The 227,984-nt window shown below is 68.2% G+C and carries 207 protein-coding genes and 2 tRNA genes (2 of these 209 running past the window's edge); 116 read left to right on the forward strand and 93 right to left on the reverse strand.

Annotated elements, in window-relative coordinates; translation table 11 throughout:
- Positions 1–341 carry the 3' portion of a DUF2244 domain-containing protein gene (locus HUW10_RS11230; RefSeq protein ID WP_174503581.1) on the forward strand. It extends 184 nt beyond the left edge of the window, so 341 of the gene's 525 nt are visible here — the last part of the coding sequence; its start codon lies beyond the left edge, outside the window; it ends in the stop codon at positions 339–341.
- Between the two features lie 72 nt (positions 342–413).
- Positions 414–1,562 (forward strand): MFS transporter, encoded by a 1,149-nt coding sequence (locus HUW10_RS11235; RefSeq protein WP_174503582.1) that lies wholly within the window; start codon positions 414–416, stop codon positions 1,560–1,562.
- A 129-nt stretch (positions 1,563–1,691) separates the two neighbouring features.
- On the opposite strand, the gene groL is transcribed toward HUW10_RS11235, so the two are convergent.
- Together groL and groES are read right to left on the reverse strand one after the other, a co-directional pair.
- Positions 1,692–3,341 carry a chaperonin GroEL gene (gene groL / locus HUW10_RS11240; protein WP_174503583.1) on the reverse strand — a complete coding sequence of 550 codons (1,650 nt, stop codon included), beginning with the start codon at positions 3,339–3,341 and terminating at the stop codon, positions 1,692–1,694.
- 44 nt (positions 3,342–3,385) lie between these two features.
- Complete coding sequence (gene groES, locus HUW10_RS11245) at positions 3,386–3,700, reverse strand: co-chaperone GroES (RefSeq protein WP_174503584.1); 315 nt, start codon at positions 3,698–3,700, stop codon at positions 3,386–3,388.
- Positions 3,701–3,917: 217 nt separating this feature from the next.
- On the opposite strand from groES, the gene HUW10_RS11250 reads away from it, so the two are divergent.
- From HUW10_RS11250 to HUW10_RS11400, 31 genes are all read left to right on the forward strand, one after another.
- Positions 3,918–4,244 carry an usg protein gene (locus tag HUW10_RS11250; RefSeq protein ID WP_371808627.1) on the forward strand — a complete coding sequence of 109 codons (327 nt, stop codon included), beginning with the start codon at positions 3,918–3,920 and terminating at the stop codon, positions 4,242–4,244.
- Positions 4,245–4,385: 141 nt separating this feature from the next.
- On the forward strand, positions 4,386–5,210 hold the full coding sequence (locus tag HUW10_RS11255; protein WP_174504849.1) for a hypothetical protein: 825 nt from the start codon (positions 4,386–4,388) through the stop codon (positions 5,208–5,210).
- A 190-nt stretch (positions 5,211–5,400) separates the two neighbouring features.
- Positions 5,401–6,726 (forward strand): phage terminase large subunit, encoded by a 1,326-nt coding sequence (terL, locus tag HUW10_RS11260; RefSeq protein ID WP_236656347.1) that lies wholly within the window; start codon positions 5,401–5,403, stop codon positions 6,724–6,726.
- 4 nt (positions 6,727–6,730) lie between these two features.
- A complete protein-coding gene (locus HUW10_RS11265; RefSeq protein WP_174503587.1) occupies positions 6,731–8,143 on the forward strand; it encodes a phage portal protein in 1,413 nt (470 codons plus the stop codon).
- Entirely contained in the window at positions 8,140–8,565 is a 426-nt protein-coding gene (locus tag HUW10_RS11270; protein WP_174503588.1) for a hypothetical protein, read from the forward strand. Before HUW10_RS11265 ends, HUW10_RS11270 begins: the two co-directional genes overlap by 4 nt.
- A 165-nt stretch (positions 8,566–8,730) precedes the next feature.
- Positions 8,731–10,053 (forward strand): DUF4043 domain-containing protein, encoded by a 1,323-nt coding sequence (locus HUW10_RS11275; RefSeq protein ID WP_174503589.1) that lies wholly within the window; start codon positions 8,731–8,733, stop codon positions 10,051–10,053.
- A gap of 13 nt (positions 10,054–10,066) precedes the next feature.
- Positions 10,067–10,375: a hypothetical protein gene (locus HUW10_RS11280; protein WP_174503590.1), complete on the forward strand. Its 309-nt coding sequence runs from the start codon at positions 10,067–10,069 to the stop codon at positions 10,373–10,375.
- A gap of 1 nt (position 10,376) precedes the next feature.
- A complete protein-coding gene (locus tag HUW10_RS11285) occupies positions 10,377–10,784 on the forward strand; it encodes a hypothetical protein (protein ID WP_174503591.1) in 408 nt (135 codons plus the stop codon).
- Positions 10,785–10,791: 7 nt separating this feature from the next.
- Positions 10,792–11,436: a hypothetical protein gene (locus tag HUW10_RS11290; RefSeq protein WP_174503592.1), complete on the forward strand. Its 645-nt coding sequence runs from the start codon at positions 10,792–10,794 to the stop codon at positions 11,434–11,436.
- Positions 11,436–12,281, forward strand: a complete 846-nt coding sequence (locus HUW10_RS11295) for a hypothetical protein (protein ID WP_174503593.1) — start codon at positions 11,436–11,438, stop codon at positions 12,279–12,281. The genes HUW10_RS11290 and HUW10_RS11295 overlap by 1 nt, the downstream gene beginning before the upstream one ends.
- A gap of 10 nt (positions 12,282–12,291) precedes the next feature.
- On the forward strand, positions 12,292–12,429 hold the full coding sequence (locus HUW10_RS11300; protein WP_174503594.1) for a hypothetical protein: 138 nt from the start codon (positions 12,292–12,294) through the stop codon (positions 12,427–12,429).
- 3 nt (positions 12,430–12,432) lie between these two features.
- Positions 12,433–13,989, forward strand: coding sequence for a phage tail protein (locus tag HUW10_RS11305; protein WP_174503595.1), 1,557 nt, complete (start codon positions 12,433–12,435; stop codon positions 13,987–13,989).
- 8 nt (positions 13,990–13,997) lie between these two features.
- A complete protein-coding gene (locus tag HUW10_RS11310) occupies positions 13,998–14,426 on the forward strand; it encodes a hypothetical protein (RefSeq protein WP_174503596.1) in 429 nt (142 codons plus the stop codon).
- Complete coding sequence (locus HUW10_RS11315; protein WP_174503597.1) at positions 14,423–14,728, forward strand: hypothetical protein; 306 nt, start codon at positions 14,423–14,425, stop codon at positions 14,726–14,728. The genes HUW10_RS11310 and HUW10_RS11315 overlap by 4 nt, the downstream gene beginning before the upstream one ends.
- Positions 14,729–14,891: 163 nt before the next feature.
- Positions 14,892–15,761, forward strand: coding sequence for a hypothetical protein (locus HUW10_RS11320; protein ID WP_174503598.1), 870 nt, complete (start codon positions 14,892–14,894; stop codon positions 15,759–15,761).
- A 16-nt stretch (positions 15,762–15,777) separates the two neighbouring features.
- On the forward strand, positions 15,778–16,464 hold the full coding sequence (locus HUW10_RS11325) for a hypothetical protein (RefSeq protein ID WP_174503599.1): 687 nt from the start codon (positions 15,778–15,780) through the stop codon (positions 16,462–16,464).
- Positions 16,461–16,661 carry a hypothetical protein gene (locus HUW10_RS11330; RefSeq protein ID WP_174503600.1) on the forward strand — a complete coding sequence of 67 codons (201 nt, stop codon included), beginning with the start codon at positions 16,461–16,463 and terminating at the stop codon, positions 16,659–16,661. Before HUW10_RS11325 ends, HUW10_RS11330 begins: the two co-directional genes overlap by 4 nt.
- Positions 16,654–17,634 carry a hypothetical protein gene (locus HUW10_RS11335; protein ID WP_236656348.1) on the forward strand — a complete coding sequence of 327 codons (981 nt, stop codon included), beginning with the start codon at positions 16,654–16,656 and terminating at the stop codon, positions 17,632–17,634. The genes HUW10_RS11330 and HUW10_RS11335 overlap by 8 nt, the downstream gene beginning before the upstream one ends.
- Positions 17,631–18,179 carry a phage baseplate assembly protein V gene (locus tag HUW10_RS11340; protein ID WP_174503601.1) on the forward strand — a complete coding sequence of 183 codons (549 nt, stop codon included), beginning with the start codon at positions 17,631–17,633 and terminating at the stop codon, positions 18,177–18,179. The genes HUW10_RS11335 and HUW10_RS11340 overlap by 4 nt, the downstream gene beginning before the upstream one ends.
- Positions 18,179–18,547 (forward strand): hypothetical protein, encoded by a 369-nt coding sequence (locus HUW10_RS11345; RefSeq protein WP_174503602.1) that lies wholly within the window; start codon positions 18,179–18,181, stop codon positions 18,545–18,547. Before HUW10_RS11340 ends, HUW10_RS11345 begins: the two co-directional genes overlap by 1 nt.
- Before the next feature lie 18 nt (positions 18,548–18,565).
- Positions 18,566–19,690: a baseplate J/gp47 family protein gene (locus tag HUW10_RS11350; RefSeq protein WP_174503603.1), complete on the forward strand. Its 1,125-nt coding sequence runs from the start codon at positions 18,566–18,568 to the stop codon at positions 19,688–19,690.
- Positions 19,691–19,693: 3 nt separating this feature from the next.
- Positions 19,694–20,371 carry a hypothetical protein gene (locus HUW10_RS11355; protein ID WP_174503604.1) on the forward strand — a complete coding sequence of 226 codons (678 nt, stop codon included), beginning with the start codon at positions 19,694–19,696 and terminating at the stop codon, positions 20,369–20,371.
- 94 nt (positions 20,372–20,465) lie between these two features.
- Complete coding sequence (locus HUW10_RS18540) at positions 20,466–21,719, forward strand: glycine-rich domain-containing protein (protein ID WP_174503605.1); 1,254 nt, start codon at positions 20,466–20,468, stop codon at positions 21,717–21,719.
- Between the two features lie 16 nt (positions 21,720–21,735).
- Positions 21,736–22,227 (forward strand): hypothetical protein, encoded by a 492-nt coding sequence (locus HUW10_RS11365; protein WP_174503606.1) that lies wholly within the window; start codon positions 21,736–21,738, stop codon positions 22,225–22,227.
- A 9-nt stretch (positions 22,228–22,236) separates the two neighbouring features.
- Complete coding sequence (locus tag HUW10_RS11370; protein ID WP_174503607.1) at positions 22,237–24,780, forward strand: right-handed parallel beta-helix repeat-containing protein; 2,544 nt, start codon at positions 22,237–22,239, stop codon at positions 24,778–24,780.
- Between the two features lie 27 nt (positions 24,781–24,807).
- Positions 24,808–26,691, forward strand: a complete 1,884-nt coding sequence (locus HUW10_RS11375) for a collagen-like protein (protein WP_174503608.1) — start codon at positions 24,808–24,810, stop codon at positions 26,689–26,691.
- A 2-nt stretch (positions 26,692–26,693) separates the two neighbouring features.
- Complete coding sequence (locus HUW10_RS11380) at positions 26,694–28,832, forward strand: hypothetical protein (protein ID WP_174503609.1); 2,139 nt, start codon at positions 26,694–26,696, stop codon at positions 28,830–28,832.
- Between the two features lie 5 nt (positions 28,833–28,837).
- Positions 28,838–29,191 (forward strand): hypothetical protein, encoded by a 354-nt coding sequence (locus HUW10_RS11385; protein WP_174503610.1) that lies wholly within the window; start codon positions 28,838–28,840, stop codon positions 29,189–29,191.
- A gap of 12 nt (positions 29,192–29,203) precedes the next feature.
- Positions 29,204–29,443, forward strand: a complete 240-nt coding sequence (locus HUW10_RS11390) for a hypothetical protein (protein ID WP_174503611.1) — start codon at positions 29,204–29,206, stop codon at positions 29,441–29,443.
- Positions 29,431–29,826, forward strand: a complete 396-nt coding sequence (locus HUW10_RS11395; protein WP_174503612.1) for a hypothetical protein — start codon at positions 29,431–29,433, stop codon at positions 29,824–29,826. Before HUW10_RS11390 ends, HUW10_RS11395 begins: the two co-directional genes overlap by 13 nt.
- 26 nt (positions 29,827–29,852) lie before the next feature.
- Positions 29,853–30,143: a hypothetical protein gene (locus HUW10_RS11400; protein ID WP_236656514.1), complete on the forward strand. Its 291-nt coding sequence runs from the start codon at positions 29,853–29,855 to the stop codon at positions 30,141–30,143.
- Here HUW10_RS11400 and HUW10_RS11405 read toward each other — a convergent pair.
- From HUW10_RS11405 to HUW10_RS11415, 3 genes are read right to left on the reverse strand one after another with little or no spacing between them, the layout of a single operon-like run.
- The gene (locus tag HUW10_RS11405) at positions 30,113–32,296 is read right to left on the reverse strand and encodes an RNA degradosome polyphosphate kinase (RefSeq protein ID WP_174503614.1); all 2,184 of its coding nucleotides are present in this window, start codon (positions 32,294–32,296) and stop codon (positions 30,113–30,115) included. The two genes, HUW10_RS11400 and HUW10_RS11405, sit on opposite strands and share 31 nt — an antisense overlap.
- A 30-nt stretch (positions 32,297–32,326) precedes the next feature.
- Positions 32,327–33,079 carry a DnaA ATPase domain-containing protein gene (locus tag HUW10_RS11410; protein ID WP_236656351.1) on the reverse strand — a complete coding sequence of 251 codons (753 nt, stop codon included), beginning with the start codon at positions 33,077–33,079 and terminating at the stop codon, positions 32,327–32,329.
- Entirely contained in the window at positions 33,072–34,166 is a 1,095-nt protein-coding gene (locus HUW10_RS11415) for an AI-2E family transporter (RefSeq protein WP_174503615.1), read from the reverse strand. Before HUW10_RS11415 ends, HUW10_RS11410 begins: the two co-directional genes overlap by 8 nt.
- Positions 34,167–34,320: 154 nt before the next feature.
- Between HUW10_RS11415 and purM the strand changes: the two genes are divergently transcribed.
- The 4 genes from purM (at position 34,321) to HUW10_RS11435 (ending at position 37,284) form a co-directional block, all read left to right on the forward strand.
- Positions 34,321–35,391, forward strand: coding sequence for a phosphoribosylformylglycinamidine cyclo-ligase (purM, locus tag HUW10_RS11420; RefSeq protein ID WP_174503616.1), 1,071 nt, complete (start codon positions 34,321–34,323; stop codon positions 35,389–35,391).
- On the forward strand, positions 35,388–36,008 hold the full coding sequence (gene purN, locus HUW10_RS11425) for a phosphoribosylglycinamide formyltransferase (RefSeq protein WP_174503617.1): 621 nt from the start codon (positions 35,388–35,390) through the stop codon (positions 36,006–36,008). Before purM ends, purN begins: the two co-directional genes overlap by 4 nt.
- 138 nt (positions 36,009–36,146) lie before the next feature.
- A complete protein-coding gene (locus HUW10_RS11430) occupies positions 36,147–36,308 on the forward strand; it encodes a hypothetical protein (RefSeq protein ID WP_174503618.1) in 162 nt (53 codons plus the stop codon).
- A 70-nt stretch (positions 36,309–36,378) separates the two neighbouring features.
- Complete coding sequence (locus tag HUW10_RS11435; protein ID WP_174503619.1) at positions 36,379–37,284, forward strand: EamA family transporter; 906 nt, start codon at positions 36,379–36,381, stop codon at positions 37,282–37,284.
- Between the two features lie 37 nt (positions 37,285–37,321).
- Here the strand turns inward: HUW10_RS11435 and argF are convergent, their stop codons facing one another.
- Positions 37,322–38,263: an ornithine carbamoyltransferase gene (gene argF / locus HUW10_RS11440; RefSeq protein WP_174503620.1), complete on the reverse strand. Its 942-nt coding sequence runs from the start codon at positions 38,261–38,263 to the stop codon at positions 37,322–37,324.
- Positions 38,260–39,456: an aspartate aminotransferase family protein gene (locus HUW10_RS11445; protein ID WP_174503621.1), complete on the reverse strand. Its 1,197-nt coding sequence runs from the start codon at positions 39,454–39,456 to the stop codon at positions 38,260–38,262. The genes argF and HUW10_RS11445 overlap by 4 nt, the downstream gene beginning before the upstream one ends.
- Positions 39,457–39,637: 181 nt before the next feature.
- On the opposite strand from HUW10_RS11445, the gene HUW10_RS11450 reads away from it, so the two are divergent.
- Positions 39,638–41,146 (forward strand): Ppx/GppA family phosphatase, encoded by a 1,509-nt coding sequence (locus HUW10_RS11450; RefSeq protein ID WP_236656353.1) that lies wholly within the window; start codon positions 39,638–39,640, stop codon positions 41,144–41,146.
- A gap of 46 nt (positions 41,147–41,192) precedes the next feature.
- Here the strand turns inward: HUW10_RS11450 and HUW10_RS11455 are convergent, their stop codons facing one another.
- Entirely contained in the window at positions 41,193–41,711 is a 519-nt protein-coding gene (locus HUW10_RS11455) for a DUF2147 domain-containing protein (RefSeq protein WP_236656355.1), read from the reverse strand.
- Between the two features lie 226 nt (positions 41,712–41,937).
- Here HUW10_RS11455 and HUW10_RS11460 point away from each other — a divergent pair, with 226 nt between their 5' ends.
- The 3 genes from HUW10_RS11460 (at position 41,938) to clpA (ending at position 45,910) form a co-directional block, all read left to right on the forward strand.
- Positions 41,938–42,933: a lipid A deacylase LpxR family protein gene (locus HUW10_RS11460; protein ID WP_174503623.1), complete on the forward strand. Its 996-nt coding sequence runs from the start codon at positions 41,938–41,940 to the stop codon at positions 42,931–42,933.
- Between the two features lie 99 nt (positions 42,934–43,032).
- Complete coding sequence (gene clpS / locus HUW10_RS11465) at positions 43,033–43,362, forward strand: ATP-dependent Clp protease adapter ClpS (protein ID WP_174504852.1); 330 nt, start codon at positions 43,033–43,035, stop codon at positions 43,360–43,362.
- Between the two features lie 220 nt (positions 43,363–43,582).
- Positions 43,583–45,910 carry an ATP-dependent Clp protease ATP-binding subunit ClpA gene (gene clpA / locus HUW10_RS11470; protein ID WP_174503624.1) on the forward strand — a complete coding sequence of 776 codons (2,328 nt, stop codon included), beginning with the start codon at positions 43,583–43,585 and terminating at the stop codon, positions 45,908–45,910.
- 135 nt (positions 45,911–46,045) lie between these two features.
- Here the strand turns inward: clpA and HUW10_RS11475 are convergent, their stop codons facing one another.
- The 5 genes from HUW10_RS11475 to ykgO form a co-directional block, all read right to left on the reverse strand.
- The gene (locus tag HUW10_RS11475) at positions 46,046–47,836 is read right to left on the reverse strand and encodes a hypothetical protein (RefSeq protein ID WP_236656356.1); all 1,791 of its coding nucleotides are present in this window, start codon (positions 47,834–47,836) and stop codon (positions 46,046–46,048) included.
- A 51-nt stretch (positions 47,837–47,887) separates the two neighbouring features.
- Positions 47,888–49,204: a glycolate oxidase subunit GlcF gene (gene glcF / locus HUW10_RS11480; protein ID WP_174503625.1), complete on the reverse strand. Its 1,317-nt coding sequence runs from the start codon at positions 49,202–49,204 to the stop codon at positions 47,888–47,890.
- A gap of 39 nt (positions 49,205–49,243) precedes the next feature.
- Entirely contained in the window at positions 49,244–50,422 is a 1,179-nt protein-coding gene (locus HUW10_RS11485) for an FAD-binding protein (RefSeq protein ID WP_174503626.1), read from the reverse strand.
- Complete coding sequence (locus HUW10_RS11490) at positions 50,419–51,873, reverse strand: FAD-linked oxidase C-terminal domain-containing protein (RefSeq protein WP_174503627.1); 1,455 nt, start codon at positions 51,871–51,873, stop codon at positions 50,419–50,421. Before HUW10_RS11490 ends, HUW10_RS11485 begins: the two co-directional genes overlap by 4 nt.
- Before the next feature lie 166 nt (positions 51,874–52,039).
- On the reverse strand, positions 52,040–52,165 hold the full coding sequence (gene ykgO / locus HUW10_RS11495; protein ID WP_048863340.1) for a type B 50S ribosomal protein L36: 126 nt from the start codon (positions 52,163–52,165) through the stop codon (positions 52,040–52,042).
- A gap of 144 nt (positions 52,166–52,309) precedes the next feature.
- On the opposite strand from ykgO, the gene HUW10_RS11500 reads away from it, so the two are divergent.
- The 12 genes from HUW10_RS11500 (at position 52,310) to HUW10_RS11555 (ending at position 62,351) form a co-directional block, all read left to right on the forward strand.
- Entirely contained in the window at positions 52,310–52,750 is a 441-nt protein-coding gene (locus HUW10_RS11500) for a hypothetical protein (RefSeq protein WP_174503628.1), read from the forward strand.
- Positions 52,747–53,640, forward strand: coding sequence for a D-amino-acid transaminase (locus HUW10_RS11505; RefSeq protein WP_174503629.1), 894 nt, complete (start codon positions 52,747–52,749; stop codon positions 53,638–53,640). The genes HUW10_RS11500 and HUW10_RS11505 overlap by 4 nt, the downstream gene beginning before the upstream one ends.
- A gap of 9 nt (positions 53,641–53,649) precedes the next feature.
- Positions 53,650–54,390, forward strand: a complete 741-nt coding sequence (gene pyrH / locus HUW10_RS11510; protein WP_174503630.1) for a UMP kinase — start codon at positions 53,650–53,652, stop codon at positions 54,388–54,390.
- 9 nt (positions 54,391–54,399) lie between these two features.
- Positions 54,400–54,966: a ribosome recycling factor gene (gene frr / locus HUW10_RS11515; protein WP_174503631.1), complete on the forward strand. Its 567-nt coding sequence runs from the start codon at positions 54,400–54,402 to the stop codon at positions 54,964–54,966.
- 8 nt (positions 54,967–54,974) lie between these two features.
- Entirely contained in the window at positions 54,975–55,766 is a 792-nt protein-coding gene (gene uppS, locus HUW10_RS11520; protein ID WP_174503632.1) for a polyprenyl diphosphate synthase, read from the forward strand.
- Entirely contained in the window at positions 55,763–56,458 is a 696-nt protein-coding gene (locus HUW10_RS11525) for a phosphatidate cytidylyltransferase (RefSeq protein WP_174503633.1), read from the forward strand. The genes uppS and HUW10_RS11525 overlap by 4 nt, the downstream gene beginning before the upstream one ends.
- On the forward strand, positions 56,449–57,624 hold the full coding sequence (dxr, locus tag HUW10_RS11530; protein WP_174503634.1) for a 1-deoxy-D-xylulose-5-phosphate reductoisomerase: 1,176 nt from the start codon (positions 56,449–56,451) through the stop codon (positions 57,622–57,624). Before HUW10_RS11525 ends, dxr begins: the two co-directional genes overlap by 10 nt.
- A 70-nt stretch (positions 57,625–57,694) precedes the next feature.
- Positions 57,695–58,756 (forward strand): RIP metalloprotease RseP, encoded by a 1,062-nt coding sequence (gene rseP / locus HUW10_RS11535; RefSeq protein ID WP_174503635.1) that lies wholly within the window; start codon positions 57,695–57,697, stop codon positions 58,754–58,756.
- 248 nt (positions 58,757–59,004) lie between these two features.
- Positions 59,005–60,024: a ketol-acid reductoisomerase gene (gene ilvC, locus HUW10_RS11540; protein WP_174503636.1), complete on the forward strand. Its 1,020-nt coding sequence runs from the start codon at positions 59,005–59,007 to the stop codon at positions 60,022–60,024.
- A gap of 100 nt (positions 60,025–60,124) precedes the next feature.
- Positions 60,125–61,057: a cysteine synthase A gene (cysK, locus tag HUW10_RS11545; protein WP_174503637.1), complete on the forward strand. Its 933-nt coding sequence runs from the start codon at positions 60,125–60,127 to the stop codon at positions 61,055–61,057.
- On the forward strand, positions 61,054–61,683 hold the full coding sequence (locus HUW10_RS11550) for a DedA family protein (protein WP_174503638.1): 630 nt from the start codon (positions 61,054–61,056) through the stop codon (positions 61,681–61,683). The genes cysK and HUW10_RS11550 overlap by 4 nt, the downstream gene beginning before the upstream one ends.
- Positions 61,683–62,351 carry a class II aldolase/adducin family protein gene (locus HUW10_RS11555; protein WP_174503639.1) on the forward strand — a complete coding sequence of 223 codons (669 nt, stop codon included), beginning with the start codon at positions 61,683–61,685 and terminating at the stop codon, positions 62,349–62,351. Before HUW10_RS11550 ends, HUW10_RS11555 begins: the two co-directional genes overlap by 1 nt.
- A 50-nt stretch (positions 62,352–62,401) precedes the next feature.
- Here the strand turns inward: HUW10_RS11555 and HUW10_RS11560 are convergent, their stop codons facing one another.
- Together HUW10_RS11560 and HUW10_RS11565 are read right to left on the reverse strand one after the other, a co-directional pair.
- Entirely contained in the window at positions 62,402–63,025 is a 624-nt protein-coding gene (locus HUW10_RS11560) for a trimeric intracellular cation channel family protein (RefSeq protein ID WP_174503640.1), read from the reverse strand.
- An 83-nt stretch (positions 63,026–63,108) separates the two neighbouring features.
- Positions 63,109–63,912, reverse strand: a complete 804-nt coding sequence (locus HUW10_RS11565) for an IclR family transcriptional regulator (RefSeq protein ID WP_174503641.1) — start codon at positions 63,910–63,912, stop codon at positions 63,109–63,111.
- A 181-nt stretch (positions 63,913–64,093) separates the two neighbouring features.
- On the opposite strand from HUW10_RS11565, the gene HUW10_RS11570 reads away from it, so the two are divergent.
- Together HUW10_RS11570 and HUW10_RS11575 are read left to right on the forward strand one after the other, a co-directional pair.
- Entirely contained in the window at positions 64,094–64,963 is an 870-nt protein-coding gene (locus HUW10_RS11570) for a MaoC family dehydratase (RefSeq protein WP_174503642.1), read from the forward strand.
- A gap of 37 nt (positions 64,964–65,000) precedes the next feature.
- Positions 65,001–65,930, forward strand: coding sequence for an SDR family oxidoreductase (locus HUW10_RS11575; protein WP_174503643.1), 930 nt, complete (start codon positions 65,001–65,003; stop codon positions 65,928–65,930).
- A gap of 91 nt (positions 65,931–66,021) precedes the next feature.
- Here the strand turns inward: HUW10_RS11575 and HUW10_RS11580 are convergent, their stop codons facing one another.
- A complete protein-coding gene (locus tag HUW10_RS11580) occupies positions 66,022–67,071 on the reverse strand; it encodes a gamma-glutamylcyclotransferase (RefSeq protein WP_174503644.1) in 1,050 nt (349 codons plus the stop codon).
- Between HUW10_RS11580 and HUW10_RS11585 the strand changes: the two genes are divergently transcribed.
- Positions 67,066–67,293 carry a hypothetical protein gene (locus HUW10_RS11585; RefSeq protein WP_174503645.1) on the forward strand — a complete coding sequence of 76 codons (228 nt, stop codon included), beginning with the start codon at positions 67,066–67,068 and terminating at the stop codon, positions 67,291–67,293. The two genes, HUW10_RS11580 and HUW10_RS11585, sit on opposite strands and share 6 nt — an antisense overlap.
- 115 nt (positions 67,294–67,408) lie before the next feature.
- Here the strand turns inward: HUW10_RS11585 and HUW10_RS11590 are convergent, their stop codons facing one another.
- The 7 genes from HUW10_RS11590 to HUW10_RS11620 all read right to left on the reverse strand — a co-directional run bounded on the left by HUW10_RS11590 (position 67,409) and on the right by HUW10_RS11620 (position 73,021).
- Entirely contained in the window at positions 67,409–67,723 is a 315-nt protein-coding gene (locus HUW10_RS11590) for a hypothetical protein (RefSeq protein WP_174503646.1), read from the reverse strand.
- Positions 67,701–68,315 (reverse strand): hypothetical protein, encoded by a 615-nt coding sequence (locus HUW10_RS11595; RefSeq protein WP_174503647.1) that lies wholly within the window; start codon positions 68,313–68,315, stop codon positions 67,701–67,703. The genes HUW10_RS11590 and HUW10_RS11595 overlap by 23 nt, the downstream gene beginning before the upstream one ends.
- 228 nt (positions 68,316–68,543) lie before the next feature.
- Positions 68,544–69,290: a C39 family peptidase gene (locus tag HUW10_RS11600; protein WP_174503648.1), complete on the reverse strand. Its 747-nt coding sequence runs from the start codon at positions 69,288–69,290 to the stop codon at positions 68,544–68,546.
- 56 nt (positions 69,291–69,346) lie between these two features.
- Positions 69,347–69,754, reverse strand: a complete 408-nt coding sequence (locus HUW10_RS11605) for a hypothetical protein (protein WP_174503649.1) — start codon at positions 69,752–69,754, stop codon at positions 69,347–69,349.
- 96 nt (positions 69,755–69,850) lie between these two features.
- Complete coding sequence (locus HUW10_RS11610) at positions 69,851–70,462, reverse strand: hypothetical protein (protein ID WP_174503650.1); 612 nt, start codon at positions 70,460–70,462, stop codon at positions 69,851–69,853.
- A gap of 239 nt (positions 70,463–70,701) precedes the next feature.
- The gene (locus HUW10_RS11615) at positions 70,702–72,090 is read right to left on the reverse strand and encodes a hypothetical protein (protein WP_174503651.1); all 1,389 of its coding nucleotides are present in this window, start codon (positions 72,088–72,090) and stop codon (positions 70,702–70,704) included.
- Positions 72,080–73,021, reverse strand: coding sequence for a sigma-54-dependent Fis family transcriptional regulator (locus HUW10_RS11620; protein ID WP_174503652.1), 942 nt, complete (start codon positions 73,019–73,021; stop codon positions 72,080–72,082). Before HUW10_RS11620 ends, HUW10_RS11615 begins: the two co-directional genes overlap by 11 nt.
- A 418-nt stretch (positions 73,022–73,439) precedes the next feature.
- Here HUW10_RS11620 and HUW10_RS11625 point away from each other — a divergent pair, with 418 nt between their 5' ends.
- Positions 73,440–75,389 (forward strand): methyl-accepting chemotaxis protein, encoded by a 1,950-nt coding sequence (locus tag HUW10_RS11625; protein WP_174503653.1) that lies wholly within the window; start codon positions 73,440–73,442, stop codon positions 75,387–75,389.
- Between the two features lie 90 nt (positions 75,390–75,479).
- Here the strand turns inward: HUW10_RS11625 and HUW10_RS11630 are convergent, their stop codons facing one another.
- The 12 genes from HUW10_RS11630 to HUW10_RS11685 form a co-directional block, all read right to left on the reverse strand.
- Complete coding sequence (locus HUW10_RS11630) at positions 75,480–76,427, reverse strand: SMP-30/gluconolactonase/LRE family protein (RefSeq protein WP_201712645.1); 948 nt, start codon at positions 76,425–76,427, stop codon at positions 75,480–75,482.
- A gap of 2 nt (positions 76,428–76,429) precedes the next feature.
- Positions 76,430–77,374 carry an ABC transporter permease gene (locus HUW10_RS11635; RefSeq protein ID WP_174503655.1) on the reverse strand — a complete coding sequence of 315 codons (945 nt, stop codon included), beginning with the start codon at positions 77,372–77,374 and terminating at the stop codon, positions 76,430–76,432.
- The gene (locus tag HUW10_RS11640; RefSeq protein WP_174503656.1) at positions 77,371–78,363 is read right to left on the reverse strand and encodes an ABC transporter permease; all 993 of its coding nucleotides are present in this window, start codon (positions 78,361–78,363) and stop codon (positions 77,371–77,373) included. Before HUW10_RS11640 ends, HUW10_RS11635 begins: the two co-directional genes overlap by 4 nt.
- Positions 78,353–79,834, reverse strand: a complete 1,482-nt coding sequence (locus tag HUW10_RS11645; protein WP_174503657.1) for a sugar ABC transporter ATP-binding protein — start codon at positions 79,832–79,834, stop codon at positions 78,353–78,355. Before HUW10_RS11645 ends, HUW10_RS11640 begins: the two co-directional genes overlap by 11 nt.
- Positions 79,835–79,841: 7 nt before the next feature.
- A complete protein-coding gene (locus HUW10_RS11650; protein WP_174503658.1) occupies positions 79,842–80,957 on the reverse strand; it encodes a sugar ABC transporter substrate-binding protein in 1,116 nt (371 codons plus the stop codon).
- 86 nt (positions 80,958–81,043) lie between these two features.
- Positions 81,044–81,958: an SMP-30/gluconolactonase/LRE family protein gene (locus tag HUW10_RS11655; RefSeq protein WP_174503659.1), complete on the reverse strand. Its 915-nt coding sequence runs from the start codon at positions 81,956–81,958 to the stop codon at positions 81,044–81,046.
- Between the two features lie 101 nt (positions 81,959–82,059).
- Positions 82,060–82,680 carry a 2-dehydro-3-deoxy-6-phosphogalactonate aldolase gene (locus tag HUW10_RS11660; RefSeq protein ID WP_174503660.1) on the reverse strand — a complete coding sequence of 207 codons (621 nt, stop codon included), beginning with the start codon at positions 82,678–82,680 and terminating at the stop codon, positions 82,060–82,062.
- Positions 82,668–83,570, reverse strand: coding sequence for a 2-dehydro-3-deoxygalactonokinase (locus HUW10_RS11665; RefSeq protein ID WP_174503661.1), 903 nt, complete (start codon positions 83,568–83,570; stop codon positions 82,668–82,670). Before HUW10_RS11665 ends, HUW10_RS11660 begins: the two co-directional genes overlap by 13 nt.
- A 27-nt stretch (positions 83,571–83,597) precedes the next feature.
- Entirely contained in the window at positions 83,598–84,371 is a 774-nt protein-coding gene (locus tag HUW10_RS11670; RefSeq protein WP_174503662.1) for an SDR family NAD(P)-dependent oxidoreductase, read from the reverse strand.
- 45 nt (positions 84,372–84,416) lie between these two features.
- A complete protein-coding gene (locus HUW10_RS11675) occupies positions 84,417–85,190 on the reverse strand; it encodes an ATP-binding cassette domain-containing protein (protein ID WP_174503663.1) in 774 nt (257 codons plus the stop codon).
- Positions 85,187–86,161: an ABC transporter permease gene (locus HUW10_RS11680; RefSeq protein WP_174503664.1), complete on the reverse strand. Its 975-nt coding sequence runs from the start codon at positions 86,159–86,161 to the stop codon at positions 85,187–85,189. Before HUW10_RS11680 ends, HUW10_RS11675 begins: the two co-directional genes overlap by 4 nt.
- 122 nt (positions 86,162–86,283) lie before the next feature.
- The gene (locus tag HUW10_RS11685) at positions 86,284–87,375 is read right to left on the reverse strand and encodes a sugar ABC transporter substrate-binding protein (RefSeq protein ID WP_174503665.1); all 1,092 of its coding nucleotides are present in this window, start codon (positions 87,373–87,375) and stop codon (positions 86,284–86,286) included.
- A gap of 214 nt (positions 87,376–87,589) precedes the next feature.
- On the opposite strand from HUW10_RS11685, the gene HUW10_RS11690 reads away from it, so the two are divergent.
- The 8 genes from HUW10_RS11690 to dhaM all read left to right on the forward strand — a co-directional run bounded on the left by HUW10_RS11690 (position 87,590) and on the right by dhaM (position 97,361).
- Complete coding sequence (locus HUW10_RS11690) at positions 87,590–88,453, forward strand: SDR family NAD(P)-dependent oxidoreductase (protein WP_174503666.1); 864 nt, start codon at positions 87,590–87,592, stop codon at positions 88,451–88,453.
- A 465-nt stretch (positions 88,454–88,918) separates the two neighbouring features.
- Positions 88,919–89,959: a substrate-binding domain-containing protein gene (locus HUW10_RS11695; protein ID WP_174503667.1), complete on the forward strand. Its 1,041-nt coding sequence runs from the start codon at positions 88,919–88,921 to the stop codon at positions 89,957–89,959.
- Between the two features lie 91 nt (positions 89,960–90,050).
- A complete protein-coding gene (locus HUW10_RS11700; protein WP_174503668.1) occupies positions 90,051–91,133 on the forward strand; it encodes an ABC transporter permease in 1,083 nt (360 codons plus the stop codon).
- Positions 91,133–91,912, forward strand: coding sequence for an ATP-binding cassette domain-containing protein (locus tag HUW10_RS11705; RefSeq protein ID WP_174503669.1), 780 nt, complete (start codon positions 91,133–91,135; stop codon positions 91,910–91,912). Before HUW10_RS11700 ends, HUW10_RS11705 begins: the two co-directional genes overlap by 1 nt.
- 183 nt (positions 91,913–92,095) lie before the next feature.
- A complete protein-coding gene (locus HUW10_RS11710; protein ID WP_174503670.1) occupies positions 92,096–93,262 on the forward strand; it encodes a TDT family transporter in 1,167 nt (388 codons plus the stop codon).
- A 192-nt stretch (positions 93,263–93,454) separates the two neighbouring features.
- Positions 93,455–94,456, forward strand: coding sequence for a dihydroxyacetone kinase subunit DhaK (gene dhaK, locus HUW10_RS11715; protein WP_174503671.1), 1,002 nt, complete (start codon positions 93,455–93,457; stop codon positions 94,454–94,456).
- 20 nt (positions 94,457–94,476) lie between these two features.
- Positions 94,477–95,094 carry a dihydroxyacetone kinase subunit DhaL gene (gene dhaL, locus HUW10_RS11720; RefSeq protein WP_174503672.1) on the forward strand — a complete coding sequence of 206 codons (618 nt, stop codon included), beginning with the start codon at positions 94,477–94,479 and terminating at the stop codon, positions 95,092–95,094.
- Between the two features lie 20 nt (positions 95,095–95,114).
- Positions 95,115–97,361, forward strand: a complete 2,247-nt coding sequence (gene dhaM, locus HUW10_RS11725) for a dihydroxyacetone kinase phosphoryl donor subunit DhaM (RefSeq protein ID WP_174503673.1) — start codon at positions 95,115–95,117, stop codon at positions 97,359–97,361.
- A 79-nt stretch (positions 97,362–97,440) separates the two neighbouring features.
- Here the strand turns inward: dhaM and HUW10_RS11730 are convergent, their stop codons facing one another.
- From HUW10_RS11730 to radC, 3 genes are all read right to left on the reverse strand, one after another.
- A complete protein-coding gene (locus tag HUW10_RS11730; protein WP_174503674.1) occupies positions 97,441–98,814 on the reverse strand; it encodes a Hint domain-containing protein in 1,374 nt (457 codons plus the stop codon).
- A gap of 164 nt (positions 98,815–98,978) precedes the next feature.
- On the reverse strand, positions 98,979–100,511 hold the full coding sequence (locus HUW10_RS11735) for a YifB family Mg chelatase-like AAA ATPase (protein ID WP_174503675.1): 1,533 nt from the start codon (positions 100,509–100,511) through the stop codon (positions 98,979–98,981).
- Positions 100,508–101,248: a DNA repair protein RadC gene (radC, locus tag HUW10_RS11740; RefSeq protein ID WP_236656357.1), complete on the reverse strand. Its 741-nt coding sequence runs from the start codon at positions 101,246–101,248 to the stop codon at positions 100,508–100,510. Before radC ends, HUW10_RS11735 begins: the two co-directional genes overlap by 4 nt.
- Positions 101,249–101,515: 267 nt before the next feature.
- On the opposite strand from radC, the gene HUW10_RS11745 reads away from it, so the two are divergent.
- Positions 101,516–101,866, forward strand: a complete 351-nt coding sequence (locus HUW10_RS11745; RefSeq protein WP_174503677.1) for a RidA family protein — start codon at positions 101,516–101,518, stop codon at positions 101,864–101,866.
- 368 nt (positions 101,867–102,234) lie between these two features.
- Here HUW10_RS11745 and HUW10_RS11750 read toward each other — a convergent pair whose 3' ends face one another.
- Entirely contained in the window at positions 102,235–102,801 is a 567-nt protein-coding gene (locus tag HUW10_RS11750) for a hypothetical protein (protein ID WP_217425396.1), read from the reverse strand.
- On the opposite strand from HUW10_RS11750, the gene HUW10_RS11755 reads away from it, so the two are divergent.
- On the forward strand, positions 102,772–103,335 hold the full coding sequence (locus HUW10_RS11755) for a CHAP domain-containing protein (RefSeq protein ID WP_174503679.1): 564 nt from the start codon (positions 102,772–102,774) through the stop codon (positions 103,333–103,335). The two genes, HUW10_RS11750 and HUW10_RS11755, sit on opposite strands and share 30 nt — an antisense overlap.
- A 12-nt stretch (positions 103,336–103,347) precedes the next feature.
- Here the strand turns inward: HUW10_RS11755 and rsmA are convergent, their stop codons facing one another.
- The 10 genes from rsmA to rpmE form a co-directional block, all read right to left on the reverse strand.
- Positions 103,348–104,163: a 16S rRNA (adenine(1518)-N(6)/adenine(1519)-N(6))-dimethyltransferase RsmA gene (gene rsmA / locus HUW10_RS11760; RefSeq protein ID WP_174503680.1), complete on the reverse strand. Its 816-nt coding sequence runs from the start codon at positions 104,161–104,163 to the stop codon at positions 103,348–103,350.
- Positions 104,160–105,446 carry a peptidylprolyl isomerase gene (locus HUW10_RS11765; RefSeq protein WP_174503681.1) on the reverse strand — a complete coding sequence of 429 codons (1,287 nt, stop codon included), beginning with the start codon at positions 105,444–105,446 and terminating at the stop codon, positions 104,160–104,162. Before HUW10_RS11765 ends, rsmA begins: the two co-directional genes overlap by 4 nt.
- Positions 105,443–107,683, reverse strand: coding sequence for an LPS-assembly protein LptD (locus HUW10_RS11770; protein ID WP_174503682.1), 2,241 nt, complete (start codon positions 107,681–107,683; stop codon positions 105,443–105,445). Before HUW10_RS11770 ends, HUW10_RS11765 begins: the two co-directional genes overlap by 4 nt.
- 3 nt (positions 107,684–107,686) lie before the next feature.
- A complete protein-coding gene (lptG, locus tag HUW10_RS11775; protein ID WP_174503683.1) occupies positions 107,687–108,817 on the reverse strand; it encodes an LPS export ABC transporter permease LptG in 1,131 nt (376 codons plus the stop codon).
- Complete coding sequence (gene lptF / locus HUW10_RS11780; RefSeq protein ID WP_174503684.1) at positions 108,814–109,935, reverse strand: LPS export ABC transporter permease LptF; 1,122 nt, start codon at positions 109,933–109,935, stop codon at positions 108,814–108,816. Before lptF ends, lptG begins: the two co-directional genes overlap by 4 nt.
- Positions 109,936–109,972: 37 nt before the next feature.
- Positions 109,973–110,698, reverse strand: a complete 726-nt coding sequence (locus HUW10_RS11785) for a pyridoxine 5'-phosphate synthase (RefSeq protein ID WP_174503685.1) — start codon at positions 110,696–110,698, stop codon at positions 109,973–109,975.
- Positions 110,695–111,672 (reverse strand): 4-hydroxythreonine-4-phosphate dehydrogenase PdxA, encoded by a 978-nt coding sequence (gene pdxA / locus HUW10_RS11790; RefSeq protein ID WP_174503686.1) that lies wholly within the window; start codon positions 111,670–111,672, stop codon positions 110,695–110,697. The genes HUW10_RS11785 and pdxA (HUW10_RS11790) overlap by 4 nt, the downstream gene beginning before the upstream one ends.
- 4 nt (positions 111,673–111,676) lie before the next feature.
- On the reverse strand, positions 111,677–112,306 hold the full coding sequence (locus tag HUW10_RS11795; RefSeq protein WP_174503687.1) for a flavin reductase family protein: 630 nt from the start codon (positions 112,304–112,306) through the stop codon (positions 111,677–111,679).
- A 106-nt stretch (positions 112,307–112,412) separates the two neighbouring features.
- Positions 112,413–112,874, reverse strand: a complete 462-nt coding sequence (locus HUW10_RS11800) for an Hsp20 family protein (RefSeq protein ID WP_174503688.1) — start codon at positions 112,872–112,874, stop codon at positions 112,413–112,415.
- A 228-nt stretch (positions 112,875–113,102) separates the two neighbouring features.
- A complete protein-coding gene (rpmE, locus tag HUW10_RS11805) occupies positions 113,103–113,330 on the reverse strand; it encodes a 50S ribosomal protein L31 (protein WP_174503689.1) in 228 nt (75 codons plus the stop codon).
- Between the two features lie 112 nt (positions 113,331–113,442).
- Here rpmE and HUW10_RS11810 point away from each other — a divergent pair, with 112 nt between their 5' ends.
- Entirely contained in the window at positions 113,443–114,072 is a 630-nt protein-coding gene (locus HUW10_RS11810; RefSeq protein ID WP_174503690.1) for a bifunctional 2-polyprenyl-6-hydroxyphenol methylase/3-demethylubiquinol 3-O-methyltransferase UbiG, read from the forward strand.
- On the opposite strand, the gene HUW10_RS11815 is transcribed toward HUW10_RS11810, so the two are convergent.
- The 3 genes from HUW10_RS11815 to HUW10_RS11825 are packed head-to-tail and all read right to left on the reverse strand — an operon-like array spanning position 114,056 to position 117,232.
- Positions 114,056–114,685 carry a DNA-3-methyladenine glycosylase gene (locus tag HUW10_RS11815; protein ID WP_174503691.1) on the reverse strand — a complete coding sequence of 210 codons (630 nt, stop codon included), beginning with the start codon at positions 114,683–114,685 and terminating at the stop codon, positions 114,056–114,058. The genes HUW10_RS11810 and HUW10_RS11815 overlap by 17 nt on opposite strands.
- A gap of 10 nt (positions 114,686–114,695) precedes the next feature.
- A complete protein-coding gene (locus tag HUW10_RS11820; RefSeq protein WP_174503692.1) occupies positions 114,696–115,286 on the reverse strand; it encodes a hypothetical protein in 591 nt (196 codons plus the stop codon).
- 41 nt (positions 115,287–115,327) lie between these two features.
- A complete protein-coding gene (locus tag HUW10_RS11825; protein WP_236656358.1) occupies positions 115,328–117,232 on the reverse strand; it encodes a DUF6600 domain-containing protein in 1,905 nt (634 codons plus the stop codon).
- A 170-nt stretch (positions 117,233–117,402) separates the two neighbouring features.
- On the opposite strand from HUW10_RS11825, the gene HUW10_RS11830 reads away from it, so the two are divergent.
- Together HUW10_RS11830 and HUW10_RS11835 are read left to right on the forward strand one after the other, a co-directional pair.
- Complete coding sequence (locus HUW10_RS11830) at positions 117,403–117,627, forward strand: hypothetical protein (RefSeq protein ID WP_174503693.1); 225 nt, start codon at positions 117,403–117,405, stop codon at positions 117,625–117,627.
- A 235-nt stretch (positions 117,628–117,862) separates the two neighbouring features.
- Positions 117,863–119,260, forward strand: coding sequence for a DEAD/DEAH box helicase (locus tag HUW10_RS11835; RefSeq protein ID WP_174503694.1), 1,398 nt, complete (start codon positions 117,863–117,865; stop codon positions 119,258–119,260).
- Here the strand turns inward: HUW10_RS11835 and HUW10_RS11840 are convergent.
- Entirely contained in the window at positions 119,204–121,063 is a 1,860-nt protein-coding gene (locus HUW10_RS11840) for a sigma-54-dependent Fis family transcriptional regulator (protein ID WP_174503695.1), read from the reverse strand. The two genes, HUW10_RS11835 and HUW10_RS11840, sit on opposite strands and share 57 nt — an antisense overlap.
- Before the next feature lie 244 nt (positions 121,064–121,307).
- Between HUW10_RS11840 and HUW10_RS11845 the strand changes: the two genes are divergently transcribed.
- Genes HUW10_RS11845 through HUW10_RS11855 form a run of 3 tightly spaced genes read left to right on the forward strand, consistent with a single transcriptional unit; the run spans position 121,308 to position 124,202 of the window.
- Complete coding sequence (locus HUW10_RS11845) at positions 121,308–122,351, forward strand: NAD(P)-dependent alcohol dehydrogenase (protein WP_174503696.1); 1,044 nt, start codon at positions 121,308–121,310, stop codon at positions 122,349–122,351.
- 58 nt (positions 122,352–122,409) lie between these two features.
- Positions 122,410–123,426: an amidohydrolase family protein gene (locus HUW10_RS11850; RefSeq protein WP_174503697.1), complete on the forward strand. Its 1,017-nt coding sequence runs from the start codon at positions 122,410–122,412 to the stop codon at positions 123,424–123,426.
- Positions 123,426–124,202, forward strand: a complete 777-nt coding sequence (locus tag HUW10_RS11855) for a metal-sulfur cluster assembly factor (RefSeq protein ID WP_236656515.1) — start codon at positions 123,426–123,428, stop codon at positions 124,200–124,202. The genes HUW10_RS11850 and HUW10_RS11855 overlap by 1 nt, the downstream gene beginning before the upstream one ends.
- Here HUW10_RS11855 and HUW10_RS11860 read toward each other — a convergent pair.
- The 12 genes from HUW10_RS11860 to HUW10_RS11915 all read right to left on the reverse strand — a co-directional run bounded on the left by HUW10_RS11860 (position 124,184) and on the right by HUW10_RS11915 (position 140,536).
- Positions 124,184–125,134, reverse strand: coding sequence for a DmsC/YnfH family molybdoenzyme membrane anchor subunit (locus HUW10_RS11860; protein ID WP_174503698.1), 951 nt, complete (start codon positions 125,132–125,134; stop codon positions 124,184–124,186). The two genes, HUW10_RS11855 and HUW10_RS11860, sit on opposite strands and share 19 nt — an antisense overlap.
- Positions 125,131–125,874, reverse strand: a complete 744-nt coding sequence (locus HUW10_RS11865; protein WP_174503699.1) for a 4Fe-4S dicluster domain-containing protein — start codon at positions 125,872–125,874, stop codon at positions 125,131–125,133. Before HUW10_RS11865 ends, HUW10_RS11860 begins: the two co-directional genes overlap by 4 nt.
- A complete protein-coding gene (locus tag HUW10_RS11870) occupies positions 125,871–128,678 on the reverse strand; it encodes a molybdopterin oxidoreductase family protein (RefSeq protein WP_174503700.1) in 2,808 nt (935 codons plus the stop codon). The genes HUW10_RS11865 and HUW10_RS11870 overlap by 4 nt, the downstream gene beginning before the upstream one ends.
- 88 nt (positions 128,679–128,766) lie before the next feature.
- Complete coding sequence (locus tag HUW10_RS11875; protein WP_174503701.1) at positions 128,767–130,203, reverse strand: pyridoxal-dependent decarboxylase; 1,437 nt, start codon at positions 130,201–130,203, stop codon at positions 128,767–128,769.
- 88 nt (positions 130,204–130,291) lie between these two features.
- Entirely contained in the window at positions 130,292–133,441 is a 3,150-nt protein-coding gene (locus HUW10_RS11880; protein ID WP_174503702.1) for an efflux RND transporter permease subunit, read from the reverse strand.
- A gap of 4 nt (positions 133,442–133,445) precedes the next feature.
- Positions 133,446–134,615 carry an efflux RND transporter periplasmic adaptor subunit gene (locus HUW10_RS11885; protein WP_174503703.1) on the reverse strand — a complete coding sequence of 390 codons (1,170 nt, stop codon included), beginning with the start codon at positions 134,613–134,615 and terminating at the stop codon, positions 133,446–133,448.
- Positions 134,616–134,933: 318 nt separating this feature from the next.
- A complete protein-coding gene (serA, locus tag HUW10_RS11890; RefSeq protein ID WP_174503704.1) occupies positions 134,934–136,520 on the reverse strand; it encodes a phosphoglycerate dehydrogenase in 1,587 nt (528 codons plus the stop codon).
- A 3-nt stretch (positions 136,521–136,523) separates the two neighbouring features.
- Entirely contained in the window at positions 136,524–137,714 is a 1,191-nt protein-coding gene (locus HUW10_RS11895) for a phosphoserine transaminase (protein ID WP_174503705.1), read from the reverse strand.
- Positions 137,715–137,818: 104 nt separating this feature from the next.
- Positions 137,819–138,562 carry a TlyA family RNA methyltransferase gene (locus HUW10_RS11900; RefSeq protein ID WP_174503706.1) on the reverse strand — a complete coding sequence of 248 codons (744 nt, stop codon included), beginning with the start codon at positions 138,560–138,562 and terminating at the stop codon, positions 137,819–137,821.
- Between the two features lie 7 nt (positions 138,563–138,569).
- Complete coding sequence (locus HUW10_RS11905) at positions 138,570–138,902, reverse strand: helix-turn-helix domain-containing protein (RefSeq protein WP_174503707.1); 333 nt, start codon at positions 138,900–138,902, stop codon at positions 138,570–138,572.
- A 278-nt stretch (positions 138,903–139,180) separates the two neighbouring features.
- Complete coding sequence (locus HUW10_RS11910) at positions 139,181–140,428, reverse strand: transcription antitermination factor NusB (protein WP_174503708.1); 1,248 nt, start codon at positions 140,426–140,428, stop codon at positions 139,181–139,183.
- A gap of 32 nt (positions 140,429–140,460) precedes the next feature.
- Positions 140,461–140,536 (reverse strand) — tRNA-Ala (locus HUW10_RS11915).
- 118 nt (positions 140,537–140,654) lie between these two features.
- On the opposite strand from HUW10_RS11915, the gene HUW10_RS11920 reads away from it, so the two are divergent.
- Entirely contained in the window at positions 140,655–140,960 is a 306-nt protein-coding gene (locus tag HUW10_RS11920; RefSeq protein WP_174503709.1) for a YggT family protein, read from the forward strand.
- A gap of 8 nt (positions 140,961–140,968) precedes the next feature.
- Positions 140,969–141,811 carry a bifunctional methylenetetrahydrofolate dehydrogenase/methenyltetrahydrofolate cyclohydrolase FolD gene (folD, locus tag HUW10_RS11925; protein ID WP_174503710.1) on the forward strand — a complete coding sequence of 281 codons (843 nt, stop codon included), beginning with the start codon at positions 140,969–140,971 and terminating at the stop codon, positions 141,809–141,811.
- Between the two features lie 147 nt (positions 141,812–141,958).
- On the opposite strand, the gene HUW10_RS11930 is transcribed toward folD, so the two are convergent.
- Complete coding sequence (locus HUW10_RS11930) at positions 141,959–143,293, reverse strand: lytic transglycosylase domain-containing protein (RefSeq protein ID WP_236656359.1); 1,335 nt, start codon at positions 143,291–143,293, stop codon at positions 141,959–141,961.
- A 181-nt stretch (positions 143,294–143,474) separates the two neighbouring features.
- On the opposite strand from HUW10_RS11930, the gene HUW10_RS11935 reads away from it, so the two are divergent.
- Both HUW10_RS11935 and HUW10_RS11940 read left to right on the forward strand, forming a co-directional pair.
- Positions 143,475–143,831, forward strand: a complete 357-nt coding sequence (locus tag HUW10_RS11935) for a hypothetical protein (protein ID WP_174503711.1) — start codon at positions 143,475–143,477, stop codon at positions 143,829–143,831.
- A 101-nt stretch (positions 143,832–143,932) separates the two neighbouring features.
- Positions 143,933–144,919 carry an aldo/keto reductase gene (locus HUW10_RS11940; protein WP_174503712.1) on the forward strand — a complete coding sequence of 329 codons (987 nt, stop codon included), beginning with the start codon at positions 143,933–143,935 and terminating at the stop codon, positions 144,917–144,919.
- Positions 144,920–145,000: 81 nt separating this feature from the next.
- Here HUW10_RS11940 and folE read toward each other — a convergent pair whose 3' ends face one another.
- Both folE and apaG read right to left on the reverse strand, forming a co-directional pair.
- Positions 145,001–145,639: a GTP cyclohydrolase I FolE gene (gene folE / locus HUW10_RS11945; protein WP_174503713.1), complete on the reverse strand. Its 639-nt coding sequence runs from the start codon at positions 145,637–145,639 to the stop codon at positions 145,001–145,003.
- 136 nt (positions 145,640–145,775) lie between these two features.
- Positions 145,776–146,204 (reverse strand): Co2+/Mg2+ efflux protein ApaG, encoded by a 429-nt coding sequence (apaG, locus tag HUW10_RS11950; protein ID WP_236656360.1) that lies wholly within the window; start codon positions 146,202–146,204, stop codon positions 145,776–145,778.
- 135 nt (positions 146,205–146,339) lie between these two features.
- Between apaG and HUW10_RS11955 the strand changes: the two genes are divergently transcribed.
- From HUW10_RS11955 to HUW10_RS11985, 7 genes are all read left to right on the forward strand, one after another.
- Positions 146,340–148,037: a hypothetical protein gene (locus tag HUW10_RS11955; protein ID WP_174503714.1), complete on the forward strand. Its 1,698-nt coding sequence runs from the start codon at positions 146,340–146,342 to the stop codon at positions 148,035–148,037.
- An 11-nt stretch (positions 148,038–148,048) separates the two neighbouring features.
- Positions 148,049–148,909 carry a 4-(cytidine 5'-diphospho)-2-C-methyl-D-erythritol kinase gene (locus tag HUW10_RS11960; protein ID WP_174503715.1) on the forward strand — a complete coding sequence of 287 codons (861 nt, stop codon included), beginning with the start codon at positions 148,049–148,051 and terminating at the stop codon, positions 148,907–148,909.
- Positions 148,910–148,976: 67 nt separating this feature from the next.
- Positions 148,977–149,672, forward strand: a complete 696-nt coding sequence (gene purQ / locus HUW10_RS11965; protein WP_174503716.1) for a phosphoribosylformylglycinamidine synthase subunit PurQ — start codon at positions 148,977–148,979, stop codon at positions 149,670–149,672.
- Positions 149,669–151,852: a phosphoribosylformylglycinamidine synthase subunit PurL gene (gene purL, locus HUW10_RS11970; protein ID WP_174503717.1), complete on the forward strand. Its 2,184-nt coding sequence runs from the start codon at positions 149,669–149,671 to the stop codon at positions 151,850–151,852. Before purQ ends, purL begins: the two co-directional genes overlap by 4 nt.
- A gap of 17 nt (positions 151,853–151,869) precedes the next feature.
- Entirely contained in the window at positions 151,870–152,103 is a 234-nt protein-coding gene (locus tag HUW10_RS11975; RefSeq protein WP_174503718.1) for a BolA family protein, read from the forward strand.
- Between the two features lie 31 nt (positions 152,104–152,134).
- A complete protein-coding gene (gene grxD / locus HUW10_RS11980; protein WP_174503719.1) occupies positions 152,135–152,482 on the forward strand; it encodes a Grx4 family monothiol glutaredoxin in 348 nt (115 codons plus the stop codon).
- Between the two features lie 25 nt (positions 152,483–152,507).
- A complete protein-coding gene (locus tag HUW10_RS11985; protein ID WP_236656361.1) occupies positions 152,508–153,737 on the forward strand; it encodes a glycosyltransferase family 4 protein in 1,230 nt (409 codons plus the stop codon).
- Between the two features lie 155 nt (positions 153,738–153,892).
- Here HUW10_RS11985 and pyc read toward each other — a convergent pair whose 3' ends face one another.
- Positions 153,893–157,312: a pyruvate carboxylase gene (gene pyc, locus HUW10_RS11990; RefSeq protein WP_371808628.1), complete on the reverse strand. Its 3,420-nt coding sequence runs from the start codon at positions 157,310–157,312 to the stop codon at positions 153,893–153,895.
- A gap of 380 nt (positions 157,313–157,692) precedes the next feature.
- Here pyc and HUW10_RS18545 point away from each other — a divergent pair, with 380 nt between their 5' ends.
- Positions 157,693–158,382 carry an OmpA family protein gene (locus HUW10_RS18545; protein WP_291343432.1) on the forward strand — a complete coding sequence of 230 codons (690 nt, stop codon included), beginning with the start codon at positions 157,693–157,695 and terminating at the stop codon, positions 158,380–158,382.
- A gap of 117 nt (positions 158,383–158,499) precedes the next feature.
- Here the strand turns inward: HUW10_RS18545 and gltX are convergent, their stop codons facing one another.
- Positions 158,500–159,834 carry a glutamate--tRNA ligase gene (gene gltX, locus HUW10_RS12000; protein WP_174503722.1) on the reverse strand — a complete coding sequence of 445 codons (1,335 nt, stop codon included), beginning with the start codon at positions 159,832–159,834 and terminating at the stop codon, positions 158,500–158,502.
- Between the two features lie 91 nt (positions 159,835–159,925).
- Between gltX and HUW10_RS12005 the strand changes: the two genes are divergently transcribed.
- The 3 genes from HUW10_RS12005 to HUW10_RS12015 all read left to right on the forward strand — a co-directional run bounded on the left by HUW10_RS12005 (position 159,926) and on the right by HUW10_RS12015 (position 162,256).
- Positions 159,926–161,116 (forward strand): MFS transporter, encoded by a 1,191-nt coding sequence (locus tag HUW10_RS12005; protein WP_174503723.1) that lies wholly within the window; start codon positions 159,926–159,928, stop codon positions 161,114–161,116.
- A gap of 60 nt (positions 161,117–161,176) precedes the next feature.
- The gene (mntR, locus tag HUW10_RS12010) at positions 161,177–161,626 is read left to right on the forward strand and encodes a manganese-binding transcriptional regulator MntR (RefSeq protein WP_174503724.1); all 450 of its coding nucleotides are present in this window, start codon (positions 161,177–161,179) and stop codon (positions 161,624–161,626) included.
- A 144-nt stretch (positions 161,627–161,770) separates the two neighbouring features.
- A complete protein-coding gene (locus HUW10_RS12015) occupies positions 161,771–162,256 on the forward strand; it encodes a hypothetical protein (protein WP_174503725.1) in 486 nt (161 codons plus the stop codon).
- Positions 162,257–162,365: 109 nt separating this feature from the next.
- On the opposite strand, the gene HUW10_RS12020 is transcribed toward HUW10_RS12015, so the two are convergent.
- From HUW10_RS12020 to rfaE1, 7 genes are all read right to left on the reverse strand, one after another.
- Positions 162,366–163,316, reverse strand: coding sequence for an ABC transporter permease (locus tag HUW10_RS12020; protein WP_236656362.1), 951 nt, complete (start codon positions 163,314–163,316; stop codon positions 162,366–162,368).
- Entirely contained in the window at positions 163,313–164,317 is a 1,005-nt protein-coding gene (locus HUW10_RS12025; protein WP_174503726.1) for an ABC transporter permease, read from the reverse strand. The genes HUW10_RS12020 and HUW10_RS12025 overlap by 4 nt, the downstream gene beginning before the upstream one ends.
- Entirely contained in the window at positions 164,304–165,872 is a 1,569-nt protein-coding gene (locus tag HUW10_RS12030; RefSeq protein ID WP_174503727.1) for a sugar ABC transporter ATP-binding protein, read from the reverse strand. Before HUW10_RS12030 ends, HUW10_RS12025 begins: the two co-directional genes overlap by 14 nt.
- 33 nt (positions 165,873–165,905) lie before the next feature.
- Complete coding sequence (locus HUW10_RS12035) at positions 165,906–166,997, reverse strand: substrate-binding domain-containing protein (protein ID WP_174503728.1); 1,092 nt, start codon at positions 166,995–166,997, stop codon at positions 165,906–165,908.
- Positions 166,998–167,099: 102 nt separating this feature from the next.
- A complete protein-coding gene (gene pdxA / locus HUW10_RS12040) occupies positions 167,100–168,170 on the reverse strand; it encodes a 4-hydroxythreonine-4-phosphate dehydrogenase PdxA (RefSeq protein ID WP_236656364.1) in 1,071 nt (356 codons plus the stop codon).
- Positions 168,171–168,236: 66 nt separating this feature from the next.
- Positions 168,237–169,349: a four-carbon acid sugar kinase family protein gene (locus tag HUW10_RS12045; RefSeq protein WP_174503729.1), complete on the reverse strand. Its 1,113-nt coding sequence runs from the start codon at positions 169,347–169,349 to the stop codon at positions 168,237–168,239.
- Between the two features lie 30 nt (positions 169,350–169,379).
- Positions 169,380–170,840, reverse strand: a complete 1,461-nt coding sequence (gene rfaE1, locus HUW10_RS12050; RefSeq protein ID WP_174503730.1) for a D-glycero-beta-D-manno-heptose-7-phosphate kinase — start codon at positions 170,838–170,840, stop codon at positions 169,380–169,382.
- Positions 170,841–170,985: 145 nt separating this feature from the next.
- Between rfaE1 and HUW10_RS12055 the strand changes: the two genes are divergently transcribed.
- Both HUW10_RS12055 and HUW10_RS12060 read left to right on the forward strand, forming a co-directional pair.
- Positions 170,986–171,951 (forward strand): Hsp33 family molecular chaperone HslO, encoded by a 966-nt coding sequence (locus HUW10_RS12055; protein WP_236656366.1) that lies wholly within the window; start codon positions 170,986–170,988, stop codon positions 171,949–171,951.
- The gene (locus tag HUW10_RS12060) at positions 171,948–172,649 is read left to right on the forward strand and encodes a hypothetical protein (RefSeq protein ID WP_236656367.1); all 702 of its coding nucleotides are present in this window, start codon (positions 171,948–171,950) and stop codon (positions 172,647–172,649) included. Before HUW10_RS12055 ends, HUW10_RS12060 begins: the two co-directional genes overlap by 4 nt.
- Before the next feature lie 102 nt (positions 172,650–172,751).
- Here the strand turns inward: HUW10_RS12060 and pheT are convergent, their stop codons facing one another.
- Together pheT and pheS are read right to left on the reverse strand one after the other, a co-directional pair.
- Entirely contained in the window at positions 172,752–175,235 is a 2,484-nt protein-coding gene (gene pheT, locus HUW10_RS12065; protein WP_174503732.1) for a phenylalanine--tRNA ligase subunit beta, read from the reverse strand.
- Complete coding sequence (gene pheS / locus HUW10_RS12070; RefSeq protein WP_174503733.1) at positions 175,232–176,305, reverse strand: phenylalanine--tRNA ligase subunit alpha; 1,074 nt, start codon at positions 176,303–176,305, stop codon at positions 175,232–175,234. Before pheS ends, pheT begins: the two co-directional genes overlap by 4 nt.
- 894 nt (positions 176,306–177,199) lie before the next feature.
- On the opposite strand from pheS, the gene HUW10_RS12075 reads away from it, so the two are divergent.
- The 5 genes from HUW10_RS12075 (at position 177,200) to HUW10_RS12095 (ending at position 183,137) form a co-directional block, all read left to right on the forward strand.
- Positions 177,200–177,703: an OmpA family protein gene (locus tag HUW10_RS12075; protein ID WP_174503734.1), complete on the forward strand. Its 504-nt coding sequence runs from the start codon at positions 177,200–177,202 to the stop codon at positions 177,701–177,703.
- Between the two features lie 181 nt (positions 177,704–177,884).
- Entirely contained in the window at positions 177,885–178,766 is an 882-nt protein-coding gene (locus HUW10_RS12080) for a tol-pal system YbgF family protein (protein WP_236656368.1), read from the forward strand.
- Positions 178,667–180,016, forward strand: a complete 1,350-nt coding sequence (gene tilS, locus HUW10_RS12085; protein ID WP_236656369.1) for a tRNA lysidine(34) synthetase TilS — start codon at positions 178,667–178,669, stop codon at positions 180,014–180,016. Before HUW10_RS12080 ends, tilS begins: the two co-directional genes overlap by 100 nt.
- A gap of 158 nt (positions 180,017–180,174) precedes the next feature.
- On the forward strand, positions 180,175–182,100 hold the full coding sequence (gene ftsH, locus HUW10_RS12090) for an ATP-dependent zinc metalloprotease FtsH (protein ID WP_174503736.1): 1,926 nt from the start codon (positions 180,175–180,177) through the stop codon (positions 182,098–182,100).
- A 158-nt stretch (positions 182,101–182,258) separates the two neighbouring features.
- Complete coding sequence (locus HUW10_RS12095; RefSeq protein WP_174503737.1) at positions 182,259–183,137, forward strand: NAD(P)-dependent oxidoreductase; 879 nt, start codon at positions 182,259–182,261, stop codon at positions 183,135–183,137.
- Between the two features lie 104 nt (positions 183,138–183,241).
- Here the strand turns inward: HUW10_RS12095 and HUW10_RS12100 are convergent, their stop codons facing one another.
- Positions 183,242–184,003, reverse strand: a complete 762-nt coding sequence (locus tag HUW10_RS12100) for an enoyl-CoA hydratase/isomerase family protein (RefSeq protein ID WP_174503738.1) — start codon at positions 184,001–184,003, stop codon at positions 183,242–183,244.
- Positions 184,004–184,292: 289 nt separating this feature from the next.
- Between HUW10_RS12100 and pnp the strand changes: the two genes are divergently transcribed.
- Positions 184,293–186,446, forward strand: a complete 2,154-nt coding sequence (gene pnp / locus HUW10_RS12105; RefSeq protein WP_174503739.1) for a polyribonucleotide nucleotidyltransferase — start codon at positions 184,293–184,295, stop codon at positions 186,444–186,446.
- A gap of 130 nt (positions 186,447–186,576) precedes the next feature.
- Here the strand turns inward: pnp and HUW10_RS12110 are convergent, their stop codons facing one another.
- Positions 186,577–187,794: an MFS transporter gene (locus HUW10_RS12110; RefSeq protein WP_174503740.1), complete on the reverse strand. Its 1,218-nt coding sequence runs from the start codon at positions 187,792–187,794 to the stop codon at positions 186,577–186,579.
- Between the two features lie 30 nt (positions 187,795–187,824).
- Positions 187,825–188,466, reverse strand: a complete 642-nt coding sequence (locus HUW10_RS12115; RefSeq protein ID WP_174503741.1) for a 2OG-Fe(II) oxygenase — start codon at positions 188,464–188,466, stop codon at positions 187,825–187,827.
- A 107-nt stretch (positions 188,467–188,573) separates the two neighbouring features.
- Here HUW10_RS12115 and HUW10_RS12120 point away from each other — a divergent pair, with 107 nt between their 5' ends.
- Complete coding sequence (locus HUW10_RS12120; protein WP_236656370.1) at positions 188,574–188,948, forward strand: DoxX family protein; 375 nt, start codon at positions 188,574–188,576, stop codon at positions 188,946–188,948.
- Positions 188,949–189,018: 70 nt separating this feature from the next.
- Here HUW10_RS12120 and rpsU read toward each other — a convergent pair whose 3' ends face one another.
- Complete coding sequence (gene rpsU, locus HUW10_RS12125) at positions 189,019–189,222, reverse strand: 30S ribosomal protein S21 (protein ID WP_007421557.1); 204 nt, start codon at positions 189,220–189,222, stop codon at positions 189,019–189,021.
- A gap of 207 nt (positions 189,223–189,429) precedes the next feature.
- Here rpsU and def point away from each other — a divergent pair, with 207 nt between their 5' ends.
- The gene (gene def / locus HUW10_RS12130) at positions 189,430–189,984 is read left to right on the forward strand and encodes a peptide deformylase (RefSeq protein ID WP_174503743.1); all 555 of its coding nucleotides are present in this window, start codon (positions 189,430–189,432) and stop codon (positions 189,982–189,984) included.
- Entirely contained in the window at positions 189,984–190,640 is a 657-nt protein-coding gene (locus HUW10_RS12135) for a COQ9 family protein (protein WP_174503744.1), read from the forward strand. Before def ends, HUW10_RS12135 begins: the two co-directional genes overlap by 1 nt.
- Here HUW10_RS12135 and HUW10_RS12140 read toward each other — a convergent pair.
- Positions 190,609–191,799 (reverse strand): UbiH/UbiF/VisC/COQ6 family ubiquinone biosynthesis hydroxylase, encoded by a 1,191-nt coding sequence (locus HUW10_RS12140; RefSeq protein WP_174503745.1) that lies wholly within the window; start codon positions 191,797–191,799, stop codon positions 190,609–190,611. The two genes, HUW10_RS12135 and HUW10_RS12140, sit on opposite strands and share 32 nt — an antisense overlap.
- Before the next feature lie 259 nt (positions 191,800–192,058).
- Between HUW10_RS12140 and HUW10_RS12145 the strand changes: the two genes are divergently transcribed.
- From HUW10_RS12145 to thiE, 5 genes are all read left to right on the forward strand, one after another.
- Positions 192,059–193,360, forward strand: a complete 1,302-nt coding sequence (locus tag HUW10_RS12145) for an ammonium transporter (RefSeq protein WP_174503746.1) — start codon at positions 192,059–192,061, stop codon at positions 193,358–193,360.
- Between the two features lie 125 nt (positions 193,361–193,485).
- A complete protein-coding gene (locus HUW10_RS12150) occupies positions 193,486–195,927 on the forward strand; it encodes a DNA translocase FtsK (protein WP_174503747.1) in 2,442 nt (813 codons plus the stop codon).
- A complete protein-coding gene (locus tag HUW10_RS12155; protein ID WP_174503748.1) occupies positions 195,908–196,318 on the forward strand; it encodes a hypothetical protein in 411 nt (136 codons plus the stop codon). The genes HUW10_RS12150 and HUW10_RS12155 overlap by 20 nt, the downstream gene beginning before the upstream one ends.
- Before the next feature lie 54 nt (positions 196,319–196,372).
- Positions 196,373–197,287 carry a class I fructose-bisphosphate aldolase gene (locus HUW10_RS12160; RefSeq protein ID WP_174503749.1) on the forward strand — a complete coding sequence of 305 codons (915 nt, stop codon included), beginning with the start codon at positions 196,373–196,375 and terminating at the stop codon, positions 197,285–197,287.
- Positions 197,284–197,910 carry a thiamine phosphate synthase gene (gene thiE, locus HUW10_RS12165; protein ID WP_174503750.1) on the forward strand — a complete coding sequence of 209 codons (627 nt, stop codon included), beginning with the start codon at positions 197,284–197,286 and terminating at the stop codon, positions 197,908–197,910. The genes HUW10_RS12160 and thiE overlap by 4 nt, the downstream gene beginning before the upstream one ends.
- Positions 197,911–198,041: 131 nt before the next feature.
- Here the strand turns inward: thiE and HUW10_RS12170 are convergent, their stop codons facing one another.
- The 3 genes from HUW10_RS12170 to HUW10_RS12180 form a co-directional block, all read right to left on the reverse strand.
- A complete protein-coding gene (locus HUW10_RS12170) occupies positions 198,042–199,634 on the reverse strand; it encodes a DUF1796 family putative cysteine peptidase (protein ID WP_217425397.1) in 1,593 nt (530 codons plus the stop codon).
- A 237-nt stretch (positions 199,635–199,871) separates the two neighbouring features.
- Positions 199,872–199,947: transfer RNA gene (locus tag HUW10_RS12175), tRNA-Asn, on the reverse strand.
- Positions 199,948–200,450: 503 nt separating this feature from the next.
- Positions 200,451–203,087 (reverse strand): glycosyltransferase, encoded by a 2,637-nt coding sequence (locus HUW10_RS12180; protein ID WP_174503752.1) that lies wholly within the window; start codon positions 203,085–203,087, stop codon positions 200,451–200,453.
- Positions 203,088–203,374: 287 nt separating this feature from the next.
- Here HUW10_RS12180 and rpmI point away from each other — a divergent pair, with 287 nt between their 5' ends.
- Together rpmI and rplT are read left to right on the forward strand one after the other, a co-directional pair.
- Positions 203,375–203,578 carry a 50S ribosomal protein L35 gene (gene rpmI / locus HUW10_RS12185; RefSeq protein ID WP_012040415.1) on the forward strand — a complete coding sequence of 68 codons (204 nt, stop codon included), beginning with the start codon at positions 203,375–203,377 and terminating at the stop codon, positions 203,576–203,578.
- A 13-nt stretch (positions 203,579–203,591) separates the two neighbouring features.
- Positions 203,592–203,948, forward strand: a complete 357-nt coding sequence (gene rplT, locus HUW10_RS12190; protein ID WP_174503753.1) for a 50S ribosomal protein L20 — start codon at positions 203,592–203,594, stop codon at positions 203,946–203,948.
- Positions 203,949–203,952: 4 nt separating this feature from the next.
- Here the strand turns inward: rplT and HUW10_RS12195 are convergent, their stop codons facing one another.
- The 3 genes from HUW10_RS12195 to HUW10_RS12205 all read right to left on the reverse strand — a co-directional run bounded on the left by HUW10_RS12195 (position 203,953) and on the right by HUW10_RS12205 (position 206,343).
- A complete protein-coding gene (locus HUW10_RS12195) occupies positions 203,953–205,005 on the reverse strand; it encodes a glycosyltransferase family 1 protein (RefSeq protein ID WP_174503754.1) in 1,053 nt (350 codons plus the stop codon).
- The gene (locus HUW10_RS12200) at positions 204,989–205,816 is read right to left on the reverse strand and encodes a UDP-2,3-diacylglucosamine diphosphatase (protein WP_174503755.1); all 828 of its coding nucleotides are present in this window, start codon (positions 205,814–205,816) and stop codon (positions 204,989–204,991) included. The genes HUW10_RS12195 and HUW10_RS12200 overlap by 17 nt, the downstream gene beginning before the upstream one ends.
- A 107-nt stretch (positions 205,817–205,923) precedes the next feature.
- Positions 205,924–206,343, reverse strand: coding sequence for a ketosteroid isomerase-related protein (locus tag HUW10_RS12205; protein WP_174503756.1), 420 nt, complete (start codon positions 206,341–206,343; stop codon positions 205,924–205,926).
- A gap of 120 nt (positions 206,344–206,463) precedes the next feature.
- Between HUW10_RS12205 and HUW10_RS12210 the strand changes: the two genes are divergently transcribed.
- The 10 genes from HUW10_RS12210 to HUW10_RS12270 all read left to right on the forward strand — a co-directional run bounded on the left by HUW10_RS12210 (position 206,464) and on the right by HUW10_RS12270 (position 225,960).
- Complete coding sequence (locus tag HUW10_RS12210) at positions 206,464–207,468, forward strand: NADP-dependent oxidoreductase (protein WP_174503757.1); 1,005 nt, start codon at positions 206,464–206,466, stop codon at positions 207,466–207,468.
- Positions 207,469–207,628: 160 nt separating this feature from the next.
- Positions 207,629–208,387, forward strand: coding sequence for an ABC transporter ATP-binding protein (locus tag HUW10_RS12215; protein WP_174503758.1), 759 nt, complete (start codon positions 207,629–207,631; stop codon positions 208,385–208,387).
- Positions 208,380–209,072, forward strand: a complete 693-nt coding sequence (locus HUW10_RS12220) for an ABC transporter ATP-binding protein (RefSeq protein WP_174503759.1) — start codon at positions 208,380–208,382, stop codon at positions 209,070–209,072. The genes HUW10_RS12215 and HUW10_RS12220 overlap by 8 nt, the downstream gene beginning before the upstream one ends.
- Positions 209,073–209,093: 21 nt before the next feature.
- Positions 209,094–210,329 carry an ABC transporter substrate-binding protein gene (locus HUW10_RS12225; RefSeq protein ID WP_174503760.1) on the forward strand — a complete coding sequence of 412 codons (1,236 nt, stop codon included), beginning with the start codon at positions 209,094–209,096 and terminating at the stop codon, positions 210,327–210,329.
- Between the two features lie 30 nt (positions 210,330–210,359).
- Positions 210,360–211,247 (forward strand): branched-chain amino acid ABC transporter permease, encoded by an 888-nt coding sequence (locus HUW10_RS12230; RefSeq protein ID WP_174503761.1) that lies wholly within the window; start codon positions 210,360–210,362, stop codon positions 211,245–211,247.
- Positions 211,247–212,182, forward strand: coding sequence for a branched-chain amino acid ABC transporter permease (locus tag HUW10_RS12235; protein ID WP_174504862.1), 936 nt, complete (start codon positions 211,247–211,249; stop codon positions 212,180–212,182). The genes HUW10_RS12230 and HUW10_RS12235 overlap by 1 nt, the downstream gene beginning before the upstream one ends.
- A gap of 6 nt (positions 212,183–212,188) precedes the next feature.
- Complete coding sequence (locus HUW10_RS12240; RefSeq protein ID WP_174503762.1) at positions 212,189–213,670, forward strand: amidase; 1,482 nt, start codon at positions 212,189–212,191, stop codon at positions 213,668–213,670.
- 596 nt (positions 213,671–214,266) lie between these two features.
- Complete coding sequence (treS, locus tag HUW10_RS12245; RefSeq protein WP_174503763.1) at positions 214,267–217,614, forward strand: maltose alpha-D-glucosyltransferase; 3,348 nt, start codon at positions 214,267–214,269, stop codon at positions 217,612–217,614.
- Between the two features lie 313 nt (positions 217,615–217,927).
- Positions 217,928–224,266: a YDG domain-containing protein gene (locus HUW10_RS12265; protein WP_174503764.1), complete on the forward strand. Its 6,339-nt coding sequence runs from the start codon at positions 217,928–217,930 to the stop codon at positions 224,264–224,266.
- Positions 224,267–224,283: 17 nt separating this feature from the next.
- On the forward strand, positions 224,284–225,960 hold the full coding sequence (locus tag HUW10_RS12270) for a ShlB/FhaC/HecB family hemolysin secretion/activation protein (protein WP_174503765.1): 1,677 nt from the start codon (positions 224,284–224,286) through the stop codon (positions 225,958–225,960).
- Between the two features lie 217 nt (positions 225,961–226,177).
- Here HUW10_RS12270 and HUW10_RS12275 read toward each other — a convergent pair whose 3' ends face one another.
- The 3 genes in view from HUW10_RS12275 to HUW10_RS12285 are tightly spaced (at most 13 nt apart) and all read right to left on the reverse strand, a layout consistent with a single transcriptional unit that may run on beyond the window.
- Positions 226,178–226,453 carry an acylphosphatase gene (locus HUW10_RS12275; RefSeq protein WP_174503766.1) on the reverse strand — a complete coding sequence of 92 codons (276 nt, stop codon included), beginning with the start codon at positions 226,451–226,453 and terminating at the stop codon, positions 226,178–226,180.
- Positions 226,450–227,151, reverse strand: coding sequence for an ATP12 family chaperone protein (locus tag HUW10_RS12280; RefSeq protein ID WP_174503767.1), 702 nt, complete (start codon positions 227,149–227,151; stop codon positions 226,450–226,452). The genes HUW10_RS12275 and HUW10_RS12280 overlap by 4 nt, the downstream gene beginning before the upstream one ends.
- 13 nt (positions 227,152–227,164) lie before the next feature.
- Positions 227,165–227,984, reverse strand: partial view of an AsmA family protein gene (locus HUW10_RS12285; protein WP_174503768.1) — the 3' end only. The gene runs 1,874 nt beyond the window's last position; only the last 820 of its 2,694 coding nucleotides appear in the window; its start codon lies off the right edge, out of view; it ends in the stop codon at positions 227,165–227,167.

Genomic DNA, 227,984 nt, shown 5'->3' on the forward strand with positions numbered 1-227,984 from the left:
ACGGCGCGGATCTGCTGCTGGCGGTCACGCTTTATGCGATGAACATGCGGGCGGCGAAGGCATCGGAGGCGATCGTGCTGACCGACGAGGCGCTGACCATCACCAGGACCACGCCTGGCGGCCGGCGGAGCGAGGTGCGGCTGGCGCCGGGATGGCTGCGCGTCGAGATCGAGGAGCAGCCGGGAAGCAATCCGCTCGTCTGGGTCGCGAACCGCGAGGCGCGCCACATCGTCGGGCTTGCGCTCGGGGATGCGGCGCGGCGGGATCTGGCCGGCGCGCTGCGCGAGGCGATCCAGCGGATGCGCTCGCCGCGGTTCGACAACCCGCAGACACGGGGCTGAGTTCCGCCGGGGGGCGTTGCCGCCGGCGCCGGCGGCGTGTTCATTGCGGCTCTCTCTTCGCGGAATTCCGGCATGAAACTCCCCTTACTCGCGCTCATCGTCGCGAGCTTCGCCATTGGCACGAGCGAATTCGTCATCGTCGGGCTGGTGCCAGAGCTCGCGCGTGATTTCTCGGTCTCGATCCCGCGCGCGGGGTTCCTGGTCAGCGCCTATGCGCTGGGTGTCACCTTCGGCTCGCCGTTCCTCGCGGTGCTGGTCGGGCGGTGGCCGCGGCGGGCGGCGCTGCTCGGGCTGATGGGCGTGTTCGTGCTGGGCAACGCGCTTTGCGCGTTGGCGCCGGGCTATGACACGATGCTGGCGGCGCGGGTGGTCACCTCGTTGTCGCACGGGGCGTTCTTCGGGATCGGCTCGGTCGTCGCGGCGGAGCTGGCACCGCGGGAGAAGCGGGCCCGGGCGGTGGCGCTGGTGTTTCTCGGCCTCACGCTCGCCAATGTGCTTGGCGTGCCGGCGGGCACGATTCTCGGCCAGGCGGCGGGGTGGCGGGCGACCTTCTGGGTCGTGGCGGTGATCGGCCTTGTGGCGATGGCGGCGATCGCGCTGCTGCTGCCGCGCGACCTGAGGGCCGGATCGGCCAGGCTGCTGAACGAGGTGCGGATTCTCGGACGCTCGCAGGTGCTGCTCGCCATGCTGATGGCGGTGCTGAGCTCGGCGAGCCTGTTCAGCGTGTTCACCTATATCGCGCCGATGCTCGAACGGGTGGGCGGGCTGTCGCCGCATTGGGTGAGCGTGGCGCTGCTGGTGTTCGGCGCCGGGCTGACGGCGGGCGGGCTGCTCGGGGGGCGGCTTGCGGACCGGCAGGCGGCGCGGACGATCATCGCGACGCTGTCGACGATCGCGGTGCTGCTGGTGGCGCTGCGGGCGGTGCTGCCGTTCGGCCTCGTGGCCGTGGTGGTGATGGCGGGCTGGGGGATGGCGGTGTTCACCCTGGTCTCGCCGTTGCAGACGCGGGTGATCGATCATGCGCGGGATGCGCCGAATCTTGCTTCGACCATCAACCAGGGGGCGTTCAATCTGGGCAATGCCGGCGGGGCGTGGCTGGGCGGCGCGGCGCTGGGGGCGGGGATCGGGTATCGCGGCCTGCCGCTGCTGGGTGCTGCGCTCGCGCTGATGGGGCTGGCGGTGGCGGCCTGGGCGTTCGGGCTGGAGCGGCGGCGGGGCTGAATGGCGGGACGAGGGCACTGCATCCGGTCCGAGAGGATCGGAGAGTGCCATAGAAAAAGTGCCATAGAAAAAGCCGTGGGGTTGCCCCCACGGCTTTCCTTGTTCCGGGCCGGAGCCTGGAGCGGTGGATCAGAAATCCATGCCGCCCATGCCGCCCATGCCACCCATTCCGCCATCGCCACCGGCGGGGGCCTTCTTTTCCGGACGCTCGGCGACCATCGCTTCGGTCGTGATGAGCAGACCGGCGACCGAGGCGGCGTCCTGCAGCGCGGTGCGGACGACCTTGGTCGGGTCGATGATGCCGGCCTTCACCATGTCCTTGAACTCGCCGGACTGGGCATCGAAGCCGAAGCTGTACTCGTCGTTGTCGAGCACCTTGCCGGAGATCACGGCGCCGTCTTCACCGGCGTTCTCGGCAATCTGGCGCATCGGCGCGAGCAACGCCTTGCGGATGATGTCGATGCCGAAGCGCTGGTCGTCGTTATCGGCCTTGAGCTTGTTGATCGCGAGCGAGGCGCGGGCGAGGGCCACGCCGCCACCCGGGACGATGCCTTCCTCGACGGCGGCGCGGGTCGCGTGCAGCGCGTCGTCCACACGGTCCTTGCGCTCCTTCACCTCGGTCTCCGAGGCGCCGCCGACGCGGATGACGGCAACGCCGCCAGCCAGTTTCGCCAGACGCTCCTGCAGCTTCTCGCGGTCGTAGTCCGAGGTGGTCTCCTCGATCTGCGCGCGGATCTGGTTGCAGCGGCCGGTGATGTCGGACTTCTTGCCGGCACCTTCGACGATCGTGGTGTTTTCCTTCTCGATCAGCACCTTCTTCGCGCGGCCGAGCATGTTCAGCGTCACGGTCTCGAGCTTGATGCCGAGATCTTCGCTGATGACCTGGCCACCGGTGAGGATCGCGAGGTCTTCCAGCATGGCCTTGCGGCGGTCACCGAAGCCGGGCGCCTTGACGGCGGCGATCTTGAGGCCGCCACGCAGCTTGTTGACGACCAGGGTGGCCAGCGCCTCGCCCTCGACGTCCTCGGCGATGATCAGCAGCGGCTTGCCGGACTGGACGATGCTCTCGAGCAGCGGCAGCATCGGCTGCAGGCCGGAGAGCTTCTTCTCGTGGATCAGGATGTACGGGCTGTCGAGATCCGCGACCATCTTTTCCGGGTTGGTGATGAAGTAGGGCGAGACGTAGCCACGGTCGAACTGCATGCCTTCGACGACGTCGAGTTCGGTCTGGATGCCCTTGGCTTCCTCGACCGTGATGACGCCCTCGTTGCCGACCTTCTGCATCGCCTCGGAGATCATCTTGCCGATCTCGGCTTCGCCGTTGGCGGAGATGGTGCCGACCTGGGCGGTTTCGCTCGGGGTCGTGATCTTCTTCGTGCGCTTCTTGAGCTCTTCGACGATGGCGCTGACCGCCTTGTCGATGCCGCGCTTCAGATCCATCGGGTTCATGCCGGCGGCAACCGCCTTCGCACCCTCGCGGACGATCGCCTGGGCGAGGACGGTCGCGGTGGTGGTGCCGTCACCGGCGAGGTCGTTGGTCTTCGAGGCCACTTCGCGCACCATCTGCGCGCCCATGTTCTCGAACTTGTCGGCGAGTTCGATTTCCTTCGCGACCGTCACACCGTCCTTGGTGATGCGGGGCGAACCGAAGCTCTTCTCGATGACGACGTTGCGGCCCTTGGGGCCGAGGGTGACCTTCACCGCGTTGGCGAGGAGGTCGACACCGCGAATGAGGCGCTCGCGGGCGTCGGCCCCGAAACGGACGTCTTTAGCAGCCATGAGTAACTTCCTTTATACGATATCGGAGGGGAAACCGGGGGTGATCAGGCGGCCTTCTTCTTGGAAGCCGTACCCTCGATGATGCCCATGATGTCGGATTCCTTCATGATCAGCAGCTCTTCACCGTCGATCTTGACCTCGGTGCCCGACCACTTGCCGAACAGGATGCGGTCGCCGGCCTTGACGTCGAGCGCGACGATGGCGCCGGTCTCGTTACGGGCGCCCGGGCCGACGGCGATGACTTCGCCTTCCATCGGCTTTTCCTTGGCGGTGTCGGGGATGATGATGCCGCCGGCGGTCTTTTCCTCGGCATTCAGCCGGCGAACGACCACCCGGTCGTGCAGGGGACGGAATTTCATGTGGCTCGCTCCTGACTTCAGAAGTCTGTTGCAACAGTATCGGGCTCAGCAGCGCCGGCCCTTTCGATAGGCACCGGATGCTTGCTAGCACTCTCTCCGGGAGAGTGCCAAAGGGATAGGGTTACGGGCGGAGGATGTCAAGCCCGGCAGCACTTGCCCATGATGAGTGCTAAAGTATTGATAAGAAATATTTTTCTTGCCAAACCCCGGGGCTGTCATGGCATCGTCATGGTCTGGAGGAGCGGACTGCCACGGCCCGCCAATGACAGCGCGACGGAGACAGACCATGATGATGAGCCGACAGCTCGAGGGATACCGGCTGACAACCGCGGAGATTCTCTACCACCTGCCCGACCATCCGGGCGTTCTGCAGAGTTACGTTTGGCAGGACCTCGATATCGCGCCGCGCTATCCGGTGCTGCACCAGTTCCTCGATTTCTGGAGCCGGCAGATCGAGGGCAGGCTGCATTCGGTGCGGGTGGGCACCGCCGCGCTGATCACGCCCGGGGAGATGCGCAGCCCGCATATGTTCCAGCTTCACTGAGGGGCAGGTGCGCGCCGCGCGGCGGACTGCGGCGAGCGTGGCGCCGAGGTAACACAATTACCGGAATTGCAGCCCTGCGGTGCGGTTAAGGATACGTTCAGTCATCCATGCGATAACATGCGTGGCGCAAGGGTGACTGTGATGGCGGGCGTGACGCGACAATTTCTTCTCGTTCTGGGTGTGGCGCTGGGCGTTGCGTCGTCGGTCGTCGCTGCCCGCGCCGACGGGGTGAACCCGGCGATCGTGGCGAGCGAGACCAGGATCTCGCTCGGGGTGACGGCGAGCGGATATACCTATCGCGAGAGTGGCGGGATCGATCGGGAAAGCGGCGTGCTGCCCGGGTTCAGCGCCGGAGTCTCGCGGCTCGGGCCGGCGTTCGGGCTGCCCGATATCTATACCGGCGTCGTGTATGATTTCTCGGGCGGGGCGCTCGGATATCAGGGATATCTCCAGGGTGGCGCCGGCGTGCCGCGACCCTATGACCAGTCGGACAGCGCGCGGTTCAATCATGTCGAGGTGCAGCTTGGCACCGCGGTGCCGCTGGGCCGGGCGACGAGCGTGATCCCCTTCGTCGCGCTCGGGTATCAGAGCTGGTCGCGCAATATTGGCGGCAGCGGCGGGTATGGCAGTTTCTATCACGCGGTGCTGGCGGGGGTTGGCGCGAAACTCGACTACGCGGCCTCGGGGCGGCTCGTGCTCTCGGCGGCGGCCGAGGGCCTGGCCGTGCTGGGCGGCGGGGTTTCAACCCCGGCGCTCGGCCTTTCGGGCGGGTTCGGCGCCAGCGGCGAGGAGGAAGTGAGGCTGGGCGCGGACTGGCGGCTCGACGATGTCTGGCACGCCTTCGCCGGGCTGGAGATGCGGCATTTCAACTATGCCGGGACGAAACCCGCCAACGGGGTCTACGAGCCGACGAGTGGAACCTTTGCCGCCCGCGGCGAAATGGGTGTGACGTTCGGCTTCCGGTGAGCCGGCGCCAGCGCCGCGAATGTACTGGCCACAAAAAATTCTAACATAGAGTTTTTTCTTCTTTCCCACCCGCCCCGCTTTGGGCTATCCCTGCCGTCATGATGCGGTTCTGTGCGCGGCGCGGTGGATGAGGCGCTGTGGCGGGACAGATGCAGGACCGGAACCGGCTTCGGAGTTCCGGCAATTCTGCATGACGATGCTGGCGCCGCGCGGGCAGCGGCCGGAGCGGCATCACCTTGCGCTGATCGACGTGCTGGAGCGCGTCACCAGCGGCGAGGTGGACCGGCTGATGGTGCAGATGCCGCCGGGGGCCGCGAAATCGACCTACGCTTCGGTATTGTTTCCAGCATTCTGGTTCACCCGCCATGCGGAGAGCGAGGTGATCGCGGCGTGCCACACGGCGTCGCTCGCCGGGCATTTCGGCCGCCGCCTGCGCATGCTGATCAGCGAGCAGGGCGACGGGTTCGACCTGCGTCTCGATCCGGCCAATCGGGCGGCGGGGCGGTTTTCGCTGCAAGGTGGCGCACAATATTTCGCAGCCGGGGTGCGCGGGCCGATCACCGGGCGGCGGGCGGATCTGATCCTGATCGACGATCCGGTGAAATCCTGGGCCGAGGCGGACAGCCGGGCGGCGCGGGATGCGCTGTATGACTGGTATCGCGCCGAATTGCTCTCGCGGCTGAAGCCGGGCGGGCGGGTCGTGCTGGTGATGACCCGCTGGCATGAGGACGATCTCGCCGGGCGGCTGATGGCCCGGGATGGCGGCTGGACGGTGCTGCGGCTGCCCGCGCTGGCGGAGGCCGACGATCCGCTCGGACGGATGCCGGGCGAGGCGCTCTGGCCTGACTGGGAGGATGAGCACGAGATCGCGCGCCGGCGGGCGACGGTGGGCGAGCGCGTGTTCGCGGCACTCTACCAGCAGCGGCCGATGCGCGATGGCGGGACGCTGTTCGAGCTTGAGCGGATCGGCTTCGCCGATGCGGCGCCGTCGGTCCTGCGCGCCGTGCGCGCCTGGGACCTGGCGGCCACGGCGGCATCTGCCGGCGGCAACCCGGACTGGACCGTGGGGCTGAAGCTCGGACTGGTCGCCGATGGCACGCATGTCGTGCTCGATGTGGTGCGGGTGCGGGCGGGGCCGGCCGCGGTCGAGACCTTGCTGCGGGCGACCGCCGAGGCGGACGGGCCGGGCACAACGATCGCGCTGCCGCAGGACCCGGGGCAGGCTGGTGTGGCGCAGGTGGCGCATCTGCGGCGGGTGCTGGACGGGTTCACGGTGATTGCCAGCCCGGAATCCGGATCGAAACAGACGCGGGCCTTGCCGGCGGCGGCGCGGATCGGCGCCGGCAAGACGCGGGTGCTGCGCGCCGACTGGACCGATGCCTTCGTGGCCGAGCTGCGGATTTTTCCCAGCGGCGAGAAGGACGACCAGGTGGATGCGCTGGCGCGGGCCGAGGCGACGCTCGGGCAGGCGCCGGCGGCGGCGCGGATGACGAAGATTTCTGTGATGGGGCGCTGAATTCATGTTCGAGACGATCTGCCAGACGATTCCGGCCGATCCGCACCTCGCGCCGCGGGCGCGGCGGCTGGAGATCTATCACCGGGTGCTGGAGGGGACGATCTATGACGCGCTGCCCTATGCGTTCCAGGAGGAGCGCAACGGGGCGGGCGAGTATGTGCCGCTGCGGGCACGCCGGCCCTCGGTGCGGTACGGGCTGTGCCGGATCGTGGTGGAGGATTCGGTTTCGCTGCTGTTCAGTGCGGGGCATTTTCCCGCCGTCGAATGCGCGGAGCCTGCGATCGAGGCGCTGCTGGCCGACCTTCTGGGCGAGTGCCGGCTGAACGAGGTGATGATCGACGCGGCGCTGCGCGGTTCGGTGGGCTCGGTGGCGATTTTGCTCCGGGTGCTGAAGGGGCGGTTCTTCTGTTCGGTGATGGCGACGCAGTATCTCACGCCGCGATGGCGGGAGGATGCGCCGGACACGCTGGAACAGGTGACCGAGCTCTACAAGGTGCGGGGCGCGGAGCTGATCGGCCAGGGCTATGAGGGGATCGATCCGGCCCAGACCTACTGGTTCCAGCGGCGCTGGGATTCGGAGGCGGAGACCTGGTTCGAGCCGGTGCCGGTGGGTGCCGGACTGCCGGCCGCGCCGGATCGGGCGCGGAGCGTGCGGCATGGACTAGGCTTCGTGCCGATCGTTTGGATCCGCAACCTGCCGGGCGGCGAGGGGGTGGATGGCGCCTGCACCTTCAGCGCGGCGATCGAGACGTCCATCGAGATCGACTACCAGCTGTCGCAGGTGGGGCGCGGGCTGAAATATGCCTCCGATCCGACGCTGCTGATCAAGGAGCCGGCGACGACCGACCGCGAGATGGTCAAGGGCGCGGGGAATGCGCTGATCGTATCGGAAAAGGGCGATGCCAAGCTGCTGGAGATCGGCGGCACGGCCTCGGCCGCGGTGATCGACTACGTGCGCACGCTGCGCGAGTTCGCGCTGGAGAGCGTGCATGGCAACCGCGCCAGTGCCGACCGGCTGACGGCGCCGCAATCGGGCCGGGCGCTGGAGCTGATGAACCAGGGGCTGATCTGGCTCGCCGACAATCTGCGGATTGCCTATGGCGAGGGCGGCTTGCTGCCGCTGCTGCGGATGGCGTTGCGGGCGGCGGTGCGGTTCGACGTGAAGGTGATGGGCCGGACGGTGCCGCGGGTCGACCCCGACCTGCGGCTGAGCCTGCGCTGGCCGCGCTGGTATGCCGCCTCGGCCGATGACCGGCTGAAGGAGGCGCAGGCGATCGCGACGCTGGTCAATGTCGGCCAGATGTCGCGCGAGACGGCGGTGAAGAGTCTCGCCGCCAGTCATGTGATCGGGGATGCGGCGGCGGAACTCGCGCGCATCGCCGATGAGGGGGACCAACAGGAACGGAACGAGGCATGAGCGACGAATTCGCGGAGCACGAGGGGCTGCCGGACGAGCCGCCGGCGGCGCCGGAGGACTGGCAGGCTAGGGCGATGATGGCCGAGCAGGCGATGGAGGCGCTGCGGCGCGAACACGCCGAGCGGCTCAGGCGGGCGGAACTCAGGATCGAGGCGGTGAAGGCGGGCATGATCGATCTTGACGGGTTGCGACTGATCGATCCGGCGGCAATGGCGCCGGCCGAGGAGGGTGTGGCGCCGGATGCCGCTGCACTGATGGTGCAGCTGAGGCGGGACAAGCCCTGGCTGTTTGGCGCGTCGTCATCGTCATCGACGGCATCGGTGCCGCGGGCGGACCCGCCGCGGGCGCGCCACGCGACCGAGCTGAGCGAAGCCGAATGGCGCATGGCACGCGCCGAATTGCTGCGCCGCGCCGGCGGCTAGAGCATCATCCGATCGGAACGTGCTCTGTAGCATCATCCGATCGGATGGAGTGATCTGATCGGCGCGTGCTCCAAGCCGGCCGCACTCAAGAACTAACTCGTTGTCAGAAAACCGTGCTCCGCGCGCCGGAGTGCGGCGAATTGCGTTATCTAGAAGGAACACGACATGGGTATTTCCAATTTTCCCGCCTCGTTGCAGCCGATCATCCAGCAGGGCTTCCTCGAGCGCGAATTCGAGCAGGCACTGCGCTCGCGGCTGGGCTACCGGATGGTGGCCGATCGCGAGAGCTTCGCCGTCGGCATCGGCGAGACGCTGACCAAGACCCGCGCCGGGCTGAAGCCCTCGGTCACCACGCCGCTGGCCGCCGCGACGAATACCAATCTCGACAACGGGCTGACGCCGCAGGGCTGGGGTGTCGAGCAATATACCGTGACGCTGAATTTCTATGCGGCGACGCAGGATCTGAACATGGTGACCAGCCGGGTCGGCATCGCCTCGCAATTCCTGCAGAATGCCGCGACGAATGGCGAGCAGGCGGCCCGCAGCCTTGACGAGCTGGCGCGTAACGCGCTGTTCGCGCCCTATTTCGGCGGCAATACGCGGGTGAGCATCACGCTGGCGAGTGCCGCGCCGAGCATCGAGGTGGATGATATCCGTGGCTTCACCACGGTGTATGTCAACGGCGTGCAGACGGCGGTTTCGGGCAGTTATCCGCTGATGGTGACGGTCGGGGCGAATACGTATCTGCTCATCGGCGTGACGCCGGATGTCAACAACGCATCGTCGGCACCGGGCGGCATTTCGGGAACCCTGACGTTTTCCAACGATATCAGCGTGAGCGACGGCACCGCCGGCAATGCGGTGCGCGCGGCGACGGCGAGTGCGATCGTCAGGCCGCAGGGGGCGGCGACGTCCAGCGCGCTGCAGGCGACCAACACGCTGACCATGTCCGCCCTGCTCGATGCAGTGGCGACGCTGCGGCAGAACGCGGTGCCGGAAATCGATGGTGTGTATAATTGCTATCTCGATCCGGTTTCGGCGCGGCAGCTCTTCGCCGACCCGGATTTCCGGCAGCTGTTCCAGGGGGCGACATCGAGCAATGCGGTGTTCCGCCAGGGCATGGTCAACGATTTCCTCGGGTTGCGGTTCATCACCACGACCGAGGCCTATGTGCAGTCGCACCCCACGCTGGCGGGGCTGTATATCCGCCGGCCGATCGTCTGCGGCAAGGGCGCGCTGATCGAGGCGGATTTTGCCGGCATCGGCGCGGAGGATGTCGCGCCGAAGGACGCGCTGGTGAACATCATCGACGGTGTCGCCATGGTCACGCGCGAGCCGATCGACCGGCTGCAGCAGATCATCGCGCAGTCCTGGTACTGGATCGGCGGGTTCTGTGCGCCGTCCGACACCACGACGACGCCGAATACCGTCCCGACCGCGACCAATTCCAACTTCAAGCGCGCGGTGATGATCGAGCATATCGGCTGAGGAGGGGGCGAACATGTCAATCGGATCCTCGCTTCCCTTCAGGCCATCGGGCACTGCGGCGGTTGCGGCCTCGACCAGCGCGGCCTCGACCGCGCTTGCCGGCGGCGGGTCGAGCCTGCTCGTCTATAACGCTGCCGCCGCGGTCGCGTTCGTGCGGCTCGGCACCGCGGGGATGAGCCTGGCGAGCACGGCCGATACGCCGCTGCCGCCGGGCGGGCGGTTGCTGATCGATGCCGGGCGGCTGGTGAGCGAGGCGAGCGCCGTGCTCGCCTCCGGCACCGGCACGGTCTATTTCACCCGCGGCGACGGCTCGGTCTACTGACATGTCGGGCAGTGTTTCGAGCGCGCCCGGCACGCTGAGCGAGGCGCAGAAGGTCGATGTGCGGCGGTTCTGCGGCTATCCGGCCTATGGCGCCGGGGCGGCGGGAGTCCAGTCCTGGCGGTTCTTCCAGGCCTACGGCACGCTCGAATACCGGATGAACAACCTGGCGCCGGCGGAGGTGGCGGTGGTCGTGAACCATCTCGCCACCCTTGCCGCGCTGGAAGAGGCGATTCCGGAGGCGAGCGGCAATCTCGATACCGAGGCGGCGGCGGGCTGGCAGCACAATGCCAACGAGGTGCGCGACCGCACCGCGCTGTTCGACCAGTGGCGGCGGCGGTTGTGCGGGTTTCTCGGCCTGCCGCCGGGGCCGGCGCTCGGCTCGTCGGATGGCATCACCCTGATCGTTTGAGGTTTTCATGGATGGAACGCGGCTGGCGGACCGGATCGCCTTTGGCGGCGGCATGGCCGCACGCAAGGCGGGCTTGATCTGCGATGCCTACCGGCCGCGCGACGGGGCGTGCCCGATTGTCGCAGCGAACCGGCTGGTGCGGCTGGGCGTATTGGTGCTGCCGGTTTCGGGCTCGGTGCGCGGGCCGGCACCGCTCGGCCTGCCTTACCGGCAACTCGTGCTCGACCAGGCCTATGTGCGCGGCGGCGACTATGTCGTTGGACCCGCCGGGACGTTTCTGGTGGTCGGCAACGAACCGCCGGCGCCGGCGCTGGCGGCGCGCTGCAACGAGACGCTGTCGATCTGGCGGCCGGCGGCCCCGGCGGTGCCGGGGATCAATCCCTATGGGGCGGTTCTCGGCGCCGGGGCGCAGGGGGTGCTGGCCGGATTTCCGGCGGCGCTGCTGTCGGCGCGGGGCGGCAGGCATGGCGAGGCCGGGCTGCCGGATGATACGCGCGCGCCGGGATATGTCGCCGCGGTTGCGGCGGTGGACGGGCTTTCGCCGGAGGTCGCGGATATCGTGCGCGATGCGCGCGGGCGGCAGTTCGTGATCGACCAGGCGGAGCTGTTCGGCGGCGTCTGGCGGCTCACGCTTTCGGCGAGCATCGTCTGATGGCGGGGCAGCAGGATGTCGAGAACGCGATCGTCTCGCTGATCGCGACCGCTTCCTATCCGGGGGGAACGGCGGCGGCATCGGCGATCGCGGGGCCTGACGGGATGGTGACGTGCCGGGTCTATCGCGGCATGCCGAACGCGCCGGCGCTGGAGGCGGATCTGGCGCGCGGCGCGATGCACGCGACCGTGTTTGCCGAGCCCTCGGGTGTGCGCAACGTGACGCGCTATCCGCGCGAATGGATCGAGGTTGCACCGGTGCCGGCGACGCTGTCGGTCAGCGTCGCGGCGGGGGCGGCGACCTTCGCGGGGCAGTGTGCGGCGGGGCAGCTCGCCGGCATCGCCGTCGATGGCGCGATATTTCCTTATGCGGTGCAGGCGCGCGACACCCCGGCGAGCGTGGCCAGCAACCTCGCCGCCCTGCTGCGCGCGGCGGGATGGCTGGTGACTTACGCGGGGACGACGCTGAGCGTGCCGGCCGCGCGCGGGATGATCGCCCGCGTCGTGGCCGGGGGCGTCGCGCTGCGGGAGATCAAGCGCCAGGTGCAGCCGTTCCGAATTTCGCTGTGGTGCCCGGACCCGCTGACGCGGGATGCGGCGGCGGCGGTGATCGATCCCGCGCTGGCGGCGCCGCAGTTCATCGGCCTCGCCGATGGCGCGGCGGCACGGCTGCGCTTTGTCGGCGCCGAGACCACGGACAAGTCGATCGATGCCGGGCTGTACCGGCGGGACCTCATTTACGACGCCGAATATCCGACCACCGAGGCGATGACGACGCCGGCCATGCTGTTCGGGGTCGGCGGGATCGCGGCGGACGGCGCGTTCATCGCCGGCATGACCGGCTGAAGGAGAGACGATGAAGATCAAACTGGTGGTGGTGAAGCCGTTCGAGGGCTTCCGGCGGGGCGACACGATTGCCGACGAGGCGAAGATCGCCGCAGTGCTGGCGTCCGCCCAGGCCGGGTCGGTCGTGCGGGTCGTGGCGGAGGGCTGAGGCATGCCGATTTCGCAGGCAGGCGCGCTGAACACGACGGCGCTGATCGTTCCCGACCTCTATGTGCAGATCGTGCCGCCGCAGACGCTGCTGCTCAACGGCGTGCCGACGGATGTGCTCGGCGTGGTCGGCTCGGCATCCTGGGGGGCTACAGGCGAGCCGATGATCGTCGGCTCGATGGGCGAGTATGCCGCATCCTTCGGGCCGGTGATGGCGCGGCAATACGACATGGGCACGGCAGTGGCGGTGGCGGTGCAGCAGGGGGCGTCGAATTTCCGCTGCGTGCGGGTGAGCGACGGCACCGACACCGCGGCCTCGGTGTCCATTCTCGGCGCGCTGACGCTGACGGCGCTGTATACCGGATCGCTCGGCAATGCGATCACGGTGACGGTTTCGGCGGGGGCGGCGGCGAATAGCTGGCGGCTGACGGTGGCGCTGCCGGGGCGCACGCCGGAGGTGTTCGACAATATCGCCGGCATCGGGGCGGCGTTCTGGCAGGCGGCGGCGAATGCGGTCAATGCCGGAACGGGGCCGCTGCGCGGCGCTTCGGAGCTGGTGGTCGCGAGTGCCGGCACGTCGGCGTTTCCGCCGGTCGCCGGGATCTATCCGTTCTCGGCCGGCACGCCGGGCAGCGACGGCGCCAGCGGGCTCACCGCGGCGTCGCTGGTGGGGCAGGACACGCTGCCGCGGAGCGGGATGTATGCGCTGCGCGGGCAGGGCTGCGGGATCGCGGTGCTGGCCGATCTCGACGATACGACGCAGTGGAGCCCGACCGTTGCCTTCGGCCTCGAGGAAGGCTGCTACATGATCCTCGCCGGGCCACCGGGTGACACGATTGCCGGCGCCGTTGCGGCGAAACAGGCGGCGGGGATCGATTCCTATGCCGCCAAGGTGATGTTCGGCGACTGGATCTGGTGGTACGATCAGGCCAACGGATTGACTCGCCTGGTCTCGCCGCAGAGCTTTGCGGCCGGGCGGCTTGCCAATCTCTCGCCGGAGCAGAGCGCGCTGAACAAGCCGCTCTACGGCGTCGTCGGCAGCCAGAAATCGGGGCGCGCCGTAACGGGCACCACCAGCACCTATTCCTCGGCCGATCTTTCGGCGTTGATGTCGGCCGGGATCGACGTGATCGCCAATCCGCAGCCGGGCGGGGCGTTCTGGGGCGTGCGGGGCGGGTTCAACGCCTCGTCCGACAGTGCGACCAACGGCGATAACTATACCCGTATGACCAACTACATCGCCGCGACCCTGTCGGCGGGGATGGGCCAGTATGTCGGCCAGCTGGTGAACGAGACGCTGTTCCGCCGCATCCGCGGCACGCTGCTGGCCTTCCTGAACACCATGCTCGGCCAGGGCATGCTCGGGACCACCAACGGGGCCTTGCCCTTCGCCGTGGTGTGCGATGCGTCGAACAACCCGCCGGCCCGCACCGGGCTTGGCTATGTGCAGGCGGATGTGCAGGTGCAGTACCAGGCGATCAACGAGCGGTTCATCGTCAATGTCGAGGGCGGGCAGACCGTGCAGGTCAGCCAGCAGACCCTGCCCCAGGGCACGGTGTGAGGTAGCAGATGCCATATAACACGTTTACCGTTGGCAATGATTGCCAGATCGTCGTCATGGGTCCGTTCGGGCGGGTCGATCTTGCCCATGTGACCGGATTCGAGGTGAGCCAGGTGACGCAGAGCGTGCGCGTCGACCGGCTCGACGGGGTGCAGCTCGGCGCCGAACTGCCGAAGGGCTGGCAGGGAAGTTTCCTGCTCGATCGCGGCAGCTCGGCGACCGATGATTTCATGGCGCAGATCGAGCAGGCCTATCTGTCGGGGCAGGCGATTCCGCCGGGAACGCTCTATCAATATGTGAATGAAACTGACGGATCGACCTCGACCTACCAGTTCGACGGGGTCGTGTTCAAGCTCGGCTCGGCGGGCGTGTATCGCGGTGACATGCCGGTGGCGCAGAAGCTCGACTTCTTCGCCTCGACGCGCAGGCGCGTATGAGCGGGGCGGAGGTGGAGGACGCGCGCGGGCGGTTGCTCGCGCTGCGGCCGCTGACGATGCTCGATCGGCTGCGCCTGTTCAAGGCGCTCGGGCCGGAACTGTCGATGAACGAGGCGTATCTCGGCGTCGCCTCGCTGGCGGCGTCGGTCGGCGCGATCGATGGTGTGCCGCTGCCGTTTCCGGCGAGCGAGGCGGCGGTTGAAAACGCCGTGGAGCGGCTGGGCGAGGCGGGCATCGAGGCGGCGGCGGCGGCGTTGCAGCCGGAAGATGCCGGCACGGTGAGGGCGCTCGCGGGAAACTGAGCCGGCACCCCGCGCTGATCGACTGTCTCTACCTGGTCGGGCGCGGGGTGCCGTTCGAGGTGGCCTTCACGCTCGGCGAGGCGGAGCGGATCGCGTTCGTCGTCGCGTGCGGGGAGCTGGACGGGCTGACATTCGACTGGAAGGCGATGGCGTGGGTGCAGGAATGACATGGCGCGACGGTGCCGGGGCGCGGTTCGCCCGGCTTGGCCGGAGCGGGCTCGGGCGGATCGCGCCACGGCGGCTGCCGTCGGTGGCGCGGACGATGCGCCGCGCGGTGATGTCCGTGCTGCATGAGGCGCCGGGGGCGTTCCCGACAAATCGTCCTCGGGACGGTACGGCCGCGATGTTGCGGGGTGGGTGGCATCATGCCGCACGGCGTTCGACCGAACGGATGCGGCGCGCATGGCATGCGCGTCATCATTCCTCGCCGCGCGCCAGCCTGCGGGGCATGGCCCTGGCGGGGCAGCGTGTGGCGCATGGCTTGGGGCCGGAGATCCGGCCGGTGGGCGCGCGGCTGTCCACGCATCGGGTGTCGGCGGGATCGTCGGGGCGGCGGTTGATGCATGTCTTGGGGCCGGAGATCCGGCCGGCGGGTGTGCAACTGTCCGCGCATCGGGTTCCGGCGGGATGGTCGAGGCGGCCGGTGGCGCATGGTGTGCCGCTGGTCCGCAAGCCCCTGCGCGCAGGTAATCCAGGTATCGCGGCTGCGGCGGGCCGGAAGGTGGCGCCGCAAATGGTGCTGGGCCGTTCCGGGCTGCGCGCCTCGCATGGGGCGCGTGGGTCGGCCGCATCGTCGGCGCGGCCGGTAGCGCCGGTCGTGTCCGGGCGGGCGATCCGTTCCGAGGCGGCGGGGCTGGCTGCGGCTACGGCGCCGGCGCGGCCAGCGGCACGGTTCGCGGCGCCGGAGCGAATGGATCTCGGCCGCTGGCTCGGCGGGCTGTTCGGCGACGAGGCGCGGCGGCCGCCTTCGGGCGTGACCGGGTTCGACGCGCGCCTGTCGCCGGTGTTCCCGGGCCGCAAGCCGGGATTCTGAAAGCGGGAGGCGGAAGATGGCGGCTATCACGGTGACGCTGGGCGGCGTTGCCTTCCGGGATTTCGAGGTGCCGCAGACGATCGAGTTCGGCGGCAGCCAGCGGTTGGCGGTGCATGAACTGGTGGGCGGCGGCCGCGTGATCGACACGCTCGGGGCGGCGGCGGGGATCATCCGTTTCGCCGGCACCTTCTCCGGCCCCGATGCCGAGGCGCGGGCGCAGCTGCTCGATGTGGCCCGGCGGGCGGGGGCGACCCTGCCGCTGGCCTGGAGCGGCTTCGCCTTTGAGGTGGTGATCGCGGATTTTGTCGCGGTTTACGAAAAACCCTGGTGGATTCCGTTCTCGATCGAGCTGGTCGAGGCGCAGAACCTGGTGACGGCGGTGCCGGACGCGCTGGCGCAGGCGGGGCTCGACCTTGTCAGCGCCGGTGGCCTGGCCGGGCTGGCGGGGCTGTCGCTCGGCCCGGTCGCGGTGACGGCGCCCGGCAGCATCGCCACGGCGCAGGGGATTGTGGGCGGCGCGCTGCGTGCGGCGGAGACCGGTTTGGCGGCGGCGCAGGGCGGGTTCGGCGCGAGCGCAGGCGCCTCGGCGGCAACGCGGGCGTTGCAGGCGATGGGGACGGCGAGCCTGTCGCTCGCAGCGCTGGGCGGGGCAGCCGCCTATCTCGGCCGCGCCGCCGGCAACGCTTCATGGGGGGCGGCATGAGCGGGACAACGACGATCACGATCACGGTCGCGGGTGGCAATCTCTGTGAGATCGCGGCGCGGCATCTGGGCGATGCGACGCAGTGGATCCGCATCGCGCAGCTCAACGGGCTGTCCGACCCTGCGCTGGTCGGGCTGGTGACGCTGGTGCTGCCGCCGGTTGACCCGAATGCGGGTGGCGGGGTGCCGCGTGTCTGAGGCTGTGATGGTGCGGGCGATCGCCCCGTTCGCGACGCTCGACGGCGCACCGCTGCCGGGGCTGGAGCGGCTGGAAATTCGCCAGCCGGGCGCGTTCGAGGCGGCGTGTTTTTCCCTCGAATTCGCGCTCGGCGCGGTGCCGGGCGGCGCGGCCTGGTTCGCGGCATTGCAGGGCGGGGTGGTGACCGCCGGCATCGGCAGCGGGACGGCGCTGGTCACCGGCCAGGTGGACAATGTCGCGATCCGGTTCGATCTCGGCGCCGCCATCCTGAGCGGCCGGGATCTGGCCGCGCGGCTGATCGATGCCGAGGTGGACCAGACCTTCTCGAACCTGACGGCCAGCGAGGTCGCGACGGCGTTTGCCGGCCAGGCGGGGCTTGCCGCGAACGTGGACGCGACGACGACGCGGATCGGCCAGTATTACGAGCTGGCGCACGCGCAGACCGGGCTCGGCCTGCATTCGCGGCACGCGACGCGGTGGGATCTGCTGGCCGCGCTGGCGGCGCGCGAACAGTTCGGCCTTTCGGTGACGGGGACGACGCTGAATTTCGCGCCGCCGCCGGCCGGCGCGCCGATGCTGCTGACCTATGGGCGGGACCTGCTGACGCTGGGTTGTGACAGCGCGCTGGCGCTGGCGAGCCCGAAAGTGACGGTGCGGAGCTGGAACCCGAAGAGCAAGGCGGCGTTCAATTCGAGCGCCGGCAGTTCCGGCGGGACGACGCTGATCCGTCCCAACCTGACCCAGGGCGAGGCAGAGCGGGTCGCGCAGGCGGCGCAGGCGGCGCTGGCCGCGCAGGCGGTGCGGTTGCAGGCGAGCATGCCGGGCGAGACGGCGATGATGCCGGGGACGGGGATCCTGCTGCAAGGGACGCAGACCGCGCTCGATGGCGCGTATGTGGTGCGGAGCGTGGAGCGGGTGATCGACGGGCGGATCGGGTTCTTGCAACATTTCGAGGCGATGCGGGCGGCATGATGGAGCATTTCTGGAACGCGGTGAAAGGCCGGGCGGCGGCGCTCGACGGGCTTTCGGCGCAGGCGCGGTTCGCGGTGGTCGCGAGCTTCGATCCGGCCGCCTACGCGGCGCGGGTGACGTTGCAGCCGGAGGGCGTGCTCTCGGGCTGGCTGCCGGTGCTGGCCGGATGGGTCGGCGCCGGCTGGGGTATGGCGGCGCCGCTGTCGCCGGGGGACCAGGTTCTGGTGCTCGGGCAGGAGGGCGATGCCGAACAGGCGGTGGTGCTCGGCCGGCTGTGGTCGGACCGCGATCCGGCGCCGCAGGCCGCGGTGGGCGAGCTGTGGCTCGTGCATCAGAGCGGCTCGTTCCTGCGGCTGCGCAATGACGGGACGATCGCGATGAAAGCCGGGACGGTTTCGATCGAGGGGGATCTGATGGTGAGCGGCGAGGTTTCGGACCGAAGCGGGACGCATGGCAGTCTCGACACGCTGCGGCAGGCTTATGACGGTCACACCCATCCCGATCCGCAGGGCGGGTCGACCGGCACGACTTCGGCGGTGGTGTGATGGCGGATCTCGCACTGACATTCGGCGGCGATCTCGCCTTTGGCAATGAAGGCGACCTCGCGCTGGCCGGGGCGGCGGCGCTGACCGAGCAGCGTGTGCTGCGGCGGCTGCTGACCAATCCCGGCGGGTATCTCTGGCAGCTTTCCTATGGCGCCGGGCTCGGCCAGTTCGTCGGCGCGGCGGGGCCGGCTGCTTCTGCCGGCGCGCTGGCGCGGGCGCAGCTGCGCCGCGAGGCGCGGGTGGCGAGCGCGCCGCCGCCGCAGATCACGGTCAGCCAGGGCAATCCGGGCGGGCTGACGATGACCATCGCCTATCAGGATGCCGCGACGGGACGGGCGCGCGTGCTGGCGCTGCCGGGTCCGGTCTGATCAGCACAGGGAATTCCGATGCAATTATCGCTGCAAAGCTTCACCGCCATGGTGGAGCAGATGGCTGCTGCCTTGCAGGGGGCGGCGAGCCAGGCGCTGGACCTGACCGTCGGGTCGGTCCTGCGGGCGCTGATCGAGGCGAATGCCTCCCTTGGCCTCTGGCTGCAATGGATGATCGTGCAGGTGCTGCTGACCACGCGGCTTTCCACCAGCACCGGGGCCGACTGCGACAGTTTCGGCGCGGATTTCGGCTTTGCCCGGCTGCCCGCGGTGGCAGGCGCCGGCAGTGTGACCTTCGCGCGGTTCGCACCCGTGCTATCGGCCTTCGTGCCGGTCGGCGCGACGGTGATGACGGCCGATGGCAGCCAGAGTTTCGCGGTGACGGCGGACCCGGCGAACCCGGGTTTTTCGGCGGCGCAAGGCGGATACACGCTGGCGGCGGGTGTCGCCTCCCTCGACCTGCCGGTGAGCGCGGTGCTGCCGGGGGCGGCCGGCAACGTCATGGCGGGGGCGATTTCGCTGCTGACCACGGCGATCGCCGGGATCGATACGGTGAGCAATGCGGCATCGATGGGCGGCGGTGTGGACGCGGAGACCGACGCCGCGTTCAAGGCGCGGTTCGGCAATTATCTCTCCAGCCTCTCGCGCGCGACGTCCGGCGCCATCAAGGCGGCCGTGGCCGGGGTGCAGCAGGGGCTTTCGGTGACGATCAGTGAGAATGTCGACCAGACCGGGGCGGCCAGCATGGGCAATTTCATCGTCACGGTCGATGATGGAACCGGCCATCCGCCGGCATCCCTGCTGGCGACGCTGGGCCAGGCGGTGGATGCGGTGCGGCCGGTGGGCACGCGGTTCGCGGTGCAGGGGCCGAGAGTGGTGGCGGCGAACGTGTCGATGACGCTGGTGCTGGCGCCGGGGACGGTGCCGCAGACCGCGAGCGGTGCGGTGACGGACGCGATCGCGGCCTATATCGGCGGGCTCGCGGTGGGTGCCACGCTGCCTTACTCGAAACTGCTCCAGATTGCCTATGACGCGTCCGACGCGGTGGCGAACGTGACCGACGCCCTGCTGAACGGCGGCACGGCCGACCTGGTGCCGCCCGCGTTCGGTGTGGTGCGGGCCGGCACGATCGGCGTGAGCTGAGCCATGAGCGGTTCGGCAAATTCCCCCGGCAGCGCGGCCGACATGGCGGCGCGGCTGAAAATGGCGCTGCCGGCCGGCTGGTTCGCCGATGCGACGCCGGTGCTCGATCAGGTTCTCGGCGGGCTCGGCGCGCTCTGGGCGGCGCTGTATGCGCTGATCGGCACGGTGCGGCGGCAGACGCGGATCGCGACGGCCACGGGCGCGATGCTGGACATCGCCGCGCGTGACTATCTGGGCGGGCGCATCGTGCGGCGGGCGGGCGAGGCGGATGCCGCGTTCAGCGGGCGGATCCGCGCCAATCTGCTGACACCGAAGGCGACGCGCGCGGCGCTCGCCGCCGCCATCACCGCCGAGACCGGGCGGGCGCCGGTGATTTTCGAGGCCGCCAACACCGGCGATACCGGCGGCTATGGCGCCGGCACGCTGGGGTATGGGGTGCGCGGCGGCTATGGCAGTCTCGCATTGCCCTACCAGTGTTTCGTGACGGCCTATCGGCCGTTCGTGGCCGGCAGCGGAGCCTCGGGCGGGTTCGGCTACGGGCCGGGCGGCTATTCGACCGCGCCGCTGGCCTGGAGCGATCTCGCCCAGGATGTGGGGCTGGCCACCGATGCCGACATCTATGCCGCCATCGCCCACGTGCTGCCCGTCAATGCCATCGCCTGGACGCGGTTGCTGAACTGACGGGCCCATATACCGCGCCTTTCCCTCCCTGCCGGCCGGACGCCGCCCTGATGCGGCGGGCGCCGTCGCGCGGCCTCATGACAAGGACATCTTCATGGACAGGACCATCGTCTATCCCGGGGCGATCCCGCTGGATACCGACATTCTGAACCTCAACCGCAACGTGATGGCCGCGATCGGCGCCCTTGGCGCGGCGGTGCTCGGCGGCGGCATGGTCGCCGACGGGCTGGCCTGCACGCCGAGCGTGCCGGCCTCGCTGACGGTGACGGTGGCGCCGGGGTCGATCACCCAGCTCGGGCCGGTCGATGCCAACAGCTATGGCAGCCTGCCGCAGGATATCGCCCAGCAGACGGTACGGATGGGGATCAATCTCGATCCGGTCACGTTCACGCTGGCCGCGCCGGCCAGTTCCGGCCAGTCGGTGAATTACCTGATCGAGGCGACGTTTTCGGAGATCGACGCCGATCCGGTGGTGCTGCCCTATGTGAACGCCGCCGATCCTTCGGTGCCGTATTCGGGGCCGGGCAATTCGGGCGGCGCACAGAACACGCAGCGGCTTCAGCGGGTGCAGCTCCAGGTCAAGCCGGGTGCGGCGGCGGCGGCGGGAACCCAGGCGACGCCGCCGGTCGATGCGGGATGGGTGGGGCTTTACGTCGTCACCGTCAATTACGGGCAGAGTGCCATTGCAGCGACGGATATCGTCACGCTGCCGCAGGCGCCGTTCCTGCCTTGCAAGCTGCCGCAACTGCGGCCGGGCTTCTCGCAGATGCAGGTGTTCGAGGGCTTGGGCAATTTCGTCGTGCCGCCGGGCGTGACGCAGGCGAAGGTCACGGTGGTCGGCGGTGGCGGCGGGGCGGGATATCACGCGACGATGCCGGGCGGCGGCGGCGGCGCGGGGGGCACGGCGATCGACATCGTCACCGGCCTCGTGCCCGGACAGGTGGTGCCGGTGACGGTGGGCGCGGGCGGTGCTGCGCCTAGCGCGCCGGCCAATGGCGGCACCGGCGGTGCATCGAGCTTCGGCAGCTACCTTTCGGCGACCGGCGGCGGCGGCGGCGAGGGGGGAACGGCCAGCCTGTTCGCCACCGCCGGGGGCGCTGGCGGCATCGGCCTGGGGGCGCGGATCGTGCAGGGCGGGGCGATGGGGGGTGACGGCATCGCCGTTGCCGGACGCGGCGGCGATGGCGGCGGGCCGGGAAGCGGCCGGGGCGCGAGCGGTCCGTTGCCGGGACTTCAGGCGACCGGCTTCGGCGGTGGCGGCGGCGGCGGCGGCGCCTCGGTCGGCGCAGCACCCACCAGCAGTCCGGGCGGCGCGGGCGCGCCCGGCATCGTCATTGTCGAATATTGAGCGGGGGTCCATCCTGATGAGCGCAAGCACGACACCGGCCAGCCGGATCTGGCAGGCGGCCTCGGCACGGCTGATCGAGATCGAGGGGTTCATTCCGACGCCGCGCGGGATCGCGCTGCTGCCGCCGCGGCCGCTGGCCTGGCCGGAAAAGGACCCTGGCGACATGCTGGATTACACGTTCGACGTGGCGCCCGCGCTGGCGGGCAGCCCCGGCGACGCGATCGCCACCGTCACGGCCACGGTGAACCCGGACAATCCGGGCGATCTCGCCCTCGCCTCGACCGCGATCGATGGCACGAGGGCGGTGCTTTGGCTCGCCGGAGGGCAGCCGGGCACGACCTATACGGTCACGGTTTCGATCACCACGCTGGCCGGTCGGAATCTGGCCCGGAGCATCGCGCTGCCGGTTGTGTCGCTGGCCTCGGTGCCGGCCCCGGCGAGCGCGATCACCACCCCGGACGGCGCGCCGATCACCAGCCCGTTCGGCCAGCCCATCACCGCGAACTGAGGAGGCGGCATGCCCACCATCGGACAATTGCCGGCGGCGAATTCGGTTTCGGACAGCGACGAACTGCCGCTCTACCAGGCCGGACAGACCGTGGCGGCAACGCGCGCGCAGTTCCTCGCCGGCATGCAGCAGCAGCTCGCCCTGCCACAGGGCACGCTGCTCGGCGGCATCGGGCCGGGAACGGCGGCGCCGGTGCCGATCACGATCGGCGCCAACCTGTCGCTCAGCGGCACCACCCTCGCAGCCACCGCCACACCGTTCGAGATCGCCGCACTGCCGGCGGGAGCGCCGCCGGGTAGCGGCGATTCCGTGCCGCTCGGCCAGGGCGGCGCGAATGTCGCGCTGAGTTATGGCGCCTTCATGGGCGGAATATCATCCGTGCAGGGCGTGCGGGCGGACGGGTTCGAGGCGGTCGCGGCGGGTGCGAGCGCGGTGCGCTCGATCGCCGCGCTGGCCGCCAACGCCGTCGCGATCGAGGATTTCGGTGCGAAGGGCGACGGGGCGACCGATGACGCGCCGGCGCTGCGCGCGGCACTTGCCGCGGGCAGCCCGGTGCGGTTCGGGCCGAAGACGTATCGGATCGACGGCGAATGCGACATCGGCGGCACTGCCGCGACACTGATCGGCGTGCCGGGGCAGACGATGCTGACGCGCGGCGCGCAGAGTGTGGCCGGCACATCGAGCCAGGCGGCATGGATCAGCGTGAGTGCGGCGACCTTCATCGCCGATGGCATCATTTTCGACGCCAATGCCGCGATCACGGCGCAGAGCTGGGGCGTGGTGATCCAGGCCGGCTGCACGGCGTCCGCCGTCACGCGCTCGCAGTTCCGCAATGCCAAGGCATCGATCTATGGCTGGGGCCTCGCGATCGCGCCCAGCGACCCGGCGGTGACGCAGCACCATGTGCATGATTGCGAATTCACCGCGAATGCCGTGGATGGGCTCTGGATCGCGGCGACCGACGCTGTCGCGGTGACGGGCTGCCGGGCGCACGACAACGCCCGCAACGGCATTTACGTCGACAGCCAGGACCCGACGCTGACGCTGAAGATCCGCGATGTGCAGGTGGTCGGCAACACGTGCTGGAACAACCAGACCGGTATCGTGGTCGGCAATTTCAACCAGACGAACCTTCAGCCGGGTACCTATGGCAATGCCAATCCGGACGTGCTCGGCGCGCTGGTCGCGCAGAATTGCGCGTTTGGCAACAGCAGCTACGGCATCTCGATTTCGGGGCGGAACATCCTGGTGACCGGCAACCTGCTGGTCGATAACGGGCCGGCCGGCGGCGGGATGCTGGTGAATACCGGCTATTGCCGCGTCGCCGACAACATGATCACCAATGCGGGCGGCTTCGGGATCGATGCCGGCGGGTCGGTCTTTGTCGAGCTGTCCGGCAATTACTGCGATGGCCAGACGATCGGCATCGGCATCGGCGGTAGCCAGAACTGCACGGTGCGGGGCAATTTCATCCAGGATTGCACAACGGGAATCGAGGCGCTCAACGTCGAATCCGACGGGCGCGGGACCGATTTCGGCATCGCCTGCAACAATCTCGAGATTGCCGGGAACCGGATCAATTACGGTCCCGGCGGTTATGGCATCGTCCTGAAGGATGCGCCGCAGCTGGTGGTGGTGCGGGACAATATCGTCTCCTCCGGCACCGGGGGCGATCCGCTCAACGCGCTGCTGGCCTATACCGATTCGGTCGTGCTGCGGAACAACATCCTGAATTTCGCCGACAGTTTCGCGGTCAATCCGGTGGCATCGAACGGGCTGAACACGCTGGTCTATCCCGACCTGGTGGACCGGGTGACGGTGTCGCAAGGCACGGGGCAGGTGCAGTCGATCATCAGTGCCACGGCGCAGCGGAGCGCGGGGACGATCAGCTACATCAAGGTGACCAATGGCGGGTCGAACTACACGACCGCGACCGTCGCGATCAGCGGGACCGGCAGCGGGGCTGCGGCCGGCGCCTGGATCGCCAATGGCAGCGTCATCGGCGTCTATATCACCGCGGCCGGCAGCCTCTATGGCCCGGGTACGCAGGTGAGCATCAGCGGTGACGGCACGGGTGCGACGGCGAGCGTGCAGGTCGGGCTGCCGGTGCTCGAAGGCCGGCGGCTGGAGATCGAGTGCCTCGCGCCGGTGAGTTTCGCGTCTGCCGGCAGCGTGCCGGCGCAGGAAAACTGGACCGGCGCGAAGCTGACCGTGCCGGCGGGTGCGACGATCGAGTGGCGGGGGCATGCCGGGGCCTGGCAGGCGGCGCGGTTCATCCAGTCCGATTATCTGGCGCCGGCCGCCGATGGCAGCGTCACGCTCGGCAGCCAGGCCGGGGATGTGCGGCTCGAACCGGCGACGGGTGGCGCGGTCCGGCTGATCTCGCCGACCGAGCCGACCGGATGCGTGGCGCTGATCGGGCGGGGTTCGCCGCTCGGCGTGGTGAGCGCGCCGCCCGGATCGAGTTACCGCAACCTCGACGGCGGCGCCGGGGCAACCTTCTGGATCAAGCAGACCGCGACCGACGCGACCGGCTGGATCGCGATCGCCTGAGGCAACGCGAGAGGACATTCCCGAACCATGACGACGATACCCCAACTGCCCACCGCCGCGAGCGTGGGGCCGACCGACCTGCTCGCTTTGTCGCAGAACAGCATGCTCTATGCCGCGAGCGTGCAGCAGGTGACCGCCGGGCTCCAGCACGAAATCAGCCTGCCGACCGGCGACCTGCTCGGGCGCAACAGCGCCGGGGCGGGAGCACCGGAGGCGGTGACGCCGGGGGCCGGGCTTGCGCTCGGTGCTGGCACGCTCGCGGCCACGGGCACCGATCATCTCGGCTTTGCGCTGCTCGGTGCGTTCTCGGCCACCGACGAGGTGGTGGTGAACGCCCAGGGCGCGCCGGGGCGGCTGCCGGTTACGGCCCTGCGCGGGCTGTTTGCCGCAGGGACCGGCCTTGCGATCGATGCCAATGGCACGCTGAGCGTCACGGCCAGTGCGATCGCGGGAGCGACCGGTCCGGCGGGGCCTGCCGGTGCTGCCGGTCCTGCGGGGCCGGCCGGTCCTGCCGGTTCGGGGTTGAATGCGCCGGGGGCGACGAATTCGGCCAGCACGATCGGCAGCGCCGATTTCGTCGCGATCTGGCAGAACGGCGCCAATGCCTGGCTCTCCTACGAGAAGCTGGTGGGCGGGCAGACGATCGATCAGCTGCCCGCGGCGGGGCCGGCGGCGGATTCCGACCTGCTGCTGGTCGCGCAGGGCGGCAACGCGCTGGCCAGCCAGAGCTTCGCGGCGATCTGGACCTATGCGGCGCAGAAGATCCCGACCATGCGCCGACAGGTCGTCGAGCTGAACAGCAACACGGTGCTCGACGCGACGACGCATAACCAGAGGGTTCTGGTGGCGAGCCAGCCGATCACCCTGACCGCCAATTTCACCAACATGGGCAGCGGGTTCACCTGCCGGGTGATCAACCTCGCCGCGGGGCCGGTGACGATGGGCACCGGCATCACCTCCGGCACCGGGGTGGCCACGTTGCCGCCCGGCACCGCGGCGGAGCTGACGGCGCTGACCTATTCCGGCGGATCGCTGGTCTGGTGGGACGGGATCGCGTTGCCGACGCCGACCATCACGGTGAACGCGCCCGGCAGCCCGGCGGCCAATGCTCCCTTTACGGTCAGTGGCGGCCTGTTCGACGAAGCCCCGACCGCGCTCGACTATTCGACGGACGGGACGAACTGGACGGCGGTGGCATCGCCGATGATCGGCGCCGGGTCGTATTCCTTTCAGGTGCCTGGATTGCCGGCGGGCAGCTACACGATCGCGGTGCGCGACCATAATGCGACTGGCGTGGTCGGCCGGAGCGCGCCGTTCAGCGTGGCGACGGCGGCGGTCGCGCTCGCGGCGGTGCCGGCCAGCGCGAGTGCGGGCGGCACGATCGCGGTGAGCGGCACCGTGGCCCCGGCGGGGACGGCGGTGCAGGTCGGGCTTTCGGCGAGTGCCACCACGCCGCCGGCCGGTTTCGTCGCCGCGACGGTCAGTGGCGGCACCTGGTCGGCCACGCTGCCGGCGGGGAGTGCGGCGGGAACGGTCTATCTCTGGGCCGAGCAGACGGCGGACGCGGCGGTGACGGCGGTATCCGGCGCGATCACGGTGACGGCGGCGACGCCTGTCGTGACGTATACGATCAACCAGCCTGCGACCATCTCGGTTGCCGCCGGATCGGGCACGATGGCGCTGAACGGCGGCATCAGCCCGGCGCAGGCGATCGCGACCCAGGTGGCGTTCTCGACGTCCAATGCCGCGCCGCCATCGGGCGGCTGGCAGGCTGCCGCGCTCATCGACAATAACGGGCTCTGGGCGCTCTACGCGACGATCCCGGCAACGGCGGGGGCGTATTACGTCTGGGTCGAGACCGCGACGGGGCAGGCGGCTTCGGTGTCCGGCTTCACGATCACGGTGACCTGAGCATGAACCTGATTTCGGTACGCCCGGCCGCGCCGCTGCGCGAGGGAACGGGGCGGTTGTTCGCCCGCGCTCAAGGTGCGGGGTCGGTGCCGGCGGGAAGCGCCTTCGCCGGACCGACGCCGGCCGCGATCGCCGGTCTGGCAGGTTGGTGGGATGCCGGCGCGCTCGGTGCCGTTCTCGATGCCAATGGCAATCCGCTGACCGCCTGGAACGCCCCTGCGGTGGCGCTGGCCGACAAGTCCGGCAACGGCGTGCCGCTGCTGCCCTTTCACATCGTGGCGGATACCGCGCCGGCGGCGATGCTGGCGGTGTCGCGGGTCAACGGGTTTCTCGGTGCGGTTGGCAGCCCGGACCCGGCGATCGCGCAATACGGGCCGACGCTCGATCCGGACTGGGGGCTGTCGCTCGCGCGGTTCGACCTCGGCAGCTTGTCGGCCTGGACGCTCTATCTCGTCTGGACCCGGCCGAACTGGCGGCAGGGCACGATCGAGGTCGACAATGCGCCGATCCCGCTGATCCATGCGATGGCGACGGGAACGACCATCATCGAGGCCGGCGGGCCGGGCGGCGGCGGGCTGACGCTGTTTCCCGGCACGGCGGCGAGTCGCGGCATCACCACGACGATCGAACGGCGGCACAGCCATGCGCTGATCCTGCGCCACACGCCGGGGACGGGCCTGGATGTGTGGCTCGACGGCACGCTGGTGGCGAGTGCTGCCGCAAATCCGCTGCCGGCGGCGGCGGCCGGCGATGTGCTGCTGTTCCACGACAATACGGTGCAGGGCTCGGCGCAGTGCTGGTTTCACGAGGCCGCCTGCTGGACCCGGGCGCTGGATGCAGCGGAGATCGCGACGCTGGTATCCGCCCAGGGGCGCTGGGTGCTGGGCGCGCGGCGGGGCGTCAACCTGCTGGTCATGGGCCAGTCGAACGCCGAGTGGTTCGTGCAGGCGGGCGGGGCGGAAGCGCTGGCGCGGGGTGTTGCGTGGTATCTCGGGGCGGCCGCGTGGGCGGCGACGTCGCTGCCGGCGGGGAATGTGGTCAGCCCGGCGCGGTATTCGATGATTGCGGGGCATCCGGTGTCCAACGCCTCGCCCCCGCTGTTCCCGCCCGGGACGGGGAATGGCACGTTCCTGACCAATCCCGGCGACGGGTCTTCGCCCGCGACCTGGGTGCTGGGGCCGGACGGGCAGGCGCTGTCGGCCTATCTGACCGGCGCGCAGGCGCTGGTCCCGGCGATGGACGAGGCGGATATCGCCTTCCTGCTCTGGCCGTGGAGCGAGCAGGACAGCACGATGCCTTACGCGAACAAGACGCTCTACAAGGAAAGTGTCAGCCGGCTCGCGGCGCTGACGCGGCAGATGCTGGGGCGGAGTGTTGCCTCGCTGCCGCTGCTGCTCTGGAGCGCCATTCCCTACGAGACCGACCAGGGTGTGCAGATGGTGCGCGAGAGCGTGCTCGACCTGTCGCTCGACCCGACACTGAACGCCGTGATCTTCGCGGCGCAGACGGCAGATTCCAACCCGCTGAACGCGGCGTGGAACCCGGCGACAGGGTTGTTCTCGGGTGGTGACCCGCAGCATCGGGACCAGCCGGACCTGTTGCGGTATGGGCGGATCGGGGCGCATGCGGCGGCGCGGGCGGCGCTGGCGATGGGGCTTTCGGATACGATTCCGGCATCCGCCGTGCCAGCAGGCGGGTTGCCGTTGGCGGGTGGCCCGTCGGTCGTGCATGCCTATCAGGCGGCGCCGGACCAGATCGTCCTGACCATCCGGCACGATGCCGGTACCGACATGAAGGTCGATCTGCAGGCGGTGAACGGCGCCGGATTCGCGGTGATGGATGGCGGCACCGTGGCAAACCCGGGGCCGATGATCCCGGCCATCGCGGCCGCGCGGGTCGATGCGACGCATGTGGCGGTGACGTTGCAGCGCGCGCCGGTGAACCCGGCAGCGTCGTGCCTGCTGTATTATCCGTATGGCAGTACGCAGATCGGCCGGGGCGATGCGGTCACGGACAATCTCGCCAGCCTTGCGCCGCCGGCCGGATGGTCGATGGCGGCGGATCTGGGGGGCGCCTTCGCCTTCGACATGCCGCTGCAGGCAACCGCCTACGGCGTTCCGCTTTCGACAACGCCGGGGTGAGCGTCATGGGTGAGGACACGATCGCGTTCCTGCGGGACGCGCTGGGGGATCTGCGCTCGGATGTCGGCATGCTTCAGGTCGAGATTGCCTCGGGACGGCGGGACATCGCCGCGATCGAGGCGCGGCATCTCGCGCTCGAGGCCTGGCGCAACCGCTTCGAGCTGCAGGTGACTGGCACGCAGGAGCGCTTCATCGACAGATCGGACGAGCTGGTGGAGGCCTTCGCGCAGTTTCGTTCGGAACTGGCGCGATTCCGCGGCGAACAGTCGGGCAGCCATCGGGTGATCATGGTGGTGATCGGCGTGATTTCGGCGGTGATCGGCAGTGTCGCCGATCACTGGCTGCGTTTCGGCGGCTGAAAGGACATTCGGATGCGACGTTTTCTGCTGGAGATCGTCTCAGATGCCGCGGGGCGGTCTGACGGGATGGCCCTGCTCTCGGTGCTGGGCGTGCTGAGCTACATTTTTCTTGGTGTGTTCGCCGTGGTGGTGCGGGGCCAGCGGTTCGAGCCCGATGCGTATGGCATGGGCCTCGGGTCGGCGATCGCCGCCGGTGCGTTCGGAATGGGGCTGAAGGCCAGGCTCGCCGGAGGTGCGCGATGCCAGCCGTGATGCTGTCGGCGCTCGGGCGGTTCGCGCCGTGGATTCTGGGCTGCCTGCTCCTCGCGGGGCTGCTGCTCTATGGCTGGCATCTCGAGGTCGCGCTGCGCGCGGCGCGGGTCGCGGTGCGCGACGGGCAGGGCACGATCGCGCGGCTGATGGCGACGAATGCGGAAAACCGCGTCGAACTCGCCCGGTTGCGCGCCGACGAGGCGGCCTGGCAGACCGCGCTGACGACGGCGGCGGCGGCGGATGCGCAAGGTGTTGCGCTTTCGCAGCAGATTTTGACGAGCGTGGCCGCCGCGCCGCCAAAACAGGATGGTCCTGTCGCCCCGGTGCTGGCGGGCGCGCTCTCGCAACTCGGGGCGGCGCAGGGTGCGGGGGCGAAGCCATGACAGGAGGTGGGTCACGGAGCGGGTTGATGCTCGCGGCCGCAGCACTGCTCGCCGGGTGTGCGGCCTCTCCGCCGCAGGTCGTCACGCGCATCAGGGTGGTGACGCCGCTGGTCCCGCCCGCACTTCTGTCGTGTCCGCCGGCGCCGGCGGTGCCGGTGGTGCAGCGCCAGTCCGCGGTGGCGACCTATGTCGCGCAGCTATGGGAGGCGGGCGAGATTTGTCGCAATCATCTGGCGGCGGTGGCCGGCGTTCTGCGCCAGCCGGGTGCCTTGCCGGCGCCGCAGCGTCAGTCGTCGGTCAGGAAGGTCTTGCGATAACGGACCTGGTCGCGCTGCTGCTGGGTGAGCGGGCCACGCAGCGCCGAGCCCCGGCCGGACAGCGAGGGGTTGGTCATGAAATATTCATGCGCGGAGACCGGCGCCTCGCCCGGCGTCACCCGCGACCAGGCGCCATCGGGGCCGAGCGTCCAGGAATCGACATTGTCGCGCAGGTCGACGGCCATGATCTGGTCGAGCACCTGGGCGTGGACCGTGGGATTGTGGATCGGCACGAAGGTTTCCACCCGCCAGTCCATGTTGCGGGCCATCCAGTCGGCGCTGGAGATGAAGACCTTGTTCTCGCGGTCGGGCATGCGCGAGCCGTTGGCGAAGACGGCGATGCGGGCGTGTTCGAGGAAGCGGCCGATGATCGACTTGACGCGGATGTTCTCCGACAGTCCGGGCACGCCGGGGCGGAGGCAGCAGATGCCGCGCACCACGCAGGAGACCGGCACGCCGGCGGCGGAGGCGCGGTAGAGATGGTCGATCAGCCGTTCGTCGACCAGCGAGTTCAGCTTGAGCCAGATGCCCGACGGGCGGCCGGCGCGCGCTGCCTCGATCTCGGCGTCGATCAGCGCGCCGATGGCGCGGCGGGTCGTGATCGGGCTGAAGACCAGCTGGTCCATCTGCTCGGGTCGGGCATAGCCGGTCATGTAGTTGAACAGGCGGGCAGCATCGCGCGTCAGTTGCAGGTCGCAGGTGAAGAAGGACAGGTCGGTGTAGATGCGCGCGGTGATCGGGTGGTAGTTGCCGGTGCCGAAATGCGCGTAGGACCGCATGGCGCTGCCCTCGCGCCGGACCACGAGCGAGAGCTTGGCGTGGGTCTTCAGCCCGAGGAAGCCGTAGACCACCTGCACGCCGGCGGCTTCGAGCGTGCGGGCGAGGCGGATATTCGCCTCCTCGTCGAAACGGGCGCGCAACTCCACCATCGCGGTGACGCTCTTGCCCGACTCGGCGGCCTCGATCAGCGCGCCGACGATCGGGGAGTCGCGGCTGGTGCGATACAGCGTCTGCTTGATGGCGACGACATTGGGATCGGAGGCGGCCTGGCGGAGGAACTGCACCACCACGTCGAAACTCTCGAACGGGTGATGGACGATGATGTCCTTGTTGCGGATCGCGGCGAAGCAGTCGCCGCCGAAATCGCGGATGCGCTCGGGGAAGCGCGGCGTGTAGACGGGAAACAGCAGCTCGGGCCGGTCGTCGACGATCATTTCCTTGAGATCGACCAGGCCAAGCATCCCTGCTTCGATGAAGAAGTGGTTTTCCGGCGCCTCCACCTCGTCGATCACGAGGCTGCGCAGGTCGTCCGGCATGTTGGCGGCGAGGGTCAGCTCGATCGCGGCACCGCGGCGGCGACGCTTCAGTGCGGTTTCATAGGACTGGACCAGATCCTCCGCCTCTTCCTCGAACTCGACATCGGTATCGCGGCAGACGCGGAACAGGCCGGAACCGGCGAGGCGGAAGCCGTGGAACAGGCGGTCGAGGAAGAGGATCACCAGATCCTCGAGCTTGATGAAGCGGATTGTCGCCGGCGACGGGTCGGGCAGGCGGATGAAGCGCCGGATCTGCGCGGGAAGCGGGATCAGCGCCCGCATCACGCCGGAATCATCCTGGCGGATCAGCTTGAGCGCAAGCACGAGGCCCATGTTCTGGACGAAGGGAAACGGGTGCGCGGGGTCGATCGCGAGCGGCGTCAGGACCGGGAAGACCCGCTCCATGAAATGCTGGTCGAGAAAGGCGCGGTCAGCCTCGTTCAGCTCGTGCGGGGCGATCACGGTCAGGCCGGCGCCCGCCAGCTCGGCCAGAACACTGCCGAGCACGCGCTGCTGGGTTTCCATCAGGGTCCGGGCGCAGCGGTTAATCTCGGCGAGCTGCTGGGTGGGCGTCAGCCCGTCCGAGGAGCGCAGGGCAACCCCGGCGCGGGCCTGGCCGATCAGCCCGGCGACGCGGACGGAGTAGAACTCGTCGAGATTGGAGGCGCTGATCGAGACGAAGCGCAGCCGTTCGAGCAGTGGGTAGCGCGGGTTTTCGGCGGCGGCGACGACCCGGGCGTTGAAGGCCAGCCACGACAGCTCGCGGTTGATGAACCGTGGGGTGCCATCGGCCAGGGCCGGCTCAACGGTGATCTCGGGCAGGGTTTCCGCGTCCATGCCCGCACATTGCCATGAAAGCCCTGACAGCTAAAGCAAAGATGTGATGGCGGCAGCCGGCAGGTCCGGCGCGCGGACGGCGGGATCGGGATCGGCCGTCTCCTCGTCCGGGTCGGCCAGTTCGTCGATCAGTCGTTCGGCGAGGCGGCGCGAGGGGGCCGTGCCGAGTGCGAGGGCGTAGCGGTCGAGCCGGGCGATCGCCTCGCGCAGTACGGCGGGGCGGCGCGGCAGCCGGTTCAGCAGGAACTGGTGCAGCGCGGGCGGCAGGTTCATCTGCCGCGCCGCGGCGAGACGATGCAGCAGCGCGTCGAGCAGGGCCGGTTCGGCCGGCTCGATGCGGATGGTCAGGCTGGCGCGCAAACGACTCGCGAGATCCGGCGGCTCGATGGGCAGACGCGCGGGCGGTGTGCGGCAGGTCATCAGCACCGAAACGGCGTCCTGGGTGGCGCGTTCGAGTGTGGCGAACAGGGCGAGCGGGGCTGCCGCGGCGTCGATATCCTCGATCACCAGCGGCGCTTTCCCGGGGCTGGCGGGGGCGCGCAGGCGCGCGGCATCGAGCCGGAGCGCACCGGTGCGGGCGGCCCAGAGCCAGACGAGGTGGGATTTGCCGCTGCCGGCCTCGCCCCAGAGGACAAGCCGGCGGTTCACCCAGTTCTCCGGCGCGGCGAGGGCGGCGCGTGCCGCCGCGTTCGACGGCGCCTCGATGAAATCGGCCGCGGCGAAGCGCTCCGGCTCGTCGAACGGCAGCGCCATCTGCCGCGGCTCGTACCCCTCGCTACGCACCGTGCCGGGGCGGGTCGAGATAGAGCGGGCTCTGCAGGTAGTGGCGCAGCCAGAACCGCGTGAGCACGCCGAGGGTTGCGGTGACGGGAACGGCGAGCAGTACCCCGAGAAAGCCGAAGGTCTCGGCTCCGGCGAACAGGGCGAAGATCACCCAGACCGAGGACAGGCCAAGCCGGTCGCCGAGGAAGCGGGGGGCCACCACGTAGTCGTTGAGCAACTGGCCGACGACGAAGATCCCGCCCACGATCAGCACATGGTCGAGCCCGCTGAACTGGCCGAGCGCGAGCACGATGGAGGAGACCGCGCCGACGATCGTGCCGACATAGGGAATGAAGGAGAGCAGGCCGGCGGTCAGCCCGATGACAAGACCGAGATTGAGGCCGGCGAGCGTCAGGGTCAGCGCGTAGAACACGCCGAGAAACAGGCAGCATATCGCCTGGCCGCGCAGCCAGGCGTTGAGGATCCGGCTGATCTCGCGGGCGAGATTGCGGATCACGCTTTCATAGGAGCGGGGCAGCCAGGAATCGAGCCGTCCCATCACCAGCGGCCAGTCGCGCAGGAAATAGAAGGCGACGATCGGCGTGATCACCAGCAGGGTGAGGATGTTGAACAGCGCGAAGCCGGTGCCGAGCACCTGCCGCGCCGCCGACCCGGCGAAATTCACGATGGCGCCGGCCTCGTTGCTGACCAGCGATTGCAGCTTGTTCGAGACGAAGCCGGAGCCGAATCGGGCCTGGATCAGGCTGATCTGGTGGGTGGTGAATTGTTGCAGCCCGGCGATCATGCCGGGCAGCTGCTGGGCGAGCAGGCTGATCTGGGCCGTGATCAGCGGGTAGAGCAGCAGCGCGCAGAGGCCGGCGCCGGCAATCATCGCGAGCAGCATGATGATCGCGCCGAGCGAGCGCGGCAGGCCGAGCCGGTTCAGGGCGGAGACCGCCGGGTCGAGGAAATAGGCAATGCCGGCGGCGGCCACGAAGGGCAGCAGGATCGCCGAGAACAGCCGTAGGAACAGGACGACGAGGATGATCCCCGCCACGATCCAGCCGAAGCGCTGCCAGCGGAAGCCGGCCTGGGGTTCGCCGGTCATGAGCGGCTGCGGCCGGCTGTGTTGCCTTGAGGCGCGCGCTGTGGTGATAACCGCGCCAACGCGATGGCCAGGGATGTCCTGGCGGGCGGGCGGGTGCCGCTGAGCAGTGTGGCCGAAGCTTTCATGAACCGAGATTAGCGCATCGGAGGCGGGCATGACCAGCAAGGACGGTTCGAACGGCGAAACCTATCGCGCCGCCGGGGTGGACATCGAGGCCGGCGATGCCCTGGTCGAGGCGATCAAGCCGCTGGCAAAGGCGACCGTGCGGGCGGGCGTGCTCGGCGGCATCGGCGGGTTCGGCGCCTTGTTCGATCCGCGCGCGGCGGGTTTCGCCGACCCGATCCTGGTTGCGACGACCGACGGGGTGGGGACCAAGCTCCGGCTGGCGATCGATACCGGCATCCACGACACCGTTGGCATCGACCTCGTGGCGATGTGCGTCAACGACCTCGTGGTGCAGGGGGCGGAGCCGCTGTTCTTCCTCGATTATTTCGCGACCGGGCGGCTCGACCCCGCGATTGCGGCGCGCGTCATCGCCGGCATCGCCGAGGGCTGCCGGCAGGTCGGCTGCGCCCTGACGGGGGGCGAGACGGCGGAAATGCCCGGCATGTATGGCGCGGGGGATTATGATCTCGCCGGCTTCGCGGTCGGCGCGGCGGAGCGCGGGCGCCTGCTGCCCGAGGGCGTGGCGCCCGGCGACATCCTGCTCGGCCTGTCCAGCACCGGCGTGCACTCGAACGGGTTTTCCCTCGTCCGCCGGATCATCGATGCTGCCGGGATCGGGCTCGACGCGCCCGCGCCCTTTGCGCCGGAGCAGACCCTCGGCGGGGCGCTGATGGCGCCGACGGCACTCTATGTCCAGCCGGTGCTGGCGCTGGCGCGGGCGGGGCTGCTCCGCGCCGCCGCCCATATCACCGGCGGCGGGCTGCCGGGCAATCTGCCGCGGGTGCTGCCCGAGGGCACCGCGGCGGTGATCGACAGGGCGTGGCCGGTGCCGCCGGTGTTCGGCTGGCTGGCGCGGACCGGGAATGTGGCCGCGGCGGAAATGCTGCGGGTGTTCAACTGCGGCATCGGCATGGTGCTGGTGATCCGCCCGGCCGACGAGGCTGCGGCGCTCGACCTGCTCGCCGGCGCGGGGGTCATCGCGCATCGTCTCGGCCAGATCACGGCCGGGACCGGGGCGCCGGAGGTGACGATCGGGCCGGCGGACACGCTCTTCGCATGAAGCGCCGCGTCGGCATCCTCATTTCGGGCCGCGGCTCGAACATGGAGGCGCTGATCGCTGCGGCGGCCGCGGCCGAGTATCCCGCCGAGATCGCCATCGTGCTGTCGAACCGCGCGGCGGCACCCGGGCTCGAGGCCGCACGGCGCGCCGGCATTCCGGCCGCGGCGATCCCGGGGCGGGATTTCGGCGCCGATCGCGCGGCCCACGAGGCGGCGATCGATGCAGCACTGCGCGAGGCCGGATGCGAGCTGGTCTGCCTTGCCGGGTACATGCGGCTGTTGACGCCTTTTCTCGTCGGGCGCTGGGCCGGGCGGATGCTGAACATCCATCCCTCGCTGCTGCCCGCCTTTCCCGGGCTCGATACCCATGCCCGGGCGCTGGCCGCCGGCGTGCGGCTGCACGGCTGCACCGTGCATCTGGTGACCGAGACGATGGACGAGGGGCCCATCCTCGCGCAGGCGGCGGTGCCCGTGCTGCCCGGCGATACCGAGTCCGCACTGGCCGCCCGCGTACTCGCGCAGGAGCATGTTCTCTACCCGCTGGCGCTGCGGGACGTCATCCGCGGCACGACGGTTCCGGCCGATCCGGCGGCCCGGCTTCTCAACCCTTGCGTTTGATGTCGGGACGTTATAGCAACTTCCAAGGTCACAAGGATGTGTAGCGACGTCGACCGCGCAGCGTTTTCCGCGTGACCGGACAAGGCTTCGGATGGTCACGCAAGGTGGCGGCGGCAAGAAAGGTTCAAGGCAGAAATGATGGCTGACACGGAACACCCGAACAAGCTGCGGATCAGTCTGGAGCAGCTTGAAGAGTCCAGCCAGACGGGCTGGAACAGCTTTTCCCGGTTCATCACGGTCACCACGATCTGCGTGATCGTCACGGTTCTGCTGATCGCCGCCTTCACCGTCTGGAGCTGACGACCCGACAAGACGGCCGGTTTCTTCTGGCGCGCCCGCCCGTGCCGTCATCTGCCTGACAGGTTCGGTTGTGAGTGAATCGACAGTTCTTAGCCCGCGCCATGCGTTGCTGGCCCTTGCCGTGGTCGCGGTGTGGGGCACCAATTTCGTCGTGATCCGCCTGGCGCTGGACCAGTTCCCGCCCTTTCTCCTTGCCGGTCTGCGCTTCGCCCTCGCTGCCGTTCCCGGCGTATTCTTCCTGAAGCGGCCACAAGTGAAGTGGTCGAATCTCGCGGCCTACGGGCTGCTCATCGGCGCTGGCCAGTTCGGCCTGCTGTTCTTCGCGATGGATGGGCGGATTTCGCCCGGCCTGGCCTCGCTGATGATCCAGACCCAGGTTTTCTTCACGATTTTCCTCTCGATGGCGCGGGTAGGCGAGCGGTTGCGGGGATTTCAGGTGGTCGCCTGCCTGCTCGCCGTGGTGGGTATCGGCGTCATCATGCTGCATCTGCATGGCGGCACCACGACCCTGTTCGGCCTGATGCTCGTCCTGCTCGCCGCCTCGTCATGGGCCGTGGGCAACATCGTCGCTCGCGAGAGCGGCGCGCGCAACGCCCTGGCCTATGTGGTGTGGTCGAGCCTGTTCGCGGCGCCGCCGCTGTTGCTGGTCGCGTTGCTGCGCCAGGGGCCGGCCGTGCTGCTGCACGCCATAACCCACGCAACGCCGGCCGGATGGGTCGCGGTGATCTGGCAGTCGGTCGGCAACAGCTGGTTCGGCTATGGCAGCTGGGCGTTCCTGCTTGCGCGCTATCCCTCCGCCACGGTCAGCCCGATGGCGTTGCTGGTGCCGGTGTTCGGGATGGCGGCGTCTGTCGTCTGGCTTGGCGAGCCGATGCCGGGCTGGAAACTGGCCGCTGCCGGGCTGGTGATCGCAGGGCTTGCGATCAGCGTGTTCTATCCGCGCTGGCGGGCCGCACGGCAGGTCCGCCCAGCCTGAGCGTATCCAGCCTGAACCAGGCCGGCCTGATCCTGGATCAGGCCGCGCCGAACGCCCAGGCGAGAATCCCCTGCTGCGCGAAAAGCCGGTTTTCCGCCTCGTCGAAGACCACTGATTGCGGGCCGTCGATCACCCCGGCGCTGACCTCCTCGCCGCGATGGGCGGGCAGGCAATGCATGAAGATCGCATCCGCCGCAGCGCGGGCCATCAGCGCCTCGTCCACCCGATAGCCGGCGAGGATGGCGTGCCGGTTTTCCGCATCCTCGTCGCTCATGCTCACCCAGGTATCGGTGGTCACGCAACGCGCACCTTCGGCGGCTTCGGCCGGGCTGGCGGTGAGCAGGATGTCGGCGCCCTGCGCGCGCGCCCAGGCCAGGGCCTCCGCGTCCGGCGGGAGTTCCGCCGGGCAGGCGAGGCGCAGCTGGAAGCCGAACCGCGCCGACGCCTCGATCCAGCTCTTGGCCATGTTGTTGCCATCGCCGATCCAGGCGATGCGCTGGCCGGCGATCGCGCCGCGCTTCTCCTCGAATGTCATCACGTCCGCCATCACCTGGCAGGGGTGCGAGCGCTCGGTCAGCCCGTTGATCACCGGCACGCTGGCATGGGCGGCGAGTTCGCGCAGCTTTTCCTCGCGGTCGGTCCGCAGCATGATGCCGTCGACATAGCGCGAGAGCACGCGGGCGGTATCCGCCACCGTCTCGCCCCGGCCGATCTGCATTTCCCGCGACGACAGCATGATCACCTCGCCGCCGAGCCGGCGCATGCCGATCTCGAAACTGACGCGGGTGCGGGTGGAGGGCTTCTCGAAGATCAGCGCCAGCGCCCGCCCGGCGAGCGGCTGGCCGAGGGCGCGGCCGGCGCGCTTGAAGCGCGTTGCGGTATCGAGCATGTGGCGCAGCGTCGGGCCGTCGATCAGCGACAGGTCGAGGAAATGCCGCGGCGAAGGGGCGGACCGCCCGGTTTTGATCGCGGCGCTCATTGTGCGGCGTCCCGCGCGCTGGAGGGCGTGCAGCGCCGCGCCGCGGCGTCGAGCCGGGCCAGCGCCTCGTCCACCTCATCCTCCCGCACGATCAGCGGCGGCACCAGGCGCAGCACGTTGTCGCCGGCGGCGACCACCAGCAGGCCCTCGGCGAGGCAGGCGCCCTGCACCTCGCCATTCGGCACCACGCACACCAGACCCTGCATCAGCCCCTGGCCGCGCGCGCCGGAAAACACCTGCCCATGGCGCGCCGCCAATGCGTCGAGCCCGGTGCGCAGCCGCTCTCCGGCCCGCGCCACCGCATCGAGGAAGCCGGGCGCCAGAATTTCATCGAGCACGGCATTGCCGGCGGCGCAGGCGAGCGGGCTGCCGCCATAGGTCGTGCCATGGCTGCCCGGCACCAGGCTCGCGGCGACGCGTTCGCCCGCGAGCAGCGCGCCCAGCGGAAACCCGCCGGCGATGCCCTTCGCGGTGCTGACCGCATCGGGCGCGATTCCGGCCCATTCATGCGCGAAGAGCTTTCCGGTGCGGCCCATGCCGCACTGCACCTCGTCGAAGCCGAGCAGCAGGCCGAACTCGTCGGCCGCGGCGCGCAGGCCGCGCAGATACTCGGCCGTCGCCGGCCGGATGCCGCCCTCGCCCTGGATCGGCTCGACGAGAATGCCGGCGGTCTCGGGGGTTATCGCATCGCGCAGCGCGTTGAGATTGTTGAACGGCACATGGTCGAACCCGTCGACCGGCGGGCCGAACCCTTCGAGATACTTGGCGTTGCCGGTCGCGCTGATCATCGCCAGGGTGCGGCCGTGGAACGCGCCCTGCGCGCAGATGACGCGGTATCGCTCGGGTTTGCCCTCGCGCGCCATGGTCTTGCGGAAAGCCTTGACCAGCGCCTCGTTGGCCTCGGCGCCGGAATTGCAGAAGAACACGCTGTCGGCGAAGCTGGCCGCGACGAGGCGGGCGGCGAGCTGCTCGGCCTGCGGCACCCGATAGAGATTCGAGACGTGAATCACCTTCGCCGCCTGTTCGGCGATCGCCCTGGTCAGGCCGGGATGGCCGTGGCCGAGCGACGATGTCGCGATCCCGGCGCCGAAATCGAGGAATCGTCGGCCGTCATCGGCCATCAGCCAGGCGCCGTCGCCATGGCTGAACGACACGTCGATCCGGTTGTAATTCGGCATGAGGGCAGGGATCATGTCGTGGTCACTTTCTTTCGCAACCACGCTATTGTGCGAAGGCGGGCCGCCAAGTCAAACGCCTTGCGGCGATATCGGCGCATGAAACCCCTCGGGCGCGGCAGGGTTGCGCTTTACGGCGGGCTGCGCGGCGTCCCGGCCCCCTCTACCGCCCGCGCCCGCGCTGCGCTACGCAAGCGGCATGACGCGCATGTCTCACGAGACGGCATCGGACACTTCGCGCCGCCGCGCCGTGGTCGATCTCGGGTCGAATTCGGTCCGCCTGGTGGTTTTCCAGGGCGAATCCCGCAACCCGATGCAGATTTTCAACGAGAAGGCGGTGCTGCGCCTGGCCCGTGGCCTGATCCGCACCGGCCAGCTCGACGATTCGGCGATGGACGAGACGGTGATGGTCATGCGCCGCTACGGCGCCATCGCCCGTGCCATGGGAGCGGCGCCGTTCGAGGCGCTGGCCACGTCCGCCGTGCGCGACGCGGCCAATGGCGCGGCGTTCGTTGCCCGGCTCGAAGCTGAAATTCCGGGTCTCAGGGTCATCGTGCTGAGCGGCGAGGAAGAGGCGCGGCTCTCCGCCGAGGGGGTTCTATGCGGCATTCCGGGCGCGGATGGCATTCTGGCCGATCTGGGCGGCGGGTCGCTCGAACTGGTCCGTCTTTCCGAGGGACGGATCGGCCCGGCCGCGACGGTGCCGGTCGGGGTGATCCGCCTCGCCGAGCGGGCGCTCGAGGACCGGACAAGGGCGCGGGCGATCGTCGCGGATGAGCTGGCCAGCGTTCCGTTTCTCGGCGAGGGCGAAGGGGGCGACCTGTATGTGTCCGGCGGCGCGTTCCGGGCGCTGGCGCGCATCCATATCGCCCAGACCGGCTATCCGCTGGCGATGGTCCATCATTACACCGTCGGGCGGGACGAGGCGCGCGACCTGTCCGCCGTGATCGGCGATGCGAGCCGCAAGCTGATCGAGCGGATGCCCGGCGTGGCGCGCAAGCGGATCGAGGATCTGCCTTACGCGGCGCTCATCCTCCGCCGTCTGCTGCGGGCGACCGGGGCAAGCCGGGTCGTGTTCAGCGCCAATGGCCTGCGCGAGGGCTGGTTTCTGCGGCAATTGCCGGAGGCGATGCGCCAGCAGGATCCGCTGATCGCCGCCGGACGTGATCTTACAGTGGGGTTGCTGCGCGACCCGGCGCTGCCGGGGGCGCTGATCGCCTGGACCGCCACGCTGTTCCCCGGCGAGCCGGCCTCGCACCGGCGGCTGCGCGAGGCGGCGTGCTGGTTCTCCGATATCGGCAATCACGAGCATCCCGAATACCGCGCCGAGCAGGCTTTCCTGCGTGTCCTGCGGCAAACCGGCGTCGGGCTCGATCACCATGCCCGCGCCTTTCTCGCCCTCACCCTTGCCCTGCGCTACGAGGCGCCGGTGGAAAGCGCGTTCCTCGCGCCCTCGCGCGCCCTGCTCGACATGGCGACGGCCCGCCGCGCCGAAACCCTCGGGGCGGCGCTGCGCCTGGCCTATACGCTGTCGGCCGGCACCCCTGCCTTGCTCGCCGCGACACGCCTGGAGCGCGACCGCGATCGGCTGGTGCTGTGTCTCGATGCCAGCAGCGGGGTTTTTGCCGGCGATCCGATCGAGCGGCGGCTGGTCCGGCTGGGCTCGCTGGTCGGGCTGGAGACGGAAATCCGGGTGGCGAAGGCGTAAGCCTTTCCACTCCGTCACGATTTTCTGGTGCTGGTGCGACGCCGGATTATCGCGCCCCCGATGCGATCGCCGACCGGTCGAGCCGGCAGGACGCCGGCACCGTGCCGTGGAACGGCAGCCAGTGTCGCGTTTCGCCGAAGATCGGCAGGCCGACATAGCCGCGCAGCGCGAGCGATCCGGCATGGTCGACATGGAATTCGGCATGATACCGCGCGCCATTGTGCGGATTGATGATGCGTCCGCGCCAGATCTTGCCGCCGGGGCGCGCTGCCGAGGGGCGGATCAGTTCGAAGCCGCACTGGCTGCGGCCCTGCCAGTCCTTGGGCATCGGGCTGCCGTGATCGAGCACGATGCCGACGATGTGCCCGCACAGCGCGGCGCTGCCATGAGCCGCGCCGCCACAACGCGCGATCTTCACGACCGCACCGCCTTCGCCCGTCAGCCAGTCACCAACGGGTGAGGCGGCCTGCGCCGCGGGCGATGCGGCGGCGATGCCGGCGAAGATTGCGAGTGAAGCGACCGGCAGGCAGCACAGCCGCGACCGGCTTCGTAAAATCCGTCGCACAATATTCAGGGCTATTGAAATCATCGGTGATTGATATGGTGAGTGCACGATGCTTTTGCTCACAAACAGTTGTCATATGTCCCATGCAGCGGCCGTTGCCATCGCATGACCGGCTGTATCCCGTTTCCTGCACTTGACTTGCAATCGTCCTGCCTGAGACGATTTGGGTGAAGGCCCTCAATGCCGGACCGCATCCGCGGCCCGCACTCCACGCAGGATCAAGCAGATGAACCGAACCCTGGCCGTTCTTGCCATGTCCGCCTCGCTGTCCGCGCTGGCCCCGGCAACGTCCCGCGCGAGCGGTGCGTTTCCAGGCGGAATCTGGACGCTCCAGGACGAAAATGCCTCGATCAGCACCCAAGCCCTGACCGATCGCTATTATGTGAACGGCGTGCATCTCGGCTGGACCTCGAATGCGGGAGAGGTTCCCGGCGCGGTTGCCGCGTTCGGCCATGCGGTGCTCGGCCAGGGCCGGCAGCGGATCAGCATCAGCCTGACCCAGAAGATCTTCACCCCGGCGGCGACGACGCTGATCAACCCGCCGGCGAACGACGAACCCTATGCCGGCTCGTTGCTGGCAAGCTTCAGCCTGATCCAGGATACCGCCGGCAGCCGGACGATCATGGGCTTCGATACCGGCGTGTTCGGGCGCGATGCGGGTGCCGAGATCGTCCAGAATACCACCCATGCGATCATCGGCCAGGGGCGGACCCATGGCTGGGCCTATCAGCTGCCGAGCGAACCTGCTTTCGACCTGTTCGCCAGCCGCATCTGGCGGTTGCGGCTGACCGCGCCGGGCGCCGGGCTGCAGGCGGATGCGTTGCCGCAGCTTTCGGCCATGGCCGGCACGACCGAAATCTATGCGGAACCGGGGGTTGTCTTCCGCCTTGGCGAGGGGCTGGATGCCGATTTCGGGGCGCCGCTCATCAGCCCGGGGCCGTCCGGCGGCGATGCCTTCAGCACCCGGCATTTCGCGTGGTATGTATTTGCCGGTGCCGGTGCCAAACTGGTCGCGCATGATGAATATCTGCAGGGCACGCTCTATCAGACCAGCCGCTCGGTGCGGCCGAACCGGGTCGTCGGTTCCTTCGAGGCCGGCGTGGCGTTGATCTGGCGCGGCGTCCGCCTGACCTATACGCAGGTGTTCCAGACCGAGCGCTTTCATGGCCAGTCCGGCGGCATTCATGAATATGGTTCTCTGGCCGCAACGGTCCGTTTCTGAGGGGCGCGCCGCGAGAATCGGCGCCGGGCCGAAAATTTTCTCTTTCCCAGTGCCGGCACGTGTGAATAGGATGAGGTTGTGAAGTTCGAAGATACGTTCATGTCAGGCGCGGATCGCAAAGGCACCGGAAACGGGCTGGGCACCGGAGTGGCGACCAGGACACGCGCGAAAACGCGTAAGCCATCGCTGTACAAGGTGCTGATGCTCAATGACGACTACACGCCGATGGAATTTGTGGTGCACGTGCTGGAGCGGTTCTTCGGCAAGAGCCGCCAGGAGGCCGAGCGGATCATGCTGCATGTGCATCGTCGCGGGGTCGGCGTCTGCGGCGTGTTCACCTATGAGGTGGCCGAAACCAAGGTGACCCAGGTAATGGATCTCGCGCGCCAGAGCCAGCACCCCCTGCAATGCACGATCGAGAAGGAATAGCGCGGTTGAGGCCGGCATTCCGGGTCGCTTCTGCGGCATGGGCGTGTTGTCCGCAGTCACCATTGCGAAAGTTTTTCGGTCTATCATGTCAGTAGTGCGACAGGCCGGGCGGAGGGCCAGACTCTCTGGCCCGGCGATGTAAACGCGGTTTCGGCCGCATCGGGCTTGACCAGGGCCGCAAGTGCGGCCCGACGGAAGTCCGGCTTGGAGAGTTTCGGATATGCTGTCTCGCAACCTTGAACAGACGCTGCATCGTGCCCTTGGTTTCGCTGCGGAACGCCGGCACGAATACGCCACGCTGGAGCATCTCCTGCTGGGCCTGATCGACGACGCCGATGCGCTCACCGTCCTGCGCGCCTGCGGTGTCGACATCGAGAGGCTGCGCCGCGAAACGACCGAATTCCTCGACAAGGAACTGGCCGGTCTCGCCACCGACCGGGGCGGCGATCCGAAGCCGACCGCCGGGTTCCAGCGCGTCGTCCAGCGCGCCGCGATCCATGTGCAGTCCTCCGGGCGGGACGAGGTGACGGGCGCCAATGTGCTGGTTGCGCTGTTCTCGGAGCGCGAGAGCCATGCGGTGTATTTCCTGCAGGCGCAGGACATGACAAGGCTGGACGCGGTCAATTTCATCAGCCACGGCATTGCCAAGTCGCCGGGGCGCTCGGCGCCGCGCACGCCCTCGGGCAGTGCGGAATCGAGCGAGGCCGAGCCCGAGCAGAAGCCAAAGCGCGGTCAGGACGCGCTGTCGAATTACTGCGTCAATCTCAACAAGAAGGCGCAGGCCGGCAAGATCGACCCGCTGATCGGCCGCGATAGCGAGATCGAGCGGACGATCCAGATCCTCTGCCGTCGCTCGAAGAACAACCCGCTCTTCGTCGGCGATCCGGGCGTCGGCAAGACCGCCATCGCCGAGGGGCTGGCCAAGCGCATCGTCGATGGCGAGGTGCCCGAAGTGCTGGCCAAGGCGACGATCTATGCGCTCGACATGGGGGCGCTGCTGGCCGGCACCCGCTATCGCGGCGATTTCGAGGAGCGGCTGAAGGCCGTCGTCACCGAGCTTGAAAACACGCCCGGCGCCGTGCTGTTCATCGACGAGATCCACACCGTGATCGGCGCGGGTGCGACCTCGGGCGGTGCGATGGATGCCTCCAACCTGTTGAAACCCGCTTTGTCCTCGGGCGCGCTGCGTTGCATCGGCTCGACCACCTACAAGGAGTTCCGGTCCTATTTCGAGAAGGACCGGGCGCTGGTTCGCCGGTTCCAGAAGATCGATGTCAACGAGCCGACGATCGACGATGCGGTGAAAATCCTGCGCGGCCTGAAATCGACCTACGAGAAGCACCACAAGGTCCGCTACACCGAAGAGGCCATCCGTGCGTCCGTGGAGCTGTCGGCAAAATACATCCATGACCGCAAGCTGCCGGACAAGGCGATCGACGTGATCGACGAGGTCGGGGCGTCCCGCATGCTGCTGCCCGAGAACAAGCGGCGCAAGACGGTCACGTTGCGGGATATCGAGGAAATCGTCGCCAAGATCGCGCGGATCCCGCCCAAATCGGTTTCCGCCGACGACAAGGAAACGTTGCGCACACTGGAGCGCGATCTGAAATCGATGGTGTTCGGGCAGGATTCGGCGATCGAGGCGCTTTCCGCCGCGATCAAGCTGGCGCGCGCCGGCTTGCGCGACGCCGAGAAGCCGATCGGCTGCTACCTGTTTTCCGGCCCCACCGGCGTCGGCAAGACGGAAGTCGCCCGTCAGCTCGCCTCGACGCTGGGCATCGATCTGACCCGGTTCGACATGTCGGAATACATGGAACGCCACTCGATTTCCCGCCTGATCGGCGCGCCGCCGGGCTATGTCGGGTTCGACCAGGGCGGCCTGCTTACCGATGCGATCGACCAGCATCCGCATTGCGTCCTGCTGCTCGACGAGATCGAGAAGGCGCATCCGGACCTGTTCAACATCCTGCTGCAGGTGATGGACCACGGCAAACTGACCGATCACAACGGCAAGACGGTCGATTTCCGCAACGTCATCCTGATCATGACGACCAATGCGGGTGCGGCCGACATGGCCAAGACCGCGATCGGCTTCGGCCGGGAGGTGCGCATCGGCGAGGACGAGGAGGCGATCAAGCGGCTGTTCACCCCCGAATTCCGCAACCGTCTCGATGCGATCATCCCGTTCTCCGGGCTGACGCCGGAAATCGTTGCCCGTGTCGTCGAGAAGTTCGTGATGCAGCTGGAGGCGCAGCTCGCCGATCGCAATGTCACGATCGAGCTCTCCTCGGCGGCGAAGGAATTCCTCGCCGAACGCGGCTATGATCCGCTCTATGGCGCGCGGCCCCTGGCCCGCGTGATCCAGGAGGAAATCAAGAAGCCGCTCGCCGAAGAGTTGCTGTTCGGCCGCCTCGCCACCGGTGGCGCGGTGAAGGTGACGGTCCGTGACGGCGAACTTGCGTTCGACATCGCGGAAGCGCCGAAACCAGCCCTGCCGAAGCCGGACGGCGATCAGGAAGAGTCGGTGCCGCCGCAGGAGGTCGATTAGAGCACGTTCCAATCCATCAGGACCGGAAAGTTGTCCAAGACAACCGCCGAACCGACGGGCCCGGCATTTATCTGAAGATCCAACCCCTGAAACTCATTCCTGAGTTTCAGGGGTTGTTTATTGATCTCCCGGCCATCACGGTTTGGCCTGCTGTCGAATAAGGTACAGTTGATAGCCACCTGCCTGGCCCACACGCTTGAGCCACGGTGGAGGCGTGTTGGCCGCCAGCAGGTGCCAGAGCGCACCCTGCTTGGCGCCCGCGACAAGGGCGGAATCATTGCCCCGTGCGGCACAGAAGAGCACGAACGTCGCCTCGGTTGCCCGCACCGCCGTAGGTTCGGCCGCGCCCGCCGGCGTTCGCCAGGCGGCACGATCGCGCATGAACGCGCGGAGCCCGTGATGATAGAGCGAGCCCACGCCGATGGCCTCCGTGCGATAAATCAGTTCGGGAACAAGGCCTGGGTCGGTCAGCACGATCTGGCCTGCCGTTGGCGCCAGCAGGCGTGTGGCCGATTGCAGCGAGCAGTGGCCCGCCGGTTTCGCCGGGTCTGGCCGCAGCGCCGCAGCCGCCATGCCGGGGACATAGACAAGCACAACAGGCGCCCAGACCAGCCCCACCCGCAGCAGCGCGGCGCGGCTTGGACGGGCGGCGAAATGCCGTGAAATGTCGTCGAGCGCGAGGGGCGCCAGTGCCACGGCAAAGGCGGCAGGATATTGCTGGAAAATCATCATGCGCGCGGTCAGGCCGAGCGCCAGCGCAAGGCCAGCGATGAGTATCAGCCACAGCCCCGCAATGTCCGGCGCGTGCCGGCAGCGCCAGGCGCGATGCAGGGCATAGGCCAAGGCGAGCAATCCCGGCGCAAGGCGGCTTGCAGCCAGCGACAGCGTCGTGGCCGGCTGGTCTTCGATGATCCCGCCGAAGAAGGCGTGCATTTCCCGCACGGGGATCAGCGCATAGGGGCCAAGTGCGACGGTCGGGTAGGTTGCGAGCCATGCCGCGAATGCGGTCCCCGCGGCGGCGATGCCAAGGCCCATGCGCGAATTGCCGTGCACCTTGCGGTCGAGCCCGGCAAGGCAGATTCCGACGATCGAGACGGCGAGCCCCAGCATCGCATAAACGATCGACAGCCGGTCGATTTCCGGCGTCAGCCACCCGCCATGTGGCGGATCGATCCAGAGCGCGACCCACAAGATCGCGGCGAAACCGGCGCCGAGACGGGCGAGCGTGGCGCCGAGCGGGCGGAACAGCCACGCATAGCCCAGTGCGCTATAGCCGAGCATGACGAAGGGCATCGTCTCCGGCATCAGCCAGATCGCAAGCCCGCCAAACATCCCGGCCGCCCAGCCCATCCGCCGGGCGCCGAGGCCGGCCCGCAGCGTGCAGCCGAGTGCAAGCGCGGTGAGGGCGACCTGCGCGATATGGTAATGCACCACGCCGAAGCCGTTGAAACTGCGAATGCCGGGCAAAAGCGGCGCGATGATCGCCGGTGCCCAGAGCCAGCGCCCTTCGGTCAGCGGCGCTGCGGCGAAACCGAGTGCTGCGGCCAGCAGGCCGGCCGAGAGCGGGCCGGTGGCGACCCCTGCGGCGAACAGCGCGCGGTGCCAGCCGAGCAGCGGCGCCAGCGGCGCGGCGAGTGCCATGATCCAGGCATCGAACAGCCGAGACCACTCGACCACCAGCAACTGGCCCGAATCGTCGCGCCGGACGACGTTGAGCAGGTGACCCGCATGAAGCCCCTGGCGCAGCCGGACCAGCCGCATGTAGCTGTCAGGGTCGATCAGCGTTCCGTGCAGAACGGCAGGGATGGTCGTGGCGGATGCAAGAACGGTAATAACGGCAGCCGCCAGCGCCATGCCCGCATAGGCGGACGCGGGTGGCGATTTTCGCTGGAATGCATAATCGGCCGAAGCGCGCATCTCCGGCATATGCCATGCCGGAGCCTAATACATGGTGAACGCGGCGCGGCCCGGCTGGTTTCAGCCGCCGGCGGCTTGCGGCAGCCGCGCCGGGCGCGGCCCGCCGGCCATCCAGTCGAGGAGTTCCACGGTGTGGATCGTCGGCAGGCCGTCGCCGGCAAGCTGGGTGAGGCAGCCGATATTGCCGGCGGCGATCAGGTCCGGCTTGAGCGCGTGCAGCGTGCCGAGCTTGCGGGCGCGCAGCTGCCCGGCCATTTCCGGTTGCAGGATGTTGTAGGTGCCGGCGGAACCGCAGCACAGATGCGGATCCTTCGGCTCGGCGATGCTGAATCCGGCGCGCCGCAGCAGGGTTTTCGGCGCGTCGGTCACGCGCTGGCCGTGTTGCAGCGAGCAGGCCGCATGATAGGCCACGGTGAGTGGTGCTGCCGGTGTCCGGCTCGGCCTGTAGTCGAGCCGGAGCAGAAGCTCGGTGATGTCGACCGCAAGTTCGGAAATCCGCGCCGCATCCTTGGCTTCCGGCGTGTCGCGGAGCAGGAAGCCGTAATCCTTCAGCACGGTGCCGCAGCCGGATGTATCGGTCACCACCGCGTCCAGCCCGCCGGTGCCGATTTCCCGCATCCAGGCGGCGACATTGGCACGGGCAAATCCAAGCGCCTCGTCATGCCGGCCGAGATGGTGGGTGAGGGCGCCGCAGCATCCTGCCCCGGCTGCAACGACGACCTCGACACCCATGCGGTTGAGCAGGCGGATCGTTGCGTCGTGAATGCCGGGATCGAGCACCTGCTGCGCGCAGCCGGCCAGCAGGGCGACGCGCGCGCGCCGCTCGCCGGTCGCGGGGAATACGCCGGGCCGTTCGGTCGAACTCGGCGGCGGCAGTGTCGCCGGCGCGAGGTCGAGCATCGCGCGCAGCCGCCGCATCAGCATCCCCTCGCCACGCACCAGGAAGCGGCCGAGCCGCCCGAGCGATGCGGCGCGCAGCGCCATCCGGAGGCGGGCGGGATAGGGCATGATCGCGGCGAGCAGGCTGCGCAGCGCCCGGTCATGCGCCGGGCGCTCATAGGTTTCCTCGACCCGCGTGCGGGCATGGTCGATCAGGTGCATGTAGTCGACGCCGGAGGGGCAGGTCGTCATGCAGGACAGGCAGGACAGGCAGCGATCGAGATGGAAGGCGACCGGCTCGCTCGCCGGCGCGCCGGTCTCCAGCATGTCCTTGATCATGTAGATGCGGCCGCGCGGGCTGTCATCCTCGTCGCCGACGGTCACGAAGGTGGGGCAGGTCGCGGTGCAGAAGCCGCAATGCACGCAGGAGCGCAGAATCCGGTCGGCCACCGCGATGTCGGGATCGGCCAGCTGATCGGGCGTGAAATTAGTTTGCATGTGTCCTCGTCCTCGGGCGCGGGCGCCCGCTGCTCCTGCTCAGGCGGCGTGAAGCCGCCCGGGGTTGAGAATCCCGGCCGGGTCGAACGCGGCGGCGACGCGGCGGCGAATCGCGGCCATCGCCTCGGGCTCGCGTTGCAGCGCGTCGGGGTGATGACGCAGCGCGTCGGGCGCGCGCAGCAGCCACCATTCGCCGCCGGCGCGCCTCGTGGCGGAGGCGATCGCGGTATGGGCCGCCTCGGTCCCCGGTCCGCTCAGGAACGCGAGGCCGCCGCCCCAGTCGAGATATCCGTCGAGCCCGGCGCCGCGCGCCGCCTCGAGAACCGCGGGGCCGGCCGATGGCCGCACCGAGATGCGCCAGACCGCGTCCCCATCGCGCACGGCAAGCGGTGCTGCGTCGCGCACCGCGCGCCACAGCCCCAGGCTGGCCGAGGTGTCGAGCTGCTCGACCGTGCCGAACGCGCCCCAGATTTCGGCGAGGCGGCCGATCCGGTAATGAACCGAGTCGGTGAAATCCTCGATCCGCGCAATGGTGATCGCGCGCGCATGACCCAGCGCTGCGGCGGCACCTTCCGGCAAATGCGCGGCGCCGGTCACCGAGAAGGGCGAGCCGAGCGCCGCCGACAGCGCCTTGACGGCGGTTGCCGCATCAAGCCCGGCCAGCAGCACGGTGCCGGTTGCTTCGGGGGCGGGGAGCACTTTCAGCGTGATCTCGCTCATCACGCCGAGCGTGCCGTAGGAGCCGGTGAACAGCTTGCAGAGGTCGAGACCGGTGACGTTTTTCAGCACGCGCCCGCCGGAGCGGATCACCTCCGCCCGGCCGGTCACGGCGCGGATGCCCATCACATGGTCGCGCATCGCGCCCCAGGCGATCCGCCGCGGACCGGACAGGTTGGTCGCGATGATGCCGCCCACTGTCTGCGCCTCGGCGCCGAGAAAGGCGTAATGCGGCGGCTCGGCGATCAGGTGCTGGCCGGCTTCCGCAAGCTTCGCCTCGAGCGCGGCCAGGGTGGTGCCGGCGCGCGCGGAGACGATGAGTTCCTGCGGCGCATGCAGCGGAATCCCGGTGAGGTTGCGGGTGGAGAGCGTTTCCGCCGTCTGCACCGGACGGGCGAACCCGGCCTTCGAGCCGAGTCCCTCGATGGTCAGCGGAGTGCGTGACGCCGCCGCTGCCTCGATCGCCGCGACCAGCCCGGCTTCGTCGGAGGGAGTGATCATGCCGCGTGCGGCATCGGCGCCGTTTCCGTGCCCGGCTTGAGCGGAAACACCTTCGCCGTGTTCAGCAGCCAGCCGGCGTCGAAGGCGGTCTTGACGCGGCGCTGCTGGTCCAGCTCGGTTTCGGTGAACTGCACGCTCATTAGATCGCGCTTCTCGACGCCGACGCCATGCTCGCCGGTCAGGCAACCGCCGACCTCGACGCAGAGCTTGAGGATATCGGCGCCGAAAGCCTCGGCCTTGTGCATGCTCTCGGGATTGTTGGCGTCGAACATGATCAGCGGGTGCAGGTTGCCGTCGCCGGCGTGAAAGATGTTGGCGACGCCGAGCCCGTATTGCTCGCTCATCTCGCCGATGCGACGCAGCACCTCGGGCAGGGTGCTGGTGGGGATCGTGCCGTCCATGCAGAGATAGTCCGGGCTGATCCGCCCGATCGCGCCGAACGCGCCCTTGCGTCCCTTCCAGATCGCCGCCGATTCCTCGGCCGATTGCGAGACCTTGAGGCTGATCGGGTCGAACCGGGCGCAGATTTCCTTGATCCGCCCGAGCAGCGAATCCTGCTCCTCGACCGAGCCCTCGACCTCGATGATCAGCATCGCCTCCGCATCGAGCGGATAGCCGGCCTTGGCGAAAGCCTCGCAGGCATGGATCGCCGGACGGTCCATGAATTCCAGCGCCACGGGAATGATGCCGGAGCCGATGATCGCATCGACGCAGCGCCCGGCAATCTCGTTCGACTTGAACGCCGCGAGCATCGCCCTGGTGCCTTCCGGTGCGCGCAGCAGCCGCACGGTGATTTCGGTGGCGATGCCGAGCTGGCCCTCGCTGCCGATCACGATGCCCATCCAGTCATAGCCGGCGGTATCGAGATGCGCGCCGCCGAGTTCCAGGATTTCGCCCTCGATGGTGACCAGCTTGATGCCGAGCACGTTGTTCGCGGTCACGCCATATTTCAGGCAGTGCGCGCCGCCCGAATTCATGCCGATATTGCCGCCGATCATGCAGGCGAGCTGGCTGGAGGGGTCGGGGGCGTAGAAGAAGCCATCCGCCTCGACGGCCTTGGTGATGCCGAGATTGGTGACGCCGGCCTGCACCACCGCGTAACGGTCGGCGTAGTTCACGTCGAGAATGCTGTTCATCCGCATCATCCCGACCACCACGGCGTCGGCCAGCGGCAGGGCGCCGCCCGCGAGCGACGTGCCGGCCCCGCGCGGGACAACCCGCACCCCGTTCTGGTGGCAGAAGCGCAGCACCGCGGCGACCTGTTCGGTCGATTCCGGCAGGACGACGGCCAGCGGCATCTGCCGGTAGGCGGAGAGGCCATCGGTTTCATAGGGCTTGAGCCGGGATGGATCGGTGATCACGGCCCGTGCGGGCAGGAGAGCACGCAAGCCCTCATGCACGGCATCGCGCCGGGCGAGCACATCTGTCTTTGGCTGCGGCAAGGCTATCACGGCTTTACACTCCCCATCACCCACGCGTGAGATAATATCGCGGGGCCGAAACGGAAAGAGGGCATCCGCCGACATGCACCGGAAGCACGAAACGAAATCGCCCGGAGCCTTGCGGTCCGGGCGTCGTTACGCGCGCGGTGGGGTGCCGGCGGACCGGCGCAGCGGTTCAGCCCTGGCGGGCTTTCATCCGCGGGTTCTTCTTGTTGATCACGTAGACCCGGCCATGGCGGCGCACGACGCGGCAGTTCTTGTCGCGGACCTTGGCAGAGCGAAGTGAATTACGGACTTTCATGACACGGTTCTCGGGCTGTTCAGGATGTTGCAAGGGCTTATGGAAAGAGCCGCGCCCCCTGTCAACCGCCGCGGCGCAGATCCGCCCCGATTGACGCGGCGGCGGCCGGGTCGCATGGAACGGAAACCGGCAAGGAGTATGACGATGGCGGAGCGGATGCGGATTTCGGCTCAGCGGATCGGCTTGATGCTGACCGCCTTTCTGATGATCACGCTGATTGGCGTGTTCGCCACCTTTGCGGTGCCGATTCCGGCGATGCGCGGCGTTCTCGCCGAGCAGGCGATTGCCCGTGCCGCCGCCTCCGGCGATCCGGCGTCCATGGCCTCGGCCCTCGCCGCTGCCCGCCCGCTGCTGGGCGTGAGCGCGCGCAAGACGCTGGCAACCCTCGCCCCCGACCGCGCCGGGCTCGGCCGCGCCGCCGAACTCGTGGCGAAGGATGCAGGGCTGGGAAGCAATCTTGTCTCCTACCGGCTGCGGCTGCTGGTGATCATCATCGGCGTGCTGATGGCGCTGTTCGGCGTTGCCTTGCTCGGCATCGGCGAGAGCCGGCCCACCCCCACCATCATGAAGGCCCCTGAACCATGAGTCGCATTGCCTATGTCAACGGCCGCTACGTTCCCCAGCGCGACGCCGCGGTGAATGTCGAGGATCGTGGCTACCAGTTCGGCGACGGCGTCTATGAAGTGATCCACGTCCATGACGGGCGCTTCGTCGATACCGGGCTGCATCTCGCCCGCCTCGCCCGCTCGCTGCGCGAACTCGCCATCGCGAAACCGATGGAGGATGCCGCCCTGCTCGCCGTGCTGCGCGAGGTGGTGCGCCGCAACCGCATCCGCGAGGGCATCGTCTACATGCAGGTGAGCCGCGGCGTCGCCCGGCGCGACCATGCCTTCCCGCGCGACGTGGCACCGGCGCTGGTCATCACCGCGCGGCACGGCGCAGCCTTCCCGCGCGATATCGACGCCTGGACCGGCACGGCCATCACCGTGCCGGACATCCGCTGGGGCCGGGTCGACATCAAGACCGTGAACCTGCTGCCCAACTGCCTCGCCAAGCAGAAGGCGCGCGAGGCCGGCGCCTACGAGGCGATCCTGGTCGACCGGGACGGCAATGTCACCGAAGGTTCGTCCACCACCGTCTGGGCGGTCGATGCCGGGGGTGTGCTGCGCACCCGCCATCTCGATCATCACATCCTGCCGGGCTGCACCCGCGCCGCGGTGATCGCGCTGATGGAGGCGGCCGGCATCCGCTTCGAGGAGCGCGGCCTGACCGAGGCGGAACTGCGCGCGGCGCGCGAGATTTTCCTGACCAGCGCCACCTCCTATGTGAAGCCGATGGTCCGGCTCGACGGCGCGGCGGTCGGCGACGGGGCGCCCGGCCCGGTGGCCCGCCGCCTGTTCGAGCTGTTCGCCCGCCATGCCGACGGTGCCGCGCACAACGCCTCCCGCCTTGCGTCTTTCAGCGGAATCGGATGAAACGCCCTCATGACCCCGCACGACCAGACTGACCACACGCGCTACCGGCGCGTTTTGCTCAAGGTTTCCGGCGAAGCCCTGATGGGCCATCGCGATTACGGCCTCGATACCGAAACGGTGGCCGCCATCGCCCAGGACATCGCCCATGTCGTTGCCATGCGCGTCGAGGTCTGCCTCGTGATCGGCGGCGGCAACATCTTCCGCGGCATTTCCGGCGCCGCCGGCGGTATGGACCGCGCCCAGGCGGACTATATGGGCATGCTCGCCACCGTGATGAACGCTCTCGCCATGCAGTCCGCACTCGAGAAGCGCGGCGTGGCGACGCGGGTGCAATCGGCCATTCCGATGTCCGCCGTCTGCGAGCCCTATATCCGCCGGCGCGCCGAGCGGCACATGGAAAAGGGCCGCGTAGTGATCTTCGCCGCCGGGACCGGCAATCCGTTCTTCACCACCGATACCGCCGCAGCGCTGCGCGCCGTCGAGATGAAGTGCGACGCGCTGCTCAAGGGCACCCAGGTCGATGGCGTCTACTCCGCCGATCCGCGCAAGGTGCCCGGCGCCGAGCGCTACGCCGAACTCACCTATCACGACGTTCTCGCCCGTGATCTTTCGGTGATGGATGCGGCCGCGATCAGCATCGCCCGCGAGAACGACCTGCCGATCATCGTCTTCAACATCCACGCGCCGGGCGCCTTCGCCAGCGTCATGCGGGGCGAGGGCAAGTTCACCCGCATCGTGGAACAGCGCTAGGAGCCCACCATGGACGCCGATCTCGACACCCTGCTCGCCGACCTGCAACGCCGGATGGACGGCGCGATGGAAACGCTGAAGCGCGAATTCTCCGGCCTGCGCACCGGCCGCGCCAACCCCGCCCTGCTCGATCCGGTCAAGGTCGAGGCCTACGGCACGCTGATGCCGCTCAACCAGGTGGCCACCGTGGCGGTGCCGGAAAGCCGCATGCTGACCGTTCAGGTCTGGGATCGCGGCATGGTGAACGCGACCGTCGCCGCCATCCGCGATTGCGGGCTCGGCCTCAACCCGCAGCCGGACGGGCAGATCATCCGCGTGCCGCTGCCGCTGCTGACCGAGGAGCGCCGCAACGAACTCGCCCGCGCCGCCGGCAAATATGCCGAGGGTGCGCGCGTCGCGGTGCGCGGCGTGCGCCGCGACGGCATGGAGACGATCAAGGGCTTCGAGAAGAAGCACCAGATCGGCGAGGACCAGGGCCGCGACTGGGCGGATCGCGTGCAGAAGCTGACGGACGCGACGATCAAGAAAATCGACGAACTGCTCGTCGAGAAGGAAAAGGACATCCGGCAGGTCTGAGCCGCCCGATGTCCTCCCCCTCCCAGGGCGCCCGGCCAGCCCCGGTGCCGCGCCACATCGCCATCATCATGGATGGCAACGGGCGCTGGGCGGCGCGGCGCGGCCTGCCGCGCGCGGCAGGGCATCGCGAAGGTGTGCTGGCGGTCCGCCGTACCATCGAGGCGGCGATCGGCCACGGCGTCGAATGGCTGACCCTCTTCGCCTTTTCCTCGGAAAACTGGCGGCGCCCGATCGAGGAGGTCACGGATCTCACCTTCCTGCTCCGGCACTACCTGCGCTCTGAGCTGCGCGAACTCGGCGAGGCCGGCGTTCGCCTTCACGTCATCGGCGAGCGCGACCGCTTCGGCCCCTCGCTGCAGGCCGAACTTGCGGAGGCCGAGGCACGCACCGAAGCCAACCGCAAGCTCAACCTCGTCATCGCCCTGTCCTATGGCGCCCGCGCCGAAATCGCCGGCGCCGCGCGCCGCATCGCCGCGGCAGTCGCCGCCGGCGCGCTCGACCCGGCGGCGATCGACGAGACCCTCTTCGCCACCCATCTCGCCACCGCCGGCATGCCCGACCCCGATCTCGTGATCCGCACCAGCGGCGAGCAGCGCCTCTCCAATTTCCTGCTCTGGCAGGCTGCCTACGCGGAATTCGTGTTCGACGAGGCGCTGTGGCCCGATTTCGGCGCGGCCAATCTCGGCCAGGCGATCGCGGAATATGCAAGGCGCGAGCGCCGCTTCGGCGCCCGTCCCGATCCCGCATCCCCGTCCGCGTCCCCGTCCGCATCCCCGTCCGCGGCTGGCGCGGACGGATGAGCGCGATCTCGCCGATGCCCTCGCCCGGCGGCACGCCCGGACGCTTCCACGATCTCGGCCTTCGCGCGGCCTCTGCCGCGGTGCTGGTGCCGGTGGCGCTCGGCGCGCTCAGCTGGGGCGGGCTGGTCTGGGCGGCGTTGCTGGTGCTGCTGTTCGCCGGGCTGATGCGCGAGTGGATCGGGCTTGGCCGCCACATCGCGCCGGCGGCACGGCCGCGCTTCCTGCTTGCGGGCGTCGTCTATGCCGCGGTGCCCGCCGCCGCACTGCTCTGGCTGCGCGACCGCCCGCACGGCCTTGCCGCCGTGCTGTTCCTGCTCGTCGTGGTGTGGATGACCGATATCGGCGCCTATGCCGCGGGTCGCCTCCTCGGCGGGCCCAGGCTCGCCCCAGCGATCTCGCCGGGCAAGACCGTGAGCGGCGCGATTGGCGGGCTTGCCGTCGGCGTGCTGGCCGGGTTGCTGGTTGCCCGCACGCCGGCTTCCATCCTGCCGGCGGCGGTGCTCAGCATCGTCTCCCAGGCCGGCGATCTCGCGGAAAGCGCGCTCAAGCGCCGTATCGGCGTCAAGGATTCCGGCCGGACGATTCCCGGCCATGGCGGCCTGTTCGACCGGCTCGACGGCGTTCTCGCCGCCGCACCGGTGGCGGCCGCGCTCGCATTGCTCGCCCAGGGAGGGGGACTGCCATGGCAGTGAAGACCGTCACCATTCTCGGCTCGACCGGCAGCGTCGGCACCCAGACCATCGACCTGCTACAGGCCGATCCGGCCAAATACCGGGTCCGCGCGCTGATCGCCGGGCGAAACGCCGCCCTGCTCGCGGCTCAGGCCCGCGCGCTGCGCGCCGAGATCGCCGTGATTGCCGACGAGAGCGCCTTTCCCGCCCTGCGCGATGCGCTGGCCGGCACCGGCATCCGTGCCGAGGCCGGGCGCGCCGCCGTGATCGCCGCCGCCGCCGAGCCGGCGGACTGGACGATGGCCGCGATCACCGGCACTGCCGGCCTCGAACCCACTCTTGCCGCCACCCGCAACGGCGGCGCCATCGCCCTGGCCAACAAGGAGGCGCTGGTATCCGCCGGCGACGTGTTCCTCGCCGCGATCGCGGCCGCCGGCGCGACGCTGCTGCCGGTCGATTCCGAGCACAACGCCATTTTCCAGTCGCTGGCCGATGGCAACCGCGATGCCCTGGAAAAGATCATCCTCACCGCGTCCGGCGGGCCGTTCCGCGAGGCGAGCCTCGCGGAGATGGCCGAGGCCACGCCGGAGAGCGCGCTGAAGCATCCGGTCTGGTCGATGGGGGCGAAAATCTCGATCGATTCCGCCACCCTGTTCAACAAGGGGCTGGAAGTGATCGAGGCAGCGCGGATTTTCGCCCTCGCGCCGCACGAGATCGAGGTGCTGGTGCATCCGCAGTCGATCGTCCATGGCATGGTGTGCTACCGTGACGGCTCGGTTCTCGCCCAGATGGGGGCGCCGGACATGCGGATCCCGATTGCCCATGCGCTGGCCTGGCCGGCGCGGCTCGCCACCGCCTCGCCCCGGCTCGACCTTGCCGCAGCCGCCCGGCTCGATTTCCTGGCACCCGATCCGGTGCGGTTTCCCGCCCTTCGCCTCGCGCGCGAGGCGCTCGAAGCCGGGCAGGGCGCCTCGACCGTGCTCAACGCCGCCAATGAAATCGCCGTCGAGGCGTTCCTGCGCCGGCGCATCGGCTTTCTCGACATCGCCGCCGTCGTCGAACGGACCATGCAGCGCCTCGGCGCACCGCCGATCGGCGATCTCGCCGCGGTGCTCGCCCTCGATGCCGAGGCCCGCGCCGTGGCGGACGCGGAGCTGCGGACAAAGTCGGGAACCCGGGCGGCGTGACCCCCTGTCGCGGCGCCGGCGAAATCCCATATCGTAAAGCGCGTTCCGCGGCAGCAGACACGAAGGCGCCATGACCGATCTTCTCCGTTCCGTTCTCGGCTTCATCGTCGTTCTCGGCGTTCTGGTGACCGTGCATGAACTCGGTCATTACCTCGTCGCCCGCTGGCGGGGCGTGACGGTCGAGGTGTTCTCGCTCGGCTTCGGCCCGACCCTCGTCTCCCGCATCGATCGCCACGGCACGATCTGGAAGCTTTCCGCCATTCCGCTCGGCGGCTATGTGCGGATGCGCGGCTGGGCGGAGTTCGGCGCCGAATCCGGCGCTTCCGCCGATCCGGGAAGTTTCGGCGCCAAGCCGCTGGCGGCGCGGGCGGCGGTGGTGGCGGCGGGTCCGGTGGCGAATTTCCTGCTCGCGATCGTCCTGTTCAGCGCGATCTTTGCCACCTCCGGCGTGCCGACGGTGCTGCCCGTGGTCAGCAAGGTGCTGGCCGGCTCGCCCGCGCAGGCGGCGGGGCTGGTGAAGGGCGACCGGATCGTGAGCATGAACGGCGCGCCGATTTCGACGTTCGACCAGCTGAGCGCCGTGGTCGCCGCCCATCCCGGCGGCAGGATCGCGCTGAGCTACGAGCGCGGCGGCCAGACCCGCAGCCTCGATCTCTCGCTCGGCAGCGTGACAGCCGGCGGGCGGCAGATCGGCCGGCTCGGCATCGAGGGGGCCGATGTGCGGATGCGCCGTCTTTCGCCGCCGCGGGCGCTGCTCCGCGGGGTGGCGGTGACCTGGCAGGCGAGTGTGACGACGCTGCACGGGCTCTGGCAGCTGGTCGATCATCAGAAGGGGCTCAACCAGCTCGGCGGCCCGGTCAGGATCGCGCAGATCTCCGGCCAGGCGGTGGCGCATGGCCTGACCGATCTCCTGAGTTTCATGGCGCTGCTCTCGGTCAATCTCGGCCTCATCAACCTCGTGCCGATCCCGGTGCTCGATGGTGGCCACCTGCTGTTCTACGCGGCCGAAGCCGCCGCCGGGCGGGCCCTGCCGCGGCGGGTGCAGGAAATCGCGCTGCAATTCGGCGCGGCGCTGCTGGTCTGCCTGATCGTTTTCGTGACCTGGCACGACATCGCCCATCTCGTCGGCTAGAGCATCACCCGATCGGATGGGATCATCTGATCGGATGGGATCATCTGATCGGGGATAAAGATGCTCCAAGGGGCTCCGGGGCTCCGGGGGCGCCGGATAAATGCTGGCGGGGCCGGCGCGCGAGGCTGAAAATTGCGCCGCAAGCCGGTGTCACGCCTGCCATGTTGCGCCGGGGTGGTTGCCAAGCGGCGTGTTTTCCCTCATTCGATCCGCCGGACCGGTTACCCAGCGCCCGAGGGAGGCTTGAGATGCGCGTATATTACGACAGTGATGCCGATGTGAACCTGATCAAGGCGAAGAAGGTCGCCGTGGTCGGCTACGGCAGCCAGGGCCATGCCCATGCCCTGAACCTCAAGGAATCCGGGGTGAAGGAGCTTGTCGTAGCACTCCGCAAGGGCTCCGCCGCGGTGGCCAAGGCCGAGGCCGCCGGCCTTCGGGTGATGACCCCGGAAGAGGCAGCCGCCTGGGCCGACGTGGTGATGATCCTGACGCCGGATGAAGGCCAGGGCGACCTCTACCGCGACAGCCTGGCCGCGAATCTGCGCCCGGGTGCGGCGATTGCCTTCGCCCACGGCCTCAATATCCACTTCAACCTGATCGAGCCGCGCCCCGATATCGACGTGTTCATGATCGCGCCGAAGGGCCCCGGCCACACGGTGCGCAGCGAATACCAGCGCGGCGGCGGCGTGCCCTGCCTTGTCGCGGTGGCGCAGAACCCCTCCGGCAATGCGCTCGACATCGCGCTGTCCTACGCCTCGGCGGTTGGCGGCGGCCGTGCCGGCATCATCGAGACCACCTTCAAGGAAGAGTGCGAGACCGACCTGTTCGGCGAGCAGGCCGTGCTGTGCGGCGGCCTCGTCGAGCTGATCAAGGCCGGGTTCGAAACGCTGGTCGAGGCCGGCTACGCGCCGGAAATGGCCTATTTCGAGTGCCTCCACGAGGTGAAGCTGATCGTCGACCTCATCTATGAGGGCGGCATCGCCAACATGAACTACTCGATCTCGAACACCGCCGAATACGGCGAATACGTCACCGGCCCGCGGATGATCACGCCGGAGACGAAGGCCGAGATGAAGCGCGTGCTGGACGATATCCAGAAGGGCCGTTTCACCCGCGACTGGATGCTCGAGAACAAGGTGAACCAGACCAACTTCAAGGCGATGCGCCGCGCCAATGCCGCGCACCCGATCGAGGAGGTCGGCGAGAAGCTGCGCGCCATGATGCCCTGGATCAAGAAGGGCGCGCTGGTCGACAAGACCCGCAACTGATCGAGGGCGCGACCGGCTTTCGCGTCGCGCGCTTCTTCACTACAAGGATCCCCGGCCCGCTGCTGCGGCCGGGGATCTTTCGTTTCGAGGGAGGCAAAGCATGAAAATCGCCAAGGACGCCACCGAACTGGTCGGCAATACCCCGCTGGTCCGGATCAACCGCCTTGCCGCCGGCCTGCCCGGCACGGTTCTCGCCAAGCTCGAATTCTTCAATCCCGCCAATTCGGTGAAGGACCGCATCGGCGTCGCCATGATCGAGGCGGCCGAGCGCGCCGGCAAGCTGACCCCGGACAGCGTGATCGTCGAGCCGACCTCGGGCAATACCGGCATCGCCCTGGCCATGGTTTGCGCGGCCAAGGGCTATCGCTGCATCCTCACCATGCCGGATACGATGAGCAAGGAGCGCCGCGCGGTGCTGCGCGGCTACGGTGCCGAGGTGGTGCTGACGCCGGGCGCCGAGGGGATGGGCGGGGCGATCGCGAAGGCGCGCGAAATCGCCGCTTCCGGGCCCAATCACTTCATTCCCCAACAGTTCGAGAACCCGGCCAACCCCGAGATCCACCGCCGCACCACGGCCGAGGAAATCTGGCGCGACACCGATGGCGCGGCGGATATCCTGGTTGCCGGCGTCGGCACCGGCGGCACCATCACCGGCACCGGGCAGGCGCTGAAGGCGCGCAAGCCGTCGTTCCGCTGCGTCGCGGTCGAGCCGGATACCTCGCCGGTGCTCTCCGGCGGCGAGAAGGGTCCGCACATGATCCAGGGGATCGGCGCCGGTTTCGTGCCCGACATTCTGGACACCGGGGTTTACGACGAGGTGGTCCGCGTGACCAACGACCAGGCGCTGGAGATGGCCCGCCGGGCGGCGCGCGAGGAGGGCTTGCTCGTCGGCATTTCCTCGGGGGCGGCGCTGCATGCCGCGGTCGAGGTGGCGCGGCGGCCCGAAAGTGCCGGCAAGATGATCGTCGTCATCATTCCCTCCTATGGCGAGCGCTATCTCTCCACCGCCCTGTTCGCCGGGCTGGCCGATTGATCGCCGCTCTCGCGCATCTCATCACCGCGGTCATCTCCGCCCTCGGCTATGCCGGGGTCGCGGGGCTGATGGCGCTCGAATCCGCCTGCATTCCGCTGCCCTCCGAGATCATCCTGCCATTCTCCGGCTATCTGGTCTCGACCGGCCGGTTCGAACTGTGGCCGGTGGCGCTGGCCGGCGCGATCGGCTGCAATCTCGGCTCCACCCTCGCCTGGGCGGTGGGCTATGCCGGCGGGCGGAAGCTGGTGCGGCGCTGGGGGCGCTACATCCTGCTCGATGCCGGCGAACTCGCGCTGGTCGAGCGGTTCTTCGCGCGATACGGCGCGGTGACCGTGCTGGTCAGCCGGATGCTGCCGATCGTGCGCACCTACATCGCCCTGCCGGCCGGCATCGCGCGGATGAATTTCTGGCGCTTCCAGCTCTATACCTTCATCGGCTCGCTGCCCTGGTGCCTCGGCCTCGCCTATGCCGGGCTCCGGCTCGGCCGCGCCTGGGACAGTTCGCCCCGGCTGCAATCCTTCATGCACGGCTTCACCGCGCTTACCGCGCTGGCGATCGTCGTCTTCATCGCCTGGTATGCGCGCAAGCTCTGGCGCGATCATCGCCCTTCGGCGCGCGCCGGCTGATGGGCGCGCCGGACGGGAGCGAGCTGGAAAGCCGCCTTGCCCTGATCGCCGCCTGCCAGCAGATGAACGCGCTCGGCATCAACCAGGGCAATGCCGGCAATATCAGCGTCCGTCATGGCGATACCATGCTGATCTCGCCCTCCGCGACGCCCTATCACCTGATCGAGCCGGACATGGTCGCCGCCATGCCCGTCGCGGGTGAATACGGCGCCTGGCAGGGCACGCGGAAACCCTCGACCGAATGGCGCTTCCATCTCGACATCATGCGCGCCCGGCCCGAGGTGAACGCCATCGTTCATACCCATGCCACCTTCGCCACCACGCTGGCCATCGCCCGGCGCAATATCGAGGCCTGCCATTACATGATCGCGGCCTTCGGCGGTGCCGATGTGCGGTGCGCGCCCTATGCCACCTTCGGCACGAAGGAGCTTTCGGCGCATGCGCTGACCGCGCTGGACGGGCGGATGGGCTGCCTGCTCGCCAATCACGGCATGATCGTGCTGGGCGAAACCCTCGACCGGGCGATGTGGCGCGCCGTCGAGCTCGAAACCATCGCCAGGCAATATTATCACGCACTGCTGCTCGGCAATCCGCATATCCTCAGCGCCGCCGAGATCGATGCGGCGATGGCCCAGTTCGCCTTCTATGGCCTGCACGACGACGCCTGATGACGTGCCCTTTCGGGCGTATCGGATGACCGCCGTGCCGCCCTGACGGGTTATCGCGCCGAGGGCAGGCGCCAGCCGCGATAGATCGCCATCATCCGCAGGAATACGCAGAGCCCGACGCCGCTCCAGGCGGCAACCGGCTGGGCGATGTGGAGATAGGCGCCGGAGACCACCGCCAGCGCCCCGGCCAGGGCGGCCACGGCATAGATGTCGGCGAGCAGCACCGTGGGCACCCGCATGGTCAGGATGTCGCGCACCATGCCGCCGCCGATCGCGCTGACCATGCCGAGGATCGCCGCCATCGGCCAGTTGATCCCATGGTCCAGTGCCTTCCTGGTTCCCGCCACCGCGAACATGCCAAGCCCGATCGCGTCGAAAAACATCACCGGATGAGACAGGCGTGCGAAGACCCGGAAAAAGCTGAAGACGAACAACCCGCCCGCCAGCGCGATGGCGAGGTTGTGCCAGCTCGCGACCGATTCCGGCGGCACCGCGCCGATCATCACGTCGCGCAGGATGCCGCCGGAGACCGCGGTGACATAGGCGAGCACCATCACGCCGAACAGGTCCATCCGTTCCTGCACGCCGCGCGCCGCACCGCTCATCGCGAAGACCAGCGTGCCGGTCATGTCGAGCCCGGCAACGAGCGGATGCACGATTCCGACCGGGTTCATGCGCGGGGTTCCGGCATCGGGGCGGGGCTTTCGAACGGGGGAGAGATCACGGGCGGCACCGGCAAGAGAGAGGTGCTGCCGAGCTAGCCGGTTTCGCCTGCGGATGCCACAGGCAAGCCGGCCGCTGGAACCAGCGCAGCCCCGATCGTTGCCGCGACCCTGCCCAACTCGTCGCCGAGCCGTTCCAGCGCCGCCGGCTCATGCTGGCCCGCGATCGCGATGCCGCTCATGGCAAGACGCGGCCGCCCCGCGCGATCGACGATGGCGGCGCCTACGACATGCAGGCCGGCATAGGCGTTACCGGCATCGATCGCCCAGCCGCGTGAACGGGCCAGGGCCACCTCGCGGCAATATTGCGCGAAGTACGGCGGTGACTGCCAGCGGAGCCCGGCAAAGCGCCGCGCCAGCTCGTCCGGCTCCAGGTCGAGCGCCGCCGCGACGCAGCGCCCCGCCGCCCCGAGCAGCGCCGGCAGTCGCAGCCCGGGGGGGACGTCCACCCGTACCACGGCGCCGCCATGCGCGCGGTCGGCCGCCACGAGATGCCCATCCCCGGTCACCCGCCAGAGCACGAGCGGCACGCCATGTTTCCGCGCCAGCCGATCGAGATCCGGGTGGATGGCCTCCGCGAGCCCGAACCCGGCGAAACCGGCCGCGATTTCCGCAACGCCGAGGCCGAGCGCATAGGTTTTGGCAGTGGTGTCGAACGCGACAAACCGCAACCGCGTCAGGGTACGCAGGATCGCGAAGCAGCTGCTGGGGCTGATCGCGGTCTCCCGGGCAATCGTCGCAACGCCGTGGGACGTGGCTGATGCTGCCAGGTATCGCAGAATGCGGACGGCATGAACCACGGCGCCCACATCCCGCACTTCACGTTCGGTATTGATCATTCGCCATTCCGATTGTCATTCCTGACCCCGAATGCTATCCCGCCGATCTAACGCGAAGTGATTTACAATAGATGAATGTCAGGACGCATCCCTCAAGGGTCGCGGCATGTGGCGAAGGCGGGAACCGCCGTGGCGGCCCGGCGTGGACAGGGGTGGGGTGCGGCCGGCTTCAGGAGGATGAGTGACAATCGATCCCGAAATTCTGTTGAATTTCCCGATCCCCGAAATTCGCCAGCGCATCACCGGCGGTGACGCCGCTTTCTACGCGCTCTCCGTCGGCATGGGGCAGGACCCGACCGATCCCCGCCAGCTGGCCTATGCCGATCCGCATCGCGGCCCGCGTGTCTTGCCATGGATGGCCCTCGTGCTCGGGCATCCCGGTTTCTGGCTGGCCGATCCGCGCACCGGGGTCGACGCCGTTCGCCTCGTGCATGGCGAACAGGCGCTCGAACAGCATCATCCCCTGCCGCCCGAGGGCGAAGTCATCGGGCGAACCCGGGTCACCCGGCTGGTGGACAAGGGAAAAGGCCGCGGCGCGCTGCTGTTTTCCGAGAAGCAGCTTCGCGATGCAGTCACCGGCACCCTCTATGCCACTGCCCGCAGCACCACTTTCCTGCGCGGCGATGGCGGCTTCGGCGGCGACCCCGGCCCGGTGCCGCCGCCGCCGCCGCCGCCATCCGGCGCGCCGGATGCGGTGGTCGACCTGCCGACCCGGCCGGAACAGGCCCTGTTCTACCGCCTCAACGGCGATGACAACCCGCTGCACGCCGATCCCGCGAAGGCCGCCGCCGCCGGCTTCGAGCGGCCGATCCTGCATGGGCTTTGCACGCTCGGCGTGGTGGCACATGCCCTGCTGCGCGTTCTGGGCGATTATGACGAGGCAAGGTTCCGCGCGCTGTCGCTCCGCTTCACCGCGCCTGTCCTGCCGGGTGAGACGATCCGTACCGAAATCTGGCGTGACGGCGCTTTTCGCGCCCGCGTGGCCGGGCGCGACGTTGTGGTGGTAGATCATGGTCAAGCCCGCTTCGCGGCACCGGGACCGGCGGCATGATCCGGTCTCTCGGCCCGCGAAGCGTCGGTGGCGCGAGATGAGCGAGAGACCGCCGATGCTCGAGGGCAAGGTCGCGATCGTGACGGGGGCGGGCAGCGGCATCGGGCGCGCTGTCGCGACCGGCATGGCCGCCGCGGGTGCGGCTGTGGTGATCGTGGATATCGGGGTTTCAGTCACCGGCGAGGGCGGCTCGCCGGTTCCCGCCGAGCAGACGCGGATGATCATCGAGGCGGGCGGCGGCCGCGCGGTGGTGTGTGGTGAAACCGTCAGCCGGTGGGATTCCGCCTGCCGCATCGTCGAGACCGCGCTCGACGCCTTCGGGCGGATCGACATCGTGGTGAACAATGCCGGCATCCTGCGCAACGCCGCCTTTGACGAGCTGATGCCGGAGGACTGGCTCTCGGTCATCGGCGTGCATCTCAACGGCAGTTTCCTTGTCAGCCGTGCCGCCGCCGCGCAGTTTCGCCGCCAGCAATCCGGCGTTTACGTGCACATGACCGCCGCCTCCGCCCTGATCGGCGGCGAAGCCCAGGCGAACTACGCCGCGGCGAAGCTCGGCATTGTCGGCCTGTCGCGCTCGATCGCGATCGACATGCGGCGCTACAATGTCCGCTCGAACTGCGTCGCCCCCTGCGCCTGGACCCGCATGACCCGCACCCCCCGCCCCGGCGCGGACGAGGCGGCGGAACAGCTCAGGATCTCCCGACTGCAGCAGATCGACCCCGACCGCAACGCACCGCTGGTGGTCTTTCTCGCCTCCGCCGGTTCAGGCGATGTCACGGGCCAGGTCTTCGCCGTCCGTCGCAACGAGATTTTCGTGATGGATCAGAGCCGCCCCGCCCGCTCGGTGCAGCGCGAGGGCGGCTGGACGCCGGAACTGATCCGCGATCATGCCTTCCCCGCCCTGCGCAACGCGATGACGCCGCTGGATCTCAGCGGCGACGTGTTCTGCTGGGACCCGGTCTGACCCGTTCCATCACCTCGCCGACCGCGCGACCGGCGCAGGAGAAGAGGGCGCGATCGGGAGTGGCGTCGTCACGCAGTCCGTTATCCTTCGTTCAGTATCGATTGCGCCATGAGCCGGACCGGATTCGAGGCAGATGGCCTGCCTGGCGGTCGCTCTGCACGTAGGCCCAGGCTGGCCGCCGGCCGCCGTCGACCTCGACCCACAGAACGGTTCGCCGATAGAACCCGTCGGTGCCGCAGTTGGGGTCAGCCCCCTCGATCATGTCGAGTTCCTTGAGCGTTTCGGGGAGATCCTCAGGCACCACATATTCGCCTTCGACCCGGCCCTCGCCCGTCGGAATGAGCGCCGGGAATGACCCGAGATCGACCAGCATCCCGGTTGCCGAGGCCGGACGAACCGCGCCCGTCAGGGCAGCGGCGCGCCGCTCTCCGCTCAGAAGCGTGCCGTAGACGAAAACGCCGCGGACAAGTGTCTGCGGATGGTGGCCCTGCGCAGCGCGTTCCAACGCCGACGTATCGAGGCCAAGCATCTGCCGGCCGCGGCGGCACACGCTCGCATAGGCCTCATCCGGCGGCACGAAGTCCTCCCGGAGCGGGCTGCACACAACGTAGGTGAACGCTGCGACCGCCGAGCCATCGGCGAGAATCGCAGTGCAATCCTGCCGGTGATAGAAGTTCGGCGCGCCCTCCTTCCGGTCCAGCGCGGCGAGCCCGTGTTCGGAGATCTCGAACAGACATCCATCGACGCAATGGCCCATGCGGGGGATCACATCCAGCACGCCGCATCCGCGCGACGGAGAGGAGACGTCGAAGGCCAGCTGGAAATCCGGCAGGAATGCGGGTGCAACGGGCTTGATGCAGGCGGGGTCCACCTCCCTTGCGCGGCACCAGCGTTCCCAGTCCGCGGCGTCGAGGTTTGAGCCGTAGGCGAAATACAGCGGATTTGACGCGCCGGTTCGAGCCCGGCGAACCGCATCAATCGTGGAGGATTGGCTCGACCAGGCGTCATTGCGGTCGGCCGTGTCCCGCGCGCGAGCCTCGTCGCCGGCAGCCTCGGGGGCGGTTGTGTCGTTCCGATTGGCGGAATGCCAAGCTGCCTCGGTGATCGGTGCGCCAATTATGGTCTGGTTGCTCTCTTGCATGACCAGAAGGAACCACAGATCTTCGATCCGTCAACAAAAAGATGGATTGGCGATGCGGGGTATCGTCCGCGCCTGACCGCCCGATGCCAGGGACTGGGACTGCGTGATGAAGGAGTCCGCCTGCATGACGTGTGCAAGACGCCACCATCCCTTGAAATGACGCAGAACAATCCGGCCCTGGCCGCGCTGGTCCGGGCAAGGCCGGTCGAGGTGATGATCTAGTTATCAACAAGATTGAGCACGACATCCGATCCATCAGGATCGGAACGTGCTCTATCATATTGATGAATAGAGCATCTTTATCCGATCAGATGATTCCATCTGATCGGATGATGCTCTAGCGGCTGTTGACCATCACCGTCACCTGGCCTGACGGCAGGCCGACATCGCCGGGCCGTGCCGCGAGTTCGTCCCATAACGTGACCCGCCCGCGATCCGGCAGCCGGATCGCGATGGGCGGTGCCACGAAGCCCTCGCCGGTGGTCCGGGCCAGTGCCGCATCCGGCAGGGCGATGAGGCGCAATCTGGCCAATTTCCCGTCCGGCGCCGTGGGTGCGGCCGCGTGCGCCGCTCCGGGTTGCCACAGCGCCGCGGCCAGCCCGGCCAGCAGCGCCGCGGTGCGGATCAGGCTAACGCATCGGGCGGTTCGCATCGGTCATCGCCTGTGAAATCATCATCGCGTGCGCCTGGGTGGAGAGCAGCGCCGGCATGCCGGTGGTGCCGACATCCACCGCGATCTGGTTGCGGATCAGCGTATTGCTGGCGGTGTTCGCAATCACCGTCGCCAGTCCGCCGGAGGTCAGGGTCGTCGCGATGCTGGCCCCCCCATATTGCGCGACGCTGGCGAGCAATGGCGGTCCGGCCGGTGGCGGGCTTGTCACTGCCGCCGGCGGAAGCTGGGGCAGGGCAGATGGGGTTGCGGGCGCGGCGCCGGCGATGACGCTGGCCAGTTGCGGCCCGCTTGCCCCGCCGAAGGTGAGCTGGATCTGCGGCACGGCGATGGTCGCGATCACCGTGCCGTTTACGCTGGTGACCTGCTGGTAGGCGAAATCCACCGTCAGAAGGGGTGTGACGTCGAACCCGCCACGGATCCCGGCGAGCCTGGCATCGCTCAGCTGCGCGCCGACCCTGCGGGCGAGGTCCGGCGTCCCGGCGGCGCTCGCCACCGCCGGATACCCTGCCAGCAGGACGCAGAGCAATCCGCCGCCGAGCAGCATCTGCTGGATGAGGGGAGGTCGTGTCATCGTCTGGCTCCTTTCAGGATCCGCCCGGCGCGCCGATCCTGCCGGATCGGCGATGGCGCTCTGTCTCGTTGATTGTCCCGTTGTCTTCGTCCGGTCGGAGGACTCCATATGACCGGGCGTGGCTCTAGAGCACTTTCCGATCCTTCCGGATCGGATGTAGTGCTCTATCTTGTTGATAAATAGAGTATCTTTATCCGATCAGATGACTCCATCTGATCGGATGATGCTCTAGAACCGGTTCGCGATCGGGATCGTCACCTCCTGCAGCCGGGCGAGGCCGAGCGCATAGCGCGCGATGTCGGTCGGGGCCGGCGGGCTGCCGCGCCACACATGCGGATCCTCGAAGCTGCGTTGCGCGCGTGCGGCCTCGCTCATGACGAGGAACGACACTCCGCTCCACTGGCGGCGAAACCGCGCCACGCTTTCCGAGCGCAACCCCACCGCCGGGTCCGACAGCAGCACCCGCCCCGCCACGATGCTGCGCAGCACGACGAAATGCCGATAGCCATGGTCGTTGATCAGCACGATCGCCGGCACATGCAGACCGGCCAGCCGCGAGAGCGGCGCGTCGAACCCGCCGGAGGGAATGCCCTGCCGCGCCAGATAGGTCTTCATGTCGAGCAGGGAGAAGCCGTATCGCTCGATCGCCTGGCGGTTGCCGTGCCGGATCATGCTGAGAAAGACCTGCCTCTCCGTCACCTTGCGGTGATAGCTGTAGGTCAGCAGGGTGGCGAGCGCGGCCGAGCCGCAGGAGAAATCATAGGCTTGGTGGATCGTCTGGGCGAACCGCATCGCCTGGAAACTCTCGACCGGCACGCGGACGCTGCCGGCCCCGAGGCTGAGCCCGTTGACCGGGATGCCGCCCGCCCGCGCCGGCCCGCCCGCGATGCAGGCCAGGCCGAACAGCGCCAGCAGCCCGCGCCGCCATGCGCTTGCGCCCGGAGGCTGTCTCTCGTGACTTGATATCCCGCTCATCGTCGTCCTTTCCGCCGGTCGCGCCGTCCCGGTTGTCCGCGGCGGCGCGGCGGCTTTCAGTGCAGCGTCACGTTGATGGTCATCGTGTTCTGGATCAGCGCGTTGTTGCCGCTGTTCTGGAAGACCGTGGTGATCCCGGCATTGCCGTTGACCGCGTTGCTGGCGCTGATCGGCCCGGTCACGCTGCCGCGCCCCACGCTGGCGCCGCTGACGGCGCCGCTGGTATTGGCGTCCTGGATCACGATCCCGCTGCCCCGCAGTTGGCCGAGGGCCGGGCCGTGCAATTCGCTGCCCTGCAACGCGCGACTCAGCGCCCGGTCCGCTGCGCTGGGGCCCGTTGTGCCGGCCACGGCCGGTCGCGCCGCGCCGGCGATCAGGGCCAGCGCCGCCAGGGCCAGCGCTTGCCCGATCCACAAGCTGCGCCGGCGCGCCATCCCGTTCGTCCGGTCATCAAGCCTGTCCATCGCCCTTTCTCCCGAAAGCCATGGCCCGGACGGGCCGGACCATGGCGGTTTCGTTCCGGACCGTTGCCGGTCCGGCCTGCGTGGTCGTCCGGCAGATCAGTGGAAGACGGAGGTGCTGCTGCTGCCCGAGACCACCGATGACAGCGAGACGGTATTCTGCTGCAGCGCGTTCACGCCCGCATTCACCTGCGCCGTCACGATGCCGGTGCCGTTCGCCACGTTGTTGAGCGAGGCGCCCATGGAGACCATCGGGCCTGACGCGCTCTTGCCGCCGCGCCCCTTCTTCCAGTTCATGTTGTTCGGCCCGCTCGCGTAGACGCCGGGGCCGCCATAGACCGTGCCGTTGGTGGTCGCGGTGGCGAGATGGTAGTTGGAGATCGTCTTGTAGTCGTTGGCGAAGTTCGACAGCGACGCGCTGATCGCGAGGCTGTTGTTGTTCGCCGCGACCCCGCCGCCTGCGGCCGCGGCCATGTTCGTCGTGTTGTTGGAGTTGGTGGTCGGCGTCGAGGTCCAGGATTGCGACGTGCTGGTGCTCGACGACGAGGCCGACGAGCGGCCGGCGGCGCTGGCATTGGTGCCCGGACCCTGCGAGCTTGCGCTCGGATGGCTGTTGGTCGTCGGCGGCGAGCTGCTGGGCGTCGTCGCATGGGCCACGGCGAGGCTGAGAACCAGGGCCGAGGCACTCGCGAGAACAAGGGAAATCCGCATGGGTCACTCCTGTGGTTCGGGTTGCGCGGGCCGGGTCGCACTGCGCCGCGGCTCCTGCAGATCCGGGGCGGAAGGGCTGTCCCGCATCTGCATGAATGATGTTAAGCAACCGCCGTGCCAGTGCATTTTTATCGGTTAGATAATTGTTATATATAGTATTTTTCAACATCGCCCGGACCATCCCGGGTGTTCCATGAAACGCTTCAGCAAACGCTGGACACCGATACATGCGGCCCGCCTCAGAAGCGGACCGGCACATCGATCAGAACCTTGGCGACCGGCGCGTTCGGCCCCGCGCCGATGCCGACGCCGAGATTGATCGTGGTCGATTTCGAGAGCTGATAGCCGATGCCGAAATTGAAGGTGCCGAAATCGTAGGTCGAGCCCTTCACCGCCGCATGGTTGAATGTCGCACCGAACACGTGTTCCTGCTGGTAGCTGAGGGTGAACGTCGTTTCGTCATTGAGGGCGAAGCCGATGCCGAACGTCGCCGCCACCGCATCGCCGGGTTTTGCGTCTGCCGCCACCGCCGGGCCGCCGCCCGGATCCTGCACATGCACGGTGCTGCCGAAATTGTGGATGTAGAGGAGATTGGCGAACAGGATCCCCGGCGCGGTCGGGTAGAGCAACGTGATGCTGGGTTCCAGCGCCGGAAATCCGGTTCCGGTCGGCACTTTCTTCTGGATGCCGGAAATGATGCCGCCATTCGGATCGGCGGTCGTGTAGACCGGGACCGAGAACGGGCTGGTGCCGGTTGCGGTCTTGTAGATCAGGTTCCCCACCACGATCGGCACGCCGCCGCCGCCTTGATTGAACTGGTAGCTGGCGCCGAACTGGATGTCTCCGAGGCTGGCCGCATGGGCGCTCGGCGCAAGCACGCCGACCGTGGTTCCCCCGCCGCTCTGCTGGAGGATCGATTGGGTGACGGTCTCCTGATACGCGTAGACGAAGGGAACCCTTGCGCTCAATTCCAGCCGGTCGGTCAGCCCGTAGCGCAGCGTCAGCGCCGGCGTCACCATGCTTTGCCGCACTCGCGCAAGCAGGAGCTGGCCGAAGGTGATGCCGGGCAGGATGGTGAACCCGTTCAGGCTCAGCTGGTCGTCGGCCGAATAGTCGTATTCGAGCGAGGGATCGATCACCAGCGTGCCGCTTGGCGTCAGCACGCCGCCGACGGATTGCAGCGGCGAGGTCTGCAGCACGCGAGCCTCCCGCCGTTCCGCCGGCTTCGTGCCGGTGATCGGTGCCGATGTCTGTTCTGGAGGAGGTGCTGCGGTGTCCGCAGCCGTTGCGTCGGTCGCGGCTGCCGCCTGGTCCTGTGCCGCGCTGGTCGGCCCTGGCCCGGCTGCGCGGAGCCGGCGCATGGCCTCGTCGAGCAGGGCGCCCTGGCGGTCGAGATCGGCGCGGGCGCGGTCGAGCTCGTGCCGCGTGTGGCGTAATCTTGCTTCGGCCCGGGCGACGCTGGCGCGCAGTCGTTCAAGTGCCGCGCCATTGCTCTGCGCGGGCGTGCTGTCTGCCGTAGTGCTCGCGGTTGTGCCGGTGCCTGGCTGTGCGGCGGCGGCGGGCAGTGCCAGTCCGGCGGCAAACAAGGCTGCCGCCACACGGCGCGGTCGTGTCGGTTCAAGTTTCATCGCTGGTGTCCTCCGTGTGGCCGGTCGCCGCCATGCGTTGCAGCGCGCGGTAGAGCGTTATGCGGGCGATGCCGAGTTCGCGGGCGGCGCGGGCGCGGTTCTGGCCGCAACGGGCGAGGGCGGCGCGCACCGCCTCGGGGTCGATCATCCCGTGCGGGCCGGTGGTCGCCCGCAGGCGCGGACTCTCGCGCGCGGCGGGCAAGGCGAGGTCCGCTTCCCCGATCGTTTGCCCGCTCGCCATCACCGCCGCCCGCCGCACCGTCGAGACGAGTTCGCGTACATTGCCCGGCCAGTCATGCCGGCAGAGCGCAGCCAGCGCCGCGGCCGAAAACCCGTCCACCGCCAGCCCCAGATCGCGCGCGGCGGCTCGCAGCACGACCATGGCGAGCAGTTCGATATCGCCATCCCGCGCGCGCAGCGGCGGTATCTCGAGTTGCAGTACATTCAGCCGGTAGAACAGGTCTTCGCGAAACCGGCCTTCGCCGATCGCCCGCCGCAGATCGACATGGGTGGCGGCGATGACGCGGGTGCGCACACTCACCGGCTCGCGCCCGCCGAGGCGGAAAATCTGCCCCTCCTGCAGGAACCGCAGCAGATGCCCCTGCAGGTCCATCGGCAGGTCGCCGATCTCGTCGAGAAAGAGCGAGCCGCCAGCCGCCATCTCGACGAGCCCGATCCGCCGCGCCGTGGCGCCGGTAAAGGCGCCCTTCTCGTAGCCGAACAGCTCCGAGGCGATCAGCCCGGCGGGCAGTGCTGCGCAGTTGATGGCGACGAACCGGCCGTCGCGGGCGTTCGAGCGGTCGTGGATGGCGCGGGCGGCGAGTTCCTTGCCGGTGCCGGTCTCCCCGGTGATCAGCACCGGTGCATCGACCGGGGCGAACCGGCGGATCAGCTCGAACAGCCGGCGCATCGACGCCGACTGCCCGACCATGACCCTTTCGGGACCGGGTCCAGGAGGGCGGCTGGCTGCGGAGCAAGGCCGGCGCGCGGGCGCGGACTCGACCGGTCGGAGAATATTTCCGTGCAGAGCGTTGTGTCGCATGGCCTCCCCACTGGGTGGATCGCGGGGGATGCTATCAACGATGATGCGTGAAAATATTGCAGAATGTATTAAAAATATTTCTTTAAAGCCATGTTGGACTTTATATAAGGTATTTATTTACACTATTGGGATATTTTCGGGGTGATTTGATTATCAAAAAGGCATCGTTCTTCTGAATATCATCCGGAAGGACGATCCGCCCGATGCGATCTCCGTTCTGGATATCCGCAGCCGATGCGACATCAGAACACTTTTTTTTAACTAAACTCTGTCATGCAGTCCGGGAAGGTTGATCCGGAGACATGTCGTGCTGAACAAGCTTTCAATCCGTCACCAGTTTGCCGCGCTCGGTGCGTTCGGCATCGCGATGACCCTGGTGGCCATCGCCCTCGGGCTGCTGGCGTCCTACCAGATCGAGATGCAGTCGCGGAAATCCGAAATCCGCGCGTTGGTGAGCGACGCCGTTCACATCACCAGCGGCTTCGTCGACATGGCGGAGAAGGGGACGATGCCGCAGCCGCAGGCGAAGTCGCTCGCGCTCAAGGCCCTCGGCGCCGCCCGCTTCGATCACGGGAATTATTATTTCGTCGATAGTGCGAAAGGGATCGGGCTGCAGCATGTCAACAAGGCGCTGATCGGTACCGATCGCTTCAATGCCAAGGACGTGTACGGCAACTACACCGATCGGGCGATGATCGACTCGATCCGTGCCGGCCATCCGGCTTTCGCCCATTATTTCATGCCGAAAGCGGGTTCGGCCAAGCCGCAGCCGAAGATTTCCTTGATGGGGCAGGTGCCTGGCTGGGGCTGGTACATCGGCACCGGCGCCTACGTCAACGACATCGATGCCCAGCTCTGGAAAGGCGTCTCCCGCTTCTCGATGCTTTTCCTGCCGCTCTTCGCGCTGTTCCTCTTGGCGATGTATCTGATGCAGCGCAACGTCAACAACACGCTGCACGCGATCACCTCGGTGATGACGCAGCTTTCCCGCGGCGAGTTCAACACATCCATCCCCTTTACCGACCGCAAGGACGAGATCGGCGGCATGGCGCGCGCGGTCGAGGTCTTCAAGTCCGCAGGGATCGAGAAGGCCCGGATCGAGGCCGAAGCTGCCCAGCTCGCCCGCACACGCGAAGCCGAGCGGCAGGAAGCCGAGGCCCGGCGCGAGGCAGCGGCACGGCAGCTCGCTCATGTGCTCGACTCCGTTGCCGGCGGTCTCGAGGAGCTTGCGGCCGGACATCTCACCTACCGGCTGACCGAGGCTTTCGGTGACGATTATGACCGTCTGCGCGACGATTTCAACGCGGCGCTGGAACGGTTGCAGGAGACGATGGGGGTTGTCGCGGCGAATGCCGGGGCGATCCGGTCGGGCGCCTCTGAAATTTCCGCGGCGGCGGACGATCTGTCCCGCCGTACCGAACAGCAGGCCGCCACACTTGAAGAAACCGCAGCCGCGCTCGAGGAAATCACCGTGACCGTGCGGCGGACCGCCGATGGGGCCGTGCATGCCCGAACTGTCGTCGGCGCGGCGCAGGGCGATGCAGAACGCGGCGGCGCCGTGGTGTCGCAGGCGGTCGCGGCGATGGGCGAGATCGAGGCATCGTCGAAGCAGATCGGCAGCATCATCGGGGTGATCGACGAGATTGCCTTCCAGACCAATCTGCTGGCGCTCAATGCCGGGGTCGAGGCTGCCCGGGCGGGCGATGCCGGGCGCGGCTTTGCCGTCGTTGCCTCCGAGGTTCGCGCGCTCGCGCAGCGCTCGGCGGATGCGGCAAAGGAAATCAAGACGCTGATCTCCGCCTCGAACCAGCAGGTTGTCGCGGGCGTCGACCTCGTCGGTCAGACCGGTCGGGCTCTTGAGCGCATCGTCGGGCAGATCGGCGAGATCAACGGCGTGGTGGCGGAAATCGCCGCATCCGCGCAGGAGCAGGCGACCGGGCTTGTCCAGGTGAACACGGCCGTCGGTCAGATGGACCAGACGACGCAGCAGAACGCGGCGATGGTCGAGGAGTCGACGGCGGCAAGTCACAGCCTGGCGCGGGAGGCTGAGCAGCTTTCCGGCCTGATGGCGCGGTTCGACCTCGGCGCGGTCGCGCACGAACCGGTCGCGCCGCGCCCGACGGCAAGCGCCCGGCCCGTTGCAAACCGGGCGGCTCCATCGCGCCCCGCACAGGCTGCCATCCGTCCCGCGAAGCCCGCGCCGCAACGGGAACCGCAGATGGAAGCCGCTGGCGAGGATAACTGGGAAGATTTCTGACCCTACCCTCTACGCTCGCCCCCCCGGCGGGAGCCAGTCTCCCGCCGGTTTTTCATCGAGATCACCAGCCGGCGCCCATACGGCGGCGGATCACCCTCCGCGCACACCCTGGGTGTTGACGTAAAGCGCATACAGGCTCCGGCTCGCCGCCATGAACAGCCGGTTGCGATGCCTCCCGCCGAAGCAGACATTGGCGCAGCGCTCGGGCAGGGCGATGCGGCCGATCGGCGTTCCGCCGGGGTCGAACACCATCACCCCGTCCAGTTCGGCCTCGCCCATCCCCCAGCCGCACCAGAGATTGCCGTCGATATCGACGCGAAACCCATCCGGCGTGCCGCCGGGGCCGGCATCGATCAGTCGCCGATTGTTGGCGAGGCGGCTGTCATCCACCACATCGAACACATGGATTGCCCGGTGAGGCTCGGCTCGCGAGGCGACCACGTAGAGCCGGCTCTCATCGGGCGAAAAGGCCAGCCCGTTCGGCCCCGCGATGTCGTCCGCGACCATCGAGACCGTGCCGCTCGCCGGGTCGATCCGGTAGATCGCGGGCTTCAGCTCCGCCTCCGCGCGGCGCCCTTCATACCATCCGGCAATGCCGAAGGGCGGGTCGGTGAACCAGATGCTGCCGTCGGATTTCACCACGACGTCGTTCGGCGAATTCAGCCTTCGCCCGCCGAACCCGTCCGCGAGCACCGTGATGCTCCCATCGATCTCGGTGCGGATCACGCGCCGCCCGCCATGTTCGCAGGTAATCAACCGCCCCTGGCGATCCCTCGTGTTGCCGTTGGCATGGCCCGCCGGCTGGCGGAACACGCTGACGCGTCCATCGGCTTCGTCCCAGCGCAGCATCCGGTCGTTCGGAATGTCGCTCCATAGCAGGAAGCGCCCGTCGCCGAACCAGACCGGCCCTTCCGCCCAGCGGCAGCCATCGGCGAGCCGCTCCACCGCCGCGTTGAACAGCCGGTAGCGTGCGAAGGCCTGGCTGAGCACATGGATCGCCGGGTCGGGATAGCGCTCGGCCGGCTGCCAGGAGGTGATCGTCATGTCTCCCGCCCATAAGCGAGCAGCAGCGCAAGGATGACGACGCCATAGGCAATGCTGCGCACGTAATCGGGCATCGAAAGCGCGAGCAGAACCGAGACCAGCACGGTCAGGCTCACCGCGCCGGCGGCGACGCCGAGATAATTGCCGCGACCGCCAAGGATGTTCACCCCGCCGATCACCACCGCGGCGATCGAGGTGAACAGGTAGGGGTCGCCGAGGCCGAGCGAGGCTTGCCCGCCAAAGCCCACCAGCATGATCCCGCCGAGTGCGGCGAACCCGCCGCACAGGGCATAGAGCAGGATCGTCATCCGCCGTGCGTCGATCCCGGCGAGGGTGGCGGCGAGCGGATTGGTGCCGAGCGCGTAGGTCGCCCGTCCGAACCGCGTCACCGCGAGCGCGCCGCTGACCAGCGCGGTCACGAACGCCCAGAGCCAGAGCGCATCGGGAATGCCGAGCAGGGTGCCATGCGCCAGCGTCTGGATCAGCGGCGGGGCGTAGGATGAGCAGGAGGAGCAGGTGAAACCGCCGCTCAGCCCGAGTGTCAGCCCCTCGACGATGCCGTTCGCCGCCAGCGTCATCACCACCGCCGGAATGCCGAAGACGGCGATGCCGATGCCATTCGCCACTCCCACCGCCACCCCCATGCCGATGGCCGCGGCGATCGCCTCCGGCGCGCCCGTGTTTTTGCCGAGCGAGGTGGTGGTGAGCAGGATCGCCGCGGCGTTCATCACCCAGGGCACCGAAAGGTCGATCCCGCCGATCAGGATGACGAAGCACTGTCCCGCCGCCACGATGCCGACGAACGAGGCGATCACCAGGATCGAGGCCACGCTGGGGCCGGACAGAAAGCCCGGATGCGCCGCCTCGCCAACCACGAAAAGCCCGATCGCCGCGATGATCGCATAAAGGATCCGCCGCGTATCGACGGAGAGAGCTCTCATTGCCGCCTCCTGATCGCGCCGCCGATGGCGCCGCCGAGCACGACCGCGACGATCAGGAACACTCCTTCGTAGAATGACTGATACAGCGGATTGACGTGGCTGAAGAACAGGATGTTGACGATCAGCGTGGTGATGAACGCACCGGCGATCGCGCCGGCCGCGGAACCGCGCCCGCCGAACAGAGAGACGCCACCAAGCACGACCGCGACGATGGAGGTCAGCGTGTAGCTGTTGCCGGTCGTCGCGTCGCCCGCTGTGGCCGAGGCGGCGAGAAACAGCCCCGCCGCGGCCGCCAGTGCGCCATCGAGCATGTAGGCGATGATCTTGGTGCGCAGCACGCGCACCCCGAGCGCGCGGGAAGAGGCCTCGTCATTGCCGATCGCGTAGAGATCCACACCGGTGCGCGAGCGCCGGAACGCCGCCCAGGCCAGTATCAGGAGCCCGATATAAACCAATGCCCAGGGCGCGTTCGGGTTGACCAGCAGGTTGGTGTAGGCCGGCGGGATCGCACCGCCCGGCGCTGGCAGCACGCGGATCGCCAGACCCTGGTAGATCGACAGTGTCGCCAGCGTCACCACGATCGGCTGCAACCGGCCGAATGCGACCAGCAGCCCGTTCACGAGGCCGCACGCCGCCCCTACCGCGAGAATGACGGCCGACCACAGCAGCGCGCCGCCGAGCGACTTGCCCATGGTCACCGCCGCCAGCGCGTTGGCGAGATCGACGACGCCGCCGACCGAGAGATCGATCCCGCGGGTAAGCACGACGAAGCTCTGGCCCACCGCGGCGAAGACCAGCGGGATCGCGTTGTTCACCGTCGAGGTCAGTTCGAAATTGCCCGGCAGCCGGTGCTGTTCGATGCTGTAGACCATCAGGAACCCGGCCACCGCCAGGGTGAGGATCGCGCCGGCGAGGATCAGGCCGATATTCTGCCCGATCGCGTGGCCGAGGCGGCTGCCGCGCGGCAGTGCTGCGGCGTCAGGCTGCATGGGGAATCTCCGTCTTGCCGCTCTCGCGCATCGCGGCGGCGACGATCGCCTCGGCGGACAGCGCGTCGGCCGGCAACTCGGCGACGAAGGCGCCCCGCCGCATCACCTTCACCCGATGACACAGATGGGCGAGTTCCTCCGCATCCGACGAATAGAACAGGATCGCGTAGCCCTCGCGGGCGAGGCCGGCGATCAGCTCGTAGATCTCGTGCTTGGTCGCGACATCGACGCCGCGGGTCACATCGTAGAGCAGCAGGATGCGCGAGCGCGTCAGCAGCCAGCGCCCGAGCAGCACCTTCTGCTGGTTGCCGCCGGACAGCGCGCCGACCGGCTGCTGCGCCGAGGGCGTGCGCACGGCAAGCCGGCGGATGCTCTCCGCCACCGTTGCGCGCTCGGCGCCGAGCCGCAGGATGCCGAGGCGCGAGAGCCGGCGCAGGATCGGCAGGGTGAAATTGTCCCGCACGGAAAGCGGCAGGAACAGCCCCTCGCTCTTGCGGTCTTCCGGCACCAGGGCGAGGCCGGCGCGGATCGCGTCCCAGGGCGCCGTGATGCGGACCGGCCGTCCCTCGCGCTCGATCCGCCCCTCGCGAAAGCCGGGGGCGCCGAACAGGCCGAAGAACAGGGCGCGATGACCATGCCCTGCGAGGCCGCCGATGCCGAGAATCTCGCCTGCGCGCAAATCGAGGTCGAGCGGCGCGGTTCCCTCCGCCCGCGCGCCGCGCAGCGAGAGCAGCACGGGGCCGGGGGGCTGCGCGCCGCGGGCGGGAAAGATCGTCTCCAGCGCCTGCCCGGTCATCAGCGTGATCGCCTCGTCCTCGCCGATCGAGGTGAAGGTGCCGACATCGGTGCCGTTGCGGAAAATGGTGATCTCGTCCGCGATGCTGGTGATCTCGCCCCAGCGGTGCGAGGTGAACACGATTGCCACGCCCGCGTCCCGCAGCGCGCGGATCTGGCCGAACAGCCAGGCCACCTCGCGCTCGACCAGCGCGGATGTCGCCTCGTCGAGCAGCAGGATCTGCGGGCGCGCCATGATCACCCGCGCGATCTCGATGATCTGCCGCTCGGCGAGCGATATGTCCGCCGCCAGCGCGCGCGGATCGATATGGGTGATGCCGAGCCCGGCGAGTTCGGCCTCGGCGATGCGCGGCATCGCGGCGCGGTCGATCAGGCCGAGCCGGCCGCGCGGCTCGCGGCCGAGCAGCAGGTTTTCCGCCACCGTCATGTAGGGCAGCAGCGTGAGTTCCTGGAACACGGTGCCGATGCGCAGGTCCGGCCCGCCGGTTTCCACGCTGCCCTCGTCGGCTGCGATGCGGCCGCCGAGGATCTTGATCAGGGTCGATTTGCCGGCGCCGTTCTCGCCGACCAGCGCGTGAACGCTGCCGCGCGCGACGGCGATCGAGGCCCTGGTGAGGGCCTTGACGCCGCCGAACGACTTGCTGACCCCGCGCGCCGCGATGGCGGGTGCGGTCATGGCCGGGTCAGGCCTTGGGCAGATGCACGGTCAGGGAACCGCCGCAGGGTGTGCCGTGCAGCGCGGCATCGACGCAGATCTTGAGCGTCGCGTGCGGTCCGCTGTCGGTGAAGTCGGTGAAGAAACTGTCCGGCATGTTGGGGAACACCGTCTCTCCCACCTTCACCGTGGCGTTGGTGACGAAGGGGAAGGGGATGGTGATGTCCTTGCGCGGATAGGATTTGTTGAGGATGCGCCGCGCGAGTTCCAGCGCGATCAGCACGAGGTAGGGCGGCTGGCCGACCGAAAGCCCCTCGACCTTGTGGCCCATATAGCCGGTCATGAACTTGCGGAAGCCGTTTTCCGCCTCGCCGGCGGTCGGCGGCAGCGGTCGTTTCGCGGCTATGAAGGCCTTGAGCACGCCATCCGTGCCGCCCTGGCACCAGATACCGTCGATCTTGGGCAGCGAGGGCAGCACCGAGGCGGTGTTCTTCTCTGCGGTGGAGGACGCCCAGTCGCCGGCGAAACGGCTGACGATCTTGATGCCGGGATATTTCTTCCAGACCTCTTCGGCGCCGCGGTTGCGGTCCTCGTTCACCCCGGTGCCGGCCACGCCCGTCACCATGATGACATTGCCCTTGCCGCCGATCTTCTTCGCCAGCCATTCGGCCAGGGTGGCGCCGAACTTCACCTGGTCGGTGTTCACCTTGATCGCGGTTGGCGTGGTGACGATGTTGTCGAACGAGACGACGAGAATGCCGCGCGCATGGGCCTGCTGGAGAATGCCGTTCAGCCCGGTCGGCGAGGCGGCGTCGACCAGGATGGCATCGACGCGCTCGGCGATCATGCCGGAAATCTGCTGGCTTTCCTGCGAGATGTTGTTGCCCGAGCTGAAATACGATCCGTCGATCTCGCTCTTGTACGGCTCCATCTGCAGCGCCGCCTTGAAGAGGTTGACCATCTCGATGCGCCACTCGTTGCCGATATACGAGTTCGACAGGGCGATCTTGAGCTTGCGGTTGTTCGCCAGCCCGAAGCGGGGCAGGGCGGCTAGCCCGAGCCCGCCGGCAAGCCCGGTGAGCAGCGTGCGGCGGGTCGCGCCGGTCAGGTCAAACACGCCGGAATCGGTTTGATCGAAATCCATCTTGTCCTCCCAGGATTTTGTTACATTCGGTTTATTATCGGTTTTATACAATCAATAAGGGGCGCTGACAATCAGAATCGTGCCCCTTACACCGTCTTGTTGCCCCGCACCGCGACATAGAGCGAATAGACCGAGCTGGTCGCGGTCATGAACAGGCGGTTGCGGTTCGGCCCACCGAAGACGAGGTTGCTGGTGGCTTCGGGCAGGTCGATCTTGCCGAGCGGGGTTGCATCCGGCGCGAAGACGGCGACGCCGTTGGCGGTGCCGCAGCTCGACCAGACATTGCCGTGCTCGTCGATGCGGAACCCGTCGGCGAACCCGTTCGCGATTTCGGTGAAGACCTTGCCCGGCCCGAGTCGCGCGCCGTCGATCACGTCATGCACCCGGATATGATGCGGGCCATCCGCCCGGTGGGTGATGCCGGTATCGGCGATGTAGAGTTTCCGTTCGTCGGGGCTGAAGGCCAGCCCGTTGGGGCGCTCGTAATCGCTGGCGACCACGCTGAGCGCGCCGCTCGCCGGGTCGAACCGGTAGACGTTGCAGGCGCCGATCTCGCTTTCGGCGCGGTGGCCCTCGTAATCGCTCCAGATGCCGTAATCGGGGTCGGTGAACCAGATTGTCCCGTCGGATTTCACCACCACGTCGTTCGGCGAGTTCAGCCGCTTGCCCTCGAAGCGATCCACCAGGATCGTGACCGAGCCGTCATATTCGGTGCGGCTGACGCAGCGCCCGCCATGCTCGCAGCTGACCAGCCGCCCCTGCCGGTCGCGGGTATGGCCGTTGGTGTGCCGTGCCGGCGTGCGATAGACGTCGACCGTCCCGTTCGTCGTCCAGCGCAACATCCGGTCGTTGGGAATGTCGCTCCACAGCAGGCAGTTCTGCTCGCCGAACCAGACCGGGCCTTCCGCCCAGCGGCAGCCGGTGGCGATGGTCTCGATCGCCGCGTTGAACAGCAGCATCGAGCGGAATCGTTCATCATAGACGTGAAAAGCCTCGGACATGGCAGCGCCTCTCCCCCTCGTCGTTGTGGCCGGTCGATCCGGTCCTTGCCGTCAAACGATAAAAGGCAATCGGCGCAAAGGCCAGAGGTTTTGCAGCCGGATCAGCTTGCGAGCGCGGCAATGAAGCCGGCTGCCTTCATGCGCACGGCAGCGGCGTCGTCGCCCGGCCGGTAGAGTGCCGAGCCGATGCCGAAGCCGCCAGCACCCGCCTCTCGCCAGGGGGCAAGCGTGGCCGGCGTGATGCCGCCGACCGGCAGCACCGGCAGCGCTGGCGGCAGCACCGCGCGCAACGCCTTGAGCACCGCGGGACTTGCTGCTTCGGCGGGAAAGAGCTTCAGCCCGTCCGCCCCGGCGCCGATCAGCGCGAATGCCTCGGCCGGGGTGAAGAAGCCGGGCAGGGCGATCAGCCCGCGCCGCTTCGCCTCGGCCACGAGGGCGGGATCGGCGTGCGGCGTGACCATCAATTGCCCGCCCGCCCCGGCGAGGCGGGCGACATCCTCCGCCGTCATGACCGTTCCGGCGCCGATCAGCGCCCGCGTGCCGAGCCCGCGGGCCAGGCGGGCGATGCTCTCGAACGGGTCGGGCGAGTTCAGCGGTACTTCGATGATCCGCAGCCCGGCGTCGACCAGCGCCTCGCCCAGCGCCATCACCTCGTCCGGCGCGACCCCGCGCAGGATCGTGACCAGTGGGCAGGCGTCGAGATGTTCCTTCAGTGTCGCCATGGGATCTCCGCTCCGAGCCGGGTAAGGCCGAGACAGGCGGCGTCGCCGGCGCCATCGTCATGTACGCGCGCCGCCCCGCCGCACAGCGCGATCGCATCGCGGTAGAGCGCGCAGAGCGCGGGATCGCCGATCAGCGTCACCTCCGCCGCCGCCGCCGGCCGCGCGCGACCAATCTCATGGCCGATCTCGTGGCCGATCAGCAGGCCGGACAGATAGGCGCGGGAGGCGGATTTCGACACGCCATCGCGCAAGACCCTGGTCCGCACGCCGAAGAGATGATGCAGCAGCCCGCCAGGCTGGCGCGCCCGCGCGACGCCGTCGGCGAAGGCGTCGGGCTCCGGCCCGCCCGCCTCGATCGTCTGCGCGAGGATCGTCGCCCCGCCCAGCGCGGCGAAGGCCTCGCCGGTCATGTAGGTCCGGAACCCCTCGATCCGCCCGGCCCCGACGACCGCCCATTTGGAGTGGCTGCCCGGCAGGCAGACGAGCCGGCGCGCAGCGTCCCCGACCGCACCGGCGATCTGGGTTTCCTCGCCGCGCATCACCTCCGGAACACCATCCCCGTCCCGCGTCGCGAGCCCCGGCAGGATCAGCACCTCGGCGCCCTCGAACGCCACCGGCCGGGCCGCGGCGGCGATCGCGCCGAACGCCGCCGGGCAGTCGAGATACGGCACGTCCAGCCAGCCCTGGCGGCTGCCGGCCATCCCGGCGATCAGCACCCGCCGCTCGCCGGCCGCCAGCCAGTCCCCGGCGATCTCGCGCAGCACGTCGGCAAAGCCGCCCGGCGCCACGCTCAGCACGCCGCGATCGGCACGGCGGACGTCGCGGGCCATGCCATCCTCCGCGATGCGGAAAGCGCGCAGCCGTGTCGTCCCCCAATCGAGGCCGATCATCGGGGGCCGGTCATCCGCCCGCGCCGCTCAGATCCAGCCGGCATCGACGAAGAAATTATGGCTGGTCACCATCCGGCTGTCATCGGCGGCGAGCCAGAGCACCATCCGCGCAACATCGGCCGGCACCAGCTTCTGCTTGAGGCATTGCTGCTTCATCAGCGTCTCCTCGCCTTCCGGCGTGAGCCATTTCTCGATCTGCCGCTCGGTCATGATCCAGCCCGGCACCACGCAGTTCACGCGGATGTTGTCCGGCCCGAAATCCCGCGCGAGGCTGCGCGTCAGCGCCTCGATCCCGGCCTTGGCGGTGACGTAGGCCGGCATGCCGCCCTGGCCCTTGTGCCAGCTGCTGGAGCCGAAATTGACGATGGCGCCGCCGCCGGCGGCCTTCATCATCGGGATGATCGCCTGGGCGGTGAAGAACTGGTGGCGCAGGTTCACCTGCAGCCGGTCTTCCCAGTATTCCACCGTCACATCCATCGTCGGGTGGCGCTCGTCATGGGCGGCGTTGTTCACCAGCACGGTGAACGGGCCGACCGCCTTGGCGCCCTGTGCGATCGCGGCTTTCAGCGCGTCGATATCGCGCAGGTCGCACCTGATGAAATGCGGCGCGGCGTGGCCCTTCGCCGCCACCTGCTCGACCACGCGCTGGCCGCCCGCCTCGTCGATATCGACGAAGACGATGCGGCTGCCCTGCTCGGCGAAATGCTGCACGACGGAGGCGCCGATGCCGCCGCCGCCGCCGGTGATGAACACGGCCCGGTCCTTGAGGCTCGGATAGATTGCGTTGGCATGTGCGGTCATGATGTTCCCTTTTCCGTCCTGATGTTGTGCTGCCGGCGCCTTGCGTCAGCGCGCCCGTGCCGCGCGGTATTCACGCCGCACGATCTCCAGCAGCTCCTCGACCGATGTGTCGCGCGCCGCGCCCGAGAACGTCACCTCGCCATGCTGCATCAGCATGACGCGATCGGCAATCTCGAGCGTCTGGGCATAATTGTGCATGATCATGATGATCGAGATGTCGCCGCGGGCGCGCTGGCGCTGGATCAGGTCGATGATCAGCCCGGCCTCGCGCGCCCCCATCGCGGCGAGCGGCTCGTCGAGCAACAAAATCTTCGCCTCGGAATACACCGCGCGGGCGATGGCGATCGCCTGCCGCTGCCCGCCCGATAGCATCTCCACCTCCTCGTCGACCGAGGGAATGTTGACGCCGATATCCTCGAGCGCCTCCGCCGCGCGCCGGCGCATCGTCCGGTGGTCGAGCATGCCGAAGGGGTTCCTGAGCTCGCGGTTCAGGAACATGTTGTGATAGATCGGCAGCGTGTTCACCAGCGCGAGATCCTGGTAGACGCACTCGATCCCGAGTGCGCGCGCATGATCGACCGAGGCGAGGTCGACCGCCTCTCCCCGCACGTAAAGCTGGCCCGCGGTCGGCTTGTGAAAGCCGGTGATGATCTTCATCAGGGTCGACTTGCCGGCCCCGTTATCGCCGAGAATGCCCAGCACCTCGCCGCGCCTGACATGCAGCGACACGCCGGACAGCGCCGTCACCGCGCCGAACGACTTGACGATGTTCTCGGCCCGCAGCGCGTCCGGCGCCGTTTCGTTGACGGTGGCGCTCATCGCCGGCCTCCCTTGCGCATGCCCTGGACGCGGATGTTGGCGATCATCGCGATCAGGATGGCGCCGCCGATGATCATGTCGAAGGTGAAGGCGTTGATGCCGGCGAGGGTGAAGCCGTCCTGCAGCACGCCGAGCACGGTGGCGCCGAGCAGCCCGCCGATGATCGTGCCCGATCCGCCGGCGAGGCTGGTGCCGCCGATCACGCCGGAGGCGACGGCGAGGAACATGACGTTGGTGCCGCCGGCGAGCGGGTCGGTCGAGCCGATGCGGAAGGCCTCCAGAATGCCGGTCGCCCCGCCGAGCACGCTGGTCAGCACGAAATTGCCCACCTTGATCCTTGCCGCGTTGATGCCGGCCTCGGTCGCCCCGGTGAGGTTGCCGCCCACAGCGATGGTGTGCAGCCCCCAGCGCCGGTGGCGCAGCACCGCGTGCATCACCAGCACGATCAGCAGCGCCCAGAGAAACTCGCTGTAGCCGGACGCGCCGAAGATGTTGGCGATCGTCGCGCCACCCGGCGTGTTCACCGGATAGCCACGCGAGATGGTGAGGGTGAAGCCGTTGATCAGGAACAGCGTGCCGAGCGTGGTGACGAAGGAGGGCACCCGCAGCAGCACGGTGATCCCGCCATTGATCAGCCCCACCACGGCGGAGACCAGCAGCGCGAGCGCGATGCCGACGAACAGGCCAAGACCCGCCTTCACGCTGAACGCCATGATGAACGGGGCGAGGGCAAAGACCTGGCCGACCGAGAGGTCGATTTCGCCGCAGATCAGCAGCATGATCTCGCCGCAGGCGATGATCGCGGCCGGGGCGATGAACTGCGACAAGGTCTGCAGGTTGGCGCCCGAGAGGAAATTGTCGTTGCTGATGGCGAAATAGCCGAACAGCAGGATGGCGACGACGAGAATGCTTGCTTCTCGCAGCGCGAACAGGCGCGAGCCGTGTCGGCGCAGACTGATGGGCTGGCTCATGCCGTTCCCCTGATCTCAGGCGCCGCCCCGCGCGGGGCGGCCTCGTTGGTGGAGGGCGGACGTCCGGCGGGTGGCCTGCCATGCCCCATCGGGGTGCGGCAGGCCGCCGCGCCGGCGCGGCTTCAGCCGGCGATCGGCCCGTGCCGGGGCACGATCTGCGGCTTGGCCGAGCTGCCCTCGTAGCGGGTGTGCGTGTCGAGATAGGGTTGCACCCCTCCCTTGGTCACGAATTTCAGGCCGGTGTTGATGTCCGCCGGGCCCGACAGGCCGCCGGAGGCGAGGAACGTGAACATCTCCATCACCGTGTAGAAGCCCTGCAGATAGGGCTGCTGGTCGATGGTGAAGTCGAGATCGCCGCTCTTGATGAGGTCGAGCGTCTTGGGAAGCATGTCGAAACCGCCGCCGTGCACGCCCTTCTTGGCGAGGCCGAACTGCTTCATCACCTCGCCGACACCCTGGGTCGAGCCGGCATCCACCGCGAACATGCCCTTCACGTGCTGGTGACCGAGATAATAGGCGCGGATCTTGGAGAGTTCCTCGTTCACCGTCGGGCCGGTCGCGATCTCGTGATAGGTGATGTTCTTGCCGAGTTTCTTGATCGCGGCCGCCGCACCGTCGATGCGCGGCTGGATGTTGAGCTGGCCGGGTGTGGCGATGAACAGCGCGACCTCGCCGGAGCCGACGAGCTGGACGATCTTCTCGCCCATCTGGTAGCCGGCGAGGAACAGGTCCTGGCCGATATAGGCGAGGCGCTTGTTGCCCGAGCCGGCAGGTGCGTCAGCATTGTAGGAAAACACCGGGATGCCGGCGGCGAGCGCGCGTTCGGTCGGCTTGTTGAACGCGGTCGGATCGACCAGCGGCACCGCGATCGCATCGGCCTTGCCGGCAATCGCCGCATCCATCGCGTTGACCATGTGCGCGACGTTCGAGGTCTGCGATCCGGTCCACTGCCATTCGCAGCCGAGCAGGCGGCAGGCGTCGTGGATGCCATACTGCGTCGGCACGAAGAACGGGTTGGTGGTGACGTGGTTGACGAACACGAACTTCCAGCGCTTGTGCGGCGGGAACGGGTCCTTGCCGGCGGCTTCCGCGGTGCGGGCACCGGCGGCGAGCATCGCGGCGGCGGCGCCGAGCGTCACGCCCTGGGCCACGGCGCGGCGCGGCAGGCGCGACGCAACGATATCGTCAACTTTGTCTTCTATCTTTTTTGTCATCGAGTTCCTCCCTGCGATGATTGTCATTTATATTTAGTTGACCCTCAATGAAAATGCAATCGAGGAAATCACGCGCCCTTGCCGGATCCGGTCTTTCGTGCTGCCATCTTCGATGTTGCGAATATAGATCGTTTCTTGCGGCGGCGCCGCGGGGCTGGTCGCAACGGCGGCGCGCCGCTAACCTCGCGTCGCAAGATCCTGTGAGGAGGCCGGCATGACCACGCCCCACGTCCAGTCACACGTCCAGTCACACGTCCAGCCACAAGTACAGTCACAAGTACAGTCACGCTCTGCCCGCTTCGTCGGCCGGCACGCGCTCGTCACCGGCGGGGCATCGGGGATCGGCCGGGCCATCGCCCGGCGGCTCGCTCAGGAGGGGGCCGCGATCACCTTCACCCATCTGCCGGGCGATGAAGCTGCCGCCGAAGCCCTGGATGAACTCCACGCCGCCGGGCCGGCCGCCCGCCATCACGCCGAGGCCGCGGATGTCGCCGACCGGGCCGCGATGGAGGCGGTTGCGGCGCGGGCCATCGGGCGCGCCGGCCATCTCTCGCTGCTGGTCAACAACGCCGGCATCCAGGCCGAGCAGCCGAGCGACGCGCTCGACATGGACCGGTTCGAGCGCATCGTCGCCGTCGATCTGCTGGCCGTTGCCCATCTCTGCGGGCTGGTGATCGGCCACATGGCGGCGCAGGGGGGCGGTGCGATCCTCAACGTCTCCTCGGTTCACGAAATCGTGCCAAAGCCGGGCTTCCTCTCCTACTCGGTGGCGAAAGGCGGGCTTGGCAATCTCACCCGCACCCTGGCGCTGGAATTCGCGGCGCGCGGCGTGCGGGTCAACGCGGTGGGCCCCGGTGCGACGGTCACGCCGATGAACGCGGGCTGGACCGGCGATCCCGAGCGCCGCCGCATCGTCGAGGCGCATATCCCGATGGGGCGTCCGGCCGAGGCCGATGAAATCGCCGCCGTTGCTGCCTTCCTGCTCTCCGACGAGGCGAGTTACGTCACCGGCCAGACCCTCTTCGCCTGCGGTGGCCTGTCGCTGTTCGCCGATTTCGCACGGAACTGGTCCACCTGATCTCACCACATCGCCGAAGCCATGGCCCGAGAGATCAAGGAAACCTGAAAACGTTTTCCTCTTCGCAAGAGGGCTCATCCATCGACTTCTGACCGATGCGGCGTATCGGATCGCGATTGGCTTTGGAATTTTCGTGCGAGATAAAATTTTCGTTCCCGGGCAAGAAATTTCTTGCCCCTGCCGATCGTGCAAATTAAGAAAGTCATGAAAACGTTTTCTGGTCTTCAAACCGCCCATGCGCGGGCCAGCGAGCGAATAACAAGACTGAGGAGGAACGATGACGGCGCCCCGCGCCCAGCCGACCCGTATTCACGACCAGACGCCGGCGGCGGCCCCGAAGCCGCGCGCTTCGGCAGTGCGGCCGGATACCGGCCGATGACCATGCAGCGTCCGTGCCGTCCCGCGCCGCGGAACGCGCCCGGAGGCGCCAAGTCCAGACACCGTGTCGAGACCAAGGAGAACAACATGACCAACAGGAACAGCTTCACCCGCAAGGCAACGATCGCGCTGGCAGCGCTCGGCGCGGTCGCCGGGTTCGCCACCACCGCCCAGGCCGCGCCGATCCGCGCCTGCCTCATCACGAAAACCGACTCCAACCCCTATTTCGTCACCATGCGGAAGGGCGCGCTGGCCGAGGCGAAGAAGCTCGGCGTCGATCTCAAGACCTATGCCGGCAAGTATGACGGCGACAACCAGTCGCAAGTCGCCGCCATCGAGAGCTGCATCGCCGATGGCGCCAAGGGCATCCTGATCACCCCGTCCGACACCAAGGCGATCGTCCCCACCGTCGAGAAGGCGCGCAAGGCCGGGCTGCTGGTGATCGCGCTGGATACCGCGCTGAGCCCGACCAGCGCTGCCGACATGACGTTTGCCACCGACAATTTCGAGGCGGGCGAGCTGATCGGCCGCTGGGCGCGCAAGCATCTCGGCGCCAAGGCGAAGGACGCGAAGATCGCGATGCTTGATCTCTCGATCTCGCATCCCACCGTTGATGTCGAGCGCGATCACGGGTTCCTCGCCGGCTTCGGTGACAAGATCAAGGATCCGAACACGTTCAACGTGGCCGACCCGCGCATCGTCGGCCATGTCGAGACCGGCGGATCGGAAGAGGGCGGCCAGAAGGGCATGGAAACGCTGCTTGCCCGCAACCCGAACATCAACCTCGTCTACGCCATCAACGAGCCGGCAGCCTTCGGCGCCTACCAGGCGCTGAAATCGGTCGGCAAGGCCGGCAAGGTCACCATCGTCGCGATCGATGGCAGCTGCACCGGCGTCGCCGGCGTGAAGAAGGGCATCATCGCCGCCGACTCGCAGCAATATCCGCTCAAGATGGCGGCCCTTGGTGTGAAGGCGATCGTCACCTTCGCCAAGACGGGCAAGAAGCCGCAGGCCAGCGCCGGCAAGGATTTCTACAATACCGGCACCAACCTGATCACCGCCCATCCCGTTTCCGGTGTTCCCTCGATCACGCCGGCGAAGGGCGCCAAGATCTGCTGGGGCAGCTGATCCCCGGCACGACCGCGGGCGGTGCGTAACGCCGCCCCGTTTCCTTCGACTGCCGCGCCGGCGCGCCCGGCGCGGTCATGGAGCATATGCGATGTCGAGCAACGAGCGCACCGAGGTCACCTTCGAGGCCTCCATCGTCACTTCCGGCGCCGAGGCCGTGGCGGAGTTCAGCCACCCCAGGACGCCGCTCGAACGGTTGCAGCACCTGCTGCATGAAACGCCGTGGCTCGCGCCGCTGATCGTGCTGATCGTCTCGCTGCTCGGCTTCGGCATCCTGGTCGGCCATCGCTTCTTCACCGCCTATGCGCTGACGCTGATCCTCCAGCAGGTGACCATCACCGGCATCGTCGGCGTCGCCCAGGCGCTCGTCGTGCTCACGGCAGGGATCGATCTCTCGGTCGGCGCCATCATGGTGCTGTCCTCGGTGCTGATGGGACAGTGCGCCTTCGCCTACGGGCTGCCGGCGGGTGTGGCCATCCTCGCGGGCTTCGGCCTCGGCGCCGCCGCGGGCTGGTGCAATGGCGTGCTCGTCGCCCGCATGAAACTGCCGCCCTTCATCGTCACGCTCGGCACCTGGCAGATCGTGCTGGCGGCGAACTATCTCTATTCCGGCAACCAGACGATCGGCGCGGCGCAGATCTCAATGCAGGCGCCGCTGCTGCAATATCTCGGCAATACCTTCGTGATCGGCGGCGCGGGCGGCGCCACCTTCACCTATGGCGTCGTGCTGATGATCGGCCTTGTGCTGCTCTTTGCCTATGTGCTGCGGCATACCGCCTGGGGGCGGCACGTCTATGCCGTGGGCGACGATCCCGATGCCGCCGCACTGGCCGGGGTGAACGTGCGGCGGATGCTGATCGGCGTCTACACGCTCTCGGGCCTCGTCTGCGCCATCGCCGGCTGGGCGCTGATCGGCCGCATCGGCGCGATCTCGCCCAATTCCGGCCAGTTCGAGAACATCAACAGCATCACCGCGGTGGTGATCGGCGGCATCTCGCTGTTCGGCGGCCGCGGCTCGATCCTCGGCATGATCTTCGGCGCCATGATCGTCGGCGTCTTCACCCTCGGGCTCAACATGTATGGCACCGACCCGCAATGGACCTACCTGATGATCGGCGCGCTGATCATCGTCGCGGTCGCGGTGGACCAGTGGATCAGAAAGGCGGCGGTGTGATGGAACCCGTTCTCAAGGCGCGTGGCCTCATCAAGCGGTATGGCCGGGTCACGGCGCTCGACCATTGCGATTTCGACCTGCACCCCGGCGAGATCCTCGCCGTCATCGGCGACAACGGCGCCGGCAAGTCCTCGCTGATCAAGGCGCTCTCCGGCGCCATCCAGGTCGATGAGGGCGAGATCCATCTCGAGGGGAAGCCCGTGCGCTTCGCCTCGCCGATCGCCGCCCGCGCCGCCGGCATCGAGACGGTCTACCAGACGCTCGCCATGGCGCCGGGCCTGTCGATCGCCGACAACATGTTCATGGGCCGCGAACTGCGCAAGCCGGGCCTGCTCGGCAAGGTGTTTCGCAAGCTCGACCATGCCGAGATGCAGCGCATCGCCCGTCAGAAACTCTCCGATCTCGGGCTGATGACGATCCAGAACATCAACCAGGCGGTGGAAACCCTCTCCGGCGGCCAGCGCCAGGGTGTCGCCGTCGCCCGCGCCGCCGCCTTCGGCTCCAAGGTCATCATCCTCGACGAGCCGACCGCCGCCCTCGGCGTCAAGGAATCCCGCCGCGTGCTCGAACTCATTCTCGACGTGAAGGCCCGCGGCATCCCCATCATCCTGATCAGCCACAACATGCCGCATGTCTTCGAGGTGGCGGACCGCGTTCATATCCACCGCCTCGGCCGCCGGCTCTGCGTGATCGACCCGAAGACGCATTCGATGTCCGACGCCGTCGCCTACATGACCGGCGCGCGCACGCCGGATGCGGTGCTCGATCCGGCGGCCTGATCCGGCCCGGTTGCGTGGATGTCGGTTGCGTAGATGCCGGGATGAAGGGTTCGATCGTTCTGAAAAAACGATCAATTAGATCTAATCGTTCTGTATAGACGATGATATGGCGATGCCGCTATCACGGTGGCATCGCCGGATCGCGGACTTGCTGCCGCCCCGGCGCCCGACCCGGAGGCATTCATGATCACCCAGGATTTCGCCCGCTTCGCCCGCGCCCGCCTCGCCCGCACCCGTCACACCGGCCTGCTCGCCATCGTACGCCAGTTCACGCCGAACTGGTTCGCCGCGACGATGGGCACCGGCATTCTGGCGCTCGACCTCAACCAGCTGCCCGGCCTGCACCGTCCGGCGATGGCGCTCTGGCTGCTGAACATCGCACTGTTCGCGCTGTTCACCCTGCTCTACGCCGCGCGCTGGCTGCTCTACCCGCGTGAGGCCGCGCGGATCTTCGGCCACGCCGTAATGTCGATGTTCCTCGGCACCATCCCGATGGGTCTCGCGACCATCATCAACGGCTTCATCGCCTTCGGCCTCGCCCCGCTCGGGCCGGACGCGGTCGGCATCGCCACCGCCCTCTGGTGGGTGGATGCGGCGCTGTCGGTCGTCATCGGCATCGGCGTGCCCTTCCTGATGGTCATCCGCCAGACCCATGCGATCGAGACGATGACGGCGGTCTGGCTGCTGCCGGTGGTCGCGGCCGAGGTCGCGGCGGCGAGCGGCGCGCAGATCGTCCCGCATCTCGGCAACCCGCATCTGGCCCTGCTGGTCGATATCCTGTCCTACGCGCTCTGGGCCTACTCGGTGCCGGTCGCGCTCGGCATCGTCGCGGTGCTGCTGCTGCGCCTCGTGCTGCACCGGCTGCCGCATCGCGACATGGCGCCCTCGTCCTGGCTCACTCTGGGGCCGATCGGCACCGGCGCGCTCGGCCTGCTGCTGCTCGGCGCCGATGCGCAGGGCGCGCTCGCCCCGCTCGGCCTGCCGGGGCTCGCCGATGCGGCGCGCGGCATCGGGCTGATCGGCGGCGTCATCCTTTGGGGGTACGGCGTCTGGTGGCTCGCCTTCGCGGTGCTCGCAACGCTGCGCTACCTGCGCGCCGGCATCCCGTTCAATCTCGGCTGGTGGGGCTTCACCTTCCCGCTCGGCGTCTACACCGCCGCCACCTTCGCGCTGGCCGGGCAGACCCATCTCGCCGTCTTCCACATCGCCGCCGTGGCGATGACGGCGAGCCTCGCCACCCTCTGGGCGATCGTTGCGGCGATGACGCTGCGGGGGGCCGCAAGCCGCGCGCTCTTCGTCGCGCCCTGCCTGCTGGGCGCCGCCCTGGCGGATGATGCGCCGGCAGCCTGATCGCGGCTCTCTCGTGCGGACCGGGCGGCACCATGCCGTCCGGTCTGGCCAACCGGAAGCGGCTGCATTAACGTTTCCGTCGCGTTCCGTTGCTGACGGACGCGCCGGTCCCGCTTCCGGTTCGTCATCCGGCATCAGCCGGGACCCGCCCGCCGCGCCTTTCGAACAGAGTGCCAAAACGGGGAGGATCTCATGAAAAAATTCATCAACGCACCGGAAAACGTGGTCGCCGAAGCGCTGGCCGGCATGGCCGCCGCGCATCCCGATCTCATCCGCGTCCACACCGATCCCGATTTCATCACCCGCGCGGATGCGCCGGTGCGCGGCAAGGTGGCGCTGGTCTCCGGTGGCGGCTCCGGCCACGAGCCGATGCATGGCGGTTTCGTCGGCCGCGGCATGCTCGATGCCGCCTGCCCCGGCGCCGTCTTCACCAGCCCGACGCCGGACCAGATGCTCGCCGCCACCAAGGCGGTCGATGGCGGAGCCGGCGTGCTGCATATCGTGAAGAACTACACCGGCGACGTGCTGAACTTCGAAATGGCCGCCGACCTCGCGAAGGAGGAGGGGCTCGACGTCGCCGCCGTCGTGATCGATGACGATGTTGCCGTGCAGGACAGTCTCTATACCGCCGGCCGCCGCGGCGTCGGCGCCACGATCCTCGCCGAGAAGATCTGCGGCGGTGCCGCCGAGGCCGGCGCCGACCTCGCCAGCGTCGCTGCCCTTTGCCGCGAGGTGAACGGCGCCGCCCGCTCGATGGGCGTTGCGCTCAGCCCCTGCACCGTGCCGCATGCCGGCAAGCCGAGCTTCACCCTTGGCGAGGGCGAAATGGAATACGGCATCGGCATCCATGGCGAGCCCGGCCGCAAGCGCATCCCCATCGAACCGGCGGACCGCGTTGCCGAAATGCTGATGGAACCCATCCTCGCCGACCTGCCGTTCCGCCAGGGCGACAAGGTTCTGCTCTTCGTCAACGGCCTCGGCGGCACGCCGCTGGTCGAGCTCTACGTCCTCTATCGCAAGGCCGCGGAGATCGCGCGCAGCCACGGGCTGACGGTCGCGCGCTCGCTGGTCGGTCCCTACATGACCAGCCTCGAGATGGCCGGCACCTCGATCACCCTGCTGCGCCTGACCGACGACATGATCCGTCACTGGGATGCGCCGGTGGTCACCCCGGCGCTGCGCTGGGGCGCCTGAGGCGGGCAGGGGGATTGCACATGGCCGACCAGCTCGACGTCCCACTGCTCACCGCCTGGCTCGGCCGCGTCGCCACCGCGATCGAGGCGCAGCAGGGCTATCTCTCCGATCTCGATGCCGCGATCGGCGATGGCGATCACGGCGCCAACCTCGCTCGCGGCTTCAAGGCGGTGATGGCGAAGCTCGGCACGCCCGCCGATCCGGCGGCGCTGTTCCGCAGCGTCGGCATGACGCTGATCGGCACCGTCGGCGGCGCCTCCGGCCCGCTCTACGGCACGCTCTTCGTCGAAATGGCCAAGGCCGCCGCCGGCCGCGCCACGCTCGACGCCCCCGGCTGGCACGGTGTGCTTGCCGCTGGCGTCGCCGGGGTCGTTGCCCGTGGCAAGGCTGCCCCTGGCGACAAGACGATGATCGACGCGCTCACCCCCGCCGTCGCCGCTCTCGAAGGGGCGGCCAGCCTGCCCGAGGCGCTCGCCCGCGCGGCCGCGGCCGCGCGCGCAGGTGCCGAGGCCACCGCGCCGCTGGTCGCCCGCAAGGGCCGCGCCTCCTATCTCGGCGAACGCGCGATCGGCCATGTCGATCCGGGAGCGACCTCGTCGGCGATGCTGCTCGCCGCCCTCGCCGAAGCCGCCGGCTGAGCGGCCCGGCACGCCGCGCCATGGCGACAGGCCTCCTCCTCGTGTCCCACAGCGCGGCGCTGGCCCGCGCCACCGCCGAACTCGTCCGGCAGATGACCGGCGATCGCCTCGCCCTCGCGATCGCCGCCGGCGCCGGGCCGGATCATGCCGAACTCGGCACCGACCCGCTCGCCATCCTCGCCGCCTGCGAGGAGCTGGCCGGCTGCGAGGGAATCGTCGTGCTGATGGATCTCGGCAGCGCCGTGCTCAGCGCCGAAATGGCGCGCGACCTCGCGGACGATGCCCTGCGCGCCCGGCTTCACCTCGCCCCGGCGCCCTTCGTCGAGGGGGCGCTGGCCGCAGGCGTCGCCGCCGCCGCCGGGCAGGCCGCCGACCGCGTGGCCGCCGAGGCGATGGCTGGGCTCGCGCCGAAACAGGATGCGCTCGCCCCTCCCGAACAAGCCGCGCCGCCGCCGCCAGCGGCCACGTTCACCCGCGAGGTGACGCTGGCCGATCCGAACGGGCTGCATCTGCGCCCCGCCGCGCGCTGCGTCGAAATTGCCGCCCGGTTCGATGCCACGCTGCACCTCCGCTACAATGGGCGCGTCGCTCCGCTCGACAGCCCGACCGCGCTGATGGCGCTCGGCGCGAAGGGGGATGCCGCGGTGACGATCGAGGCGTCCGGTCCCGAGGCCGAGCCCGCCGCCGCCGCCCTCGCCGCCATCCTCGCCGAGCGCCCGGCGGATTCTCACACCGAACCGGGTGCAATTGCGGCGCCCGGCGGAGTCGTGCCGATGTCCCCCGGCCGCGCCGCCGGCCCGGTCGTCGCCGTGTCCCGCGCCCTGCCGGCAGTGCCTGAAACCACGGTGACGGACCGCGCGGCGGCGCTTGCCCGGCTCGATGAAGCGCTGGCCGCCGCCCGCGCCGCGCTGGCCGGCAACCCGATCCTCGCCGCCCAGGCCGCCCTGCTCGCCGACCCGGCGCTGATCGGCCCCGCCCGCGCCGCGATCAAGAGCGACGGACGCCACGAGGCCGCCGCCTGGCGCGACGCCATCGCCGCCGCCGCCGCCAGCCACGAGGCGCTCGACGATCCCTATCTCCGCGCCCGCGCCCGCGACCTGCGCGAGGCCGGCGATGCCGTGCTCCGCGAGCTGCTCGGCGGCTTCGGTCTCGACCTGCCTGCCGCGCCCGCGATCATCGCGGTGGACGAGCTCACCGCCGCCGAGGCGGCGAGCCTGCCGCCCACCACCCTCGGCGTGCTCGACCGGCGCGGCGGCCCCACCAGCCACGCCGCGATCCTGCTGCGCGCCGCCGGCATTCCCGCGCTCGGCGGTGTCGTGCTCGACAAGCTGCCGACCCGCGTCGCCTTCGATGGCGCGACCGGCGAACTCGTCACCGAACCCGATGCCGCGACCGAAGCCCGTTACCGCGCCGCCGACCTCCTCGCGCCGGGCCCGGCCTCCGTCATCCTTCCCGACGGCGAGTCGCTCGAATTCTGGGCGAATGTCGCCGGCCCCGCCGATGCCGCCGCCGCCGCCCGCGCCGGCGCCTTCGGCATCGGCCTCGCCCGCACCGAAATGCTCTTCCTCGGCCGCGCCGACATGCCCGGCGAGGATGAGCAGGAAGCCCGTATCGCCGCGATGATCGCGCCGTTCCGCGGGCGTCCGGTCGTGGTCCGCCTGCTCGATGCCGGGGCGGACAAGCCGGTGCCCTTCCTCGCCCTGGCGGCGGAGGAAAACCCCGCCCTCGGCGTGCGCGGCGTGCGCGCGCTGCTCCGCCGGCCGGAATTCTGCGCCGCGCATCTGCGCGCTTTGCTGCGCGCCGGCGCCGGGCACGACCTGCGGATCATGGTCCCCATGGTCACCTTCGCCGCCGAGTTGCGCGCCATACGCGACGTGCTCACGGCCGCCGCGCGGGAGGTGGGGTGCGAACCGCCGCCGCTCGGCGCGATGATCGAGGTGCCCGCCGCCGCCCTCACCGTGCCGGAGTTGCTGGCGGTGAGCGATTTCTTTTCGATCGGCACCAACGATCTCACGCAATATGTCCTCGCCGCCGATCGCGGCCACAAGGATCTCCCCGGTTTCGCCGATGCCGGCCATCCGGCGGTCATCGGCCTCTGCGCCCAGGTCTGCCGCGACGCCGGCACGGCTCCGGTCTCGGTCTGCGGCGAAGCCGCTGGCGATCCGGCGACCGCCCGTCTCCTGGTCGAGGCTGGCATCCGCAAGCTCTCGATGGGTGCCGCCCGGCTAGGGGCGATCCGCGCGGCGTTTCCCGCCAACGTATTCTGACGTCAGCTTACCCCAGGCCACGGCGCCGCCGCTCGGTCCGCCCCTTGCCCCGTATTTCCGGGCGAGGGGCCGGAACTGGTCAGGCCGTCAGCCTGGTCTCCGCCTGCTGCAGCACCGGATAGCGCAGACCGGCCTTGAGCGGCGTCACGGTCAGAACACGGCCTTTGAGCAGGCTCGCCGGTACTACCGCCGCCCCATCGGTCCAGCGGCCATCCGCTTCCACGCCGTGCCACCCTTGGGCCAGTGCCGGGTGATCGAGTGCCACCCGTTCGTCGCCCGCCCTCAAGGCGCCGATCTTGACGCCGAGCCGGCGGCGGTCGCGCGGGTCGGGCGTGACCTCGGCGGGAACCGCGCTGCGCGATGTGATGATCGCGGCGCCATCGGCGCGGTACTCGACCCGAAGCTGCGCGTCGTCCGTTGTTTCGAATCCTGCGCGATCGAGGATCTGCATCCGGACCTGCTCGACGATCGCGCCATGCTCGGCGAACGCGGCGCAGCTTGCCGCCTCGCGCAGCGGCTGTGCGAATTCCGGATGCAGGGCGATGGCGACACCGCCATTCTCGAAAGCCTGGCGGTTGCCGGTATCGAGGTAGCTTTCCGCCGGCATGTTCTCGGCCAGCAGGATCGCGTGCGACAGCAGTTCGACATGGTAATAGGTCACGCTGCGCCGTTCGATCTGCCGGATCGTCATGCCATTGACGAGCGCTTTCGCCGGGATCAGCGTATTGTTGAAATAAAAGGCGTGATCCGGCGAAACGACGAGGTCGCGCGCCGGCACGTTATCCGCAATCGCATGAGCGCCGATCAGCACCGGCTGCACCGCGTCGGGCCTGGCGTGGCGACCCGGCTCGATCGTGCGGTGTCCGATCCACACCACGGGTGCCGTCCCGCCGTCGTGCAGAAGGACGGAATCTCCCTTCGCCAGTGTCTCCACCGGGATTTCACCGCGCGTGGTCGCAATCCGGGTGCCCTCGGCAAAACAGGCATTCGAACCAAGCGATGACAAAGACGGTGTCACACTATCGAACGTAATTTCGCCAGTACTCTGACCTTGTATGTCATAGAATAAATTCTGCTGCGTATAGAGATTTACGTCAACATGTCTGATACCGCGGACAGCAAGGAATTCCAGTCCGTGTACATCGAGTCCCTGCGTATTGCCATTATATCCGCCGGGGCCGAAGCCGCCGCCGGACGTCGTGCCCGGGAAAATAGCGTTATCGTAAATGACGCCGTGGCCCGCCTGAACTTGCCCGCTGTTTCCGACCATCCCGGTGATTGTGTTGCCTTCCCAGGTCCCGCTGATCGACAGGACGGGATATCCTTGGCCGGTAACGACACCGATGTTCAGGGGGTTCGTGATGGTGGCGATCGTTGTCGAGATCGTCACGTTGATCGTGTCTGTGTATGAACCGTCGGTAAAGGTGTATGTAAAAGTTTCCTGTCCGGACATAAGAAGCACCTCAAAAATTAAAGTTTTATGAGTATAAATACATTATACTAATTCATTTTATTTTTTATTAACATATCGACTGTGCCGGTGCAAATCCACACGCTGGGGTAAGGCGGCCCTTAAATCTTCCAGTGCTTCGGCCGACCCGGCTCCATCTGCCGGGATCAATCACCCGCTTGTGCCGCAAGCCGTCGGGTTTGTGCCGCCCGCCCGGGCTGGCGATGGCGATAGGCGATGGCTTCGGCGATGTCCTCCCGCCGCACCACGTCCACGCCGGCGAGATCGGCGATGGTCCTCGCCACCCGGATGATGCGCGTCAGCCCCCGCGCTGAAAGATGCAGCCGGTCCGCCGCCTGTTCCGCCAATGCCCGCGCCGCTTCATCGAGCGCGATCGCGTCGCTGGCGAGTGTGGCGTTTGTCACGCTTTCGCCCTGCCGCGCCCGCTGGGTTTCCCGGCACGCCGCCACCCGGGCGGCCACGATCGCGCTGCTCTCGCCCGGCGGCGCGCGCATCAGCTCCGCCGGGCTTGCCGGTGCGATCTCGATCACGAGGTCGATCCGGTCGAGCAGCGGCCCGCTGATCCGGCCCTGATAGTCCTCGCCGCAACGCGGCGCGCGGCCGCAGGCGCGCGCGGCGTCGAACAGGTGGCCGCAGCGGCATGGATTCATCGCCGCCACCAGCTGGAAGCGGGCCGGGTAGGTAACATGCGCCGCCGCCCGTGCGACCGTGGTTCTCCCGGTCTCCAGCGGCTGGCGCAGCGCCTCGAGTGCCGCGCGCGGGAATTCCGGAAACTCGTCGAGGAACAGAACCCCCCGATGGGCGAGTGAAATCTCGCCGGGCCGTGCCCGATTGCCCCCGCCGGCGATCGCCGCCATGCTGGCCGAGTGGTGCGGCTCGCGGAATGGGGGGCGCGTCACCAGCTCTCCTTCGCTCAGCAACCCGGCGACGGAGTGAACCATGCTCACCTCCAATGCCTCGCGCGGCGTCAGGCCGGGGAGCAGCCCCGCCAATCGCCCCGCGAGCATCGATTTCCCACCTCCCGGAGGGCCGATCATGAGCAGATTGTGCTGCCCCGCCGCGGCGATTTCGAGTGCCCGCCGCGCGCCCTCCATGCCGCGCACATCGGCGAGATCCGGCTGGTCGCCCGCGGGCTGCAATCGCCCGCGCGCAGGCCGTTCGAGCAGCGCCTCGCCCCGGAAATGGTTGATCAGCCCGAGCAGGTCGGCCGGCGCCAGCACGCCGATCTCGCCGGCCCAGCCGGCTTCCGGCCCCTGCGATGCCGGGCAGATCAGCCCGAGGTCGCGCCCTCCCGCGGCGATCGCCGCCGGCAACACGCCGGCCACCGGCGCGAGCCGCCCATCGAGCGACAACTCGCCGATCGCGGCAAAGCCGGCCATCTCCTCCGCCGGCAGCACATCCATCGCCGTGAGCACGCCGAGCGCAATTGGCAGATCGAAATGGCTTCCCTCCTTTTGCAGGTCAGCCGGGGCTAGGTTCACCAGGATGCGTTTTGCCGGCAGTGCCAGGCCCATCGCGGTGAGTGCCGCGCGCACCCGCTCGCGCGATTCCGCCACCGCCTTGTCGGCCAGCCCGACGATGAGGAACACCGGCAGCCCGGATGCGATCTGCACCTGGACCTCGACCGGCTGCGCTTCGATTCCCGCGAAGGCGAAGCTCTGGATGCGGGCGATGCTCACGCCGCCGCCCCGGTGAGAAATCCTTCGCGCCGGAGGCTCAGCCAGCCGGCCTTGCCGATGATGACGTGGTCGTGCAGCGTCACATCCAGCAGGGCAACGGCGCGTTGAACCTCCTTTGTCATCTCGATGTCGTCGCGCGAGGGAGAGGGATCGCCGCTCGGATGGTTGTGCACGATGATGAGCGCCGTTGCGCCCGTCTCGACCGTCCGCCGCACCACCTCGCGGACATAGACCGGTGTGTGGTTCACCGTCCCGCGCGAGGCGACCTCGTCGGCCACCAGCCGGTTGCGGTTGTCGAGATACAGAACGCGGAACTGCTCCACCGTCTCGCGCGCCATGGCCATGGTGAGATAGTCGATCAGCAGCTCCCAGTTGTTGAGCAGCGGCGCGCTGGCCAGTTCGGTTCGCGCCAGACGGATGGCGGAGGCCTGCACCAGCTTGATCGCGGCGACGCTGTGCTGCCCGAGGCCCGGTGTTGCGAACAGTGTCTCCGGCGCGGCGGCGAGCACGCCGGCATAGGAGCCGAACCGGTTGATCAGCGCCTTGGCCAGCGGCTTGGTATCTCCCTTCTTGAAGGAGAGGAAAAGCAGCATCTCCAGCAACTCGTAATCGGCCAGCGACTCGGCGCCGCGGCCGAGCAGCCTGTCGCGCATCCGGCCGCGATGGCCCTGCGGCCCGGTGCTGGAAAACGGCGCATCCGGCGCCGGCGCTGGATCGAACGTGTCGCGTTCCGCCATCCCGCGCGGCCGCAGAGCGGCTTCGGGAAACGCTCCGGCGTTGGGCCGGCGAATCGCGCGGAATAGTTTTTCCAGCAAATGCGCGAAACCTTCCTCAATAATACACGCGAAGGTTGAATATTAACGATTGATTGACCGGCTTGTCCAGTATCTTCCGATCCCTGGCTCATACCGGTGCGCGGGGATGGCTTGCGCCCCTGCGGGCGGCACAGATAGAAGATCGTCACGGTCGCCACCGGCGGCCGCCATCCAGCCCCGGAGACGTCCATGAGCCGCATCATTCGCACCGAAGCGAACGAAATCCTTTCCAAAGCCGTCGAATATCATGGCTTCGTCTACACCCAGGGTGTGGTCGCGGCGGATCCCTCGGGCGACATCACGGCGCAGACCCGCGACGTTCTGGCCCAGATCGACGCGCTGCTCGAACAGCACGGCACCGACAACACGCGCCTTTTGCAGGCTCAGATCTGGCTGAAATCGATCGATGACCGCGCGGCGATGAACACGGTGTGGTCGGCCTGGCTGCCGGAGGGTAGTGCGCCCGTGCGCGCCTGTGTCGAGGCGAAGCTTGCCGACCCGCGCCTGCTGGTCGAGATCATGGTCGTCGCCTGCCGCTGAGCTTCGCTCAAATTACCGAAAATTGCACTTCGCGCCGGGTGAATGCCAGATTTTCACCCGGCGTTAGCAATTTCGCGGTAAATTGATGTTTGTGACACCGGTGAAACATTAAATTCTCATCGTGTGTGACATTTTTGCTTGCCCCAAGGGTTGCATTAATCGCAGTCCCCCCGTAACAGGAATGCAAGTCATGCGTGGCTTGAAATAATTTTACGGGGTTTCTGCGTGGGTGATGTGCCTGTCGTCCCGAGCCAGAACGATCCCGCAGATGGCTGTTTGGATTGCGGTTTTTTTGTGTTCGATTGCGCCATGGGGGTCGGAAAGGTGAACGAGGCATGAGAACGTGCGTGACGAATTTGAATGGAGTGTTACGCATCGTCGGCGGCGTTTCGTCTGTCATGCTTTGCACGCAAATCGCTCATGCCAAGGCGACTCGTGTTATTGATGTCTCTGTAACACGGACCGCCAAGCCTCCCGTCCGCAAAGTCGCCGCCCGTCACATCCCCGTCCATCACGCCAGTGCGCCAGCCGCACAGCCGGTCAAGATCCACCACGTTGCCGCTCATGTCGCAAAGCCGCATGTCGCCGTTGCCCACGTCGCGCCGGTCCGGCACACCGCCGTTCATGTTGCACAGCCGCATGTGGCTGTTGCCCATGTCGCGCCGGTCCAACACGCCGTCGTGCATGTCGCCCCGGCGCATCGCGAGATCGTGCACGCGGTTGTTCGCCATGTCGCCGCGCGTCATCCGGCTGAAGCGCATCATGTCGTTGTGCGTCATGTCGCTGAACGCCGCCCGGTGGAAGCACATCACGCAGACGCACATCATGTCGTGATCCGCCACGTCGTCGAGCGCCGCCCGGTCGAGACGCATCACACTGTCATTCGTCACGTCGCAGCCCGCCGGATGGTCGACCATCCGCCGGTCGTTCACCATGTCGTGCTGCATGAAGCCCGCAGCTTCCGCGTGCACTATCCGCACCGGCTCGCCAGCAGCCATGGCGGCTATCGCTGGTGCGTGCCCTACGCCCGGGTTGCCTCGCATATCGACATCAAGGGCGATGCGTTCCTCTGGTGGGCCGAAGCGGCTGGCCGCTATGCCCGCGGCCACCGGCCCGAAGCGCGCGCGGTGCTCAACTTCCGCCCGACCGGCCGCATGCCGCTTGGCCATGTTGCCGTCGTCGCGAAGGTGATCAACAGCCGTGAGGTTCTGGTCAACCAGGCGAACTGGATCCCCGATACCGTCTCCCACGACGTTCCGGTGATCGATGTCTCACCGCACAACAACTGGACTGAGGTGAGGGTCGCAATCGGAAACGGCCGGTTCGGCACGCCCTATCCGACCTACGGGTTCATTTACGACCAGGCGCCGAGCAACGTTGTCTACGCCAGCAATGGCGGTACTGAAGTTGCCGAGGCGCCGGTTGCCCACAAGATCCGCCTGACCGCGCCGAACCGCAAGCTGCGCTGATCGCGCCGCGTTTCAGCCCGGCATGTGCCGGGCCAGGGCAAGAAAATCTTCCGGCGTCAGGGTTTCCGCCCGGCGAGATGGGTCGATCCCCACTGATTCAGCCAATGCTGCGCCGCCTAGCGCCTTCAGCGAGCCCCGTAGCATCTTGCGCCGCTGGCCGAATGCCGCTGCGCTCACCCGTTCCACCCTTGCCAGCAGCGCGGCCGGCAACTGGTCTTCGTGTGGCACCAGCCTGACAATGGCAGAATCCACCTTTGGCGGCGGTGAAAACGCGCCCGGCGGCAGCGTGAGCACGATCGCGCCGCGCACCGTCAGTGCCGCCAGCACCGCGAGACGACCGTAAGCCGCACTGCCCGGGGCGGCCACGATTCGCTCCGCGACCTCGCGCTGGAACATCAATGTCATCGAACGGAATTCCGCCGCCTGGTGCAGCCAGCGGAGCAGCATCGCCGTGCCGGCGTTATAGGGCAGGTTGGCGACGATCGCCCGCGGTCCTGGCACCTCGGCGGCAAGATCGATGTCGAGCGCATCCCCCTGGATGATCCGCAGCCGTCCCGGATATGCCGTCACGAGTTCCGTCACTGCCCCTACCGCGCGCGGATCGAGCTCGATCGCCGTCACGCTGGCAGCGCCGCTGGCCAGTAGCGCCCGCGTCAGCCCGCCTGGGCCGGGGCCGACCTCGATCACGTTCACCCCGTCGAGCGGCCCGGCCAGCCGCGCGATCCGCGCCAGCAGGTCGGGGTCGAGCAGGAAGTGCTGGCCGAGTGCCCGCTTCGCCGAAAGCCCGTGCCGCGCGATCACGTCGCGCAGCGGTGGCATCTCGCTCATGACGCGCTGTGGAAGGTCCGGATCACGGCATTGCGGTGCAGCGTATCCATCAGCCGCTGCGATTCCAGCGATACCCGCCGGTTGATCAGCATCTCCGCGATCGTCTTGCTGTCCGGCAGGCCGATCTTCACTGTCTGCCGCTTGCAGACCATGACGATGGCGATCCCCTTGCTGGAGACCAGCGGCTGGCTGGCCTGGCCCAGCGGCAGGGTGGCGAGAAGCTGGCGGAATGCCGCCGGGCGAACCGTCGTGAGATCCACCGGGCCGGGATTCGATTTCTGCACATTCCCCGCCGCCGCGTTCGCCGCCTCGACATCGGCGCAGCTATGCAGCGAACCACGCACCGCATTTGCGTGCTGCAACACGCCGAGCTGCTGCGCGTTCGGCTGGCCGCCGGCAAAGGGGGTGGCGAAGGGCAGGAACGCCTCGCGGATCGACAGTTCGGTCTTGTCGCCCTCGCCGAACTTGCGGATCCCGAGCTGGTTGACGATCTCGAAACCGCCCGCTACCCGCACCGGATCGCTGATTGCCCCGACCGGCATCTGCTCGACAATGCGCCGCACTGCCGGATCGAGCAGATCCGGCTCCACCCAGCCTCGGTCGCCGCCGGTCAGCGCGCTTTGCCCCTGGCTGAACTGCGCCGCAACCACCGGGAACGCCGCCCCGCCGCGCAGCTGCCGGATCACCACATCGGCAAAATGTCGTGCTCCCGCCGCATCCTGCGGGTTTTCCACCGGGATGAAGATTTCCGCGATGTGATACTGCGTCGTGCCGATTTGCCGCTTCATCGCCGCCGCTTCCGCGGCAATGTCTTCCGGTGTCGGCCGCAGATCGGCGCCGAGCTTCTTGCGCAGCACATCGGTCCAGCCGATCTGGGTGCGGAACTGGTTGACCAGCGTCGAGAGCGGCACCCCGGCGGCGGCGAGCTTCTTCTGCAACGTGCCGGGCGGCAGGTGGTTCGCCGCATTCACCCGCTGCAACGCGGCGGCGATCTTGTCCTCCGGCACCACCACCTTGTTCTGTTCGATTGCCTGCAACTGCAGGGCCTGGTCGATCAGTTCGCGGGTGATCTGCGGACGGAGCCGCTGGAGCGTGTCCGATCCGGTCGGCAGGCCGGCGGAGAGGGCGAAGAGCCGCGTGCGCGCAGCGACATCGGCATTGGTGATGACGGTGCCATTCACCACGGCGGCGATGCTCGCGGTTTGCGCGCGCGCCGGCGTTCCGGGTGCGAGCAGGCCTGCGGCAAGGCCGATCAGGGCCGCGTAAGAGACGAACGATTTCATAGGGCGCTGAATCCGATATTCCCGAGTGTCTTGAGCGTGACGGTGATCAGCAGCGTCGTCGTGCCGTGATCGTAGTTGTAGGAGGTGAAGTTGCGATAGAAATTGAAGCTCACGGCGGTGCACTCGTTCTGCCAGACGGCGCCGATCGTGGCATTGTCGAACCGGCCGGTGGCAAGATTGCGCTGCACCCCGGCCGAGATCGACCAGTGCGGCACCAGCGTGGTCGAAACGCCGAGCGTCACTTCCCGCTGCGCCACGAAATACTGAGCGGGAGGCGTGGCCGACTGGGTGAACAGCGAATAGGGGTTGGTCGTACTGTAGAAATACCCGGCCGAGGCGCGCAGGCTGGGCGGCCCGAAGGTCGCATAGCTGTCGATCATCTGGGTGGAGAGATCGCGATGCGACAGCCGGGTGCGGTAGGTCAGGCTGAGCCAGCGCGCCGGCGCGATCGTCGCCCGCCCCACCACGTCCGAATAGTGCCCGCCGAGCCCGCTCTCCGCCGGATAAAGCTTCGAGGTTTCAAAAGCGTAGGACTGGCCGATCATCCCGCTCGCCGAGGCGCCGCCCGGCAAAAGCCAGCTCCCCTGTAGCGCGTAGTCGACCCGTGCGCCGCCGGCGAAACGGTCGATACCGCCAAAGCGTTGCAGGCTGAACAGGTTCGCGTCGGTAAACTGGAAGTCGAGACTGTCCTCGTTCGGGATCGTCGTCGTCTGTCCGAGCCCGTAGACCGGTGCAGCCACCAGCTGCACCCGCGGCTCGATGATCTGGGTGCCCCAGCGTCCGGCGTCGCGCTCCAGCGGCCAGGCGAACGACACTGCGCCGATCGGGATCGCGCGTGCGGTCTGCGATGTGGTGAGCGGCGAGTAGTTCGGCTGCAGGTTGAGCTTGTCCGCCGAATACCCGGCGGCGATCAGCCGCACCCGCGCGTCCACCAGCAGCCCGTCCGGCCCCTGCCGCGGCAGGTCGTAATTCGCGATCATCGCGACGCGCCGCGTCTGCGTGCCGACCTGGCGCAGGACATTGAAGGCGTTGGCGGTGAGCGAGAACCGCCCGCCCCAGCTGTCCGCCTGCCCGTCATAGCTGTAGCGGGCATAGGGCAGCACGATCGGCAGCCGGTTCTGGCTGATCGAAGCGACGAGACCCTGGTAGGTCTCCGCCTCGATCCGCGCGTAGGAACCGCGGCCGAACCCTTCCAGCCAGGCGTTGGACGCGAGGTAGGCGAGGTTGGGCAGATACCGGAAATCGTTGAGATACTGCGCGCTCGATGTGCGGTTATAGCTGAAGCCGGCGCGCCAGGAGCGGTTGAGGTCGAACGTGCCGTTGGCGAAGATCGAGTCGGAAATCCCGCCGCGGTCGGCATAGCGGTCGTGCCCGCCGGAGACGTTGACGCTCAGCTTGCCGTCATTGAAGGCCCGGCGATATTTCAGGTCGAGCACCGGCCCCGCCTTGGTCGCGACGATCGGGACGATCGTCACGTCCTGGCTCTTGCCGAGATCCCAGAAATACGGTGTGGCGATGAAGCTGCCGACATGGGTCGAGCCGCCGAAACTCGGGATCAGCAGCCCGCTCTGCCGCTTCACCGAAGGGTCGGGCTGGGAGAGATAGGGCAGCCAGAACACCGGCACGCCATAAATCTGGATCTGCGCGTCGTGATACTCGATCACCTTGTGCTGCAGGTCTTCCACCGCCTGGCGGGCGCGGATCTGCCACAGCGGCGGCGCCGTCGGGTCGCTCTTGCAGAGATTGCAGGTGGAATAGACCGGCTTGGAAAGTTCCTCGATCACCCCGCCATAGCGCCGCGCGCCGTTCGCCACCATGCGGCCGTTCTGCGCGAGGATCGACGCCACGTCGTGCAGCACCGCGTTCTTCATGCCCTGCGACAGAGCGGCATGGCGCGCGAACACCACCGCGCCGTCCGGCTCGATCATCACCACATGACCGGACGCGACCGCCGTATTGTGCCGCCGGTCGATCTCGACGCGGTCGGCCTGCAGCACGTGGCCGTCCTGCCACGCCTCGACATGGCCGGCGGCGACGACGATGCCGGTGCCGTGGTCATAGGAAACCCGGTCGGCGAGAAAGGTGACGGGGGCCGATTTCGAAACCGGCGTCTGCGGTCCGGCGACCAGTGCGGCCATCTGCGCGCGCGCGGCCGTGGCCGCCAGCATCGTTCCGGCAATCCCGATCCCGATGCGTCGGCGCAATCCTGCGCGGCGGCGTTGCTGGGCCTCTTTCATGCTTCAGCCATCCTCCAGATGGAGCAACAAGGCAAGCGCCAGCATCAGCCCGGCGGCGGCCGGCGCCCATGCCGCGAGGCCGACCGGCAGCGCCCCGGATTTGCCGAGCTGGGCCGCCACCTCCGACAGCATGAACAGCAGGAAGCCGCAGCCCACCCCGGCCCCGATCATCTGGATCGCCCCGCCCCGCCGCGATGGCCGCATCGAGAACCCGGCGGCTACAAGCACCATCGTCGCGCAGAGCAGCGGCAGCGCCAGGAGCTGCTGGAACGCCAGCTCGTGCGGCGCCGCCGGAAAGCCCGACCGGCGCAGCAGCCGGATGAAGCCCGGCAGCGCCCAGAACGACAGCGCGCTCGGGCTGGCGAAGCTCTCCTGCACCCGGCTCGCCGTCAGCGTCGTCGGAATCCGCAGTTCCGGCACCGCGCGCGGCGCATGCTCCGGGGTCAGGATCCGGGCCGTCTCGAAGCGCCAGTAGCCGGGCTCCAGCTGCCCGCCCGCCGCCTCGATCCGCTGGCGCAGCGTCGTTCGCGCCGATATCTGCAAGACCGTGACATGGCCGGTCACCAGCACCTTGCCGTGCAGGTGAACGCTGTTCGCATGCAGGATCGCGATGCCGCCCTTGCCCGCCGCCGGGTCGGCCTGGCGCAGCCACAGCTGCCCGCCCTGCAGCGAGAGCGGCCCGCCGCCGATCCCGAGATACGATGAATAGAGCGCCTCGGCGCGGGCGAACATGACCGCCGAAATCGGGCTGATCGCGGTGGTGCCGAGCACGCCGATCAGCGCTGCGGCCGCCACCGGCAGGGCAAGGAACTGCCAGGCCGAGGTGCCGGTGGCCCGCGCGACGACCAGCTCCGAGCTGCGTGTCAGCCGCCAGAAGGCGAAAATCCCGCCAAGCAGCACGGCGAAGGGCAGGATTCTCATCCCGAGCCAGGGCACCCGCAGGACCTCCAGCGCCAGCATCCGCCAGAACGTCGCCTGCGGCTTGTCGGCCGACTGACGCAGCAGGTCGAGGAAATCGAACAGCGATCCCACCGCCGTCAGCCCCGCCTGCATCGCGATCACGGCAACGACGAAGCGCCGGCCGATATAGAGCGAGAGCGTGAGCGGCGGCAGCCAGTTCCGCAGGCGGATCATGCGATTGCCTCGCGCAGCCGCCGCACGCCCCGCAGCAGCAGCCCGAGCCCGGCCAGCGCCGGCCCCAGCGTCACCACGAAGATCAGCGGGATCAGCGCATTCTGCCGCGCCGCCAGGGTCTCGACGCCGAGTTCAACCGCAACCAGCCCCATCACCCCGAAAACCGCCGCGACCAGTGCCGCCGTCCCGCCCTGCCGGCGGAACGGACTGCGCAGCACCGCGAGCAGCGCCAGCACCGCGTAGGACAGCACGGCGAAGGGCGAGGCGATCCGCCGCCACGCCTCTTCCCGCCAGCGCCGCCGCACCTCCGGGGCGATCTGCGCCGCGTCCGGGTGGAGCAGCTGCGCCATCGTCGCCTCCGAGGTCTTCGGCGCCAGATGCACGGTGCCGCCGCGTGGCTTGGCGAGGCTGATGAGATTGCGGTCGAAACTGAGGATGTTGAGCTGCCCGGTCTTGGGGTCGAGCTGCTCGCGCGAGCCGTCGCGCAGCAGCACTGCCGGGCCGTCCGCGCTCTCGATCAGCCGTCCGCTGCGGGCAAGGATCGTCGCCGGCTCGCCCTTCTGCCGCGCATCCTGGATGATGATGCCGTGCAGCACCTGGTCGGGGTCGCGCCGCTGCACGTAGACCGTGACATGCCCCGGAATCGCGGTGAACACGCCGGGCTCCAGCAGGAAGGCGGCGACCTGGTTGCGGATCACCGACTCGAAGCTGGTGAATTTTGCGAGCGTCGAGGGCACCAGCCACAGGTTGAGCGTCCAGCAGGCCAGCGTGGTCAGCGTCGCCAGCGCGAGCGCCGGCCGCGCGATCGCGGCATCCGACATGCCGCTGGCCCGCATCACCGTCAGCTCGCGGTCGGCGGCGAGCCGCGCATAGACGAACAGGATCACGATGAAACACGTGATCGGCAGGATCACCGCGACGAAGCTCGGCACCAGCAGCCCGGTCAGGTGCAGGAAGACGAACGGCGACAGCCCGTGCTGGATGATCATCTGGATGAAGCGCAGCGACTGCGTCAGCCACACCAGCGCGACGAGCCCGAGCGTCGAGACGGCCAGCCCGATGAGGAGCTGGCGGAACACGTAGCGGTCCAGCCGGGTTGGGGTCAGCAGGGCAAGCATTGCCGGTCTTTTGGCGGTGGGCCGCGTCAATGGCAAGTTAACGCTGTGTTCGCCGGCGCGCCGCGTCCATGATCGCGCGCATCCGCCTGATCGCCTCGGCGAGGCCGACGAACACCGCCTCGCCGACGATGAAGTGGCCGATATTCAGCTCCCGCACCTCCGGCAGTGCCGCGACCGGCCCGGCATTGTCATAGTTCAGCCCGTGTCCGGCATGCACTTCCAGCCCGAGCGCCGCCGCCCGCGCCGCCGCGGCGCGCAGCCGGTCCAACTCGCCCGGCCGTCCCTCGGCATAGGCGCCGGTATGCAGCTCGACGACCGGCGCGCCGAGCCGGGCTGCGGCTTCCAGCTGCACCGGATCGGGATCGACGAAGAGCGAGACGCGGATGCCCGCCTCGCGCAAGGCGACGATGCGCGGCGCCAGCGAGGCGGCCATCCCCGCCACGTCGAGCCCACCTTCGGTCGTCACTTCCTGGCGCCGTTCCGGCACCAGGCAGCTCGCATGCGGCTTCAGCTCGCAGGCGATCCCGACCATCTCCTCGGTTGCCGCCATTTCCATGTTGAGCGGCACCGAAAGCGCCCGCACGGCGCGCAGATCGGCATCGCGGATATGCCGCCGGTCCTCGCGCAGATGCAGCGTGATGCCGTCCGCCCCCGCCTCGATCGCGAGGCGCGCGGCGCGGAGCGGATCGGGTGTGGCGATGCCGCGGGCGTTCCGCAGCGTCGCGACATGGTCGAGATTGACGCCGAGCCGCAGCGCGCTCATCGACGCCCCGCCATGTCGCCGGCCAGACGCAGCGCCGCGACCAGGCTTTCCGCCCGCGCTTTTCCCGTCCCCGCGATGTCGAAGGCGGTGCCGTGGTCGGGCGAGGTGCGGATGATGGGCAGGCCGAGGGTGACGTTCACGCCGTTCTCCATGTCGATCGTCTTGAGCGGGATCAAGGCCTGGTCATGATACATGCAAAGCGCTGCGTCGTAACCCGCCCGCGCCGCCGGGGTGAACATCGTGTCCGGCGGCAGCGGCCCGAATGCGTCGATGCCCGCCTGGCGCAGTGCGGCGATGGCCGGCGCGATGATGGTCCGCTCCTCATCGCCCATCGCCCCCGCCTCGCCGGCATGCGGGTTGAGCCCGGCCACCGCGATGCGCGGCGCCGCCACCCCGAAATCCCGCGCCAGCGCCGGCGCCAGCGTCCGCCCCGCAGCCACGATGGCGCCGGTCTCCAGCGTCTCGATCGCCCGTCGCAGCGCCACATGCACCGTCACCGGCACCACGCGCAGGCCGGGGCAGGCCAGCATCATCACCGGTGCCGCGACACCGGTCAGCGCGCCGAGGAACTCGGTATGGCCGGGATGCGGAAAGCCCGCCTGATACAGAACCGACTTGGCGATCGGGCAGGTCACCACCGCCGCCGCCTCGCCCGCCAGTGCGAGCCGCGTCGCGGTCTCGATCGCCCCGGTCACCGCGGCGGCGTTGCGCGGATCGGGCCGCCCGGGGATCGCCGGCACCGCGAGCTTGACGTCCAGCACCGGCAGCGCCGTGCCGAACCGGGACGCGGCCTCGCCGATCCGCCCGATCCGCGCCACCGGCACGCCGAAGCCAGCGGCCCAGTCGGCATCGCCGATGAGCGCGAACGGAGGTAGCGTTGCCCGCGCGTCCCGCCAGGCGGCGGCGGCGATCTCACCGCCGATCCCGGCCGGATCGCCCATGGTCAGTGCGATCGGGGCGTCGGTATTGGCCACAGGCTCAGCCGGTCGGCCAGTCCCCGACCGCGATCCGCGGCATGTCGAACCGCTCCGTGGTCCGGGAATACCAGCCGCCGCCGTGCAGCCGGCCGATCAGGTCGAGCTTCGGCGTGTCGATATGGCAGCGCTCCGGGTTCAGCACCGCATCGTCGCGCACATGCATCGCCTGCACCTGCCCGATCACCATCGCGCGGTCGGGTCCGAACTCGATCATCGAATGCAGCGTGCATTCCATCGCCACCGGGCTTTCGGCGATGCGCGGGGGGCGGATCTTTTCCGAGGGCAGGGTGGTCAGCCGCGCCTCGGCCAGCTCGTCCACCTCGGGGCCGAACTCGATCGCGGTCACGTTCATCGCCTCGGCATTCTCGTGTGCCACGAGATTGACCACGAACTCCCCGGTCAGCCGGATGTTTTCGCCGGTATCCTTGGAATCGCCCGGCCGCCGCGCGCCGATGCCGAGGCAGAGGATCGGCGGTCCGGCACCGAATACGTTGAAGAATGAAAAGGGCGCGGCGTTCAGCCGGCCCTCGGTGCTCAGCGTTACCACCCAGGCGATGGGCCGGGGCACCACGGTCGAGGCCAGCAGCTTGTACTGGTTCTCGGGTGTCAGCTTGGTCAGATCGAACAGCATGGCCCGATCATCGCCGCTTCCGCCGTCCCTGTCCATGCGCGAAGCTGGCAGCCCGCATGAAAAAACCCCGCGCCTTGCGGCGCGGGGCGTTCGGGGAACGGCCGGGTCAGGCGGCCGCCTTCTCCTGTTCGATCACGTGTGTCGCCGCCGGAGCACCGGTGCCGATGGCGATCTTGCGGGGCTTCAGCGCCTCGGGAATCACACGCTTCAGCGCCACGTGCAGCAGCCCGTTCTCCAGCGCCGCGCCATCGACCACCATGTGATCGGCCAGCACGAAGCGCCGCTCGAACGCGCGCGAGGCGATGCCGCGATAGAGCATCTCGCCCCGGCCGGCCCCTTCGGCGATACGTCCGGTGATGATGAGGGTATTGTCCTTCACCGTCATGTCGATGTCCTCCGCGCGAAAACCGGCCACCGCCATGGTCAGGCGGTAGTCTTCGGCGCCGAGTTTTTCGATGTTGTAAGGCGGGTAGGCGGTCGCGTTGCCATCAGGCACGCTGTCGAGCAGCTGCTGCAGCCGGTCGAAGCCGATGGCGGTGCGGAAAAGTGGCGAAAAATCGAGCGTCATGAGTAACCTCCTCGGTCAAGCAAGGTTCAATGAACCGGGCTGTCCAACGGACCAGCCCGCAATGCCGGAAGAACCCCGAAGGCTTTCTTCCTGTCCGAGGATAAGGGAATTCGCCGCCGCGGCTTCAAGACCCGCGCACGCAAAAACGCGCCCGGCCATATGGCAAGGCGCGTTTCCCGGTCTTGCGTTTCCCGGTCTCGCGTTTCGCTGTCTGGCGCGGCGGGCGGCTTACTTCGTGCGCGCGCCGATCCCGGCGAAGCGCTTGTTGAACTTCGCCACCTGGCCCCCGGTGTCGAGCACGCGCTGCTGCCCGGTCCAGGCCGGGTGGGATTTCGGGTCGATATCGAGCCGCAGCGTGTCGCCGGGCTTGCCGTAGCACGAGCGGGTCTTGTACTCGGTGCCATCGGTCATGATGATGTTGATCTCGTGATAATCCGGATGGATATCGGCTTTCATCGCAACTCTCCTGATACTGGCCGATGCCGACCGGCCGCGTGACGGGCCCGCTTAGCGGTTTGCGCCGCCGGTGGCAAGTTCAACCTGTATCTTCCAAAGGAGGCCGCACCCCATGACCGAACCGACCCGCGAACAGAAATGGGAATCCCGCTACGCCGCCGCCGACGGCTACATCTTCGGCACCGCTCCGAACGCCTTTCTCGCCGCCAATGCCGGGCTGATCGAGCCGGGGGCAAAAGTGCTTTCGGTGGCCGACGGCGAAGGCCGCAACAGCGTCTTCCTCGCCGGCAACGGCGCGGATGTGCATGCGGTCGAGGTTTCGCCCACCGCCATCGCCCGCGCGCGCGAGCTTGCCGCCCGCCGCGGCGTCCATGTCGCCTTCGAGCAGGCCGATCTGCTGCGCTGGGACTGGCCGCGAGGCGCCTATGACGCGGTGGTGGCGATTTTCGTGCAGTTCGTGACGCCGGAAGAACGCCCGGCATTTTTCGGGCATCTGGTCCGCGCGCTGCGCCCCGGCGGCCTGCTGCTGCTCGCGGGCTACCGGCCCGAACAGGTCGCCAACCGCACTGGCGGCCCCTCCGATCCAGCGCATTGCTATACCGAAGCGATGCTCCGCGCCGCCTTCGCCGGCCTCGAGATCGAGCGGCTCGACAGCTACGATGCGGTGCTCGACGAAGGGCCCGGCCATTCCGGCCCCTCCGCGCTGATCGATCTCGTGGCCCGGGTCAGGACGGCGGCGTGATCTTCTTCGCCCGGTCGGCGGCCCGCCAGAGATACCAGGCCGCCGTGCTGCGATACGGCGCATAGGCCTCGCCGATCGCGGCGAAGGCGCGGGGTTTCGGCTGTGCCTCCAGCCCGTGGATCAGCCGATAGCCCTCGCGCACGCCGAAATCGTCCACCGGAAACACGTCCGGCCGGCCGAGCGTGAAGATCAGCAGCATCTCCACCGTCCAGCGGCCGATTCCGCGCAGGGCGCAGAGCCGCTCGATCAGCGCCGCATCGCTCATCCGCGCCGCGGCCCGCCTGGTCGGCACCGTGCCATCCAGCGTCCGCCGCGCGATGTCGCGCAGCGCCGCCGCCTTTGCGGCCGAGAACCCGCAGCCCCGCAGCGCCTCGTCCGACAGCGAGAGCAGATGCCCCGGCGCCGGCACCGGCGCCTCGGTCAGCGCGCGCAGCCGCCCCAGCATCGCCTCGGCGGCGCGGGCGTGGAGCTGCTGGTGCGCCACCGCCGAGATCAGCGCCTCATAGGGTTCGCGCGCCCGCTCCGGCTTCAGCGTGCAGCGCCCGACCTCGCGGATCAGCGCGCCGAGCACCGGATCGGCGTCGGCAAGATGGGCGCGGGCGAGGCGGCTCATCCGGGTTGTGTCATCGGCGAGCCATGCCTGCCATCCGCGCCAGGCGCCACCGCCAGGCGGAAAGCCGCCGCGCCAGGCGGCGGTTGCCCGTCCGCGCCAGCGCGCCGCGCAGCGCGCGCCGCAGCCGCAGCCGCACCGGCTCGGTCCGCATCAGCACCCAGGCCTTCGCCGCCAGCACCGCGTGATGGGCCCGCGCGAACCACTGCACCGAAAGCAGGCTCTGCTCGCACGCCTGATAGATCCAGATTGCCAGTAGCAGCGCGAATCCCTTGATGAACACGGCAACAGCCGTCGCCGCCAGCCAGTTGCCCTTTACCAGCAGCACCGTGGCCCAGAACCCGCTCAGATGATCGATCGCCTCCGGGATCAGGAACAGGAACAGCACCACCAGCGGCGGCAATGACTGCAGCGCCCGCCGCAGCCGGGCGATCGGCGGCGCCCGCGAGATCAGGTCGAGCAGCGCCTTCGTGCCGTCCCACACCACCCGTTCGAGAAACTCGACCAGCAATGCGAGCGGCAGCAGCAGCACGTCCTCGACCATCCGCAGCCGCCGCCGGCGGCGCGCGGTCCGGGCAGTCCTGTCATCGATCCGGCTGACCATGGTTCGATCCTACCACAATCGGCCTGGCACCCGATAGCGCATCATGAAGCCCCCTCCTGCCGGTTCCGGTTTTGCTCCGGCGCCCGGCGCTGCGGCGCGGCGGGCGAGGGCGGGCGCGATTGCGGCTGCGGGCGTGCTTGCGGGCGTGCTTGTGGGCGCTGCGGCTGGAACCGGTTTTGGTCCGGCATCCGGCGCTGCGGTGCTGCGGGCGGGCGCGGCTGCATCTGCATCTGCATCTGCATCTGCATCTGCATCTGCGGGTGCGTTTGGGGGCGCGTCGGGGGGCGCGTCTGGGGGTGCTGCGGCTGGAACCGGTTTTGCTCTGGCGCCCGGCGTTGCGGCGCGATGGGGGCGGGCAGGCGTGGCGGCATCTGTGGGCGCTGTGTCTGGAACCGGTTTTGCTCCGGCGCGCGCGGCGCTGTCCTGTAGGTCGGCACGGCGACGCCCGGCACCGGCAACGCCCGGCGCGGCGCGGCCGGCACGCCCGGTGCCGCGGGCACACCCGGCCGTCCCGGTGTCGGTGCCATCGCGGGCCGCGCGGGCTGCGCGGGGGAAGGTGCCGGCCGCGCCGGCTCCAGCGGCATCCGCAGGAACCCGCCATAGGCCGGCGCCGTCCGGCCCGGCAGCATCGGCCGCGCTGCCGCGAGCGCCTGTTCCGGCGCCGGATGTCCGAACCGCCCCACCGCGTCGCCCCGCCGCAGCGCCTCGGGTCCGATCAGCGTCGCCGCCATCCGGTTCGCCAGCCGCGCCGGATGATGCTCCGCCGCGAAACCCGGCGCGCCTGGGTCGCGATAGCGCGCCGGGTCCCGCACGTCGAACCGGTTCAGCCGCTCCACATAGGCGGGCGGGCAGCTGTACCACGGCAGAAAATTCTCGCCCGGCGCCAGCGGCACCCAGCCGACTGCCCCGCCATTCAGCCCCACCCCCACCGAAATCCCCGGCGCCACGTTGAAAAAGGCGACCAGCGCCGGCGCATAGACCGGCAGGGCGTGCGGCGGCACCGGCACCGGCGCGGGCAGCCAGCCCCACCGCCCGTGCCTGTGCAGCCAGCGGCCGTAATGGAACGGCGCAAAGCCCCAGGGCGCATCGTCGATCCAGGTCCACCCCCAGGGCGGCACATAGGCCCAGTGCCCGTGCCGGTAGGGCGCCCAGCCGGGCCCGACCCGCGGATACCAGATCGCGCCGTAATCCGGCACTTCACCCCAACTGCCGTAAGCGGCGAGCAGAGCCGCCCCGGTCATGCTGGTCACCACCGGCGGCGCGCCGGGCGGGGCGGGTAGGGCGGTTTCCGCCAGCATCCGCTCGATGAACGGGTCGGTCTCGAGCGGTCCGCGCGTCGCCCGCATTGGGGTCGCGCCGGCAAGGCGCGCCGTCTCATCCGCGCCGGCAAGGCGCGCCGTCTCGCCCGCGCCGAGCCGGAGCGACCCGCCATTGCCCGTCACCACCGCCGCGCCGTCGATCACGCCGATCCGCGTCGGCGTCGTCGCGTCCCCGGCGCTGATCGCGTAGCGCCCGTCCTGGCCAATCGTCACCACCCCGCGCGGCGTGCGGATCTGCCAGGTCTCGCCCGGCGCCAGGTAGCGCAGATCGAGAAACGCCTCGCCGCGCGGCACATCCAGCGTCGCGCTGTCCTCGCCGAGTGCTGCGATCCCGAGTTCGGTGCCGCCACCAAGGGTGATCCGGCTCCAGCCGAAGGTCAGCGCCGCCTCCGCACCGGGCTGCGCATAGAGCGTATCGCCGCCGATCAGAGGGTAGTTCAGCGTCGCCGGGCTCCAGTCGCCGCCGTCCCGGGCGAACGACACCGCCCCTTCGATCCGCGCGATCTGGCCGACGCGGGCAGGTGGCGCGCCATTCGTCTGGGCCTGGGCCTGGGCCGTCGCCCCGGCGAGCAGGGTGGCGAGCAGCCATGCAAAATGAAAGAACGTCGCGAACTGCCTGCGCATCATGCTCTCCTGAAGTCGCTTTTCTGTCGGTCGCACGCCTCTCCGGCGCAAGTCCGGCATGCTGGCGTCCGAAAAAAGGCGGCGCCGCATAAGGTTACAATTTTGGCATGAATTGGCCCCATCGCCGCCATACCGATCGGCACAATATGCGAAAGACGATGCAGGACACGACGATGAGACCGAATTTGCGCAGGATTCTGCTTGCGGCCGTGGCGGCCGGCGCGGCGCTCGCCCTTGGCGGATGCGTCTATTATCCGTCGAGTTACGGCGCCGGCTATGGCGGCGGATATTATACCTACCCCTATGCCCCGCCGCCGGTGGTTTATGGCGGCGTCACGATCGGCGGCGGCTGGTGGCACGGCGATGACGATGGCTGGCATCGCGGCTGGCATCACTGACCGCCCTTGCCAAGCCGGCGGGGGCGCGCCTATATCCCGCGTTGAAGAACAGCGCTCGTAGATGCGGCCCGATGGCCGCCGGCTCTGTTCACCGGCAGGCCGCGCCGTTGCGCCGCCACCGCCGGCAGGCGCGTTCCATACGGGGCGCGCACCCTCTGGGCGGCTCGTCTACGAAGCTTCCTGCCACCCTTGTGCCGCTCCATCATTGTGAAGGAGCCGCGACGAAAGCGCTGTTTTGACCGATTTTACCACACTCGGCCTCGCCGAGCCCCTGCTGCGCGCCATCAGCGAGCAGTCCTATGAAACTCCCACCCCGATCCAGGCCCGCTCGATCCCGGTGATGCTCGAAGGCCACGATCTGGTCGGCATCGCCCAGACCGGCACCGGCAAGACGGCCGCCTTCGTGCTGCCGATCCTGCACCGGATCGCGGCGAACCGCGCCCGCCCGGCGCCGCGCGCCTGCCGCGCCCTGGTCCTCGCCCCCACCCGCGAGCTCGCTACCCAGATCGCCGATGCCGCGCGCACCTACGGCAAGTTCACCCATCCCTCGATCGCCGTCGTGATCGGCGGCGCCAAGCCCGGCCCGCAGGCCCGCCGCATGGAATCCGGCGTCGACCTTCTGGTCGCCACGCCTGGCCGCCTGCTCGACCATGTCGCCGCCGGCGTCATCCGCCTCGATTCGGTGGAAACCGTGGTGCTCGACGAGGCCGACCAGATGCTCGATCTCGGCTTTATCCCGGCGATCCGCCAGATCATGGCGAAGCTGCCTCGCCAGCGCCAGGCGGTGATGTTCTCCGCCACCATGCCGAAGCCGATCCGCGCCCTGGCCGGTGAATTCCTGCGCGACCCGCGCGAGGTCGCCGTCAGCGTCGAATCGAAGCCGGTCGACCGGATCGACCAGCAGGTTCTCCTCCTCGCCCCCGAGGAAAAGAAGGACAAGCTCGCCTGGCTGCTGGCCGATGTCGCGGTCGAGCGCGCCATCGTCTTTACCCGCACCAAGCACGGCGCCGACAAGGTCACCCGCCATCTCGAGGATGCCGGAATCGGTGCCGCCGCGATCCACGGCAACAAGAGCCAGGGCCAGCGCGAGCGCGCGCTCGACCTGTTCCGCTCCGGCCGCATCCGAGTGCTCGTCGCGACCGACATCGCCGCCCGCGGCATCGATGTCGACAACGTCTCGCACGTGGTCAATTTCGAGCTGCCGAACGTGCCGGAATCCTATGTCCACCGCATCGGCCGCACCGCCCGCGCCGGCGCCGAGGGCGTGGCGATCTCGCTGGTCGAGCCCTCGGAGCTGCCGTATCTGCGTGATATCGAAACGCTGATCGGCCGCCAGCTCGTTCCCGGCGGCGCCCAGCCGGTGCGGGGCCTCGCGCCCCCGCATCTTCTCCGCGCCCGCAACCAGGTCGCCCGCCAGGGGCAGATGCCCAAGCGCAACGCCGCGCCGAAGGCCGCGCATGGCGGTCATGGGCATGGCCATGGCGGCGGTCACGGCAATGGCCAGGGGCATGGCGGCGGCCATCATGGCAAGCCGGCGCACGCGAATGCCGCCGGCAAGCCGCAGGGACGCGGCCGCTCAGCCGGCGGCGCCCGGGGGCGTTCGTCCAATCGCGCGGTAAATCGTGTTGCGTGATACGCCGAGCGCGCGCGCCGCGCGGCTGACATTGCCGCCGGCCGCGCGCAGCGCTGCCTCGATCCGCTGCGCCTGAACGTCGCGCAGCACCGAGCGCCCGCCGCCCGAAGCCGCCGAACCGCCATCCTCGGCCGGCAGCAGGGCGGCGATCGCCGCCTCGCCGATCACTTTCTCCCCGCCCAGAGCCGCGCGCGCCAGAAGGTTGCGCAGCTCCCGGATATTGCCCGGAAACTCGTGCCGCGCGAGGCGCGCTCCCGCCGCCGCATCCAGCCGTGAGCCGGGCGCCATCTGCTCCAGCAGGTGTGCCGCCAGCGAACGGATGTCGTTGCGGTCCTTCAGCGCCGGCAGGGTGATCTCGGCGATCGCGAGGCGATAATAGAGATCGGCGCGGAACCGCCCCGCCGCCACCGCGGCGGCAAGGTCCACATTCGTTGCCGTCAGCAGCAGCACGTCGACCAGCCGCGGCGCTCCGCCACCCACGGCCCGGACCGAGAAATCGTCGAGAAAGCGCAGCAGCGCCGCCTGCAAGGGCAGCGGCAGGTCGCCGATCTCGTCGAGGAACAGCGTCCCGCCATCCGCTTCCACCGCCAGCCCGTTGGCCCCGCCGCGCCGCGCGCCGGTGAACGCGCCCTCGACATGGCCGAACAGCTCGGCGGCGATCAGGTCCGGCGGAATCGCCGCGCAGTTCACCGCGACGAACCGGCCGCTCCGCCCCGAGGCCCGGTGTGCGTAGCGCGCGGCCACTTCCTTGCCCGTGCCGGTCGCCCCGCGGATCAGCACCGGCACGCCGCGCACTGCCGCGCGCGCCGCCATCTCGAGCGCCGCACGCGCCGCCGGATCCTCCGCGACGATTGCATCCGCCGCTGCCGGATCCTGCGTCCGGGCGCTGGCGCGTGGCCGTGCCGCCGCCTCTGGCTGGTCAAGCCGCGCGTGCAGCAACCGCCCCGACCGGTCGGTCAGCGTGCCCAGCGTCCCCGGCCGGAGCTCGCCGGGGGCGAACAGCGCGCCGAACGCCGCCCCCACCGGCTCGGCCAGCCCGGCCAGGATGAACCGCGCCTGGTCGTTCGCCGCCACCACCCGGTCGGCGGCGTCGAGCGCCAGCAGCCCGGCATAGGCGGTGTCGATGAACTCGGCCCGACCGTGAACCGCCAGCAGCCGCTTGCCGGCCAGTCGCGCGCGGAACAGCCGCGCCTCGATCTCGGCGGCGGCCAGCGCCACGATGGCCCGCGCGTTGGGCGCATAGGACTCGCTGAAGCAGGTTGCGTCGAGCACACCCGCCAGCGTGCGGTCCGGCAGGAAGATGGGTGCCGCGATGCAGGTCAGCCGCTGGTGATGGGTAAAGAAGTGCTCGGCGCCGCGCACCACCATGCGCTGGCGGGCCTCGCTCGCGGTCCCGAGCGCGTTGGTGCCGGCCATCGCCTCCTGCCACACGGTTCCGGGAACGATGCCGAAGGCCTCGATATCGGTGCGCCGCCCCTCGCTTGCCAGCGCGTCGAGCAGCACGCCCTCGGGGTCGGCGAAGGCGAGCATGAAGCTGTCGCGGCCGAGCTGACGCTGGAGGGTCTGCATTTCCGCCCGGGCCAGCCGCCGCACGGTCTCGTGCGCGGCGCGGTGCCGTTCCAGCATGTGCCGTTCGATCCGCTCGACCGGCGGGGGATGGTGCGGCTCAAGCCCCGCATCGAGACAGCGCCGCCAGCTCGCGGCGATGGGGGCGGCCAGCAGCCCGGCCGGGATCGCCCGGCCAAGTTCCAGCAACGAGCGCGCCTGGGCCAGGCGTGAGTCGGTGGCACGATGCGCCAGCATGTTTCCTCCGAACGCTTTTGTCCCTTGGCCGGGCTGGCCATGTCCGCCACCCCGGCGAAGTCTTTTATCTTTGTTCAACTTATACGCAGGCGGGCCGCAACGGAACACATGTTTTGTATCGCTGTTGCGGAATGGAGCATCCGCCTTGGCGCCGATCCTCCGCCCGGCCGCGAAAACCCGCCAATCCCGGCGCTGGCACGATCGATGCAGCGCTTCCCTCACCAGAACAGGGGGACCACGCGCCATGAAAGCCGCCGTGCTTCACGGATACGATGAAAAGCTCACCGCACCCGTCTTCGTCTCCTACGAGGACGTTCCCGAACCGCAGATCCGTACCCCGACCGACGTGATCGTGCGCATCGGCGGCGCCGGGGTGTGCCGGACCGACCTTCACATCATCGAGGGCGTCTGGCGCTCGAAGGTGGATCTCAAGTTCCCGCACATCATGGGCCATGAGAATGCCGGCTGGATCGAGGAGGTCGGCGCCGCCGTCACCCACCTCAAGAAGGGCGACCCGGTCATCTGCCATCCGCTGATCACCTCCGGCCACTGCCTCGCCTGCCGCCGCGGCGACGACATGCACGCCGAGGAGAGCGAATTCCCCGGCATCAACTGCAATGGCGGCTATGCCGAGCTGCTGCGCACCGGCGTGCGCTCCATCATCAAGCTGCCGAAATCGCTCGCGCCGAAGGATGTCGCCCCGCATACCGATGCCGGGCTCACGGCCTACCGTGCGGCCAAGAAGGCCTCGCGCCACCTGCTGCCCGGCCAGTTCGCGGTGGTGATCGGCGCCGGTGGCCTCGGGCATATCGGCATCCAGGTGCTGCGCGCGATGTGCGCAGCACAGATCATCATCGTCGACCGCGCCGACATGGCGCTGCACCTCGCACAGGAATGCGGCGCCGATTTCGCGGTGAAGGCGGATGGCTCCGAACTCGACGAGGTGATGCGCCTGACGAAGGGCAAGGGGGCCGAGGCGGTGATCGACTTCGTCGGCGAGGGCGACGCCGTGGCGAAAGGCCTCGCGATGACCCGCGACGGCGGCTACTATTACATCGTCGGCTATGGCGGGAAGATCGACATTCCCACCATCGACATGATCACCTCCGAGAAGACCATCGTCGGCAACCTCGTCGGCACCTACCCCGAGCTGATCGAGCTGATGGCGCTCGCTGACCAGGGCAAGGTCACCCTCGCCACCCGCGAATACCGGCTCGACGAGGCGAATGCCGCCCTGCACGACCTGCATCACGGCAAGGTACGCGGCCGCGCCGTGCTGATTCCCTGAACGAAGCGAAAAAAACCCCGCGCTCGAACGTCCAACGCCAAGGAAGGAAACGGATCCAGTGTACACCACCAAAGACGGCGAAGAGATCTTCATCATCGACGGCCACGTCCATCTCTGGGATGCCAGCCCCGAGAACATCAAGAACATTCACGGCAAGCAATTCATCGACTGCTTCTATGGCTACCACGCCTCGCTCTCCCCGCCGGAACAGCTCTGGACGCCGGAGAAATTCGCCAAATACGGCGCCGAGCAGATGGTGCAGGACCTCTTCATCGACGGGCCGGACGACATGGCGATCTTCCAGCCCACCTACCTCAAGGATTTCTACAAGACCGGCTTCAACACGCTCGAACAGAACGCGGTGCTCAAAACCCGCTACCCTGACCGCTTCATCCTCAACGGCGCCTTCGACCCGCGCGACGGCGAGGGCGGGCTCGAAGCCCTCGAAGCCATGGCCGAGATCCACAAGATCAAGGGGGTGAAGCTCTACACCGCCGAATGGAAGGGCGACAGCCGCGGCTACAAGCTCTCCGATCCCGCCGCCTACAAGTATTTCGAGCGCTGCGAGAAGCTCGGGATCAAGAATGTCCACGTCCACAAGGGCCCGACCATCATCCCGCTTGACCGCGATGCCTTCGATGTCGCCGATATCGACCATTGCGCGACCGACTTCCCCAACCTCAACTTCATCGTCGAGCATTGCGGCCTGCCGCGCCTCGATGATTTCTGCTGGATCGCGGTGCAGGAGAGCAATGTCTATGGCGGCCTCGCCGTGGTGCTGCCCTTCATCCACTCGCGCCCCGGCTATTTCGCCAAGGTGATGTCCGAGCTGCTGTTCTGGCTTGGCGAGGACCGCATCCTGTTCGGCTCCGACTACGGGATCTGGACGCCGCGCTGGCTGGTCGAGCGTTTCATGAGCTTCGAGCTCCCCGACGAACTGGTGAAGGAGACCGGCAAGCAGCTCACGCTCGAAGCCAAGAAGAAGATCCTCGGCGAGAACGCCGCCCGGATCTATGGTGTCGACATCGCCGCCCAGAAGGCCAGGCTCGGCCGGATGGCGCCGGTGGCTGCGTGATGTCCATGCTGGAGGCGCGCACCGCGGAGGTGCGCGCCGCTCTCGATCAGGTGACCGATCCTGAACTTGACGAGAGCGTGGTCGAGCTCGGCTTCGTCACCGGCATCGACATCGCGGAAGACGGCGCCGTCAGCGTCGGCTTCCGCCTGCCGACCTACTGGTGCGCCGCCAATTTCTCCTATCTCATGGCCGCCGACATGCGCGATGCCGTCGCCGCCCTGCCCTGGGTCAAGCGCGCCGATGTCCGGCTCGACGAGCACATGTTCATCGACGAGATCAACAACGGCGTCGCCGCCGGCAAGGATTTCGCCGATGCCTTCCCGCAGGAGGCGGGCGAGAACCTCGCCGGCATCCGCCTGCATTTCGGCCTGAAATCCTTCGAGCGCCGGCAGGAGGCGCTGCTGCGTCACCTGCTCGCCGCCGGCCACGATCCACAGGCCTTCCTCGACCTCACGGTAGAGGGTCTCGAACGCCTGGCGCTCGACGGGGAGGGGCCTGGCCTGCGCGCCCGCTATCTCGCCCGCCGTCCGCTTGCCGGCGGCGAGGACCTCGCCTTCGTCACCAGCGCCGGCGAACGGATCATGCATGAAACGCTGAGCGTCTATCTGCGCCACATCCGCCGCGTCGGGCTGAACGCGGAGTTCAACGGCGCGCTCTGCCGCGGCCTGCTCGCCGCCCGCTATGGCGACGAACCATCAACCCTGCCGGAGGATCCGGGCCTTGCCGACTTCATCCGCCAGGGCGTCGCCAGCAGCGATCAGACGGCCCGGCCATAATAGATGGCCGAGACATGCGTGGCCTCGGCGAAGAACAGCCAGCGCTCGGCGAACAGGCCGATGCCGGCGAGCAGGGCGGCCAGCGGCGCCGCCACCGCCGGCATCGCGCCCGCCAGCGCAAGGGCGGCCAGCACCGCGGGTGCTGCGAAGGCGAGGACCAGCACGATCCGCCGCAGCCGCGCGGCGTGCCGCCGGGCGATCTGGTAGCCCATCTCCCGCAGCACGTAATTCTCGGTGAAATGCGGCCGGTCGAGGGCGCGCACCGTGCCGAAGCTGCCAAGCCCCGTCGCCGAGGCGAGCGTCGCGAGCGGGCCCTGCGCGTCGATGAAGCGCCAGTAGGCCGCCTTCGCCACGCCCGCGCCGATTGCGAACACCACGACCAGCGCCGATGCCCCCGCCGTCCCCCCCGCCGCCGCCCCGGTCCATACCCCGAGCAGGGCCGCCAGCAACGCGGCGCCGGAGAAGGCGGCGAACACCAGATACAGCGGTGCGGTGAAGCGGTTGTGCCACTGGCGGATCGGCTTCAGGCAGGCATAGATCATCGCGGTGCAGAATACCGTCCCCAGCGCCATCGCCGCCGCCACCAGCCCGAAGGCCACGGTCAGATTCGCGCCCGCGCCCAGCGCCGCCCATGACACGGCAAAGCCCAGCGCCGGCAGGTTGGTCGCCACCGCCGCCACCCCCTCGCGCGACAGCCACGACGACCGCCACTGGCTGAACGCCCGCCAGGCGCGTTCCTTCCGCCCGAGATGCAGCGTCGAGGCGACCAGCCCGGCGCCGGCGAAGCCAAGCGCGATCACCACCGCCACCGGCCCGAACCACGGGCTCTCCGGCAGCGCCCCGGCGGCGCAGAAAATCCCGAGCCACGCCAGCAGCCCGTAGCCGAAGCCGGTGAGGGTGGTCAGCAGCAGGACCGAACTTGCCGGTGTCATCGCGAAAGCACCTTGTCCACGAGGGCGAGCAGCGCGCCGCCCAGCCCGCCCGGCGCCGATGCCGGCATCTCCACCGGCTTCGTCTCGATGCGCGTCTGCCGCGGCGGCAGATACTTGTTGGTCGGCCGGTAGCCCAGCTCCGCCATCAGATCGACGCCGCCGCGCTCCGCCACCAGTTTCGACACCCGGCTCTCGGGATCGGCGAGATCGCCGAAATGCCGCGCCCGCGACGGGCAGGTCGCCACACAGGCCGGCTCGCGCTCCGCCTCGGGCAGCGATTCGTTATAGATCCGGTCGATGCAGAGGGTGCATTTCTTCATCACCCCGTCATGCTCGTCGAATTCCCGCGCGCCATAGGGGCAGGCCCAGGAACACAGCTTGCAGCCGATGCAGATATCCGTGTTCACCAGCACGATGCCGTCCTCGGCCCGCTTGTAGGAGGCGCCGGTCGGGCAGACGGTGACGCAGAGCGGATTTTCGCAATGCAGGCACGAGCGCGGGAAATTCACCGTCTTGCCGCACCCGCCGCTGCCCTCCGCCTCGTAGGAATGGATGCGGTTGAACCACACCCCGTCAGGGTCCGCGCCATGCGGATCGTAATCCGGCAGCGGCGCGTGGTGCCCCTCGGTGTTCCATTCCTTGCAGTTCACCGCGCAGGCATGGCAGCCGACACAGGTATCGAGATCGATCACGAGCCCGAGCCGCCTGGCGCCCGGCTGACTCTGCGGCAGCGATGTCATTGGCCGGCTCCCTTCGTCGTCAACGCCACCGGCGCCATCCGCGGCTGGGTTTCCGCGATCGTCTCCGGCTCGCAGGGTTCAAGCCGCACGGTAAGGTCGAACCACGCCGCCTGTCCGGTCACCGGGTCGGAATTCGACAGCCGCGCCCCGTCATCCCCCGCCGGCAGATATTCCGAGATCACGTGGTTGAGCAGGAAGCCGCGCACCGCCTCCGGCGCGTCCTGCGCCAGCGCCACCGCCCCGCTCCGCCGGCCGATCGCGTTCCACGTCCACACCGTGTGCGGGTTCACCCCGTCCATGATGCGGATCTGGCATTTCAGCCGCCCCGTGCGCGAGACCACCTCGACCCAGTCGTCATCCTCCAGCCCCTGTGCGGCGGCGAGGTCGCGATGCACGTAGAGCCGGTTTTCCGAATGGATCTGCCGCAGCCACGCATTGTGCGATCCCCATGAATGATACATCGACATCGGCCGCTGCGTGATCGCGTGGAGCGGAAACTGTTTCATATCCGTCATGGTCTGCTCGATCGGCTCGTACCAGATCGGCAGCGGGTCCATGAACCGGGCGACGCGCGCGCGCAGCCGCTCCGGCGGCAGCACCGCCCCGTGCCCCTCGGCGGCGAGGCGGAATTTCTGCAAATGCTCGCTGTAGAGATTGAGAACGATCTGGCTGTCATCGTCGATCAGCCCCATCTCCTTGGCACCGGTGAGATAGGCCCGGTTCGCGTGCTTGTAGTAAAGCTGCTCCAGCGGCAGGTCGTAGCGCGCAAACCCCTTGTTGGCGATGTAGCGGGAAATCTGCTCGGGGTTCGGCTCGCCCCGGCCGAACGCGGTCCCGTCCGCCCCGCGGAATCCGGCCAGCGGCCCCACCCCCGGCTTGCGCTGGTGGCGCACCATGTAATCGGCATAGGAGCTGTAGAGCGGCTTGCCCGGCGCCTCGGCGAAATCCGGCAGGCCGAGCCGTCCGGCAAGGTCGATCAGCACGTCCTGGAACGGCCGCACGTCGCGATCCGGCTTGAGCACCGGCACGCGGATCGCATCCGCCGGCCCGTGCGCCGAGCCGATCGGCCGGTCGAGCAGCGAAATGCAGTCGTAGCGCTCGAGATAGGTCGTATCCGGCAGCACCAGGTCGGCATAGGCGACCGTTTCGGATTCGAACGCGTCGGCGACGATCACGAACGGAATCCGATATTCGCCGTCCGCGTCGCGGTCGGTCAGCATCCGCGTCGTCTCGCCCGGGTTCATCGCCGAGTTCCACGCCATGTTCGCCATGTAGAGGAACAGCGTGTCCACCCGCGCCCGCCCGGCCGCATGCGCCTCGGCGATCGCCATGTGCATCATGCCGTGAATGCCGAGCGGCGCCTCCCAGGAAAACGCCCGGTCGAGCCGCAGCGGCTCGCCCGCGTCATCCACCAGCAAATCCTCCGGTGAGGTCGGAAAGCCGAGCACGTTGCCGGTCAGCGCGCCGCGCCCGTCATGCGCCCGCCCGGCCGGGCCCGGCCCGGGCGGAATCGGCTTCGGGTGCGGCGACTTGTAGCGCCACGACCCCGGCGTATCGACGGCGCCGATCAGCATCTGCAGCACATGCAGCGCCCGGCAGGTGTGAAACCCGTTGGAATGCGCCGAAATCCCCCGCATCGCGTGCATTGCCACCGGCCGCCCGGTCATCGTCTCGTGCCGCCGCCCGTCGGTGTCGGTCCAGGCCTGCTCGATCGTCACCGGCTGGCGGAACGCGATCTCGGCAATCTCGGCGGCCAGCCGCCGGATCGTCGTCGCCGCGATGCCGCAGCGCGCTTCCACCGCCTCCGGCGCATACTCCGCCGCCGCATAACGCTCCGCCAGAAGGGCAAAGGACGGCCGCGCGCGCCGCCCGTCGGGTAGCGTGAACGTCCCGAGCAGGGCAGGGTCGGTGCCGGTCGCATCCGCCCGCGCCAGTGCGCCCGTCTTGCGGTCGAAGGCGAGCGCCGCGCCCTCCGCGTCGCGCGCGAACAGCCCGTGATCGGCCGCGCCCGGCGCGTCGATCACCAGGTGATGCGCGTTGGTGTAGCGGACCAGAAACGCGGTATCGACCGCGCCCTCCGCCAGCAGGCAATGGATCAGCGCCATGATGAACAGCCCGTCGGTCCCCGGCGTGATGCCGACGAACTCGTCGGCGATCGCTGAATACCCGGTCCGCACCGGGTTGACCGAGACGATCTTCGCGCCCCGCTCCTTCAGCTTGGCGAGGCCGAGCTTGATCGGGTTGGAATCGTGGTCCTCGGCCACGCCGAACAGCAGGAACAGCTTCGCGTGGTTCCAGTCCGGCTCGCCGAATTCCCAGAATGCGCCGCCCACCGAATAGAGCCCGGCGGCGGCCATGTTGACCGAGCAGAACCCGCCATGGGCGGCGAAATTCATCGTCCCGAACATCCGCGCGAAATGGCCGGTCAGCGATTGCGACTGGTCGCGCCCGGTGAAGAAGGCGAGGCGGTGCGGATCGCTGGCGCGGATGCCGGCGAGCCGCGCCGTCGCGATCGCCATCGCCTCGTCCCAGCCGATTTCCTCGAATTCGCCCGCCCCGCGCGGGCCGACCCGCTTCAGCGGTGCGCGCAGCCGCGCCGGCGAGGTGACCGACATGATCCCCGCCGATCCCTTGGCGCAGAGCACACCGCGATTGATCGGATGGTCGCGGTTGCCCTCGATGTAGCGCAGCTTCCCGTCCTTGAGATGGACCTTGATGCCGCAGCGGCAGGCGCACATGTAGCAGGTGGTGTGGGCCACCTCGTCGCCGACCGGCGCGTGATAGGCAATCCTGTCTTCGGGCATGGCAAAATCTCCACCCGATTTTATGACCGCCGCCGCCGCGCCAGGCCAGCGTCCCTGACCGATCCGTTTGATCGGTTCAGCCGATCGGTCAGCCGATCGGCGAGCCCCGCCGCGCATCCCCCGCGGCGATCACCATCTCTGCCAGCCCGTCGATATCGGCCGCAGTTGTCCGGTGATTGACGATCGCCGCCCGCAGCGCCCGCACCCCGTCGATCATCGTGGTCGAGATCACGTAGCGCCCGCTCTCCTGGATATCGGCGGCGATGGCGGCGTTCAGCGCGTCCAGCTCCGCGCCGCCGTCATCGTAGCGGAAGCACACGATGTTGAGCGGCACCGGCGCGAGGCGCGCAAGGCGCGGCGCCGCATCCACCGCGGCCGCAAGGCGGGTTGCCAGCGCGCAGCAATCATCGACGATGCCGCCCAGCGCCGCCGCGCCATAGGCCTCGATCGTCATCCACACCTTGAGCGCCCGGAACCCGCGCGAGAGATCCGGCCCCATGTCGCACGGCCAGGGTGCGCCGCCTGACAGTCCCCGTGCGGTGGTCGTCAGATACGAGGCATCCTGCGCGAACGTATCCAGCATCAGCTGCCGGTCGCGCACCAGGATGCAGCCGGAATCGTATTGCACCTGCGCCCATTTGTGAAAATCGAACGCCACGGAATCCGCCTCGCCGATCCCCGCGAGCAGATCCCGCCTGGTGGGCGAGGCCGCTGCCAGCGCGCCGAACGCGGCATCGACGTGAAACCACATCCCCTCCCGCCGGGCGAGCGCGGCGAGGGCGGCCAGATCGTCGATCGCCCCCACATCGACCGATCCCGCCGTGCCGATCATCATGAACGGCTCCGCCCCCGCCGCCCGGTCGGCGGCGATCGTCGCCTCCAGCGCCGCGAGGTCGATCCGTCGGTCGGCGCCGAGCGCCACCCGCCGCAGCGCCGCGCCGCCGAGCCCGGCCATGTCGAACGCGCCCGGCACACAGCGATGCACCCCGGCCTGCGCGTAGCCGACGAGACGCCGCCCGCCGAGCCCCTCCTGCCGCACAGCCGCGCCGCAATGCGCCCGCCGCGCGCAGAGCAGGGCGATGAAATTCGCGATCGACGATCCGGTCACCATCAGCCCGCCGGTCGCCGCCGGCAGGCCGAGCAGCTCCGCCGCCCAGGCCACCACCTGCCGCTCCACCTCGAGCCCGACATGGTCCCGCCCGCCGCAATTCTCGTTGAGCCCGCCGGCCAGCAATTCCGCCAGCATGCCCACCGCGTTGCCCCCGCCCTGCACCCAGCCCATGAAGCGCGGGCTCGTATTGCCCGAGGCATAGGGCGCGATCCGTGCGGCGAAGGCGTCATAGGCGGCGGCGGCGCCGTTCCCCTCGCGCGGCAGCCTGGCGCGGAAACCCGCGCGCACCGCGTCGGGCATCGGGCGCCAGACCGGTGCCGTGCCAAGCCCTTCCAGCCGGTCGAACATGTCGTCCATCATCCGGTGCCCCAGCGCGCGGAACTCGGACCAGTCCTCGGGATCAAGCGTTGCCATGGACGCTGCTTATGCGCCCCAACATCACCGGTAAAGCCCGCCCGCGCCGCCTAGAGCATCATCCGATCCGGATGGATCGGAACGTGCTCTAATCGTCCCCGGTGACGGCGATCTGCTGCTGCCGCTCGCGCGCCCGGCGCGAGACGCGCATCCGCAGCGTCTCGAACGTCACGTAGAGTAGCGGGATGACGAAAATGCCGATGCCGCTGGCGAAGATCATCCCGGCGAAGATCGGCGTGCCGAGCGAGCGCCTGGTGATCTGCGCCGCTCCGGTTGCCACCACCAGCGGCACCAGCCCGAAGATGAAGGCGATCGAGGTCATCATCACCGCGCGGAACCGCATCCGCGCGCCCAGCACCGCCGCCTCGCGGATGCCCATGCCCTCCTCGCGCCGCTCCTTGGCGAACTCGACGATCAGGATGCCGTTCTTCGCCGCCAGCGCGATCAGCACGACGAGCCCGATCTCGGCATAGAGGTCGATCGTCAGCCCGGCGAGCACGATACCGAGCATCGCCCCGAACACACCGACCACCACCGAGAGCAGCACCGGCACCGGAATGATCCAGCTTTCATACAGAGCGACGAGGAACAGATAGGCGAAGATCAGCGACAGGATGAACACATAGGCGGCCTGGCCCTTGGCCTGCTCCTGCAGATAGGCGGTGCTGGTCCAGTCATAGGAAAATCCGGCGGGCAGCACGCGGGACGAGATCGCCGCCATCTCGGCCAGCGCGGCCCCGGATGAGATGCCCGGCGCCGGCGCGCCAAAGACCGGGGCGGCCAGCGAGTCGTTGTAGCGGCTGACGATCTGCGGGCCGAGCCTCGTATGCGCCGTCGCCAGCGAGCGCAGCGAGACCATCTTGCCCGAATTGCTGCGCACATATATCCGCCAGATAGCCGCCCTCGTGTTGCGGTCGGTCGAGGCGGCCTGGATGTTCACCTGCCAGACCTGGCCGAACATGTTGAACTGGTTGACGTAGAACCCGCCGAGCGAGGCCTGCAGCGCCTGGAAGATCGAGGCGACCGGCACGCCGAGCGCCTGCGCCTTGGCGCGGTCGATATCGAGATAGATCGACGGATTGTTCGCCGCATAGGTGCTGAACACATGCACAAGCTTCGGGTCCGAATTCGCCGCGACGATCAGACCCTTGAGCACCGAATCGAATTTCTGCTGGCTGGCGCCGGCGACGTTCTCAAGCTCGTAGGTGAAGCCGCCATTGGTCGACAGCCCGATGATCGGCGGCAGGTTGAAGGCGACGATGTTCGCCCCCTGCACCTGCGCGCCCATCGCGAAGATCTTGCGGATCACCGCCTGCACCGAATTCTTCGGCCCCGGCCGCTGCGCGAACGGCTTGAGGTGTGCAACCATGAACAGCGCGTTCGGCTCGGTCGCCGAATCGAGGATCGAATAGCCGTTGATGGCGATCACGTCCTGCACCTGCGGCAGGGTGTGGATCATCTTTGCCAGCTTCTGCCCCATCGCGTCGGTCCGTTGCAGCGAGGCGCCGGGCGGCAGCGTCGCCTGGATGAACAGCGCGCCCTGGTCCTCGTCCGGCAGGAACCCGCCCGGGGTGATCCGCGCCAGCAGGAACGCCGCCGCCCCGAAGGCGACGATCACCATCAGCCCCAGCATCGAGCGCGCGACCAGCCGGCCGATCAGCCGGCTGTAGCCCTCCCGCGTGCGCTCGATGAAATCGAGGATGCGCGCCATGATGCCGTGCCCGTGCTCGCCCCGGCGCAGCAGGATGGCGCAGAGTGCCGGCGACAGCGTCAGCGCGTTCAGCGCCGAGATCAGCATCGCCGTGCTGATCGCCACCGCGAACTGGGTGAACAGCAGGCCGGACAGGCCGGGGATGAACGCCGTCGGCACGAACACCGAAAGCAGCACCAGCATGATCGCGATGATCGGCGCCTGGATCTGCGTCATCGCCACCTTCGCCGCCTCGCGCGGCGACAGCTCCGGCCGCTCCGCCATCACCCGCTCGATATTCTCGACGACGACGATGGCGTCATCCACCACCAGCCCGGTCGCCACCACCAGCGCCAGCAGGGTGATCGTGTTCGCCGAATAACCGAGGGCGAGCATGAAGGCGAAGCTGCCGAGCAGCGCGATCGGCACGACGATCGAGGGCACCAGCGCCGCCCGCCACGAGCCGAGGAAGAAGAACACCACCAGCACGACGAGCGCGAACGCCTCGGCCAGCGTCTTGATCACCTCGCTGATCGTGTCCGAGACGAAGCTGCTGGAATTGTAGACGGTCTTGCTCGCGAGGCTGGCCGGAAACTGCTTCGCGAGCTGCGCGATCTCGGCCGAAACCCGCTTCGACGTCGCCACCGCGTTCGCCCCCGGCGAGAGGAACACGCCGATGGCGACACCGGGATGTCCGTTGATCCGGTCGAGCTGGTTCTCGCTCTGCGGCCCGAGCTTGATGGTCGCCACGTCCTTCAGCCGCAGCAGCGCGCCGCCCTTGTTGCCGCGGATCACGATGTTGCCGAACTGGCGGGGCGATTTCAGCCGGCCCTCGGTCTGCACCGAGAGCTGGTATTGCTGCTTGCCCGCGATCGGCATCAGCCCGATCGTGCCGACCGGCGCCTGGGTGTTCTGGTCCTCGATCGCGCTGATCAGGTCCGCCGGCGTCAGCCCGAGCTGGGCGAGGCGGGCGGTGCTGAAGATCACCCGCATCGCGTAATCCTGCTCGCCGAACATGAAGGCCTGGCCGACCCCCGGCACGCGGCCGAGCGGGTTGAGCACGTTGATCTTCACGTAGTTCGAGATTTGCAGTGGCGTCAGCTTGTTGTCCGGGCTGTAGAAGAACATGAACTCCAGCACCGAGGCCGTGCGCTTGCGCACCGTCAGCCCTTCCTTCTGCACCTCGGCCGGAAGCTGGGTCAGCGCCTGCTGCACCGCGTTGGTTACGTTGACGGTGTCGATGTCCGGGTTGCTGCCGAGCCGGAAGGTGACGGTCAGGTTGTAGGAGCCGTCATTCGCGGTGGTCGAGGAATAGTAGATCTCGTCGCTCAGCCCGTTGATCTTCTGCTCGATTGGCTCGGCCACGGTGTCGTTCACCACCTGCGCCGAGGCGCCGGGATAGGTCGCCGTCACCTGCACCGCCGGAGGCACGATCGAGGGGAACTGCGCCACCGGAATCCGCGTCATCGCGATGATGCCGGCGATCGTCAGCACGATCGCGATCACCATCGCAAAGCGGGGCCGGTCGATGAAGAAGGAGGGGATCACCGGCTCAGCCCTGGGCCTGCGGCGCGGCGATGACCTTTGCCTTCGCCTTCACCCCGGGATGCACCTTCTCGATCCCGTCCACGATCACCTTCGCCCCGATGGCCAGCCCGCTCGCGATCGTCGCTGTTGCCGGCGTGGTCGAGGCGAGCTTCACGTCGTCCCGCGCCACCTTGCCGTCCTTGCCCACGGTCAGCACGTAATCGCCCACCTGGTCGGCCAGCACCGCGTCGCGCGGCAGCACGATCTTGTCCTCCGGCGTGCGGCTGCGCACGATCACGGTGACGAACTCGCCGCTGGTCAGCATCCGGTCGCTGGTCCGCGCCGTGCCGGCCCCGCGGATCACCGGGTTCGGAATCGAGCCCTGCATCGCGAGGCTGTCGGTCGACTGGCTGATCTGGTTGCCGGTGAAATCGAGCGTACCCTTCTGCGGGTCCAGCTGCCCGTCCGGCAGCCTCACCCGCAGCACCACCCCGGCGAGCCCGCCCTGTTTCGCCAGCTGGTCGCCAAGGCGGATGGCATCGCGCGTCGGCATCGAGAAGACGATGTTCATCGGGTCCTGGCTGACCACGGTCGCGAGCGTGCCGGTGTTCGGCCCGACGACATTGCCGATATTCACCGCACTGGCGCCGATCCGTCCGTCGAGCGGGGCGCGGATCTCGGTATAGGCGAGGTTGATCGCCGCGGTCTCCCGCGCCGCCTCGGCCGCCTGCAGCTTGGCCGCGGCACTTTCCGCCGCCGCCTTGTCATCGTCATAGGTCGATTGCCGGCCCGCCGGCGTGTGCAGCAGCCTGGCCGCGCGCTCCAGCGTCAGCTTCGCGTTGTCCAGCGTCGCCTGCGCGCCGGCGACATTCGCCTTCGCCTGGTCGAACGCCGCCTGATATGGCCCCGGCTCGATCACGTAGAGCAGCTGACCCTTCTTCACCTCCGCCCCCTGGTGGAACAGGCGCTGTTCCAGATATCCGGTCACCCGCGGGACGAGATTGACGATGCGCGCCGCCTGGATCCGTCCGATGAAGCTGTCCTGCTGGTAGACCTTCCGCGGCTTGACGATCACGACGCTGACCACCGGCGGCGGCGGTGCCGCGGCGCTGGCCGCTTCGCTGCCAATGCCGAGCGTCAAAACGAGGGCGGTGATGGCGGCGCGGCAGGCCGTGGCGTGAAACGGTCGTCGCATGCGGTTCCTCTTTGTCGGGTGCGGATCGGGTCGGGCGTGGGCGACAGGGAAAAGATCGGCGCGGTCCGTGGCACGGCAAGGTCCGGACGCCGAAAAACGGCAAGTCTCCTGTCCTGCCTCCTGATAATTGAAACGGGGCCGCGCGGTCAATCGCGCGGCCCCGTCCGCCAGCCGGTTATGCGGGAGCCTCCGGCGTTGTTAGAGCACTACATCCGATCCTTCCGGATCGGATGTAGTGCTCTAACTTGTTGATAAATAGAGCATCTTTATCCGATCAGATGATTCCATCTGATCGGATGATGCTCTAATATGTCGGTCTCAGAACGAGATCTGCGTCGCCTGCATCACCTGCGGCAGCGCGCGGATCGCGGCGAGTGCTGCTTCCGGCAGGGTCTCGTCGATCGAGATCAGGCAAACCGCATCGCCACCCTTCTCGGTCCGGCCGAGATGGAAGGTCGCGATGTTGATGCCCTTCTCGGCCAGAATGGCGCTGCACTGGGCGATGAAGCCCGGCTTGTCGCGGTTGGTGACATAGAGCATGTGCCGGCCGAAATCGGCCTCGACCTTGATGCCCTTCACCTCGACCAGCCGCGGCTTCGCCCCGCCGAACAGCGTGCCGGATACGGTGCGCGTCTGCTCGTCGGTCGTCACCGAAACGCGGATCAGCGTCTGGTATTCGCAGTCGCGGTCGAACACCGTCTCCGCCAGCTCGATCCCATGGTCCCGCGCGAAGACCGGCGCGTTGACCATGTTCACACCTTCCATCATCGGCGCGAGCAGCCCGGCGAACAGCGCCGCCGAGAGCGGGCGCTGGTTCACATGCGCGGCAGCACCCTCGTATTCGATGCCGACCTTGCGGATCACGCCCTGCCGCGCCTCGGTCAGCTGCCCCGCGAAACTGCCGAGCAGCTGGCAAAGCTCCATGTAGGGCTTCAGCCGTGGCGCATCCTCGGCCGAGACCGAGGCCATGTTGATCGCGTTCGTCACCGCGCCGGTCAGCAGGAAATCGCTGATCTGCTCGGCCACCTGCAAGGCCACGTTCTCCTGCGCCTCGGTCGTCGCAGCGCCCAGATGCGGCGTGCAGACCACGTTCGGCAGCTCGAAGAGGGGGCTTTCCTTCGCCGGCTCGACCTCGAACACGTCGAGTGCCGCACCCGCCACATGGCCGGATTTCAGCGCGTCATACAGCGCCGCCTCGTCGATCAGCCCGCCGCGCGCGCAGTTGATGATGCGGACACCCGCCTTGGTTTTGGCAAGGCTTTCGCGCGAGAGGATGTTGCGCGTCTGCTCGGTCAGCGGCGTGTGCAGGGTGATGAAATCCGCCCGCGCCAGCACCGTGTCCAGATCCGCCTTCTCGATGCCGAGCGTCGTCGCCCGGGTCTCGGTCAGGTAGGGGTCATAGGCCAGCACGCGCATCTTCAGTCCCAGCGCGCGGTCGGCGACGATCGAGCCGATATTGCCGGCACCGATCAGGCCGAGCGTCTTGCCGGTCAGCTCGACGCCCATGAACCGGTTCTTCTCCCACTTCCCCGCCTTGGTCGAGGCCGAGGCCTCCGGCAGGTCGCGGGCCAGCGCGAACATCATGCCGATGGCGTGCTCGGCGGTGGTGATGGCGTTGCCATAGGGGGTGTTCATCACCACCACGCCGCGCGCGGTGGCCGATTTGACATCCACATTGTCGACGCCGATGCCGGCGCGGCCGACAACCTTGAGATTGGTCGCAGCCTCCAGCAGCTCGCGCGTCACCTTCGTCGCCGAGCGGATGGCGAGCCCGTCGAACTCCCCGATGATCTCGCGCAGTTCGGCCGGGGTAAGCCCGGTCTTTACCGTCACATCGATGCCGCGCCGCTTGAAGATGTCGATGGCGGCGGGGGAGAGCTTGTCGCTGATCAGAACCTTGGGCATGTCTCAGGCCTTCGCGGAAATTTCGGAATGAACGGTGTCGATCGCCCAGTCGATCCAGGGCAGCAGCGCCTCGATGTCGGCGGTCTCGACGGTCGCACCGCCCCAGATCCGCAGCCCCGGCGGCGCATCGCGATAAGCGCCGATGTCATGGGCAACACCCTCGGCCTCCAGCAGCGTGGCGACGCGCTTCGCCGCCTTCGCCTGCGCCTCGGCATCGAGGGCCGCGAACCATGGCGCGGCGATGACGAGGCAGATCGACGTGCAGGAGCGAATCGCCGGGTCGGCGGCAAGGAAGTCCACCCGCTCATTGCCCTCGGCCCACCGCACGATCGCCGCGAGATTCCGTTCCGAGCGCGCGATCATGGCCTTGAGCCCGCCGATGCCCTCGGCCCAGCGCAGCCCGTCGAGCGCGTCCTCCACCGCCAGCATCGACGGCGTGTTGATCGTCTCGCCGGCGAAAATCCCCTCGATCAGCTTGCCGCCCGAGGTCAGGCGGAAAATCTTCGGCAGCGGCCGCTCCGGCTTGAACGTCAGCAGCCTTTCGACCGCGCGCGGCGACAGCGCCAGCATCCCGTGCGCCGCCTCGCCGCCGAGCGCCTTCTGCCACGACCACGTCACCACATCGAGTTTCTCATAGGGCAGGTCCATCGCGAACGCGGCCGAGGTCGCATCCGCGATCACCAGCCCTTCGCGATCCGCCGGAATCCAGTCGCCGTTCGGAATCCGCGCGCCCGACGTCGTGCCGTTCCAGGCCAGCACCACGTCATGGCTGAAATCGACGGCGGCAAGATCGGGCAGCTGCCCGTATGGCGCCTTCAGCACCCGCGCATCGGCGAGCTTGAGCTGCTTGAGCACATCGCTCGCCCAGGCTTCGGAAAAACTCTCGAACGCCAGCACGTCGACCGCTCGTGCGCCGAGCATCGACCACAGCGCCATCTCGACGGCGCCGGTGTCCGAGGCGGGAACGATGCCGAGTCGCCAGTCGGCCGGCAGGCCAAGAATGTCGCGCGAGCGGGTGATCACCTCGGCGAGCTTCGCCTTCGGCTCCTTGGCGCGGTGGCTGCGGCCGAGCATCGCGCCGGACAGCGCCTCGAGCGTGAAGCCGGGCCGCTTGGCGCAGGGGCCGGACGAAAAATTCGGATTATGGGGGCGAATATGCGGCTTTGCGCGTGCGGCCGCGGTGGCGTCTGCCATCGATGGTCTCCCTTGCAGAAGATAAGCGCCCCGGTGGGGGGGCGTGACCCGAGGCGGGATGTATCCGGCTTTGCGCGCCGCCGCAAGCAAAACCGTGCGGCGCTTCAGTGCGCGTGCTTCATGCCTGCAATCAGGAATTCGCGGTTGCCGTCCCCGCCCTCGATCGGGCTGGGGATGATGCCGAGCCCCCGCCAGCCGGGAAGCTGTGCGAACCAGTCGCCGATCTCGCCGCACACACGTTCATGCACGGCGGCATCGCGCACGATCCCGCCCTTGCCGATCGCTTCCGGCCCCGCCTCGAATTGCGGCTTGATCAGCGCCACCGCGAAGGCACCCGGCGCGCACAGCGCGAGCCCGGCGGGCAGCACCTTGCGCAGCCCGATGAAACTTACGTCGCACACCAGGGCACCGATCCCGCCCTGTATCCCGGCGGCCGACAGGTCGCGCGCGTTCACCCCCTCATGCAGACGCACCCGCGAATCTTCGCGCAGGGCAGGGGCCATCTGCCCGTGTCCGACATCGACCGCATGCACCAGCGCCGCATCGCGCGCGAGCAGCACTTCGGTGAACCCGCCGGTGGAGGCGCCTATATCGAGGCAGATGCGGCCCGCGGGAGACAATCCGAAATGATCGAGTGCCGCGATCAGCTTGAGCGCCCCGCGCGAAACCCAGGACGCGCCGGCATCGGCGACCACCAGCGTTTCGTGGTCGTCCACAAGTTCGCCGGGCTTGCCGATGGACCGTCCGTCGGCGGTCACCTTGCCGGCATGGATCGCTGCCTGCGCCCGCGCCCGGCTCGTGACCAGGCCGCGCGCGACAAGCGCGAGATCCGCCCGGCCGCGCGCCAAATCCGCCTCAGCCGCGGGCGAGGCGCTTCGCGGTGCGCAGCAGGATCTGCCGGTCTTCCGCCGCGCAGGAGCGATAGAGCCGCATCAGCGCCAGCTCGTCGCCCTGCAGCGAGCCGGTTTCCCCGGAGACGAGATAGGCGATCGAGGTGCCGAGAACCTTTGCGATCCGCTCCAGATTTTCCCGGACCTGCCCGGCCCGGTCGGTTTCCCACTGCGCGATCGCCGAACGCGACACGCCAAGCTGGGACGCAAACTCGTCCTGGGTGAGATTGTTCGCCAGACGGAGAGCACGGATCCTCTGCCCGACCGATTCCGGTGGTGCCTGTTTCTTCGTTGCCATGCACTCACCATAACGGCATGGCCACGCTGGCGCCAGTTCCACCGTACGATTTGCGCCAAAAAAATGTTAAGAAATATACTTTTTTGCGTCAGCGTCCGTGGTCTGCACGTTATTCTGTCTCGTTTGTGTCAAAAAATTAAAATTGAGATTTGTCGTGCTTTTCCCACGCGTGGCAGGTGTTTCAATGCCCGATATGCGATACGTCCTGCCGCCTTGTTAACGCGACCGGTGAGGCCGGCCTGCCGCCGCCAATGCCATGCCGACAGCCGGCCTGACAGTCAGCGCCGCAGCCGCGCCATGAAAAACCCGTCCATCCCGCCCTGCGAAGCCCACATCCCGGGATGGGTGGCGACATCGCCATCCGCGGTCACCGCCGCCTCCAGCCCCGGCAGCTCGGCGGGGCTGACCGGCACCCGTCGCAGCCCGAGCCGCGTCACAGCGGCCTCGATTCGCGAAGCGCCTTCTTCCGGTTGCAGCGAGCAGACGGCGTAGACCAGCGTTCCCCCCGGCGCGAGCATCGCCGCCGCCGCGTCCAGCAGTCGGTCCTGTAGTGCCGCGCAGGCCTCGATGTCGCGGGGCCGGCGCAGATGCACGATTTCCGGATGCCGGCGGATCGTTCCCGTGGCCGAACACGGCGCATCCAGCAGGATCGCCTCGAACGGTTCCGCCGGTCGCCAGGTGAGCGCGTCCGCCGCGATGGTCTCGGCCGCGAGGCCGAGACGCCCAAGATTTTCCCGCAGCCGCCCCAGCCGGCGCGCGTCGCGGTCCAGCGCCGTCACCGCCGCGCCGGCGGCGGCGAGCTGCGCCGTCTTGCCGCCCGGCGCCGCGCAGAGATCGAGCACACGTCGCCCGGCGACGTCGCCGAGCAACCGCGCCGGCAGCGCGGCCGCCGCGTCCTGCACCCAGAGCGTGCCGGCGGCATAGCCGTAGAGCTGCGTCACGTCGGTTCCCGCCGGCAGCCGTACCGAGCCGGTCGGCAGCCGCTCGCCGCCCTCCGGCATCGCGGCGTCCTCCTTCAGCGTCAGGTCGAGCGGGGCCTCGGCCTGATGCGCGGTGGCGATCGCCCGCGCCGCCGCCCCCCACGAGGTCCAGAGCCAGGGCGGCGTGTCGAGCCGCGCCGGATCCAGCGCCTCCAGCGCCGCCGCGCCTTCCGCGCTCACCTTGCGCAGCACCGCATTGATCAGCCCGGCGAACTTGCCGAGCCCGCGCGCATGGGCGAGCCCTACCGCCGTGCTCACCGCCGCATGCGCCGGCGCGCCGAGCAGCACCAGCTGTGCGGCGCCGATCCGCAGGATATGCCGCACCGGCGCCGGCGGCGCCCGCCGCAGATGGGTTTCGAGAATGGCGTCGAGACAGCCGAGCCGCCGCAGCACGGAAGCCGCGATCCGGTGCGCCGCAGCGCGGTCGCGCGGGGCGATGTTCGGCAGTGCTGCGAGTGCGGCGTCCAGCGGCGCGTGCCGGTCCAGCACGGCGGACAGCAGCGAGAATGCCGCATCGCGGGTGGGGTCGGCCGCTGTCTTGCTCATGCGCACCATGCAACTCTGGGGGGAAAACGGGATGGTGGAGCTGAGGGGAATCGAACCCCTGACCTCCTCATTGCGAACGAGGCGCTCTCCCAACTGAGCTACAGCCCCATCCCTGAGCGGCCAATCGCGCACCCTGAGCCGGAAGTCAAGCCACCAAAGCCGCGTTGTCACGTTGCGCGAAACGCCATGCTTCGCTAACCCGGCATCGAACCCCCAGGAGGTGACGATGCTCGGATCGGTGTTCTGGCTCCTCGACGAGGCCATCCAGATCTATGTCTACATCATGATCGCGGCGGCGATCTTCAGCTGGCTGATGGCATTCGGCGTGCTCGATACCCGCAACCACATCGTCTACCGGATCGAGGAATTCCTCCTCCGCGCGACCGAACCCTTCCTCGCGCCGTTCCGCCGATTCATCCCCGCGATCGGTGGGATCGACGTTTCCTTCATCGTCGGTTTCCTGCTGCTGCGGGCGCTGCAGATCTTCCTTTCCGGGCTCTACGCCCACCTCGCCGTGATGGGCTACCGGTGAGCGGCGCGATGGCCGCCCGCATCATCGATGGCAAGGCCGTCGCCGCGTCGCTGCGCGCCGAGGTCGCCGCTCGCGCCGCCGCGCTGCGCTATGCGCCCGGCCTCGTCGTCGTGCTGGTCGGCGCAGACCCGGCAAGCCAGGTCTATGTCCGCAACAAGGAGCGCGCGGCTGCGGCCGCCGGCATCGCGGGCGAAACCATCCGCCTGCCGGCGACCACCAGCCAGGCCGAGCTTCTCGCCGTGATCGACCGCCTCAACCGCGATGGAGCGGTGGACGGGATTCTCGTCCAGTTGCCCCTGCCGGCCGGGCTCGATGCCGGCGCCGTCATCCGCGCGATCGACCCGGCCAAGGATGTCGACGGCTTCCACCCTGACAACGTCGCCGCCCTCGCGCTCGGCGTGCCCTTCCTTGTGCCCTGCACCCCGCGCGGCGTGATGAAGCTGATCGATGCCTCAGGCATTGCCCCGCGTGGTGCTCGCGCCGTCGTGCTCGGCCGCTCCAACATCGTCGGCCGGCCGATGGCCGCCCTGCTGCTCGCCGCCGATGCCACCGTCACCATCGCCCATTCCCGCACCCGCGACCTCGCTGCCGAGTGCCGCCGTGCGGATATCCTGGTCGCCGCCGTCGGCCGGGCCGAAATGGTGAAGGGTGACTGGGTCGCCCCCGGCGCCACGGTCATCGATGTCGGCATCAACCGCACCGCAGACGGAAGGCTGGTCGGCGACGTCGCCTATGACGAGGCTGCCGCGGTCGCCGGCGCGATCACGCCGGTTCCCGGCGGCGTCGGCCCGATGACGATTGCCTGCCTGCTGGAAAACACCCTGATCGCCGCCGCCGCCCGCCGCGGCTAGAGCACTTTCCGATCCGATTGGATCGGATGTAGTGCTCTATCATATTGATAAGTCGAGCATCTTTATCCGATCAGATGATTCCATCTGATCGGATGATGCTCTGCCCCCTTGTCGCGGGCGGGCGTGGCGTGGCTCAGGCCTTGCGCGTCACGGTGCGCCCGGGGCGCCCGGGGCGACCAGCGCGCAGCCGGTCGGGCCGCCGCGCAGCGCCTGGCAGGCATTGACCGCCGCATCGTGCGGCAGGTTGACAAACCGGGCGCGATAGAACTGCCCATGCGTTGTCGCCACCGGCTCGACCATCGGCTGCGCCTTGATCAGCATCGCCACCGCGGCCAGCTCGGCGATGCCGAGTGCGGCCTTGGCGTGCGCCGGCGTATCGTAGGCGCCGACCTGGATGCTCCAGCGCCCGCCACCCAGCGTTCGCGTTGCCGCCGGCGCGTGTGCCGCGGCCAGCCGCATCGTCGCATGCGCCGGAGCGGCCACGGGCGGTGTCTGCCGTGGCGCCGACATGCGCTGCGCCGGGGCGGGCGCTGTCACCGGCGGCCCGTCCATCACCGGGGTCGCTGCCTCGGCCGAGGGGATCAGCGAAAACCCGCCAAAGACATCATGCCGCCGCGCCGGCGGCCGCCCGCGCGTGGCGGCGGGCGCTGGCGCCACCTGCGGCTCCACCGCGACGGGTGGCGCGAGTGCCGCGACCCTGAACGGCGCGGGGGCGGGCACCGGTACCGGCGCCTGGTTGCGATTCATCGCGAGCTGCGCCTGGTTCAGCCGCGAGGTCGCCGCCTCGTCGGCGCCCGGCCGCATGCCCGCCGGAATCCGCGTCGGCAGCTGGTTCATCGCCACCGCCTCCGCGCCGGAGGTCCCCGCCGGATACACGCCCGCGATCCGCGGTGCGATCATCGCGACATAATGCCGCGTCTCCGCCGGCAAAGGCTGGCGATAGTCGAGATAGTCGTCGAGCCGTCCCGGCCCCGCATTGTAGGCGGCAAGGAAGCCGGGCGAGCCGTAGATCTCGTACATCTGGTGGATATAGGCGGTCCCGGCCATGATGTTGTCGCGCGGGCTGAACGGGTCGGGCCCAAGCCCGTAGCGTGCCGCCATTTCCTGGTAGGTCTGCGGTTCGAGCTGCATCAGCCCCATCGCCCCGGCGCCGGAGACGGTGAGATGCCCGTTCATGTACTCATGCCCGCCGGATTCGACGCGCATCACCTCGCGAATCCATTTCGTCGGCACGTCGAACCGTGTCGAGGCCTGGGCGATATAGGGGCCCCACGGGTCGCTCGGTGGCCCGGGCGGCCGGTAATCGGCCGGCGCGTTGGCGGCATAGCGCGCGGCGAGCTGGCTCGGGCTCAGGCTGGCCTGGTGGGACGAACACGCGGCGAGCAGCGCCAGCGCCGAGAGTCCGGCAAGCTGACCCAGCCGGCGGCGCCACTGTCGGGGCATGACCGGTGCGCGCGAGGTGGGGTTGAACGCAGTGGTCAACGCATGTCTCCCATCGCAGAAACGGGGCGGTGCGCCGCGCGGCGGCGGCTCTGGTCACCCCTTGCGCCGGAAGCCTCGACCGGCACATGAAAATCGTCTCATAAGCGCTTAACTTATAGCCGATTTCAAGGCAACATGATTCTGCGCGCCGTGGTGTCGGCCCGCGCCCGGAGGCCAGATCATGAAACGCGTCCCGCCGCCCGCCCTGCTGCCCGCTCGCGCCGCGGCCCTGTCTTTCGTCCTCGGTCTCTGCCTTGCCGGCTGCGCCACCAATGTCCCGCCGCCGCCCCGTGCCGCCGGCGTCGCCGGCGAGGTGGTGGCGGTGCGGCCCGTCGCTCCCGGAGCGCGCCGCCTCGTGCTCGGCGCGCTGGGGGTCGACACCGCGCCCTCCGCCGCGCCGGCCAGCGAATATATCGTCCGCCTCGGCGATGGCAGCGTGGTGTCCGTGGTCGAGCCGGGGATGCCGGCCTTGCGCCGCGGGGCTGCGGTGCGCGTCATCGAGGCCGATCCGCCGCGCCTGCTGCCCGCCTCGCCCTGATCCCGGCGCCCCGCCATGCCGCCACCGCTTGCCAAGCGGCTGTCCGCTTCCCAATTCCCATCGCTGATACACCGCATCCGCCGCAATCCCGGGGAGGGGCGATGAACGAACGCAGGCTTGGCAGATCGCTGGTCGTCTCCGCGCTCGGCTTCGGCTGCATGGCCCTGGCCGGGCCAAACGCCGCCGGCCCGGAGCTGGCCGCCGCCGAGGCGCTGGTTCGGCGCGCCGTCGAGCGCGGGATCTGTTTCTTCGATACCGCCGATGTCTATGGCCTTGGTGCCAGCGAGAGCCTGCTCGGGCGTTGCCTCGCGCCGATCCGCGACCAGGTCGTGGTCGCCACCAAGGCAGGCATCCGCCGCGGGGCCGACGGCGCCTTTCTCGGCATCGACGGTTCGCCCGCCCATCTGCGCGCCAGTTGCGAGGCCAGCCTGCGCCGCCTTGGCACCGGCACGATCGACCTGCTGATCCTTCACCGCGTCGATCCCGCCATTCCGGTCGAGGACTCGGTTGGCGAGATGTCCCGCCTCGTCGCCGAGGGCAAGGTGCGCTTCCTCGGCCTGTCCGAGGCGGCGCCGGACAGCATCCGCCGCGCCCATGCCACTCACCGTCTTGCCGCGGTCGAGAGCGAATATTCGCTGCTGACCCGCGACCCGGAGGCCGACACGCTCGCCTGCGTCCGCGCGCTCAATATCGGGTTCATCGCCGCCTCGCCGCTCGGCCGTGGCCTGCTCACCGGCACGCTGCACCGGCCCGAAGACCTCCCCGAGGGCGACGCACGACGCGCCCAGCCGCGCTTCTTCGCCGAGAATTTCGCCCGCAACGTCGCGCTCGTGCACATCGTCGAGGACATGGCGCACCGCCTGCGCTGCACCCCGGCGCAGCTGGCGCTTGCCTTCCTGCTGGCCCAGGGGAGCGACGTGGTGCCGATCCCCGGCCCGCGGTCGGAGGCGGAATTCGATGAAAATCTCGGTGCGCTCGAAGTGCCGTTATCCGCCGAGGATCTCGGCCGGCTGATGCGGGCGGTGCCGCCGGGCGCTGCCGCCGGCGCCCGGCAGGTGCCGGAGCAGATGGCCACGTTCGGCCGCTGAGCAGCGGCGCGAGGGAACGTTCCCCCGCGACGACATTTCAGCGCCGCGCGCGGCTTGCCCTGCCCGCGATCGGCCGCGCGATCAGGTCTCGAAGCCGGTGCAGCGCCGTCCTTGGATCATCGCGAGGAATTCCCGCCGCGTCGAGGCGTCGTCGCGGAATACGCCGAGCATCCGGCTGGTCACCATCGACACGCCCGGCTTGTGCACCCCGCGGGTCGACATGCATTCGTGCCCGGCCTCGATCACGACGGCAACGCCGCGCGGCTGCAGCACCTCGTTGATCGTGTTGGCGATCTGCGCCGTCAGCTTTTCCTGGATCTGCAGGCGCCGCGCATAGGCATCCACCACGCGGGCGAGCTTGCTGATCCCCACCACCCGCCGGTTCGGCAGGTAGGCGACATGCGCCACACCGATGATCGGGACCATGTGATGCTCGCAATGCGATTCAACGCGAATGTCGCGCAGCAGCACCATCTCGTCATAGCCCTCGGTTTCCTCGAAGGTGCGCGAGAGGATGGCCTCCGGGTCTTCGCGATAGCCGCGGAAGAAATCCTCATAGGCGCGGGCGACGCGGGCCGGCGTGTCGATCACGCCTTCGCGGGTCGCGTCGTCTCCGGCCCAGCGGATCAGCGTACGGATCGCTGCCTCCGCCTCCTCGCGGCTGGGGCGGTCGTCATGGTCGGTGCTGTCGAGCTGGTGTGGCGGCGTGCGGATATCCACGGGCTTGTCTCCCTTCTTGTCGGGCACGGCCGTCAGTCAGCCGCTGAATGAGACGCGATATGGTCGGGGATTCGATCCCCGCAACCCGCGTTCCCGTCATTGCCCGCCTGAGCGTCCGTGCGGCGCATCCGCGGCCTCAATGCAGCCGATGGTCCGCGTGCGGGCTGTCGAGGCTGAAGCCCGGCGTCGGCACGTCGAACTCCTCCCCGCTATCCACCGCGACCATGTGGAAAATGCCCGACATGAACCCCGAGGGCGTCTCCAGCGGTGTGCCGGAGGTGTATTCGAACGTGTCGCCCGGGTCGAGCACCGGCTGCTCGCCCACCACCCCTGGCCCATGAACGTGCTGGACATGGCCGGTGGCGTCGGTGATCGTCCAGGTCCGCCGCAGAAGCTGCGCCGTCACCTGTCCCACGTTCTCGATCCGCACCTGATAGGCCCAGACGAAATGGCGTTCGTCCGGGCGCGACTGGTCCTCAAGGAAAATGGCCCGGATGCTGACCCTGATCCTGGCATCCTCGTTGACGAACATGTCGTCGGTCTGGTGAACGCGTCGGGTGGTCATGGCGTCGCCGTTATCGTCTCCTGTGGCCGGGCCCCGACCTTCATCAATCTGTAAACCCCGCCACGGCGGACGACAAGCCATGCCGCCCGTCCCCTGGGCGTGACCGCGCGGCGGATCGGGAGTAGGTAGACCCCCATGCACAGGCTTACGGTCGCGGCGCTGCGCCGCGCGCTCACCCGCCGCGGCGCCGCCGCCCTTGCCCTCTGTCTCGCCGGCGTTGCGGCCGTCCCCGGCGCGTCCGCCGCCGCTGCGCCCGACCTGCCGACGGTGCGCGCGCCCTACGGCGCCTACATGGCCGGCGCCTATGCCGCCCAGACCGGCGACCACGAGGCCGCCGCGCATTATCTGGGCGCCGCCCTCGCGCGCGATCCCGGCAATGCCGCCCTCGCCAGCCAGGCCTTTCTCAGCGCGGCGCTGGCCGGCCGGCCCGACGCGGCGCGGCTTGCCGCCCGCCTGTCCGGCGATCCGCTCGCCGCCATGACCCTGGCCAACGCGGCGGTGCGCCGTGGCGACTGGAAAACCGCCGCCACCCGGTTTGCAAGCCTCCCCGCCGAGGGGCTGACCGGCCTGGTGCGGCCGCTGCTGCTCGCCTGGTGCGAGGCGGGCGATGCCGATTACGGTGCCGCCATCGCGCGCCTCGACCGCGCCGCGCAAGCCGGCGCCTTCGCGTCGATCGACCGTCTGAACGCCGCCCTGATCGCCGACATGGCCGGGCGCGAAGCCCAGGCCGCGCGGCTCTATGCCGCAGCTGCCGCCACCAGCGCCGGGCCGCCCAGCCTGCGGCTCGCCCAGGCGCTGGCCAGCTTCGCCGCGCGCGCCGGCCATCCCGCCCAGTCCCGTGCCATTCTCGTCGCGCTGGTGGCCGCCCATCCCGATCTCGGCATCGCCCTGCCCGCACTCGAACGCGCCGCCGCAACCCCGGTCATCGGCTCCGCGGCCGACGGCATCGCCGAGGCCTATCTGACCCTTGCCGGCACGATCAACCGCCGGCAGGACCCGCTGCTGCGCCGCCTCCTGCTTCGCTTCGCGCTTCACCTGCGGCCCGGCCTTGCCGCCGCCCGCATGCTCGCCGCCGATGACAACGTGCAGGACAAGCATCCCCGCGCCGCCGCCGCCCTGCTCGCCGCCATCCCGCCGGACGACCCGCTCTATGCCCCCGCCCTGCTCCAGCGCGCCAACATCCTGATCGGCCTCGGCGAGGGCCGGAATCTGCTCCCGGCGCTGGCGGCGCTCGCGAAGGCCCATCCGCATGCCACCGAGCCGCTCGCCCTTGCCGCCGACATCGAGCGCGCCGCCGGCGACAACGCCGCCGCCATCCGCCTGTCCACCGCCGCGATCGCCCGCGCCGGCCAGCCGCTGCCGGCCCGCGCCTGGTCGCTGTTCTATGCCCGCGCCATCGCCGAGGACCATGCCGGCCAGTGGAAGCCGGCCGAGGCCGATCTGCGCGAGGCGCTCGCCCTTTCGCCCGGCCAGCCCTATGTGCTGAACTACCTCGCCTATTCCTGGGCGCTGCGCGGCGAACGCCTGGCCGAGGCCGAACGGATGCTGCGCCAGGCCCTCGCCGTCGACCCGCACGAGGGGGCGATCATCGACAGTCTCGGCTATGTCCTGCTGCGCGAGGGCAAGCTCGCCGAAGCGATGACGACGCAGATCCACGCCGTCCATCTTGCCCCGGACGATGCCGAGGTAAACGCCCACCTCGCCGACATCTACGCCGCTGCCGGCCACAAGCTTGCCGCCGAGCACCAGTGGGAGCGCGCGCTTTCGCTGCATCCCGACCCGAAGCTGCGCGCAACGATCGAGGCGCGGCTCAAGGCCGTTGCCGCCCGCTGAAAGGCCCTGACATGACCGAAGCTTCCCCCGGCTTCGCCTGCGCGAAGGTGAACCTCCATCTCCATGTCACCGGCCGGCGCGACGATGGCTACCACCTGCTCGACAGTCTCGTGGTCTTTCCCCCGGTCGGCGACGAACTGGCGATCGAGCCGGCCGCCAGCCTGTCGCTCGCGGTCGATGGCCCCTTCGCCGCGGCGCTGTCCGGCGAGGATGACAATCTTGTCCTCCGCGCCGCCACCCGCTTCGCCGCCCATGCCGGCCGCGCGCCGGAGGCCGCCTTCCGCCTCACCAAGTCGCTGCCCGTCGCCTCGGGCATCGGCGGCGGCTCGGCCGATGCCGCGGCGGCGCTGCGCCTGCTCGCGGCGCGCTGGCAGGCGCCCATCCCGGCCGACCTCGCCCTCGGCCTCGGCGCCGATGTTCCGGTCTGCCTTGCCCGGCGCCCGGCGCGGATGTCCGGCATCGGCGAGATCCTCGCCCCCGCGCCCGCGCTGCCCCCCTTCGGCCTGCTGCTGGTCAATCCGGGTGTTGCGGTGCCCACCCCGGCCATTTTCCGCGCCCGGACCGGCGGGTTTTCGCCACCGGCGGTGCTGCCCGCGCGCTGGCCGACCGCCGCGCGCATGGCGACCGACCTCGCCCGCCTCGGCAATGACCTGCAATCCGCCGCCATCACCCTGGCACCCATCATTGCCGAGGCGCTCGCCGCCATCGCCGTCTCCGAATCCTGCCTGCTGGCGCGGATGAGCGGCTCGGGGGCGACCTGTTTCGGCCTGTTCCCCGACGCCGAAGCCGCCCGCCGCGCCGCCGCCCGCCTCCGCCGCGCGGACTGGTGGTGCTGGGGCGGGGAGGGGCAGATCGCCCCGGCGCAGGGCTGAACCCGTCCCGCCCCGGTTGCATCCCCCGCCCGGGACGGGCAAGACGCGGCAAGACGGAGCACGAACCATGCGCGCAGGCATCATCCTCTTCCCCGGCATCAACCGCGAACGCGACATCGCCATCGCCCTCGAGGCGAGTCTCGGCGTGAAGCCGCGCCTTGTCTGGCACCGCGAGATCGATCTCGCCGGGCTCGACCTCGTGGTGATCCCCGGCGGCTTCTCCTATGGCGACTACCTGCGCTGCGGCGCGATGGCGGCGCAGTCCCCGGTGATGCGCGCCGTGGTCGAGCACGCGAAGCGCGGTGGCTATGTGCTCGGCGTCTGCAACGGCTTCCAGATCCTCACCGAGGCGCAGCTCCTCCCCGGCGCGCTGCTGCGCAATGCCGGGCTGCGCTTCCTCTCGATGGACTGCCGCCTCCGCGTCGAGCGCAACGACACGGTCTTCGCCGGCCAGTATGACAAGGGCGCCGTCTTCCGCGCCCCGATGGCGCATGGCGATGGCAATTACATCGCCGATCCCGCAACGCTCGACCGCCTGGAAGGCGAGGGGCTGGTCGCCTTCCGCTATGTCGATGAAACCGGCGCGGCGACCGAGGCCGCCAATCTCAACGGCTCCGCCCGCAACATCGCCGGCATCTACGCGCCCGGCCTGCGCATTCTCGGCCTGATGCCGCACCCGGAAAACCTGGTCGATCCGGCCACCGGCGGCACCGACGGCAAACCCCTGTTCGACAGTCTCAACGCCATCGGGAGGGCGGCATGAACCCCACGGTGATCGACGCCGCGCTGGCCCGCTCCTTTGGCCTCGCCGCGGAGGAATACGACCGCGTCCTCGCCATCATGGGCCGGGTGCCGACGCTCACCGAGCTCGGCATCTTCTCGGTGATGTGGTCCGAGCACTGCTCCTACAAATCCTCCCGCATCTGGCTGAAAACGCTGCCGACCACCGCCCCCTGGGTGATCCACGGCCCCGGCGAGAATGCCGGCGTCGTCGATATCGGTGAGGGCAAGGCGGCGATCTTCAAGATGGAGAGCCACAACCACCCGAGCTTCATCGAGCCCTACCAGGGGGCGGCGACGGGCGTCGGCGGCATCCTGCGCGACGTCTTCACCATGGGGGCCCGCCCCGTCGCCAATCTCAACGCGCTGCGCTTCGGCGATCCGTCGCTGCCGGTGACGAAGCGCGTGGTCGATGGCGTGGTCCGCGGCATCGGCGGCTACGGCAACTGCGTCGGCGTGCCTACCGTCGGCGGCGAGACCAATTTCCACCCCTCCTACAACGGCAATCCGCTGGTCAACGCGATGACCGTCGGCATCGCGGCGCAGGACCGCATCTTCCTCTCGGCGGCGGCCGGCATCGGCAACCCGGTCGTCTATGTCGGCTCGAAAACCGGCCGCGACGGCATTCACGGCGCGACCATGGCCTCCGCCGAATTCGGCGCCGATGCCGAGGAAAAGCGCCCCACCGTGCAGGTCGGCGACCCGTTCATCGAGAAGCTGCTGATCGAGGCCTGCCTCGAACTGATGGCGACCGACGCCATCGTCGCGATCCAGGACATGGGCGCCGCCGGCCTCACCTCCTCCTCGGTCGAGATGGCGGGGAAGGGCGGTGTTGGCATCGAGCTTGAGCTTGACGCCGTGCCCCAGCGCGAGACCGCCATGTCCGCCTACGAGATGATGCTCTCCGAAAGCCAGGAGCGCATGCTCATCGTCCTCAAGCCCGGCCGCGAAGACATGGCCCGCGCCATCTTCGAGAAATGGGAGCTGGATTTCGCCGTCATCGGCCACATCACCGACACCGGCCGCATCGTGGTTAAGCACCAGGGCAGGGTCGAGGCCGATATCGAGCTTGCCCCGCTGGCCGACCAGGCGCCGCTCTACGAGCGTCCCTGGGTCGAACCCGCGAAACCCGCCCCGCTCGGCCCGGTCGAAAGCCCGCTCGCGCCCGGCGCCGCCCTGCTCGCCCTGATCGGCTGCCCCGACCTCGCCTCCCGCGCCTGGATCTGGAACCAGTATGATGGCACCGTCGGCGGGCAGACGCTGCGCCGTCCCGGCCAGGCCGACGCCGCCATTGTCCGCATCGAGGGCAGCCGCCGCGCCCTGGCACTGACCACCGACTGCACGCCGCGCTACTGTTTCGCCGATCCCGAGACCGGCGGCGCGCAGGCCGTCGTCGAATCCTGGCGCAACATCACCGCGACCGGCGCCACCCCGCTCGCCGTGACCGACAACCTCAATTTCGGCAACCCGGAAAAACCCGCGATCATGGGCCAGATCGTCGCCGCCATCCGCGGCATGGGCGAAGCCTGCCGCGCGCTCGACTACCCGATCGTCTCCGGCAACGTCTCGCTCTACAACGAGACCGAGGGCACCGCGATCCTGCCCACCCCGGCGATCGGCGGCCTCGGCGTGATCGAGGATGGCGCCGCCGCCACCGGCATCGCCCTCGCCCCCGGCCTCGATCTCGTGCTGATCGGCGAAACAAGAGGCGAACTCGGCGCCTCGCTCTTCCTCCGCGAAATCCTTGGCCGCGAGGACGGCGCGCCGCCCGCGCTCGACCTTGCCGCCGAGAAGCGGAACGGCGATTTCGTCCGGCGCCAGATCCACGCCGGCGCCATCGCCGCCTGCCATGACGTGGCGGATGGCGGCCTGCTCGTCGCCCTCGCCGAAATGGCGCTCGCAGGCAACACCGGCATCGCGCTGGCCGCCATCCCCGCGGGGATCGCCCCGCACGCATTCTGGTTCGGCGAGGACCAGGCCCGTTACATCGCGGCGACGTCCGATGGCGCCGCCCTGCTCGCCGCCGCCGCCGCCGCCGGCATCCCCGCGCGCGGCCTCGGAAGCAGCGGCGGCGAGCATTTGACAGGCCCTGATGGCATCGCCATATCTCTGCAAGATATCCGTGCCGCGCACGAGGCGTTTTTCGCGCGCTGGTTCGCCTGAACGACGAGGACAAGCCCATGGCCATGTCGGCCGCCGAAATCGAGGACATGATAAAGTCCGCCCTGCCGGACGCACGGATCACCGTGGAAGACCTCGCCGGCGATGGCGAGCACTATGCCGCGACCGTCGTCAGCGCGCAGTTCCGCGGCCTTTCGCGGGTGCGCCAGCACCAGCTCGTCTATGCCGCCCTGCAGGGGCGGATGGGCGGGGTGCTGCACGCCCTCGCGCTGCAGACTTCGGCGCCCGAGTGACGCCAGCGTCCATTTTCCCAGGAGATACCCCATGAGCCAGGCCACCGAAAACCAGGCCTTCGCCAGCATCAAGACCGCCGTCGACGAAAACCCCGTCATGCTCTTCATGAAGGGCACGGCGATGTTCCCGCAATGCGGCTTCTCTGCCCGCGTGGTGCAGATCCTCACCCACATGGGCGTGCCCTTCAAGACCGCGAACGTGCTGGAAGACGCCGAGCTGCGCGACGGCATCAAGCAGTTCTCCAACTGGCCGACGATCCCCCAGCTCTACGTCAAGGGCGAATTCGTCGGCGGCTGCGACATCGTGACCGAGATGTTCCAGTCCGGCGAGTTGCAGACCCTGTTCGACCAGAACGGAATCGCCAAGACCGGCGCCTGAGCGTTCCGGCGGGTCCGGTTCCGCGGTGCCGACAGCGCACCTCGCCGTCATGCCGCGCGATGGGCTGGCCCGCCGCTTCTGCTTCGTGACCGATGAATGGCCGCGCCCCGGCGCGGCCGGTCATCTTGCCTATAATCATGCGCTCATCACCCATCTGCGCGCTGCCGGCCACACGGTCGATCTCTACCTGACCCGCCCGCGCCTGCCCGCCCCGGTGATGCGTCTTGCCCCCGGCACGGTGCCGGTTGCCGGCCGCCGCCTGTTCCGCGTCGGCCGCCTCCTCGTCGCCGCCGAGCCGCGCGCCGCCGCTGCCGCCCTGCTGCGCCGCGTTGCCCCTTGGCTGCTGCCGCGCCGCGGCGGCACCGATGTCGTGCTCGGCGCCAGCATCTCGGCCGCCGATTCCGGCTGGATCGCCGGGCGCATCGCCGCCAGCCGGCCCGACGCGATCCTGATCGACACTATCTTCCGCGCGCCGCTGCTCGACGAGCCGTCCCTGTCCGGCATCCCGACGGTGCTGCTCACGCACGATGTGTTTCATCGCCGCCACGCAGCACTGCGCCTCGCCGGCTACAGCGTCGCTCCCGCCGAGCTCGACCGCGCGCAGGAGGCCGCCCTGCTGGCCCGCGCCGGCACCCTGGTCGCCATCCAGCCCGAAGAGGCCGCGCTGTTGCGGGGCATGTGCCCGTCACAGCGTGTGCTGACCGTGCCGATGCCGGCCGTCCCGCTGCCGCGCCCGCCCGGCGCTGCCCGTCATGCGGACCGGCTGGTCTTCGTCGGCTCCGACAACCTGCCTAATCTCGACGGGCTGCGCTGGTTCCTGCGCGAGATCTGGCCCGGCCTGCGCCGCGCCCGGCCGCTGCTGCGGCTCGACCTCGCCGGCGATTGCGGCGCAGCACTCGGCCGCCTGCCCGCCGGGGTGCACCGGCTCGGCCGCATCGCCGATCTCGCGCCGTTGCTGCACTCCGCGAGCCTCGCCATCGCCCCGCTGCGGGCCGGGTCCGGCCTCAAGGTGAAGTTGCTCGACTATGCCCGTCATGGCCTCTGGACGGTGGCGACCCCGGATGCGCGGGCCGGCCTCGCGCCGGATGGCTGCATGCCGGTCTACACGGCGGACAGCGCGGCCAGCTTCGGGGCCACCATTCTTGCTGCCCTCGCCCATGGCGGGGGCGAAGCGGAGGCGCTCGCCTATATCCGCCGCCACTACGCGCCGGCCACCATCTTCGCCACGCTCGACGAGGCGTTGCAGCGCGCCTGAGTGGTGCCCCCAAACCTCGGTCTTGCGCCGGCGATGTTCGGGGGCAACTGGCTAGAGCACGTTCCGATCCATCAGGATCGGATGTCGTGCTCTATCATATTGATAAGTCGAGCATCTTTATCCGATCAGATGATTCCATCTGATCGGATCATGCTCTATGCCAGCTCGACCAGCAGGTCCTTCGCGTCCACCGCATCGCCCGGCTTCACGTGCAGCGCCTTCACCCGGCCGTCGCGCGGGGCGGAAATCCGCGTCTGCATCTTCATCGCCTCGATCGCGACCAGCGCCTCGCCCTGCGTCACCGCCTGGCCCTCGGTCACCAGCACGCTGGCGATCACGCCGGGCATCGGCGCGCCGATCTCGCCCTCGGCCTGCTCCTGCGCCTTGCGCCGGTGGGCGCGGGTCGGCGTCGCCGCCCGGTTCGGCACCTTGACCATGCGCGGCTGGCCGTTCAGCTCGAAGAATACCCGCACATCGCCGTCATCGTCGGTCTCGGTCAGCGTCTGCAGCCGGATCACCAGCCGCTTGCCCGGCTCGATATCCACGGCGATGTCCTCGCCCGGCTCCATCCCGTAGAAGAACACCGGCGTCGGCAGCACCGCCACCGGCCCGTAATGCCCGCGCGCCTTGCGATAGGCGGCATACACGTCGGGATACATCGCATAGGCGGCCAGCTCGTCCTCGTCGATCCTGGCACCGCAGCGCTTCTCCGCCTCGGCGCGCATGGCGTCGAGATCGGCGGGGGCCAGCAGCGAGCCGGGGCGGACGGTATAGGCCGCATCCCCGCGCAGCGCCTTCGCCTGCAACGCCTCCGGCCATCCGCCCGGCGGCTGGCCGAGATCGCCGCGCAGCATCTCGATGGTCGAGGCCGGGAAGGCGATCTCCCGCGTCGGGTCGAGCACGTCGCCCACCGACAGGCCCTGGCTGACCATCATCAGCGCCATGTCGCCCACCACTTTCGACGACGGCGTCACCTTCACGATGTCGCCGAACATCATGTTCACGTCGCGATAGGCGCGGGCGATCTCGTGCCAGCGCTCGGCCAGCCCCATCGAGGCCGCCTGCTCGCGCAGGTTGGTGAACTGCCCGCCCGGCATCTCGTGGAGATACACTTCCGACGCGCCGGACTGCAGGTCGCTCTCGAACGCCGCATACTGCGCCCGCACCGCCTCCCAGTAGAACGAGAGCCGGCGGATCGCCACCGGGTCGAGCCCGGCGTCGCGTTCGGTATGCCGCCACGCCTCCACCAGCGAGCCGAGGCAGGGCTGCGAGGTCAGGCCGGACATCGGGTCCATCGCCGCATCCACCGCGTCCACCCCGGCCTCGACCGCGGCCAGCACCGTCGCCGCCGAAATCCCCGACGTGTCATGCGTGTGCAGATGGATCGGCAGCCCCACCGCCTCCTTCAGCGCCCGCACCAGCACGCCGGCCGCCGAGGGTTTCAGCACGCCCGCCATGTCCTTGATCGCGAGGATGTGGCAGCCCGCCGCCTCCAGCTGCTTCGCCAGCCCGACATAGTAGTTCAGCGAATATTTCGCCCGGTCGGGGTCGAGAATGTCGCCGGTGTAGCAGATCGCCCCCTCGGCCAGCCGCCCGCTCTGCCGCACCGCATCGATGGCGACGCGCATGTTCTCCACCCAGTTGAGGCAGTCGAAGATGCGGAACAGGTCGATCCCGCCCGCCGCCGCGCGCTGCACGAAATGCCGCACCACGTTGTCGGGGTAATTGGTGTAGCCCACCCCGTTCGCCCCGCGCAGCAGCATCTGCAACAGGATGTTCGGCACCGCTTCGCGGATCTGGCGCAGCCGCTCCCACGGGCTCTCGGTCAGGAACCGCATGGCGACGTCGAAGGTCGCCCCGCCCCAGCATTCGAGCGAGAACAGCCCCGGCAGCCCGGCGGCGTAGGCGGGCGAGGCGGCGACGATGTCGTAACTGCGCATCCGCGTCGCCAGCAGCGACTGGTGGGCGTCGCGCATCGTCGTGTCGGTCACCAGCACCCGCGTCTGCGCGCGCATCCATTGCGCGAACCCCTCGGGGCCGAGCCGCTCCAGCACCTGCTTCGTCCCCTCGACCGGCGTCGCCGCCAGCCGCGGCACCTCCGGCCGCCGCGCGCTCGCCGCCGGCCGCCGCCGCCCCCGCGTCTCCGGGTGGCCGTTCACCGTCACGTCGGCGATGTAGCGCAGCAGCCGCGTCGCCCGGTCGCGCCGGCGGGGCAGGGCGAACAGCTCCGGCGTGGTGTCGATGAACCGCGTGGTGTAATCCCCGGCGCGGAACGCGGGATGCGTCAGCAGCGCCTCGAGGAAGGGCAGGTTGGTGCTCACCCCGCGGATGCGATACTCGCGGATCGCCCGCACCATCCGCGCGATCGCCTCCTCCGGCGTCGGCGCCCAGGCCGTCACCTTCTCCAGCAGCGCGTCATAGAAGCGTGTCACCACCGCGCCCGAATAGGCCGTCCCGCCATCGAGGCGGATGCCGAAGCCGAACGCCCCGCGATAGGCGGAAATTCGTCCGTAATCCGGAATGAAATTGTTCTCCGGGTTTTCCGTGGTGATCCGGCATTGCAGCGCGTGCCCGTCGAGCACGATCGCCTCCTGCGCCGGAATCCCGGTCTCGCCCGGCCGCCCGATCTGCCCGCCCTCGGCGATGCGGATCTGCGCCTTCACGATATCGAGCCCGGTCACCACCTCGGTCACCGTGTGCTCCACCTGGATGCGCGGATTGACCTCGATGAAATAGAACCGCCCGGTCTCGCGGTCGAGCAGGAACTCCACCGTCCCGGCGTTGCGGTAATCGGTCGCCCGGCCGATCGCCAGCGCCGCCGCGCACAGCCCGGCGCGCGTCTCGGCATCGAGATACGGCGCCGGCGCGCGCTCGATCACCTTCTGGTGCCGCCGCTGGATCGTGCAGTCCCGCTCGAACAGGTGCACGAGATTGCCGTGCGTATCACCGAGGATCTGCACCTCGACATGCCGCGCCCGCCGCACCAGCTTCTCGAAATACACCTCGTCATTGCCGAACGCCGCCAGCGCCTCGCGCCGCGCCGTCTCCACCTGTTCGGCGAGCCCCTCCGCGCTCTCGATCGGCCGCATGCCGCGCCCGCCGCCGCCCCAGGAAGCCTTGAGCATCACCGGATAGCCGATCTCCGCGGCGATCCGCCCGATCTCCGCCGCATCGCGCGGCAGCGGTGCGGAGGCCGGCATCACCGGCACGCCCACGCTCTCCGCGAGCTGCCTTGCGGCCACCTTGTTGCCCAGCGTGCGCATCGTCTGCGGCGCCGGTCCGATGAACGCGATCCCCCGCGCCGCGCAGGCCTCGGCGAATTCCGGATTTTCCGACAAAAACCCGTAGCCCGGATGAATCGCGTCCGCCTTCGCCTCCTCGGCGACGCGCAGTATCTCCTCGATCGACAGATACGCCTCGATCGGCCCCATCCCCTCGCCGATCAGATAGGCCTCGTCCGCCTTGAAGCGGTGCAGCGACAGCTTGTCCTGTTCGGCATAGACGCCGATCGTGGTGATCCCGAGCTCGGTCGCCGCCCGGAATACCCGGATCGCGATTTCCGATCGGTTCGCCACCAGAAGCCGCCTGAATGTCTGCACCGCCCTGTGCCTCCTTTGTCATTTTTTGAAGACTGGAGCCTATGGGCACCCGGCGGCGAGGGCAAGGCGTTTTTGTGCGTTGCGAAAAACCCGTGGCGAGACCGGCGGTTTCCTCTCGCCCGCGAATGCTTTAATAACGAACCATAACATTCAACACGTTTAAAAACGGATCGTTAATCACCACACCCCGCCGCTGGTGGCGCCGCCATCCGGCCCGACATGGCGGCAGGCGCTAGAGCATCATCCGATCAGATGGAATCATCTGATCGGATAAAGATGATCGGTTTGTCAGTATGATAGAGCACTACATCCGATCCAAAAGGATCGGAAAGTGCTCTAGGAACAAGGAGCAGACAATGTCCCAATCGAAGGCCCTGAAACGAACCGCCTCGGCGCTGGTCGCCGTCTCCCTGCTTGCCGGCTGCGCCCAGCAACCGGGCCAGGGGAACGGCGCCGCCACCAGCACCGCCGGCGGCGCCCTGATCGGAGCGGCCGGCGGCGCGCTGATCGGCGCGCTGGCCAGCGGCGGCCATGCGCGCGGCGCGCTCATCGGGGCGGCCGGCGGCGCTGCGGCCGGCGCTCTCGGCGGCTATCTCTGGAACCAGCATCTCCAGGCCCAGCAGCAGCAACTCCAGCAAACCGCCCAGGGCACCGGGGTGCAGGTCAGCCGCACCGCCGACAACCGGCTCAAGATCAACATCCCCGCCAATGCCGGCTTCGCGACCGGCAGCGCCAATCTCAACCCGCGGATCGATCCCATTCTCGGGCAGCTCGCCAGTGGCCTCGCGCAGAATCCGGCGGAATCCGTGCAGGTGATCGGCTATACCGACAATACCGGTTCGAACGCGATCAACTATCCGCTTTCCCTGCACCGGGCCGACAGCGTGAAGGCGTTCCTCACCGCCCAGGGTGTCGCACCGCAGCGCATCGCCACCTCCGGCATGGGCCCGCAAAACCCGGTCGCGAGCAACGCCACCGCCGCCGGCCGCGCGGCCAATCGCCGCGTCGAAATCTACGTCGCAGCCCCGGCCAGCCCCGCCGGCTGACCGCGCGCCTGCCTGTTCGCCCCGCGCCGTATTCGCACCGGCGCGGGCGCCGCGCTGGTTATTCCGCGGCGCGGCGCAGCCGCGACATCATCCCGCAATGCGTTCCAGTCGCGCCGATTATCCTGCGGCGCGCTCCAGTCGCGCCGCGGCCCGCGCCCGGCCGATCAGCGGCAGCAGCGCCGCCAGCTCCGGCCCGTGGCTCTCCCCGGTCAGCGCCAGCCGCAGCGGCAGATACAGCGCCTTGCCCCGCGCCCCACTCGCCGCCGCCACCGCCCCGGTCCATCCCTTCCAGGTCGTCTCGTCCCACGGCTCCGGCGGCAACGCCTCGATCGCGGCGCGCAGCAATGAAGCCGCCTCCGGCAGCGACGGCGTTTCGATCTCGCCGCTCACCACCTCCCACCACAGCCGCGATTCCGACAGCAGGTCCAGATTCCCCCGCACCGCCATCCAGAATTCTGCGCCGCACCCCTCGGGCAGGCGCGCGGCCACCGCCTCGAAAGGCAGCGCGTGCAGCACCCGCCGGTTCAGCGCCAGCAATTGCTTCGGATCGAAGCGCGGCGCCCCGCGCGAGAAATCGCCGAGGTCGAATGTCCCCGCCAGCTCCTCCAGCGTCAGCGGCTCAGGATCGCGCCGGCTGCCCAGCCGTGCCAGGTACGACACCAGCGCCATCGCCTCGATCCCGTCGCGGCGGAACTGCCGCACCGAAACGCTGCCCGCCCGCTTCGACAGTTTTTCGCCCGTCACGTCCGAAATCAGCGGCAGATGGCCGAAGGCCGGCACCGCCCGCCGCGGCTCCAGCGCGCGCATCAGGTCGATCTGCACCGCCGTGTTGGTCACATGGTCCTCGCCGCGGATCACATGCGTCACCCCCAGCTCCAGATCGTCGACCACCGAGGTGAAGGTATAGAGCGGCGTGCCGTCGGCGCGGATCAGCACCGGGTCGGACACGGTGCCGAGCACCACCTCCCGCCGGCCCAGCACCAGGTCGTTCCACGCCACCGCCCCGTCCGACAATTTGAACCGGAAATAGGGCCGCTTGCCGCCGGCTTCCGCCGCCGCACGCTGCTCGGCCGTCAGGCTCAGCATCGCCCGGTCATAGACCGGCGGCAGATGCCGCTTCGCCCGCAACGCCCGCTTCGCCGCGAGTTCCTCCTCCGACTCGAAACATGGATAGAGCAGCCCCGCCGCCTTCAGCCGCTCGGCCGCCGCCGCGTAGCGGTCCATCCGGTCGGACTGCCGCGCCGCCTCGTCCCAGGCAATGCCGAGCCAGCGCAGATCCTGCTCGATCCCCGCCTCGTATTCCGGCTTCGAGCGCTCGCGGTCGGTATCGTCGATGCGCAGCAGCAGCGTGCCGCCCATCGCCCGCGCGGCGAGAGCGTTGACCACCGCGAGCCTTGCATTGCCCGCGTGGAGATGACCGGTGGGGGAGGGTGCGAAACGGAACTTGACCATGTCCCTCCGCTAGCATGGCATGATTGCGCCGGGCGAGAGGCCGGGGATGCATTTTCATGGCATAACCGCGTCTCGTCCGGGAGATCGAAACGTGAGCGCAACTGTCCAGACCCGTCCGCCGGCCACCGGCCGCGCCGCCATGGCCGTGCTTGTCGGCGTCGGCATCTGCCATATGCTGAACGACCTGCTGCAGGTTCTGCTGCCAGCGGTCTATCCGCTGCTCAAGGGCGGTTTCAATCTCAACTTCGCCCAGATCGGCCTGATCACGTTGGTCTACCAGGCCACGGGCTCGCTGCTGCAGCCGCTCGTCGGCCTTTATACCGATGCACGGCCGCTGCCCTACTCGCTGCCGGTGGGCATGGCGCTGTCGATGTCCGGCATCGTCACCATCGCCTGGGCGCCGAGCTACGACATATTGCTGGCCGGCGCCTGCCTGCTCGGCATGGGCTCCTCGATATTCCATCCCGAATCGGCGCGCATCGCCCGTGCCGCCTCCGGCGGCCGGCATGGCTTCGCCCAGTCGATCTTCCAGGTCGGCGGCAATTTCGGCCAGTCCCTCGGCCCGCTGCTCGCGGCCTTCTTCATCCTGCCGCGCGGCCGGGCGAGCATGGCCTGGTTCGCGATCGCCGCTCTCTGCGGCATGGTGATCCTCACCGCGCTCGGCCACTGGTTCCGCGCCAGCGGCCACGCCAGGCCCCGCCCGCGCACCGCCCCGAAAGCCGCCGCGGTCGACACGCGCAAGGTGCTGGTGCCGCTCATCCTGCTCGGCGTGCTGATGATGTCGAAATTCGTCTACCTCGCCAGCATCAACTCTTATTACATCTTCTACCTGATGCACCGCTTCGGCATGTCGGTGCGGGCGGCGCAGATCCACCTCTTCATCTTCCTCGCTTCCGCCGCGGCGGGAATCATGATCGGCGGGCCGATCGGCGACCGGGTGGGCCGGCGCACCGTGATCATCGGCTCCATCCTCGGCGTGCTGCCCTTCACCCTCGCCCTGCCCTATGCCGGCGAGACGATGACCTTGGTGCTCTCCGTCATCATCGGACTGATCCTCTCCTCGGCCTTCGCCTCGATCGTGGTCTATGCCAACGAACTGGTGCCGGGCCGGGTCGGCGCGGTTTCCGGCCTGTTCTTCGGCCTCGCCTTCGGCCTCGCCGGGCTCGGCGCCGCCGGCCTCGGCGTGGTGGCGGACTGGAGCGGCATCACCACCGTCTACCAGATCTGCGCCGTGCTGCCGGCGCTTGGCATTGTCGCGCTCTGGTTGCCGAAGCTGCACTGACCGCGCGCGGTTGGCGTTTCGCCGTCGGGGCGGCTATTCAGGGCCGATGCGGAGACCGAGATGCCAGCTGCCGTGAACCCCCCGCCTGATGACCTGCCTGCCGAGCCCACCCAGGCGCGCCGCTTCGGCAAGGCGCGCACGGCGCAGGCGAGCGCCGTGCTTGAGGATTATGTCGAGCTGATCGCCGACCTGATCGCAATCAACGGCGAGGCGCGCCCGATCGACATCGCCCGCCGCCTCGGCGTCTCGCACCCGACCGCGGTGAAGACCATCGCCCGGCTCAAGCGCGAGGGGCTGGCCACCGCGAAGCCCTATCGTGGCGTCTTCCTCACCGAGGCGGGCCAGGCGCTGGCCGAGCGCGTGCGCACTCGCCACCGGCTGGTCGTCGCCCTGCTCAAGGCGGTCGGCGTGCCGCCGGAAACCGCCGAGGCCGATGCCGAGGGCATCGAGCACCACGTGTCGGACATCGCGCTGAACGCCTTCAGCCGCTATCTCCAGTCCCGCAGCTGATCTGTCCCGGCTTGTCGTTGTCCAAACGGGCAGGGGTCTGCTTGCGCTGGATCAAGGGGAGATCGGCTGCCTCCGCCTAGCGTCTGCCTGCCGGCGTGCCATCGGCGCGCCAGCGCAGCGCACAGGCAGAGGAGACCAGTCGCCATGTTCATCCATCGTCCCCGTTCCGCGGGATCGTTCAGCCCGGCCCGCCGCGCCGTTCTCGTGTTCACCGCGTCCGGCCTCGCCGCGCTCGCCGCCGGCCGTGCCCGCGCCCAGGACCAGACCCGCACCCAGGATCAGCTGCGCACCCAGGATCAGACGCGCACGCGGGACCAGCAGCGCCTGCTCGACCAGCAGCGCCTGCGCGAGCGCCAGCAGGATCGGCTGCACCAGCGGGACGACGCCGAGACCGAGCGGCTCCGTGCGCGCGAGCAGGAACGCCTGCACGAGCGTGACCGCGAGCGCGAGCAGGAACACGCGCGGATTCAGGAGCGCGAGAGAGCCCAGGCTCGCGATCAGGCCCAAACCCAGTCGCAGACACGCGGCGCACCCGGCATGTCCGGCGGCGGCGTCGGGACCGGCATGGGCGGAATTGGCGGCGGCATGGGGAGCGGCGGTATGGGCGGCGGTGGGCGCGGCGGCCGCTGACCGCGAGGATCTGGAGCACTTTTCGATCCTTTTGGATCGGAACGTGCTCTATCTCATTGATAATTAGAGCATCATCCGATCAGATGACCCCATCTGATCGGAAAGTGCCCTATGACCGGCGCTTCAGGAACAGCAGCGCCAGCGCGAGCAGGATGGCGCCGAAGATCAGCTGGCGCGCGCCCTCGGAGATGTTCAGCGTCACCAGGATGGCCTGAAGCAGGACAACGGTGAGCGCGCCGGCGATGCTGCCGGCATAGCCGCCCTCGCCGCCGGAGAGCCGGGTGCCGCCGATCACCACGGCGGCAATCGGCGGCAGCAGATAGTCGTTGCCCATGCCGAGATAGGCCTGCGAGGAATAGCCGCTCAGCAACAGCCCGACAAAGGCCGCGCAGAGCGCGCTGGTGATGAAGACCAGCGCATGCACGCGCGCGACCGGCACGCCCGAGAGCAGCGCCGTCGCCGGGCTGTTGCCGATCGCATGGACCGAGCGGCCGAACGGCATCCTGCGCAAGGCGATGATGGCAGCGCCCCCGCAGGCAATCCACACCAGGAACGCCGCCGGCACGCTCCCCACATTGCCGAGTGCGAGGGCGCGCGCGGCGCCGGGAATATGGGTCGTCGGCGCGACCGCATTGGTATAGACCAGCGTGACCCCCTGAAGCAGGAGGTTGACGCTGAGCGTCCAGATCAGAGCGTGCACCCGCAGCACGAACACGCCGAGCGTGTTCAGCAGCCCTACCCCGACGCCGATCGCGATGACGACCGCGAAGGCGACCCATTGATGGCCGTAGACCGAGGCGAGGTTGGTGCTGAGGATGGCAGAGAACGTGATCGTCCACGGCACCGAAAGGTCGATCTGGCCGATCAGGATCGCGAGCGTCTCGCCGATCGCGATCAGGCCGATGAAGGTCGCCTGCACGAGTTGCAGCCGCAGCGTTCCCCAGCCGAGGAACTCGGGATTCACCGCGACGGCGCAGCCATAGACCAGCAGGAGAATGAGATAGGCGAGCAGCGCCCGCCGCGCCGCCGGCCGGATCGCGATGCCGGAGAGCGCCGTCACGACCGTAGAACCGCGAGCCAGTTGCCGCCGCGCAGCAGGCGCAGCCCGCCAAGGGCAAGGACGGTCATCAGGATCAGTCCTTCGATGCAATCCTGCCAGAAGGCGGAGACGTTGAAGACGCCAAGGGCGTTGAGGATGATCGAGAGCAGGAAACTGCCGAGGATCGGCCCGACCACCGTGCCGCGCCCGCCGGTGAGGGCAACGCCGCCGAGCACCGCGGCGGCCAGCGAGTTCAGCGTGTAGATGCTGCCGATCGTGGGGTCGCCGGATGTCGTCTCGGCGGCGAGGAACAGGGCGGCGATCGCGGCGAACAGCCCGGCCAGCACGTAGCTGATCATTTCGACGCGGCGCACCGGCAGGCCGGAGACACGCGCGCTTTCGGCATCGTCGCCGACCGCGACGATGAAGCGGCCGAGGCGGGCGCGGAACACCGGAATCCAGGCCAGCAGCACCGCCGCCGCCAGCAGCACCAGCGAGAACGGCAATATGCCCCAGTTCCCGGTCAGCGCATTGGCGAAGCCGGCCGGAATCGTCCCGCCCGGCCGCGGCAGGACGATCAGCGCCGCGCCGCCATAGATGAACGAGGTGCAGAAGGTGGCGATCAGTGGTTCCACCCGCCCATAGGCGATGATCAGCCCGTTCACCGCGCCGAGCCCGAGCCCGATCAGCAGCGACAGCACGACGATGCCGCCGATGCCGAGCGGGCTGCCCTGCATCGTCGTCGCCGCGAAGCAGTTGACCAGGGTGATCTCCGCGCCGATCGACAGGTCGAGCCCGGCGCCGAGCAGCACGATGGTCTGGCCGATCGCGGCAAGGGCGAGCGGCACCGAGACATTGGCGAGGCTGGCGATGCCGAAGGGCGAGAGGATCAGCGGCTGGCGCAGCGCATAGAGCCCGATCACCACGGCAAGGCCGATGGCGCAGGACACCGGCCCCAGATGCTTCTCCAGCCGCCCGCGCCGGCGATGTGCTGCGGGGCGCGCGGTCTCAGGCGGCTTCATGCGCGGCCTCGTGGAAGGAGAGATCGAGAATGTTCTGCTCCGTGATCGCCGCACCTTCGAGCGATCCGGAAACGCGGCCCTCGCGGAAGACCAGAACGCGGTGGCACAGCAGCGGAAACTCCGAAATGTCGGTCGAGTAGAACAGCACGGCGGTCCCTTGCGCCGCGAGGTCGCGGATCACGCCGAAAAGCTCGCGCCGCGCCCCGGCATCCACCCCCCGTGTCGGGTCGCAGAACACATAGACTGGCATGCGCCGCGCCAGCCATTTGGCGACGACGACCTTCTGCTGGTTCCCGCCGCTCAGGCTGCCGAGCGGTGCCGCACCGCTGAAACACTTGATGCCGAGGCGGCGGACATATTCATCGACGAGGTCCGCCTCGGCGCGCCGGCTGAGCAGCAAACCCCGGCGTAGCGCGCCGAGCACGGTGATGGCGATGTTTTCCGCGATGCTGAGGCCGAGAAAGCCGCCGAGCGTCTTGCGGTCATCCGGGATCATCGCGATCCCCGCCGCGATGGCGTCGCGCGGCTGGCGCGGCCGCAAGGCCTTGCCGCCGACCTCGATGATCCCCTCCAGCCCGCGGCGGAACAGGCCGAACAGGGCGAACAGGAATTCCTTCTGGCCCTGGCCTTCGAGACCGGCGAGGCCGAGCACCTCGCCGCGGCGAAGCTCGAAGCCGATATCGGTGAAATGCGGCGCAAGGGTAAGGCCGTCGACGCGCAGGATCGTGTCGTCCGGCCGTCCGGCATAGGCGGCGGCTGCTTCCTGGCGCTCCTGCCAGGCCTCGCCCAGCATCAGGGCCAGCGCCTTGTCGCGGCTGAAATCGCCGGGCGGAAACTCGCCGACCTTCTCGCCGCTGCGCAGGATGGACACGCGGTCCGCCAGCCGCTCGATCTCGCCGAGCCGGTGCGAGATCAGCACGATGGCCGTGCCACGGTCCCGCAGCCGTTCGATGACTGTCATCAGGTGGTCGACCTCGGCGATGGAGAGGGCGGAGGTCGGCTCGTCAAGGATCAGCACGCGCGGATCGGTCGACAGCGCCTTTGCGATCTCGACCAGCTGCGCCTGGGCCAGCGGCAGGTCGCCCACCGTCGCATCGGGGTCGATATCGGACGCCCCCAGCATCTCCAGCAAGCCCCGCGCCCGCTCGCGCATCGCCGCCGCGTCGATCCAGTGCCCGCCGCGCAGGGGTTCCTGGCCGATGAGGATGTTCTCGGCAACGCTCAGGCTCGGAAAGAGCGACAGCTCCTGGTGCACGGTGGCGATGCCGGCGGCGAGGGCGGCGTGCGGGCTGGCGAAGCGCATGGCGGCACCGCCGACGGTGATCGTGCCGTCATCCGGCGGCTCGATGCCCGCGAGCAGCTTGACCAGCGTGCTCTTGCCGGCGCCGTTCGCGCCGAGCAAGGCGTGAACCTCGCCCGGATAGAGCGCGAGATCGGCCCGCCGCAGCGCGACGACGCCGCCGAAACGCTTGGACAGGCCGACTGCCGCCAGCGTCGGCGCGGATGCAGCATCCGCGCCGTCCGCCCGCCGGGCGCCGTCAGCCGCAATCGGCACCGTCCTTGCCCTCGTGTTCCTGCGCCGCCGTGCTCAGCTGCCGTGCACCACGGCGCCGACCGGGATCTTCACCCCGCATTGCGGAATGTCGATATCGGTGACGAAGCTGTTCGGCAGCTTCGGGAAGTAGTTGACGCCGGCCTTCATCTGCGCCGTGGTCACCGGGTTGAGCGGAATGTTCGCGGTGCGCGGCAGGCTCTGGCCGTCGAGGGCGGCGATCGCCGCGCGGATGGCGGCGGCGGCCAGCGCCGGCGACTGGCCGATGACCAGCGCGGGGACATGATGTGCGACCGCGAGCTTCATGAAGCCGTTATCCGATTCGCTGGTCATCGGCACCAGCTTCGCCTTGACCTGCAGGAAGGCCTGCAGCGCGCCGGTGGCCCCTTCGGTGCCCCAGACGCCGGCGACATCGTGGCTGGTCGAGAGCGCATCGGCGGTGACCTTCTGGTTCACCCCGACATCCCAGTTGCCATAGACCTGCTTGACCGTGAGGCCCGCCGCTGTCTTGAACACGGCCATGGCGCCGTCGCCCTGGTCATTGTCGACCGTCGTGCCGGCAAGGCCGCGGACCATCAGGATCTTGCCCTTGCCGCCGGTTTCCTTGGTGAGGAACTGCGCCCACATGCGGCCCATCGCCGCCTGATCCTCGTTGATGTTGATCGCCTTGTCGGTCGTCACCGTATTGTCGAAGGCGACGACGACGATGCCGTGATTGACCGCCTCGTTGATGACGCTGTTCAGGCCGGAGGGCGATGCGGCATCGACGACGATGGCGTTGTACCCGCTCAGGATCATCTGGCGAATCTGTGCGACCTGCTGGGCGACGTTGTTGCCGGCGTTCTGGATCTCGAATTTCGAGATGTATTTCGCAACCGCCGGCTGCTTCACATAGGCGCGGGCGATGTTCAGCATCTCGGTGCGCCAGTTGTTGCCGTAATACGAGTTGCTGAACGCGATCTTGTAGGGCCCGTGCTTCGCCTTGGCCGTGACCATCGGCGTCGCTGCCGTCTGCGGGACGAAGCAGGCGGCGAGGCTTTTTGGCGCGACGAGGCTGTCGGCGGCGGCGGTGCCCGTCGCGGCGAGCATGGTCGCCGCGGCAAGAGCGGAAACGATGGAATGACGCATGTTGTTATCCTCCCTGTCTGGCTGCCCGGGGTGTTCCCGTGGCGGGCCGGTTGGTCGTTGATGGGTTGGCCTTGACCGGTGTGCGGCGGCGTTGCGGCCTCGTCATGCCTCCGCGCCGGCTTCCTGCCGGCCGCGGGAGAGCTGCATCGCGCAGTCGATCGCCTCGATCAGGCTCTGCTCGCTGGCGATCCCCTTGCCGGCAATGTCGAATGCGGTTCCGTGATCGACCGAGGTGCGGATGATCGGCAGGCCGAGCGTCACGTTCACGCCGCTCAGGGCCTGCCATTCGCCGGTCGCGGGGTCGACCGAGAACCCCAGCAGCTTGACCGGAATGTGCCCCTGGTCGTGATACATCGCGACGACGGCGTCGAACTGGCCGGCGCGCAGCTTGACGAACACGGTATCGCCCGGAACCGGCCCGGTCAGGTCGTGGCCGTCGCGGCGCATCTCCTCGATCGCCGGAGTGGTGATGTCGATGTCTTCCCGGCCGAACAGCCCGTTCTCGCCGGCATGGGGGTTGAGCGCGGCAATGGCGATCCGCGGCCGGGCGATGCCCAGAAGGTGCAGCGCCCCCGATGTCAGTTCGACCACCTGGCGCAGCCGCTCCCGGGTCAGCCGCCCCGGCACGTCCCGCAGCGCGACATGGGTGCAGACATGGCTCACCCGCATGTTGCCGTGAACCAGCAACATCACCGAGTTGCGCGCCCCGGTCAGGTCGGCGAGAAGCTCGGTGTGGCCGCCATAGTGATGGCCGGCGAGGTTGAGCGCTTCCTTGTTGATCGGCGCGGTGCAGATCGCATCGACCTGCCCCGCCATGGCCATCCGCACGGCGAGCGCGATGGACTGGTAGGCGATTTCGCCCGCCACCGCCGATACCTTGCCGGGGACGATGCCGGCGGCGTCCGGCCCCGCCTCCACCACCGCCAAAGGCGGCAGCGCGCCCCCCGCGCGGTCGGCCGGCAGGGTCTCGAAAGGCGGGTGCAGGTTCAGCCGCTCGCAGGCCTCCGCAAGGCTGCGCGCCGATCCGGTCACCACGAGGGACAAGTCGCCGGTGGCGATTCGCCCCTGCAGCCGTGCCGCCGCCCTGGCAACGATTTCCGGACCGATCCCGGCCGGATCACCCATCGTGATCGCGATACGCGCAACGCCCACCGGCCAGCCCCCAGACATCATGACAGCGCTACCATGATCCAGCGCGGTTGTGCTGTCAACAATCGCGGCCCGGCCGTTGCCTCCGGTTCACGCGTCGGCGGCGAGCAGGCGGGCGAGGAAATCCGGCCCGCCGAAGGCGCCCGACCGCGAGATCAGCGTTGTCCCGTCCCACGCGCCGCCGATCATCCGGGAAACCGGCACGCCGGACACGATCTCACCGCCCGGATGCAGGGCGTCCGCTCCGACGGCCCTGCATACCGCGTCGAGCGTTTCGCCGCCGATCACGACGATCTCGGCGGGTTTCGCCAGCCTCGGCAGGGTTGCGCGCAGGCGGGCCTCGATGGCGGCGGCGGCGGCATCGGCCGCCAATCCGTCGGGCAGCCCCGGTGTGACGATGCAATTGCCATGCTCAAGGCTGGCCGCAATGCGAAGGGCCGCCCGCTCTGCATCCTCGTCGAGCGGTATCCGTGCCGCCGCCGCTGCCGGAACCGCGGCGATCTGCCCGCGCGTCACACAATGGTTCGAGCCGATGATCACCAGCCGCAGCCCGGGGCGCGGCACGATCACCGGCGGCGCGCGCCCCGCGAGCGCGCGGGCGAGACCGGCGCTGCCGCACCAGAGGATCGGTGGGCCGTCTCTCCGTGCTGCGGCGACGAGCCGGTCCAGATCGTCCTGTTTGATCGCATCGCAGACCAGCACCGTCCCCGGCGCGGCGGCGAGGCCGGCATCGGCCGCAACCCCTGCCGGTATGTGCGCGGTGCGAAGCCCCACCCTCGCAAGCTCATGCGCAGCACTGCGCTCCAGCCGCACGAGCGCGCCATCCGCGCGGGGGGCGTATTGCCGCCCGTCCCGCGTGATCCGCTGCTGGGCAGGGAAGGCCGGCGCGAAAATGCAGAGCTGGTCCGGCCCGGCCCGCAGCGCCATCGCGATGGCCTCCGGCCAGTGCCCGCGCAGCAGGCTGTCGATCTTCAGGAACCTGAGTTCGGCCCCCGCGAGGAAGCCGGCCGCGCCGTCCATCCGCGTGGCTGCCGCAGCGGCGTCCAGATCCCGCGCATTGGTGCTGATCGCGGCGCTGGCGGGCACTGCGCCGCGGGTCTTCGCATCGAGCAGGACCGCAAGATCACGATCGAGGACCGTGAACTGCACCGCCGCATCCAGCGCGCCGGTCAGGTCATCGGCGACAAGGCGTATGGATGTCATCCTGGCCCCTCCCGCGCATCGCTCCGGCGTTCAGCCGCGCAGGCGGGTAACCGTTGCCGTGGTGGAATGGCCGGGCAGGAGTTCGGCGAGCATCACGCGCCCGCCCCATGACTCTACCTCGCGGGCGCCCACCACGGTGTCGTGCGTATAGTCCGCGCCTTTCACCAGCACGTCCGGCCGGATGACCGAAAGCAGGTCGAGCGGCGTGTCCTCCTCGAAGATCACCACGAGATCAACGCTTGCCAGCGACGCCAGAACCGCCGCGCGGGCCGCTTCCGGCTGGACCGGACGGGTCGGCCCCTTGAGGCGGCGCACCGAGCTGTCGGCGTTGATGCCGACGATCAGCCGGTCGCATCCGGCGCGGGCCTGTTCGAGCAGGTGGACATGACCGGGATGCAGCAGGTCGAAACAGCCATTGGTGAAGCCGACCCGCCAGCCGCGCTGCCGCCAGCGTTCCGCCGCCTCGGCGGCAACCTGCCGGGTCACCACCTTGCGCAGCGCCCCGGATGCCGGTTTCACCGCGTCCATCAGGTCGTTGGGGCGGGCCACGGCGGTGCCGACCTTGCCGACGACCAGGCCGCCCGCGATGTTGGAGAGCCTTGCCGCCACATCGAGGTCGAGGCCGCTTGCGAGCCCGGCCGCGAGCACGGCGACGACCGTATCCCCCGCGCCGGAGACGTCATAGACCTCGGAGGCCTCCGCCGGATAATGCCTGACCGTATCGGCGGTGACGAGGCTCATGCCATCCTCCGAGCGCGTGCACAGCACGGCGCCGAACCCGAACCGGCCGATCGCCTCACGCGCCGCCGCCACGATCGCGGCCTCCGTCGAGACATCGCTTCCCGTTGCCTCGGCGAGTTCGCGGCGGTTCGGGGTGATGACGTCGGCCCCGGCATAATGCGACCAGTCCGCCCCCTTGGGATCGACGATCAGCATCCGCCCGATCGAGCGGGCGCTGGCGATCAGGTTGCGGCAGATCGCGGGCGCGAGCACCCCCTTGCGATAGTCTGACAGGACGGTGACCGAGGTTGCCGCCATCGCATCGGAGGCGATCTTGAGCAGCCTGTCGCCGAGTTTTTCAGGCAGCGGCGCCGCCAGTTCGCGATCGGCCCGGATCAGGTGCTGGCCGGCGGCGATGTAGCGCGTCTTCACCGTTGTCGCCCGGCCGGTCTCCACCAGCAGCCACGGCTCCACATTCGGCTGCCCGCCGATCAGCGCGGTGAGGTCGGAGCCTTCCTGGTCGTCCCCCACCACGGAGACGAACGCCGCAGCGGCATCGAGGGCGGTGAGATTGCGCACGACGTTGCCCGCCCCGCCCGGCATCGCGATTTCCCGCGTCACCGTCAGGATCGGCACCGGGGCTTCCGGGCTGATCCGCTCGACGCGGCCATAGGCATAGCGGTCGAGCATCAGGTCGCCCACCACCAGAACGTTCGCCCGCGCCAGACCCCGGATCGCCGAGATCAGATCATACCCAACATGTTCCGACATGACTCTCTCGCTAGCTTGGCCGGCGCCGGCCGGCAAGCGGTTTCGTGCAATCCTCATGACACCGCGTTGAGCGGCATGGCGCCGGCCTTCAGGGGCCAACCGCGCGGCAATGGCAAAATCGGCGCAACGCCTCTATTTAACAGCCATGACCGATCTGCCCCCTTTTCTCGACCGCACCCGACCCGACGTCCCCGATATCGTCGTCCCGCGGGGCGTTACACCGTTTTTCCTGCCAAATCAGCCGGTTCGCGGCCGTCTCGTCCGGCTCGGCCCGCTCGCCGACGCGCTACTCAACAGGCACGACCATGCCCCGCCGGTCCGCGCGCTGCTGGGCGAGGCGCTGGCGCTCGTCGCCAGCCTTGCCACCGCGCTGAAATTCTCCGGCAGTTTTTCGCTCCAGGCGAAGGGCGACGGCGCGGTGCCGCTGCTGCTGGCCGACTGCACCGATAGCGGCGCCCTGCGCGGCTATGCCCGCCTGTCCGAGGATGTCGGCCTGCCGGATGAGGCGCCGACCGCCCGCGGGATGATGGGCGATGGCTATCTGGCCTTCACCGTCGACCAGGGGCCGGATATGGAGCGCCATCAGGGCATCGTCTCGCTCGAGGGGCAAAGCCTGTCCGACATGGCGCATCACTATTTCGAGACATCCGAGCAGCTTCCCTGCCAGATCCACCTCGCCGCCGCCGAAACGCCTTCCGGTTGGCGCGCCGCGGCCCTCGTGATCGAGCGGATCGCCGGCGCGGGCGGGATCGACCCCGCCCTGAGCGAGGCCGAGCAGGAGGAGGCGTGGCGGACCGCGAAAATCCTCGCCGCCACCATCACCGACGCCGAATTGCTCGACGATGCGCTGCCGCCCGAGCGGCTGCTCTACCGGCTGTTTCATGGCGAGGGCATCGCGGTCGACCGGCCGCGGCCGCTCGCCTATGGCTGCCGGTGTTCGCGCGCCCGCCTCTCGGAAGTGCTGTGCGGCTTTTCCGGAGACGATCTCGATCACATGACCATCGACGGGGACATCACGATGACCTGCGAATTCTGCAATGTCGATTTCCGTTTTCCACGCGGCGAGATCAGCGTCGCGGCACCAGCCGGTGGCGAGGGAGGCGTATCATGAAGCGCCGCATTCTGGCCGGGCTCGTCATCCTGCCGCTCGCTCTCTCGGCCTGCGCGAGCGAGCCGCCGCCGCAGACCAGTTTTGCCCGGCTCGACTACGCCTATCTGCCGCCGATCACCCTCAAGGTGGCCAGTATCCAGATCCGTGACGATTACCAGCCCGGGCCCGATGCCGCGCAGGTGATCGAGCAGGCGCCGGAAGCGCCGGCCCGCGTGCTGGAGCGGATGGCGCGGGAGCGGCTGGTGGCGAATGGCAGCCCCGGATCGGCCGCCTTCGTCATCCGCCAGGCCTCGCTCCGCCAGGTCGGCGATACGCTCGTCGGCACCATGACGGTGGATCTCAACGTCCGCACCAGCAACGGCCAGCGCGTCGGCTATGCCGAGGCCACGATCTCCCACAGCGTGACGGCCCCCGCCAATGAAACGCCGGACCGCATGCGCGCCGCGCTCTACGACCTGACGAAATCGATGATGAACAGCATGAATGTCGAGCTGCAATACCAGATCCAGCGCACCCTGCCGGACTGGCTGGCCTTCGCGCCAAACTCGGGCGCCGGCGGCGCGGTGGCGCAGCCCTATTCGGCGGATCAGGGAATCCAGGCGAACCCCTTGCCCGTTCCGGCTACCGGCACGCCAGATACCGGTGCGCAGGATACCGGCGCACAGCCGACGAGCCTGCCAACCGGTATGGCGCGATAGCCGAAGGCCGCCCGGCGCGGAACCCGCAACCGAAACCGGCGATCCGTGCGCCCCTGAAATGCGAGGGTGAATTTCAGGGGCAGGCGATCGAGGGGCGGGCGATCAGCTCCGCAGCGTCGCCCCGGTCGCCTTGGTCACCGCCGCGACGATCTTCGCCGAAACCGCCTCGATCTCCGCATCCGTGAGGCTCGCCTCGCGCGGTTGCAGCGTGACCGAAACGGCGAGCGAGACCTTCCCTTCCGGCAGTTTCTCGCCGGCATAGCGGTCGAACAGCGCGACATTGGTGATCAGGCTGCGCTCGGCCCCCTTCGCCGCGCGCAGCACCGCATCGGCTGCCACCGTGGCATCGGCGATGAAGGCGAAGTCGCGGCGGAGCGGCTGGAACTGCGGCAGCGACGGCGCGGCCTTGCGCCGCCGCTTCGGATCGGCGATCGCGCCGAGATCGAGCTCGAACGCCACGCTGCCTTCCGGCAGGTCGAGATCGGCGCAGAGGGAAGGATGCAGCGCGCCGAACCAGCCGAGCCGGGTCTTCGGCCCCTGCCGCAGCGTGCCCGAGCGGCCCGGGTGATAATGCGCCGGCGCATCGGCCGTCACCGTCACCGCATCGAGCGGGACGCCAAGCTCGCCGAGCACGGCGATGGCATCCGCCCTCGCATCCCACAGATCGACCGGCCTCGCCGGTTCGATCCAGGACAGCGGCGTCCGCCCGGCGCGCAGCCCCGCGGCAACGAGATCCTGCCCGTCTGGCGAGACATCGCGATAGGCCGGGCCGATCTCGAACAGCGCGAGGTCGCCATGGCCGCGGGCGGCGTTGCGCGCGGCGGCGAGGGCGATGGTGGCCAGCGGGGTCGGCCGCATCTGGTCGAGATCGGCGGCGATCGGGTTTTTCAGCGCGAGCATGGCGGGTGTCGCGCCGAAGCGGGCGGCGGTCGCGCGGTCGAGGAAGCTGAACGTCACGCATTCGGCCATGCCGCGCGCGGCGAGCACGCGGCGGGCACGCACCGTGCGGGCCTGCCGCGGGGTGAGCGAGGCCGCGGGCACCGGTGCTGCGCCCGGAAGCGAGACCGGCTCGATCCGGTCCAGCCCGTCGATCCGCAGCACTTCCTCGATCAGGTCGACCTCCGGCTCGATCGTCCGTGCGCCGAGCCGCGCGGCCTCGGCGGTCGCCGCGGCAAGGCCGCCATGCTGGTCGAGCGCGCTGCCGCCGGGCAGGTCCGCCGCCGCGATGTCATTGCGCCAGCTCGGCACCGCGACCGTGATCGACGCCGCATCGCGGGCGACGCCGGCAAAGCCGAGCCGGTCGAGGATGTCCACGGCGCGATCGGGTGTGACGGTCGAGTGGCCGAAATTGGCGAGGCGCTCGAAGCGCATTGTCGCGGAGCGCTGCCAGTCCGGCTGCGCTCCCGCCTCGGTGATCTCCGAGGCGGTGCCGCCGCAAAGCTCGATCACCATCGCGGTCGCCGCATCGAGGGCGGCGGGCAGCAGCGCGAAATCGATGCCGCGCTCGAAGCGCTGCCGCGCGTCGGAATGGATGCCGGTCCGCTGGCCGGTGAGGGCGATCCGCACCCGGTCGAACAGGGCGCATTCGATGAACACGTCCCGCGTCGTCTCGTCGCACCCCGTCGCCTCGCCACCGACGATCCCGGCGAGCGACTGCGCGCCGGCCGCATCGGCGATGACGCAGTCATCCGCCGTCGCGGTCACGTCCTTGCCGTGCAGGCCGCGGAAGCTCTCCCCCGCGCCGCGCCGCAAGGTGAGGGCGTCGCCGGCAATCTTGCCGACGTCGAACACATGCAGTGGCCGGCCGAGATCGATGGTGAAGAAATTGGTGATGTCGACCAGCGCGTTGATCGGCCGCAGCCCGACCGATTCGAGGCGGCGCTTCAGCCAGTCCGGGCTTTCGCCGTTGCGCACGCCGCGGACGGTGCGCCCGACCACCCAGGGGCAGGCCTCCGGATAGGTATTCTGCCAGGCGATCGCGCTGGCCCCGGCGGCGGCGACCGGCGGCGGCGCCCAGGGCTTCAGCGTGCCGAGCCCGGCGGCGGCGAGATCGCGCGCAACGCCACGCACCGCGAAGGCATCGCCGCGATTGGGTGTGACGCCGATCTCGATCACCGGATCGTCGAGCCCCGCCCAGTTCGCATAGGGCGTGCCCACCGGCGCGTCGTCCGGCAGGTCGATGATGCCGTCATGGCTGTCGCCAAGGCCGAGTTCGCGCTCGGACACCAGCATCCCGGCCGAGGGAACGCCCCGAATCTCGCCGACCTTGAGCGTGATCCCGGTGCCCGGCACGAAACTGCCCGGCGGCGCGAAGACGGCGCGCATGCCGGTGCGCGCATTCGGCGCGCCGCAGACCACCGTGACCTCGGCGCCGTCGCCGGGATCGACGCGGCAGACCCGCAGCCGGTCCGCATTCGGGTGCTGCGTCGCCTCGATCACCCGGGCGATGCGGAAGGGGGCGAGGCTCGCGCCGCGATCGGCGATGCTCTCAACCTCCAGCCCGATGGCGGACAGGGTTTCGGCGATGGCATCGAGCGAGGCATCGGTGTCGAGATGCGTCTTCAGCCAGGAGAGGGTGAATTTCATCGTGCGTCCCCTTCGTGCAGGGTCACCGGCGCCAGCGGCGAGGTGCCGTAATGCGCGAGCCAGCGCACGTCGCTCTCATAAAAGGTGCGAAGGTCCGGGATGCCGTGCTTGAGCATGGTGATGCGCTCGACCCCCATGCCGAAGGCGAAGCCCTGGAATTCACGCGGGTCGAGCCCGCAATTCGCCAGCACGTTGGGATGGATCATGCCGGCACCGAGGATTTCCAGCCAGTCGCTGCCCGCGCCGATCTCGCCGGACTTCCGGTCCCAGGCGATGTCGACCTCCATCGAGGGTTCGGTGAAGGGGAAATAGCTGGAGCGGAAGCGCGCCTTGAGGTCCGGCCGCTCGAAGAAGGCGCGCAGGAAGTCGATCAGGCAGCCCTTGAGATGGGCGAGGGTGATGCCGCGGTCGATCACCAGGCCCTCGCACTGGTGGAACATCGGGCTGTGCGTGGCGTCGTGGTCCGAACGATAGGTGCGGCCCGGCACGATCACGCGGATCGGCGGCGCCTCGGCCAGCATGGTGCGGATCTGCAGCGGCGAGGTGTGGGTGCGCAGCACGACCGGTCGGCTGCCGGCCGCCGCGTCGAGATAGAACGTGTCCATCATCGCCCGCGCCGGGTGGTGCGAGGGGATGTTGAGCGCGCCGAAATTGTGCCAGTCATCCTCGATATCCGGCCCTTCCTTCACGCCGAAGCCCATGGCGCCGAACAGGGCGGTGAGTTCCTCCATCGTCCGCGAGATCGGGTGGATCGTGCCGGCGCGCTCGGGCCGGCCGGGAAGGGTGACGTCGATGCGCTCGGCGGCGAGGCGCGCGGTGAGGGCTTCGGCCTCCAGCACCGCCCGGCGCGCATCGAGTGCAGCGGCGATGGCGGTCTTGAGCGTGTTCACCTCGGCGCCGAAGCGCTTGCGCTCATCCGGCGTCAGGCTGCCCAGCGTCTTGAGCAGGGCGGTGACCTGACCGGTCTTGCCGAGCAGGGCGATGCGGATTGCGTCGAGCGCCGCGAGATCGCCAGCGGCGGCGATGGCTGAGCGGGCCTGGGATTCGATGGTCGGCAGATCGTCGGACATGGCCGGCAGGGAGCGTGAAGCGGGCGAAATGTCAAGCAAACGCAGTGGCTGGAAACCGTGTGCCGATAAAAAAACCTCCGGACCATGTCCGGAGGTTTTCAGCTACTGGATCAAAATCTTGTGTCAAAAACGAAGATGTATTCGAACCTAGTCTTATAAACCCGAGCCACGCGGTCGTCGGTAGGGGCAAGGTTATTCCTTGCGATGACTTACCTGGTTTTCGAAGCCAGGCATCTCAAAAAACCCAAAGCCGAGACGGTGGATCGCCGTAATTTTTTGTCTGCACGGTGAGTATAATATGAAATCGTTACAATCTACAAACTATAGGTAGTATATAGAACGTTATACGTATTAATAATAATAATTTTTCCTTAAAAAGATATTCCGTCTCAATTTTTTAAAAAAGGAGCGTGATCGTTAGTGCCGATCACGCTCGAGGTGAAGCTGGCATGTGGCCAGCCATCAGGGAGGAAACGGAGACCAGCGGCCTCAATTCACGTGCATACTGCAGGAAAGTTAAGAAACGATTGCAAAATGGAAACGATCGGGATGCAGGGCTGTAAAAACCGAATCCGGGCTGTAATGTGTCAAAAAAGTCGCGTTGCTGGCGAATGACACGCCGACAGGGCTGGTGGGCGGTATGACGCCAAAAGTCCGCTTGAACGGCCGGCACAATCCGAATAGATGAAGTAACACGTTCTGGTCAGACCGATACATCGGTCCGGCCGGGTTCGTCGGTTGTCCAGAATACCCACCGAACGCCGCCCGCCAACGGGTGAGGCCACGCGGTGGGTGTATGGCCAACACGTCTGGCTAGAAGTTCAGGCTATCGGTTTCAACGCATCGGCATGGCGCCGGTGTGTCATACAGGCACCCAACATCGGGACGGTAAACATGAATATCAAAGCTCTGGGCGCGCTTGCGGCTGTTGCCCTGCTTGCGGCGTGCTCCAACGCCCCCAAGACCCAGTCCATGGCAACCGGCTCTGGCACGACCGCCGCTCAGTCCGGCCCCGCGCCGGGCAGCGAGCAGCAGCTTGTTGCCGACGTCGGCGATCGTGCCTTCTTCGGCTTCAACAAGTCCAACCTGACCGGCGCCGACAAGTCGACGCTCGACCGTCAGGCCAGCTGGCTTGCGAAGTATCCGAATGTCGACGTTCTGATCGCCGGCAACGCCGACCCGCGCGGCACGGAAACCTACAACCTCGCGCTCGGCGCCCGCCGCGCCCATGCCGCCCGCAATTACCTGGTTGCCAAGGGCGTCGCCGCCTCCCGCATCCGCACGATCTCCTATGGCAAGTCGTGCCTGGTCTCGCCGGGCAACACCCAGCAGGATTACGCGCAGGACCGCGTGGCGATCACTTCGGTGCAGGGCTTCAACCCGCAGCATTGCCACTGAACATGTCGCTCGGGGGCTTGCCCCTGACCGCATGACGTGACCGATCGGCGGCTCGATCAACCCGAGCCGCCGATTTGCTTTCCGCCGGCCGGCGCTTCAACGATGCGGCCGAGCACACTACATTGCGTCGGGGGCGCGATTCGGCGCGTCTCGTCGAACGAGGAAACCGATGCGCAATCCCATGCTGAAATCCCTGACCTCCGCCAGCATTGCCGTGCTGATCCTGATGCCCGCCGTGGTGCGGGCCCAGATGATCTCGAGCCGGGAAGGCATTGCCCTGGAAAACCAGATCCTCGAACTCAAGCACCAGCTGGCGCAGGTGCAGCAGGGCGGCGGCAGCGGCAGCTCCGTGCTGGGGTCGACGGCACCGGCAGCGCCGGAACGCCACGCCCAGAACAGCTCGTCAGAGCTCGTCGCCTCATTGCTGGAGCAGGTGGATACGCTGCACAACCAGGTCCAGGACTTGAGAGGCCGCGTGGATACGCTCGAGCACGAGGTCGCCACCCAGCACGACGAGATCAACCAGCAGATTGGCAACCTGAAATTCCAGCTCGACCAGGCGGGGAAACCCGGCACGACGCCGCCGGCGGCAATGGCTTCGCCGGCCCAGGGAGCATCGGGAACGCTCGGCACGATGCCGGCCGGAAAAACGTCCGCCCGGCCCCAAAGGCCGCAGCCGCAGGCCACCGCCTCGCTCGGCGTCGCGCGCACGGCTCTCGCCCATCATGACTACAAGGCCGCCGAAGCGGACGCCCGCGCAGTGATCGCGAAGCAGGGCAAGCGCGCGGGCAAGGGCGAGGCCTCGATGATCGTCGCCGAATCCCTTTACCACCAGGGCAAGCACCAGGAAGCCGCGATCGCGTTCGACGACGCCTACAACGCCGATCGCGCCGGCCCGCACGCGCCCTATGCCCTGCTGGGCCTCGCCAATTCCCTGTCCGCGATCCACCAGAACCAGGAAGCGTGCGACACGCTCGACTCCCTGACCAGCCAGTTCTCCTCGCCATCGCCGGCGCTGAAGAGCCAGGTTCTCGCGGCCCGACGGCGCGCCGCCTGCCGCTGACGCCCGATTCGACCGAAAGCCTGCCCGCCCTGTTCGGGCGGGCGATGGCCGAATTCGGTCCCTTCGGCCCCGCGCCGCAGCTCGCCGTCGGGGTTTCCGGTGGTGCCGACAGCATGGCCCTTGCCGTCCTCGCCGCATCCTGGGCCCGCCAGCGCGGCGGCGGCTGCATCGCCCTCATCGTCGATCATGGTCTCCGCCCCGAATCAGGCCGGGAAGCCGCCGAAACCGCGCAGCGCCTTGTCGAACTCGACATTCCGAGCCGCGTCATCCGCCTCGGCCTGCCTCCCGGCGCGGGATTGCAGGCCCGCGCGCGCGCGGCGCGCCATGCGGCGCTGGCCGGTGCCGCGCATGAGGCCGGGATCGTTCACCTCCTGCTCGGCCATCATGCGGGCGACCAAGGCGAGCTGCGGGTCATGCGCGCCCGCCGTGGCGTTCGCGGTCTCGCGGGGATGGCCGGCGTCTCGCCGCGCGACGCGGTGCTGATCCTGCGGCCCCTGCTCGGGACTCCCCCCGCGATGCTCCGCGATTTTCTCGCACGGCGAGGCATTGCCTGGGTCGAGGATCCCTCGAATGCCGATCCCCGTTTCGAGCGCGTCCGGGTGCGGCTTGCCGGCGCATTGCCGCCGCCCGGCGACGCGCTGGCGGCTTCAGCTGACCGCGCGACGGCGGAACGCATCGCCGCCGCCGATCTGGCGCGCGATGTCACCCTCCGTCCGGAAGGGTGGGCGATCGTCCGTGCGGACGCGCTCCCCGCCGATGCGCTCGCCGCGCTGCTGCGGGTCATCGCCGGCGAGGTTTACCCGCCGGCGCGCGCCGCGATCGCCCGGCTGGCCGGCAGGTTGCAGCCCGCGACGCTCGGCGGCGTGCGGATCATGCCGGCCGGGCGGCACGGCCCGGGCTGGATGCTGATCCGCGAGGCCGCTTCCTGCGCCCCCCCGATCCAGGCGGTCGAGGGCGCGGTCTGGGACGGGCGCTTTCGCATCCGTCATGTGCCGCCGGGCGCGCGAACCCTCGGCGCCCTCGGCACGAATCCGGTGGAGACGCGCGCCGCCGCCCGCTTTCCCGCCGTCCTGCGCCAGACACTGCCGGTTTTTTTCGCCGATCATGGTGGCGTGCTGGCGGTGCCGCATCTGGGCGTGGGGCCGGCCGGCGCGGTCATATTCGCCCCTCCCGGCCCCGCCGCGGCGGCGCCGTTCGAGCCAGCGTACGGCGGCGGACAGATCTGCGTCTCCCGTTCACCGGAAGGATAGGAAATCCGCGTATCATCCCCACACTCTAAAGGGATTGGCGAACCGACCGGAGCCGTGCCAAGATGAGGCGAGACACGGTTCGGCGGAATTTCTCGGCCGGTTTCCGCCGGCCCCCTCGGTTTTAGCCTTCCGGGGTGAACAGGACTGGATGAAGCTTGATGAACAATCTGGGGCGCAACCTGCTGGTTTGGGTGATCATAGCACTCTTCTTTGTGCTATTGTTCAATATGTTTCAGCCCACGACCACGAGTACCAGCCACGGTACGCAAGTGGCCTATTCGACCTTCGTGTCGGAGGTCAACGCGGGCAAGGTGGATCATGTCACGATCCGCGGGCATGACATCACGGGCGCCCTTAAGTCGGGGTCGACCTTCGAGACCTACGCGCCGGACGATCCGGGCCTGGTCAACACGCTGATCTCGAAGAAGGTCAGCGTCGTCGCCAAGCCGCTCAACCCGCCGGAAAACCCGCTGCTGCACTATCTCGTGTCCTGGGCGCCGATGGTCCTGCTGGTGGGCGTGTGGATCTACTTCATGCGCCAGATGCAGGGCGGCGGCGGCCGGGCAATGGGCTTCGGCAAATCGCGCGCGCGCCTGCTGACCGAAAAGCAGGGCAGGGTGACGTTCGAGGACGTCGCCGGCATCGAGGAAGCGAAGGGCGAGTTGCAGGAAATCGTCGACTTCCTGCGTGATCCACAGAAATTCCAGCGACTGGGTGGCAAGATCCCGAAAGGTGTGCTGCTGGTCGGCCCGCCCGGCACCGGCAAGACGCTGCTCGCCCGCGCCATCGCCGGCGAGGCCAACGTGCCGTTCTTCACCATCTCGGGCTCCGACTTCGTCGAGATGTTCGTCGGCGTCGGCGCCAGCCGCGTGCGCGACATGTTCGAGCAGGGCAAGAAGAACGCCCCGTGCATCATCTTCATCGACGAGATCGACGCCGTCGGCCGCCATCGCGGCGCCGGGCTTGGCGGCGGCAATGACGAGCGTGAGCAGACGCTCAACCAGATGCTCGTCGAGATGGACGGGTTCGAGAGCAACGAGGGCGTCATCCTGATCGCCGCCACCAACCGTCCCGACGTGCTCGACCCCGCGCTGCTGCGCCCCGGCCGGTTCGACCGGCAGGTGGTGGTGCCGAACCCGGACGTGAACGGCCGTGAGCGTATCCTCAAGGTCCACATGCGCAAGGTGCCGCTGGCCGCCGATGTCGATCCCAAGGTGATCGCCCGCGGCACGCCCGGCTTCTCCGGCGCCGATCTCGCCAACCTGGTGAACGAGGCCGCCTTGCTCGCCGCCCGCATGGGCAAGCGCGTCGTCGCCATGGCCGAGTTCGAATACGCCAAGGACAAGGTCATGATGGGCGCCGAGCGGCGTTCGATGGTGATGAGCGAGGACGAGAAGAAGATGACGGCCTATCACGAGGCCGGCCATGCGCTCTGCTCGATCTCGCAGAAGCATTGCGACCCCGTGCACAAGGCGACGATCATTCCCCGCGGCCGCGCGCTCGGCATGGTGATGAGCCTGCCGGAAGGCGACCGCTACTCGATGAGCAAGGCCAAGCTGCTCTGCGAACTGGTCAAGGCGATGGGCGGTCGCGCCGCCGAAGAGGTTATCTTCGGGGCCGAAAACGTCTCCAATGGCGCTTCCGGCGACATCAAGCAGGCGACCGACATCACCCGCCGGATGATCACCGAATGGGGCATGAGCGACAAGCTCGGCATGATCGCCTATGGCGACAACGGGCAGGAACTCTTCCTTGGTCACTCGGTGACGCAGCACAAGAACGTCTCCGAGGCGACCGCGCAGGAGATCGACCGCGAGATCAAGTCGGTGATCGACCACGCCTATTCCGAGGCCCACCGGATCCTCACCGAGCGGCTCGATGACCTGCACCGCCTCGCCAAGGGGCTGCTGGAATACGAAACCCTCACCGGCGACGAGATCCAGACGGTGCTGCGCGGCGAGCCGGTGGTTCGCCAGGTTGTCGACGAGCCGGCGCCGGACAGCCGCCGCGCCTCGGTGCCGTCCGCGCAGAAGCCGGAAGTTCCGAAATCGGGCGGGCTCGGGCCGCTGCCCGCGCCGGGCTGAACCGCGCGTCCCGCGGGCCCTGATCGACGGAAACGGCCGGAGGCGATCGCCTCCGGCTTTTTTCATGGGCCGGCGCCGCCCATATCCCGCAACGACCCGGGAGCGATTTCCGATCCGGATGGATCGGATGATGCCCTATTACGAACAGGAGCATGAGCATGAGTCTGAAGATTGGCGTGATCGGTCTCGGCCGGATGGGTGCCGCGATGGCAGCGCGACTGATCGAGCGCGGTCACCAGGTCTGTGGCTGGAACCGGACGGCGGCGCGGGCCGAGGCGATCGAGGGGCTGGCGGTCAAGTCATCCCCGGCCGAGGTGGCGGCGGCGGCCGATTACGTGATCGTGATGCTGCTGGACGAGGAGGCCGCAAGCGCGGTTTATCATGGCGAGGGCGGGCTGCTCGGCGCCACTCTCCGGCAGGCCCTCGTGATCGACATGAGCACGCTGAAACCCGCCGACATGCAGGCCAATGCCGAGGCGGTGGCCGCGCAGGGCGGGCGCTTCGTCGCCTGCCCCGTGGGCGGCACGGTCGGCCCGGCGCGATCGGGCAAGCTGCTCGGCCTTGCCGGCGGCGATGCCGCGGCGATCGACGCAGCATTGCCGGTTCTCGACGAATTGTGCGACCGGATGGAGCGGTTCGACACGCCGCAGGCCGCTTCGGCGATGAAGCTCGCCGTCAACCTGCCGCTGCTGGCCGCGTTCCAGGCGCTGGGCGAGGCCGCGCTCATCACCCGCGATTACGGCATTTCGCCGGAGCGGCTGCTCGGCATCATCGGCAAGAGCTCCGGCGGCGCGCCCGCCTTCGCCGTCCGCAGCGCCGCGATCATCACCGAGATGGGCGGCACCCGCAGCGATTCGGTCGGCTTCTCGATCGAGGCGGTCGAGAAGGATCTCCGCCTGATGGACGAGGCCGGGGGTGCTGCCGGCTTCAACCTTACGCTGGTCGAAGCCGTCCGCCGCACCGCGCATGACGCCGTGCGCGAAGGCTGGGGCGACCGCGACCTCGCGGCGCTGGCGGCCTTCAGCCTCCGCGCCTGAGAGCAGTGCCCGATCCCTCTGGATCGGAAAGTGCTCTATCATACTGATAAATCCAGCATCTTTATCCGGTCAGATGATTCCATCTGATCGGATGATGCTCTCGCTCAGCCGCCGCGCTTCTTCGCCCGCAACGCTGCCATGGCTTCGATGAAGGCCGGGTCGCGATGTGCGGCGTCGAGGCCGGCGGCGAACGCGTCATGATCCAGTGTCCCCGATGCGAGACCGGCGATCGCCGCCTTCATCCCGCGCACGGCAAGCGGCGCGTTGGCGTCCAGCCGGGCGGCGAGGGCGTCGACCGCCGCATCCAGCCCGTCGGCGTCGGCCAGCTGCGTGAGGTAGCCGATCCGCAGCAGCGTTGCCGCATCGATCGTCTGGGCCGCGACGAAAAGCAGCCGCGTCGCGTCCGGCCCGATCCGCTCGACCGCGCGGGCGAGCCCCGAGCGGTAGTAATGCAGGCCGATCCGCGCCGCCGGCATCAGCAGCTCCATGCCGGCGACACCGATGCGGAAATCGCAGGCGAGGGCGAGATCGACCGCGCCGCCATAGAGATTGCCGTGCAACCGGGCGATCACCGGCTGGGGCAGGGCGGCGAACGCCGTGCCCACGCGGCCGATGCCGCCCGGCCCGTCCTCGGCATCGCCGGTCTCGCCGCGCGAGAGGGCATCGAGATCGAAGCCCGCGCTGAACACCGTCCCGGCGGCCTCGAACACGACGACCCGGATCGTTTCGTCCGCCGCGATCGTGGCGCAGTGGCCGAGCAGGGCGTCGAGATCGTCCGCGCCGAGCCGGTTGCGCAGGGAAGGGCGGTTCAGACGCAGCCGGGCGATGCCGCCGCGGCGTTCGAAAATCGGGGGCGTTTCGGTCATGCGGGTCTCCTCACACCCCCGCAGTAGCGGAGCGGCGGCAATTGCACTATAAGGATGACATGCGCCGCTGGCGCATCTTCAGCCGGGGGATCGTCCTCCGGTCGTGATCGGAACGGATCAGATCGTTCGGTTGCGCGCAACGCCGGAGTCTCTTCGGCGTTTCCGGCCACATGGCCCGTGGCTGTGACGAGACATCGCCCACAGCCCGACCCATGCCGCCCGAGACGCCGCGTCCCGCACCGCGCCGCCGATGATGTGGCCGTCCCGGTCCTGACGTTGCAAGGACCGAATGATGTTTGACAAGTATTTCCGCAAGGAACTCGACTGGGGCGGGCGCAAGCTCATCCTCGAAACCGGCAAGGTTGCCCGCCAGGCCGATGGCGCCGTCGTCGCCTCCTATGGCGACACCGTGGTGCTCGCCACCGTGGTCGGCTCCCGCTCGGTGAAGCCGGGGCAGGATTTCTTCCCGCTCACCGTGAACTACCAGGAAAAATTCTACGCCGCCGGCCGCATTCCCGGCGGTTTCTTCAAGCGCGAAGGCCGCCCGACCGAGCGCGAGACGCTGATCTGCCGCCTGATCGACCGGCCGATCCGCCCGCTCTTCCCGCACGGGTTCCGCAACGAGGTCCAGGTCATCGTCAACGTCCTCAGCCACGACCTCGAGAACGAGCCGGACATCGTCTCGCTCGTCGCCTCGTCGGCCGCGCTGACGCTCTCCGGCATCCCGTTCTTCGGCCCGGTCGCCGCCGCCCGCGTCGGCTATATCGACGGTGAATACATCCTGAACCCGACCTCGGCGCAGATCGCCGAAAGCCGGCTCGACCTCGTGCTCGCCGGCACGGAAGAGGGCGTGCTGATGGTCGAATCCGAAGCGCACGAGCTGTCGGAAGAGACCATGCTCGGCGCCGTCACCTTCGGCCATGCCGCGTTCCAGCCGGTGATCCAGGCGATCATCGAGCTCGCCGAGCACGCCGCGAAGGATCCCTGGCCGCTGGTCGAGGAAAGCGCCGAGGAGAAGGCGCTCGCCGCCCGCGTCGACGAACTCGCCCGCGAGGGCCTGCGCGCCGCCTATGCCGAGCGCGAGAAGACCGCCCGCCACGAGAAGATCGGCGCGGTGAAGGCCGCTGTGCTGGAGACGCTCGCGGCCGAGGAACGGCCGGTCGACAAGGCCAAGGGCATGTTCAAGGAGCTCGAGGCGGACATCGTCCGCAACGCGATCCTCGACAACGGCATCCGCATCGACGGGCGCGACACCCGCACCGTCCGCCCGATCCTCGCCGAGGTCGGCGTGCTGCCGCGCACCCACGGATCCGCCCTGTTCACCCGCGGCGAGACGCAGGCCCTCGTGGTCGCGACCCTCGGCACCGCGCAGGACGAGCAGATCGTCGATGCGATCGAGGGCGAATACCGCGAGCGCTTCCTGCTGCACTACAACTTCCCGCCCTTCTCGGTGGGCGAGACGGGCCGCGTCGGCAGCCCCGGCCGCCGCGAAGTGGGCCACGGCAAGCTCGCCTGGCGCGCCATCCACCCGCTGCTGCCCGGCAAGGACAAGTTCCCCTACACGCTGCGCGTCGTCTCCGAGATCACCGAGAGCAACGGCTCCTCCTCGATGGCGACGGTGTGCGGCACCTCGCTCGCGCTGATGGATGCCGGCGTGCCGCTGCCGCGCCCGGTGGCCGGCATCGCCATGGGCCTGATCAAGGAGGACAAGGGCTTCGCCGTGCTCTCCGACATCCTCGGCGATGAGGACCATCTCGGCGACATGGACTTCAAGGTGGCCGGCACCGAGGCGGGCGTCACCAGCCTGCAGATGGACATCAAGATCACCTCGATCACGCCCGAGATCATGAAGATCGCGCTGGATCAGGCGAAGGACGGTCGTCTGCACATCCTCGGCGAGATGTCCAAGGCGCTGACCGGCGCGCGCGAGGGCGTGTCCGCCAACGCGCCGCGCATCACCGTGATCAACGTGCCGAAGGACAAGATCCGCGACGTGATCGGCACCGGCGGCAAGGTGATCCGCGAGATCGTCGAGTATTCCGGCTGCAAGATCGACATCGAGGACGATGGCACGATCAAGATCGCGGCCACCTCGGACGAGCAGGCGCAGAAGGCGATCGACCGTATCCGCTCGCTGACCTCCGAGCCGGAAGTCGGCCAGGTCTACACCGGCAAGGTCGTGAAGATCGCCGATTTCGGCGCCTTCGTGAACTTCTTCGGCGCGCGTGACGGCCTGGTCCATATCAGCGAGCTGGCGCAGGGCCGCGTCGCCCGCACCGGCGATGTGGTCAAGGTCGGCGACACCGTGAAGGTGAAGATGATCGGGCTCGACGATCGCGGCAAGGTGAAGCTGTCGATGCGGGTGGTCGATCAGGCGACCGGTGCCGACATCTCCGACCAGGTCGGCGCCAAGGGCGGCCGGCGCGAAGACGGCCTCGAGTAACGCATCCGCACTGTCCGGTCAGGTGGAAACGCCTGACCGGATGCGCGTTGCGAACGCATGACAGGAACGGCCCCCGTGCGATGGCGCGGGGGCCGTTTCGCTGTCCGGTCGGAGGGGCAGCTCTGGGACGTCAGAACCGGATCGTGCGCGGCCGCGCCGCCGCGAGGCCGAAGCCGAGCGTGGGCACCTGCAGGATCACCAGGAACGCGACCGAGGGCCACCAATGGCCGCTGAGCGTGTGGATCACCCCGAGCCCGAGCGGACCCGCGATCGACACCGCGTAGCCCACCATCTGCGAGAATGCGGACAGCGCCATGGCCTCCGCCGGGCCGCCGGTGCGCAGCACCATCAGCGTCAGCGCCAGCGGAAAACACGCGCCCTGCCCGATACCGATGAACACCACCCACACCCAGGGTGCCGCTTCAGGCGCCAGCATCAGCCCGACATAGCCGACGCTGACGATCGCGAGCAGGCTGGCGAGCAACAACCGCTGGTCGCGGCTTCTCGTGGCAAGGCCCGGCGTGACCAGCGCCACCGGAATGGCGACGAGCGTGGTCGTCGACAGCATGATCCCGGCCATGGTCGGGTTGATGCCGTGGGCATGCAGGATGGCCGGCAACCAGGACAGGATCGAGTAGAAGCCGAGCGATTGCAGCCCCATGAACATCGTCACCGCCCAGGCCAGCGGGCTGCGCGCCAGCTTGCGGAACGCGCCCGCGCTCGGCGTGTGGCTCAGCCGGTGGGCGCCATGGGCAAGCTGCGGCAGCCAGACCACCGCCGCGACGATTGCCGGCACCGCCCACAACCCCAGCGCGCCGCGCCAGGCGAAGGGGTTGGCATCGGCAACCGGCACGCTGATCGCCGCCGCGACCGAGGCGATCGTCGTCATCACCGTGGTATAGCAGCCGGTCACGAGGCCGACGCGGGTGGGAAAATCGCGCTTGACCAGCCCCGGCAGCAGCACGTTGCCCATCGCGATCGCCGCCCCGCCCATCACCGTGCCGGCGAACAGCGCGCCGGCCCCGCCAAGCACGCGGACCAGCAGGCCGGCGGCGAGCAGCACCAGCACCGTCATCATCGCCGCTTCCAGCCCGACCCGCCGTTGCAGCATGATGCTGACCGGGGCGAGGGCGGCGAAGCAGACGACGGGGATGGTGGCGAGCGCGGTCAACCCGAGCGGGCCGAGGCCGAGTGCCGCCCCGATCGGGGTCAGCAGCGGCGAGACCGAGGCCAGCGCCGCGCGCATGTTCATCGCGATGAGCAGGATTCCGGCGAAGAGCAGGAGATTCCGCAGGGGGCTTTCGGCGGCGGCGGCGGCCGCGGTCGTCGTCTTCGTCTCAGGGGTCATGGGTGTGTTGCGGCGCCGGGCCGCAGCCTTTCAGGCGGCTGGCATAAGACGCTTGACCAGCGCCGAAATCCGGTGCCGGCGCATCTCGTAGCGCGCCTTGGCGTCGGTGGTCATGTAGTTCATCTGCACCGTGTAGCGCTTGCCGACATAGGTGCGGTGGCCGTGCCAGGTGGTCGGGCCGTTCGGGAAGACCAGCAGCGTGCCATCGACCGGCGGCACCTCGACCGCGTAATCCTCCAGATCGTCCGGCCCGCGCAGCAGCCGCAGGCAGCCATCCTGCCGCGCCCAGGCCTCGCTGGCCGGGTTGAGATAGAGCAGGATCGTCACCCGCTTGGCGATCGAGTCGCAATGGATCTTGCCGTCGCGCGCATCGGTGCGGCCGCGCAGCGTCAGCATCACCGGCGCGCCGTCGAGGTCGAGGCCGAATTTCCCGGCGATGATCCCCCGCATCCGCTCGCCCTTCATGTCCTCCATCAGCCGCGCGGCGTTCGACCCGAGCCTGACCGACTCGATCGGGAAACTGCCCCGCGCGCCGAGCGGCGGCAGATCGGCAACGACGCCGGCGAGCCGGTCCGGCCGGACGAAGCCGCGCATCACCAGATGCGGAAAGGGATCGGCGGAGATCTCGGTCGCGGCGAGGCCTTCGAAATCGACGACGGGGCTGGCGGTCATGATGGCGTTCCGTTTAACAAGCGGCGGGGCGATGCGCCCGGTTCAAGGATAACTTACAGGGTCTGGATCGAAAGAAAACCATGCAGCGCGGCATATCGGATGTTGGAATGCTGGCCGGAAGGCTGGCGATCGCTTTACTCTTCGTGCAGGCGGGCTGGAGCAAGCTCGTGCACTGGCCGGGAATCGTGCATTTGCTCACCCATCTCGATGCCCCGGCGCCGACCCTGGGCGGGGTCATCGCCGTGGTCTGCGAACTCGGCGCCGGCGGTCTCGTGATGCTGGGCCTGCGGACCCGGCAGGCTGCCATCGTGCTGGTCCTGTTCACGATCGCCGCGAACTGGCTGGCGCATCGCTTCTGGCTGATGCACGGGCGCGCCGCGGCGATGGCGGAAATCCAGTTCTTCCTCGATCTCGCGATTTGCGGCGGCCTTTTGCTGCTGGCCTCCGCCGGCCCGGGGCGCTATTCGCTCGACCGGCGCTGAAAACGGCAAAAGGCGCGTGCCCGTAAAGGCCGCGCCCTGTCCCGTTCGGAATACCGATCGCGTGGTGCGATCAGAACCCTTCGCGCTCGATCCGCTTGCGCTCCATCTTGCGGGCGCGGCGAACGGCTTCCGCCGCCTCGCGGGCGCGGCGCTCGGAGGGCTTTTCGTAGTGCCGGCGCAACTTCATCTCGCGGAACACGCCTTCACGCTGAAGCTTCTTCTTGAGCGCCTTCAGCGCCTGGTCGACATTGTTGTCACGAACGAGAACTTGCACTTGGCCAGATACTCCATAACGGTTGAAACGCTTGCAATGGAACGCAAAGAAGCTGCGCCAATCCTGACGCAGCAATAGGCGATGGCGGGAATATCCCGTCAATGGGCGCCCTTATAGCAACATTCCCCGTTTTGCCAACCGTCTTGTTTCAGCCCGCCCGGCGCGATCCGCCTTTGCGATTTGGCGGATCCGCGCCATGTGTCGCTCATGGCGATTCTGAAGCTTGCCCGGCTCGGGCATCCCGTGCTGTTCGAAAAGGCCGCCCCGGTCGATGATCCGGCCGCCCCGGACATCGCGCGCCTGTTGCGTGACATGGCCGAAACGCTGGAGGATGCCGGCGGCGTCGGCCTCGCGGCGCCGCAGGTGCATGTGCCGCTGCGCATCTTCATCTATCGTGTGCCGGAAAGCCGCGCCGCCGGCGGCGATCACGATGCCCCGCGCGGCATGTCCGCCGTGATCAACCCCGAACTCGTCCTGCATCCCGGCGATCCGGTCGAGGATTGGGAGGGATGCCTGTCGATCCCGGGCATGAGCGCGCTGGTGCCCCGCGCCGCCCGCCTGACACTGCGCGGGATCGACGCGACCGGCGCCGCGTTCGCCCGCGAGGCTGCGGGGTTTCACGCCCGGGTGATCCAGCATGAGGCCGATCACCTGGACGGCATCCTCTATCCGCAGCGGTTGCGCGATCCGCGGCTGATGGGGTTCAACGAGGAAGTGGCGCGGTTCCGCGACGAGATCGTGCGGTCCGCAGGAGAGCTGTGATGAACGAGATGGCGATGACGGGCGAGGACGAGATCCGCGCGGATGACGATGCGCTGCTCCGCGCCCTGATCGAGGAGGTGCCCTTCGATGGCTGGACGCGCACGGCCCTGCGCCGCGCCCTGGTGCGGCTCGGCCGCGATCCGGCGGAGGCGGGACTGCTGTTCGAGGGTGGCGCCCCGGCGATGATCGAGGCCTGGGCCGCCCTTGCCGACCGCGAGATGGAGGAAGCCGCAGGCGCGATCGACGAATCCCGGCTCTCGGCGCGGGTGCGCGCCCTGATCCTGCTCCGGCTCGATCGCGCCGCGCCGCATCGCGAGGCGATCCGCCGCGCTTTGGCCATCCTCGCCCTGCCGCGCCACGCGGCGCTGGCGGCACGGATCACCGGCCGCACGGTGGATGCGATCTGGCATGCGGCGGGCGACCGTTCCGCCGATTTTTCCTGGTACACGAAGCGGGCGATCCTCGCCGCGGTCTATTCGACGACGCTGCTCTACTGGCTGCGCGACGGATCGGAGGCTGGCGCGGATACGGCGGCCTTTCTCGACCGCCGGCTCAAAGGCGTGGCGCTGATCACCCGTACCCGCAAGCGCCTGGAATCGCGGCTTGCCGGGCTGCGGCGCGGCCCTATGCGCGAAGACCCATCGCCGTCCGCATGAAGCGGCGCTTGAGCCGGGGCATCCGGTTCACCGCGGCGAGACCGATATCCCGGGCGAGCCTGACCGGCGGCAGATCGGTGGAAAACAGCCGGTCGAGCGCATCGGTCGCGGCGAGCATCGTCACATTCGCCGGCCGGCGGATGCGCTGGTAGCGCGCCAGCAGATCCGTGCTGCCGGGATCGGCCGCCCCCTCGATCAGCCCGGCCAGGGCGATGCCGTCCTGCAAGCCGAGATTGAGCCCCTGGCCCGCGATCGGGTGCACCCCATGCGCCGAATCGCCGACGAGAACCAGCCGTGTCGCATGATAGCGGTGGGCATGCAGCGCCGAGAGCGGGTAGGTCCAGCGCTGTCCCGCCAGGCGGATGCGGCCGAGATGCGCGCCCAGCCGCCGCGCGACCTCGATGGTGAAGCGCGGATCGTCCATCGCCGCGAGGCGCGCGGCATTGGCGTGGCTTTCGGTAAAGACGATGGCGGAGAGATGGGCGCCATCCGCATCGCTCATGGGCAGCTGCGCGAAGGGGCCGCCGGGCAGGAAATGCTCCAGCGCCACGTTCTGGTGCGGCCGCTCGTGTTCCACGGCGCAGACCACGGCGCTCTGGCGATAGGGATAGCGGGTGACCTGGATGCCGGCCTCGGCGCGCAGCGCGCTGCCCCTGCCATCGGCGGCGACCGCGAGCTTCGCCCGATAGACCGGCCCGCCGGCGATCGCGACCGTGGCGCCCTCGTCATCGCGGGTCACGCGCGCGGTCGCCGGGGCGTGCAGCATGACCGTCGACTCCGCAAGCGCGCGGTTGATCGCCATCCGCAGCGAGCGCGCCTCGACGATCCAGCCAAACGGCTCGTCGCCGACATCGCGATGGTCGAAATCGAGAAACAGCGGCGAGGGCGGGCGGCCCGGCTTGCCGTCGGAGACGCGGATGCGCTCGATCGGGCAGGGCGGGAAGGGCAGCCTGTCCCACAGCCCGGCGCGGTCGAGCAGGTCGCGCGAGCCATAGGCGATGGCATAGGCGCGGCCGTCGAAAGCGGGGTGCTCCATCGGCGGCAGCGCCGCCCGGTCGATGAGCACGACGCGCTGCCCGGCTGCGGCGAGACGCAGGGCGAGCGCCGCCCCGACCGGTCCCGCGCCGATGATCGCAATATCCGCCGTCTGCTCCGCCATGGCCCGCCTCCGCTGATGCTGCAGATGTCGCATCTGCGGCAAATCCTGCAAGCCATCGGCGCGCTCATCTGCCCGGCGCCGCGACGTTCGGGAAATTCCCGAATATGGCTAAAAAATATGCAGTATATGATTTCAAAAACAACAAATCAGTGAGCCGCTCACCTTTTTGCCTAATAAACAAACTCAAGGCCGATGGCACGCTCTGTGCATTGCGAGGAGCATGGTCAAACGTATCGCAGAGCAGGAAGGATAACGGCGGATGAAAAAACGATTGCTCATCGGGGGCATGGGAGCTGCCCTGGGGGTCATGGGCTGGAATGCGGTGGCCTTCGCGGACACGGCGCCGAAGCTCGACTCGGGCGACACGGCCTGGATGCTCACCTCCTCGGTCCTGGTGCTGATGATGACAGTGCCGGGTCTCGCTCTCTATTACGGCGGCCTGCTCCGCCGGAAAAACATTCTTGCCATGCTGATGCAATGCTTCTTCGCCACCGCGCTCATCTCGGTGCTGTGGGTGGTGATCGGCTACTCGCTGGCCTTCACCAAGGGCACGCCGTTCATCGGCGGCCTGTCGCGGGTGATGCTGATGGGAGATGGCACCGGCACGCTCTCCGGCACCATCCCCGAGACGGTATTCTGCATGTTCCAGTGCACCTTCGCGATCATCACGCCGGTGCTGATCCTCGGCGGCCCGGCCGACCGGCTCAAATTCTCCTCCGCCATGGTCTTTCTCGGCATCTGGCTGATCGCCGTCTATGCGCCGATCGCGCACATGGTCTGGGGGCCGGGTGGCTTCCTCGGCGGCCAGGGCGTGCTTGATTTCGCCGGCGGCACCGTGGTGCACATCAATTCGGCGGTCGCCGGGCTCGTGGCCGCCCTGATGGTGGGCAAGCGCACCGGTTACGGCACGACCAACATGGCGCCCGCCGATCTGGGCTACACCCTGGTCGGCGCGTCCCTGCTCTGGGTCGGCTGGTTCGGCTTCAACGCGGGCTCGGCCCTCACCTCGGGCGGCCAGGCCGGGTATGCGATGATCAACACCCATCTCGCCACCGCGGCCTCGGTCCTGTCATGGACGATGGTGGAGTGGATGATGAAGGGCAAGCCCAGCCTGCTCGGCGCCGTGTCGGGCGCGGTCGCGGGTCTCGTCGCCATCACCCCGGCCTGCGGCTTCGTCCCGGTCGGCGGCGCGCTGGTCATCGGGCTCGTCGCCGGCGTCGTCTGCTTCTGGGGCGTCACTGGCTTCAAGGGCATGTTCGGGTATGACGACGCACTCGATGTCTGGGGCGTGCATGGGCTCGGCGGCATTGCCGGCGCGCTGCTCACCGGCGTCTTCGCGGTCAAGTCGATCGGCGGCACCAACGGCCTGCTCGCCGGCAACCCGCACCAGATGGTGCTCCAGGCCGAGGGCATCCTCGTCACGCTGCTCTACAGTGGCATCGTCTCCTTCATCATCCTCAAGGTCATCGATCTGACCATGGGATTGCGGGTGTCGGCGGAGGCCGAGCGCGAGGGGCTCGACATCTCCGAACATGGCGAGGTTCTGCAGCACGGCTTCTGAATTTCGGGCAAAAAATCGGACATACGAAGGGCCGGAGGGAAACCTCCGGCCATTTTCTTTGTCAGATCAGTGTGATTCAGGTTATAGTTCAACCTCTGCCGTATTGCCGGAGTCTGGCACACGAAATGTCCGCGACCACTGAAACCCGTCAATTCCTCTCGCCCGCCCTGAAAGCGCGCTTCGTCCGGCATCTGGCCGAGCTTGGCGCGCTCTGCGCCGTTCTCGCCGGGCTGACGGTGCTGGTGTCGCTGGCCTCCTATCATCCGGGCGATCCGTCATTCGATACCGCCTCGTCCCTGCCGCCGCAGAACCTCGCCGGCCGCTTCGGCGCGATCCTCGCCGACCTGCTGCTGCAAGGTTTCGGCATCGCCGGCGCCCTGCCGGCGCTGGTGCTGCTCGCCTGGGGATTCGCGCTCGTCAATCGTGGCGAGATCACCCGCTTCCGGCTGCGCGCCCTGTCCACCCTGCTCGCGCTGCCGGCCCTGGCCTGCACGCTGGGCGTCCTGCAATCCTTCGATGCCGGTTTCGCGCCCGGCTGGCCGGCCGCGTCCGGCCCCGGCGGCGCTGTCGGCACGCTGCTCGGCGGCTATGGCGCCGATGTCGCCCATTCGGCGCTCGGCATGATCGGCCGGGCCGCGCTGCTCGGCCTCTCCGCGCTGCTGGGCACGGGATTCACGGTCTTTGCCTTCGGCCTGACCTCCGGCGAGTGGCAACTGGCCGGCCGCCGCGCCGCCGCCGCGGCCGCCGTCTCAGCCCGGCAGGGCCGCCGCGCCGTGCGCGCGGCCGGCAGCACGTCGATCTGGCTGCGGGACATCGTGGCCTCGCAGCCGATGTCCGAAACCACGGCGGCGGACGATCGGGCCTCGCTCGTCATCCCGCGCGGCCCCGTCGAGACCGGCGATCCCGCCGGCTCCTACGACGATGAGGCCGGCGCCGCCCTCGCCAACCCGCCGGCATCGTTCAGCCAGGCGGAGGGACGATCCGCCCCCTCGCGGCTCACCCGCGCCGCGCCGCCGCGCAAGGCGCCGCCGCGTCAGGAGCGCCTGCCCCTGCCGGACAATCTCTGGCGCCTGCCGCCGCTGGAGTTGCTCAAGCAGGCGCCCTCGCGCCAGACATCCGGCGGCCCCAATGCCGAGGCGCTGCAAGCCAATGCGCGGCTGCTCGAAACCGTTCTCGGCGATTACGGCGTGCAGGGCAGGATCGTCGAGATCCGTCCCGGCCCGGTCGTCACCCTCTATGAGCTGGAACCCGCCCCCGGCATCCGCTCCGCCCGCGTCATCGGCCTGGCCGATGACATCGCCCGCAGCCTCTCCGTCCTCGCCGTGCGCATCGCGACGGTGCAGGGCCGCAACGTGATCGGCATCGAGGTGCCGAATGCGAAGCGCGAGACCGTCTTCCTCTCCGAGCTTCTCGAATCGTCCGACTGGAACGCCACCACCGGCCGCCTCGGCCTCGCGCTCGGCAAGGATATCGGCGGCAAGCCCGTCATCGCCGATCTCGCCCGCATGCCGCATCTGCTGATCGCCGGCACCACCGGCTCCGGCAAGTCGGTCGGCGTCAACGCGATGATCCTGAGCCTGCTCTACCGCCTCTCGCCCGACGAATGCCGTCTGATCATGATCGACCCGAAAATGCTGGAACTCTCGGTCTATGAGGGCATCCCGCATCTCCTCGCCCCGGTCGTCACCGAGCCGGCCAAGGCGGTCGCGGCCCTCAAATGGGTGGTCCGCGAGATGGAGCGCCGCTACCGCGCGATGAGCGGCCTCTCGGTGCGCAACATCGCCGGCTACAACGATCGGGTGAACGAGGCGCTCGCCCGCGGCGAGGTCGTCACCCGCCGGGTGCAGACCGGCTTCGATTCCGAAACCGGCAAGCCGATCTTCGAGGACCAGCCGCTGGCGCTCGAAGCCCTGCCGCTCATCGTCGTCGTCATCGACGAGATGGCCGACCTGATGATGGTCGCCGGCAAGGAGATCGAGGCCGCGGTCCAGCGCCTCGCCCAGATGGCCCGCGCCGCCGGCATCCATGTCATCATGGCGACCCAGCGCCCCTCGGTCGACGTCATCACCGGCACGATCAAGGCAAACTTCCCCACCCGAATCTCCTTCCAGGTGATCTCGAAATTCGACAGCCGCACCATCCTCGGCGAGCAGGGGGCCGAGCAGCTCCTCGGCATGGGCGACATGCTCTACATGGCCGGCGGCGGCCGCATCACCCGCGTCCACGGCCCCTTCGTCACCGACCGCGAGGTGGAGGACGTCGTCGCCTATCTGCGCGAGCAGGGCGAGCCCGACTATGTCGAGGCCGTGACCGAGGCGGTGGAGGACGACGCGCCCGCAATGCCCGGCCTCGCCGCGGCCGAGGGCGGCGAGGGCGGGCTCTACCAGCAGGCCGTCGCCCTGGTCGCGCGCGAGGGCAAGGCCAGCACCTCCTTCATCCAGCGCCACCTGCAAATCGGCTACAACCGTGCCGCCAAGCTGATCGAGCAGATGGAAAAGGACGGCGTGGTCGGCCCGGCCAACCATGTCGGCAAGCGCGAGGTGCTGATTGCCGGCGAGCGCGATTGACCGCCTGCCCCCGGCGCTGATCGTCCACGACGCCGCGGATATCGCCCGCGCGCTCGCCCCCGCCCGCCCGGTCACGCTGCTCTCGCCGCCCGGCTTCGCCCTCCATGCCGGCTGCCTGTGGTGGCAGAGCCTGCTCGCCGCCGCCCGCTTCGACGGCCCCGCCCTGCTCGACTGCGCCGATGCCCCCGGCCGCGCGCTGGAGGCGCTGCGGATCGGCCTGCGCGGCCTGGTTCTCGATCCGGCGACCCCGGCCTTTCCCCGCATCGCCGCCCTCGCCGATGAATCCGGCGCAACCTTGCTCGCGGCACCGCCGCCAGCGCTCGATCTCGCCGCCGAAATCGCCCCTGCTGCCCTCGCCGCATGGCTGGACGCGGTGAAAAATCCGGCTTAACGGCATCCCGCTTGCCATCTTTCAGCCTGCATACTTTTACAGAGGGAGATCCCAATGCGCGTCACTCAACGGGTCAGGAAGATCCTGAGCTGGTACGAAAGCGACAATCCCGGCACCAAGGCCAACCTCGCCCGCATCCTGATGCAGGGCAAGCTCGGCGGCACCGGCAAGATGGTCATCCTCCCGGTCGATCAGGGTTTCGAACACGGCCCCGCGCGCAGCTTCGCCAGCAATCCTGCCGCCTATGACCCACACTACCATTTCCAGCTCGCCCTCGATGCCGGCCTGTCCGCCTATGCCGCCCCGCTCGGCATGATCGAGGCCGGGGCCGACGCCTTCGCCGGCAGCATCCCCACCATCCTCAAGCTCAACTCCTCCAACTCGCTGGCCACCGAGAAGGACCAGGCCGTCACCGGCTCGATTTCCGACGCCCTGCGCCTCGGCTGCGCCGCGGTCGGCTTCACCATCTATCCCGGCAGCGAGCACCAGTTCGCGATGATGGAGGAATTCCGCGAACTCGCCGAAGAGGCGAAGTCCGCCGGCCTCGCCGTCGTGCTGTGGTCGTATCCGCGCGGCCCGATGATCGACAAGAAGGCCGAAACCGCGATCGACATCTGCGCCTATGCCGCGCACATGGCGGCACTGCTCGGCGCCCACATCATCAAGGTGAAGCCGCCCACCGAGCATATCGGGCTCGACGCCGCGCGGAAGGCCTATGAGAAGGTGGACGTCTCGACCATGGCCCGCCGCATCGAGCACGTCGTCCAGTCCTGCTTCAACGGCCGCCGCCTCGTGGTGTTCTCCGGCGGCGAGGCAACCGACTCGGCCAGCCTGCTCGACACCGTGCGCGCCCTGAACGAAGGCGGCGCCTCCGGCTCGATCATCGGCCGCAACGCCTTCACCCGCCCGCGGGACGAGGCGCTGGCCCTGCTCGCGCAGATCGTCGGCATCTACCAGGGCAAGGCTTGACCGAGCTTTACCTCATCACCCCGCCCCGCATCGGCCCCGATTTCGCCGATGCGCTGGCGGCCGCGCTGGACGCCGGGCCGGTGGCCTGCGTCCAGCTCCGCCTCAAGGACGCCACGCCGGACGACGTGCGCCGCGCGGTCGATGCGCTGCGCCCCGTCGCGCAATCACGCGGCGTCGCCTTCCTGCTGAACGACGATCCCCGCCTCGCGGTCGAAACCGGGTGCGACGGCGCGCATCTCGGGCAGGACGACCTCGCCGCCCATGGCGGCCTCTCCCGCGCGCGCCAGACGCTCGCCGGGCTGAGCCTCGGCATCACCTGCCACGACAGCCGGCACCTCGCCATGGAAGCGGCCGAGCAGGGGGCGGATTACGTCGCCTTCGGCGCGTTTTTCCCGACCGCGACCAAAACCCCGAAAGCCCACGCCGATATCGAGTTGCTGCGCTGGTGGTCCGAACTGATGGAAATCCCCTCGGTTGCCATCGGCGGCATCACCCAGGACAATTTTGCCCCCCTCGCGGATGCGGGCGCCGATTTCCTCGCGGTCATCGGCGCCGTCTGGAACCATCCGGATGGCCCGGCTGCGGGCGTGCGGGGATTTTCAAAAAAGATCGGCCATGATTGAAGTCATTTCATGACATTCAGGGAAATATCCTGGAGCGTTTTCCGACCCTTTCGGATCGGATGATGCTCTTTCATATAAATAACCAGGACATTCTTATCCGATCGGATGATGTCCTGGTCTTTGAATAAAACTTATATATCAGTTCTATTCAGATTATGCAGGAATTTGATTACAGCCTCAGTGTCCTGCCGGTCATCGAACAGTAGCCCGTCAGAAGTATCTGAGTGAACAAATAGTTTTGCGATTATGACCCCTGCATCTTTAAATATGATTTCTAATTTTCCTCTCGGTTCGGCATAGCTCTGGCTGAAAACAACAACAAATACCGGGCAATCTTTCGCCGCTTTTTTGATACGGAATATTGTTCCTGCCATATCTTCGTAAAATGATGAAGTATTCATCATCATAAGCAATAAAGTTTTATCTTTATTTGAAATCGCCTGTCTCAGGCGATCTACGCGTCGGGTAAGTTTTTGATATTCAGCATCATCAGCGACGTTTTGATGATTAAATATCGCCCCGTGAGGCATCGAATATTTTTCTTGATAGAATGCATGCTGGCATTTGGAGCCATTTTCAATTGGTACCAGATAGTTACGATTTAAAAGTGTAGAAAAATCATCTTCGAAACAATCAGCAATCATTGATGGATTTGAGAAAATCCAGTCAAATGGGAAGGACGCACGCCTCAAACCGGCTTCGCGCAGATGAGCTGCTGCTGTACAATATGTTCCTATACTGATGATATTTTCAAATCTATTATTTTGTGCGGCGTGTGATAAGGCGGTTTCTTGATCGTTTTTGATGCCGTCAGATATTTGTTTCGATATGATAATCTGTGAGTTAATGCTAATTTGTTCTTTTAGTTTTTCACGGACATCCCGATACCTGATCTGAAGCTCACGATAGGCTTCATGAATATCGCGGATAAATCCGATCTGTTTAAAATAATCGACTCGATTTTGAATATGGGTTGGAAAATTATGGTCAATATTTATGTATTCAGCGAGATGCCAGAAATTGCCAACAACTCCACCTAAAGCGACCTGATCCTCGATGCCCCCCTCAGAGAGCATGACTTTGAACCACTCTTCTGTATGCGAGAATGACTGGAGTTTCGTCCGAATTTTTTCTGCGCCGCCAAGATAAGTGAAGTGCCAGCCGGACTGCTGTATCTCGTGATAAAGATGACCAAAAGTTTCTTTTAATAAATCTTTATCTATGCGGCCAGAGGTAAAATTACGAAGTTTTTCTCTGTATTTCCAAGTAAAACCAAATGCTCTGGACCATCCAGAAGGCTCAGCTCTCAAATTGAGATAGTACTGGAACATTGGCATATCGAAAGCGATATACCCATCCGTCCCGCGAATATTTTGAATGACGTCGCGTCGGTAAATCTCGTCTGCGTCGCTGACCAGAACCAAATCACCTGGTCGAGCCAAATTGCAGCCTGCCGCCAACGCATCACGCTGCGCAAATTCCCTGTCCCATGGATTTCCCGTATCGGGCAAATCATTCAGGATAATATGAATTACTTTATCTAAATATTTTGAAAAACGCTGCTTGTTTTCCGCGAAATAGAGCGGTTTTGGTTTTCCTTGAAAGGTTAGGGCTGATTCGCAAATAACAAAATAGTCAACAACGTCATAAAGCTCTTCAAATCTTACTTCCAAAAGGTCAATTTCATTAAAGAAAGTAAAACAATCAAAAATACGACAATCCATAATTAACTCCAAAAAAATAGCCGCGGCTGGCGCTGGATATGTGGTCGCAGACAATATGATCGATTGGCTAGATCACTAAATGTTGTTTATCAAGATCGAGAGGACCCGGTCCGAAAATCTAAATTCAAAAAACGGGTCTCGGGAAGGTGTTTCGGACATTCACGTCGAACGGCAGAAGCGCATCTTCATTGCCGACACGATTGCCAACAAAGACAAGATTTTCAATGTCAGGAAAACTGGCTCCCGGAGTAGGACTCGAACCTACGACCGAGCGGTTAACAGCCGCTTGCTCTACCAACTGAGCTATCCGGGACCAGTGGGAAGCCTCTTAGCGAAGGCCGCGGCGGAAGGCAACAGGGGAGGTTCATATCCGCCTTGCGCCACCCGATCTGGACGCCACCGCAGAGTTTTGTCCCCCGCCGTCGCCGAAACGGGCGGCGAGATACGCCTGGAAAAATTTGGAATGGCCCTCCCCGGACTCGAACCGGGATGCCCGCAAGGGCGCGCGATTTTCGTACCACTTCGGCTTTCGCCGCCCCATGCGGGTTCGTGGTCTGGACTGTCCCTTCGCCCTGTCACCCGCTTGCGCAGTGAGTTAGGCGCCGCCCGTCCAGTCTCTACACCTTCCCGTCTCCGGGCTTGGCTCGGGATTAGCAGTGAAGCCTTCCCCGACTTTGAGCGGTTCTACTCCGGGCATTTCCACCCGGGCACCCAATTTACGATGAGTCGCGTTCGTCTACCATTCCGACAGAGGGCCGGTAGCTACAGGATATATCGAATTCTGCCGGCGCTGCAAAGAGCCGGCCGGCGCGCCGCTCAGGCGCGCCCCGCCCCGCGCCGCCGCTTGCGTCCCGCCTCCGTGCCGGCGGCGGGGGAAGCCGCGCGCGGAAACCGCTCCGGCGGCTGCGGCGCTACCCGCTCCACCGTCGCCGGGTCGATCACCCGCAAATCGCGATAGGCGCCGCCCTCGCGGCTGAAATGCGGGCTGTAAAACGGGTCCACCGCCAGCTCCCGCCCCCAGCGCGCCAGCATCGCCTCGTTCTCGAACATGAACCGCGCAACCTTCGAATCGTCGAAATCATCGCCCCGGCTCAGGCTCTCCCGATGCTCGCACACCACATCGGCGGCATAGATGATCCGATACCCGGCCGCCCGGATCTTCATGCACAGATCGACATCGTTGAACGCAACGGTCAGGTCCGCCTCATCGAACCCGCCCGCCGCCTCGAACGCCTCCCGCCGCACCAGCATGCAGGCCGCCGTCACCGCCGCAACCTCGCGCGACGCGATCGCATGCGCGATATACCCAGGCTGGTCGCCCGGCAGCCCGCGAAACCCGTGATCCGCCACCCCGCCAACACCCAGAACCACCCCCGCATGCTGCACCATGCCGTTCGGATACAGCAGCTTGGCACCCACCGCGCCCACGCCCGGATCGGCCAGCGCCTCGTTCAGCATCGTCCGCAGCCAGAGCGGGTCGCGCACGAACACGTCATTGTTCATGAACAGCAGGAACGGATGCCGCGCCGCCGCCACGCCGAGATTGTTGATCCGCGAATAGTTGAACGGCTCGGGAATGCGCAGCACCCTGGTATCCGCCAGATTCCCCTGTTCGACGGCGAAGCGCTCCGCATCCGCCTCCTGCGACCAGTTGTCGAGCAGCAATGTTTCACATGAAACATCCGCCGTAACCTCGCGGATCGCGGCAACGCATTGCTGCGTCATCGCGATGTGGTCGCGATACGGAATGAGGATCGACACGCCGGGATCGTCGTCGATCGCGAAGCTGGTCCGGTAGCAGGTCAGCGCGCCGCGCCGCGCCGTCTTGCCTGCGATCCCCCGGCGCCGCAGATGGGCGGCAACGGCGCGCGCCCCCGCATCGGCCGCTGCCGGCTTGGCCGCGCCGGCGGCGGCGGTGGAACGCTCGGTGATCCGCCAGTGATAGAGAATTTCCGGCACGTGATGAATCTCGTGCCCGCCGAGACGCTCGACCATCCGCAGCAGCAGGTCGTGATCCTGCGCGCCGTCAAGCGACGGGTCGAGCCGGCCGGCCTCGCGGGCAAGTGCCGCATCGACCACCACCAGATGACAGATATAGTTGAGGTCGAGCAGCAGGCGATAATTGAAATCCGGCTTGAAATTCGGCTCCGAAACCTGGCCGCGCCGGTCGATCTTGTCTTCGTCGGAGTAGAGCAGCCGCGCCCCGGTCGCCGCCTGCGCGCGCATCATCGCATCGAGCGCGCAGGGATCGAGCAAATCGTCATGGTCGAAGAAGGCGATGAAGGCGCCGCGCGCCAGTTCGATCGCGCGATTGGTGGCGGCGGCGATGCCGCGATTGGCCGGCAGTGTCTCGACCCGGATGCGCTCGCAGTCCCCGGCAAGGCGGCGCAGCAACGCTGTCAGCCGCGCATCGTCGCTCCCGTCATCGACCAGGATGAGCTCCCAGTTCCCATAGGTCTGCGCCAGGACCGAATCCACCGCGGCGATGAAGGCGCCCTGCTCAGGCCGATACACCGGGCAGATGACCGACACGAGCGGCGAATCTTCGCGCGCGCCGTAGCGGGCCGCGATGCGCGCCGGGACGAGCGGTTGGCTCTGGGCGGCCCATTCGCGGTATCTCGCGAGGGAAAATGTCTCGGCGGGCAGCACCGCCCTGAGATCCCGCCGCAGGCCGTAGGCGTAGCGCAGCAGATCGTCGGCCTTCTCGATCAGCGCGTTGATGCGTGCTCGCTCGGACGTCCCCGGCATGCGCAGCTCGACCGGGCTGCCCCGCAGCGGGATGCGATCCGGCATCACGTGAAAATCGAAGGTCTTGGCGCCATTGGCGTGAAGTGAAGCGGGCGGCGTCCAGGCAAACCCGCAGCACGGATCGGCGCCGAGCGCCTCGGCCACGTCCGCCCGGAACTGGTCGGCCAGAAGCTCGGCAAGAGGCTGGCCGCCGGTGGAGACGAGAATGCGAAGCCCGCCGGATTTCAGCCCCGCCCGCTCATCGACGCGCAAGGCCCAGCCCTGGACCACCCCATCCACGAGACCGTCGAGCACACCTTCGACATGAACACGCCGCGTCAGGCAGAAATGCAGCTCCGGCAGGGCGAAACCCGCCCGCGCCGGCAGCGTCACCTTCTGCCCGTCCATCGTCGCCAGGGACAGCACGTGGCGCAGCCCGTCCTGATAGAGGTAGGGGATCGCGAAGTGAAAGCCGACCCTGGTGTTCGGCAGGTGCAGCTGGTGCAGATCCGGCCGGTCGAGATCGCACGTGATGACATCGGCGATCTGGCCATCGATCATGACGCGGAGCGACAGCGGCCGGGACATGTCGCCGGGATCGACCGCCCATCCGGCCAGCGATGCCTCCTCGATGCGGTCGAGAAACCCCAGGATGGTCGGCCCGGCCGTGCTGGCGCGGGGGGGAGCGGCCACGTTGCGCCTGGAATTCGCCGAAGGCTTTGCCATGAAAATTCCCTGTGAAATGGTCCGTGGTGAAATGGTCGGTGCGTTCCGCGTCGGGACGCTCAAATTCCGCGAATCTATCGAATAATATTTAACCATCGTTTACCGGTATCGGGTTTTGGCGGCAAGCAAGCCGCGGCGCCGCTGCGGATCGAGTTGCCAAGCCCGGCGCGATTGCCTATACCGCCCGCTTCCAGCGCGACCAGGTCGCGAGACCGGGCCTTTTTGGCATGCCCGGCCGCACGCCGCGCCCCCGGTCGAGACCGGGTATGGACGAGAAGGAGTATGAAATGCCGAAGATGAAGACCAAGTCGTCGGTCAAGAAGCGGTTCAAGATCACCGCGACCGGCAAGGTGATGGCGGGCCACGGCAACAAGCGCCACGGCCTGATCAATCGCTCCCAGAAGATGAAGCGCACCAACCGCGGTACGATGGCGCTGCCCGAGCAGGACGGCAAGACCGTCAAGCAGTGGGCCCCCTACGGTCTGGATTGAGGAGCGATAGAGCATGGCACGCGTCAAACGGGGTGTGACGACCCACGCCCGTCACAAGAAAGTTCTCAAGCAGTCCAAGGGGTTTGTCGGCCGCTCGTCGACCAATTACCGGATTGCGCTCGAGCGTCTCGAAAAGGCGCTCCGCTACGCCTATCGCGACCGCCGGAACAAGAAGCGCGAATTCCGCGCGCTCTGGATCCAGCGCATCAACGCCGCCGTGCGTGAGCAGGGCATGACCTACAGCCAGTTCATCGCCGCCCTCAAGGCCGCGAATATCGAGCTGGACCGCAAGGTGCTCGCCGCGATGGCATTCGATGATCCCGCGGGTTTCACCGCGATCGTCGAGGCGGCCAAGGCCGTCCGCGCGTAAACAATCAATCTGGTGCCGGTCCGTCGAGGCGGATCGGCACCAGGTGATGCATGAACAGCGCCGCGCATGACGCCCAGTCATGCTGCTCTGCGAAGCGCCGGCAGTCAGCACGGTCGAGCTGCAGGGCCTTCTTTGCCGCCGCCCCCAGATCCTCATCCAGAATCCCGACCTCCGGCGTCTCGCCGCCGATGATATCGGCCGGTCCGGGAACCGGGAACGCCGCAACCGGCGTTCCGCTCGCCAGCGCCTCCAGCACGACAAGGCCGAACGTATCCGTCCGGCTCGGAAAGACGAAGACATCGGCGCTCGCGAACAGCGCTGCGAGATCCGGCCCCTGCCGCGTGCCGAGAAACACGGTGCGCGGCCCGGCGTAACGGCGTTCCAGCGCCGCGCGCGCCGGCCCGTCGCCGACCACGAGTCTCGTGCCCGGCAGGTCCAGATCGAGAAAGGCGGGCAGGTTTTTCTCCACCGCGAGCCGCCCGACCGACAGGAAGATGGGCCGCTCATAGGGCAGATCGACCGCCCGCGACGGGTGGAACAGCGCGGCATCGACCCCGCGCGACCAGAGTCTGGTGTTGACAAAGCCCCAGCGGCGCAGCTCGGCCGCGATCGAGGCGGTGGCGACCATCGTGCCCGCGCCGTGGCGATGGAACCGCCGCAGCCACGCGTGCGACAGGCTGAGCGGCAGGCCGGTCCGCGCCGCGAGATATTCGGGGAACCGGGTGTGATAGGCGGTGGTGAAGCGCCACCCGCGCGCGCGCGCCAGCCGCAGCGCCGCGATGCCGAGCGGCCCCTCGGTCGCGATATGCAGCGCATCGGGTGCAAAATCGTCGACCATCCGGCGCAGAAGCCGGCCCGGTGCGACCGAGAGCCGGATTTCGGCATAGAACGGGCAGGGCAGCGTCATGAACCGGTCGGGCCCGATGACGACGACCTCCTGGCCGTCGCGCCGCAGCTCGTCGGTCAGCATCGACAGGGTGCGCACGACGCCGTTCACCTGAGGGTGCCAGGCGTCGCTCACGATCATGATCCGGGCAGGCTCAGGCAGGAGCGACATCCATCGCGCCCGGCTGCACGACGGCGCCGCGGGGGGCAAGGAAGGACAGCCGGTTCAGGGCGGCCCAGTCGAGCAGTTCGAGCCGCCCGTCGTGATGTTCGACCAGCGCCGTGCAGCTCTCCACCCAGTCGCCATCGTTGATGTAGCGAATGCCGTTCACCACCCGCATCTCGGGGTGGTGGATATGGCCGCAGACCACGCCGTCGAACCCGCGCGACGCGGCTTCGGCCGCCAGCGCGACCTCGAACCGGTCGATCGCCTTGACCGCCCCTTTCACCTGGCGCTTGAGGTAGGCGGAGAGCGACCAGTACGGGTAGCCGAGCCGCGCGCGCGCGACATTGAACCAGCGGTTGAGGACCAGTGCCGCGCCATAGGCCCAGTCGCCCAGCACGGCGAGCAGCCGCGCGTAGCACACCACGGAGTCGAACTGGTCGCCATGGATGATGAGCAGCCGTTCCCCCGCCGCGGTGACGTGCTCCGCCTCGTCGGCGAAGCGGATCCCCGCGATCTCGAGGCTGAGATGAAGATAGCGCCGCACGGCCTCGTCGTGATTGCCGGGGATGTAGGTGACCTTGGTGCCGGCGCGGGCGCTGCGGAGCAGCTGCGTCACGACATCGTCGTGGTGCTTGTCCCAGTACCATCCGCGTTGCAGGCGCCAGCCATCGATGATGTCGCCGACGAGATAGATGTGTTCGGCGCTGGTCCTGCGCAGGAAATCGGCGAGGAAATCAGCCCGGCAGCCGCGCGTGCCGAGATGGGTGTCCGAGATGAACACGCTGCGATAGCGTGTGATCGCGCCGGGGGCTGTCATGCCCGCTCACTACGGCAGGCGGGCGCGCCGCTCCTAATGAAACTCTGGTGACAGATCCACGATCTTTACAAAGCGATGACGATTTTCGCGGGCTCTGCCCAGCCGGTTCAGGCGCCGATCTGGCGCAGCCAGTCCTGCAAATTGTAATAATTGGAAACGCGGGCGATCTTGCCGCCGCGCACCTCGAAGAACGCCCCGGCCGGCAGGACATAACGCTGGCCGCGTGCCTCCGGCAGGCCCGGGTCGGTTTTCAGGTACTCGCCGTGAACCACGAATTCGGCGGCCGCCCTGCTGCCATCCGCGGAGGCGAGGATGACGATGTCCGTCAGATGCTCGCGGTAGGAGACGTCCATGTGGTCGAGAAACGCCGCGAACGCCGCCCGCCCGGTTTCCCGCGCGCCCTGGTTGATGTCGTGCGCCACGTCGTCGGACAGCAGGTCGAGCATCGCCCGCGCCTGGCCGCTGTTGAACGCGGCGTAATAGGCGCCGATCAGCGCGGTCGTCGTCTCGGCCGGGGTCTTCTGCATGGTCTTCAATTTCCCTGTGGTCCCGAACCATTCCAGACTTCCGGCGCCACTTCAAGATTTCGCACCCTTGCCGTCATACCGCTGACGGCCTAACCTTTACGTCAATATATGGAGCGAAACATGAGCCAGCCCGAATCCCGCCAGTTCCGTCTGATCCGCCGCCCCGTCGGCCTGCCGAAGCGCGATGATTTCGAATATCGCGTCGAGCCGGCGCGCAAGCCCGAGGAGGGCGAGATCATGGTCGGCGTCGAATACATCTCGCTCGACCCCGCGATGCGCGGCTGGATGAACGAGGGCAAGTCCTACATCAAGCCGGTCGGGCTCGGCGAGGTCATGCGGGCCGGCGCGGTCGGCACCATCATCGAGAGCCGTGCGGCGGGGTTTGCGGCCGGCGATGTCGTCACCGGCCCGTTCGGCGTGCAGAGCGTGGCGACGATCGCCGCGAAGGATTGCCTGAAGGTCGACCCGAGCCTGGCGCCGAAGCCGCTGTTCATCTCCACCCTCGGCATGCCGGGCATGACCGCGTATTTCGGCCTGCTCGCGGTCGGCGAGCCGAAGGCGGGGGAGACCGTCGTCGTCTCCGCCGCCGCCGGTGCCGTGGGCGCGCTGGTGGGGCAGATCGCGAAGATCCAGGGGTGCCGCGTCGTCGGCATTGCCGGTCGCGAGGACAAATGCCGCTACATCGTCGACGAACTCGGGTTCGACGCGGCGATCGACTACAAATCCGAGAGCGTGCCCGAGCGGCTGCGCGAGACCTGCCCCAACGGGATCGATGTCTATTTCGACAATGTCGGCGGGCAGATCCTCGATGACTGCCTGGCCCGCATCAACCTGCGCGCCCGTATCGTGATCTGCGGCGCGATTTCCCAATACAACAGCACCACGCCGGTGCGCGGGCCGGCGAACTATCTTTCGCTTCTGGTGAATCGAGCACGCATGCAGGGCATGATCGTGTTCGATTGGGCCGATCGCTACCCCGAAGGCATGCAGGCGATGGCGGGGTGGCTGCGGCAGGGAAAGCTGAAAAGCCGTGAAGATATCGTGGATGGCCTGGAAAATTTCCCGGAAACACTTCTGAAACTTTTCAGCGGCGACAATTTCGGAAAACTCATAACGAAAGTGTGAAATCATCACTGGCCGCGTTCAGGCTCTTGCGTGGGCGCGGCCGATATGCCACGAGGCCGTCACAATTCAGTGACCGGCCCGGCTGGGGCCGACGAGGGGAAAATGTCGTTTATCGTCAAATCGGCCCCCGCTCTCGTGGCGGCAGGGTATCGGTCGATCCATGGCCGATAACATACTCGAGGCGCGCGGTCTGGCGAAGGGTTTTCGCGGCTTCATGGCCGTGCAGGACGTCGACCTGTCGATCGAGCGGGACAGCATTCACGCGCTGATCGGTCCGAATGGCGCGGGCAAGACCACCTGCTTCAACCTGCTGACCAAGTTCCTGCAGCCGAGTGCCGGCAAGATCACATTCGAGGGCAAGGACATCACCGACCTGAAGCCGGCCGATGTCGCCCGCCGCGGCCTGGTGCGCAGCTTCCAGATCTCGGCGGTGTTCGGGCACATGAGCGCGCTCGAGAACGTGCGCGTCGCGCTGGCCCGCTCGCGCGGCGGCAATTTCGATTTCTGGCGCAGCGAACGCGCACTTTCGGTGTTCAACGACCGCGCGCACGAACTGCTCTACGATGTCGGGCTGTCGGACAGTGTCGAGGTGCCGGCGGCGGAACTCTCCTATGGCCGCAAGCGCGCGCTGGAGATCGCGACCACGCTGGCGCTCGATCCGAAGCTGATGCTGCTGGACGAGCCGACAGCCGGCATGACCGAGGCGGACGTGGCGCGGATCGTGGCACTCATCCGCCAGATCCGGAAGGGCCGCACGATCCTGATGGTGGAGCACAATCTCTCCGTCGTCTCCGGCCTGTCGGACCGGATCACGGTGCTGGCGCGCGGCCGCGTGCTGGCCGAGGGCGATTACGCCAGCGTGTCCACCAACGAGGCGGTCATCACCGCCTATCTCGGCTCGGAGCACGCCGATGCTTGAAATCGCCGATCTCAACGCCTGGTACGACGAGAGTCACGTTCTGCATGGCATGAAGTTCGAGGTGCGGGAGGGTGAATGCGTCACCCTGCTCGGCCGCAACGGTGCCGGCAAGTCGACGACGCTGAAGGCGATCATGGGGCTGGTGCCGAAGCGCACCGGCAGCATCCGCTTTCGCGGCGCCGAGCTGATCGCCGCCCGCCCCGACATCATCGGCCGCGCGGGCATCGGCTTCTGCCCGGAAGACCGCGGCATTTTCGCCGGGCTGACGGTGGAGGAAAACCTGATGCTGCCGCCGGTGGTCGCACCCGGGGGCATGAGTGTCGCCGATATCCACGAGCTGTTCCCCAATCTGCGCGAGCGCGCGAAAAGCCCGGGGACCAAACTTTCGGGCGGCGAACAGCAGATGCTGGCGATCGCCCGCATCCTGCGCACCGGCGCCAAGCTGCTGCTGCTCGACGAGCCGACCGAGGGGCTTGCGCCGGTCATCGTCCAGCAGATCGGCCACATGATCGCGGAGATCAAGCGCCGTGGCTTTACCGTGCTGCTGGTGGAGCAGAATTTCCGCTTTGCCGCCAAGCTTGCTGACCGGCACTACCTCGTCGAGCACGGTCAGGTCGTGGACATGATCCCGGCCAATGAGCTCGCCGCCCGCGCCGAGTCGCTCAACCGGCGACTTGGTATCTGAACCTCAACGAAGGAAACATCCATGGACCTGAGCAGAAGAAACCTTCTCGGCGGCGCCGCCGCCGGCGTTGCAGCGGCCTCGCTGCCCGGCACGCGGGCGCGCGCGGCCTCGGCCAAGAAGCTCAAGATCGCCGTCGTCAGCGATTTCTCCGGCCCCTATCGCGACATCGGCGGCCCGACCTCGGTTGCGTGCGTCGAGCAGGCGATCGCCGATTTCGGCGCCAAGCAGAAGGGCTATGACGTCGAGGTGATCCGTGGCGACCACCAGGAGAACCCGGGTGTCGGCACCGCGCTGGCCCGCCGCTTCTACGACCAGGGTGCGGACCTCGTGATCGACGTCCCGAACTCCGCGATCGGCATCGCCATCGAGGGCGTCGCGCACGACAAGAACCGCGCCTACATCAACACCAACTCCGCCTCCTCCGACATCACCGGCAAGTTCTGCAACGCGCAGACCGTGCACTGGACCTACGACACCTACATGCTGTCGCACTCCACCGGCGGCGCCATCGTGAAGTCGGGCGGCAAGAAGTGGTTCTTCATCACCGCCGACTATGCGTTCGGTCACCTGCTGCACGAGCAGACCGCCGCTGTCGTGAAGCAGATGGGCGGCCAGGTGCTCGGCAACATCAACTATCCGTTCCCGACCACGACCGACTTCTCCTCCTACCTGATCCAGGCCCAGGCCTCCGGCGCCGACGTGCTCGGCCTCGCCAACGCGGGCAAGGACACGGTGAACTCGATCAAGCAGGCGCATCAGTTCGGCCTGAACAAGAAGATGCACATTGCCGGCCTGCTGATCTTCCTGAACGACGTGCATGGCATGGGCCTCGAGATCGCGCAGGGCCTGACGCTCACCGAGAGCTTCTACTGGAACCTGAACGACCGCACCCGCGCGTTCATGAAGCGGGTCAAGCCGCGCACGCCGGACAACTATCCCTCGATGGGCCAGGCCGGCAGCTATTCCGGCACGCTGCACTTCCTCAAGGCCGTCGATGCCATGAACAACATGAAGGACGTGAAGAACGGCGCCGCCGTCGTCGCGCAGATGAAGAAGATGCCGACCGACGACGATGCCTACGGCAAGAACTACATCCGCGAGGATGGCCGCTTCATGTGCCCGGCCTACCTGTTCCGCGTGAAGTCGCCGTCCGAGAGCAAGGAGCCGTGGGACTACTACGATCTCCTCGCCACGACCCCGGCGAAGGAAGCGTTCATGCCGATGGCCGCCGAAGGCTGCCCGCTGGTCAAGGCCTGAGATCAAGCCCGCCATGAAGAGACACACGTCATGCTGATGATCCTCGGCAAGCCGGCGCCGCTGCTGTTCGGGCAGCTGCTGCTCGGCATCATCAACGGCTCGTTCTACGCGATGCTTTCGCTCGGGCTGGCGATCATTTTCGGTCTGCTGAACGTCATCAACTTCGCGCATGGCGCGCTCTTCATGGTGGGCGCGTTCGTGACCTGGGGGCTCCTGCATTATCTCGGCATCGGCTACTGGCCGGCGCTGGTGCTGGCCCCCGTGATGGTTGGCGCGTTCGGGCTCGGGCTCGAACGCACCCTCATCCGCTTCACCTACAAGCTCGACATTTTGTACGGCCTGCTGCTGACCTTCGGCCTCGCGCTGGTGCTGGAGGGGCTGTTCACCAACGCCTATGGCAGCTCGGGCGTATCCTACGGGGCGCCTGACATCCTGTCCGGCACGCTCAATCTCGGCTTCATGTATCTGCCGGTCTATCGCGGCTTCGTGGTGGCCGCGGCAATCATCATCTGCGTGGCGGTCTGGTTCGTGATCGAAAAGACCAGCCTCGGCGCCCTGCTGCGCGCCTCGACCGAAAATCCCGCGCTCGTGCAGGCCTTCGGCGTGAACGTGCCGCGGGTGATCGCGCTGACCTTTGCCGCCGGCGTCTCCCTCGCGGGGCTGGCGGGCGTGCTCGCGGCGCCGCTCTATTCGGTCAATCCGGGCATGGGCACCGACCTGATCAACACGGTGTTCGCCGTTGTCGTGATCGGCGGCATGGGCTCGATCGGCGGCGCCATCATCACCGGCTTCGGCCTTGGCATCATCCAGGGCTTTACCGAGGTCTATTATCCGGCAGCATCGTCCGTCGTTGTCTTCGCGGTGATGGCTGTCGTGCTGCTGGCCCGTCCGGCCGGCCTGTTCGGAAGGGCGGCATGATGTTCGGTTTCACCCGCGCCCAGGCGATCGGCTTCGTCGTCATGGCGGCGATCCTCGCCGTCGCGCCCTTCGTCGTCTATCCGATTTTCGTCATGCAGGTGATGTGCTTCGCGCTCTTCGCGATGGGGGCGAACCTGCTGATGGGTTATACCGGCCTGCTCTCGCTCGGCCAGGCTGCCTTCTTCGGCATGGGCGGCTATGTCGTCGGCTACATGATCCAGACGATGCACGCTTCCACCGAAGTCGGGCTGATCCTTGGTGGGCTCACCGCCGCGGCCATCGGCGTCGTGTTCGGCTGGCTCGCGATCCGGCGGCAAACCATCTATTTCGCGATGATCACCCTCGCCCTCGCGCAGCTCGTCTATTTCTTCGCGGTGCAGGACACGAGCTTTACCGGCGGCGAAAACGGCATCCAGAACATCCCCCGCGGCAACCTGTTCGGCAGCCTGCCCCTGCACAACGACCTGCAGCTCTACTGGCTGGTGTTCGGCGTGTTCATCGCCGGCTTCCTGTTCGTCCATCGGGTGATCCACTCGCCGTTCGGCCAGGTGGTGAAGGCGATCCGCGAGAACGAGAGCCGCGCCATTTCGCTCGGCTACAAGGTCGAGCAGTATAAATGGGTCATCTTCGTGCTGTCCGCGGCGCTGGGTGGCATTGCCGGCGGGCTGAATGCGCTGGTGGTCCGCATCGCCACGCTCACCGATGTCGGCAACGCCACGTCCGGCCTGGTCGTGCTGATGGTTCTGGTCGGCGGGATCGGGACGGTGTTCGGCCCGCTCGTCGGTGCCGCGATCATCGTCGCCATGCAATATTATCTCGCCAGTTTCAGCGACTGGGTGACGGTGATCCAGGGCGTGATCTTCATCGCCTGCGTGCTCGCCTTCCGCCGTGGCGTTGCCGGAGAGGTTGCATCCTGGCTCAAATTGTCCCTTTGATGGGGCATGCAGGCTGAACAACTCGGAACTCACGACGCAACATCCCTCGCCGCCCTGATCAGGGGCGGCGAGATCACGGCGGAGGAGCTGCTCGATGCAACCCTCGCCAGGATCGACGCCAGCGAACCCCGGCTGAACGCCATCGCCGCCGATCTGCGGGACCGCGCCCGCCGGCAGATCGCCGCCGGATTGCAGGGGCCTTTCGCGGGCGTTCCCTTTCTCCTCAAGGATCTCGCGCAGGAGTACGAAGGCGCGCCGATGACGATGGGCGCCCTGCCGCTGCGGGGCAATGTCGCCGCCCGGTCCTCGCATTTCGTCGAACGCTGCCTCGCCGCCGGGCTGGTGATCGCCGGGATGACGACGGCGCCGGAACTCGGCCTCAAGGCGACCACTGAAACCCGCCTTTACGGCGCGACCCGCAATCCGTGGAATCCCGGCCATACGCCGGGCGGATCGTCGGGTGGATCGGCCGCCGCGGTTGCCGCCGGCTACGTTCCGATGGCCGGCGCGGGCGATGGCGGCGGGTCGATCCGCATTCCCGCCTCCTATTGCGGGCTGTTCGGGCTCAAGCCGTCCCGCGGGCGAGTCTCCTCGGGTCCGATGGCCGGCGAGATGTGGGATGGCGCGGTGGCGGACCATGTGCTGACCCGCAGCGTTCGCGATTCGGCCGCCATGCTCGACTGTCTCGCCGGCACGGCGGTGGGCGATCCCTTCATCATCCCGGCGCCGGCGCGCCCCTTCGCCGCTGAACCCGGTGCCGATCCGGGCCGGTTGCGGATCGGCTTCTCAATCCGCTCGCCGATCGGCGGGCGGGTCGCGCCGGAGATCGCCGAGGCTGTCGCGGCCACTGCCCGCCTGCTCGAATCCCTCGGCCACATCGTCGAGGAGGCCGAGCCCGCGATCGACGGCAAGCTGCTCGCGCGCTGCTACATGGGCATGTATTACGGCCAGGTCGCGGCAATGCTTGCCCGGCTCCGGCGCGAGCATGGCAGCCGCGACCGGGATTTCCACCCCGACACACGGGCGATCGCCGCGATCGGGCGGGCGATGTCCGCCGGCGCCTATGTCGAGCTGCGCGAGCATTGGAACGGGTTCGCCCGCGCGCTCGGCGCGTTCTTCACGACATATGACCTCTATCTCACGCCGACCACCGCACTCGGCCCCGCAAGGATAGGCGAGCTCGACTCGCCGGCCCCCATCCAGGCCATCTCCCGGCTGATCAGCCGGGCCAATGCCGGTGGCCTGCTGATTCGCTCGGGCGTTGTCGAAGGGCTCGCCTTCCAGAATCTCGAACGCACGCCCTTCACCCAGCTCGCCAACCTGGCCTTCGTTCCGGCCATGTCGGTGCCGCTGCATCAGGGGGCCGACGGGCTGCCGATCGGCGTTCAGTTCGTCGGCCGCACCGCCGATGAAGCCACGCTGCTCCGCCTCGCCGCGCAGCTGGAAGCGGCATCGCCCTGGGCCGGCCGGCGGCCGCAAGGCAGCTGACCGCGCCGCGCCAGCGCCTTGACCAGACCGGCTCCGTGGCCGACATTTGGGGCATCAACGTGACAGGGCACGACATCTGATCCGACAAAGATGCTCTGTTTATCAATGTGGTAGAGCACTCCATCCGATCCATCAGGATCGGAAACTGCTCTAGAGCATCATCCGATCAGATGGAATCATCTGATCGGATAAAGATGCTCGACTTATCAATATGCTAGAGCACTACATCCGATCCAATCGGATCGGAAAGTGCTCTAGCGGCCCACACCGTGGTCGAAGGATCGGCCTGCCGTTTCCGGGCGTCGTCTGCTCGCAGTCTCCCGCAACGGCATGCCGGCCGAAGCCTCATGGAGACTGCGCATGAACGACTGCAATATGACCCTCGGCAATTCGGCGTCCAGCCAATACACGCAGGGTCAGAACGCCCATCCCGCCCGGCAGCACGCGGCGTTGCTGTCCGCCACGGCACTAACAAAAAATTGCGAAACGATAACGATCGATCCATCGCGCGCGATCCCGTCCGCCCCGCGGCGCGGGCGCTGTTCCGGCCCGGCCGTGGTTCGTAGAACCGCCATTGATGTCGGGAGGTGCGGGGTATGACCCGTCATTCGGAAACGCTGTTCAGGCCGGACGCGCAGGCGAGCGATCCGCAATGGTTCAAGGACGCCATCATCTATCAGGTTCACGTCAAGTCGTTCTTCGACAGGAATGGCGATGGCGTCGGCGACTTTGCCGGGCTGATGGAGAAGCTCGACTACATCGTCGATCTCGGCGTCACCGCGATCTGGCTGCTGCCCTTCTATCCCTCGCCCCGGCGCGACGATGGTTATGACGTCAGCGGCTATCGTGCCGTCCATCCCGAGTATGGCACGCTGGGCGATGTGCGCCGCTTCATCGACGCAGCTCATCGCCGCGGCCTGCGGGTCATCACCGAACTGGTCATCAACCACACCTCCGACCAGCACCCCTGGTTTCAGCGCGCCCGCCTCGCAAAGCCGGGATCGAGCGCGCGCGACTATTACGTATGGTCGGACAACGATCAGAAATATGCAGGTACACGCGTCATCTTCGTCGATCTCGAAAAATCCAACTGGACTTGGGATGCAACCGCCGGCGCTTATTACTGGCATCGGTTCTACAGCCATCAGCCTGATTTGAATTTCGACAATCCGAGGGTTTTTCAGGAAGTTCTCGGAATTATGCGATTCTGGGTCGATCTCGGCGTCGATGGGTTCCGGCTCGACGCCGTGGGCTATCTCGCCGAACGTGAAGGAACCGCCAATGAAAATCTCCCCGAGACCCATGCGATCCTGAAGCGGCTCCGCGCCGCGCTGGAGGCGCACGCGCCCGACCGCATGTTTCTCGCTGAAGTGAACCAGTGGCCCGAGGATACGCTGCCCTATTTCGGCGATGGCGATGAATGCCACATGGCGTTTCACTTTCCGCTGATGCCGCGGATGTACATGGCGATCGCGCAGGAAGACCGGTTTCCGATTTCCGATATCATGCGCCAGACGCCGCAGATCCCGGAGAATTGCCAATGGGCGATCTTCCTGCGCAACCACGATGAACTCACCCTGGAGATGGTGACCGACAGGGAGCGCGACTATCTCTGGGCCACCTACGCGGCCGATCACCGCGCGCGGCTCAATCTCGGCATTCGCCGCCGCCTCGCGCCGCTGCTGGAGCGGGACCGCCGCCGCATCGAGCTGATGAACGGTCTGCTGCTGTCGATGCCGGGTACGCCGGTGATGTATTATGGCGACGAGATCGGGATGGGCGACAACATCCATCTCGGCGACCGCGATGGCGTGCGCACGCCGATGCAATGGTCCCCCGACCGGAATGGCGGGTTTTCCCGCGCCGACCCCGAAGCGCTGGTGCTGCCGCCGATCATGGACCCGGTTTCCGGCTATCAGGCGCTGAATGTGGAGGCGCAGGCGAAAGATCCGCATTCCCTGCTCAACTGGACCCGGCGGATGCTCGCCGTGCGCCGGCGGCATCGCGCCTTCGGCCGGGGCGGCATGCGGTTCCTGTATCCGGGAAATCGCAGGATACTCGCCTATATCAGGGATCTGCCCGAGCAGAACGATGCGGGAGAGACGATCCTTTGCGTCTACAATCTCGCGCGCACGGCCCAGGCGGTCGAACTCGATCTCTCGGCCTTTGCCGGCCGGGTGCCGCTCGATGTCATCGGCGGCTCGCCCTTTCCGCCGATCGGCCCGCTCCCCTATGTGCTGACCCTGCCGCCCTATGCGTTCTACTGGTTCAGTCTCGCGACCGAAACCTCGATGCCGGGCTGGCGGGTCGAACCCTCGGAGCCGTTGCCGGATTTCGTGACCCTGGTGATGCGCGATGGCTTGCGGGATCTGGTCACGCCTCAAACCCTGCGGAGCCTGGAGACGGACGTGCTGCCGCCTTACCTCGCCCGGCGGCGCTGGCTGGCGAGCGGAGGTGGCGAGGCCGGCGATGTGTCGATCGCCGCGATGGACCATGTCGGGACGCCGGAGGGCGAGTTCCTGCTCTGCCAGGCCACACTGGCGCGGGGCGGGCGGGATGAGCGCTATTTCCTGCCGCTTGCAGCCGATTGGGGCGAGCCGCCCGCCGCGCCGATCGTGCAGCAACTGGCGCTGGCGCGCTTGCGGCAGCAGCGGCGTCTCGGCCACCTGACCGACGGGTTTGCCGTCGATTCCTTTGCCCGCGCCGTGATCGCGGGGATTCGGGAGGCGCGGTCGTTCCGGCTCGGCGCGGGCGCGCTCGCCTTCGAGGCGACGGACGAGGCGACGGAGCGCGCGCGGGAAGTCCTCCCGGCGGACGATGCCGGAATCCGCAGGCTCTCCGCCGAGCACGCCAGTAGCGCGATGATCATGGGCGAGACCGCGATCATCAAGATCCTGCGGCGTCTCGAGGCCGGCGATCATCCCGAGGTGGAGATGCCGCGGTTCCTTGCCGCGCATGGATTCGCGCATACACCGGCGCCGCTCGGCGAGGTCGTGCTGACGGATGATGCCGGGGCGCGCTCCACCCTGGTGATCGTGCAGCACTACGTGCGCAATCAGGGCGACGCCCGGCAATACATGATCGATGCGCTGAGCCGCGCCGTCGATGATGCGGCGCACGCGGAGCTTGATGCGGCAGGAGAGGATGCCGCGCTGGCGCCGTGTCTCGCGCTGGCGGGCGCCATCGGGCGACGGCTTGCCGAGATGCACGCCGTGCTTGCCATGCCGCATTCATCCGCGGCCTTCGCGCCCCGAAGCGCCGGGACGGACGAGGCGGCCGGCTGGGCGGAAGCGGCGCGCAGCCGGATCGCCGCGGCCTTCGCCGCTCTCGACGACGCATCGCCGGCTCCTGGCCCCGGCGCGCAGGAGATCGTGGCGCAGCTGCAACGGACCCGCACTTCGCTGGAAGCCGAAATCTCCCGCCTGGCCAGCGCGGGGGCGGGGATGCTGACAACGCGCATTCATGGCGATCTCCACCTGGGCCGCATTCTCGTCGTGCATGGCAATGCGCTGATCATCGATTTCGAGGGCGAGGCATCCATCCCGCTGGCGATCCGGCGCCGGAAAGCCTCGCCGCTCCGCGATGTGGCGGGCGTGTTATGGTCGATCGATGATGCGGCGCTGACGGTCAGGCAGGCCCGGCTTGCGAGCGGTGCCCGCCCCGCGCGGCGATGCGACGCCATCGTGGAGCGGTTTCGTAACGAGGTGTCAGCTTCCTTCACGCTGGCCTATCGCGCCAGTGAAGTGGCGGCACCGCATCGCTGGGTCGATGACAATGCGTGGGACGGCCTCGTCCGTCTGTTCCTGGTCGAGACGGTGGCGGATGCAGTTTGCCGCGAAGCCGCCCTCCGCCACGGCAGGATCGGCATTCCGGCCGAAGGCCTGGCCCGGCTATGCGGGCTTGCGCGGGAGGGAAGGCTTTCCGACGAGCCCGGTTTCGATTGACGATGTCGCGCTGATCGTGGTTCGCTCACGGCAATGGCGCACCATCTGATTGGATAAAGATGTCCTGTTTTTCAATATGATGGAGCACTGCATCCGATCCGCAAGGATCGGAAAATGCTCCAGATAACCGAAATGCAATCTTTGGTTGAAAAACAGGATATTGGCGGTTAAGGTGACTGCCTGAAGCCGTTGTTTGCGGCGATGCCCACTCGGGCCGGCTTGTTTGATTTTCTATCCCACCGTTGTGGGGAGGCTGATTTCGATCGAACGTCGTATTAAAAATATTTTCAACTGACCATTTCCGGGCTTTCCGATGAACCATGCATTCAAGCTGATCTGGAGCCGTACGCTGGGGATGCTGATCCCTGTGGCGGAGGTGATGCGGACGGTGGGGCATGGGGGGCGTCGGCTGAGCCCGCGGGCATTGCGGCGGCTGGCGCTGCGGCGGGGCCTTGCCGGCGTGGCGGGGAGTGTGGCGCTGGTGCTGGTCCCGGCGGTGGCGCTGGCGCTGCCGCAGGGCGGGCAGGTGACGGCTGGGGCGGCGAGCATCGCGCGCAGCGGCAACACGCTGACGGTCACGCAGACGAGCGGCAAGACCGCGATCAATTGGCAGGGCTTCAGCATCGGCGCCGGGCAGAGCGTGCAGTTCCGCCAGCCGGGGGCGAGCAGTGTCGCGCTGAACCAGGTGCTCGGCAGCGATCCGAGCCAGATCTACGGGCATCTGACGGCGAACGGGCAGGTTTTTCTGGTCAACCCGAACGGGGTGTATTTCGCGCCGGGCGCCTCGGTGGATGTCGGCGGGCTGGTGGCCTCGACGCGGGCGATCACCGATCGGGATTTCATGGCCGGCAAATATCATTTTACCGGCACCAGCACGGCGTCCGTGGTCAATCGCGGCACGATCAAGGCGGCTGAGGGCGGGTATGTCGCCTTCATCGGCGGGCAGGTGGACAATGCGGGGCGGATCGTTGCCCCGGGCGGGACGGTGGCGCTGGGGGCGGGCGGCACGATCGACCTGACACTGGCGGGTGGCAGTCTCGTGCATTTCGAGGTGAGCCGGGCGGCGCTTTCAGCCGAGGTGAAGAATGGCGGGGCGATCATCGCGCAGGGCGGCGTGGTGCTGCTGAGTGCCGCGGCGAAGGACGCGCTGCTGCGGACGGTGGTGAACCAGAGCGGGATCGTCGAGGCAGGCAGTGCGACGTTGCAGGGCGGGACGATCACGCTGCTGGGTGGATCGTCGGGCACTGTTTCGGTGTCGGGCCGGCTCGATGCGAGCTCTGCCACAGGCGCGGGCGGTGCGGTGGCGGTGAGCGGCGCGCATGTGGTGGTGGCGCATGGCGGGCGGATCGTGGCGACGGGTGCGATCCGCGGCGGGACGATCGCGGTGGGTGGCGGCGTGCATGGCGCGGGATCGCTGCCGCCGGCGCGGACGGTGAGGCTTGCCTCCGGCGCGGTGCTGGACGCGCGGGCGACGCGTGCGGGTGCGGGCGGCGTGGTGAGCGTGTGGTCGGATGTGAAGAACCCGGCCTCGGTGACGAAGGTTGCGGGCACGATCCTGGCGTCCGGCGCGGGCGGCGGGCAGGGCGGGTTTGTCGAGACCTCGGGGCATCGTCTCGACATCACCGGCGCCGCGGTGCGGACGGGCGGCGGCACCTGGCTGCTCGACCCGTATAATGTGACGATCGCCTCGAGCAACGCGAGCGGGACGGCGTTCAGTAGCAATTACAAGCCGGGTTCCGCCTCGACGATCCTGAACACGAGCATCGAGACGGCGCTGAACGCGGGCAACAAGGTCGTGATCCAGACGACGGGGACCGCGGGCAGCTCGAACGGCAACATCACGGTGAACGCGCCGATCGCGTGGAGCACCGGCGCGGGGCTGACGCTGAACGCGGCGGGGAATATCGCGATCAACGCGCCGATCAGCGCGAGTGGCTCCGCACCGTCCCTGACGCTGGAGTATGGCCAGTCGAGCGCGAACGGTGCGGGGGCGAGCTACAGCATCGCAGCACCGGTGAGCCTGCCGGGCAACGCGGGCTTTGTGACCCAGGCGGGCTCGTCGGGCGTGGCGATCAGCTACACCGTGGTCGATACCCAGGCCGCGCTGGAGGCGATCAGCGGCACCGGCAACTACGCGCTCGGCGCCAGCGTCACCGCGACCGGCACGAACAGCCCCATCCCCAGTTTCTCCGGCACGTTCGAGGGGCTAGGCAACACGATCTCGAACCTGACGATCACGGGCGGCAACAATGTCGGCCTGTTCGGAACGCTCGGCAGCTTCGGCGTGATCCGCGATGTCGGGCTGGTGGGCGAGAGTGTCACGGGAACCAGTCTCGTCGGCGGGCTCGTCGGCAATAACACCTATGGCGGGACGATCAGTGCTAGTTATGTAACCGGCACAGTCTCGGCAAGTGGCTACGGCGTCGGCGGCCTGGTGGGCGATAACGGCTATGCCGGCTCGGTCACTGCGAGTTTTGCAAGTGCGACGGTAACCGGGAGCAGCACCGATGTCGGCGGATTGGTGGGGTTGAATACCAACCAGGGCGTCATCAGCGCGAGTCATGCAAGCGGGAACGTCACCGGCACCGGCAATTATGTCGGCGGTCTTGTTGGTTACAATAACAGCGGCAACATTGCCGCGAGCTATGCGACCGGCAGCGTCGCAGGTGCCAGCAGCGATGTCGGCGGGCTGGTCGGCGTCCATTACAACGGCACCATCGCTGGCAGCTATGCCACGGGGCAGGTGACGGGATTTGCCAATGTCGGTGGGCTCGTGGGGTACAATGGTAGCGCGCTGACCGACAGCTACGCCGCGAGCATCAGCGTTTCCGGAAAGAGCGGCAATGTCGGCGGGCTGGTCGGGGATAACGCCGGCAACATCACCGCGAGCTATGCCGTGGGCAGCGTGTCGGGCAATGCCGATCTCGGCGGATTGGTGGGGTATAATATCGGGGCCATCGGTTCGAGCTATTGGGACACGACGGCAAGCGGGACGATGACGGGTACGGGCTTTGGCTCGGGATCGGGCGTTGCTGGTCTTTCAACGCAGGAATGGCTGACCCAGGGGCCGATTGCGACGGGTGTGTTCAGCAGCAGCACCTGGGTGGCGGGCTATCCCTATCCGGTGCTGAAGGCGCTGCCCTATGTGGTGGTGAATGCGACTTCGGCGCAGGCCACTTATGGAGATCAGACGCAGCCATCCTTCACGGTGTCCAGCGTTGCGAACCAGGGCGGCGTCGTCTCTGGTGTTGTGAACACCTCGGGTGTGCAGTTTTTTTCGCTCCCCGCTGCGACGACCTCGTCGGGCACCTATTTTGTCGGCGGCAGCGGCGCCAGCCTCGATAGAGGCCAGTCCGGCTATCAGATCACTTATGACGGCTCGTTGACCATCAAACAGGCTTCGCTGACGATCACGCCGGGCAACCAGTCAAAAACCTACGGCGAGACGCTGGCTCTCGGCACGACGGATTTCACCGCCAGCGGCCTGCTCAACAACGACACGGTGAGCAGCGTCACCCTGAGTAGCGCCGGCACGGCGGCAGCGGCTAGCGTCGCGGGTGGGCCCTACGCCATCACCGGGTCGAACGCGCAGGGAACGGGCCTGTCGAACTACACGATCAGTTACGACACCGGCGCGCTGACCATCAACAAGGCGGCAATGAGCGTGACGGGTGAGGTGGCGTCGAACAAGGTCTATGACGGGACGACCGTTGCCACGCTGTCGGGCGGGACGCTCGTGGGGGTGTTTGCGGCGGATATTGGCAATGTGACGCTGAGCGAAGCGGGCAGTTTTGCCGGCCCGAATGTAGGCAGTGGTATCACGGTGAAGGCGAATGACAGTCTCGGCGGGGTTGCTGCGGGGAACTACAGCCTCATCCAGTCGACCGGGCTTGCGGCGAACATCACGCCGGAAGCGATCACGGTGACGGCGTTATCGAACAGCAAGGTCTATGACGGGACCACGAGCGCCGCGGCGGCGCCGATCGTGACGTCGGGGACGCTCTATGCGGTGAACACCGGGACGCTTTCGGAGAGCTACACAACGGCGAATGCGGGACAGTCGCTAACCCTGGCGCCGACGCTGACGGGTCTTGCGGACGCGGCGGATTATGCGATCAGTTATGTAAACAATACGTCAGGCGTGATCGCGCAGGCGCCGCTGAGCGTGACGGGCGAGGTGGCGTCGAACAAGGTGTATGATGGCACGACCGTCGCCACGCTGTCTGGCGGAATGCTTGCGGGGGTGATTGCGGCAGATTTCGGCAAAGTCACGCTGAGCGATGCGGGGAGTTTTGCTGGTCCGAATGTTGGCAATGGGATTGCGGTGACGGCCAGCGATGCTCTCGGCGGGGTTGCGGCGGGGAACTACAGCCTCACCCAGCCGACCGGGCTTGTGGCGAATATCACGCCGGAAGCGATCACGGTGACGGCGTTGTCGAACAGCAAGGTCTATGACGGTACCACGAGTGCCGCGGCGGCCCCGATTGTGACGTCGGGGACGCTCTATGCGGTGAACACCGGAACGCTGGCGGAGAGCTACACAACGCCGACTGCGGGCCAGTCGCTAACCCTGGCGCCGACGCTTACGGGTCTTGCGGACGCAGCGGATTATGCGATCAGTTATGTAAACAATACGTCAGGCGTGATCGCGCAGGCGCCGCTGAGCGTGACGGGCGAGGTTGCGGCGAACAAGGTGTATGACGGCACGACCAGCGCCGCGCTGACGGGCGGAACGCTTGCGGGCGTGATTGCGGCAGATTTTGGCAAAGTGACCTTGAACGAAGCGGGTAGCTTTGTCAGTGTGCATGCAGCCAGTGGCATCGCGGTTCGGGTCAGTGACAGTCTCGGCGGGGTTGCTGCGGGGAACTACAGCCTCACCCAGCCGAGCGGGCTTGCGGCGAACATCACGCCGGAAGCGATCACGGTGACGGCGTTATCGAACAGCAAGGTCTATGACGGGACCACGAGCGCCGCGGCGGCGCCGATCGTGACGTCGGGGACGCTCTATGCGGTGAACACCGGGACGCTTTCGGAGAGCTACACAACGGCGAATGCGGGACAGTCTCTGACCCTGGCGCCGACGCTGACGGGTCTTGCGGACGCAGCGGATTATGCGATCAGTTATGTAAACAATACGTCAGGCGTGATTACGCCGGCGCAACTCACGGTAACGGGCGAGGTTGCGGCGAACAAGGTGTATGACGGCACGACCGGTGCCACGCTGTCCGGCGGAACGCTCGCGGGTGTGATCGTGTCTGATATTGGCAATGTGACTCTGAGCGACGCGGGCAGCTTTGCCAGCGCGAATGTAGGCAGTGGTGTCGCGGTGCGGGTCAGCGACACTCTGGGCGGAAGTGCTTCAGGGAACTACACGCTGAGCCAGCCGACCACGCTTGCGGCGAACATCACGCCGGAAGCGATCACGGTGACGGCGTTATCGAACAGCAAGGTCTATGACGGGACCACGAGCGCCGCGGCGGCGCCGATCGTGACGTCGGGGACGCTCTATGCGGTGAATACCGGAACGCTGGCGGAGAGCTACACAACGCCGAATGCGGGACAGTCGCTGACCCTGGCGCCGACGCTGACGGGTCTTGCGGACGCAGCGGATTATGCGATCAGTTATGTAAACAACACGTCAGGTTTGATCACGCCGGCGCAACTCGCTGTGACGGGCGAGGTGGCGGCGAACAAGGTATATGACGGCACGACCTCGGTGGCCCTCTCCGACGGGGTGCTGTCGGGTGTGATCGGATCTGATATTGGCAAGGTGACGCTGAGCGAAGCGGGCAGCTTTGTCAGCGCGAATGCGGGCAACGGGATTGCGGTCACGGTCAATGACAGTCTCGGCGGCAGTGCGGTGGGGAACTACGCGCTCATCCAGCCTGTCGGTCTTGTCGCTGACATAACGCCAAAAGCGCTGACGGTCACACCGGGCAACCTGTCCAAGACCTATGGCCAGACAGTTGATCTCGGCACGACCGACTTCACCGTCATCGGTCTGGTCCATAACGACACCGTCAGCAACGTGACGCTGGGCAGCGCCGGTGCGACGGCAACGGCCATGGTCGGCGCCTCCCCCTACGCGATCATCGCCTCGAACGCGACCGGCACGGGCCTGCCGAATTACACGATCACGTACGCCACCGGTGCGCTGACGGTGAACCCGGCCGCGCTGACGATCACGCCGGGCAACCAGTCCAAGACCTTCGGCCAGACGCTCGATCTCGGCACCACCAACTTCACCGCCACCGGCCTGCTCAACAATGACAGCGTGACCGGCGTGACGCTCGCGAGCACCGGCGCGGCGGCGGCGGCGGCGGCTGTGCCGGTGCCCTATGCGATTACCGGATCGGCGGCGGTTGGCCAGGGGCTCGGCAACTACACGATCAGCTACGGCACCGGGTCTCTGACGGTCACGCCCACCACGAGTGCTGCAACCAGCGGCTCCGCGCCGTCGAGCAAGGTGCAGAGTGTTCACATCTCCGTCTGCACCACGGGCTCGCTGGCCAGTTGCGTGGGGATGACGGTGTCGGGCGTTGGCGTCAACCTGTCGGGGCAGACGGTCTCGATCACGACATTTCCACCACCCTGGATGATCTCCGGCCTCAGTGAGCCTCGCCTCCAAGCGACGCCATCGCGTCGGGGTTGAGGAGCACGATGAGAACCATGTCGAACTTGTCGCGGGCGGTGCTATGTACGGCGCTGGGCGCGGCTGTGAGCCTGCCGGCGCTGGCTTCGGTAACGGGGGCGCCGCCAGCGGGCGGAATTTTGCATCAGCTGGCGCCGGCGCCGGTATTGCCGGCGTTGCCGGGGGGCGCGATCCGGCTCGCCCCCGCTTCGGGCCAGCATCTGCATTCAAAATTGCGAATCCCGGTCAGCCGGATCGAGATCGAGGGGAACCACAAGCTGCCCACCTCCCTGCTGGCCGCATTGATGCGCCCGGTGGAGGGGCGGACGGTCTCGCTCGATCGCCTGCAGACCTATGTCGCGCGGATCTCGGCGGCCTATCACCGGCGCGGTTATCTGCTGGCCTTTGCCTACCTGCCGCCGCAATCGATCCGGCATGGCGTAGTGCGGGTCGCGGTGGTCGAGCCGCGTTATGACGCGGTCACGGTGTCGGGGGCGTCGCGGTTCCGGGCGTCGCAAGCCCTGCGGGTGATGGGGGTGAAGGCGGGTGAGGCGGTGCGCCTGTCCCCGCTGAACCGCGGCCTGCTGCTGCTCAACCGCACACCGGGGGTGCGTGTGGAGGGCGCGCTGGTGCCGGGCAGCGCGCCGGGCACGACCACGCTGCGCCTGACCCGGCAGGATGGGAAGCTGCTGGGCTTCAGCCTGACGCAGAGCAATGCGGGCAGCCGCTATACCGGTGCGGAGATCACCAGCGCCACGGCGCGGGTGAACGATCCGTTCGGCTATGGCGGGGCGCTGTCGCTGAACGGGGCGATCTCGGGGACGGGCAATCTGCGCAGTGGCGGGTTCGAGGTCGACACGCCGGATCTGTGGAACGGCGTGCAGGCCGGGCTGTATGGCTCGGCAACGGATTACCGGCTTGGCGGCGCGTTCACCGCGCTGGACGAGGTGGGACGGGCGACGCAGTTCGGCGGGTATGTGAGCGATCCGGTGCTGCTGGGCCCGCGGCGCGTGGTTGAGCTGCGGCTGGATGTGCTGGAGGCGGTCTATGCGCAGTCGACCCGCAGCACCGCGACGACGGCGCGGCAGACGATCCCGCAGGAGCGGCTGAGCGTCTCGGGGCAGCTGGCGGACCGGTTTGGCGGGGCGACGGCGGCGAGCCTGAGTCTGACGCATGGCAATCTGTCGATCGGCCCCGCGGCGGCGCGGGCGGCGGATGCGGCAGGGCCGCGGGCGGCGGGCGGGTTCGAGGTGCTGCAGGCGCGGCTGCACCGGGCGCAGTCGCTGCCGCTGGGGCTGAGCCTCACGCTGGACGCGCAGGCGCAGCTCGCCTCGAAGAACCTCGACAGCTCGCAACAGCTCTATCTCGGCGGGCCGTATGGGGTGATGGCCTATCCGGTCAGCGCCGGCGGGGGGGATGAGGGGTATCTGCTGTCCGGCGGGCTGTCGCATATCGTGCCGGTGCCTCATCTGCCCGGGGTGCTGACGGCATCGCTGCTGGCGCAGGCGGGCACGGTCTGGCTGCACCACACCGCCTATCCCGGCGCCACCGGCAAGCCCGAGCAGAGCGAGGCGGGGATCGGTTTCGGTCTCGACGAGCGCTGGCGCGGCATCAACCTCGATCTGACCTACGCCCACCAGATCGGCGCCAACAGCGCCCCCACCATCTCCCACGCACGCGACCAGCTGCTCTTCCAGGTCACCTTCAGCCGATGAACGGCGAAAGCCGGCTGCTGTCCCGGACCTGAAAACTATCGGATTGCAGGGAGAGGCTCGGTTTATCAGTATGATAGAGTACTACATCCGATCCGAAAGGATCGGAAAGTGCTCTAGAGCATCATCCGATCAGATGGAATCATCTAATCGGATAAAGATGCTCTGTTTATCAATGTGATAGAGCACTACATCCGATCCGAAAGGATCGGAAAGTGCTCTAGCCGGTCGCGCGCTTGATGAAACCGGGTTCGCCTGGCGGGTCGGCGAAGGTTTCCACGATGTCGGTGACATCGGCGAGCGGCGGGCCGCGGCGGCAGGCGCGCAGCAATTCCTCGACGGCCGGCGCATCGCCGGCGACCAGCGCCTCGAGCGTGCCGTCCACCCGGTTGCGGACCCAGCCGGCAAGGGCCAGGCGGCGGGCGCGCGTCACCATCCAGTCGCGGAAGCCGACGCCCTGGACATGGCCCGACAGAATGAGATGCTTCGCGATCATCGCTGCGCCAGTGCGACGAAGCGGGCGGCGGTCACGATGTCGTCGCCGATCCGCGCGCGGCGCGCGACCGCCTCGGCATCCTCGCCCCAGAGACGCTCCTGCCAGAGCTCGTCGAGTGCCGCGCAATCATGCGCGGCCAGCGGCGCCAGCGCACCCTCGGCGACGGCGAGGCCGAGCACGAGGCTGCCGAGGGCCGGCACGGTCACGCCAAGCCCGGCAAGGCTCCAGGCATCGTGCCTGGCGAGCGCCTGATCGAGTGCCCCGATCGCCTCGGCCGGCTGGCCGATCGCGGTGATGCCGGCGGTGACGGCGAGGTGCGCCCCGAGCGTGCTCTGCGCCCAGTCGAGCCAGGGTTGCCAGAGCCTCGCCTGTTCGTCGACGAGCCCCTCCGGCGCGGTGGCGCGGTAGCAGAGCAGGTCGCTCCGCCCGTAGGCGAGCAGGCTGGCGCGGACGGCTCCGGTGTCCGGTGCGATCCGCTCCACCGTTGTGCCGGCGAGGCGGGTCAGCGGCAGATCGTCGGGGCGGACCTCGTCATTCTCGCCGGGGGCGTCCCACTCCGCGGCGATGGCGCGGGCGAGGCGCTCTGTCGGCACGGTGAGCGGGCTGCCGCCGGGCAGGCGCACCGGCCGGCCGTCGAGCGTCACGCCGAACCCGCCCTCCATCTCCGCCAGCCCGGTACATTTCCAGATGCGTTTCATTGTCCCGGCGCCATCAGTGGAACAACGATTGCAGCAGGTTCTGCGGTCCGCCCACCGCGCCGGGGGGCTTGGCGCTGCCGGTTGTCGCGCCGCTGTTCCCGCCGGCGGCAAGCCCCATCGTGGTCGGGGCCGGGCCGGGATGGCCCATCCGCGCGAGCGCCAGCGCGGTCGTGCAGCCTTGCGGGCGCGCGCTGCGCCGGGTGAGCCCGAGCTGGCGGGTGAGCCGGCCGAACAGGGTCTGCCCGCCGCCGATCCGCTGGCCGGCGGCGGCAATCGCCTGTGCGTAATCGCCGGCCGGCGCCGCGCCGGTCACTGGCCGGCCGAGCGTCCCGGTGACCGCGAGCGGGATCGGCGTCGCCGCGCCGCCGACCGTGGTCTGCGGCTTCAGCACGACGTTCAGCCCCTCGGTCGCGAGGTTGACGCTGCCGCCGCCGGTCATGAACAGGCGGCTCGAATCGAGGGTGAGCGCGCGGATGCGGGCGAGGCCGTCGGCCGCGTCGATCCGGGTCGCGAAGCAGCGCAGCTGGACCGGGCCCTGCGCGCCGGCAAGCCCTGCCGGCAGGCCGGCGGTGGCCAGCAGGTGATCGAGCAACGCGCCGTCGATCTCGCCGTTCACCGTGGAGATGCCGAGCGCGCCGTTCAGGGTCGCGGCGATGTCATGCGGCGTCGAGCCGGCGCCGGCGAGATTGGCGTAGAGCTGCACCGTCGCCGAGGCGGAGCCGGGCTCGCCGAGCAGCCGGAGCAGCGGCCCGAGGCGGAAGGCCGGCGCCTGTTCGACGAGGCGGATCGAGGGCGGATTGCTGGTGGCGTTCACCATCAGCGCGCCGGAGACC

It is taken from the genome of Acidiphilium sp. C61, assembly GCF_905116885.1.
Classification (GTDB): domain Bacteria; phylum Pseudomonadota; class Alphaproteobacteria; order Acetobacterales; family Acetobacteraceae; genus Acidiphilium.

Excerpts from the sequence above, each read along its gene's own strand:
- rplT (WP_174503753.1), top strand. The coding sequence starts at position 203,592 with ATGGCACGCGTCAAACGGGGTGTGACGACCCACGCCCGTCACAAGAAA.
- HUW10_RS12205 (WP_174503756.1), bottom strand. The coding sequence starts at position 206,343 with ATGCAGAAGACCCCGGCCGAGACGACGACCGCGCTGATCGGCGCCTAT.
- HUW10_RS11800 (WP_174503688.1), bottom strand. The coding sequence starts at position 112,874 with ATGACGCTCGATTTTTCGCCACTTTTCCGCACCGCCATCGGCTTCGAC.
- HUW10_RS11485 (WP_174503626.1), bottom strand. The coding sequence starts at position 50,422 with ATGATCACTCCCTCCGACGAAGCCGGGCTGGTCGCGGCGATCGAGGCA.
- HUW10_RS11325 (WP_174503599.1), top strand. The coding sequence starts at position 15,778 with ATGGCGGCTATCACGGTGACGCTGGGCGGCGTTGCCTTCCGGGATTTC.
- pdxA (WP_236656364.1), bottom strand. The coding sequence starts at position 168,170 with ATGATGTCTGGGGGCTGGCCGGTGGGCGTTGCGCGTATCGCGATCACG.
- HUW10_RS11640 (WP_174503656.1), bottom strand. The coding sequence starts at position 78,363 with ATGCAGCCTGACGCCGCAGCACTGCCGCGCGGCAGCCGCCTCGGCCAC.
- radC (WP_236656357.1), bottom strand. The coding sequence starts at position 101,248 with ATGGCGGAACGCGACACGTTCGATCCAGCGCCGGCGCCGGATGCGCCG.
- HUW10_RS11310 (WP_174503596.1), top strand. The coding sequence starts at position 13,998 with ATGCCATATAACACGTTTACCGTTGGCAATGATTGCCAGATCGTCGTC.
- HUW10_RS11285 (WP_174503591.1), top strand. The coding sequence starts at position 10,377 with ATGTCGGGCAGTGTTTCGAGCGCGCCCGGCACGCTGAGCGAGGCGCAG.
- groL (WP_174503583.1), bottom strand. The coding sequence starts at position 3,341 with ATGGCTGCTAAAGACGTCCGTTTCGGGGCCGACGCCCGCGAGCGCCTC.
- grxD (WP_174503719.1), top strand. The coding sequence starts at position 152,135 with ATGAGCCAGGCCACCGAAAACCAGGCCTTCGCCAGCATCAAGACCGCC.
- HUW10_RS11765 (WP_174503681.1), bottom strand. The coding sequence starts at position 105,446 with ATGAAATCGTTCGTCTCTTACGCGGCCCTGATCGGCCTTGCCGCAGGC.
- pheS (WP_174503733.1), bottom strand. The coding sequence starts at position 176,305 with ATGTCCGACGATCTGCCGACCATCGAATCCCAGGCCCGCTCAGCCATC.
- HUW10_RS11680 (WP_174503664.1), bottom strand. The coding sequence starts at position 86,161 with ATGAGCCAGCCCATCAGTCTGCGCCGACACGGCTCGCGCCTGTTCGCG.
- HUW10_RS12150 (WP_174503747.1), top strand. The coding sequence starts at position 193,486 with ATGTCCGCGACCACTGAAACCCGTCAATTCCTCTCGCCCGCCCTGAAA.
- HUW10_RS11235 (WP_174503582.1), top strand. The coding sequence starts at position 414 with ATGAAACTCCCCTTACTCGCGCTCATCGTCGCGAGCTTCGCCATTGGC.
- HUW10_RS12075 (WP_174503734.1), top strand. The coding sequence starts at position 177,200 with ATGAATATCAAAGCTCTGGGCGCGCTTGCGGCTGTTGCCCTGCTTGCG.
- HUW10_RS11340 (WP_174503601.1), top strand. The coding sequence starts at position 17,631 with ATGATGGAGCATTTCTGGAACGCGGTGAAAGGCCGGGCGGCGGCGCTC.
- HUW10_RS11385 (WP_174503610.1), top strand. The coding sequence starts at position 28,838 with ATGGGTGAGGACACGATCGCGTTCCTGCGGGACGCGCTGGGGGATCTG.
- HUW10_RS12220 (WP_174503759.1), top strand. The coding sequence starts at position 208,380 with ATGCTTGAAATCGCCGATCTCAACGCCTGGTACGACGAGAGTCACGTT.
- HUW10_RS11370 (WP_174503607.1), top strand. The coding sequence starts at position 22,237 with ATGCCCACCATCGGACAATTGCCGGCGGCGAATTCGGTTTCGGACAGC.
- serA (WP_174503704.1), bottom strand. The coding sequence starts at position 136,520 with ATGCCCAAGGTTCTGATCAGCGACAAGCTCTCCCCCGCCGCCATCGAC.
- HUW10_RS12120 (WP_236656370.1), top strand. The coding sequence starts at position 188,574 with ATGCTGGCCGGAAGGCTGGCGATCGCTTTACTCTTCGTGCAGGCGGGC.
- purQ (WP_174503716.1), top strand. The coding sequence starts at position 148,977 with ATGCGCGCAGGCATCATCCTCTTCCCCGGCATCAACCGCGAACGCGAC.
- dhaL (WP_174503672.1), top strand. The coding sequence starts at position 94,477 with ATGGCCGACCAGCTCGACGTCCCACTGCTCACCGCCTGGCTCGGCCGC.
- treS (WP_174503763.1), top strand. The coding sequence starts at position 214,267 with ATGACCCGTCATTCGGAAACGCTGTTCAGGCCGGACGCGCAGGCGAGC.
- rpmI (WP_012040415.1), top strand. The coding sequence starts at position 203,375 with ATGCCGAAGATGAAGACCAAGTCGTCGGTCAAGAAGCGGTTCAAGATC.
- HUW10_RS11770 (WP_174503682.1), bottom strand. The coding sequence starts at position 107,683 with ATGAAAGAGGCCCAGCAACGCCGCCGCGCAGGATTGCGCCGACGCATC.
- HUW10_RS11320 (WP_174503598.1), top strand. The coding sequence starts at position 14,892 with ATGACATGGCGCGACGGTGCCGGGGCGCGGTTCGCCCGGCTTGGCCGG.
- HUW10_RS12140 (WP_174503745.1), bottom strand. The coding sequence starts at position 191,799 with ATGGCGGAGCAGACGGCGGATATTGCGATCATCGGCGCGGGACCGGTC.
- HUW10_RS11665 (WP_174503661.1), bottom strand. The coding sequence starts at position 83,570 with ATGATCGGCCTCGATTGGGGGACGACACGGCTGCGCGCTTTCCGCATC.
- apaG (WP_236656360.1), bottom strand. The coding sequence starts at position 146,204 with ATGACCACCCGACGCGTTCACCAGACCGACGACATGTTCGTCAACGAG.
- gltX (WP_174503722.1), bottom strand. The coding sequence starts at position 159,834 with ATGGTCAAGTTCCGTTTCGCACCCTCCCCCACCGGTCATCTCCACGCG.
- HUW10_RS11795 (WP_174503687.1), bottom strand. The coding sequence starts at position 112,306 with ATGCTGTTCGATCTGACCAAGCTGACACCCGAGAACCAGTACAAGCTG.
- HUW10_RS11380 (WP_174503609.1), top strand. The coding sequence starts at position 26,694 with ATGAACCTGATTTCGGTACGCCCGGCCGCGCCGCTGCGCGAGGGAACG.
- HUW10_RS12230 (WP_174503761.1), top strand. The coding sequence starts at position 210,360 with ATGCTGATGATCCTCGGCAAGCCGGCGCCGCTGCTGTTCGGGCAGCTG.
- HUW10_RS11875 (WP_174503701.1), bottom strand. The coding sequence starts at position 130,203 with ATGGCAACGCTTGATCCCGAGGACTGGTCCGAGTTCCGCGCGCTGGGG.
- lptG (WP_174503683.1), bottom strand. The coding sequence starts at position 108,817 with ATGATCCGCCTGCGGAACTGGCTGCCGCCGCTCACGCTCTCGCTCTAT.
- HUW10_RS11670 (WP_174503662.1), bottom strand. The coding sequence starts at position 84,371 with ATGACCGCACATGCCAACGCAATCTATCCGAGCCTCAAGGACCGGGCC.
- HUW10_RS11690 (WP_174503666.1), top strand. The coding sequence starts at position 87,590 with ATGACCACGCCCCACGTCCAGTCACACGTCCAGTCACACGTCCAGCCA.
- HUW10_RS11910 (WP_174503708.1), bottom strand. The coding sequence starts at position 140,428 with ATGAGCAAGACAGCGGCCGACCCCACCCGCGATGCGGCATTCTCGCTG.
- HUW10_RS11460 (WP_174503623.1), top strand. The coding sequence starts at position 41,938 with ATGAACCGAACCCTGGCCGTTCTTGCCATGTCCGCCTCGCTGTCCGCG.
- HUW10_RS11300 (WP_174503594.1), top strand. The coding sequence starts at position 12,292 with ATGAAGATCAAACTGGTGGTGGTGAAGCCGTTCGAGGGCTTCCGGCGG.
- rpmE (WP_174503689.1), bottom strand. The coding sequence starts at position 113,330 with ATGAAAGCCGATATCCATCCGGATTATCACGAGATCAACATCATCATG.
- clpS (WP_174504852.1), top strand. The coding sequence starts at position 43,033 with ATGTCAGGCGCGGATCGCAAAGGCACCGGAAACGGGCTGGGCACCGGA.
- rseP (WP_174503635.1), top strand. The coding sequence starts at position 57,695 with ATGACCGATCTTCTCCGTTCCGTTCTCGGCTTCATCGTCGTTCTCGGC.
- HUW10_RS12275 (WP_174503766.1), bottom strand. The coding sequence starts at position 226,453 with ATGATCGCGAAGCATCTCATTCTGTCGGGCCATGTCCAGGGCGTCGGC.
- HUW10_RS12080 (WP_236656368.1), top strand. The coding sequence starts at position 177,885 with ATGCTGAAATCCCTGACCTCCGCCAGCATTGCCGTGCTGATCCTGATG.
- HUW10_RS11660 (WP_174503660.1), bottom strand. The coding sequence starts at position 82,680 with ATGGCGACACTGAAGGAACATCTCGACGCCTGCCCACTGGTCACGATC.
- HUW10_RS11650 (WP_174503658.1), bottom strand. The coding sequence starts at position 80,957 with ATGGATTTCGATCAAACCGATTCCGGCGTGTTTGACCTGACCGGCGCG.
- HUW10_RS11865 (WP_174503699.1), bottom strand. The coding sequence starts at position 125,874 with ATGACATCGCTGCCGCAGAGTCAGCCGGGCGCCAGGCGGCTCGGGCTC.
- pyrH (WP_174503630.1), top strand. The coding sequence starts at position 53,650 with ATGACCCCGCACGACCAGACTGACCACACGCGCTACCGGCGCGTTTTG.
- HUW10_RS11960 (WP_174503715.1), top strand. The coding sequence starts at position 148,049 with ATGACCGAAGCTTCCCCCGGCTTCGCCTGCGCGAAGGTGAACCTCCAT.
- HUW10_RS12110 (WP_174503740.1), bottom strand. The coding sequence starts at position 187,794 with ATGACCCCTGAGACGAAGACGACGACCGCGGCCGCCGCCGCCGCCGAA.
- HUW10_RS11265 (WP_174503587.1), top strand. The coding sequence starts at position 6,731 with ATGTTCGAGACGATCTGCCAGACGATTCCGGCCGATCCGCACCTCGCG.
- HUW10_RS11400 (WP_236656514.1), top strand. The coding sequence starts at position 29,853 with ATGCTCGCGGCCGCAGCACTGCTCGCCGGGTGTGCGGCCTCTCCGCCG.
- dhaM (WP_174503673.1), top strand. The coding sequence starts at position 95,115 with ATGGCGACAGGCCTCCTCCTCGTGTCCCACAGCGCGGCGCTGGCCCGC.
- HUW10_RS12135 (WP_174503744.1), top strand. The coding sequence starts at position 189,984 with ATGAACGAGATGGCGATGACGGGCGAGGACGAGATCCGCGCGGATGAC.
- HUW10_RS11845 (WP_174503696.1), top strand. The coding sequence starts at position 121,308 with ATGAAAGCCGCCGTGCTTCACGGATACGATGAAAAGCTCACCGCACCC.
- def (WP_174503743.1), top strand. The coding sequence starts at position 189,430 with ATGGCGATTCTGAAGCTTGCCCGGCTCGGGCATCCCGTGCTGTTCGAA.
- HUW10_RS11350 (WP_174503603.1), top strand. The coding sequence starts at position 18,566 with ATGCAATTATCGCTGCAAAGCTTCACCGCCATGGTGGAGCAGATGGCT.
- HUW10_RS12115 (WP_174503741.1), bottom strand. The coding sequence starts at position 188,466 with ATGACCGCCAGCCCCGTCGTCGATTTCGAAGGCCTCGCCGCGACCGAG.
- HUW10_RS11645 (WP_174503657.1), bottom strand. The coding sequence starts at position 79,834 with ATGACCGCACCCGCCATCGCGGCGCGCGGGGTCAGCAAGTCGTTCGGC.
- HUW10_RS12145 (WP_174503746.1), top strand. The coding sequence starts at position 192,059 with ATGAAAAAACGATTGCTCATCGGGGGCATGGGAGCTGCCCTGGGGGTC.
- HUW10_RS11580 (WP_174503644.1), bottom strand. The coding sequence starts at position 67,071 with ATGCAAGAGAGCAACCAGACCATAATTGGCGCACCGATCACCGAGGCA.
- cysK (WP_174503637.1), top strand. The coding sequence starts at position 60,125 with ATGAAAATCGCCAAGGACGCCACCGAACTGGTCGGCAATACCCCGCTG.
- HUW10_RS11565 (WP_174503641.1), bottom strand. The coding sequence starts at position 63,912 with ATGATCAATACCGAACGTGAAGTGCGGGATGTGGGCGCCGTGGTTCAT.
- rfaE1 (WP_174503730.1), bottom strand. The coding sequence starts at position 170,840 with ATGTCGGAACATGTTGGGTATGATCTGATCTCGGCGATCCGGGGTCTG.
- HUW10_RS11560 (WP_174503640.1), bottom strand. The coding sequence starts at position 63,025 with ATGAACCCGGTCGGAATCGTGCATCCGCTCGTTGCCGGGCTCGACATG.
- pheT (WP_174503732.1), bottom strand. The coding sequence starts at position 175,235 with ATGAAATTCACCCTCTCCTGGCTGAAGACGCATCTCGACACCGATGCC.
- HUW10_RS12015 (WP_174503725.1), top strand. The coding sequence starts at position 161,771 with ATGTTCATCCATCGTCCCCGTTCCGCGGGATCGTTCAGCCCGGCCCGC.
- HUW10_RS12240 (WP_174503762.1), top strand. The coding sequence starts at position 212,189 with ATGCAGGCTGAACAACTCGGAACTCACGACGCAACATCCCTCGCCGCC.
- HUW10_RS11255 (WP_174504849.1), top strand. The coding sequence starts at position 4,386 with ATGGCGGGCGTGACGCGACAATTTCTTCTCGTTCTGGGTGTGGCGCTG.
- HUW10_RS18545 (WP_291343432.1), top strand. The coding sequence starts at position 157,693 with ATGTCCCAATCGAAGGCCCTGAAACGAACCGCCTCGGCGCTGGTCGCC.
- folD (WP_174503710.1), top strand. The coding sequence starts at position 140,969 with ATGGCCGCCCGCATCATCGATGGCAAGGCCGTCGCCGCGTCGCTGCGC.
- HUW10_RS11575 (WP_174503643.1), top strand. The coding sequence starts at position 65,001 with ATGAGCGAGAGACCGCCGATGCTCGAGGGCAAGGTCGCGATCGTGACG.
- HUW10_RS11940 (WP_174503712.1), top strand. The coding sequence starts at position 143,933 with ATGAACGAACGCAGGCTTGGCAGATCGCTGGTCGTCTCCGCGCTCGGC.
- HUW10_RS11700 (WP_174503668.1), top strand. The coding sequence starts at position 90,051 with ATGTCGAGCAACGAGCGCACCGAGGTCACCTTCGAGGCCTCCATCGTC.
- HUW10_RS11810 (WP_174503690.1), top strand. The coding sequence starts at position 113,443 with ATGACCGAACCGACCCGCGAACAGAAATGGGAATCCCGCTACGCCGCC.
- HUW10_RS11610 (WP_174503650.1), bottom strand. The coding sequence starts at position 70,462 with ATGCGGATTTCCCTTGTTCTCGCGAGTGCCTCGGCCCTGGTTCTCAGC.
- rsmA (WP_174503680.1), bottom strand. The coding sequence starts at position 104,163 with ATGAGCGAGATGCCACCGCTGCGCGACGTGATCGCGCGGCACGGGCTT.
- glcF (WP_174503625.1), bottom strand. The coding sequence starts at position 49,204 with ATGCAAACTAATTTCACGCCCGATCAGCTGGCCGATCCCGACATCGCG.
- HUW10_RS11390 (WP_174503611.1), top strand. The coding sequence starts at position 29,204 with ATGCGACGTTTTCTGCTGGAGATCGTCTCAGATGCCGCGGGGCGGTCT.
- HUW10_RS11305 (WP_174503595.1), top strand. The coding sequence starts at position 12,433 with ATGCCGATTTCGCAGGCAGGCGCGCTGAACACGACGGCGCTGATCGTT.
- HUW10_RS11955 (WP_174503714.1), top strand. The coding sequence starts at position 146,340 with ATGCACAGGCTTACGGTCGCGGCGCTGCGCCGCGCGCTCACCCGCCGC.
- HUW10_RS12215 (WP_174503758.1), top strand. The coding sequence starts at position 207,629 with ATGGCCGATAACATACTCGAGGCGCGCGGTCTGGCGAAGGGTTTTCGC.
- HUW10_RS11815 (WP_174503691.1), bottom strand. The coding sequence starts at position 114,685 with ATGAGCCGCCTCGCCCGCGCCCATCTTGCCGACGCCGATCCGGTGCTC.
- HUW10_RS12170 (WP_217425397.1), bottom strand. The coding sequence starts at position 199,634 with ATGGATTGTCGTATTTTTGATTGTTTTACTTTCTTTAATGAAATTGAC.
- HUW10_RS11905 (WP_174503707.1), bottom strand. The coding sequence starts at position 138,902 with ATGGCAACGAAGAAACAGGCACCACCGGAATCGGTCGGGCAGAGGATC.
- uppS (WP_174503632.1), top strand. The coding sequence starts at position 54,975 with ATGTCCTCCCCCTCCCAGGGCGCCCGGCCAGCCCCGGTGCCGCGCCAC.
- HUW10_RS11820 (WP_174503692.1), bottom strand. The coding sequence starts at position 115,286 with ATGGTCAGCCGGATCGATGACAGGACTGCCCGGACCGCGCGCCGCCGG.
- HUW10_RS12200 (WP_174503755.1), bottom strand. The coding sequence starts at position 205,816 with ATGACAGCCCCCGGCGCGATCACACGCTATCGCAGCGTGTTCATCTCG.
- HUW10_RS11675 (WP_174503663.1), bottom strand. The coding sequence starts at position 85,190 with ATGAGCGCCACCGTCAACGAAACGGCGCCGGACGCGCTGCGGGCCGAG.
- HUW10_RS11920 (WP_174503709.1), top strand. The coding sequence starts at position 140,655 with ATGCTCGGATCGGTGTTCTGGCTCCTCGACGAGGCCATCCAGATCTAT.
- HUW10_RS11705 (WP_174503669.1), top strand. The coding sequence starts at position 91,133 with ATGGAACCCGTTCTCAAGGCGCGTGGCCTCATCAAGCGGTATGGCCGG.
- HUW10_RS11895 (WP_174503705.1), bottom strand. The coding sequence starts at position 137,714 with ATGGCAGACGCCACCGCGGCCGCACGCGCAAAGCCGCATATTCGCCCC.
- HUW10_RS11405 (WP_174503614.1), bottom strand. The coding sequence starts at position 32,296 with ATGGACGCGGAAACCCTGCCCGAGATCACCGTTGAGCCGGCCCTGGCC.
- HUW10_RS11395 (WP_174503612.1), top strand. The coding sequence starts at position 29,431 with ATGCCAGCCGTGATGCTGTCGGCGCTCGGGCGGTTCGCGCCGTGGATT.
- HUW10_RS11280 (WP_174503590.1), top strand. The coding sequence starts at position 10,067 with ATGTCAATCGGATCCTCGCTTCCCTTCAGGCCATCGGGCACTGCGGCG.
- HUW10_RS12265 (WP_174503764.1), top strand. The coding sequence starts at position 217,928 with ATGAACCATGCATTCAAGCTGATCTGGAGCCGTACGCTGGGGATGCTG.
- purM (WP_174503616.1), top strand. The coding sequence starts at position 34,321 with ATGACCAGCAAGGACGGTTCGAACGGCGAAACCTATCGCGCCGCCGGG.
- HUW10_RS11745 (WP_174503677.1), top strand. The coding sequence starts at position 101,516 with ATGAGCCGCATCATTCGCACCGAAGCGAACGAAATCCTTTCCAAAGCC.
- HUW10_RS11885 (WP_174503703.1), bottom strand. The coding sequence starts at position 134,615 with ATGCGACGACCGTTTCACGCCACGGCCTGCCGCGCCGCCATCACCGCC.
- HUW10_RS11415 (WP_174503615.1), bottom strand. The coding sequence starts at position 34,166 with ATGACCGGCGAACCCCAGGCCGGCTTCCGCTGGCAGCGCTTCGGCTGG.
- HUW10_RS11620 (WP_174503652.1), bottom strand. The coding sequence starts at position 73,021 with ATGGTCGGGCAGTCGGCGTCGATGCGCCGGCTGTTCGAGCTGATCCGC.
- HUW10_RS11870 (WP_174503700.1), bottom strand. The coding sequence starts at position 128,678 with ATGCCCGAAGACAGGATTGCCTATCACGCGCCGGTCGGCGACGAGGTG.
- HUW10_RS11445 (WP_174503621.1), bottom strand. The coding sequence starts at position 39,456 with ATGATCCCTGCCCTCATGCCGAATTACAACCGGATCGACGTGTCGTTC.
- HUW10_RS11275 (WP_174503589.1), top strand. The coding sequence starts at position 8,731 with ATGGGTATTTCCAATTTTCCCGCCTCGTTGCAGCCGATCATCCAGCAG.
- HUW10_RS12060 (WP_236656367.1), top strand. The coding sequence starts at position 171,948 with ATGAAGCGCCGCATTCTGGCCGGGCTCGTCATCCTGCCGCTCGCTCTC.
- HUW10_RS12045 (WP_174503729.1), bottom strand. The coding sequence starts at position 169,349 with ATGACATCCATACGCCTTGTCGCCGATGACCTGACCGGCGCGCTGGAT.
- dhaK (WP_174503671.1), top strand. The coding sequence starts at position 93,455 with ATGAAAAAATTCATCAACGCACCGGAAAACGTGGTCGCCGAAGCGCTG.
- clpA (WP_174503624.1), top strand. The coding sequence starts at position 43,583 with ATGCTGTCTCGCAACCTTGAACAGACGCTGCATCGTGCCCTTGGTTTC.
- HUW10_RS11695 (WP_174503667.1), top strand. The coding sequence starts at position 88,919 with ATGACCAACAGGAACAGCTTCACCCGCAAGGCAACGATCGCGCTGGCA.
- HUW10_RS12160 (WP_174503749.1), top strand. The coding sequence starts at position 196,373 with ATGCGCGTCACTCAACGGGTCAGGAAGATCCTGAGCTGGTACGAAAGC.
- pnp (WP_174503739.1), top strand. The coding sequence starts at position 184,293 with ATGATGTTTGACAAGTATTTCCGCAAGGAACTCGACTGGGGCGGGCGC.
- lptF (WP_174503684.1), bottom strand. The coding sequence starts at position 109,935 with ATGCTTGCCCTGCTGACCCCAACCCGGCTGGACCGCTACGTGTTCCGC.
- HUW10_RS11750 (WP_217425396.1), bottom strand. The coding sequence starts at position 102,801 with ATGGTGAACGACCGGCGGATGGTCGACCATCCGGCGGGCTGCGACGTG.
- HUW10_RS11840 (WP_174503695.1), bottom strand. The coding sequence starts at position 121,063 with ATGCTGGCGCATCGTGCCACCGACTCACGCCTGGCCCAGGCGCGCTCG.
- HUW10_RS11755 (WP_174503679.1), top strand. The coding sequence starts at position 102,772 with ATGGTCGACCATCCGCCGGTCGTTCACCATGTCGTGCTGCATGAAGCC.
- HUW10_RS11615 (WP_174503651.1), bottom strand. The coding sequence starts at position 72,090 with ATGAAACTTGAACCGACACGACCGCGCCGTGTGGCGGCAGCCTTGTTT.
- HUW10_RS12280 (WP_174503767.1), bottom strand. The coding sequence starts at position 227,151 with ATGAAACGCATCTGGAAATGTACCGGGCTGGCGGAGATGGAGGGCGGG.
- dxr (WP_174503634.1), top strand. The coding sequence starts at position 56,449 with ATGGCAGTGAAGACCGTCACCATTCTCGGCTCGACCGGCAGCGTCGGC.
- HUW10_RS12225 (WP_174503760.1), top strand. The coding sequence starts at position 209,094 with ATGGACCTGAGCAGAAGAAACCTTCTCGGCGGCGCCGCCGCCGGCGTT.
- HUW10_RS12095 (WP_174503737.1), top strand. The coding sequence starts at position 182,259 with ATGAGTCTGAAGATTGGCGTGATCGGTCTCGGCCGGATGGGTGCCGCG.
- HUW10_RS12235 (WP_174504862.1), top strand. The coding sequence starts at position 211,247 with ATGTTCGGTTTCACCCGCGCCCAGGCGATCGGCTTCGTCGTCATGGCG.
- HUW10_RS11450 (WP_236656353.1), top strand. The coding sequence starts at position 39,638 with ATGACGCGCATGTCTCACGAGACGGCATCGGACACTTCGCGCCGCCGC.
- HUW10_RS12100 (WP_174503738.1), bottom strand. The coding sequence starts at position 184,003 with ATGACCGAAACGCCCCCGATTTTCGAACGCCGCGGCGGCATCGCCCGG.
- HUW10_RS11710 (WP_174503670.1), top strand. The coding sequence starts at position 92,096 with ATGATCACCCAGGATTTCGCCCGCTTCGCCCGCGCCCGCCTCGCCCGC.
- HUW10_RS11730 (WP_174503674.1), bottom strand. The coding sequence starts at position 98,814 with ATGTCCGGACAGGAAACTTTTACATACACCTTTACCGACGGTTCATAC.
- HUW10_RS11635 (WP_174503655.1), bottom strand. The coding sequence starts at position 77,374 with ATGAGAGCTCTCTCCGTCGATACGCGGCGGATCCTTTATGCGATCATC.
- HUW10_RS11525 (WP_174503633.1), top strand. The coding sequence starts at position 55,763 with ATGAGCGCGATCTCGCCGATGCCCTCGCCCGGCGGCACGCCCGGACGC.
- purN (WP_174503617.1), top strand. The coding sequence starts at position 35,388 with ATGAAGCGCCGCGTCGGCATCCTCATTTCGGGCCGCGGCTCGAACATG.
- ilvC (WP_174503636.1), top strand. The coding sequence starts at position 59,005 with ATGCGCGTATATTACGACAGTGATGCCGATGTGAACCTGATCAAGGCG.
- HUW10_RS11785 (WP_174503685.1), bottom strand. The coding sequence starts at position 110,698 with ATGAGCGCGCTGCGGCTCGGCGTCAATCTCGACCATGTCGCGACGCTG.
- HUW10_RS12270 (WP_174503765.1), top strand. The coding sequence starts at position 224,284 with ATGTCGAACTTGTCGCGGGCGGTGCTATGTACGGCGCTGGGCGCGGCT.
- HUW10_RS11830 (WP_174503693.1), top strand. The coding sequence starts at position 117,403 with ATGAGACCGAATTTGCGCAGGATTCTGCTTGCGGCCGTGGCGGCCGGC.
- ftsH (WP_174503736.1), top strand. The coding sequence starts at position 180,175 with ATGAACAATCTGGGGCGCAACCTGCTGGTTTGGGTGATCATAGCACTC.
- HUW10_RS11655 (WP_174503659.1), bottom strand. The coding sequence starts at position 81,958 with ATGTCCGAGGCTTTTCACGTCTATGATGAACGATTCCGCTCGATGCTG.
- frr (WP_174503631.1), top strand. The coding sequence starts at position 54,400 with ATGGACGCCGATCTCGACACCCTGCTCGCCGACCTGCAACGCCGGATG.
- HUW10_RS11345 (WP_174503602.1), top strand. The coding sequence starts at position 18,179 with ATGGCGGATCTCGCACTGACATTCGGCGGCGATCTCGCCTTTGGCAAT.
- HUW10_RS11375 (WP_174503608.1), top strand. The coding sequence starts at position 24,808 with ATGACGACGATACCCCAACTGCCCACCGCCGCGAGCGTGGGGCCGACC.
- HUW10_RS12195 (WP_174503754.1), bottom strand. The coding sequence starts at position 205,005 with ATGTCGCTCCTGCCTGAGCCTGCCCGGATCATGATCGTGAGCGACGCC.
- HUW10_RS11935 (WP_174503711.1), top strand. The coding sequence starts at position 143,475 with ATGAAACGCGTCCCGCCGCCCGCCCTGCTGCCCGCTCGCGCCGCGGCC.
- HUW10_RS12025 (WP_174503726.1), bottom strand. The coding sequence starts at position 164,317 with ATGAAGCCGCCTGAGACCGCGCGCCCCGCAGCACATCGCCGGCGCGGG.
- HUW10_RS11270 (WP_174503588.1), top strand. The coding sequence starts at position 8,140 with ATGAGCGACGAATTCGCGGAGCACGAGGGGCTGCCGGACGAGCCGCCG.
- HUW10_RS11600 (WP_174503648.1), bottom strand. The coding sequence starts at position 69,290 with ATGAGCGGGATATCAAGTCACGAGAGACAGCCTCCGGGCGCAAGCGCA.
- HUW10_RS11590 (WP_174503646.1), bottom strand. The coding sequence starts at position 67,723 with ATGCGAACCGCCCGATGCGTTAGCCTGATCCGCACCGCGGCGCTGCTG.
- HUW10_RS11500 (WP_174503628.1), top strand. The coding sequence starts at position 52,310 with ATGGCGGAGCGGATGCGGATTTCGGCTCAGCGGATCGGCTTGATGCTG.
- HUW10_RS11685 (WP_174503665.1), bottom strand. The coding sequence starts at position 87,375 with ATGACAAAAAAGATAGAAGACAAAGTTGACGATATCGTTGCGTCGCGC.
- HUW10_RS12210 (WP_174503757.1), top strand. The coding sequence starts at position 206,464 with ATGAGCCAGCCCGAATCCCGCCAGTTCCGTCTGATCCGCCGCCCCGTC.
- HUW10_RS11505 (WP_174503629.1), top strand. The coding sequence starts at position 52,747 with ATGAGTCGCATTGCCTATGTCAACGGCCGCTACGTTCCCCAGCGCGAC.
- HUW10_RS12055 (WP_236656366.1), top strand. The coding sequence starts at position 170,986 with ATGACCGATCTGCCCCCTTTTCTCGACCGCACCCGACCCGACGTCCCC.
- ykgO (WP_048863340.1), bottom strand. The coding sequence starts at position 52,165 with ATGAAAGTCCGTAATTCACTTCGCTCTGCCAAGGTCCGCGACAAGAAC.
- argF (WP_174503620.1), bottom strand. The coding sequence starts at position 38,263 with ATGAGCGCCGCGATCAAAACCGGGCGGTCCGCCCCTTCGCCGCGGCAT.
- HUW10_RS11605 (WP_174503649.1), bottom strand. The coding sequence starts at position 69,754 with ATGGACAGGCTTGATGACCGGACGAACGGGATGGCGCGCCGGCGCAGC.
- HUW10_RS11315 (WP_174503597.1), top strand. The coding sequence starts at position 14,423 with ATGAGCGGGGCGGAGGTGGAGGACGCGCGCGGGCGGTTGCTCGCGCTG.
- HUW10_RS11365 (WP_174503606.1), top strand. The coding sequence starts at position 21,736 with ATGAGCGCAAGCACGACACCGGCCAGCCGGATCTGGCAGGCGGCCTCG.
- HUW10_RS11295 (WP_174503593.1), top strand. The coding sequence starts at position 11,436 with ATGGCGGGGCAGCAGGATGTCGAGAACGCGATCGTCTCGCTGATCGCG.
- HUW10_RS11430 (WP_174503618.1), top strand. The coding sequence starts at position 36,147 with ATGGCTGACACGGAACACCCGAACAAGCTGCGGATCAGTCTGGAGCAG.
- HUW10_RS11250 (WP_371808627.1), top strand. The coding sequence starts at position 3,918 with ATGGCATCGTCATGGTCTGGAGGAGCGGACTGCCACGGCCCGCCAATG.
- terL (WP_236656347.1), top strand. The coding sequence starts at position 5,401 with ATGACGATGCTGGCGCCGCGCGGGCAGCGGCCGGAGCGGCATCACCTT.
- HUW10_RS11595 (WP_174503647.1), bottom strand. The coding sequence starts at position 68,315 with ATGACACGACCTCCCCTCATCCAGCAGATGCTGCTCGGCGGCGGATTG.
- HUW10_RS12035 (WP_174503728.1), bottom strand. The coding sequence starts at position 166,997 with ATGCGTCATTCCATCGTTTCCGCTCTTGCCGCGGCGACCATGCTCGCC.
- HUW10_RS11330 (WP_174503600.1), top strand. The coding sequence starts at position 16,461 with ATGAGCGGGACAACGACGATCACGATCACGGTCGCGGGTGGCAATCTC.
- HUW10_RS11475 (WP_236656356.1), bottom strand. The coding sequence starts at position 47,836 with ATGCCGGAGATGCGCGCTTCGGCCGATTATGCATTCCAGCGAAAATCG.
- HUW10_RS11355 (WP_174503604.1), top strand. The coding sequence starts at position 19,694 with ATGAGCGGTTCGGCAAATTCCCCCGGCAGCGCGGCCGACATGGCGGCG.
- HUW10_RS11555 (WP_174503639.1), top strand. The coding sequence starts at position 61,683 with ATGGGCGCGCCGGACGGGAGCGAGCTGGAAAGCCGCCTTGCCCTGATC.
- HUW10_RS11290 (WP_174503592.1), top strand. The coding sequence starts at position 10,792 with ATGGATGGAACGCGGCTGGCGGACCGGATCGCCTTTGGCGGCGGCATG.
- HUW10_RS11975 (WP_174503718.1), top strand. The coding sequence starts at position 151,870 with ATGGCCATGTCGGCCGCCGAAATCGAGGACATGATAAAGTCCGCCCTG.
- purL (WP_174503717.1), top strand. The coding sequence starts at position 149,669 with ATGAACCCCACGGTGATCGACGCCGCGCTGGCCCGCTCCTTTGGCCTC.
- HUW10_RS11825 (WP_236656358.1), bottom strand. The coding sequence starts at position 117,232 with ATGATGCGCAGGCAGTTCGCGACGTTCTTTCATTTTGCATGGCTGCTC.
- HUW10_RS11860 (WP_174503698.1), bottom strand. The coding sequence starts at position 125,134 with ATGACACCGGCAAGTTCGGTCCTGCTGCTGACCACCCTCACCGGCTTC.
- HUW10_RS12180 (WP_174503752.1), bottom strand. The coding sequence starts at position 203,087 with ATGGCAAAGCCTTCGGCGAATTCCAGGCGCAACGTGGCCGCTCCCCCC.
- groES (WP_174503584.1), bottom strand. The coding sequence starts at position 3,700 with ATGAAATTCCGTCCCCTGCACGACCGGGTGGTCGTTCGCCGGCTGAAT.
- HUW10_RS18540 (WP_174503605.1), top strand. The coding sequence starts at position 20,466 with ATGGACAGGACCATCGTCTATCCCGGGGCGATCCCGCTGGATACCGAC.
- HUW10_RS11855 (WP_236656515.1), top strand. The coding sequence starts at position 123,426 with ATGTCCATGCTGGAGGCGCGCACCGCGGAGGTGCGCGCCGCTCTCGAT.
- mntR (WP_174503724.1), top strand. The coding sequence starts at position 161,177 with ATGCCAGCTGCCGTGAACCCCCCGCCTGATGACCTGCCTGCCGAGCCC.